Genomic DNA, 225,340 nt, shown 5'->3' with positions numbered 1-225,340 from the left:
CCGGGACAAGGCGATGCTGACCTTCCTGCACCGGGACGAACCCTACAAGCAGGAGATCGTCCGCGAGATCCCCGACGGCGAGACCATCCGGCTCTATCATCACGAGGAGTACACCGACATGTGCCGGGGGCCCCACGTGCCCAACACCCGGCACCTCAAGGCCTTCAAGCTGACCAAGCTGGCCGGCGCCTATTGGCGCGGCGATGCCGAGCGGCCGATGCTGACCCGCATCTACGGCACCGCCTGGGGCGACAAGAAGCAGCTCAAGGCCTACCTGAAGCGCCTGGAGGAGGCCGAGAAGCGCGATCACCGCAAGCTCGCCAAGAAGATGGACCTCTTCCACCTCCAGGAGGAGGCGCCGGGCATGGTCTTCTGGCACCCCAATGGCTGGACCATGTACCAGGCCCTCGAGCAGTACATGCGCCGGGTGCAGATCGACAACGGCTATCAGGAGATCAAGACGCCGCAGGTGGTGGACCTCTCGCTCTGGAAGGCCTCCGGGCACTGGGGGCATTACAGCGAGCTGATGTTCACCACCGAGTCGGAGAAGCGCGAGTACGCGGTCAAGCCGATGAACTGTCCCTGCCACGTGCAGGTGTTCAATCAGGGGCTCAAGAGCTATCGCGACCTGCCGCTGCGCCTGGCCGAGTTCGGCAGTTGCCACCGCAACGAGCCGTCCGGTTCGCTGCATGGCCTGATGCGGGTGCGCGGCTTCACCCAGGACGACGCCCACATCTTCTGCACCGAGGGGCAGATCCAGGCCGAGGCCGAGGCCTTCATCGCCCTGACCCTCAAGGTCTACAAGGATCTCGGCTTCGAGGACGTGGAGCTCAAGCTGTCGACCCGCCCGGACGACTTCATGGGTGAGGCGGCGCTCTGGGATCGCGCCGAGGCGGGCCTGGAGGCGGCGCTGGATGCGACCGGCCTGGACTGGGAGCTGCAGCCGGGGGAGGGGGCCTTCTACGGGCCCAAGATCGAGTTCTCGCTGCGCGACTGCCTCAACCGGGTCTGGCAGTGCGGCACCCTGCAGCTCGACTTCAACCTGCCGGGCCGGCTCGGGGCGCAATTCGTCGACGAGGACGGCAGCCGCAAGACGCCGGTGATGCTGCATCGCGCCATCCTGGGGTCCTTCGAGCGCTTCCTGGGCATCCTCATCGAGCACCATGCCGGCGCCATGCCGCTGTGGCTGGCTCCCCAGCAGGCGGCGATCCTCAACATCACCGACGCCCAGCGCGATTACGCCCTGGCGCTCGAGCGGCGCCTGCAGAAAATCGGCCTGCGCGTCAAGGCGGACTTGAGGAACGAGAAAATCGGCTTTAAAATCCGCGAGCATACGTTGCAGAAGGTCCCCTATCTCCTGGTGGTGGGAGATAAGGAAGTCGAGGCCGACTCGGTCGCCGTCCGTACCCGCGAGGGTGAGGATCTCGGCACCCTGCCGGTGGACGCCTTCATCGACAAGGTGCGGGCCGAGCGGTTATAACGACATCTTCCAAGGCTAAAGTGGAGACGGAACCATCAAGCGAAGCAACCCCAGAGGGCGCCCGCAGGACAAGCGGCCCCCGATGAACGAGCGCATTACCGAGGATCAGGTTCGCCTGATCGACAGCGACGGCGAGCAGCTGGGCATCCTGCCCACCAGCGAGGCGCTGGAGCGCGCCGAAGCCGCCGGTATGGATCTCGTCCAGATCTCCAACGCCGATCCGATCGTCTGCAAGATCATGGATTACGGCAAGTTCGTCTTCGAGCAGAAGAAGCAGAAGGCGGCACAGAAGAAGAAGCAGAAGCAGATCCAGGTCAAGGAAGTCAAGTTCCGGCCTGGCACCGACGAGGGCGACTATCAGGTCAAGATGAAGAACCTGAAGCGCTTCCTCGAAGGTGGCGACAAGGGCAAGGTGACCCTGCGTTTCCGCGGACGCGAGATGGCCCATCAGGACCTCGGTCGCAAGCTGATGGAGCGGATCGCCGCCGATCTCGAGGAGATCGGCACCGTGGAGTCCTTCCCCAAGATGGAAGGGCGCCAGATGATCATGATCATTGCCCCCAAGAAGAAGTGATCCGACGGCCCGTCAAACGGGTGGCCGGCCATGCACCGGCCACCGGCCCCGGGTTTTCTCAACAATCTCGAGCGGAGTTCATCTCATGCCGAAAATCAAGAGCAACAGCGGCGCTGCCAAGCGCTTCAAGAAGACGGCCAACGGCTTCAAGCACAAGCAGTCGTTCCGGAGCCACATCCTGACCAAGAAGTCCACCAAGCGGAAGCGTCAGCTGCGTGGTATGAAGCAGATCCACGACGCCGACAAGCAGCTCGTGCAGCGCATGCTGCCGAACCTGTAACCCTTGGTTGCCAACCCTTAATCGTCAGGAGTAAGCCATGACTCGCGTCAAGCGTGGTGTCGTCGCCCGTCGTCGTCACAAGAAGATTCTCAAGCAGGCCAAGGGCTACTACGGTGCCCGTTCACGCGTCTTTCGCGTCGCCAAGCAGGCCGTCATCAAGGCCGGTCAGTACGCCTACCGCGACCGTCGCCAGCGCAAGCGCCAGTTCCGCGCCCTGTGGATCCAGCGCATCAACGCCGGTGCCCGGCAGCACGGCCTGTCCTACAGCCGCTTCGTCGGCGGCCTGAAGAAGGCCGGCATCGAGATCGACCGCAAGGTGCTGGCCGACCTGGCCGTCAACCAGAAGGCCGCCTTCGCCGCCATCGTCGAGAAGGCCAAGGCTGCCCAGTAAGTGGTCTCGATAACGGGACGGCTCGCCCGGCCGGGTGCACCGTCTCGCTGATCGTCGCAGGGGAAGAGCAGCCGCTCTTCCCCTGTTTTTTTCGCATGCGACACCCTGATCAAGATTCGGAGCATAACGGATGGACCACCTTCCCACTCTGGTCGCCGAGGCCCGCGACGCCATCCAGGCCGCCGACAGCATGGCCGCCCTGGACGAGCTGCGCGTGCGCTACCTCGGCAAGAAGGGCGAGATCACCGCACTGCTCAAGGGCCTCGGCAAGCTCCCCGCCGAGGAGCGACCGGCCGCCGGCGAGCGCATCAACCAGGCCAAGCAGGCCCTGGCCCAGGACATCGATGCGCGCCGCCAGGCCCTGGAGAAGGCCGCCCTGGAGGCGCGGCTCGCCGCCGAGCGCCTCGACGTGACCCTGCCCGGTCGCGGCCAGCCGAGCGGCGGCCTGCATCCGGTGACTCGCACCCTGGAGCGCATCGAGGGGCTCTTCACCCGGATCGGCTACGAGGTGGCGGTCGGCCCGGAGATCGAGGACGACTACCACAACTTCGAGGCCCTCAACATCCCCGCCCACCACCCGGCGCGGGGCATGGCCGACACCTTCTACTTCGATGCGACCCGGCTGCTGCGCACCCATACCTCGCCGGTGCAGGTGCGCACGATGAAGGAAGCCGAGCCGCCGATCCGCATCGTCTGCCCGGGGCGGGTCTACCGCAGCGACTCCGACCTGACCCACACCCCCATGTTCCACCAGGTGGAGGGGCTGCTGGTCGACGAGGACGTCAGCTTCGCCGACCTCAAGGGCACCATCGAGGACTTCCTTCACGCCTTCTTCGAGCGCGACGACCTCTCGGTGCGTTTCCGACCGTCCTACTTCCCCTTCACCGAGCCTTCGGCGGAGGTCGATATCCAGTGCGTGATGTGCAACGGCGACGGCTGCCGGGTCTGCTCGCACAGCGGCTGGCTCGAGGTGATGGGCTGCGGCATGGTGCATCCGGAGGTCTTCCGCCACTCCGGGATCGACACCGAGCGCTACACCGGCTTCGCCTTCGGCATGGGCGCCGAGCGCCTGGCCATGCTGCGCTACGGCGTCAACGACCTGCGGCTGTTCTTCGACAACGACCTGCGCTTCCTCAAGCAGTTCGCCTGAACGTCTCCAGCACACAGCGATAGGATGAGTCATGAAATTTTCCGAACAGTGGCTGCGTGAATGGGTCTCCCCGGCGCTGGCGACCCAGGCCCTGGCCGACCAGATCACCATGGCCGGCCTGGAGGTGGACGCCATCGAGCCCGTCGCCGCCGCCTTCGACGGCGTGGTGGTGGCGGAGGTCGTCGCCAAGGCGCCGCACCCCGATGCCGACAAGCTCAACGTCTGCCAGGTCGAGGATGCCAGCGGCGAGCGGGTCCAGGTCGTCTGCGGTGCGCCCAACGTGGCCGAAGGTCAGAAGGTGCCCTTCGCCCGGGTCGGGGCGGTGCTGCCCGGCGACTTCAAGATCAAGAAGGCCAAGCTCCGTGGCGTCGAGTCCCGGGGCATGATCTGTTCCGCCTCCGAGCTGGGGCTCGAGGAGGAGGCCTCGGCGGGCATCCTGGTGCTGCCGGCCGATGCCCCGGTCGGCGAGGACGTGCGCGCCTACCTGGGCCTCGACGACCACACCATCGAGGTGGACCTGACCCCCAACCGGGGGGATTGCCTGAGCGTCAAGGGGCTGGCCCGCGAGGTCGGCGTGCTCAACCGGCTGCCCGTCGAGGGGCCGGCGATTGCCCCGGTGGCGCCCGTCCACGACGAGACCTTCCCGGTCCGCGTCGAGGACGCCGCGGGCTGTCCCCGCTACCTGGGGCGGCTGATCAAGGGGGTCGACGTGACCGCCGAGACCCCGTTGTGGATGGTCGAGCGGCTGCGTCGCGGCGGCATCCGGGCGATCGATCCGGTGGTGGACGTCACCAACTACGTGATGCTGGAGCTGGGTCAGCCGCTGCACGCCTTCGACCGGGGCAACCTGAACGGGGCGGTGGTGGTCCGCGAGGTCCGCGAGGGCGAGCGCCTGGTGCTGCTGGACGGCCAGGAGGTGACCCTGTCCGACGGCACCCTGATCATCGCCGACGAGCGGGCGCCCCTGGCCATCGCCGGCGTGATGGGCGGGGAGCACTCCGGCGTGGGGCCCGAGACCCGCGACATCTTCCTGGAGGCGGCGCACTTCTCCCCGCTGGCCGTGGCCGGCCAGGCGCGTTCCTATGGGCTGCATACCGATGCCTCCCACCGCTTCGAGCGGGGCGTGGACCCGGCCCTGGCCCGCGAGGCCGCCGAGCGGGCCACCGCCTTGCTGCTCGAGATCGTCGGCGGCGAGCCCGGGCCCCTCGTGGAGGTCGCCGACGTGGACCGGCTGCCCGGCGACCGGGAGGTCCTGCTGCGCCGTGCGCGCCTGGACCAGGCGCTGGACAAGGCGCTGCCCGGCGATGAAGTCGCCGAGATCCTCGAGCGACTCGGCCTGGCCGTGGACGCCGTGGCGGACGGCTGGCACGCCCGGGTGCCGAGCTGGCGCTTCGATCTCGCCATCGAGGAGGACCTCATCGAGGAGGTGGCGCGTATCCATGGCTACAACCGTCTGCCGGTGCGGCGTCCGGCGGCACGCCTGGCGCTCAAGCCCGATCACGAGGCCAGCACGCCGCTGTCTCGCCTGCGTCGGCAGATGGTCGCCCGGGGCTACTTCGAGGCGGTGACCTACAGCTTCGTCGCCCCGGAGCTTCAGCAGGCCCTGTTGCCGGAGGCGGTGTCGCCGACCCTGGCGAACCCCATCTCCAGCGACCTCTCGGTGATGCGGGCGAGCCTCTTCCCGGGCCTGATCCGCGCGCTGCAGCACAACCTCAATCGCCAGCAGACCCGGGTGCGGCTGTTCGAGACGGGGCTGGTGTTCCGCGGCGAGCTCGACGGCCTGCACCAGGTGCCGATGCTCGGTGCCCTGGCCTGCGGCCCCCGGTCGCCCGAGGGCTGGGCCGGCGGCAAGGAGCCGGTCGATTTCTTCGACCTCAAGGGGGATCTGGAGAGCCTGCTCGCCCTGGGCGGCGAGCTCGAGGCCTGGCGGTTCGAGCCCGCCGAGCATCCGGCCCTGCATCCCGGTCAGTGTGCCCGGGTGCTGTATCGCGGCGAGGAAGCCGGCTGGATCGGGACCCTGCATCCGGCGGTGCGGAGCAGGCTGGGCCTCAAGGTCGATGCCGTGCTCTGCGAGGTGCGTCTCGATGCGCTGGTCCAGGGGCGGGTGCCGGCCTTCACGCCGCTGTCGCGCTATCCCGAGGTGCGACGGGACCTGGCCTTCCTGGTCGACGACGATCGCCCCGAGCAGGCGCTGCTCGACACCGTGCATGCCAGGGCGGGCGAATGGCTGGTGGAAGCCCGGCTGTTCGACGTCTACCAGGGCAAGGGGGTGCCCGAGGGGCGCAAGAGCGTCGCCCTGGGCTTGACCTGGCAGCATCCTTCGCGCACGCTAAATGACGAGGAAATCAACCACTTGGTCGATGCCATCGTCGAGGAGTCGCGGCAGCATCTGGGCGCCGAGCTCCGCGCATGAGCGTGTCGGGGCTCGACCAGCAGCGAGAGGGAAGCGACATGGGGGCGTTGACCAAGGCCGAACTGGCCGAACACCTGCACGCCGAGCTGGGTCTCTCCAAGCGGGAGGCCAAGTCCATGGTGGAAGCCTTCTTCGAGGAGATCCGGGCCTGCCTGCGCGAGAACGAGCAGGTCAAGCTGTCCGGCTTCGGCAACTTCGACCTGCGTGACAAGCGGGAACGGCCGGGGCGCAATCCCAAGACCGGGGAGGAGATCCCGATCTCCGCCCGGCGGGTGGTGACCTTCCGTCCCGGCCAGAAGCTCAAGAGCCAGGTCGAGGACTACCATCCCGAGCATGACTGACGCCGTCCATGTCGCCATCAACGCCGACGCCACCCCGCGGGGTGGCGTCGGCGTTTGCGTCGGGGGAGAGGGGCGGTCACACCACGCCGTTCTCCAGCGCCCAGGTGATCACCACCTTGAACACATAGCCGAGCATGCCGGCGCCGAGCACCACGAACAGCATCAGGGTGCCGAAGCGGCCGGCCTTCGACTGCTTGGCCAGGTCCCAGATGATGAAGCACATGAACAGCATCAGGCCGCCGATCATCAGGGGGGTGATCCAGGCTTCGAAGGTCTGCGTCATCTCGCCTCCGGGCGGGTCAGGGGAACGTAAGGCCGAGCATTATACTCGGTCTTGTGCCGTGACGCAGGTCCGCCGGGTGCGGCGTACCGTCTCGCCCCGGGGTGGCGAGTCATGCTAGTATCCGACTGAAATTCTCAAGTAAATCCTTCACATGCCCATGCTCAAGATCTTCGTAGGCACCATGTACGGCGGCGCCCTGGACGTGGCCGAGCAGATCCAGCCGCTCTTCGAGGAGGCCGGCTATCGGGTCGAGATCTTCGACCAGCCGACCCTGGACGACCTCGTGGGTTCGCCCACCGACCTGGCGCTGTTCTGCGTCTCCACCACCGGCAGCGGCGACATTCCCGGCAACCTGCTGCCCTTCGTGCGCGACCTGGAGGCGAAGAGCCCGGGGCTCGTCGGCCTGCGCTATGGCCTGATCGCGCTCGGCGACAGCTCGTACGTCGATTCCTACTGTGGCGCCGGTCGCGCCCTGGACGAGCTGCTCCAGGGGCAGGGGGCCACCCGCCTCGGCGAGCGACTGGAGATCGACGCCATGGAGACCTTCATGGCCGACGATGCCGCCTTGCCCTGGGTGGCGGAGTGGATCGAGACCCAGCGGCTGAAGGTGGCCTGATCATGGGGGCGACGCCGACACCGGAACGCTTCAGCCTGCTGCTGGGCCTGGCGGTGGTGATGCTGGTTACCCTGCCGCGCTACCTGCTGGGCGGCCACCAATCCCGCCTGACCCTGCTGGGGGTGGCCCTGGTGGTGGTCATCGGCGTGGCCCTGGCCCACTGGCGGCTGCTGGCCGATGAGGCACGCCGCCGCCTGCCGGCCTTGCTGCGGCGCCTGGCGGTGTGCCTGGTGGCGGGGGTGGCGCTCACCGCCGGCTGGCAGCTGCTGGCCGCCGGCTGGCAGGGCTGGGCGATCCTGGTGTCCCATGGCGCGACCCTCGGGCTGCTGCTGCATGCCCTCGGGCTGTGGTGGAAGCCGCTCGAGAGCAGCGAGTAGCAAGTGACAAGTAGCAAGGGCAGGGCGATCGCACATCATTAATGCGTCTCAGGCACAAGACAGCCCTGGCCTGGGGAAGCTCAGTTTACTGAGCGATTGGCGCCGACAGACGCCCTGGGTGGCAAAAGATCCCCTTTGCTCACCGCCATCGCGCGGCGGTACAGGCCATCGTGATATCGCCTCCGATGAGAAGCGTTCTTCTCATGCGAGTGCCCTGGGAGCAAGGGGCGATGACCTCCTTGCCTACTTTCCACTTGTTGCTTTCCACTTTCCACTTACTACTCGAACCGGCTCTTCCCTCTTCCTTCTCAGCCCAGCGTATAGCAGGGCACATAGTCCCCGGCGAGCTTCATGCGGTTCTGGGCGACGAAGGAGTTCAGCAGTTCGTCGAGCCGGGCCATCAGCTCGGGCTCGGCGCTGAGCCGGAAGGGGCCATGGGCCTCGATGAGGCGGATGCCGCGCTCCTTGACGTTGCCCGCGACGATGCCCGAGAAGGCCCGGCGCAGGTTGGCGGCCAGTTCGTGGACCGGCTGTTCGCGGTGCAGCGCCAGGGCCGCCATGGAGTCGTGGGTCGGCTCGAAGGGTTCCTGGAAGTCCCGGGCCACGGTGAGCCGCCAGTTGTAGTAGAAGGCATCCTGGCGGGCGCGGCGGTACTCGGTCACGCCGTCGATCCCCTTGCGCATCGTGCGGGCCACCTCCACGGGATCGTCGATGATGATGTCGTACAGCCGGCGTACCGACTCGCCCAGGGTGTAGACCAGGAACTCGTCGATGCGCCGGAAGTAGTCCGCCGAATCGGCGGGCCCGGTGAGGATCACCGGCAGCTCCATGTCGGCGTTGTCCGGATGCAGCAGGATGCCGAGCAGGTAGAGGATCTCCTCGGCGGTGCCCACCCCGCCGGGGAAGACGATGATCCCGTGGCCCAGGCGCACGAAGGCCTCCAGGCGCTTCTCGATGTCGGGCATCACCACCAGCTCGTTGACGATGGGATTGGGGGCCTCGGCGGCGATGATGCCGGGCTCGGAGACCCCCAGATAGCGGCCCTCGTGGCGGCGCTGCTTGGCGTGGGCGACGTTGGCCCCCTTCATGGGGCCCTTCATGGCTCCCGGGCCGCAGCCGGTGCAGATGTCGAGCTCGCGCAGGCCCAGGTGATAGCCCACGTGCTTGGTGTAGTCGTATTCCTCCCGGGAGATGGAGTGCCCGCCCCAGCAGACCACCATGCTCGGGTCGCGGCTGGGCTTGAGGGTCCCGGCCTTGCGCAGGATATGGAAGACGGCGTTGGTGGTGCCCTCGGCGGTGGACAGGTCGAAGCGATGGTGGGTCTGGATCTCGTTGTAGACATAGACGATGTCGCGCAACACCGAGGAGAGGTGCTCGCGGATGCCGCGGATCATCTTGCCGTCGACGAAGGCCTCGGCCGGGGCGTTGGTCAGCTTGAGGCGCACCCCGCGATCCTGCTGGAGCACCTCGATGTCGAAATCGGGGTAGGTCTCCATCAGGGCCAGGCCGTCGTCGGTGGGGTTGCCGGAGTTGAGCACCGCCAGCGCGCAGCTGCGCAGCAGGTCGTGCAGCCCGGTGCGGGAGGTGTCGTGCAGCCGGTTGACCTCGTGCTGGGAGAGGATCTCGAGGCTGCCTTCCGGGGAGATGGTGCTGGAGATGGTATCGGCCATGCAGCGCGTCCGTGTCACTGGAGAAGGGGGCGGCGCGGGGCCGCCGTCCCTCGATGCTACCACGCCGCCCGGCGCCGCGCAGCGCTGCGGCGAGAGCGCCGAACTGGTAGAATGGGGGTGCCCGGTCCCCGCCATGAAGCGACCCGTCATGTTCAACGCCCAGTATTTTCGCACCTTCATCACCCTCGTCGAGACCGGCAGCTTCACCCGCACGGCCCGGCGCCTGGAGATGACCCAGCCCGGGGTCAGCCAGCACGTCCGCAAGCTCGAGCAGTACCTGGGCAAGTCGCTGCTCGACCGCCAGGGGCGGCGCTTCGTGCTGACCGAGGCCGGGCGACGCGCCTACGACTACGCCGTCAAGCTGTTCGCCGAGCACGAGCAGTTTCGCCATTCGCTGGATGACGAGAGCCTCGACAGCGGGGAGTGCCGCATCGCCTCCCCGGGCAGCGTCGGGCTGATGCTCTATCCCTTCATCCTCGGCCACCAGCAGATGCACACCGGGCTGACGGTCAGCTACAGTTTCGCCTTCAATCACGAGATCGTCAGCGACGTCCTGGCCGGTCGCCATGACCTGGGCATCGTCACCGAGGCGGTCCGCCATCCGGAGATCGACTGCGAGGCCTGGCACCAGGAGTCGCTCTGCCTGGTCGTGCCGGCGGAGTTCGCCGGCACCGGGCTCACCGACCTGATGGGGCTCGGCTTCATCAGCTACACCGACGGCGTCAATCACGCCGGGGTCCTGCTGCGCCACAACTTCCCCGGCGAGTTCCGCTCCATGAGCCACTTCCCCCGCCAGGGCTTCACCAACGAGGTCAGCATGGTGCTGGACGCCGTGGCCCGGGGCCTCGGCTTCACGGTGGTATCGCGGCTGGTGCTGGAGACCTCGCCCTGGCAGCGGCAGGTCAAGGAGCTGACCCTGCCGCATCCCATCCACGAGACCCTCTACCTGGTCACCCGGCGTGGCATGCGGATGCCCCGGCGCTATACCCGCCTGCTCGAGGCCTTCCGCGAGCATCGCCGCCACGAGCGCTATGGCCATGGCGAGCCGAGTCTCGCCGAGGCGGGGGAAGGACTGGCCTGAGCGCGTCCTTCATCATCGGCGAAGGATATGAGCTTTCCCCGGCGCTCGGCTTTCCCGACGCCTGGCGATGAGCGCCAAGCCGACTCGTCGCTCCTCGGCAACGCCGCGGCCCTAGCAACGCAAGCGCCCCGCCGAATGGCGGGGCGCGTTGCGTTCGGCCGGCCGGGATCACTCCCGGTAGGCGTCGATGCTCGGGCAGGAGCAGATCAGCTGGCGATCGCCGAGCACGTTGTCGACGCGGTTCACCGCCGGCCAGTACTTGGCCGCCTTGACCGCCTCGGAGGGGAAGGCGCCCAGCTCGCGGGAGTAGGGGCGCTCCCAGTCGGCGTCCATCAGGTCGGCCATGGTGTGGGGGGCATTGACCAGCGGGTTGTCGTCCGCCGGCCATTCGCCGGCCTCGACCCGGGCGACTTCCTCGCGGATGGCGATCATGGCGTCGCAGAAGCGGTCCAGCTCGAACAGCGACTCCGACTCGGTGGGCTCGATCATCAGGGTGCCCGGCACCGGAAAGGACATGGTCGGGGCGTGGAAGCCGTAGTCCATCAGGCGCTTGGCGATGTCCTCCTCGCTGATGCCGGAGGCGGCCTTGAGCGGACGGATGTCGATGATGCACTCGTGGGCCACGGTGCCGTTGCGGCCCTTGTAGAGCACCGGGTAGTGCTCGCCGAGGCGCGTGGCGATGTAGTTGGCGCCGAGGATCGCCAGTTCGGTGGCCTCGCGCAGGCCCCGGGCGCCCATCATCTTGATGTAGGCCCAGGAGATCGGCAGGATCGAGGCGCTGCCGTAGGGGGCGGCGGAGACCGCGCCGGCATCGGGGTTCACGCCGTCCAGCGGGCGCACCACGTGGTTCGAGACGTAGGGCGCCAGGTGCGCCTTGACGCCGATCGGGCCCATGCCGGGGCCGCCGCCGCCATGGGGGATGCAGAAGGTCTTGTGCAGGTTGAGGTGGCTGACGTCGCCGCCGAAGTCGCCGGGGCGGGCCAGGCCGACCTGGGCGTTCATGTTCGCGCCGTCGATGTACACCTGACCGCCGTGGGCATGGACGATGTCGCAGGCCTCGCGCACGCCTTCCTCGAAGACCCCGTGGGTGGACGGGTAGGTGAGCATGATCGCCGAAAGGCTGTCGCCGTGCTGCTCGGCCTTGGCGCGCAGGTCGCCCAGGTCGATGTTGCCGTCCTCGTCGCACTCGACGACCACGACCTTCATGTGCGCCATGGCGGCGGAGGCCGGGTTGGTGCCGTGGGCGGAGCTGGGAATCAGGCAGACGTCCCGGTGGCCCTGGCCCTGGGCCGCCTGGTAGCGGCGGATGGCGACCAGGCCGGCGTATTCGCCCTGGGCCCCGGAGTTGGGCTGCATGGAGATGTGGTCGTAGCCGGTGATCTCCACCAGGAAGTCGGCCAGCTCATCGATGATCTGCTGGTAGCCGGCCACCTGATCCTTGGGCGCGAAGGGATGGATGCGCGCCAGTTCCGGCCAGGTGATGGGGATCATCTCCGTGGTGGCGTTGAGCTTCATGGTGCAGGAGCCCAGCGGGATCATGGCGTGGGCCAGCGACAGGTCCTTGTTCTCCAGGCGCTTGAGGTAGCGCAGCATCTCCGTCTCGCTGTGATAGCGGCGGAAGGTGGGATGGGTCAGGAAGTCGGACTCGCGCCGGCTGGCCGCCGGGATGCCGGTCTTGCCGGCCTCGACGATCTCGGCGTCCAGCGCCGCCACGGACAGGCCGTGCTCCTCGTCCAGCAGGACGTCGAACAGTCGATCCAGGTCATGGGCGGTGGTGGTCTCGTCCAGGCTGACGCCGACGTCGCCGCCCGCGAAGTAGCGCAGGTTGACGTCGTGGGCCATGGCGCGGCCATGGATCTTGCGGGCATCGACGCCGGTCAGGCGCAGGCTGTCGAACCAGCTGTCGTGGACCAGGGTGACCCCGGAGCGGCTCAGGCCCTCGGCGAGGATGGTGGTCAGGCGGTGGATGCGCCCGGCGATGGTACGCAGGCCCTCGGCGCCGTGGTAGACGGCATAGAAGCCGGCGATGTTGGCCAGCAGCGCCTGGGCGGTGCAGATGTTGGAGGTGGCCTTCTCGCGACGGATGTGCTGCTCGCGGGTCTGCATGGCCATGCGCAGGGCGGTCTCGCCGCGGCTGTCCTGGGAGACGCCGATGATGCGGCCCGGGATCGAGCGCTTGAGCTTGTCGGTGGTGGCGAAGAAGGCGGCATGGGGGCCGCCGAAGCCCAAGGGCACGCCGAAGCGCTGGGCGGAGCCCACCACCATGTCCGCGCCGAGCGCGCCGGGCTCCTTGAGCAGCACCAGGCCCATGATGTCGGCGGCCACGCAGGTCATGATGCCGCGCTCCCGGGCCGCGGCCAGCAGCGCGGCGAGGTCGTGGACCCGGCCGCCGTCCCCCGGGTACTGCAGCAGGGCGCCGAAGACGTCGTGGGAGGCGAGCTCCTCGGCCGGGGCGACCACCAGCTCGAAGTCGAAGTAGTGGGCCCGGGTGCGCACCACGTCCAGGGTCTGGGGGAAGACGTCGTCGGCCACGAAGAAGGCGTTGGTCTTGGCCTTCTTGTTCGCGCGGCGACACAGCGCCATGGCCTCGGCGGCGGCGGTGGCCTCGTCGAGCAGGGACGCGTTGGCGAGGCTCATGCCGGTCAGGTCCATGACCATCTGCTGGAAGTTGAGCAGGCCTTCCAGGCGGCCCTGGGAGATCTCCGGCTGGTAGGGCGTGTAGGCGGTGTACCAGCCCGGATTCTCCAGCACGTTGCGCTGGATGACCGCCGGCAGGTGGGTATCGTAGTAGCCCTGGCCGATGTAGCTCTTGGCGACGCGGTTCTGGCGGGCCAGGCGATACAGGTAGTCCAGGGCCTCGGCCTCGCTGCGGGGCGGGTCCAGGTCGAGCTCGCGCCCCAGGCGGATGCCGGCGGGCACGGTGCGCTCGATCAGGCTGGCCAGGCTGTCCATGCCCAGGGCGTCCAGCATGGTGGCCACGTCGGCCGCCTCGGGACCGTTGTGGCGATGGAGGAAAGCATCGTGATTGGCCAGTTCGGCCAGGCGGCGTTGTTCGAAAGCCATGGAATACCCTATTGCGATGTCGTACCCGGTGCCGGGAGGGGAATACGGGAAGGGTGGGGCCGGACGCCGTGATGCCGGCGGTCCCGGGCGTCGCCCGCATCGGCGATGTCCCGGGCCGGCCCCGGAAGGCCGGGATCAGTCGTCGGCGTCGGCCACGGCCTGGTAGGCGTCGGTGTCCAGCAGCCCCTCGAGGGCGGCGGCGTCCTCGAGGCGCAGCTTCATGATCCAACCATCCTCGTAGGGAGACTCGTTGAGGGTCTCGGGCGCGTCCTCCAGCGCCTCGTTCACCGCCACCACCTCGCCGGCGATCGGGGCGTAGAGGTCGGAGGCCGCCTTGACCGACTCGACCACGCCGAACTCGTCGCCCTTGGCCAGGGCGGCGCCCACCTCGGGCAGCTCGACGAAGACCACGTCTCCGAGGGCTTCCTGTGCATGGTCGGTGATGCCGATGGTGACGGTGCCGTCGCCGTTGTCCAGGACCCATTCATGGCTTTCGGTGTAACGCAGGTTGGCGGGGATAGCGCTCATGACGATTTCCTATACGAAAAAGGTTTTCTGATACCGGGGCATCCTAACGCCCTCGGCGTCGTTTGGCGAGTCCCGGGCGCGGGGCTCGCTCCCCGGCGGGTCGTCCTCCCCCAGCTTAGGCGGGACTCGCCGTGAATGCCTGCCTCGAGGGCCGGCGAATCCTCCGGGGCAGTGACCGGGCGTCGGCGACGAGCGCCCCGGCGCCGGTCCTGGCGGGCTTGCCCCGAGGGATGGCCCCCGCTAGAGTAGCGCCTGTTTCCTATAGGAAACAAGTTTCTCCTTAACGGCGCAGAGCGCGGTATGCGCGGACGATTGCCACGGTGACAGGGCGGAAGCCGACTATACTTTGTCCTGCTGCGGGCAAAAATTGCCAAATTTTCCTATAGGAGACTGGAGCGCCAACGGAAGGATCCGCTATGGTACGCGGGTTCGTATCGGAGCTGGTGTCACCCAGCCGTGAGGCATGCACGTTGGTGCATAACAACAACCTTAAGGGAGACGAGACGTGGAAACCTTGACCAATTTTCTGACAGCCATCGAAGGGGTCGTATGGGGCCCCTTGATGCTGGTGCTGCTGCTGGGGGTCGGCCTCTACCTGCAGGCCGGCCTGAAGGTGATGCCCATCCGCAAGCTGGGCATGGGCTTCAAGCTGTTGTGGCAGGGCCGCAGCACCGCCAAGGGCGAGGAAGGCGAAGGCGAGGTCTCGCCCTTCAATGCCCTGATGACCTCGCTGTCGGCCACCATCGGCACCGGTAACATCGCCGGGGTCGCGACCGCCATCTTCCTCGGCGGGCCGGGCGCGGTGTTCTGGATGTGGATCACCGCCCTGGTCGGCATGGCCACCAAGTTCTCCGAGGCCGTGCTGGCGGTGCGGTATCGCCAGGTGGACGAGGCCGGCGACCATGTCGGCGGGCCCATGTATTACATCCGCAACGGCCTGGGCCGGAAGTGGGCCTGGCTGGGTGGCGCCTTCGCGCTCTTCGGGGCCGTGGCCGCCTTCGGCATCGGCAATACCGTCCAGTCCAACTCCGTGGCCGATGGCCTGGGGCAGTCCATCGGCCTGCCGCACTGGATCACCGGCCTGGTCATCATGATCCTGGCCGGCGCCGTGATTCTCGGCGGCATCAAGCGGATCGCCAAGGTCGCCGGTAAGCTGGTGCCGATCATGGCGGTGGCCTACATCCTGTGTGGCCTGCTGGTGCTGATCATCAACGCCGACCAGGTCGGTCACGCCCTGGGGCTGATCTTCGGCCACGCCTTCACGCCGATCTCCGCGGCGGGTGGCTTCGCCGGCGCCGCGGTGGCCAAGGCCATCCAGTTCGGCGTGGCACGCGGTGTCTTCTCCAACGAGGCAGGCCTGGGCAGCGCCCCCATCGCCCACGCCGCCGCCCAGACCAAGAACCCGGTGCGTCAGGGCCTGATCGCGATGCTCGGTACCTTCATCGACACCATCGTGGTCTGCACCATCACCGCCCTGGCCATCCTCACCACCGCCTGGACCTCCGGCGAGACCGGTGCCTCGCTGACCGCGCTGTCCTTCAACGAGGCCCTGCCGGGCGTCGGCCAGTACGTGGTGTCCTTCGCCCTGGCGGTGTTCGCCTTCACCACCATCCTGGGCTGGGCCTTCTACGGCGAGAAGTGCTTCGAGTACCTGTTCGGCGTGGCCTCCATCAAGTTCTACCGGGTGGTGTACATCCTGGCGATCTTCGTCGGCTCGGTGCTGCCGCTGGGCTTCGTCTGGCTGCTGGCCAGCGTGTTCAACGCCATGATGGCCATCCCCAACCTGATCGCCCTGGCGCTGCTGTCGCCGGTGGTGTTCAAGCTCACCAAGGACTACTTCGACGGCAAGGAGATCCTGCCGGGCGAAGACCTCAGCAAGTAAGCGGTCGGGTGGCCGGCGACCCGGCCGCCTCCGCCCATCTCATGGCAAGGGTGATACGAACCGATGACCGAACAACGCAAGACCCCGCTTCATGACCTGCACGTGGAACTCGGCGCCAAGATGGTGCCTTTCGCCGGCTACAGCATGCCGGTGCAGTACCCGCTGGGCGTCAAGAAGGAACACGAGCACACCCGCGAGGCCTGTGGCCTGTTCGATGTCTCGCACATGGGACAGGTCCTGCTGCGCGGCGACAAGGTCGCCGAGGCCCTGGAGACCCTGGTCCCCGCCGATCTGGTGGGGCTGGGCGAGGGCATGCAGCGTTATGGCCTGTTCACCAGCGAGGAAGGCGGGATCCTCGATGACCTGATGATCGTCAACGCCGGCGATCACCTCTACCTCGTGGTCAATGCGGCCTGCAAGGAGCAGGATATCGCCCACCTGCGCCGGGGGCTGCCTCGTCATGAAGTCGAGGTGCTGGATCGCGGCCTGCTGGCCCTGCAGGGCCCCCAGGCCGCGGCGGTCATGGGGCGCCTCTGCCCCGAGGCCTGCGACATGGTCTTCATGCAGCACGGCCGTTTCGAGATCGACGGCATTCCCGTGTGGATCAGCCGCAGCGGCTATACGGGCGAGGATGGCTTCGAGATCTCGGTGTCCGCCGAGCAGACCGAGGCCCTGGCCCGTCGCCTGCTCGCCGAGCAGGAGGTCGAACCCATCGGTCTGGGGGCTCGGGACTCGCTTCGCCTCGAGGCCGGCCTCTGCCTCTACGGCCACGACATCGACACCGGCACCACGCCCGTGGAAGGCGGCCTGATCTGGGCCATCGGCAAGCCGCGCCGTCGTGGCGGCGAGCGTGCCGGTGGCTTCCCGGGCGCCGACCTGATCCTTCATCAGGTCGCCGAGAAGGATCACCGCCGCAAGCGGGTCGGCCTGCTGGGCGAGGGGCGGGCGCCGGTCCGTGAGGGCGCCGAGCTCGTCGACGCCGAGGGCAATCCGGTGGGCATCGTGACCTCCGGCGGGTTCGGCCCCACCGTCGGCAAGCCGGTGGCCATGGGCTACGTGACCATCGACCAGGCCGAGGTCGGCACTACCGTCTATGCCGAGGTGCGCGGCAAGCGCCTGCCGATGACCGTCAGCAAGATGCCCTTCGTCACGCCGGGGTATTATCGCGGCTGATCTTATACCGTTATCTTTCGGTCTCGAAGGCGATCATCCCGCGAGGGGTGGTCGCCTTCCTCATTCAGGGATGCACCCAGCGGAAGGTGAGGCTGAGACGCAGGCCCTCGAGGCGGCGCGGCAGCAGGGCATGCTCCAGCGCGTCCTGGGTCCCGGCGCCCATCAGCAGCAGGCTGTCGTGGGGCAGGGCGACGTTGAAGGCCGGGGCGCGGCGGTCCTTCCAGCGAAAGCGCAGGGGGCGTTCGGTTCCCAGGCTGACGGCGGCGATCAGCGGTGCCTCGCCGAGTTCCGGTTCGTCGTCGCAGTGCCAGCCCATCCGATCCGTCCCGCCGTCGTAGCGATTGAGCAGCACGCTGTTGAAGCGGGCGGCGACGCCGGCGGCCGCCAGGCGGGCCACCACGGCCTCGTGGATGGTCCGTACGACGGGGTGCCAGGGCGTCGGCGCGAAATCTCGCCCGGAATAGCGGTAGGCGGCATCGCCCATCCAGACCTGTCGGCGGGGGATGGGGTGGTCGCGACCGAAGAGCCGCAGGCTCGGGCGTTGCCAGTCCAGTTCCCGGTCCAGGCGGGCCAGGGCCCCGTCGGCCTCATCGCCGAGCAGCCGCGGGAAACGGATCAGGCAGGGCGACGTCAGCAGACGCTCGCCGTCGGGAGTGGTCGATGTCATGCGCCGAGCTTGCCAGGGACGCGGTCATCCCGCCAGCGGCAGGCTCGTCAGCGCAATGCCGTAGCCGATGGCGGCGCCGGCGAGGACGTCGCTGATGTAGTGCAGCCCCAGGCCGACCCGTGACACGGCGATCAGCGCGACCACCGGGAGCAGCCAGGGCAGCAGCCAGGGCGTGTGGGCCGCCACCAGGGTGGCGAACATCACCGCATGCATGGTGTGGCCGCTGGGAAAGCTGTAGCGATCCCGGGCGGGCTCCCGGCAGGCGATGCCGGAGAAGGTGATGAAGGGCCGTTCGCGACACAGCCGCGTCTTCACCAGGCGGTAGAAGGCGATCGCCACCAGGGCCGTGAGGCCATAATGCGCGGCCAGGTGCCAGCCGCCGGAGTCGTGCAGACCGGGCTGGGCGAGGATGAGGGCCACCCAGATCGGCCAGTCGCCGGCCTTGCTGGCCAGTCGCAGCGTGGCCAGCCAGGGGCGGTGAATGCTGAAGGCGGCCAGTCTCTGGCAGTACGGCCATTCCAGCAGGTCGAGCCGTTCAAACACGGCAGGGGCGCGAGGTTTCATCGGACATCTCCCGGGCGAGGTGCAGGGCGGCGAGGAAATCGTCGGCGATGGCGGGCCAGCGGCAGTGCAGCGCGCGTTCCCTGGCGGCGCGGCCCAGCCGGGCATAGCGGGCAGGCTGCTGGCACAGGGCCACGGCGGCTTCGCGGAAGCCCGTCTCGTCCCCGACGGCGCGGCTGACGCCGTTGACGTCGTCGTCGATCAGCTCGGCGCCGGCGGCATGCCGGAAGGCCACCACGGCCAGTCCGCTGGCCATGGCCTCGAGGACCACGTTGCCCCAGGTCTCGGAGATCGACGGGAAGATGAACAGGTCGGCGCTGGCATAGTGCCGGGCCAGCGCCTCCGGCGGTACGAAACCGGTGAAGCGGGCCTGGGGCAGGGCCTTCTCGAGGCCGGCCCGTCCCGGGCCGTCGCCCACCACCACCAGGGACATGTCCGGGCGTGCCTCGAGCATGGCGGCGAAGGTGTCGCGCAGCAGGTCGAGGTTCTTCTCCACCGCCAGGCGCCCCACGTAGAGGGCGACGGGGCGGTGGGCATCGCTGCCCCAGGCCGCCCGCAGGGCCGGGTCCCGGTGTGCCGGGGAGAAGCGCTCGCCCTCGATGCCCCGGGCCATCACCCGCACCCGCTCGAACCCACGGGCGGCGAGTGCCTCGGCCTGGGCCCGGGTCGGCACGAGGGTGGCACCGCAACGGTTGTGGAAGACACGCAGGCGGCGGAGCACCAGGGGGCGGAGCCAGGCGACGCCATAGTCCCGGCAGTAGTGGTCGAAGTTGGTGTGCCATCCCCCGACCACGGGCACCCGCAGGCGTTGCGCCTCTGCCAGCGCCGACCAGCCCAGGGGGCCCTCGGTGGCGACATAGACCGCGTCGGGACGCTCGGCCTCCCAGAGGCGACGGATGCGCCGGGCCGCCGGAAGCCCCAGGCGCACTTCCCGGTATCCCGGCAGGGCGAAGCCGGGAACCTGCAATTCGGCGCTCATGCCCGTGGCGCGATGGCGTCCCCCGGCCGGCCGGGGACGAACCAGCTGGAGATCATGGCCCTGCTGCCGAAGCTCCTCGCTGAGTCGCCCCAGCGTATGGGCGACACCGTTGATGTCGGGGGACCAGGTTTCGCTGACCAGGCAGATGCGCATGTCCGTCCTCTTGCCGTCGGCAGGCCGGGATGGCCGCCCTCCATCCCGACGATGCCGCGGCGGAATGACGGCATGGCGACGATCGGATGACGGGAGGATGACCGGGCATCAGCGCAGCACCCGGGCGGGATCGATGGGCTTGCCCCCATGGCGCATGTCGAACAGCAGGTCATGCCGGCCGGTGGCCGCGTGCCGGCCCACCTCGCACAGGGGCGTGCCGCGACTCACGCGGGTACCGCGGTCGACGAGCAGTCGGTGGCACAGCGCATAGACGCTCTGCAGGTTGTCCGGATGGTGGACGATGACCACCCGGCCGAGCTGGCGCATGCTGTCGGCGAAGCGGACCTCGCCGTCGGCCACCGCCTTGGCCCGAGCCGGCTCGGGGGTGGCCAGCAGCATGGGCTGCAGGGTGCCCCGGTCGTCCTGGCCGAAGGCGCGCACGATCCGGTAGTCCTCCAGCGGCCAGGGCCAGCCGCGGGCCGCGTCCGGCACCGGGCCGGGATCCGGCAACCGGCGCGGCGTCGCGGCGGTCGCAGCCGCATCGTCGCCGCGGGAGGAGGGCGAACGGCGACTGCCGCCGTCCAGGGGCACCTTTACCAGCTGGCCGACCCGCAGGCCGGTGGCGGGCACTCCCGGGTTGGCCGAGGCCAGCCGTTGCGGGGTGCTGCCGAAACGGCGGGCGATGGCGGAATAGGTGTCCCCGGGGCGGACCTGATAGCGGTAGGGGCCGCCGGCAGGCGCTCGCTCGCGCCGGGTGGGCACGAGGATGCGTTGGCCCACGGCCAGGCGGCGCGCATCGACTCCCGGGTTGAAGCGTTGCAGGCGAACCAGCGGGACGTCGGCCCGGCGGGCGATCTCCCCCAGGGTGTCGCCCCGCTGGATGGTCACCCAGTTGCCGGCCAGGGGAGGGGCCTGCCAGCCGGTCGTGCCCCCGGCGCAGCCCGACAGCCAGAGGACCAGCAGCAGGATCAGAGCGAGTCGAGGGTGGCGTCCTTCGCCTGCCAGAGGGCGTTGAGCCATGAATGGAAGCGTTCCTTGTAGTCCGGGTCTTGGTGGTAGTCGCCGTCGGTCATCCAGGCGGGAACCGCGAGGGATCGAGCGCTCAGGTGGATGGCGCCCTCGCGGCCGCAGAGGAAGTCCCAGAAGCGTGGCTCGGGGCGCTCGTAGCGGATCGTCACGTCCAGGATCCCCCCGAGGCGGTCGCCCAGCAGCCCCATCACCTGGGCGATGCCGCCGGCCCGGGGCGGCAGCAGGTGGCGGTAGGGGCTCTGACGGGCGAGGTGCTTGGCCGGGGTGAAGCGGGTGCCTTCGACGAAGTTGTAGATGGCGATGGGGCGCTCTCGGGCATGTCGGCACATGCGCTCGGTGGCCTCCCGGTCGCGTCGGGCCAGGTGGGGATGTCGTTCCCGTTGTTCCCGGGTCAAGCGGCGCAGCATCGGAAACTCCATGGCCCAGAAGGCCAGGCCGACCACGGGGATCCAGATCAGCTGACGCTTGACGAAGAAGTGCGGCATGGGCAGGCGGCGGTGCAGGGCCAGGAAGAGCACGAAGATGTCGGTCCAGCTGCGGTGGTTGGCGATCACCAGCCACCAGTCGTCCGGGGTCAGCCCTGCGGGGAGCTCCTGTCGCAGGTCGGGGCGCAGCCAGCGGCGGATCCACCACAGGTTGACGTCGATCCAGCCCAGGGCCACGGCGTTGAGGCCGCCGAGCACGCGGCGACGCAGGGGGCGTCCCGGGGTCACCAGCTTGAGCAGGGTGAGCGCGATCAGCGGCACCGCCCAGAAGAGGGTGTTGAGGGTCAGCAGCAGCAGGCTGACGATCCCCCTGAGCGTGGACATGCCGGGTCTCCTTCGTCCTTGGTATGAGCGACAATGCTAATGGATCCCGGCGGGGGTGCCCAGCCACGCCATTAACGGCGTGGCCGGACGAGGGTCACTCCTGTAGCTCGGGCAGGTCCTCGAACAGCGACAACGCCTCGGGATTGGCCAGGGCCTCGCGGTTCTTGACCGGGCGTCCGTGAACCACGTTGCGGACCGCCAGCTCGACCAGCTTCCCGGACAGGGTGCGGGGCAGGTCATCGACCTGAATGATCTTCGCCGGGACGTGCCGCGGGGTGGCGTTGGCGCGGATCGTCTCGCGGATCCTGCGGCACAGGGCGTCGTCCAGGGCCTGCCCCTCCCGGAGGCGCACGAAGAGCACCACGCGGGTGTCGCCCTGCCAGTCCTGGCCGATGCACAGCGACTCCAGCACCTCCTCGACCTTCTCCACCTGGCGGTAGATCTCGGCGGTGCCGATGCGCACTCCGCCCGGGTTCAGCACGGCATCGGAGCGGCCATGGATGATCAGGCCGTCCTCCGGGGTGATCTCGGCGTAGTCGCCATGGGCCCAGACGCCGGGGAAGGTGGCGAAGTAGGCGTCGCGGTAGCGCTCGCCGTCCGGGTCGTTCCAGAACCCGAGGGGCATGGACGGGAAGGGGCGGGTGCAGACCAGCTCGCCCTTCTCCCCGCGCAGGGGACGGCCGTCGTCGTCGAAGACGTCCACCGCCATGCCGAGCCCGCGGCACTGCAGCTGGCCGCGGTAGACGGGGCGGATCGGGCAGCCCAGGGCGAAGCAGGCGACGATGTCGGTCCCCCCGGAAATCGAGGCCAGCAGCAGGTCGGCCTTGATGTCCCGATAGACGTAGTCGAAGGACTCGTGGGTCAGCGCCGAGCCGGTGGACAGCACCGTGCGCAGCGGCGAGAGGTCATGGTCCCGGCCGGGGCGCAGCCCCTCCTTCTCGCAGGCGGCGAGGTAGCGGGCGCTGGTGCCGAACACCGTCACGCCCTCGCGCTCGGCCATGGCCCACAGCGCCTCCGGGCCGGGCGCGAAGGGGGCGCCGTCGAAGAGCACCAGGGTGGCGCCGCTGGCCAGGCCCGAGACCAGCCAGTTCCACATCATCCAGCCGCAGGTGGTGTAGTAGAAGAAGACGTCCGAGGCGGACAGCTCGGTATGCAGCCGGTGCTCCTTGAGATGCTGGAGCAGGGTGCCGCCGGCGCCGTGGACGATGCACTTGGGCGTACCGGTGGTCCCGGAGGAGAAGAGGATGTAGAGCGGGTGGTCGAAGGGCAGGGGGACGAAGTCGATCTCCGTGGCGGTGTCGTCCAGGAAGTCGTCCCAGGGCTCGGCCTTGGGGATGCCGGCGAGGCGGGCGGCGTCGTCGAGGAAGGGGAAGACCACGACCCGCTCCAGGCCGTCGATGGCGGCGGCGATCGCCGCCAGCCGCTCCCGGGTGTCGATGGGCTTGCCGTTCCAGGTGTAGCCGTCCGCGGCGATCAGCACCCGGGGCGCGATCTGGCCGAAGCGGTCGAGCACGCCCTGGAAGCCGAAGTCCGGCGAGCAGGACGACCAGACCGCCCCGAGACTGGTGGCGGCGAGCATGGCGATGACCGCATGCTCGCTGTTGGGCACGAAGCCGGCGACCCGGTCGCCCGGGACCACGCCGGCGTCGCGCAGCGCCTTGGCCAGGCCCGCCACCCGGCGATACAGCTCATCGTAGCCCAGCACGCGGCGGCGGCCGCGCTCGTCATGGGCGATCAGCGCCGCGTGCGCGTCCCGGCGGCGCAGCAGATTGGCGGCGAAGTTGAGTCGGGCGTCCGGGAACCAGCGCGCCCCGGGCATGGCGTCGGGATGCGCCAGGATCCGCTCGCCGCGGGTCTCGGCGACGATGTCGAAGGCATCCCACAGCAGGGACCAGAAGGCCCGGGGATGATCGACGCTCCAGGCGTGCAGCCCGGCATAGTCGGTGAGCGACACGCCGTGCTCGCGCTGGATGCGACGCATGAGGCGGGTCATCCCCGCGGCCTCGATGGCCGTGGGCGTCGGTTGCCAGAGCGGTCGGGCCATGGGCTTGCCTCCCCTTGCCGCAACGCCTACTCCGAGCTTAGCACCGGGGTGGTGATCGTCTCCTGAAGCACCTCGCGCAGCGCCTGGGCGGCGACCGACAGGCTGCCCGGGCCCGGCGAGAGCACCCCCACGGCGCGCTGGATGACCGGCGCATGGAGGGCGAGGCAGCGTGCGCCCAGCTCGTGCATCTGGTCGATGCACAGCGAGGGGACGGCACTCACCCCCAGGCCCTCGGCGACCATCCGGCCCACCGTGGCCAACTGGTGGCTCTCGAAGGCCACGGGCAGCGCGATGCCCTGGCGTTGCAGCTGCTGCTCCAGCAGCAGGCGCACCATGGAGGGACGTTGCAGGGTGATGAAGTCCGCCCTGAGCAGGGTGGGCCAGTCGATGTCCGGCCGATCGGCCAGGGGCGAGGCCGCCGGCACCACGGCCACGAAGCGATCCTCGAACAGCGGCGCGAAGTGCAGGGATTCCGCCGCCTCGGGTTCGAAGGCGATGCCCAGTTCCACGCGGCCCTGGCGGACCATGTCGATGACCTGCTCGTTGATGACGTCGTGTACCGTGACGTTGATGTGCGGGTAGCGCGCCCGGAAGGCCATCAGCACCGCGGGTAGCTGGTTGCCGGCGAAGGAGGGCATGGCGGCCAGGGCGACGCGGCCCAGGCGCAGGGTGAAGCGCTGGCGCAGCAGTTCCTCGGTGTTGTCCCAGTCGGCCAGCAGGCGCTTGGCCAGGGGCACCAGGGACTCGCCCTCCGGGGTCAGACGAACGCTGCGGGTGCTGCGCGTCAACAGGCGGCCCCCCAGCGATTCCTCCAGTCCCTTGATGGTCAGGCTGAGCGCCGGCTGGGAGAGATGCAGCCGTTCGCAGGCCTGGGTGAAGCTGAGGGTCTGGGCCACGGCGAGGAAGGCACGCAGCTGCTTGACGGTCATGGCGACCTCCCGGGAGGGATTTATTTATAAAGTAAAGCAATTCATAAAAAAAACAAACTTAACAAATATATTGCCCCCCGCGACACTGCCGTAACGGCGACAACAATCCCATCTCCAACCATGCGAGGCAGCGATATGGCCGGATTCGACAAGCGTGTGGGCACCTACGAAGAAGCGATGGCCGGTATCGAGAGCGGCATGACCGTGATCGCCGGTGGCTTCGGGCTGTGCGGCATTCCCGAGAACCTGATCGCCGAGATCAAGCGTCGCGGCGTCACGGACCTGACCGTCTACTCCAACAACTGTGGCGTGGACGGCTTCGGTCTGGGCCTGCTGCTCGAGGACCGCCAGATCAAGACCATCCACGCCTCCTACGTGGGCGAGAACGCGCTGTTCGAGCAGCAGATGCTGGAGGGCGACATCGAGGTGGTGCTGACCCCCCAGGGCACCCTGGCCGAGAAGATGCGCGCCGGCGGCGCCGGCATTCCCGCCTTCTATACCGCCACCGGGTACGGCACGCCGATCGGCGAGGGCAAGGAGGTGCGCGAGTTCAACGGCCGCCACTACATCCTCGAGGAATCCGTGGTGGGCGACTTCGCCATCGTCAAGGGCTGGAAGGCCGATCGCTACGGCAACGTCGTCTATCGTGACACCGCCCAGAACTTCAACCCCCTGGCCGCGACCGCCGGCAAGATCACCGTGGTCGAGGTGGAGGAGATCGTGGAACCCGGCGAGCTCAAGCCCGACCAGATCCACACCCCGGGCATCTACGTGGACCGCATCATCCAGGGCAGCTTCGAGAAGCGCATCGAGAAGCGCACCGTGCACCAGGGCTAAGAGCCTTTTCACGACCCGTCGAGAGATGAGCTTTTCCGGCGACAAGCCCCGGAATGCCGGGCCACCGCGAGGGCGCAGCAAACCCATGCATGGGCGCTACTTTTGCCCTCCATGGCAAGAGCCCCTCGCTCCGGCTTGTTCCCGGCGCTCATCCTGGCCGAGGTCGGGGAACTGCGCTCGAAGATGACGCTTATCCCTTACAAGATTCAAGAGGCATCAACGATGGCACTGACTCGCGAACAGATGGCAATGCGCGTGGCGCGCGAACTCGAGGACGGCTTCTACGTCAACCTGGGCATCGGCATCCCCACCCTGGTGGCCAACTACGTCCCGGACGACATCGACGTCATGCTGCAGTCCGAGAACGGCCTGCTGGGCATGGGCCGCTTCCCCACCGAGGAAGAGGTGGATCCGGACATGATCAATGCCGGCAAGCAGACCGTCACCGCCCGTCCGGGCGCGGCGATCTTCTCCTCCGCGGAATCCTTCGCCATGATCCGTGGCGGCCATGTGGACCTGACCGTGCTCGGCGCCTTCGAGGTCGACCAGCACGGCAACATCGCCTCCTGGATGATTCCCGGCAAGCTGATCAAGGGCATGGGCGGCGCCATGGACCTGGTGGCCGGGGCCGAGAACATCATCTGCACCATGACCCACGCCTCCAAGCACGGCGAATCCAAGCTGCTCGAACAGTGCACCCTGCCGCTGACCGGCGCCGGCTGCATCAACCGGGTGCTCACCGACCTGGCCTACCTGGAGATCGAGGACGGCGCCTTCGTGCTGAAGGAGCGTGCCCCCGGGGTCTCCGTCGAGGAGATCGTCGAGAAGACCGCCGGCAAGCTGGTCGTTCCCGAGCATGTGCCGGAGATGGTCTTCGGCGACTGATGCAGGAGCGGTCGCGACGCGTCACGACGGCCCGGGCCTGCGCCCGGGCCGTCGTCGTTTCGGCACCGGCGGGCTGTCGAAAAACTGATCATTCCGAGGGGCTTGGCCGCGTCATGGGGGCCGTGGACGCTTGTGCCGGGGCGATGCACAGCGTTATCCACAGATTCTGTGGATGGCCGATCGAGCCGGGCCTGGAGATCAGGTCAGCTCGCAGCGGGTATGGTGGGGCAGCAGCAGCTCGGCGGCCCGTTCCTGGTTGGCACTGACCTGCTTCTGCACGAGGGCCAGGCCGCCCAGCGACACGCGATGCTCGTCACCCTGGGCGAAGGCGAGTCGACGGGGCTGGGTCGGATAGAAGCGATAGTCCAGCAGGGGCGAGATGGGGAGGATGCCGTGATGGCGGTCGGCATGGCCGGCGAGGCCGGCCTGGCGCAGGGCGTCGTCGAGCCGGCCGAGGTCCTGGCCGAGTCGCCCGCAGTCGAAGCCCGGGTGGTGAAGCCGCGGGCCCATCACCGCCAGCCAGCCGGCCAGGGGATGGGCCGCCGTCAGGGCCTGGTAGCTGGCCCAGTCCGGCATCGGCCAGGGGCGCCCCTGGCACAGCAGGTTCTGGCTTCGGGCCCGGGCCGGATGCGCCTGGGCCACCAGGCGACGCAGCGTCTCCCGGGGGCCGCGGGAAAGGGTGCCGAGCTGGAGTTCCGCCAGCACCAGCCAGGCCCCGTCCCCCGGCGCGGCCAGCAGGGTCGCCAGCAGGCCTCGATCGGCCATGGCGTAACGCTGCACCGGGCGATAGCCGAAGCGCACCAGGGTCGGCAGCAGGGCCTCCATGGACCAGGGAGGCTGGTTGAGCGTCAGCAACGCCAGGTATTCCGGCGGTGACTCGACCGGCCACAGCCGAAGGGCGCCGATATCCGGGTGCTGGTGCACATAGTCCAGCCATAGCTGCTGAACGAACTCTTCCCGTTGCATCCTGCCAAGCCCTCTGTACGGATCCCGTGTCCTTGAGAGCCAGTGTAAGCGGCGGGGGTGTGGGCGGATTCAACGAGGCGGGGACTCGAGCGCCAGAACGCAGAAACCGCCCCGGAGGGCGGTTTCGGGCGGGGCTTCGGCGCGGGGCCTCAGCCGGCGGTTACGGCCGACAGCAGCTCCCGTTCGCGCACGTACTGGTCGAACTCGGTGAAGCCACCGACATGGGAGCGATCGACGAAGATCTGGGGGACCGTTTCCACCGGCTTGCCGATGGTCTTCTCCATGTCGGCCTTGCTGATGCCTTCCTCGTGGATGTCCACGTAACGGAAGCCCTCGATGGCGCCGGCGCTCTCGAGCCGCTCGGCGAGTTCCTTGGCGCGGACGCAGAACGGGCAGGCGGGACGGCCGAAGATGACGACGAACATTCGCGTGACTCCTTGCATCGGTTGATGCCTGGGAATGAGTAGGAAAAAACTGGTGCTATTGTGAACGAGCCTGGCGCATTTGGCCAATAGCCGGAGGCTGATGGAGTGATTATCTCGACCTATGACAACTCAGACTCAGGTCTGTCGCCACAGAGTCCGACGCGGGGGCGCCGGGGTCCTGCCGACGGGGAGATCTCCCGCCGGGCGGATCGGTCGGGCGGGGTGGCCGGGCAAGCCTGCGAGCGGGTCCGACGGGGGCGACGGCCTGGGGCTCAGACCTTGCCCAGGTCGCTGGCGTCGGCCCGACGCAGGAGATCCCCCAGCTCGTCGTGGATCCCGGGGGTCGCGACGAGCAGGTTCTCGCCATAGAGATCCTCGGGGATGCCGCCCGGGCCCGGGTAGAGGTGGCCCGTGCGGGCGCCGGCCTCACGGGCGATCAGCAGGCCGGCGGCCAGGTCCCAGGGGGAGACGCTCTCGTAGTAGGCATCCAGCCGGCCGCAGGCCACGGCGCAGAGGTCCAGGGCGGCCGAGCCGGCCCGGCGCACGTCCTGGCAATGGGTGAGCACCGCCATCAGGCGTCGCATCAGCGGGGGGCGGCTGTCGTGGCGATAGGGGAAGCCGGTGCCCACCAGGCAACGGGACAGGTCCCTGGCCCGGCTGACGCGGATCGGTTCGCCGTTGCGCCAGGCCCCGCGACCGGCCAGCGCCGTGAAGGTCTCGTCGAGGAAGGGGGCATGGACCACGCCGACCTTGAGATGCCCCCCGCTGACCCAGCCGATCGAGACCGCCACGTGATGCAGGCCGTGGGCGAAGTTCACCGTGCCGTCGATGGGATCCACCACCCACAGGTCCCGCGGCTGTTCCAGCACTTCCCGGTCGGGGGCGAGTTCCTCGCTGAGGCGTTGTTCTCGAGGAAAGCTGGCCTCGAGTCGCTCGCCGATGTAGGTGTCCACCTCCACGTCGATATCGGTGACCAGTTCCTGACCGTTCGTCTTGTAGCGGTGGCCGAAGTCGCCCTCCTCGCGGGCCTCCACGATCAGGCGCCCGGCATGGGTGGCGATGTCGACGGCGATTTCCAGGCGCTGTTCGGGGGACATGGCGGCTCCTTCGCGGATGGGAACGCCTTCATGCTAGCAGCCTGTCCGGCCTCACGCCGAGCCAGGGACTCGGCCCCTCTGCCGAGCGCCGCCCGGGCCGGCTATACTGGCGCCCCCCCCATCAGGAACCGGAGGCAGGATGCAGGCACTGACGGCCGACCAATACGATCGCTTGCAACGGCTGGCGAGGGCCTGGGAACGCGCCCATCTCAGGGCCGCCAAGTCGGAGGCCCGCTACAACCCCCGACTCGGCGTGGACGCCCTGTGCTTCCAGCCCTGGACCTTGCCGGACGGCCGCCCCGGACTACTGGGCGCCCTGATCACCCCCGTGACGCTGTCCCTGGCGCTGGTGCCGGTCGAGGAGGGCACGGCGAGCCCCGAGGCCGAGGCCCGGTCGTCGTTGTCCCTGCCTTCGGGCGCCTACCCTTTCCGGCTCCTGACGCTGGACGACGACTGGCTCTGGGTGTGTCGGCTGCTCGACGATCTCTCCGACGTGGCGTCGTTGCAGGAGGGCAGCCGCCTCGCTCAGCGGCTGATGGAGCGAGTGATGGCCCCGGAAGCCTGAAAGCGGGATACGCTTCTGGTGCGGTGCGTCGCGGCCCCTTATGCTGGAGGCGCAGTCTTCCCCAAGGAATCGGAGCGAGGAGTTTCCATGACCGCCACTCCCACCCCCCGCGTCGCCCTGGTCACCGGCACCGGCAGCGGCATCGGCGAAGCCGTGGTGCGCCACTTCTGCGAGCAGGGTCACCAGGTCCTGGCCGTGGACTTCAACCCCGCGGGCAAGGAGGTCGCCGAACGGGCCGGGGCCGCCTTCTTCCAGGCCGACCTCACCGACGGCGAGGCCTGCAAGGCGGCCGTGGCCGACGCCCTGTCGCGGTTCGGCCGGCTGGACATCCTGGTCAACAACGCCGGCATCCAGCACGTCTCGCCCATCGAGGACTTCCCCGAGGACCAGTGGCGACGCATCATCGACCTGATGCTCACCGCCCCCTTCCTGCTCACCCAGGCCGCCTGGCCGTCCATGCGCGAGGCCGGCTGGGGCCGCATCGTCAATATCGCCTCGGTCCACGCCCAGGTGGCCTCGCCGGGCAAGGCGGCCTACATCAGCGCCAAGCATGGCATGATCGGGCTGACCAAGACCGCGGCCCTCGAGGGCGGGCCCCAGGGCATCACCGCCAACGCCCTCTGCCCGGCCTACGTGAAGACCCCGCTGGTGGACAACCAGATCGCCGACCAGGCCAGGCTGCACGGCATGGAGGAACAGGAGGTGATCGAGCAGATCATGCTCAAGAACGCCGCGGTCAAGCGCCTGATCGACCCCGACGAGGTCGCCTCCCTGGTCGGCTACCTGGCCTCCGACGCCGCCGGCGCCGTCACCGGGGCCAGCTGGAACATCGACCTGGGGTGGACAGCTCAATAAGCTTCAAGCTTGAAGAGCGGCGCTTCGCGTCTGGAAGCTGGAAGCTAGAAGAAAGACCCCTTGACTCGGGTTCTGGAGGCACCATGCTGTTTTCCAGCTTCCAGCTTCCAGCTTCCAGCTTCCAGCTTCCAGCTTCCAGCTTCCAGCTTCCAGCTTCCAGCTTCCAGCTTCCAGCTTCCAGCTTCCAGCTCCGGCGAAGCCGGGATCAGCGCCTGACCGGCCGCTTCTGCAGCTTGCGCTGCAGGGTGCGCCGGTGCATGCCGAGCGCCCGGGCGGTGGCGGAGATGTTGCCGTCGTGTTCCTGCAGCACCTTCTGGATGTGCTCCCAGGTCAGCCGGTTGATCGAGGGCGGATGCTCGGCGACCTCCGCCTGGGGGTCGCCCTCCTCCCGAGCCAGGGCGGTGAGCACCTCGTCCGCGTCCGCCGGCTTGCACAGGTAGTTCACGGCGCCGAGCTTGATGGCCTCCACCGCCGTGGCGATGCTCGAATAGCCGGTCAGCACCACCACCCGGCAGTCCGGCACCAGTTCCAGCAGTTCCGGAAGCAGCTTCAGGCCGGATTCCTGCTCCAGCTTGAGGTCGAGGGTGGCCAGCCCCGGCCGGTGCTGGCGGGCCAGGGAAAGCGCCTCGGCCGAGTCGTGGGCCACCAGCACCTCGTAGCCGCGGCGGCTCATGGCCCGATGCAGCACATGACAGAACATCTCGTCGTCGTCGATGATCAGCAGGCGTTGGTCGGTCTCTTGCATGGCATCCTCGCAGGGGAGTCGAGGCCCCGGGCTCAGGCCGCGGGGTCGCTTCGGGGCAGGGTCACCTCGGTCAGGGTGCCGCCCTCGGGATGATTGTACAGCCTCACGCCGCCGCCGAAGCGGTTGATGGTGGCGTGGGTCAGGAAGAGCCCGATGCCCAGCCCCTTGCTCTTGGTGGAGACGAAGGTCTCGCCGAGCTGGTCGGCGATGGACAGCGAGACCCCGGGCCCGTGGTCGCGGATGTCGATCACCACCTCCTCGGGGGTCCAGTCGAGCTGGATGGCGATGTCATCCGGGTTGGCATCGGCGGCGTTGTTGAGCAGGTTGGTCAGCGCCTGGTCGAGGGTGGTGTCCACCGCGAGCCTGGGGCTGCCGCGCCGGCCGATCACCTCGAGGCGGTGGCCGACGTCGGGCCGCAGCACCAGCCAGCGTTGCACCACGCCGGCCAGCCATTCCTGGGCGTCGCGGATCTCGGGCCGGGCCATGCGACGACGGTCGGCGCTGTCCACCAGGTGGCGCAGCCGCGACTTGCAGGTGTCGACCTGCTGGCGCAGCAGGTCGATGTCCTTCTCCAGCAGGGCGTCGCCGCGGGCGTCCTCCCGCATCTCCTTGAGCAGCACCGCCATGGTGGACAGCGGCGTGCCGAGCTCGTGGGCGGTGCCCGCGGCCTGGGTGGCCACGGCCAGCACCTGCTCGTTGCGCAGGACCGCCTCGCGGGTGCGGGAAAGCGCCTGATCCCGACCCCGCAGGGCGCGGGCCATCTTGAAGATGAAGAAGGTCACCAGCCCGGCAGAGAGGGCGAAGTTCAGCCACATCCCCAGGGTGTGCAGGTTCACGCCGGCCTCGGCATGGGGCATGCCGAGCTGGGGAACCGGATGGTAGAACACCATCAGGAAGCTGTAGCCGCCCATGCCGGCGGCGGCCACGGTCCAGGCATGCCGCCAGGGGAGGGTGGCGGCGGCGATGGTCACCGGCACCAGGTAGTAGTTGATGAAGGGGTTGGTGGAGCCGCCGGTGAAGTAGAACAGTAGCGTCAGGCCCGCCATGTCGGCCAGCAGGTGGGCCAGGTACTCGCGGTGGGTCACCGCCCGGGGTCGACCCAGTCGCCACCAGGTGCCGACGTTGATCAGCCCCATCACCAGGATCACGCCGATCACGGCCGGCAGGTCCAGGGCGAAGCCGAGCCCCTCCACGCCGATGATGATCCCGGCCAGGAAGCCGGTCCAGGTGATCCCGCGCACGATGGTCAGCCGGACCAGGTTGCGGTTGGGGGTGGACAGCGGCAGGGGCAGGGCGGCTTGCATGGGGACTCCGCGGTGCAGGTTGCGGGCGATGATAACCGATCGCGACGGGCGGTGCCGCCCCGCGGCATCGTGTCGCCCGGCTGCCGATGCGCCCCCGGACCTGTATATTGGAGATCGCGAATTCGACGACGGGCGTCTTGAGATGCGACGACTGCTGATCCCCTTGCTGATCCTGGCCCTGGGGCTGGCCGCCTTCCTCGGGTTGCGGGCCACCCGACCCGAGCCCCAGACGGTGGTCCCCCAGGAGCGCAGCTGGCGGGTGGAGACCCGACGGGTGGCGCTGGGCGAACACGCGCCGAGGCTGCCGCTTTACGGCGAGATCGTGGCGCCGGAGTCGGTCACCGTCACGGCGTCGCTCACGGCCAGGGTGGCCGAGCGGCCGGTGCGCGAAGGCCAGCGGGTGACGCAGGGGGAGCTGCTGGTAGCCCTCGACGACGCCGACGTGGCGCCCCTGCTGGCTCGGGCCCGGGCCCGGGTCGCCGACCTGACGGCCCAGCTCGAGGCGGAGCGGGTTCGCCGCGAGCGGGACGAGGCCGCGCTGGCCCGCGAACGGGAGCTGCTCGACAACGCCCGACGTCGCCATGCGCGCACCGAGTCGCTCGTCGAGCGCAACCTGGCCTCGTCGTCGGCCCTGGACGACGCCCGGGATGCCCTGGCCCGGGCCCGGATCACCGTCAATGCCCGCCAGACCGCCCTGGCCGAAGCCCCCGCTCGCCGAGCGCGGCTCGAGGCCGGCCTGGCCGAGGCCGAGGCGGGCCTCGCCGAGGCCCGGCGCGATGCCGCTCGGGCCCGGGTCACGGCGCCCTTCGACGGGGTCGTCACCGACCTCAGGGCGGCGCCCGGGGAGCGGGTGGCGACCGGGGCCGAGTTGCTCACGGTCTATCCCCGGCAAGGCCTGGAGCTGCGCGCCCTGGTGCCCAACGCCCATCTCGCCGAGCTGCAGCAGGCGCTCGATGACGGGCGCCGGCTGATCGCCCGTGGCGAGGGGACGCGGTTCCGCCTGGCCGGCTTCGCCGGCGCCAGCCGGCCGGGCGGCACCGAGGCCATCCTGCGCGTGGTCGGCGCGCCGGCCGGGCTCCAGCCGGGCCAGCTGGTGGACGTCCGGCTCCGCCGGCCGACGGTGGCGGCCGCCCTGGCCGTGCCGCCCAGTGCCCTCTACGGGGACGACGTGCTCTACCTGCGCAACGATGCCGGTCGCATGCGGCGCCTGCAGGTGACCCGGCACGGGGAGGTCCCGGGACCGGACGGCGAGAGCTGGGTGCTGGTCAGCGATGACGCCCTCTCGGATGGCCAGGCGGTGATCATCACCCACCTGCCCAATGCCCTGGACGGGCTTCGGGTCGAGGTCGCGGACGCAGATGCCGGGGAGGGAGCATGAGCCGTCGCCGGGGGGCGCTGGGGTTCTTCGTCCATCACCGGGTCGCGGCCAACCTGGTGATGCTGGTGATGCTGCTGGGCGGGATCCTGGGGCTGGCGCGCATGAACATCCAGTTCTTCCCCGACTTCGCGCTGGACGTGATCGGTGTGCGCACCGTCTGGACCGGCGCCGCCGCCGAGGACATCGAGCAGGGCATCACCGTGCCCCTGGAACAGCGCCTGCGCAGCCTCGACGGGCTCAAGCGCATGACCTCCACCTCGGCCCAGGGCGTGTCCAGCATCACCCTGGAGTTTCGCGAGGGCACCGACCCGGTGCTCGCCCTGGACGACGTGCGCCAGCGGGTCGAGGACTTCACCAGCCTGCCGGCCCAGGCCGAGGCGCCCCGCGTCAACCGCGTGGCCCGCTACGAGCCGGTGGCGCGCCTGCTGATCCATGGCGAGGTGGCCGCCGAGGAGCTGCGACGCCTGGCGCATCGCTTCGAGGACGAGTTGCTCCAGGCGGGCATCGACCGGGTGGAGACCCAGGGGCTGCCGGAACAGCAGATCAGCATCGAGGTGCCCGTGGAACGTCTCCAGGGCCTGCAGCTCGGCCTGGACGAGATCGCCGAGCGCGTCGACCTGATGTCCCGGGACCTGCCCGCCGGGCTGCTGGGTCAACGGGACAGCACCCGGGAACTGCGGGCCGTGGAACAGCGGCGGACCCCGGCCGGGTTCGCGGAGCTGCCGATCCTCAGCAGCGATCGGGTCCAGCTGCGCCTGGGGGACATCGCCACCATTCGCCAGGAACCCCGGGCCGGCCAGGTGACCCTCAGCCAGGCCGGGCGGCCGGCGGTGGAACTGCTGCTGCAGCGCGACGAGGCCGGCAATTCCCTGGCCGCCGCCGAGGCGCTGGCGGGCTGGCTGGACGAGACGCGGTCCCGGCTGCCGCCCACGGTCACGCTCGAGGTGCACGACCAGACCTGGCAGCTCATCGCCGAGCGCATCGGTCTGCTGGTCGACAATGGACTGGGCGGCCTGCTGCTGGTGCTGGGGCTGCTCTACTTCTTCCTCCCGGGGCGGGTGGCGTTCTGGGTGGCGGTGGGCATTCCCACCGCCTTCCTCGGGGCGATGACGGTGTTCTGGGTCATCGGCGGCTCGGTGAACATGCTCTCCCTGTTCGCCCTGATCATGGCGCTGGGCGTGATCGTCGACGACGCCATCGTGGTGGGCGAGGATGCCGACGCCCATTTCCGCCAGGGGGAGGCACCGCGCCACGCCTCCGAGGGGGCGGCGAAGCGGATGCTGTGGCCGGTGGTGGCCTCGTCGCTGACCACGGTGGCGGCCTTCATGCCGCTGCTGATGGTGGGCGGCGTGATCGGCAGCATCCTGGGCGACATCCCCATGGTGATGATCTGCGTGCTGGTCGCCTCGCTGCTGGAATGCTTCGTGGTGCTCCCCGCGCACCTGCGCAACGCCTTCCTTCCCGGCCGCGGCGAGGGGCGCCATCCGCTGGCCCGGGTCCGGGGACGCTTCGAGGCCGCCTTCGATGCCTTTCGCGAGGGGCCCTGTCGGCGCTTTTCGGCCCTGACCCTGCGCCATCGCGCCGCGACGCTCGCCGCCGCGGTGGCGGTGGTGCTGTTCACCCTGGGGCTGCTGGTCGGGGGGCGACTGGCCTTCAACTTCTTCCCCACCCCGGAGCCCCAGGTGCTCTACGCCAACGCCAGCTTCGTGGCCGGCACCGACCGCGAGCGAGTCGATGCCTTCCTGGAGCGCCTGCAGGCGAGCCTCGAGGCCACCGATACCGCCCTGGGCGGGGGCCTGGTGGCCCATGCCGTGACGCGCCATGGCGCCGTGCTCGCCGAGGGCGCCGCCGCCCGCAGCGGCGACAATCTCGGTTCGATCATGGTGGAGCTGGTGCCCTCCGACGATCGCGACGTGCGCAACGCCGACTTCATTCGTGCCTGGCGCGAGCGCCTGGCCCTCCCGGCGGGCCTGGAGACCCTGAGCATCACCGAGCGGACCGCCGGTCCGCCGGGGGCCGACGTCAACGTGCGCCTGACCGGCGAGTCCGCCGAGAGCCTCAAGCGGGCCGCGGAGGACCTGGCCCGCTCCCTGCAGGAGCTGCCCGGAGTGCTCGACACCACGGACGACATGCCCTGGGGCCGCGAGCAGCTGATCTACCGGGTCAATCCGCGCGGCGAGGCGCTGGGACTCACCACCCGGGAGCTCGGCCGCCAGCTGCGGGCCGCCTTCGATGGCCGCCTGGTGCAGGTCTACCAGGACGGACGCGACGAGATCGAGGTCCGGGTGCTGCTGCCGCGGGATCAGCGCGAGCGGCTGGCGACCCTGGCGCGGCTCACCGTGCGCACCCCCGATGGCCGCTTCGTGCCCCTGGACCAGGTCATGACCCTGGACCATCGCCAGGGGTTCGAGGCGCTGCGCCATGCCGACGGTCGGCTGGCCGTGGAGGTCACCGCCCAGGTGGACGCCGAGGTCAGCACACCGGATCGCGTCCTCGCCGCCCTGGAGGCCTCGGTGCTGCCTGCCTTGATGCGCCAGCACGGCGTTCGCTACAGCTTCGAGGGGCGCGCCGCCGACCAGCGGGAGACCTTCGCGGACATGCGCATGGGGCTGGTGGTCGGCCTCGCCCTGATGTATGTGGTGCTGGCCTGGGTGTTCGCCTCCTGGAGCCTGCCGCTGATCGTCATGGCGATCATTCCGCTGGCGCTGGTCGGGGCCCTGCTTGGCCACTGGCTGATGGGGCTCGACCTGACCATGCTGTCGCTGTTCGGCCTATTCGGCCTCTCCGGCATCGTGGTCAACAACGCCATCATCCTGGTGAGCTTCTACCGCCAGCAGCGCCGCCAGGGGCTTGCCATCGATGCCGCCCTCAACGAGGCGGTGGTGCAGCGGGTCAGGGCGGTGCTGCTCACGTCGCTCACCACCATCGGCGGCCTCACGCCGCTGCTGTTCGAGACCTCGCTGCAGGCTCAGTTCCTGATCCCCATGGCGGTCTCCATCGCCTTCGGCCTGGGGCTCTCGACCCTGCTGGTGCTGGCGGTGATCCCCGTGCTGCTCAGCTACCTGGAGCACCTGCGGGCCCGGCTGGGGCGGTCCGAGGCCGACGCCACGGCCCCGGGGTAAGCGCCGGCCCTGTCCTCGCGGGTCGCCCCTCGACTATCCTCAAGACCCTGGCCCCTCGGGGCCGCCAGACACCTTCCCCAAGGAGATGCCATGTCATCCACGGTACTGATCACCGGCGCCAACCGCGGCGTCGGCCTGGCCCTGGCCCGCCACTATCGCGGCGAGGGCTGGCAGGTCATCGGCGTCTGCCGCGAGGCCTCCTTCGAGCTCGCCGAGGCGGCGAACCGGGTCATCGAAGGCATCGATGTGACCCGCCCCGAGGACGTCGCCCGGCTGGCGGAGGATCTGCAGGGCGAGTCCCTGGACCTGCTGATCAACAACGCCGGCATGCTGCACGACGAGACGCTCGGCGCGCTCGACTTCGAGGCCATCCGGGCCCAGATGGAGGTCAACGCCTATGCGCCCCTGAGGGTGGTGGAGGCGCTGCTGCCCTGCCTGGGGGAAGGCGCCAAGATCGCCAACATCACCAGCCGCATGGGCTCCATCGCCGACAACGACTCGGGGGGGCGCTACGGCTATCGGGCCTCCAAGGCCGCCCTCAACGCCTTCGGCAAGTCCCTGGCCGTGGACCTGGCGCCCCGTGGCATCGCCGTGGCGCAGCTGCACCCGGGGTACGTACAGACCCGGATGGTGAACTTCGGCGGCCTGATCAGCCCCGAGCAGGCCGCCGACGGGCTGGCCGCGCGTATCGCCGAGCTGAACCTGGAAACCAGTGGCGGTTTCTGGCACAGCAACGGCGAACGGCTCCCCTGGTGAAGGCCGAGGGTTCTCCGATGCGCCCCTTCGTCTCCCCCCGGTTGCGGGAAGCCCTGCTGGAGGGCGTGCGCTCGGCCGGCGAGGAGGTCCTCGCCGTGTATCGGCGCCCCTTCGAGGTCGAGACCAAGGCCGACGAGAGTCCGCTGACCGAGGCCGACCTGGCCGCCCATCGGGCCCTCACGGCCCTGCTGGCCGGCCTGACGCCCGAGGTGCCGGTGCTTTCCGAGGAATCGGCCGAGGTTCCCTACGCCACTCGCCGCGCCTGGCATCGCTACTGGCTGGTCGATCCCCTGGACGGCACCAAGGAGTTCGTCCGGCGCAACGGCGAGTTCACCCTCAACCTGGCGCTGGTGGAGGAGGGCGTGCCGGTGTTCGGGATCGTCCATGCCCCGGTGCCGGGGATCCTCTGGTACGGCCAGCTCGGCCAGGGGGCGGTGCGGCTCGACGCCGCGGGATGCTGGTCCATCCGGGTCCGCCCCCTGCCCGATCCCGACCTCCGCCCCTGGCGGGTGGTCGGCAGCCGGGTGCACGGGGTCGAGGCCTTCGAGGGCTTCTGTGCGCGCCTGCCCCGCCATGAGCGGGTGTCCCTCGGGAGCTCTCTGAAGCTGTGCCGCGTGGCCGAGGGCGGCGCCGATCTCTATCCGCGCCTGGCGCCGACCTGTGAATGGGACACCGCCGCCGCCCAGGCCGTGGTGACCGCCGCCGGCGGCCAGGTGCTGGAGGCGCGCACCCTGCGCCCGTTGCGCTGCAACCGCGGGGAGTCCCTGCTCAATCCCAGCTTCGTGGTCTGCGGGCAGCGCGACCCGCGATGGGAGCGAGCCCTGGCGGACAGCCTGGCGGCCTGCGACCCGCCGGAGGCTTGACCCACGCGGTACCGAAGGCGTCCCGAGTCGGATATCGACCGCTGTTCGAGATCCCCGAGGACGCAAAATTTTCATCCGCTTCCTGGCCACCACTCTCCCTCCTTTGGACTATGGTATAGGTCCCATTGGCGCGGTAGAGCCGGAGGCAGTCACATGTGTCATGTACAGGTCGAGCGGCTACCCTTGCACCATCTCCATCACCGCCGGGCAGCGCCCCCCGACGTGGTCTTCGTCGTTCCCCGGGGCGAGGGACTGCGGGGCGTCGGGGTGGACCCACGCCGGGGGCTCTTCCTGATGCTGCAGTCCAATCGGCGACTCTTCCCCCTGCATGAGGGTCGCCGGGGCGACGACATCCTGGCGCTGACCATCCTGGCCGTCGAGGTCGACGACATCGAAGACCAGCGTGTGTTCGACTTCGTCGTCGAGAAGCTGGGGCTCGCCCTCGGAGCCGCCATCTAGGCGCCTGTCGGACGTAACGCCGATCCGACACCCGGTCTTTCGGCCAATGTCATTCGATCCGATTCGTTGAATCCCGGGCGATTCGCCTCCTCAGGCCGAACCACCCGACGCGACATCCGAGCGTCTCGCGACGATCCGTCGACCTCGACGGGCGCCCAGCCCTCCGCGGGGGCCCGCGCCGGCGTGACCCGGCGACAGCGTCCCGGGCTGAAGGTACAATCGGGGCACCGATACCGATCCCTCCCGGCCGACACGCGCGGCGCGGGACCGTACCAATCAGCGACGAGACGCAATGTCCCAATCCAACCAGGCCCACGAAACCGGGCTTCGACGCACGTTCGCCATCATCAGTCACCCCGACGCGGGCAAGACCACCATCACCGAGAAGATGCTGCTGTTCGGCAACGCCATCCAGATGGCGGGCTCGGTGAAGAGCAAGCGAGACGATCGCCATGCCACCTCCGACTGGATGAAGATGGAGCAGGAGCGCGGCATCTCGGTGACCACCTCGGTGATGCAGTTCCCCTACGGGGGGCGCGTCGTCAACCTGCTCGACACCCCGGGCCACGAGGACTTCTCCGAGGACACCTATCGCACCCTGACGGCGGTGGACTCGGCGCTGATGGTCATCGACGGCGCCAAGGGCGTCGAGGACCGCACCATCAAACTGATGGAGGTCTGCCGACTGCGCACCACCCCCATCCTCACCTTCGTCAACAAGATGGATCGCGACATCCGCGACCCCATCGAGGTCATGGACGAGGTCGAGGAGGTGCTCAACATCCAGTGCGCGCCCATGACCTGGCCCATCGGCATGGGCCGCCACTTCAAGGGGGTCTATCACCTCTACGACGACGTCATCCATCTCTACACCCAGGGGCAGGGCAATCGCATCCCCGACGACCGGCGGATCGAGGGCCTCGACAATCCCGAGGTCGACACGGTGCTGGGCGAGGAGGCCGCCGAGGAGCTGCGCATGGAGGTGGAATTGGTGCGCGGCGCCTCCCATGCCTTCGACCATCAGGCTTACCTGCGCGGCGAGCTGACCCCGGTGTACTTCGGGACGGCCATGGGCAACTTCGGGGTCCGCGAGATGCTCGACGGCTTCGTCGAGTACGCCCCTTCCCCCCAGCCCCGGGAGACCGACCGGCGCACCGTGGAGGCCGAGGACGGCACCTTCACCGGCTTCGTGTTCAAGATCCAGGCCAACATGGACCCCAACCACCGGGATCGCATCGCCTTCCTGCGGGTCTGCTCGGGCAAGTACGAGAAGAACATGAAGATGCGCCACGTGCGCATCGGCAAGGACGTGAAGATCGCGGACGCCCTGACCTTCATGGCCTCGGATCGCGCCCATGTCGAGGAGGCCTGGCCCGGTGACATCATCGGCCTGCACAACCACGGCACCATCCAGATCGGCGATACCTTCACCCAGGGCGAGGACATGCGCTTCACCGGCATCCCGCACTTCGCGCCGGAGCTGTTCAAGCGGGTGCGCCTCAAGGACCCGCTGAAGATGAAGGCGTTGCAGAAGGGCCTGCAGCAGCTCTCCGAGGAAGGCGCCACCCAGGTGTTCATGCCGCTGGACAACAACGACCTGATCCTCGGCGCCGTGGGTACCCTGCAGTTCGACGTGGTGGCCCACCGCCTCAAGCAGGAGTACAAGGTCGACTGCCTCTACGAGGGCGTCAACGTCCAGACCGCCCGCTGGGTGTACTGCGACGATCCCAGGATGCTCGAGGACTTCAAGCGCAAGGCCAGCCAGAACCTCGCCATCGACGGCGGTGGCTACCTGACCTACATCGCCCCGACCCGGGTCAACCTGCAGATGACCCAGGAGCGCTGGCCGGAGATTCGCTTCCAGCCGACCCGAGAGCACTGACCGGGCTTCGCCCGGAGCTACAAGCTGCAAGCGCCGAGCTACAAGGAACCCCCTTGTAGCCGGCCACGCTGCCTTGCAGCTTGTAGCTTGCTCCTTGTAGCTTTTCCCTATGCTCATCGACGCCCATTGCCATCTGGACTTTCCCGACTTCGACGCCGATCGCGAGGCGGTCTTCGCCCGGGCTCGGGCGGCGGGGGTCGGGCGCCTCGTGGTACCGGGCACCGTCCGGCGACACTGGGACCGCGTGCTGGCGCTGGGCGGCCGCGACGAGGTCGATGTCTGCCTGGGACTGCATCCCTACTTCATGGCCGAGCATCGGGAAGACGACGTCGAGGCGCTGGCGGCGGCCCTGGACGCCCACCCCGGGGTGGTGGCGCTAGGGGAGTGCGGCATCGACGCCCGGTTCGCCGACAGCCTGAGCGCCCAGTGGCGACTGTTCGACGCCCAGCTGCGCCTGGCGCGGGATCGCGGCCTGCCGCTGGTCATCCACTGCGTGAGGGCCAACGATCGGGTCGCCAAGCGTCTGCGCCAGCTGGCGCCCCCCGCCGGCGGCCTGATCCATGCCTTCGCCGGCTCGCCCGAGCAGGCGAAGGCCTTCCTCGACCTGGGCTTCGTGGTGGGGCTCGGCGGCGCGGTGACCCATGACCGGGCCCGGCGGCTCCGTCGCGCCGTGGCGGCGCTGCCGGACGACGGCTATGTGCTGGAGACCGACAGCCCCGACATGCCCCTGGCCGGTCACCGGGGGGAACGCAACGAGCCGGCCCGGGTGGCGGAGGTGTGCCGGGTGGTCGCCGGCCTGCGCGGGCAGACGCCGGCGCGGGTGGCTCGGGACAGCACCGCCACCGCCGGCCGGCTGTTCGGCCCGGGACTCTAAGGCTTCGTCAACATCGGCAAGGAGATGAGCTTTCCCGGCGACAAGCCCCCGGGGTGCCGGACCATTGCGAGGGCGCTGTAAACCCTTCCTTGGGCGCTACTTTTGCCCTGCAGCGCTCTTGCATCCTGCGCCGCTTGCAGGCCCGGGGTTGGCCATCCGTGGCCAATCCGCTCGGCGGGAAGAACATCCCCCGGATGTGCTTCTCCTTCCGCCTCGCCCCTGGTCAAAAGACCCTCGCGTCGCCTTGTCCCCGGCGCTCATCGTGCCCGACGTTTGGCATTGAGCGCTGAAGCCGGCATCAGGCCTTGGCGGCGAGGGTCTCCGGGTCGACCCGCTCCAGGGGGTAGGGCAGCTGGAGGCGCTTGAGCTTCTGGCCGGCCACCCGCAGCGGCTCCACCGGCTCCCGGGTGCCGATCACCGCCAGCACCTCCGCCTGGTCATAGGCATCGAGCTCGGCGCTCAGCACCTCGCCGAGACGCCTGTCGTCGGCGTCCTCGATGGCGCTGCCCGGCTCGGGCAGCAGGGCCCCGTCGAGCTGGCCACGCACCAGGCGCTTCTTGACCTGGCCGCGGAAGTGGGCCCGGGCCACCACCTCCTGCCCCGTGTAGCAGCCCTTCTTGAAGCTGATGCCCCCCAGGGCCTCCCAGTTGAGCATCTGCGGCAGGTAGGCATCGGCCTGGTCGGCGGTCAGCCAGGCGAGGCCGGCCTGGATGTCGTGCAGGCACCAGACGGCGTTGCCGACCGGCTCGGCCTGGGCGGCCAGGGCCTCCCAGACGGCCGCGACCCGTTCGACGGGCAGGCAGGCCAGCAACCGGGACCGGGGACCGGGATGGGCGAGCAGTTGCAGGTCATCGCCCTCCGCCTGGTGCCAGACGGCCGGCGGCATCGCGTCGAGACGCACCTCGGCCACCGCCGGGGCCTCCCGGCCGATCAGGCCGAGCAGCGCCAGGTCCGGGCGCGGGGTCAGCTCCGCCTTGTAGAACGCCGCGAACTTCTTGAGATGGTCATGGAGCCGCGTCACCAGGCTGCGGTGCATCAGCAGCCGGTAGCGCCCCTCGGCGACCCGCCACAGCTGGGCGTTGGCCAGCACACGGCCCTTGGGGGTGCAGAAACAGGTCAGGGGGGCGAAGTCGCCGTCGGCCAGGGAGACCTGCGCGCTGGTCTGGCCCTGGAGGAAGCGTTTCGCGTCCTCGCCCTCGACGTCGAGGACGCCCAGATGGATCAGCGGCGTCATCACGGTGGCATCCATGGCCCGGCGGGCCGGCTCGGGCGTGTCGAAGGCGACACGGTCGTCGTGCTCCCGGCGGCCCCCGAGACGGGCGATCCAGTCAGTCATGTAGGGGTTCCTTGTCTGGTCCTTGTGTCGTACTCGAGAGATGCGGGCGGCGTGGCGGCAATGCAACCGCTGCCGGCGGCCGGGACGCCATGCTAGACTCGGGCCCGTCCGAACCCAGCCACCAGGAGGCGCCGCATGGCCCACCAGTCCCTGAGCTTCAAGGGCGTTGAGAACGCCGACCAGGTCAACCGCATCACCACCGCCCTGATGATGCTCGACGGCGTCGAGAGTGTCGAGGTGGGGCGCCACGGGGCCGAGGTCGACGGCCGGGTCCGCCGCGAGGCGCTGATCCAGGCGATCCAGGCCCTGAAGCTCGGCATCGAGGTGGCCTGATGCCCCCGCCCATCCGGATCACCAGCGAACGCGATCGGGTCCTGCGCCAGCGGGTCGAGCTCGAGAGTGCCGAGGATCTCTTCGTCGACGTGCCCGAGGCCTTCGGCGGCGAGGGCAGCGCCCCGGATCCCCACGACTACCTCGACCTTTCCCTGGGGGCCTGCAAGGCGATCACCGCCCAGATGTACGCCCGGCGCAAGGAGTGGCCCCTGGAGGGCGTGAGCGTGGTGGTCCGCCGCGATGAACGCGACGAGCGACACGGGGTCTATCGACTCGACGTGGCCATGACCTTCCACGGCGATCTCGACGAAGCGCAGTGCGCCCGTCTCGAGGAGATCAGCGACAAGTGTCCCATCCACCGCCTGATGACCACGTCCACCGTGGAGATCACCACTCGCCGGCAGCGCTGAGCGGCCGGGGCGCACCCGGCCGGCAAGACAGGGGAGAGCCGCATGAGCAAGCCGTTCCGACTCCAGTCCAGATACCGGCCCGCCGGGGACCAGCCCACGGCCATCCAGGGCCTGGTCGACGGTCTCGAGGCCGGGCTCGCCCACCAGACCCTGCTGGGGGTCACCGGCTCGGGCAAGACCTACACCATGGCCAACGTGGTGGAACGCCTGCAGCGCCCGACCATCGTCATGGCGCCCAACAAGACCCTGGCGGCCCAGCTCTACGGTGAGTTCAAGGCGTTCTTCCCCGACAACGCCGTGGAGTACTTCGTCTCCTACTACGACTACTACCAGCCCGAGGCCTATGTGCCGTCCTCGGACACCTTCATCGAGAAGGATGCCTCGATCAACGACCACATCGAGCAGATGCGGCTCTCGGCGACCAAGGCGCTGCTGGAGCGCCGCGATGCCCTGATCGTGGTCTCGGTATCGGCCATCTACGGCCTGGGCGATCCGGACCAGTACCTCAAGATGCGCCTGCACTTCACCCGGGGGGAGCTGATCGACCAGCGTTCCTTCCTGCGCCGCCTGGCGGAGCTGCAGTACACGCGCAACGACATGGACTTCAAGCGCGGTACCTATCGGGTGCGGGGCGACGTCATCGATATCTTCCCGGCGGACGCCGAGGACGAGGCGGTGCGGGTCGAGCTGTTCGACGACGAGATCGATGCCATCAGCCTCTTCGATCCGCTGACCGGCGAGTCCCGCGGCAAGGTGCCGCGCATGACCATCTACCCCAAATCGCACTACGTGACGCCGCGGGAGACGATCCTCGGCGCCATCGATGCCATCAAGGAGGAGCTCGCCGAGCGTCTGGCCTGGCTGCGCCGGCACGACAGGCTGGTGGAGGCCCAGCGCCTCGAGCAGCGCTCGCTGTACGACATCGAGATGATGCTGGAACTGGGGTACTGCAACGGCATCGAGAACTACTCCCGCTACCTGTCCGGACGAGCCCCGGGCGAGCCGCCGCCGACCTTCTTCGACTACCTGCCCGCCGATGCCCTGCTGTTCATCGACGAGTCCCACGTCAGCGTTCCCCAGGTGGGCGGCATGTACAAGGGCGACCGTTCGCGCAAGGAAACGCTGGTGGAATACGGCTTCCGGCTGCCCTCGGCGCTGGACAACCGGCCGATGACCTTCCAGGAATGGGAGCGCATCTGTCCGCAGACCGTCTTCGTCTCGGCCACCCCGGGACCCTACGAGGCCGAGCATGCCGGTCAGGTGGTGGAGCAGGTGGTGCGGCCCACCGGGCTGCTGGATCCCGAGCTCGAGGTGCGTCCGGCCTCGACCCAGGTGGACGACCTGCTCTCCGAGATCCGGACCCGGGCCGCGGCGGAGGAGCGGGTGCTGGTCACCACCCTGACCAAGCGCATGGCGGAGGACCTCACCGAGTACCTGGACGAGCACGACGTCCGGGTGCGCTACCTGCACTCCGACATCGACACCGTGGAACGGGTGGAGATCATCCGCGACCTGCGACTCGGCAAGTTCGACGTCCTGGTGGGCATCAACCTGCTGCGCGAGGGGCTGGACATCCCCGAGGTCTCGCTGGTGGCCATCCTCGACGCCGACAAGGAAGGGTTCCTGCGCAACGAGCGCTCGCTGATCCAGACCATCGGCCGGGCCGCGCGCAACGCCCACGGCAAGGCCGTGCTCTACGCCGATCGGGTCACCGACTCCATGCGCCGGGCCATCGACGAGACCGAGCGGCGTCGTGCCAAGCAGATCGCCCACAACGAGGCCCATGGCATCGTGCCCGAGACGGTCAGCCGTTCGGTGGCCGACATCCTCGAGGCGGGCGAGGCGCCGGGGCGCAGGGGCAAGGGGCGCAGGACCGAGCGCAAGGTGGCCGAGGGCGCCGCCGTCTACGATCCGGAGGACCTGGGGCCGGAGGAGTTGGTGCGAGAGATCACGCGGCTCGAGGACGCCATGCACGAGGCCGCCCAGAACCTGGAGTTCGAGGAGGCCGCCCGGCTGCGCGATCGGCTCCTCGAGCTGAAGGAACGCCGGCTGGCGCTGGGCCAGGCCTGAGCCGGAGGATCCGGTCACCCGAGCCGGGCCAGGCCTCGGGTGACCGGATGCGCCGCATTTATACCGTTATCTCTTCAGGCCTTCATCGGCTACGACCAAGGGCGCGGGGAGGACGCGCTGCCGAGGGCGGGGCAAGTGCGCTATAATCCGGCCCCGTTCGAGCCCGCCACCGGCCGACGGCCGATCCAGAAGCGGGCGTGTCGACCCACCAAGGAGCGTCTTGTCCATGACCGTGATCCGCCAGGATGACCTCATCCAGAGCGTCGCCGATGCCCTGCAGTACATCTCCTACTACCACCCCAAGGACTTCATCGACGCCATGGCGGCGGCCTACGAGCGCGAGGAGAACCCCGCGGCCAGGGACGCCATCGCCCAGATCCTGATCAACTCGCGGATGTGCGCCACCGGCCATCGCCCGATCTGCCAGGACACCGGCATCGTCACCGTCTTCGTCCACGTGGGCATGAACGTGCGCTTCGAGACCGAGATGAGCCTCGACGACATGATCAACGAGGGCGTGCGCCGCGCCTACCGGTTGCCGGACAACGTGCTGCGCGCCTCGGTGCTGGCCGATCCGGACGGCAAGCGTGCCAATACCCGCGACAACACCCCAGCGGTCATCCACCACAAGCTGGTGCCCGGCGACACCGTCGAGGTGCACGTGGCGGCCAAGGGCGGCGGCAGCGAGGCCAAGTCCAAGTTCGCCATGCTCAACCCCTCCGACAGCGTGGTCGACTGGGTGCTCGAGCAAGTGCCCAAGATGGGCGCCGGCTGGTGCCCGCCCGGCATGCTCGGGATCGGCATCGGCGGTACCGCCGAGAAGGCCATGGAGCTCGCCAAGGAGTCGCTGCTCGAGCCCATCGACATCCAGGAGCTGCAGGCCCGCGGGGCGTCCAATCGCGCCGAGGAGCTGCGCCTGGAACTCTACGACAAGGTCAACAAGACCGGCATCGGCGCCCAGGGCGTGGGCGGGCTGACCACGGTGCTCGACATCAAGGTCAAGGACTACCCGACCCACGCCGCCAACAAGCCGGTGGCGATCATCCCCAACTGCGCCGCCACCCGCCACGCCCACTTCACCCTGGACGGCACCGGCCCGGCCGCGCTGCCGGCGCCGAAGCTCGAGGACTGGCCGGAGATCACCCGCGAGGCCGGCGGCGACGTCAAGCGCGTCAACCTCGACGAGGTGACCCCGGAGGAGGTCCGGACCTGGCAGCCCGGCGATACCCTGCTCCTCACCGGCAAGCTGCTGACCGGCCGGGATGCCGCCCACAAGCGCATGGTCGACATGCTGGCCAAGGGAGAGGCGCTGCCGGTGGATCTCAAGGGCCGCTTCATCTACTACGTGGGCCCGGTGGATCCGGTGGGCGACGAGGTGGTCGGCCCGGCCGGTCCCACCACCGCGACCCGCATGGACAAGTTCACTCGCACCATGCTCGAGGAGACCGGCCTGCTGGGCATGGTCGGCAAGGCCGAGCGCGGTCCCGCGGCCATCGAGGCGATCCGCGACAACCAGGCCGTCTACCTGATGGCCGTGGGCGGCTCCGCCTACCTGGTCGCCCAGGCGATCAAGCGCTCCCGAGTGGTGGGCTTCGAGGACCTGGGCATGGAAGCCATCTACGAGTTCGAGGTGGAGGACATGCCGGTGACCGTGGCCGTCGACAGTGCCGGCACCTCGGTCCACCAGACCGGGCCGGCCAAGTGGAAGGAGATCATCGCCGAGCGCGCCTGATCCCGGACACGCCTGTCCCCGCTGCCCCCGTCGGCTCGATGGCGGTGGCTCGACGAGACGGCCCCGCCAACTGGCGGGGCCGTCCTCGTTACGGGTATGCTGGGGGCGCCGCCCGTCGCATCCCACGGAACGGGGAGACCCATGACCTCCTGGCTGCTTGGCCTGCTGATCCTGCTGACCCATGTGCTCGGCGTTCTTTCGGCCGTGCAGGCGCTGATGTCGGCGCGCACCTCCCAGGGCGCCATCGCCTGGATCATCTCGCTGGTCGCCATGCCCTACCTGGCGGTGCCCGCCTTCTGGGTGTTCGGGCGACCGCGCTTCTATGGCTACGTCTCGGCCCGGGGCGAGCGCGACACCGTGCTGCGCCGTGTCCTGGCGCGCTATCGGGACCGGGTATCGCCCTACCTGGCCGGGGCCCGGGAGGCGGACGTCCTCGCGGTGGAGAAGCTGGCGATGATGCCGCTGACCAGCGGCAATCGCGCCGAGCTGCTGGTCGACGGCCAGGCGACCTTCGACAGCCTGTTCGCGGGAATCGAGGCCGCGGAGGACTACATCCTGATCCAGTTCTTCATCGTCCGCGACGACGACCTGGGCGCCCGACTCAAGCGACACCTGCAGGCCGCCGCCGAGCGAGGCGTGCGGGTGCGTTTCCTGTATGACGAGATCGGCTGCCACGCCCTGCCGGAGCGCTACCTGCGGGACCTCCGCGAGGCCGACGTGGCGGTCAGTGCCTTCCATTCCTCCCGTGGGCTCCGGCATCGCTTCCAGCTCAACTTCCGCAATCATCGCAAGATCGCCGTGGTGGACGGCCGCGAGGGCTGGGTCGGCGGACTCAACGTCGGGGTCGAGTACCTGGGCGAGGATGCCCGGCATGGCCACTGGCGCGACACCCACCTCAAGCTGACCGGGCCCAGCGTGCTGGGCCTCCAGGAGGCCTTCTGGGAGGACTGGCACTGGGCGACGGGGGAGGTGATCCGCCTGGACTGGACGCCGCAGGTGACCTGCGAGGCCTGCCAGAACGTGGTCATCGTGCCCTCGGGACCCGCCGACCCCCTGGAGACCGCCAGCCTGCTGGTACAGCATGCCATCCACAGTGCCCGGGAGCGGCTCTGGATCACCAGCCCCTACTTCGTGCCGGATCGCAGCGTGCAGGACGCGCTGCGCCTGGCCGCCATGCGCGGGGTGGACGTGCGGATCATGATGCCCGAGCGCCCCGACCACCTGCTGGTCTTCCTGTCGGCCTTTTCCTTCCTGCCGGACATGCTGCGGGCCGGGGTCAAGGTCTACCGCTACCAGCCCGGCTTCCTGCACCAGAAGGTGATTCTCATCGACGAGGCCGCCGCCTGCGTCGGCACCGTGAACCTGGACAATCGCTCCTTCCGGCTCAACTTCGAGGTCACCGCCTTCGTGCCGGATCGTCGCTTCGCCGCCGAGGTGCGACTGATGCTGGAGCGCGACTTCGCCGTCTGTCGGCGCGTGACCCTGGAGGAGATCACCTCGCGGCCCCTGTGGCGCAAGCTCGTCTCCCGGGCGGCCTATCTGTTCGCGCCGATGCAGTGACTTGGGTCCGTGCCGTGGCTGGGGTACATTAGCGACCTGGCGGCCCCCGTGGGGAAACCCTGATTTATTGCTGCGCTCGATATCCTGGCCACCGGCGGTACTCGCACGCGAGCCCGGTCAACATCCTCATTTACTGCCGTGTAAACTCCGGTGTTGACTCGAAGCCTACGGCTTCTCGCCCCTGCGGGGCCGTCCTTCGGACGTTCTCTCCGCTTCGCTTCGAGTACCGTCCCGGCGGCGACCAGCCTCTCGTCGCTCGCGACATAAATCAGCGCTTCCTGAGGGGCGTTCATGCATTCGTGATCGGGAGTCGTGGTGAACCTCGAGACCAAGTGGCTGGAAGACTTCGTCGCCCTGGCCAATACCCGCAGCTTTTCCGCCTCGGCGCGCCAGCGTCATGTCACGCAGCCGGCCTTCAGCCGGCGCATCCGCTCCCTGGAGCAGGCCGTCGGCGTGACCCTGGTCGATCGTTCCACCACGCCGGTGGACCTCACCCCGGAGGGCCAGCTCTTCCTGGTCACCGCCCGCAACATCGTCGAGCAGCTCAACGAGAGCCTGGGCCACCTGCGCGGCCTGTCCATGGCCAACGAGGCGCTCGACATCGTCGCCGCCCACTCCCTGGCCCTGAGCTTCTATCCGCCCTGGATCTCGCGCCTGCAGAAGGGGCTCGGCGAGCTGCCGACCCGCCTGGTGGCGATGAACGTCGGCGATGCCATCCATGTGCTGCGGGAGGGCAACTGCGACCTGATGCTGGCCTACTACGATCCCTACGCCAGCATGCAGCTCGATGCCGAGGTCTTTCCCTCCTTCTCCATCGGCCAGGTCAAGATGCTGCCGGTCTGCCTACCCGATGACCAGGGACGGCCGCGCTTCCCGCTGGAGGGCAGCGACTCCGTGCCCTACCTCGCCTATACCCAGGGCGCCTTCCTCGGGCGCAGCGTGCGCATGCTGCTCAAGAACGACCCGCTGCGCATGCGGCTGCGAACCGTCTACGAGACGGCCATGGCCGAGGGCCTGAAGGGCATGGTCATGCAGGGGATGGGGATGGCCTGGATCCCGGACTTCTGCATCCGCGAGGAGCTCAAGAGCGGCCGGCTGGTGCGGGCCGGCGACGCGAAGCACGACGTGCCCCTGGAGATCCGCCTCTATCGCTGCTCCCTGGTGCACAAGCCGGGCGTCGAGAAGCTGTGGCGGCAGATGATGAAGTTGCCGCGGGATTTCCTCCAGGGGTAGGGGGATGAGCCTCAGCGTATCCACCACGAGCCTGGCCTTCCGGCTCCCGATACCACCGCCGCTAACGCACCGGCTCGCGCTCTGAAGAGCGCTCCCTCGAGGCGCCAGGCAGCCCTTCGTGGGAGCGCAGCCTGCTGCGCGATGCCTGGCGGCGTCATGGCGATACCGGCGTGCACTCCTGCCCTGTTCGATCAGGGCTCGCTGAAGTCGGCGGGCAGCCCCAGGAAGTTCTGGATGATGAAGAAGTGGTCCTCGAAGAGGGCGTCGGGCTCCAGGTCGGCCAGCGGCACCCAGCGGGCATGGTCGCCGCCCTTGACCGGCTTGAGGCGGGGCAATTGCTGCTCCGGGCGCAGGGCGAAGTAGAAGGCCTCGGCCAGGGTGCGGCCCCGCCAGCTGCGGTGGGGCTCGTCGAACAGCCGTTGTCCGCGCAGCGAGCCCTTGAGCACCGGCTCCGGCACCTTGAGGCGCACCCGCTCCCTCAGCTCCCTCAGGCAGGCGTCCAGCAGCCGTTCATGGGGATTGATGAAGCCGCCGGGCAGGGCGTAGAGCCCCTTGCCCGGGGCGGCGGTCCGCTTGACCAGCAGCACGTGGCCGGACTGCACCACCACGGCGTTGACGGTGACGAAGATCGGGGGATAGGGCGCCTGCGCCCAGGCCTCCCGGTACTGATCCAGCAGCTGCTGTTCCTCCACCAGCTGACGGTAGGCCTCGGTGCCGAAGAAGCCCCGTACCTCCTCGACCACCCCGGGGGGAAGGTCATGGGAGGCGCCGGTGCTGGCGTAGTCCGTGGCGGCGGCGGGCGAGCGGAACAGTCGCTCGCGGATCTGGCTGGCCGAGATGCCGTCCACCATGGGCACGCTGACCGATTCCCACTGCGGGAAGAGGGACAGGTAATAGCTGGACTGGCCGCGGCTGGCGCCGATCAGTCCGATGCGCGGTAGCCGGGCATGGCTCGGGGAGGCGATGTCACGCACCTTGCGTTGCACGTCCCGTACCCAGACATCGTTGTTGTACAGGGCGTCGAGCAGCGGCACGATCTCCAGGCGGGCGTTGTCCTCCTCGTCGAAGGCGCTGCGCAGCATGCGGCGGCGCTCGTCGAAGCGCCAGGGGTTGCGCAGGGAACGGGCCTGCCAGGCGGACCCCACCAGCACGATCACCTGGCGGGCGCGCTTGAGGGCCTCGTGGATCACCGCCAGGTGGCCGAGATGGGGGGGCTGGAAGCGGCCGATGAAGACGAGGCAGTCGAAGTCGGGAGTGACGGGATCGGCGTCCGAGGTCGGACACATGGCAGGGCTCCGAGGGAAAAAGGCCCATTATGGTGACCCGCCATGGGGCGTGCAATCGGCCGCGGCGGCCATGGCCCGGCGCTCGCCCGGCCTGCAGGCGGGCCGAGCCTTCGGTATGCTGGAAGCGGACAAGGGACTGTGGGGAAAGCCGATGTTGAACGAGATCAAGCGGAATCTGGCATTCTGGGCTCGGGTGGTGCGGGAGGCCGTCCGGCTCTGGGTCGATCGCAACGCCTTCAGCTATGCCGGGTCGCTGGCCTTCTACACGCTGTTCTCGCTGGCGCCCACCATCATCATCGCGGTGACCGTGATCGGGCTGGTGCTGGGCGAGGAGGCCGCCCAGGGCCAGATCGTCGCCCAGCTCCAGGACACCATGGGCCCGGGGGCCGCCCGGGCGATCCAGGAGGCGGTGGCCCAGTCGCGGATCGAGGCCTCGGGCCTCTGGCCGACCCTGCTGGGCATCGGCGCCCTGCTGGTCGGGGCGACCACCGTCTTCGGCCAGATGCAGCACTCCCTGAACAGCCTCTGGGGGGTCACCGCCCGCCCCAGCACCAACAGCCTGCTGATCCTGCTCAAGCAGCGGCTGCTGTCGCTGGCCGTGGTCCTGGCCATCGGCTTCATCATGCTCGTCTCGCTGGCGCTCGGCGTGGTCGTCAAGGCGCTGCTGCGGGCGGCCGATGACCTGCTGCCGTTCGTCGGCGCCCTGACCTCCGGGGTCGAGTTCCTGGTGTCGCTGGCGGTGGTGGCGGCGCTGTTCGCGACCATCTTCCGGGTGCTGCCCGATGTGGTGCTGACCTGGCGGGACGTCCTGGTGGGCGCGCTGGTGACGGCACTGCTGTTCGCCCTCGGTCGCTCGGCCATCGCCACCTACCTGACGTATACGGCCACGGCCTCCACCTATGGCGCGGCCGGCTCCATCGTGGTCGTGCTGCTGTGGGTCTACTACTCGTCGCTGATCCTGCTGTTCGGCGCGGCCCTGACCAAGTGCCATCTGGTGGCCCGGGGGAAGGCGGTGATTCCACGCAACACCGCGGTGCGGGTCAGGCACGAACTGCTCGAGGAGGAGCCCGCCAGGCAGGCCGCGCAGGGTCGCTGGCGGCCGAGCCGCTGGAAGAAGTCGCCGCCCGTCGGCGACGCGGAGGAGGGGGCCTCGCCGGGCGCGCCCCCGGGGGAGGACGGGGCCGGCGAGGCGGAGGAGCCGCCGGCCGAACCCCGAGCGTCCCGCTAGCTCGGCGTTCGGTCCGGCGGACTCCCGGGACTCAGGCGCTCGGCTGGAAGCGTTCCCGGGCCAGGTCGTCGGCCACCGGTGCCGGGCTGCGACCTTCCCGGGCGGCGCGGGCGAAGATCTCGTCCAGGGTACGGCCGATGCCCTCGATGTGGCTCATGACATCCTCGCGACGGTAGTCGCCGCGGCGCTGCCAAGCGATCTCGATGACGCCGCCGGCGTTGGCCACGTAGTCCGGGGTATAGAGGATGCCGCGCGCCAGCAGCCGGTCGGCGACCTCGGGGCGGGCCAGCTGGTTGTTGGCGGCCCCGCACACCACCCGCGCCCTGAGGCGATCCACCACCTCGGGGGTAAGGGCCGCGCCCATGGCACAGGGGGCGAAGACGTCGACGTCGGCGTCGACGATGGCATCCGGCACGACGGTCTCGGCCCCGAGCTCCTCGCCCAGCCGGATGAGGGCGTCCCGGTCCACGTCGGTCAGCACCAGGCGAGCGCCGGCCGCATGCAGCTGCCGGGCCAGGTGCGCGCCCACGTGGCCGACCCCCTGGACGGCCACCCGCAGGCCCGTGAGGTCGTCGCGGTCCAGGCCATGACGAACGGCGCTGCGCAGGGCGCAGAAGACGCCGTGGGCGGTGAAGGGCGACGGGTCGCCGGACACGCCGCCATGGCCCAGTCCGCCCACGTGGTCGGTCGTCTCGGCGATGACGCGCATGTCGGCCTCGCTGGAACCCGAGTCCTCGGCGGTGATGTAGTGGCCGCCGAGGGAGTCCACCAGCCGGCCCATGGCGCGCAGCATCTCGGGGCTCTTGTCGCGGCGCGGATCGGCGATGATCACCGCCTTGCCGCCGCCCAGGGGCAGATCGGCGAGCGCCGACTTGTAGGTCATCCCGCGGGACAGGCGCAGCACGTCGGTGAGGGCCTCGTCCTCGCTGGCGTAGGGGTAGATGCGCAGGCCGCCGAGGGCGGGGCCGCGGTAGGTGTCGTGGATGGCGATGATGGCGCGCAGCCCGCTCGCCTCGTCGCTGCCATAGACCACCTGCCGGTGATGGTCGAATTCGGGATGGTCGAAGACCGACATGAGGGTTCTCCCTTGTGAGGATGCTTGTTGTGGTCGGCTCGCCTCGGATAGGGCGATGCCCGGCGCTCGTCGACTTGTGGTCGCGCGAGGGCCGTGTGACAGCCTAAAGACTAGAGCATCCCTTCGGTAGCGGGAAGCCCGGGCCTTGGTCGAGGCCGGTCACCGATGCTAGAAAGAAGGACGACAGCCATGCCCCCATGCCACAGGAGGGAACCCGATGGAGCATTGTTGCGTGAAGGCCCTGGTCACCGGCAAGGTCCAGGGCGTGTGGTATCGACGCGCCACCCAGGAGCAGGCCCTGAAGGCGGGCGTGACGGGGCACGCGAGAAACCTCACCGACGGGCGCGTGGAGGTGCTGCTATGCGGCCGGCGGGACGCCGTGCGTGACGTCAGTGAATGGCTCTGGAAGGGGCCTCCCGGGGCTCGGGTCACCCACGTGGAGCTGGAGGTCGTGGAGGCCCACGAGCCGGACTGCTTCACCACCGGCTAGGAGCCAGTCGGGCTTAACGCTGATCTATCGCGAATGCCGGGCTTTCGGCCAACTTCATTCGATCCATTTCGTGCAATAGCGCCCTATTCGCCTTATCGATCGATGAATTTGACTCGAAATCCGTGACTCTCGCGACGAGCGGGCGACCCTGACAGGCGCCCGGGTCTCATGCCAGCGTGCGGGTGATCCACTCCACCAGGGCCTCTCCGTCGACGTCCAGGCAGACGTCCACCAGCGGCGTGCGGGACCAGCGTGGCTCGATGTAGGCCCGGTTCTCCGGGGCGAACAGGGTCTGACCCTCGGCATCCCCGTCCGTGGCCACGGTCAGGTGGCCGCGGGCGGTCTCGAAGAGTTCGGGACACATCAGCCAGGCCAGGGCGCAGCTGTCATGGGGGCAGCAGCCGTCGATGCCGAGCATCTCCTGGTAGAAGTCGCGATAGAAGGCGTAACTGCCGGCCAGTACCTCGCCGAGCTCCCCCTGGCCTTCCCGGATCCGCGCCATGTGCCCGGGCGTGAGCACGCAGCGGTGGGTGACGTCCAGGCCCACCAGGGTCAGGGGCCAGCCCGCGGTCAGCACGCGTTGCGCCGCATGGGGGTCGTTGAAGATGTTGGCCTCGGCCACCGGGGTCACGTTGCCACCCTCCCGCACCGAGCCGCCCATCACCACCACCCGCTTGACCCGGTCGATCAGGGTCGGGTCGAGCTGGACGGCGCCCGGGAGGTTGCCCAGGGGGCCCACCGCCACCAGGGTCACTTCGCCGGGACGGGCATCGACGGTGTCGACGATGAAGCGCGCGGCGTCGCGATCGTCGATGCGCCCCTGGACCGCCGGCAGGGCGATGTCGCCGAGGCCGTTGCTGCCGTGGATATGGGCCGGGGCGGGATGGCGCGGCTTGACCATGGGGGCCGCCGACCCCTGGGCCACCGGAACCTGGTGTCCGGCGAGTTCCGACAGCAGCAGGGCGTTGTGGCTGGCGGTGCTGACGTCGACATTGCCGAAGGTGGTGGTCATCCCCAGCAGTTCGATATCGGGGTGGTGCAGGGCGATGGCGATGGCCTGGGCGTCATCGACGCCCGGGTCGGTATCGAAGATGATCGGCTCTGGCATGGAATCCTCGTCGATGCTGGGTCAGGGAGAGGTCGGGCCGTCGCGGAGCGCGCGCTCCACCTCGGCCAGATCGGGAATGCTCTCGGCGGCGCCGGGGCGCTGTACCCCCAGGGCGGCGGCCGTGGCGGCGCGACGCAGGCAGGCCTCGGGGGGCTCCCCGGCCTGCAGGGCGGCCAGGTAATAGCCGATGAAGGTGTCGCCGGCGGCGGTGGTGTCCACCGGAGTCACGGGAAGCGGGGGCTGGAAGTGTCGGCGCGCCCCGTGCTGGTACCAGGCGCCGTCGCCGCCCAGCGTGAGCACGGTCTCGGTCTCCGGCAGGCGACGACCCAGGGCGTCGAGGAGCGCCTCGGCCGAGGCATCGTCGCCCAGGCCGGTGAGCCCCTCGGCCTCGCCGCGGTTGACGAAGAGCAGCCGGCAGGTCGCCAGCGGCAGGTCGGCCACGGCTGCGGTCATCGGGGCCGGATTGAAGGCGACATGCAGCCCCCGCTCCCGGGCCGCCTCGAGGACATGGGGGAGGGCGTTGCACTCGTTCTGGGCCAGCAGCCAGTCCCCGGGACGGGCCTCGGCGACCAGCGCATCCAGGGCCTCGGGGGTGAAGCCGTGGTTGGCGCCGGGGAAGAGCAGGATGGCGTTCTCGCCCTGGTCGTCCACCTGGATGATGGCGTGTCCGCCGGGCTCGTCCACCAGTGCGATGGCGTCCACCTCGACGCCGGCCTGGTCGAGGAAGTCCCGTGCCCAGGCGTCCTGGCGCCCGAGCCGGCCCCAGTGGCGCACGCGACCGCCCGCACGGGCCATGGCCAGGGACTGGTTGGCACCCTTGCCGCCCAGGCCGACGCGATAGTCGCGGCTGGCCAGGGTCTCGCCGGGCCGGACCAGGTGAGGAACGCGATAGAAATGGTCGAGATTGATCGACCCGTAGTTGTGCAGCATGCCGTCGTCCGGATGAGGCGTGGATGGAAGGACCTTGATCGGCGTGAGTATCCAAGCCCGGCGTGGGCGGCGCAAGCCATCGCCGATATCGTCGCGATATTTATACCGTTATCTTCTCTCAAGGAAGTAGCAGCGAGCCGAGCTGGAGACTCACGTCATCAGGCGCGGAGGGGGCCTTCCAGGTTCTCGGCGGTGAGCTCGACGATCCGCTGGCGAGCCTCGGGGCTGATCCAGGCGTTGTGGGGCGTGACGATGAGGTTCAGCGGCTCCTGGAGGGCGTCGATCAAGGGGTGACCGTCCCGCGGCGGCTCCTCGGGCAGGACGTCGACGGCGAGCCCGCCGAGCCGGCCCGATCGCAGCGCCGCCAGGGCGGCGAGCTCGTCGATGATCCCCCCCCGGGCGCAGTTGACCAGCAGGGCACCGGGCTTGACCCGGGACAGCAGGGCGTCGTCCACCAGGTGGCGGGTGGCCGGGGTGAGCGGGCAGTGCAGGCTGATGGCATCGGCATCGCCGGCCGCCCGGGCCAGGGTGGGGCGGGGATCCTCTTCGGCGCCGGGACGGGCGGCATAGTCGACCGTCATGCCGAAGGCCTCGGCGAGCCGGCCGACGCCAGCGCCGAGCTCGCCCCGTCCGACGATCACCAGCCGCTTCCCGTCGAGCTGCAGGGTGCGGTGATCCATCAGGCAGAAGAAGGGGCTCTCGCCCCAGCGGCCGTCGGCGACGTCGCGCTGGTAGCGGGGGAGGCGTCCCGCCAGGGCCAGCAGCAGCATCAGGGTGTGCTGGGCCACGCTGGCCGTGCCATAGGCGGTGACATTGCGGACCTCGATGCCGCGGCGCTCGGCCTCGACCATGTCGATGTTGTTGGTGCCGGTGGCCAGTACGCAGATCAGGCGCAGTTCGGGCAGGGCCGCGAGGGCGGAGGCGTCCAGTACCACCTTGTTGACGATGGCCACCTGCGCCCCGGCGAGACGCCCGACCACCCGGTCCGGGGGCGTCCGGGCGTGAACGTCGAGTCGCGAGACTCGCGCCTCGATCGGCGCGAGATCGATATCGTGGCCGAGGCTGTCGGCGTCGAGAATCACGGCATGCATGGCGGCATCCTGGTCGGTGGAGGGAAGGGCAAAGCGCCCCCTTGCAGACCTGTCGACGGATCAGCCCCGAGCGATAACGTTAAGCCCCTGGAACGGCATCCCGGGGCTGGGCCTGGGGCAGCCCGGCAGGCTATACTAGCGGGCTTTCGAGGCAGGCTTGGATTATCCGCAGCCAGACCTTATATCGCAGAACGCACACCGCGACCGAGCGAGGTTGCGTCGTCGCATCACCCTTTGGGACGTCGTTACCGGGAGAATCAAACCATGCCCATCTACGAATACGAGTGCAAGGCCTGCGGCCATCGCCTGGAGAAGCTTCAGAAGATCGATGCCGACCCGCTCACCGATTGCCCCGCCTGCGAGCAGTCCGAGCTCGGTCGCCTGGTGTCCGCGGCCGGTTTCCGCCTGGCCGGAGGCGGCTGGTACGAGACCGACTTCAAGACCGGCAGCAAGAAGAACCTGGCCGGCGGCAGCGACGCGGCCGCCGGGTCGTCGAGCAAGGACGGGGCGGCGGCCTGACCGCGCCCGCCGCCACTTTACCCCATTACACGCAACAGAACAGGATACGACATGCGCAGCCATTATTGCGGCCAGCTGAACGAGACCATGGTGGATCAGACGGTCACCCTGTGCGGTTGGGTACATCGCCGCCGTGACCACGGGGGGGTCATCTTCCTCGACATGCGCGACCGGGATGGCATCGCCCAGGTCGTGGTCGACCCCGATACCGCCGAGGCCTTCGCCAATGCCGACCGCGCCCGCAGCGAATACGTGCTGCGCATCCAGGGGCGGGTGCGGCTGCGTCCCGAGGGGACCCAGAACCCGAACATGCCCACCGGGCTGATCGAGGTCCTGGCCAAGGACGTCGAGGTGCTCAACACCGCGGCGACGCCGCCCTTCCAGCTCGACGAACACGGCAAGGTCGGCGAGGAGGTGCGCCTCAAGCACCGCTACATCGACCTGCGCCGCCCGGAGATGATCGACAAGCTGCGCCTGCGCTCGCGCATCTCCCACAGCGTCCGGGCCTACCTCGAGGGCCAGGGCTTCCTGGACATCGAGACGCCGATCCTGACCCGCGCCACCCCGGAAGGCGCCCGGGACTACCTGGTCCCCAGCCGGACCCATCCGGGCAGCTTCTTTGCCCTGCCGCAGTCGCCCCAGCTGTTCAAGCAGCTGCTGATGGTGTCCGGCTTCGACCGCTACTACCAGATCGCCAAGTGCTTCCGCGACGAGGACCTGCGCGCCGACCGTCAGCCGGAGTTCACCCAGATCGACCTGGAGGCCTCCTTCGTCGAGGAGGAGGACATCATGGCGATCACCGAGGGCATGGTGCGCCAGCTGTTCCGGGAGGTCCTCGACGTGGAGCTGCCCGAGTTCCCGCGCATGCCCTATGCCGAGGCCATGCAGCGCTTCGGTTCCGACAAGCCGGACCTGCGCATCCCGCTGGAGCTCACCGACGTCGACGACCTGATGAAGGACGTGGACTTCAAGGTATTCTCCGGCCCGGCCAACGCCGACGACGGCCGCGTCGCCGCCCTCAAGGTCAAGGGCGGCGCCTCCCTGACCCGCAAGGAAATCGACGAGTACACCAAGTTCGTCGGCATCTACGGCGCCCGCGGCCTGGCCTGGATCAAGGTCAACGAGCGGGCCCGTGGCCTCGAGGGGCTGCAGTCGCCGATCGTCAAGTTCATGGAAGGCGTGGTCGAGGCCCTGCTGGACCGCGTCGGTGCCGAGGACGGCGACATCATCTTCTTCGGCGCGGACGACGCCCGGATCGTCAACGAGGCCCTGGGTGCCCTGCGCGTCAGGCTCGGCGAGGACCTGGACCTCTACACCGCCGACTGGGCCCCGCTGTGGGTGGTCGACTTCCCGATGTTCGAGGACGACGGCAGCGCCCGCCTGCAGGCCCTGCACCATCCCTTCACCGCGCCGTCCTGCGACGTGGAGACGCTGAAGGCCAACCCGGTCGAGGCGCTGTCCCGTGCCTACGACATGGTGCTCAACGGCACCGAGCTCGGCGGCGGTTCCATCCGTATCCACGATCAGGCGATGCAGCAGGCCGTCCTCAAGGTGCTGGGCATCGACGAGGAGGAGGCCCGCGAGAAGTTCGGCTTCCTGATCGACGCCCTGCAGTACGGCGCACCGCCCCATGGCGGCCTGGCCTTCGGCCTGGACCGCCTGGTGATGCTGATGACCGGCGCGCGCACCATCCGCGAGGTGATCGCCTTCCCGAAGACCCAGAGCGCCGCCTGCCTGATGACCGATGCCCCGGGCGAGGTCAGCGCCGAGCAGCTCAAGGAGCTGCACATCCGGCTGCGGCAGAAGGCCAAGGCGGAGTCCGCCGGCGAGTGACGCCCGGGCCATTCCGTCGATGCACCGGCGCCCCTGTGGCGCCGGTGTCGTTTGCACGCCACTATCCACCCATCGAGAGCGAGAGAAGCGCAGCATGATCTCGGTGCTTCTCAAGGAGTCGTGATATGGCAGGCCATAGCAAATGGTCCAACATCAAGCACCGCAAGGCCGCCCAGGACGCCAAGCGGGGCAAGATCTTCAACAAGCTGATCCGCGAGCTGACCGTGGCCGCTCGCCAGGGCGGCGGCGATCCCGAGGACAACCCCCGGCTGCGCGCGGCCATCGACAAGGCACTGGCCAGCAACATGCCCAAGGACACCGTCCAGCGGGCGGTGGACCGTGGGGCCGGCAACACCGACGGAGACGACATGGAGGAGGTCGTCTACGAGGGGTACGGGCCCGAGGGGGTCGCGGTGATGGTCGAGGCGATGACCGACAATCGCAATCGAACGGTCTCCGAGGTGCGACATGCCTTCAACAAGCACGGGGGTAACCTCGGCACGTCCGGTTCGGTGGCCTTCATGTTCCACAAGCAGGGGCGGCTCACCCTGCCGGAAGGCATCGGCGAGGAGGCCGCCATGGAGGCGACGCTCGAGGCCGAGCCCGAGGACATCGAGCGCCTGGAGGACGGCCGCCTGGAGGTGGTGACCACCCCGGAGAGCTTCGGTGCGGTCAAGGACGCCCTGGTCTCGGCGGGACTCGAGCCCGAGGCCAGCGATGTCGGCCTGTTCCCGGACAACTACACCCGCATCGACGACGCCGAGCTCGGGCGGCGCATCGTCAGGTTGGTCGACCGCCTGGAGGACCTGGACGATGTGCAGAATGTTTACACCAATGCGGACTTCGCCGATGCCATCATGGACGAACTGCAGGATTGAAGCCGCACACCAATGCGCTCTCGATCCGGCGCCGATGCCATCATGGACGAACTGCAGGATTGAAGCCGCACACCAATGCGCTCTCGATCCGGCGCCGATGCCGGCATGGACGAACTGCAGGATTGAAGCCGCACACCATTGCGCTCTCGATCCGGCGCCGATGCCGGCATGGACGAACTGCAGGATTGAAGCCGCACACCAATGCGCTCTCGATCCGGCGCCGATGCCGGCATGGACGAGTTGCAGGATGACGAGTGTCCCGCTTCGGGGAGAGGCACGATGCTGATCCTGGGCATCGACCCCGGCTCGCGGATCACCGGCTACGGGGTGCTGGACGCGGCCACGCCGACGCCGCGCTACGTGGCCAGCGGCTGCATCCGCACCCGGGGCGACGACCTCGCCCAGCGCCTGGCCCAGGTGTATGCCGGGATCAGCGAGCTGATCGGCTTGCACGGGCCGGGCGAGTTCGCCATCGAGCAGGTGTTCATGTCCAAGAACGCCGACTCGGCGCTCAAGCTGGGACAGGCCCGGGGCACCGCCATCGTCTGCGCCGCCAATCACGGCCTGCCGGTCAGCGAGTACGGGCCGCGCCAGATCAAGCAGGCGGTGACCGGCGGCGGGGCCGCCGACAAGGCGCAGGTCCAGCACATGGTGACCGCCATCCTGGGCCTCTCCGGCAGGCCCCAGGCCGACGCCGCCGATGCCCTGGCCATCGCCCTGACTCATGCCCATGCCCGTCTCGGGCTGGTCCAGCAGGGCAGTTACGGCGGCGGCCGGCGCCGGTCCCGGGGGGGCTCCTGGCGGGACTTCCGGCCCTCATGATGTCGCCCGGAGGCGACGCCGATGGCTCCCGCGGCCGGCTGGCATGCCCCGGGGGGGACCAGTATAGTGACCGCGACGCCCGGCGCGCGGGGATTCATCTTCAAGGACAGTGACCTACCATGATCGGACGCTTACGAGGCACCCTGGTGGACAAGCAGCCCCCCTGGCTGCTGGTGGACGTGGCCGGTGTGGGCTACGAGCTGGAGGCGTCCATGACCACCCTGGTGGCGTTGCCCGCCCTCGGCGAGGAGGTGGCCCTGCATACCCACCTGACCGTGCGCGACGACGCCCACCTGCTCTACGGCTTCGCCCGGGAACAGGAGCGGGCGCTGTTCCGCGCCTTGATCAGGGTCAACGGGGTCGGGCCCAAGCTGGCCCTGGCCATCCTCTCCGGCATGGACGAGGACGCCTTCATTCGTTGCGTCATGGACGACGACGTCAAGGCGCTGACGCGCCTGCCCGGCGTGGGCAAGAAGACCGCCGAGCGACTGATCGTCGAGATGCGGGACCGCTTCCCCCACTGGGAAGGGAACGCCGAGCCCGCCGGCATGCCCCTCGAGGCGGTCGGCGCGGCACCGGCGGCGCGCCAGGACCCCCTGGCCGACGCCGAGGCCGCCCTGGTCAGCCTGGGCTACAAGCCCGCCGAGGCCGCCCGCATGCTCACGGGCCTGGAAGAGCAGGGCAGTACCGAGGCCATCATCAAGGCGGCGCTCGCGCGCCGCATGGCGGGCTAGTCTCATGGCTCGCCGCCCATCCCTGACACCGCTGGAGGCTCCCCATGCTGGAGACTGATCGGCTGATCGGCGCCGACAGCCGCGAGGGCGAGGGCCATCTCGATCACGCCATCCGCCCCAAGCAGCTGCACGACTACATCGGCCAGCCCCGGGTGCGCGAGCAGCTGGAGATCTTCATCGGCGCCGCCCGGGGACGCGCCGAGAGCCTGGATCACACCCTGGTCTTCGGTCCCCCCGGGCTCGGCAAGACCACGCTGGCCAACATCATCGCCACCGAGATGGGGGTGGGCCTGAAGTCCACCTCCGGCCCGGTGCTCGAGCGGGCCGGGGACCTGGCCGCCATGCTCACCAACCTGCAGCCCGGGGACGTGCTCTTCATCGACGAGATCCATCGCCTCTCCGCCGTGGTCGAGGAGATCCTCTACCCGGCCATGGAAGACTTCCAGCTGGACATCGTCATCGGCGAGGGACCGGCGGCCCGCTCGATCAAGCTCGACCTGCCGCCCTTCACCCTGGTGGGGGCCACCACTCGGGCGGGCCTGTTGACCTCGCCGCTGCGCGACCGCTTCGGCATCGTCCAGCGCCTCGAGTTCTACAGCATCGAGGAACTCTCCGAGATCGTCGCCCGCTCCGCCCGGCTGCTGGGCGTGGCGGCCGACGAGGACGGCGCCCGGGAGGTGGCGAGGCGCTCCCGGGGCACCCCGCGGATCGCCAACCGCCTGCTGCGCCGGGTGAGGGACTTCGCCGAGGTGCGGGGCAGCGGCCACATCGATGCCGACATCGCCGACCAGGCCCTGAACATGCTGCACGTGGACCACCATGGCCTGGATCACATGGACCGCCGCCTGCTGCTCGCCATGATCGAGAAGTTCGACGGCGGGCCGGTCGGGGTCGATTCGCTGGCCGCGGCCATCGGCGAGGAGCGCGACACCATCGAGGACGTCATCGAACCCTACCTCATCCAGCAGGGGCTGATGATGCGGACCGCTCGGGGCCGGGTCGTGACCCGACAGGCCTGGCACCACTTCGGCCTGGCGCCGGACGATTGCGCCCCGGCGCCATCCCCCGACTGACTCAGACGAGACGACGAGGAATCCCGTGAACGACGCCATGTCCATCCCCCACCTGATCATGAACGCCAGCGGCGTGGTCCAGGCGGTGATGCTGCTGCTGCTGCTGGGCTCGCTGCTGTCCTGGGTGGTGATCTTCCAGCGCAGCTTCGTGATGCGCCGGGCCCGCCGGGCCCACCGTGACTTCGAGGACCGCTTCTGGTCCGGGGTCGACCTCAACGAGCTGTACCGCGAGACGCCTCCGGAGCAGGAGACCCTCGGGGCCGAGCACATCTTCCGCGCCGGCTTTCGCGAGTTCAATCGCCTGCTGCCCAAGACCCGCAGCCCCCAGGCGATCCTCGACGGCGTCCAGCGCAGCATGCGCGTGGCCTGGTCCCGGGAGGAGGATCGCCTGAACCTGCACCTGGTGTTCCTGGCCACCGTGGCGTCCTCGAGCCCCTACATCGGGCTGTTCGGCACCGTCTGGGGCATCATGGGCTCCTTCCAGTCGCTGTCGATGGCCCAGCAGGCGACGCTCGCCACCGTGGCGCCCTGGATCGCCGAGGCCTTGATCGCCACCGCCATGGGGCTGTTCGCCGCCATCCCCGCGGTGATCTTCTACAACCGGCTGTCCGCCGAGTCCTCCCGGATGCTGGGCAAGTACGAGGACTTCGCCGAGGAGTTCCACTCCATCCTGCACCGCAACCTGCAGGGACGCGGCGACGCCGCCGCGGACTGAGGAGGGCGACGCCATGCACGGACCCTTCAACCGCATGGGCCGGCGCAAGCCGATGAACGAGATCAACGTCGTGCCCTTCATCGACGTCATGCTGGTGCTGCTGGTGATCTTCATGATCACCGCGCCCATGCTGACCCAGGGCGTCCAGGTGGACCTGCCTCAGACTCCCTCCGAGCCGATCGAGGACAGCGAGAGTCGCGAGCCGATCATCGTCTCGGTGGACCGGGACGGCCAGCTGTTCGTCTCCCTGGGCGGCGACGACACCGCGGTCGACCTCGACGAGGTCGCCCGTCGGGTCCAGGTGCTGCTGGAACGCCAGCCCGGCACCCAGGTCCTGGTTCGCGGCGACCGCCACGTCGCGTACGGCCAGATCGTCACCCTGATGAGCACCCTGCAGAGCGCCGGGGTCGCCAACGTCGGGCTGATCTCCGAGCCTCCCCCCGGGGAGGCCTGAGGAGGGCGCATGGGACGACATTCCAGACGCGTCGGCTACGGCCTGCCGTTGCTGCTCGCCATCGCCCTGCACCTGGGGCTGCTGGTGGTCAGCGTGATCCGCTTTCCCTCGGCGGAGCGCGAACCGCCCAACCAGGCCATCGTCCAGGCCACCCTGGTGCGTGCCGAGACGGCGACCGACCGGGCCCAGCAGGCCGATCCGACCCAGGCGGTCGAGGCCGCCCGCCAGGCCGAGGAAGAAGCGGCACGCCGGCAGCAAGCCGAGCGGGAAGCCGAGGCCGACCGCCAGCGGCAGGCGGACGCCGAACGTGAGGCGGCCCTGGCCGAGGAGCGTGAAAAGGCCCGCCAAGCCGCCGAAGAGGCCGCCGCCGAGGCGGCGAGGCGGTTCGATGCTGCCGAGCGCCAGGCCGCGTTACGCGAGCAGCAGGAAGCCGAGCGGCGTCGCCAGGAGGCAGAGGCCCGTCGCCAGCGGGAAGCCGAGGAGCGGCGTCGCCGGGAGGCCGAGGCGGAACGCCAGCGCCAGGCCGAGGAAGAGGCTCGCCGCCAGCGGGAAGCCGAGGAGCGACGTCGCCGGGAGGCCGAGGCGGAACGCCAGCGCCAGGCCGAGGAAGAGGCTCGCCGCCAGCGCGAGGCCGAGGAGCGACGTCGACGGGAGGCCGAGGCTCGGCGTCAGGCCGAGGAGGAGGCCCGCCGCCAGCGCGAGGCGGAGGCACAGCGTCGCCAGGAGGAGGCCGCCCGCCGGGCCGCGGAGGCCGCCCAGCAGAGCCTGGACCGGGCCATCGCCGGGGAAGCCGAGGCCGTGGCCAACGCCCGCCAGGCCCAGGAAGCCGCCAACGGCTTCATCAACCTGGTGCGTCGGGCGGTGGAGCAGGCCTGGGTGATCCCCCCCAACGTCCGCGATGGGGCCACCGCGGAGGTGGCGGTGCGCCTGGGGCCTTCCGGGGAGCTATTCGCCGCTCGCATCGGTCGTAGCAGTGGCGATGGCGCCTTCGACCGCTCGGCGCTCCAGGCGGTGGAGAGCGCCGCACCCTTCTCCGAATTGCGCGAGCTGCCCGCCTCCGTGCAGCGGCAGTACCGAGAGTTCAACCTCAGATTCCGACCGGGGGATATACGCTGATGAGAGCCCTGATGAGCACCTGGGTGGTGGTCCTGCTGTCGCTGATCGCGCCGCTGGCCCAGGCCGATCTGACCATCGACATCACCCGCGGCAACGAGCGGGCCACCCCCATCGCCGTGGTGCCGTTCGCCGAGGACGGCCAGACGCTGCCGGTGGACCTGGCCCGGGTGGTCGCCGACGACCTGGAGCGCAGCGGCTACTTCGCGCCCCTGGAGCGCCGGGCCATGTTCGCCCGGCCCGCCAGCGGCGACGAGGTGGCCTTCGGCGACTGGCAGGCCCTGGACACGCGCTACCTGGTGGTGGGGCGGGTCAGCCGCGAGGGGGAGGGCATTCGTATCCGCTACGAGCTGCTCGACGTCAGCGGCGAGTCCCGGATGCTCGGCGAGCGGATCACGGCCGGCCAGGACCAGCTGCGTGCCGCCGCCCATCGCATCAGCGACCAGGTCTTCGAGGCGATCACCGGCATCCGGGGAGCCTTCTCCACCCGCATCGCCTACGTCACCTCCCAGGGCGTGGGCGAGTCGACCGCCTACCAGCTCTACGTGGCGGACGCCGACGGCCGCAACAGCCAGCAGGTCCTCGGTTCCGATCAGCCCATCATGTCGCCGGCCTGGTCGCCGGACGGCAACAAGCTGGCCTACGTGTCCTTCGAGACCGGCCGGCCGGCGATCTACGTCCAGGAGGTGGCGAGCGGGCGGCGAGCCCGGGTCACCTCCTTCGAGGGGCTCAACAGCGCCCCGGCCTGGTCGCCGGACGGGCGTCGCCTGGCCATGGCCCTGTCCCGGGACGGCCAGCCGGAGATCTACGTGATGGATCTCGCCTCGCGCAACCTGGAGCGCATCACCGATGCGCCCAGCATCGAGACCGAGCCAGCCTGGTCGCCGGACGGCGACAGCCTGATCTATACCTCGGATCGCAGCGGGGGCCCGCAGATCTATCGCCATGACCTGCGCAGCGGGGAGGTCCAGCGTCTCACCTTCACCGGCGACTACAACGCCCGAGGACGCTTCGCCCCGGACGGCGAGAGCCTCTTCCTCATCCATCGTGGCGGCAACGGCTATCGGGTCGCCCGCCAGGATCTCGACAACGGCCGCTTGGTGGAGCTGGGCGATGCCGGGCAGGCCGAGTCGCCCAGTGTCGCGCCCAACGGCACCATGGTAATCTTCGCCACCCAGCAGGGCGGCACCGGCGTCCTGGGGGCCGTGTCCGCCGACGGGCGAGCCTCCTTCCGGCTCCCCGCGGCCCAGGGCGACGTCCGCGAGCCCGCCTGGTCGCCGTTTCTGAACTGACATCTCGAAAGGAGTCCTACGATGCAATTCAAGTCTTCTGTCCGCGTCCTGGCCGTCGCCATGTCCCTGGCCGTCCTGGCCGGCTGTTCCAGCACCGGCGGCACCCAGGATGCCGCCATGGATGGCACCGGCGGGGCCGGCAACGGGGTGGGCACCGGCACCGCCGGGGCCGCCCGGGTCAGCGGCAGCGGCCTGGGCGAAGGCGCCGGCCAGATGGCCGGTTCCCGCCTGCCGGAGGTGCGCACCATCTACTTCGCCTACGACAGCGACGCGATCCGGCCCGAGTTCCAGCCGGTGCTGGATGCCCACGCGCGTTTCCTGCGCAGCAATCCCGATGCCAGCGTGATGCTGCAGGGCCACACCGACGAGCGCGGCACCCGAGAGTACAACCTGGCCCTCGGTGAGCGCCGTGCCGGCGCGGTGGAGCGTTTCCTGAGCGTCCAGGGGGTGTCCCCCTCCCAGGTCGAGGTGGTCAGCTACGGCGAGGAGCGCCCCGCCGCCCGAGGCCATAGCGAGGAGGCCTACGCCCAGAACCGTCGGGTGGTCTTCGCCTACTGAACCCGACAGCCAACGAGGGAAGGGAGGACGCGATGAGACCCCGTCTCGGAGCATGGTGCGCCGCGAGCGCCCTGGGCCTGGCCTTGTCCGCGCCCGTGCTGGCCCAGCAGCCGGTGGTGGAGGACCTCACCGACGGCTCGGGCAGCTTCTACGACCAGACCGCCACTCGCGAGCAGGCGGGGGGCAGCCTGGTGCTGTTCAACGAGGTCCAGCGCAACCAGGAGGAGATCCGCCGGTTGCGCGGCCAGGTGGAGGAGCTGCGTTACCAGCTGGAGCAGCTCAAGCGCCAGACCCGCCAGCAATACCTGGACCTGGACGAACGCCTGGGTGCCGGGCCGGCGACCCCGCCTCCCGCGGGTGACACGCCCTCGCAAGAGGCGACCGCGAGCGGCGACGGGGCGGCAGCGCCGGAGCCCGGCAATGGACAGGGCGATGACGAGGCCGGCGTCCGCCAGGCCTACCAGGCGGCCTTCGCCAAGGTCCAGTCCCGCGAGTTCGAGGCGGCCACCGCCGCCTTCGAGGCCTTCATCGCCGACCATCCGGACACCCGGCTGACCGCCAACGCCCATTACTGGCTCGGCGAGCTGCATTCCGCGGCCTCCGAGCTGGACAGGGCCGAGACCGCCTTCCGGCGTGTCCTCGACGACTTCCCCGACAGCAACAAGGTGCCCGACGCCCTCTACAAGCTGGGCCTGCTCAAGGCACGCCAGGGCGACCCGGAAGCCAGCCGCGAGCTGCTCGAGCGGGTTCGGTCGGACTATCCCGACAGCAGCGCCGCGAGCCTCGCCGCCGATTTCCTCCGCCAATCGGGCAACTGATTCCCGCAAGGAGCTTCGATGACCTGCAAGATCGACTATGTGGCCCCCGCGGACCTGCTCCAGGACCGGGTGATCCTGGTGACCGGGGCCGGCGACGGCATCGGGCGCACCGCCGCCCTGACCTTCGCCCGGCACGGCGCCACCGTGATCCTGCTGGGCCGGACCATCGCCAAGCTGGAGGCGGTCTACGACGAGATCGAGGCCGAAGGGCTGCCTCAGCCGGCGATCTTCCCGCTCAACTTCGAGGGCGCCACCCTCAAGGACTTCCACGACATGGCCGAGACCCTGGACAAGGAGTTCGGCCGGCTGGACGGGATCCTGCACAACGCCGGGCTGCTGGGACGGATCACGCCCTTCGAGCAGTACAACCCCGAGCTCTGGGAGCAGGTCATGCAGGTCAACATCAACGGCCCGATCTGGATGACCCAGGCCCTGCTGCCGCTGCTCCAGGCCTCCCCGGATGCCTCGGTGATCTTCACGTCCTCCTCGGTGGGGCGCCGCGGGCGGGCCTACTGGGGCGCCTACTCGGTGTCGAAGTTCGCCACCGAGGGTTTCGTCGAGGTGCTGGCCGACGAGGTCGAGCACCTCGGCACGCTGCGGGTCAACACCCTGAACCCGGGCGGCACCCGGACCGCCATGCGCAAGGCGGCCTATCCGGCGGAGGATCCCATGGCCCTGCGCACGCCCGAGGACATCATGCCCACCTACCTGTGGCTGATGGGGCCGGACAGCCGGGGACACAACGGCGAGAAGTTCGACGCTCAGCCGCCCAAGGGCTGACACTCCGGTTTTCGCTGCGTGATTTCGCCCGCAGGGCGGCACCAAATCGCGCCCTAAAGAGCGCTCCCACGACGGACGGAGAGCGCCGAGCCTGTTCCAGGACCGGCCATCCGTCGAGACGGGCCTCCCGAAGGGGAGGCCCGTCGTGGTTCAGGACGACCGCAGGGCCCGGGTGAGGGCCTCGGCGGTGTCGAACCAGTGATCGGCGGGCCAGGCCCGGTAGTCGTCCTCCTCGGCGAGATAGCCGTAGCCGACCGCCACGGCGGGCATGCCCGCCGCCCGGGCGGCCTGGATGTCGCGCACATGGTCCCCGATGTACCAGCATTCGCCGGCGGCCACGCCCAGTCGCCGCGCGGCTTCCAGGAGGGGGGCCGGATCGGGCTTCTTGACCGGCAGGTCGTCGGCGCACAGCAGGGCGCCCGGGCCGAGGCGCAACGCCTCCACCAGGGGGGCGGCATAGGCCCGGGGCTTGTTGGTGACGATGCCCCAGGGCCGGCCGGCGCCGCCCCAGTCGACGAGCAGACGGTCCAGGGGGGGGAAGACCCGACTGTCCACGGCGACGGCCTCGCCGTAGGCGGCCAGCAGGAAGGCGCGGGCCGCCTCGTGCTCGGGATGGTCGCGCTCGAGGCCCAGCGCCAGGGTCACCAGGACGCTGCCACCGTTGGAGACCTGGGCGCGGATCGCCGGATAGGGCAGGGGAGGCAGCCCGTGATGGGCCCGGAGCGCATTGGTGGCCCGTGCCAGGTCGGGTGCGGTGTCCACCAGGGTGCCGTCCAGGTCGAAGAGCAGGGCGGCGGGGCGAGACACGCTCATGGGGCCTCCCGCCGGCAATGCACCAGGTAGTTGACCGAGACGTCGGTGGCCGAGAGACGATAGCGCCGCGTCAGCGGCTGGTAGGTCAGGCCGTTCTGCTCGCGCACCTCGAGTCCGGCGTCGCGGCACCAGGCGGCGAGTTCCGAAGGGCGGATGAACTTGGCGTAGTCGTGGGTGCCCTTGGGCAGCATGCGCAGCAGGTATTCGGCGCCCAGCACGGCCAGGGCATAGGCCTTGGGGTTGCGATTCAGCGTCGAGAAGAAGACCTGCCCCCCGGGCTTGACCAGCCGCGCGCAGGCGCGGACCACCGAGGCCGGGTCGGGCACATGCTCGAGCATCTCCAGGCAGGTGACGATGTCGAACTCGCCGGGCCGGGCCTCGGCCAGGTCCTCGACGCTGATTCGTCGGTAGTCCACGCTCGCCCCGCTTTCCTCGGCGTGCAGCCGGGCCACGGCCAGCGGCGCCTCGCCCAGGTCGATGCCGGTCACCTCGGCGCCGCGATGGGCCATGGCCTCGGCGAGGATGCCGCCGCCGCAGCCCACGTCCAGCACCCGATGGCCCGCCAGCCCCGCCCGGGCATCGATGAAGTCGAGGCGCAGCGGGTTGATGTCGTGCAGCGGCTTGAACTCGCCCTCCGGGTCCCACCAGCGATGGGCCAGGGCCTCGAACTTGGCGATCTCGGCCTGGTCGACGTTGCCCCCTTGCGACTGGCTTGCCGTCATCTGTCGTCTCCGTTGGTTCGCCGGCCCGCCCGGTGGCAGACGCGGCCTGGTTCGGTATCATGCGCATTCTACTCGTTCCCGCCGCGCCGGCCCATGCCCCCGCGCCCGGGTGACACTCGTGACACGACAGGGACCGCACCATGATTCGCAAGGCCGTTCTGCCCGTCGCCGGCTTCGGCACCCGCTGCCTGCCCGCCTCCAAGGCGATTCCTAAGGAGATGATCACCATCGTGGACCGGCCGGTGATCCAGTACGTGGTGCAGGAAGCCGTCGACGCCGGCATCCGCGACATCGTCCTGGTCACCCATGGCAGCAAGAGCGCCATCGAGAACCACTTCGACAAGCACTTCGAGCTGGAGGCCAGCCTCGAGGCCAAGGGCAAGTGGGAGCTGCTCGAGGAACTGCGCTCCATCGTGCCCGAGGACGTCAACATCATCAGCGTGCGCCAGTCCGAACCCCTGGGCCTGGGGCATGCGGTGCTGTGCGCCCGGCCGGTGGTCGGCGACGAGGAGCCGTTCGCGGTGCTGCTGCCGGACGTGCTGGTCGATGGCGACGCCCCGGCGGGGAACGACCTGGCCGGCATGATCGCCGCCTTCGAGGCCAGCGGGCGCAGCCAGCTGATGGTCGAGGAGGTCGCCCGGGACATGGTGCACAAGTACGGTATCGTGGCCCCCCGGGGCGAGGCCCCGGCCCCGGGCCGGGCCTGCCCCCTCGCCGGGGTCGTCGAGAAGCCGTCCGCGGAGGCGGCGCCCTCGAACCTGGCGGTCATCGGGCGCTACCTGTTGCCGGGCCGGATCTTCGCGCTGCTCGCCGAGACCCCGCCCGGGGCCGGCGACGAGATCCAGCTCACCGACGCCATCGAGACGCTGCGCCGCGAGGAGGGCGTGGACGCCTGGCGGATGAGAGGGCGTACCTACGATTGCGGCCACCAGCTCGGCTACCTGGAGGCGATCCTGGCCTACGGTCGTCGCCATGCGCGCTACGGCCAGGGCTTTCGTGAGCTGCTGACCCGCTACGCCGGCGAGGGCTGAGCCATGCGTGTCCTGGTCCATGGCAGCGAACTGTCCGCGGCCACGGCCGCCGCGGCCCTGGCCTGGGTGGGCCATCGGGTGGTCTGGTGGCCCCATCCCGAGCACGACTGGCCGACGCTGATCGACAGCGCCTGGCTGACCAGCGAGCCCCAACTGATGGCGCGCCTGGAGGAAGGGGAGACCCACGGGCATCTGCGGATACTCGGGGTCGACGAGCCGGTGCCCACCGATGCCGACTTCGAGGTGCTGTGGCTCGCCGTCTCCCCGGGCCAGCGCGAAGATGCCCTGGAGACGGTGAGCCGGCTGTCGGCCGGCCTGTCGGGCGAGGCGGTGCTGATCAACAACTCCACCTTCCCGGTGGGGGGGACCGACGAGCTGGCCCGGCGCCTGGGGCAAGGCCGGCGGGCCGTGGCCCTGGCCGACCTGCTGGAGGCGGGCCGGGCCTGGGACGCCTTCACCCGGCCGGCGCGCTGGCTGCTGGGCTGCGACGATCACGACGCCGAGCGCCGCGTGAGAGAGCTCCTGCGCGCCTTCAATCGCCGCCGGGAAGTCTTCCAGTGCATGCCGCGACGGGCCGCCGAGCTGACCAAGCTGGCCATCAACGGCATGCTGGCGACGCGCATCAGCTACATGAACGAGATCGCCGGCCTGGCCGATACCCTGGGGGTGGACGTCGAGTTCGTGCGTCAGGGCATGGGCGCCGACTCGCGGATCGGCTACGAGTATCTCTATCCCGGCTGCGGCTTCGGCGGCCCCAACTTCTCCCGCGACCTGATGCGGCTGGTCGACGTCCAGTCGGCCAGCGGCCGGCATTCGGCGTTGCTCCACCAGGTGCTCGACATCAACGAGCAGAAGAAGGAGACGCTGTTCCGCAAGCTCTGGGCCCACTACCATGGCCGGCTGGACGGCCTGGTGGTGGCGATCTGGGGCGCCGCCTTCAAGCCGGGCACGGCGCGTATCGACCATGCCCCGGTGCTGACGCTGCTGCGGGCGCTCTGGGCCCAGGGGGTCCGGGTGCGGCTGCATGACCCGGCAGCCACCGGCGCCCTGCGCGACCATGTCGGCGACCATCCCTTGCTCGAGCTCTTCTCGGGCGACCCCGAGGAGGTGCTCGACGGTGCCGATGCCCTGATGCTGGTGACCGAATGGAAGGCCTACTGGAATCCGGACTGGCCGGCCCTGGCCCGTCGGCTCAAGGGGCGGCTGCTGCTGGACGGGCGCAACATCTACGATCCCGGTCACGTGGCCGACATGGGGCTGTACTATCGGGGGATCGGGCGCCGCGCCGATCCCTGAGTCAGCTCGACTTGCTGCTGCGCTCGATATCCTGACCGCAGGCGGTGCCGGGGCGCCGGTCCGATCGAACCCTCATGTAGCAAGCTACACTCCGGTTCTTGCGCTCCGGCGGCGATCAGCCTATCTTCGCTCGCGACGTAAATCGAGGCTGACGCATTAAATGATGGTCCTAAAACAAAAGCGGCCCCGCCGGAAGGCGGGGCCGTTGTCGTACGCCAGTCCGTTCGGGATCAGGCGAAGTTCTGGGCGACGAAGTCCCAGTTGATCAGGTTCCAGATGTTCTCCAGGTACTTCGGACGGGCGTTGCGGTAGTCGATGTAGTAGGCGTGCTCCCACACGTCGATGGTCAGCAGCGGGGTCTGATCGTGGGCGATCGGAGTGTCGGCGTTGCTGGTGTTGACGATGTCGACGCCGCCGTCGTCGGTCTTGATCAGCCATGTCCAGCCGGAACCGAAGTTGCCTGCCGCCTGGGCGTTGAAGGTCTCCTTGAACTTCTCGAAGGAGCCGAACTTGGCGTTGATGGCGTCGGCCAGGGCGCCGCTCGGCTCGCCGCCGCCGTTCGGGGACAGGCAGTGCCAGTAGAAGGTGTGGTTCCAGACCTGGGCCGCCTGGTTGAACAGGCCGCCGGAGGAGGACTTGATGATCTCCTCCAGGGACTTGTTGGCGTTGTCGGTGCCGTCGGTCAGCTCGTTGAGCTTGGTGACGTAGGCTTGGTGGTGCTTGCCGTAGTGGTATTCCAGGGTCTCGGCGGAGATGTGCGGTTCCAGGGCATTCTTCTCGTACGGCAGGGCGGGCAGTTCGAAAGCCATTTCGTTTCTCCTCGTCGTCAGTGTCGGGTCGGCGACCCATGGTGAGTCAGTCCGCGAGGGAAGCGCAAGGTCTCTGACGGCCTCCGTTGGCCATGCCCCGTTCGCTCCCTCGACAAAAAACCGTACACTATCAGCATGCTGTGCCATTGGGTCACGGCATCATATCACCCGGTTCCGGGGCCGCCAATTCCGATCGTCGGACTCGGACTTAGGGTAGCGCATCCGCGACATCGCCGGCCGGAAGCCGTCACGAACAGAGCAAGGAGACCTCCATGGCAGAGCGCCCGGAAGACAGCCGGTACCCCCGACCGATCGTTCCGGACCCGGATGCCAGCCTGACCGGCCATCACCGGCCGCCGCCTCCCCCTCGGGGCCGCCTCTGGCCGTTATGGTGCCTGATCCTGCTGCTGGTGGTCGGCCTCGCCGGGCTCACGGCCGCGGGCTGGCTGGAACGCCAGCGGCTGGAGGCGCGCCTGGCCCGTCTCGGCGGCGAGGTCTCCAACGTGCATGCCCGTTTCGACGCCGAGCAAGGCCGCGGCGAGGCCCTCGCCTCGATCCAGGCGCGGCTCGAGGCGCTGGAGACCCTGGAGCAGGATATCGCCGCCCGGGTCGACCAGCGCCTCCAGACGTGGCAGGCGGAGCACCTCGCGGCGCTGGCCGATGCCCAGTCGGAGCTCGGCGCCCGGGTGGCGACCCTGGCCGAGGACAGCGAGGTCCACGCCGCCACCCTGGCGGCGGTCCGGGACTCCCTGGACGCCCTCGAGGCGGTGGGGCACGAGGGCCGGGCCGCCCTGGACGAACGCCTGGCGACCCTGGAGTCCTCCCTCGGCGCCGTGACGCAGCGGCTCGACGGCCTGGCCGAGCGTCTGGGCCGCCAACGCGAGACGATCGACGAGCGGATGGCCGGGCTGGAGACCGCGCTGACGAGGCTCGAAGGCAACGTTGAAGACCAGGCCGGCTCGGGCGATGATGCCCGGGAGCGGGTGGCCATCCTGGAGCGTCGCCTCGCCGAGATGCAGGCCGAGCTACGCGAGGTGCGTCAGTCGCAACTGGCCCTGAGCGCCCGGCTCGAGGCCCTGCGGCCATGACAGGAAGTCAGCCAGGAAGTCGTCGAACCCATGCATGATCGCCTCTTGCCCCGCCTCGGGGCCAGCCTGCTGGTCGCGTCCCTGGCGGGGCCCTGCCTGGCCCTCGACGCCCGCATCGAGGGCATCGAGGGCGACCCCGCCGAGAACCTCGAGGTCTACCTCGCCGACCTGGACGCCTCCGCCTACGGCCGGGAGCGCCTGGAGGCGGAAGTGCGCCGCCTGAGCCTGGAGGCCCTGCGGGTCTATGGTTACTACGAGCCCCGCCTGCGACTGCGCTTCGACGATCCCGAATCGCCCACGGAGGTCACCCTGGTCGTCGAACCCGGCGAACCGGTACGCATCGAGAGCCTGGATTTCCGCCTCGCCGGCGAGGCCGCGGAGGATCCGCCGTTCGGCGAGGCCATCGCGGCCTACCCCCAGGCGGAGGGCGATATCCTTCGCCATGCGCCCTTCGACGCCCTGCGCAGCCGGCTGGCCGGCCTGGCCCTGGAGCGTGGCTACTTCGACTGGCGGTTCACCGAACGCCGACTGGAGGTGAGGCCCTGGGCGCACAGCGCCCGGCTTTCCCTGGCCCTGGACAGCGGCCCGCGCCACCGCTTCGGCGACATCCGCTTCCGTGGCCACCATATCGAGACCGATCGCCTCGAGGCCTTGGCGCCCTTCGAAGAGGGCGAGCCTTACCTGGCCCGCCGGATCGCCACCTTCAACCAGCGACTCGGCCAGACCGAGTGGTTCGCCTCGGTCAGCGTACGACCGCGGCTCGACGACGACATGCGCCGCCTGGCCCTGCCGGCATCGCCGCGGGGCTTCCTGTCGGCCCTGGACGCGAGGGGGGACGCGAACCCCCCGGCGGCCCCCCGGCTGACGGTAGAGGCCCTGACCGCGGCCGCGAGCGTCCAGGCCTCGCCGATGCCCCGGGTGCCCATCGAGGTGACGGTGACCCCCGCCGACCGTCACCAGTTCGAGCTCGGCCTGGGTTTCGCCACCGACGTCGGCCCCCGAGCCCGGTTCGCCTGGCATCAGCCCTGGGTCAACCGGTTCGGCCACGGCCTGGAGCATGATCTCTACGTCTCGGACCCGGAGCAGCGGTTGAGCGGCCGCTACGAGATGCCCCTGGAGAATCCGCTGCGGGACAGCTACCGGCTCCAGTATGGCCTGCGGCACAAGGACAACGAGGATACCCGGACGCTGGAGGCGACCACGGAGATCGGCCGACGCTGGACGTTCGACAACGGTTGGGAGCAGCTCGTCTACCTGCGCGGCACCTTCGAGGACTTCACCCAGGCCGCCGAAAGCAATCAGGTGGTGCTGCTCTACCCCGGGGTGCGCTGGTCGCGTACCCGCTCGCGGCAACCCACCTTCCCCACCTGGGGGGATCGCCAGCGCTTCACCCTGCAGTACTCCAGCGAACTCTGGGGCTCCTCGGCCGAGTTCGTGCGCTTCGACGGCGACACCCAATGGATCCGCATGCTGGGCGACGCCAATCGCTTCATCGGCCGAGTGGGGCTCGGCACCATCGTCACCGACGACTTCGCCGATGTCCCGCCCTCGCTGCGTTTCTTCACCGGCGGCGACAACAGCGTCCGGGGCTATGCCTACGAATCGCTCTCGCCCAGGGACGAGAACGGCGAGCTGATCGGCGGCGAACAGCGCCTGGTCGATCGCGTCGAGGCTCAGCGCCGCCTGACCGGCAAGTGGTGGCTGGCAGGCTTCGTGGACGTGGGGGACGCCTTCACCGACTGGTGGCCACAGGACCTCAATACCGGGGCCGGCCTGGGTATCCGCTGGATCTCCCCGGTGGGCCCGATCCGGTTCGACGTCGCCCATCCCTTCGATCATGAGGATGCCTTCCGCCTCCACTTCGCCATCGGCCCGGAATTCTGAGGTTGCCATCGTGAGAGTCCGCCGCCTGAGCTGGGCCCTGGCCCGGTTGCTGATCCTCCTGCCGCTGTGGTGCCTGGGCCTGGTCCTGCTGGTCCTGGGCCTGGCACTGTCGCCCTGGGGCACCGGCTGGCTCCTCGATCGGGGCGAGCGCCTGGGGCTCTACGAGCTGGAGGCCGTCGAGGGTGCTCCCCTGGATACCCTGGTGCTCGAGGGCTTCCGCCTGGAAGCCGGCCCCGCCCTGGTCGCCGTCTCGCGACTCGAGCTGGCCTGGGCCGAGGACTGCCTGCTCGAGGGCCGCCTGTGTCTGGACCGGCTGGCCGTGGAGGGGGCGAGGCTCCGGCTCTCCCGGGGCGACGCCGTCCCCGAGGAGCCGGAGACGACCACGACGCCCGGGGGACCGATCCGGCTCCCCTTCCCGGTGGCGCTGCGCGAACTGCTGCTGCAGGACGTGGAGGTTCGCCTCGCCGACGGGACCCGGCTGCGCTGGGCTTCCTTCTCCAGCGGCGCCGAGGCGAGCGACGCCACCCTGACGCTCTCGCCCACCCGCCTCGAGGGACTGCGCCTGACGCTGCCGCTGTCGCCGGGCAACCGGCTGGCCCTGAGCGAGGCCGAGAGCGCCGAGGCGCCGCTCACCGCCGCCGCCATCGACGCCGCCGTGGCGGTGCGCTCTCCCTTGCCCAGCCGGGTCGCCCCGGCCGTGGAGGGCATGACCGATCGACCCCTGGACGAACGTCCGCGCCTGTCCCTGCCCGAGATCACCCTGCCGCTGGCGGTGGAGGTGCCGAGCCTGAGGATCGTGGATGCGGCGGTGGAGGGGACCATGGCCTATGTCGTCGATCGGCTTCACCTCGCCGTCACCGCCCGCGGCCAGCGGGTGGCCATCCACCCCCTGGCGGTGGCCAGCCGCGAAGCCGACGCCGAGCTCGAGGCCGAGGTGACCCTGAGCGGCGACTATCCGCTCCAGGCCAGGCTGGCCGCCGACTTCTACCTGCCGGAACGCCTGCCCGCCCTGGCGGGCCAACGGCTCGAGCTCGCCCTGAACGGCAGCCTCGCCGAGCTCGAGGCGACCCTGACCGCCACCGGTCCGGTCGAGGCCGAGCTGGCCGCCCGGGTCGATGTCCTGGATCCGGCCCTGCCGTTCTCCGCCAGCCTGATGAGCCCGGGCGTCCAGTGGCCCTTGACCGAACGCGAGGCGGGGACCGGGGCCGCCTCGGGCCCGGATCCCTGGCGAGTCGAGGCGCTGTCGCTCGAGGCCGAGGGGCGGCTCACCGACTATCGGGTCCGCCTCGCCCTGAGCGCCGAAGGCCCCTCCCTGCCACCCACGGATCTCGCCTTGACCGGGCAGGGCAACCTGCACCGCTTCGACTGGGCGCCCCTGAGCCTGGTCACGGGCGAGGGCAGTGCCACCAGCCAGGGGCGGATCGACTGGACCGATGCCTTGACCGTGTCGGCCCGGCTGGCCGTCGAGGCGCTCGACCCGGGGCGTTTCGTGGAGGGACTCGACGGTCGCCTGGACGGCGAGGCGGAGCTCGCCTTCGCCCAGACCCCCGATGGATGGCGACTCGGCGTCCCCCGGCTCGCCGTGGACGGTGAGCTCGCCGACCAGCCGTTCTCCCTCGCCGGCCGCCTCTCCGGCGACAGCGGCATGCGCTGGTGGATCGAGGACCTGCGTCTGCGCCAGGGCGACAATCGCCTGCTGGCCACCGGCGAGGTGGCCCGCCAGCGCCTGGCCATCGACGCCGAGCTCGACCTGCCGCGGCTGGCCAGCCTGTATCCCGGCCTGGCCGGGAGCGTGGCCGGCGATGTCCGTGCCGCGGGCAGCTTCGCCAGCCCCGAGCTGGATCTCGCACTGGAGGCGGACGGCCTGGCCTTCGCCGAGCACCGGCTGGAGCGGCTGCGCCTGGACGGGCGCATCGCCGGGCTCGATGATCCCCGACTGGACCTGACCCTGGCGGCCACAGGGATCGAGACGGGGGGGCAGGCGTTCGAGACCGTCGACCTGGGGCTCGAGGGTCGGCTCTCCGATCACCGCCTGAGCCTGGCGATCGATGGCCGAGCCGATGGCCTGCTGTCGCGGCTGGCCCTGGCGCTCGAGGGGGGGCTCGGCACCGACCGGGAGGCCTATCGGGCCCGCCTGGCCCCCGTGGAGGCCACCACCGCCTACGGCACCCTGGCCGTCCGCGAGGCGATCGAGCTCGAGGCCGATCTCGGCGAGGCCTCGGCAAGCCTCCAGCCCTTCTGCCTCGTCCGCGCCGAGGGCGGGGCCCTGTGCCTGGAGGAAACGCTGGAGGCGTCCGCCCAGGCCGGCAGCGCCGTGCTCTCGATCCAGGCGCTGCCCATGGACATCCTGGCCGAGGCGTTGCCGCCGGGCTGGCGGATCGAGGGGCGCAACGACGGCGAGGTGCAGGCGAGCTGGTCCCGCGGCGGGGCCGCCTGGCAGGCCGAGGCCCGCCTGGACAGTCAGGCCGAGATCGCCGGCGAGGACGCCTACGGCGAGCGATGGACCGTGCCGGGGACCGGCCTGGCCCTCGACGCCCGCGCCAACCAGGACGCGGCGGAGATCGACGCCACGATCACCTTCGGTGACAGCGGCCGGGTGCGTCTGGCGCTGGGGGTGGACGATCCCCTGGACGCCGGGGGCCTGGACGGCCGCGTGGAACTCGTGGATCTGCAGCTGTCCCCCTATCGGCCGCTGATCGCCGGGGTGGAGGCGCTGGAAGGCGTCCTGGAGGGGGAGGTGAGGATCACCGGCGACCGGGCGAGGCCCCGGCTGGCGGGAGAGCTCGAACTCGCCGGCCTGCGCGCGTCGGGCCTCGATCTGCCACTCTCGGTGCAAGACGGTCGCCTCGGGGTGCGCCTCGCCGGCGATCGAGCCGACATCGCCGGGTTCCTGACCACCCGGGAGGGCCGCCTGGACATCGAGGGCGAGGCCCGCTGGCCGGCGGCCGAGGCCTGGCAGGCCAGCGTCGCGCTGCGCGGCACGGAGCGCCCGCTGCAGGCGGCCCTGCCAGGCTTCGGGCAGCTGCGGCTGGCCCCGGACCTGTCGATCCGCGCGACCCCGGAGCGCCTGCGCATTCGCGGCGAGGTCGGCATCCCCTGGGCCCGCCTCGAGGTGGGCCAGGTGCCCGCCTCGGCGGTCTCCCCGAGTCCGGACGAGGTCGTCCTCACCCGGGAGGAGGTCGAGGGGCGAGGCGCCGACGGCAAGCCGGGGGAGACCACCGCGGCGGCCATGGAACGCGCCGGCATGGCCATGGACCTGCGCATCACCCTGGTGCTGGGCCCGGACATGCGGTTGGAGGCCTATGGCCTGGAAACCGACCTGGCCGGCCGGCTGGAGGTGCGTCAGGCGGGCGGGCCCCTGCAGCTGTTCGGTGACGTCAATCTCCAGGACGGTCGCTTCCGGGCGTTCGGCCAGGACCTGATCATCCGCGAGGGGATCCTCTATTTCAGCGGCCCGCCGGACCAGCCGCTGCTGGACTTCGAGGCCATCCGCAACCCGGAGGCGACCCAGGACGGCGTGATCGCCGGCCTGCTGGTCTCCGGCCCGGCCTCGGGGCCGAGCCTGGAGGTCTTCTCCGAGCCGGCCATGGACGAGGCCAGGGCCCTGTCCTACGTGCTGCGGGGGCGGGCGCCGGACGATACCGGAGGAGCCGACGGCGCCCTGACCTCCGCCTTGATCGGCATGACCCTGGGGCAGGCCGGCGGCGCCGTGGGCGCCATCGGCGAGGCCTTCGGCATCCAGGACCTGAGCCTCGAGACCGCGGGCAGCGGCGAGGAGAGCCAGGTGGTGGTGACGGGGAACCTCACCGACCGCTTGAGTGTCGGCTATGGCGTCGGGGTCTTCTCGCCCATCGCCGAGCTGACGCTGCGCTACAAGCTGTGGCGCAATCTCTACCTGGAGGCGGTGTCCGGTGCCTCACAGGCGGTGGACCTCATCTACACCTTCAGCCTGCCGGGCAATCCCCCCGATCCCTGACACCACGACGCGAGGACGAACCGATGCCTGCATCTCCCCCCCATGCCCCCGAGGGACGCGACACCCCGATGGCCGTCAGTGGCGTTCATGCGGTCAATGGACGTCCCATGACGCCGCCCTGGCCGGCCGGCCTGGAAGAGATCGTGCTCGGCCTGGGGTGTTTCTGGGGCGCCGAGCGACTGTTCTGGCAGCTACCCGGGGTGCACGTCACCGCCGTGGGGTATGCCGGCGGAGTGACGCCGAACCCCAGCTACCGGGAAACCTGCACGGGACGCACCGGCCATGCCGAGGTCGTGCGGGTGGTCTTCGATCCTGCCGTGATCGACCTGGAGACCTTGCTGCGGCACTTTTGGGAGGCCCATGACCCGACCCAGGGCGACCGTCAGGGCAACGACGTCGGCCCCCAGTACCGCTCGATCATTCTCACCACCTCCACCGCCCAGCGCGAGGCCGCCACCCGCAGCCGCGACGCCTACGCCGAGGCCCTGGCTCGAGCCGGACGGGGGCCGATCACCACCGAGATCGCCCCGCTCGAGACCTTCTACTATGCGGAGGAATACCACCAGCAGTACCTGGCCAAGAACCCCGGCGGCTACTGCGGCCTCAGGGGCACCGGCGTCAGCTGTCCGATCGGCTGACCCGGGCCCGGCCGCCGCCTGCGGCGGACATCGCCCGGCGACCGAATGGCGCCATGCCCCGGCGCTCCCCGCATGATGGCGCGATGCGCGCCCGGGAGTCAGGCGTCGGGGTTCCGTCGGCGGCGGTGGGGGGCGACGCTGCCCAGGGGCCGGTGGAGCGCGTTCAGTCCCTGGCGAGTTTCCTCCAGCAGCCGGCAGTGCGCCCGAGCCTGCTCGATGAAGGTATCCAGCAGCAGATCCAGCCCCGAGGCGGCGCTGCCTCTCCGGACGCGGTCATAGAACCGCCGGGTGCGGCCTTCCTCCAGCAGGCTGCAGCGCAACGCCTGCCGCGCCGTCGTCTCGTCGAGAATGAAGAAGTGGCCGAGTCCCTCCGCGCCGGGCGGAGGTGACCCGCCCGGCATCGCCCACGCCTCCGGTGCCCGCCCCGTGAGGACCTCGTTCAAGGCCAGGAGCCGCTGGCGACTCTCCTCGCCAAGGGCCTGCATCAGTCGGCTCAGGCCGGCATGAAAGGTCAGCAGGCGCAAGGCGCGCCAGCGATAGGCCACCTGCAGCCGATGTTCATGGTCCCGTGCGAGCCTCAGGAGGTCCTCGGCCAGCAGGACCTCGGGATGCTCGCCGACAGCGCGACCCAGTTCTCGACTCGAGATCCCCAAGGCACGTCCCCCATGGTGTCGTTCGGCCCGGGGCAGTCCGGGCTCCTGTTGTGTTCGGGCCGAGGCCCGCCTCGCGGCGCCTCGCTTCCGAGCCAGCCTAGGGGGATCGGCCGGGCGGGGGCGACAACATGGGTTATCAACCCGGCAAGCTTTCGGGTCGGGGGGATCGCGGCACCGGAACCTGCCGCGACGGGGGGCAGGCCGGGAGGACCATCGAATGGATCAGCCTGAACGCTTCGATTCCCGGCTCAACACGACGGATGCGACTCGTTCGGACAGGGATCAGTCGGGGGACGCCAGGCGGGGCGAGGTGGGCCAGAGGGACGTTCGCCAGGCATCGAGCTGCTGGACGACCCGCCGGGGCAGCCAGTGGCCGAGTCGCCCCCGTCGGCCTTCCACGAACCCCACATGGCCACCATGGGGCGCGGTCTCCAGCCGGACCCCCGGCCCCAGCGACAGGGCGTCGTACATGCCCGGCGGCATGAAGGGGTCGTCCTCGGCATGCAGGATCAGCGTCGGCAGGTCCAGCTCCGCAAGTCGCGGGCCGGCCGAGGCACGGCGATAGTAGTCGGCGGCATCGGCGAAGCCGTGCAGGGGGGCGGTCACGGCGTCGTCGTAATCGCGCAGGGTGGCAAGGCCGGACAGCGCGGCCGGGGAGAGCGCCAGCGGCAGCTCCCCGGCGGCGAGCCGGGGGGCCATCTTGGCCTTGAGCGAGGCCAGCAGATGGCGTTGGTAGAGGCGGGCGAAGCCCCGGTTCAGGGTGTCGGCGCAGCCGGCGAGGTCGACCGGCGGGGCGATGGCGATGGCCCCGACGAGTCCCGCCGCCTCGTCGGCGTCCTCGGCGGGCAGCTTGAGCAGCATGTTCGCGCCCAACGACACGCCACAGGCCACCCGAGGGGCGCGGGGATAGCGACGCGCCAGGCGGGTGAGCAGCCAGTGGGCATCGGCGGTATCGCCGCTGTGATAGGCCCGAGGGCGGCGATTGGGGCGCCGGCCACAGCCGCGAAAGTGCATGACCAGGGCCCGGCATCCCTGACGATGCGCCGCTTCCAGCAGGTGTCGGGCATAGGGGGAGTCCACCGATCCCTCCAGGCCGTGGAAGAGCACGAACACCGGCGCCGAGGCCGCCGTCGGCGCCGGGGCGACCCAGGCGAGCTCGACGACGTCCCCATCGGGCAGGGGCAGTTCCTCGCGAACCAGCTCGAGGGACGGACAGCCCAGCAGCCGGGGCAGCAGGGTCTGGACGTGGCGGTTGGCAAGCCCCGGCGGCGCCTGGAAGCTCGCGGGATGACGGCCGGGCATCATGGACCGACGGACTCCGCCGGGGCGAGCCGGGCCCAGAGCGCCTCCACCGCCGGGTGGGGGTTGCCCCGATGACGATAGAGGCGGATCTCCAACGGAACCTCCCAGCGCCGACCGCCGGCGCGCACCAGCTCACCCGCGTCCAGGGCTGCCTGGACGGAGCGCCGGGGCAGCCAGCCCAGGCCATAGCCGAGGCCGACCAGCTCCCGGATGTTGCCGCTCTGGACGCTCTCGTTGAGCACGCTGAAGGTCGGCAGTTCCCCCAACCGGGCCAGGTGGGCCCGGATCGTCTGGTCTATCAGCCCGCGGGGGTGGTAGGCGATGAGCGGCAGCGGGCGTCGCCCGGCGTCCTCCAGCGAGAAGCGGGGGCGGCCATCGGCGTCGGGCAGGCAGACGGGGATCAGCCGCTCTTCATCCAGGCACAGCGACTCCAGCCCCTCGGTGTCCAGGGCGAGGGGGCAGGGGCCGACCGGCCAGTAGCAGAGCGCCAGGTCGCATTCGTTGCGTCCCAGCGCCTGGACGTAGTCGTCCATCAGCCAGCCGGTGGCGCGCAGGTAGGGAGTCACCGGCGGCGCCGGGTCGAGCTCGCGCAGCCAGTCCGGGAGGAAGTTGGCCAGCAGGCTCTGGGGGGCGGCCAGCCGGATGCGATTGGCGTTGGCCTCCGCCAGCTGGCCGAGGCGTTCCCGCGTGGTGGCCACCCGCCGGGTGACGTCCTGGCAGAGCGCCAGGAACTCCTCGCCCGCCGGCGTCAACGACAGGGGCAGGGTCTGGCGGTTGATCAGGGTGGCGCCCATCTCCTCCTCCAGCAGCTTGATGCGCCGCGAGAAGGTCGGCTGGGTGACGTTCTGGTCTTCCGCCGCCCGTGAGAAGTGGCGGGTACGGGCCAGGGCGATGAAGTCTTCCAGCCAGCGTAGTTCCATGTCAGCCCTCGTGCCGTATCCGGGTGCCGGGAAGGTCCATTATGCCAGACCTCCCCGGTCCCCCGGCCAGGCTAGATACGGCCTTCCTCCACCCCATGACAGGCCACCTGGCCCCCCTCGTCGGTGGCGATCAGCGTCGGCACCTCCACGCGGCAGCGCTCGTTGGCATGCGGACAGCGACCGTGGAAGACACACCCCGAGGGCAGGTTGACCGGCGTCGGCACCTCGCCCTGCAGGCGAATGTGCTGGGGACGGTCGTCCTCGAGCCGCGGAATCGCCGACATCAGCGCCTGGGTATAGGGGTGGCGGGGGGTGGCGAACAGGGTCGCCGTGGGCGCCACCTCGCAGACCCGGCCCAGGTACATCACCGCGACCCGGGTGCCGAAATGCTCGACCACCGCCAGGTCGTGGGTGATGAAGAGGTAGGTCAGGTTGCGCTGCTGCTGTGCCTCCATCAGCAGGTTCAGCACCTGAGCCTGGATGGACACGTCCAGGGCGGAGATCGGCTCGTCGGCGACGATGAACTCGGGGTCCACGGCCAGCGCCCGGGCGATGGCGATGCGCTGACGCTGGCCGCCGGAGAACTCGTGGCCATAGCGTGCCCCCCAGTCCGGGGCGATGCCCACCGAGGTCATCACCTCCGCAACCTGATCCTTGACCCGCTGGGGGCTCCAGTCCGGATGATGCAGCCGGATGGGCTCCTCCAGGGTCTGCTGGATGGTCATGCGCGGGTTCAGCGACGCATAGGGGTTCTGGAAGATCATCTGCATGCGCCGGCGATAGGGCAGCAGTTCCTTGGTGGTGCGGTCGTCGATGCGCTCGCCATCGTAGCGGATCTCGCCCGCGGTGGGGGTGATCAGCCCCATCACGGTCCGCGCCACCGTGGACTTGCCGCAACCGGACTCGCCCACCACGCACAGCGCCTCGCCGCGCTGGATGTCCAGGTCGACGCCGTTGATGGCGTGGACGTGTTCCTGCTCGCGGACGAGCTTGCCGCCCTTGAACTTGAGCTGCTCCAGGAAGTCGCCGGAGAGCGAGAAGCGCTTCTCCAGGCCGCGCAGCGACAGCAGCGGCTGGGCCTGCTCCGGCGCGGGGGATGTCGCGGTCGAACTCATCAGTCTTGCTCCTCGGCCGGAATGCGTTCGCGTTCGATCATCTCGGCCACCATGTGACAGGCCGCCTGGCAGTTGCCCGAGGTCACGAAGCCGGGGACCTCATCGTGGCAGGCCTGGCGGGTGGAACCGTCGGGGCGGGTCACGAAGCCGCAGCGCGGATGGAAGGCACAGCCGCTCGGCAGGTTGTTCAGCGACGGCATGCTGCCGGGAATCTGGTTCAGCCGCGAGCCGGGCGTGGCCATCTGGGGCAGGGCGTTGATCAGCCCCTGGGTGTAGGGATGCTGGGGATCGTTGATGATCTCCCGGGTCGGGCCCTGCTCGATGACTCGCCCGGCGTACATCACCAGCATGCGCTGGGTGACCTGGCTGACCACGCCCAGGTCGTGGGTGATCAGGATCAGGCCGACGTTCTGCTCCTCGCACAGCTCCAGCAGCAGGGCCATGATCTCGGCCTGGATGGTCACGTCCAGCGCGGTGGTGGGCTCGTCGGCGATGATGATGTCCGGGTCGAGCAGCAGGGCGATGGCGATGATCACCCGCTGTCGCATGCCGCCGGACAGCTCATGGGGATACTGGTCCAGGCGCGCCTCGGGAGAGGGGATCTGGACCTGCTCGAGCTTGCGCAGCGAGATCGCCCGGGCGTCCCGGGTGCCGATGCGCCGGTGGGCCTTCAGGCACTCCACCATCTGCTCGCCGATGGTCAGCACCGGATTGAGGGTCATCATCGGGTCCTGGAAGATCATCGAGATGCGATGCCCGCGGATCTTGCGCAGGCCCCGGTCGCTCATGCCGATGAGTTCCTGGCCGTCGAAGCGGATGCTGCCCCCGGCGATGTAGCCGGGCTTGGCGATCAGGTTCAGCAGGCTGAAGGCCGCCACCGACTTGCCGGCACCGGATTCGCCCACGATGCCCAGGCGCTCGCCCCGGTCCAGGCTGAAGCAGACGTCGCGCAGGGCCTTCACGTCGCCGCGGCGCAGGGCGAAGCGCACGTCGAGGTTGGATACGTCGAGAAGTGACATGGAATCTCCTTGGCCTCAGCCCTTGTAGAGACGCGGGTTGAGCACGTCGCGCAGCCAGTCGCCGAGCAGGTTGATGACCAGCACCAGCACCACCAGCACCAGGCCGGGGATCAGGGTGATCCACCAGGAGCCGGACTGGATGTAGTCGAAGCCGGACTTGATCAGCGAGCCCAGCGAGGGCTGGGTCTCGGGCATGCCCAGGCCCAGGAAGGACAGCGCCGCCTCGGAGATGATGGCGTTGGCCACCTGGACGGTGGAGATCACGAAGATCGGCGACAGGGTGTTGGGCAGGATGTGCCGGAACATGATGCGCCGGCTCGACAGGCCCATCACCCGGGCGGCGTCGACGTATTCCTTGCCCTTCTCGGCAAGCACCGAGGCGCGCACGGTACGCGCGTACTGGGGCCACTCGGCCAGGCCGATGATCAGCACCAGCAGCGGCACGGCATAGGCGCTGAAGGTGGCGCCGCCGAAGATGGCCTTGAACAGGGCGCCGACCACGATGGCCACCATCAGGGTGGAGAAGGACAGCTGGATGTCGGCCAGGCGCATCAGGAAGGCGTCGACGCGCCCGCCCAGGTAGCCGGCCAGCAGGCCGAAGCACACGCCCAGCGCCGCCTGCAGGGCCACCGCGCCGAAGCCGATGATCAGCGACACGCGGGCGCCGTAGAGGATGGTGGAGAGCAGGTCGCGGCCCTGGGCGTCGGTGCCCATCACGTAGGCCGGGTCGCTGCCGTCGACCCAGAAGGGCGGCAGCTCCGAGGCCAGGATGTCGATCTGGGCCAGGTCGTAGGGGTTCATCGGCGCCAGCCAGGGGGCCAGGACGGCACCCGCCACCAGGACGATGAACACCAGCAGGCTGGCCTGGGCGATCAGGTCGCGCTTGAAGCTGTAGAGCAGGTAGGAGTCGCGCAGGCGCTCCCAGCGGCTCGCCGTGGGGGAGGTCGGGGTGGTCATGCGGGCTTTCCTGTCAGCTTGACGGTGGGGTTCACCAGGCCGTAGATCAGGTCGACCAGGGTGTTGGTGATCACGAAGATCAGCCCCACGATCATCAGGTAGGTGACGATCAGCGGAATGTCGGAGCGTTCGATGGCGTCGAGGAACATCAGTCCCATGCCGGGCCACTGGAACACCGTCTCGGTGAGGATGGTGTAGGCCACCAGGGTGCCGATCTGCACCCCGCCCACGGTGATCACCGGCAGCATGGTGTTCTTCAGGGCGTGCAGGAAGTAGATCCGTCGCGGCGAGATCCCCTTGGCCCGGGCGAACTTGACGTAGTCGGACTGCAGCACCTCGAGCATCTCGGCGCGGATCAGGCGAATGAACAGCGGCAGCATGATCGAGGCCAGCGAGATGGCCGGCAGCACCAGGTAGGTCAGCCCCTCCAGGGAGGCGAAGTTGGTCTCCCAGGTGCCGAAGACGGGCACCGGCTCGCCGCGGCCATAGGCCGGCATGCCGCCCTCGGTGGAGATCAGGTCATTGAGCCAGGCGCCCCAGCCGGTGTCGGCGGGGAAGGGGCTCCAGGACACGCCGATGGCGAACAGCTGGATCAGCACGATGGCGGTCAGGAAGACCGGGATGGAGATGCCGATGATCGACACCCCCATGAAGAACCGCGACAACCAGGCGCGCGGCTTGATGGCGCTGTAGACCCCGATGGGAATCGACAGGGCGATGATCAGGAAGGTGGCGGCCGCCACCAGCTCCAGGGTGGCCGGCAGGTGGCGCAGGATGACGTCGGTGGTCGGCTCGTTGAAGACATAGGAATAGCCGAAGTCGAACTGCACCGCGTTGGCGGCGAAGCGCAGGTACTGGACCGCGAAGGGGTCGTTGAGGCCGAGCTCTTCGCGCAGGGCCTCGCGCTCGCTCTCCGGGACGGACTGGCCGACCATCTGCTGGATGGGGTCGCCCAGGTTGTCCTGGATGGCGAAGGCGATCACGCTGATGACGAACATCACCAGCAGCGCATGGAAGAGGCGCTTGATCAGGAAGGCGATCATGGGTGGCGTCCCGTGTGCAACACAGGGCGACACGCTCGTCCCGAGCGTGCCGCCGGGTCAGGGTTGGAGGACTCGCCGACCGGCGGGTCGGCGAGAGAGGGTCACTCTTCCTCGATGACCAGGTCCCCGAGGTAGGGGAAGTTCATCACGTTGAGGACCGGTTCGATATTGACGTGGTCGGCGGAGGCCCAGGCCAGGTCCTGCCAGTGCAGCGGAATGAAGGCGGCCTCGTCGTAGAGGGTCTGCTCGACCTGCTGGAGCATCTCGGCCCGCGCCTCGCGGTCGACCTCCAGGTTGGCCTCGGCCACCAGGGCATCGAGCTCCGGGTTGCAGTAGTTGCCGGCGTTGTACTGGCCGGCGCCGGTCTCGGGGTCCGGGCACTGGGTGAGGTACTCGTGGAAGTTGGCGGAGTCCTCGGTGTCGGCGTGCCAGCCGATCATCATCATGTCCGCGACGCGGTCGTCGTACTCGCCCCAGTACTGGGCCTTGGGCAGGGTCTTGAGATCCACGGTCACGTTGATGCGCGCCAGCATGGCGGCCACCGCCTGGGCGATCTTGGCATCGTTCACGTAGCGGTTGTTGGGCGCCATCATGGTGATCGAGAAGCCATCCTCGTAACCGGCCTCGGCCATCAGCTGCTTGGCTCGCTCGATGTCGTAGCGCGGCTCGAGGCTGTCCACGTGGCCCGCATAGCCTTCCGGGGAGAACTGGGCGGCGGGGGTGGCGAAGCCCTTCATCAGGCGGTCGGCGATGCCTTCCTGGTTGATGGCGTAGGCGAAGGCCTGGCGCACGCGGGGATCCTGGAAGGCCTCGACGCGCTCCTGGTTCATGTGGAAGAGGATGATCCGGGTGCCGGACATGGTGACCAGCTGGGTGTCCTCGTCCTCGCGGATACGCTCCAGGTCGTTGGGCGGCACCGGGGCGATGAAGTCGACGTCGCCGGACAGCAGGGCGGCCACGCGGGTGGCGTTCTCGCTGATCGGGGTCATGACGATCTCGTCGACGTTGCCCGGGGAGGCCTCGTCCCAGTAGTCCTCGTTACGCTCGAAGGCGATGCGCACGCCCTGCTGGCGGGCGGTGACCTCGAAGGGACCGGTGCCGGACAGGTGACGCGAGGCGTAGGAGTTGCCGTTCTTGACGATCTCGTCCTTGGGGTCGCCGTCGGCGTCGGTGCCGCTGTAGAACTGGCTGTCCATCGGGAAGATGTAGGTGGCCAGGTTCAGCAGCAGCGGGTAGGGCTTCTCGGTGGTGAACTCCACCGTGTGCTCGTCGACCGCGGTGACCGAGGCGATGGGCTCGAAGATCGCCTTGAAGTCGGGGCTGCGCTTGAGACGCTCCACGGTCCACACCACGTCCTCGGCGGTGAAGAGATTGCCGCTGTGGAACTCGACGCCCTCGCGCAGGGTCATGCGCATGGTGGTGTCGTCGACCTGCTCCCAGGCGGTGGCCAGGCGAGGCTCGAACTCGAGGTCCTGGGTCCAGCGCACCAGCGGGTCGAAGGTCATGTGGGACAGCTGCAGGATGCCGCCGGACAGCTGCTCGTGGATGTCGAGCGAGACCGGGTCGGCATCGTAGGCCATGCGCAGGGTGGTCTCGGCCTGGGCGGCCGGGGCGAGGGCAGCAGTCGTCATGGCGGCGCCGATGACGCTGGCCAGCAGAGTCTTCTTGATTGTCATGAGTCGTTCCATGCCGGATGGATTGTTGTTCTCCGCCTCCCGGCGAGGGCGGGGAGGCGAACGACCGTTCGTTTCGGTCCAGCCCTCAACATAGAGAGTCCGGCGGGAAGAAGACAATCGAAAAAGTGACAGGGCTCATGCGCCCGGCGAATGAGGGGGGCCGGGCGGCGGTGGCTCAGTCGTCGCGCGCGGGGCTCAGGCGATCGATCCGGTAGAGGGTCGCGACCTGGTCCAGCCCCTCGACGCTGCAGTCCAGGTCGGTCACGCGACCGTCGCTCAGGCCATAGACCCAACCGTGCACCGCCAGCGGCTGGCCGCGCTGCCAGGCACGCTGGAGGATCTTGGTGCGCGACAGGTTGTTGACCTGGGCCTGGACGTTGAGCTCGCACATGCGATCCACCTGCTGGTCCAGGGGCAGGTGCTCGAGATCCTCGCGGTGGCGGCTGTAGAGCTCGCGGACCGAGTGCAGCCAGTAGTCGACGATGCCGCACTCGCCGCCGGTCACCGCGGCCTTGACGCCGCCGCAGCCGTAATGGCCGACCACCATGATGTGCTTCACCTTCAGCACGTCGACGGCGAACTGCACCACCGAGAGGGCGTTCATGTCGTTGTGGTGCAGCAGGTTGGCGACGTTGCGGTGGACGAAGACCTCGCCCGGCGGCAGGTCGATGATCTGGTTGGCGGGCACCCGGGAATCGGAGCAGCCGATCCACAGGTAGTCGGGATTCTGCTGCTGCGACAGCCGGGCGAAGAAGTCGGGATCCTGGCGGCGGACGCTCTCCGCCCAGTCGCGGTTGCGCTCGAGCAGCCGTTGCATTTCGGTTTTCATGGAAGGGATCTCTGATGGTCGGGCCATGGGACGCCAAGCATTCTTTATTACCCGGATAGCCAGGGTCAATGGAGCGGGCCTCCCTGGCACACACCGCGACTGGTATGATCACGCCGATTCTGGACGATACGACCATCAGGAGAAGACTGTGTCCGAGTTCGACTACGACCTCTTCGTGATCGGCGCCGGCTCCGGCGGTGTTCGCGCCGCCCGGAACGCGGCCGCCACCGGCGCCCGCGTCGCCGTGGCCGAGGACCGCTACCTGGGCGGCACTTGCGTCAACGTGGGCTGCGTGCCCAAGAAGCTGTATTCCTACGCCGCCCACTTCCACGAGGCCTTCGAGGACGCCGGGGGCTTCGGCTGGCGGCTGCCGGCGGCCCCCGAGTTCGACTGGGCCACCCTGCGCGACAACAAGATCGGCGAGATCAAGCGCCTGAACGGCATCTACGGGCGACTGCTGGACAACGCCGGCGTGCGCCTGATCAACGGCCGCGCCAAGGTGCTGGATCCGCACCATGTCAGCGTGGCCGGGGAGACCGTGAGCGCCGAGAAGATCCTGGTGGCCGTCGGCGGCTGGCCCTGGGTCCCCGACTTCCCCGGCAAGGAGCTGACCGTCGATTCCAACCGGGTCTTCGACCTCGACGCCTTCCCCGAGCGCTTCCTGGTGCTGGGCGGCGGCTACATCGCCGTGGAGTTCGCCAGCATCTTCAACGGCCTGGGCAGCGACACCCACCTGGTCTACCGGGGCGAGCTCTTCCTGCGCGGCTTCGATCGGGAGGTGCGCGAGTTCACCCGGGACGAGATGGCCAAGAAGGGGGTCAATCTCCACTTCGAGACCAACATCGAGGCCATCGAAAAGGTCGAGGGCGGCCTGAAGGTCACCCTGACCAACGGCGAGACCCTCGAGGTGGACGCGGTGCTGGCGGCCACGGGCCGACGCCCGCACCTGGAGGGGCTGGGGCTCGACCAGTTCGACCTGGCCACCAACCCCGATGGCAGCCTGGCCGTGAACGAGCGCTTCGAGACCTCGATACCGTCCCTCCTGGCGCTCGGCGACGTGACCGGCGGCCCGGAGCTGACCCCGGTGGCGCTGGCCGAGGCCATGCAGATGGTCGCGCACCACTTCGGCGACACCACCCCCGAGCCGCTGGACTACTCGCGCATCGCCACCGCCGTGTTCTGCCACCCCAACATCGGCACCGTGGGGCTCTCGGAGGAGCAGGCCCGGGAGCGCTACGGCGCGATCCGGGTCTATACCGAGGACTTCCGCCCCATGAAGCACACCCTGTCCGGCAGCAGCGAGCGCTGCCTGATGAAGCTGATCGTCGATGACGAAAGCGACGTGGTGGTCGGGGCCCACATGGTCGGCGAGGAGGCCGGCGAGGTGATCCAGGGGATCGCCATCGCCGTGCGTGCCGGCCTGACCAAGGCCCAGTTCGACCAGACGGTGGGCATCCATCCGACCGGCGCCGAGGAGTTCGTGACCATGCGGACGCCGGCGCGACGGTAGTAGCGGTCGTCGTCGCCGTCACCTCGACGTAACGTCAGCGGGCCACCCTGGACAGGGTGGCCCGCTTGCGTTGGGGAACGTCGTTCACGGCTGGACTATTCTGCAAAGAGGCCGCGCCTTCCGTGTGCCGTGGCGCATACTATAATTCCGCATTATGGTTTTTCGGCAGCAGGATAACCTGCTTTTTGAAAAGGAGGGGTGCGGCTGTTATGATGCCTTCCAAATTCGCTACAGCGAACACGACAATGAACGCAACCACAGAGCCCTTCATTCCTTCCGCCGACCTGGCCCGGCCGAGCGTGGCCGATGCCGTGGTCGGCCACCAGGCCACCCCGCTGTTCATTCGCAAGCCCAATCCCGACGATGGCTGGGGCGTCTACGAGCTGGTCAAGTCCTGCCCCCCGCTGGACGTCAATTCCGCCTATGCCTACCTGCTGCTGGCGACCCAGTTCCGCGATACCTGTGCGGTGGCCACCAACGAGGAGGGCGAGATCGTCGGCTTCGTGTCCGGCTACGTGAAGAGCAACGCGCCCGACACCTACTTCCTCTGGCAGGTCGCGGTGGGTGAGAAGGCGCGCGGCACCGGCCTGGCCCGCCGCCTGGTCGAGGCCGTGATGACCCGTCCGGAGCTCGCCGAGGTGCACCACCTCGAGACCACCATCACCCCCGACAACCAGGCGTCCTGGGGGCTGTTCCGCAGGCTGGCGGATCGCTGGCAGGCTCCCCTGAACAGTCGCGAATACTTCTCCACCGATCAGCTCGGCGGCGAGCACGACCCCGAGAACCTCGTGCGCATCGGCCCCTTCCAGACCGCCGACATCTGACGCCGACCCGACATCGCACCGGCTCCCGCGGAGCCGGTGGTCCCCCCTTACGTCCGTCTACCTTTCATCCGACAGGAGGTCGCAATGCAGACCCAGACACTCGAACGCATGGAGTCCGACGTCCGGACCTATTCCCGCTCCTTCCCGGTGGTCTTCACCAAGGCGCAGAATGCCCGCCTCACCGACGAGAGCGGTCGTGAGTACATCGACTTCCTGGCCGGCGCCGGGACCCTGAACTACGGCCACAACAACCCCCACCTCAAGCAGGCCCTGGTGGACTACCTGGCCAGCGACGGCATCGTCCACGGCCTGGACTTCTGGACCGCCGCCAAGCGGGACTACCTGGAGACGCTGGAGGAGGTGATCCTCAAGCCCCGCGGGCTGGACTACAAGGTCCACTTCCCCGGGCCGACCGGCACCAACGCCGTGGAGGCGGCCATTCGCCTGGCCCGCGTGGCCAAGGGTCGCCACAACATCGTGACCTTCACCAACGGCTTCCATGGCGTGACCATGGGCGCCCTGGCCACCACCGGCAACCGCAAGTTCCGCGAGGCCACCGGCGGCGTGCCGACCGTGGGCGCGGCCTTCATGCCCTACGACGGCTACCTGGGCGACGCCACCGATACCCTCGACTACTTCGAGAAGCTGCTCGGCGACAAGTCCGGCGGCCTGGACGTGCCGGCCGCGGTGATCGTCGAGACCGTCCAGGGCGAGGGCGGCATCAACGTCTCCGGCCTGGAGTGGCTCAAGCGCCTGGAAGGGCTCTGCCGGGCCAACGACATCCTGCTGATCGTCGACGACATCCAGGCCGGCTGCGGCCGCACCGGCAAGTTCTTCAGCTTCGAGCACGCCGGCGTGACCCCGGACATCGTCACCAACTCCAAGTCGCTGTCCGGCTTCGGCCTGCCGTTCGCCCACGTGCTGATGCGCCCCGAGCTCGACAAGTGGAAGCCGGGCCAGTACAACGGCACCTTCCGCGGCTTCAACCTGGCCTTCGCCACCGCCGCGGCCGCCATGCGCAAGTACTGGAGCGACGACACCTTCGAGCGTGACGTGCAGCGCAAGGCGCGCATCGTCGAGGAACGCTTCGCCAAGATCGCCGCCTGGCTGACCGAGGAGAAGGGCATCCCGGCCTCCGAGCGGGGTCGCGGCCTGATGCGCGGCATCGACGTGGGCCAAGGCGACATCGCCGACAAGATCACCGCCAAGGCCTTCGAGAACGGCCTGGTCATCGAGACCAGCGGCCAGGACGGGGAGGTGGTCAAGTGCCTCTGCCCGCTGACCATTCCCGACGAGGACCTGATCGAGGGGCTGGACATCCTGGAAACCAGCGCCAAGCAGGCCCTCAGCTGATAGGCTGAACGGCAAGGCCGGCCATCCGCCGCACGGGGGATGGCCGGTGCCTCGTGTCGGTCTGCCGGGCCGGCTTCATCTGACATCACGGAGAGCGTCATGATCGTTCGCAATCTCGAGGAAGCGCGCCAGACCGAGCGCCTGGTCAAGGCCGAGAACGGCAACTGGGACAGCACCCGCCTGTCGCTGGCCGACGACGGCGGCAACTGCTCCTTCCACGTCACGCGTATCTACGAGGGGACCGAGACCCATATCCATTACAAGCACCACTTCGAGGCGGTGTTCTGCATGGAAGGGGAAGGGGAGGTCGAGACCCTGGCCGATGGCAAGATCTGGCCGATCAAGCCGGGCGACATCTACATCCTGGACCAGCACGACGAGCACCTGCTGCGGGCCCACAAGACCATGCACCTGGCATGCGTCTTCACCCCCGGCCTGACCGGCAAGGAAGTGCATCGTGCCGACGGCTCCTACGCGCCCGCCGACGAGGAAGCCGACGACAGCAAGCCGCTCTGAGGCGTCGCCGTACCACCGGCCCTACGAGGCCCCGGTACCGCCCGCGGACCGGGGCCTCGGCGTGTCCAGCCAGGCCATCAGCTCGGCCTCGGGCATGGGGCGGGCATACAGGTAGCCTTGTCCGACTTCGACGCCCAGCTCGGCGAGGAAGGCCGCCTCGGCCTCGGATTCGATGCCTTCCGCCACGGTGTCGAGCCGCAGGCTCTCGGCCAGGGACAGGATCGCGCGGATGATCCCGGCCCGCACGGGGTGCAGGTGGACCTCCTCGACGAAGGCCCGATCGATCTTCAGCACATCGATCGGCAGCCGGTGCAGATAGCTCAAGGTCGAGTAGCCGGTGCCGAAGTCGTCCATGGCGATGCGCATCCCGGCCTCGCGCAGCCGCCCCAGGGCGGCGAGGCTGCGGTCGGTCATGGCGAACAGGGTCGTCTCGGTCAGTTCCAGCTCCAGGGCCGAGCTCGGCAATCCCTGTCGCTGCAGGGCATCCAGCAGGAAGGCCGCGAAGCCTTCCTCCTCCAGGTCATGCGCCGACACGTTGATCGCCAGGCGCGCCATGCCCTTGCCGGCTTGGCGCCAGGTCGCGAGCCGGCGGCAGGCTTCCTGTATCACCCAGTGCGTCAGCGCCCGGATCAGGCCGCTGGTCTCGGCCACCGCGATGAAGGCGCCCGGGGGCAACAGGGAACCGTCCGGGCGGCGCAGGCGAATCAAGGCTTCGGCGGCCTCGACGCGACCGTCTCCCAGCCGCAGCTTGGGCTGCAGCCAGAGTTCCAGCCCGCCGTGGGACAGGGCATGCCTCAGGCTGGCCTCGATCCTGAGGAAATCCGTCGCTTCCCGCCGCGTCCGGGCGGAGAAGAAGGCGGGAGAATCGGCCTTCGCGGTACACAACGCCTGCAGGGCACGGTCCAGGAGGGCCTCGGCGTCCCGGGCATCGTCGGGCGCCGCGGCGATCCCCACGCGAGGGGAGACATGGACCCGTTCGCCCCCGATGTCGAGGGGCTCGAGCATCGCCTGGCACAGCGCACGGCTGAGGTCGAGGACGTCCTCGAGGGACTCGCCGGGGGGATGCAGGAGCCCCCATTGGGTGTCGCCGATCCTGGCCAGGGTGGCCCGCTCGTCGATCCGTCGGCTCAGTCGCTCGCTCAGCCGGCAGACGGCCAGGTCTCGTCCCTGTTGCCCCAGGGCGTTCACCAGGGTCACGGCGGGCACCTCGACGACCTGCAGGAAGACCCGTTCGCCGGGCTGCTCCGAGTAGGCCAGGGCCTGCCGCAGGCGATCCAGCAGCAGGGGATGGACCGGCAGGCCCGTCAGCCGATCGTGATGGACCAGGTGGGCCAGATGATCGCGCTGTCGTAGCGACAGGCGCCGGGCACGCATCCAGAGGTGGAGGCGGGTGGTCAGTTCGACGCGATCGGCGGGAAGCACGGCGAACTCGTCCACCAGATCCCGGAAGTCGGCCAGCGAGCTCCGCATCTCGACACGCCCGATCAACAGCAGCACGGGCAGCAGCGTCGGCGCCTCCTGCTCACGTATCCGTCGCAAGGCCTCCCGGTGGCGCGCGAGGCCACGGGGGTCGGCGATGACCAGGTCGAAGGACCGGGGACGCAGGGTATCCGCGGAGGGCGCGAGCCACTCGTAATCGCCATCGAAGGCCTCGGTCAGCAGGCGTCGATTGGCGGCTGACGCCACCAGCAGCAGCAATCGTCCCTTGTCGCGGGAAGCGCTCATCGCCGACATCAGGCCCCCGGGCCGCGGTTGAGCAGGCTGGTGTCGACCTCGTCATCCGAGAGCTGCAGCCCCCCCTGGCCGATCCGGTAGGCGCAGATGCGGTTGTCGAAGCTCCCCACCCGCTTCTTCAGGACGCCCAGCATCTTGCCCATGCGTTCGCCGTCTTCACGATAGTTGAGCAACAGGACGTTGTCGGCGAGATAGCTGATGCCGCGCTCGGTCAACGCCAGGGGACCGCTCATGGCCTGGATCTCGTTGATCAGGATCACCGAGATGCCGCGTCGCGCCAGGCCCTTGGCGAACGCATGGATCCGATCCTTGAGATGCTCGCCGTTCAACGACAGCTCGAAGCCCGACACGCTGTCGAGGATGACCAGCCGGGTGTCGAGGGCCTCGACCCGGCACCGCACGCGCTCCAGGAACTCGTCCACCAGGTAGCGCATCGGCTCGACCTGCTCGATCTCCAGCAGGCCGTCGCGCTGGAAGGGAGCCAGGGACAGGCCCAGATCGGCGGCGCGCTTCAGGTAGAAGGGGAGTTCCTCCTCGAACAGGTAGATCAGCACGCTACCCCGACGGATGGCCTGGCGGGCGTAGCAGGCCGCCAGGGTGGACTTGCCCACGCCCGAGGGGCCGGTGATCAGGGTCACGCTGCCGGGCTCGAGCCCTCCGCCGAGCAGGCGATCCAGACGATCGTTGCCCGAGGAGAGGCGCTCGCTGTCCGGCGCCTCGGTGCGGGCCACGGGCGGGACATGGTGAGGAAAGGCCTGGACGCCCCGGGCGCCGACCCGGCATTGATGCCGGCCCGGCATGAAGCGGGCGCCGCGCAGCTTGCGGACCTGGAGGTAGCCATGGTGACGCTCGGCGCCGAGCTCGATCACGCCATCGGCGAGAAACTGCAGGTCGACGTCCGAGGCCCGTTCCCCGATCTCGGAGGAGAACAGCACCGTGCAGCCCTGCTGGCGCAGATAGCGCAGGAAGGACAGCACCTGGGCCCGGAACTGATAGGCGTCGGAGAACAGCAGGTGCAGATGGCTGACCGAGTCGATGAACACGGTGGCCGGCCGACAGGACTCCACGGCGTCGAGGATCCGCTTCACCAGGGGGTCGAACTCGACCTCGACGGGATGGAAAAGATCGTAGCTCTGGTTGTGGGCGAAGAGGCTCTCGTCGGGGACCAGGCTGAGCAGGTGGAGGCCGTCGATGTCCAGGGCCTGGCGCCCGGCATTCTCCCTGAGCTGTTCCTCCGTTTCCTGGAAGCCGATGTAGAGGGCGGGCCCCAGGGACCGCGCGGCGGAGAGGAACTGCAGGCCGAGCGACGTCTTGCCATGCCCCGGGCCGCCTCGCACCATGTAGGCCTTGTGGGGCGGAAGGCCGCCCCCCAGGATATGGTCGAGTCCCTCGCAGCCCGTGCTGATCCGTGAGTCTTCCATGTCACTGTCCTTGAGACCGGGCCCGGATGGCGGACCCGTCATGGGAGTGGGCGTAGTTCCAGTGTAGTACGGCTGTTGTCCTACTGTGGTACTAGGTCATCTAGTTCGCGCCGAACCCTCGACGCTCGAACACCAGCGTGATCTCGGCCAGCGTCAGGCCGAACTTGCGCATGGCCGTGCGATTGATCAGTCGCCCGTCCGGCTGGAGGTACATCCAGTCGTCCATGGTGAAGGTGATGGCACGCTCGTCGACCACGACCTCGAGGGGATAGCGCATGTGGAAGACGTGGCCGACCTGGCGAGCCTCGACGGGCCCCTCGACATCGTCGGCCTGGCCGATCCAGCGCGTGTCGTCGAGACGCCGGAAGGTCCAGACCCGCCGATCCGTTTCACCGTCGGCATAGGCGAAACGCTCGTCCAGGGTCAGGGTATCGCCGTCGAGCCGGCCCTGGATGTCGACCGTGAACCGCCGCTGGACGGCTCCGGAATAGTCCTGGACCATGCCCCAGGCCCGTGTCTGCCCGGCGAAATAATCGCCGATGTCGAGTGCCGGCGTCGTGCCGGCGTAGCGCGAGAGGTCGACGCTGCCGCAGCCGGCGAGCAGCAACAGGAGCCAGGGCGGCAGCAACAGGCGGCATAATCTGTACATAGGGTTTCGATCTGTAGAGGGCTTGGATAAAGATCCTAGCCCAAAGACCCCGGACACGCCATGGTACGGCCCCTCGGGTGCCCGCCCCGTAACTTCGCATAATGTATATTATGTTAAATCCTTACCATGGAGATACCGTGCAACCCCGGCATCCCGCCCTCCGGGACGGGGCCCGCCGTGGACAGCCCGGCCCCTGCTCCTTATCATCGCGACATTCCGCGTCGTCCCGGCGCGGCCGTCCGTGTTCCCGACCGCCCGAGCCAAGGATGTCCTCCTCCATGCCGATTCGATCCGTCGCTCTCCTTCTGCCGATCGCCGGTGGCCTGTTGCTCGGCGGCTGCGCCCTGGCCCCGCTCGAGCGCCCGTCCCCGCCCGATCCGCTGACGCCGTCGGCCTTCGAGGCGCGCATGGAAGGCCTGGAAGCCCGGTTGGCGGCCCATTGCGCGGACCAGCGCGAGGCCCTGGCCCGGCACCGGGAGGAGCAGCTGGCCCTGACCGCCGACGTCCGGGAGGTCGGCTACCTGTTGCGAGGCCTCGAGGACGACCTGGATCGCCTGAGCGACGAGCCCCAGCGTCCCGCCACGGTCGCCGACTGCCCGGCCGAGGACGAGCGGCTGGCCAACAAGACCCTGGTCGGCCGCAACGAATGGGTGGGCCTGCCTGACGTGGGCACCTTCCTGGAGGCCCGGATCGATTCCGGGGCCAACACCTCCTCGCTGTCGGCTACCGAGATCACCGCCTTCGAGCGCGATGGCGAGGACTGGGTGCGCTTCAAGCTGGGGCTGAACGAGGACGACGCCGTGATCGAGGCCATCCGCGGCCGATGGATCGAGGCACCGGTGGAGCGCCGGGTCCGGATCGTCCAGGCCACGGGCGAGGAATCCCGCCCGGTGATCCGGTTGCTGATGAGCCTGGGGCCGATCCGGGAAAACGTCGAGTTCACCCTCAGTGATCGCACCCACCTGGATTTCCCGGTGCTGCTGGGCCGTCGCTTCCTGATGGACATCGCCATCATCGACGTGGCCCGTCGGCATGTGCATCCACGTCCCTCCTTCCCCACGCCGCCGGACGCGGACGCCGAGGGGGAGCCCGAGACGACCGACGAGGCGGCCTCGCCCCGATCCGCCGGATAGACGCCCTCCTTCCAGGAAGCCAAGATGTCCCGACTGCCCTTCTATCTGATCGTCGCCCTGTTGCTGGCCGCTGGTATCGGCCTGAGCGTGCACCGTCACGTCCAGTTCGAGGTCCCCTGGACGCCGGGCGAACTCCGCCAGGTCTGGGAGATCGAGGCGCAGGTGAATTTCCGCGCCGAGGGCGGCCCGGTCAAGGTGAACATGGCACTGCCCTCCACCCAGCGCGGCTTCCGGCTGCTCACCGAACACACCGCCTCGCCCGGGTACGGGCTGAGCTACCTGGAGGAGGACGGCGTCCGTCGGGCCCTGTGGTCGACCCGCGAGGCGGCCGGCAGCCAGCAGCTCTACTACAGCGCCCAGATCCTCGCGGCGCCCCAGGCCCGCGGCAACGAGGTGCCGGCCCCGCGCCCGGATCCCTCGGTGGCCTGGGAGCCGCCCTACGACACCGCGGCGAGTGAGGTCATCGAGCGGGCCTGGTCGCGCAGCGCCGATGCCTTCACCTTCGCCAGGGAGCTGATCCGCGACTTCGGCGACGAACGCCAAGGCGAGAATGCCCGCCTGCTGCTGACGCAGTTCGATCGCGTGCCGCTGCTGGTGCGCCTGCTCAACCAGGCGGACGTGCCGGCCCGGGAAGTCAGCGGCCTGCTGCTCGAGCACGGCCGTCGCCGCCAGACCCTGACGTCCTGGATACAGGTGCATGACGGTGACCAGAGCGCCCTCTTCGACCCGTCCACCGGCACCCAGGGGCGTCCCGACAACCTGCTCCTCTGGGAGGCCGCCGGCCAGGCCGTGCTCGAGGTGGAGGGCGGGACCAACTCCCGGGTGACCTTCTCCATGCTGTCGCGCAACCAGCCCGCCGCCGCCGCGGTGCGCAGCCAGCTGGCCGAGGATGCGGGGACCCTGCTCAACTTCTCCATTCACAGCCTGCCCCTGGAGGAGCAGGCGCTCTTCCAGACCATCCTGCTGATCCCCATCGGCGCGCTGGTGGTGGTGATCCTGCGCGTCCTGGTGGGCATCAAGACCTCGGGCACCTTCATGCCCGTGTTGATCGCGCTGGCGTTCATCCAGACCACCCTGGTCACCGGTCTGGTCGGCTTCCTGCTGGTGGTCGCCGTGGGGCTGGTGATCCGCAATTACCTGTCCTACCTCAACCTGTTGCTGGTGGCCCGGGTCACGGCGGTGATCATCACGGTCATCGCCATCATCTCGCTGTTCTCGGTGCTGGCCTTTCGCTTCGGCCTCAACGCCGGGCTGCAGATCACCTTCTTCCCGATGATCATCCTGTCCTGGACCATCGAGCGCATGTCGATCCTGTGGGAGGAGGAAGGGCCCAAGGAGGTGCTGATCCAGGGCGGCGGCAGCCTGCTCACCGCGGTACTCGCCTACCTGGCGATGAACAACCCCTGGGTGCGCCACATCACCTTCAACTTCCTCGGCGTCCAGCTGATCCTGATGGCCCTGATCCTGATGCTCGGCAACTACACCGGGTATCGGCTGCTGGAACTGCGGCGCTTCAAGCCGGTGACGGAGGACTGAGCCCATGTGGACCTCTCCCGGCCGCCTCCGTGCCAAGGGCATCATCGGCATGAACCGGCGCAACATTCGCTACATCGGCCGGTACAACGATCGGCGGCTCTACCCGCTGGTCGACGACAAGCTCAAGACCAAGCTGCTGGCCCAGCAGCATGCCATCACCACGCCGGCGCTGATCGGCACGGTGACGACCCAGTTCGGCGTCAAGCACATCCGCGAGATGCTCGAGGGCCATCACGGCTTCGTGATCAAGCCGGCCAAGGGCAGCGGCGGCAAGGGCATCCTGGTCATCGAGTACCGGGACGGCGCGCACTTCGTCAAGCCGAGCGGCGCCCATCTCGCGCTCGGCGACGTGGAGCGCCACGTCTCCAACATCCTCTCGGGCCTGTACTCCCTCGGTGGCTCCCCCGACGTGGCCGTGATCGAGGCGCTGATCAACTTCGACGAGAGCCTCTCCGAATACACCTACGAGGGCGTGCCGGACATCCGCGTCATCGTCTTCAAGGGCTACCCGGTCATGGCCATGATGCGGGTGTCCACCGCCGCCTCGGACGGCAAGGCCAACCTGCACCAGGGCGCCGTGGGGGTGGGCATCGACATCGCCAGCGGGACCGCGATCCGCGGCGTCCAGTTCGACCGCTCCCGCCACGATCATCCGGACACCGGCCACGAGCTCGCCAGCCTCTCGATCCCCGGCTGGGAGACCCTCCTGCGGCTGGCCGCGGGCTGCTACGAGATGACCGCCCTGGGCTACCTGGGCACCGACATGGTGCTCGACCGCGATCACGGGCCCATGCTGCTGGAGCTCAATGCCCGTCCCGGCCTGGCCATCCAGATGGCCAACGGCGAGGGCCTGCGCCCGCGCCTCGATCTCGTCGAACGCCAGGCGGATGGCGTGCCCGTCGAGGAGCGCGTGGCCTTCGCCCAGCACCACTTCGCCCGTCGCAGCGAGCTCGCCACCCCGCAGCCGGATCGGGCGGCGGTCCCCAGTGCCTGAGGCCGAGAGGCGGCCGTCGGGCGCGATCGCTCGTCTGCGCATGGCACTCGGCGTGAGTCGGGCACCGTTGGTTGAGCGCGGATCGAGGCGATCGCGCCCCGGCGAAGAGGCATCTATTCTGGGCATTCGCGCGCCTTCTTCCCACAACGATGACAACAGGGAGACGCTCGATCATGACCCCACTCGCCGAGGATCCCCAGCCCCGGGAGGTGCTCCGCCTGGCTCGCGACCACGAGGCTCAGGAGATGCGCCGCTATCGCCGCCTGGCCTTCCGCTTCCTGCCCTTCGGTCAGGGACTCAGCCGCCTGATGGCGAGTCTCGGTATCGCCTGCGAGCACCGTCGCCAGGCCTGCGAGGCCGCGGGCGGCCGGCTCGGCCTGTCCCTGCCCCTCGAGGCCGAGCGGGCGCGCCAGGTGGCCACCCTGCCCGGGGTCGCCTCCGGCTGCCTGATCCTAGGTCAGGGCCACGCCCTGGCGGTGCTCAAGCGGACCCGGGCCGCGGCGGAGCAGTCGCGGCGCTTCTCGCGCTATTGCCTCGACAGCCGGCTGCTGCCGGCCCTGTCGCCCCTCTGGCGGGACCTGGCGTCACAGAAGGCGGCGGAGTGCCGGCTCCTCGATGAGCTGATGGCGGCCTACGCCGGCACCTCACCCCTCCCCCCGGCCACGTCCGTCCGGCCTCGCCGCGCCTGGTCCGCCGCGGGGCGCCCGCTGGCCCCATGAGGCGGCTGGCTCCGGACTCCGGGGGCGCGTAGAATATCGGGTTCATTCCGACGACTGCATGGCCCGCATGACCGATTCCCGCGCCCTGATGCACCAGGCCGAGCGACAGTGCCGCCGCCGAGGCGTGCGCTTCACCCCGATCCGTCAACGGGTGCTGCAGATGATCGCCGACACCCGGGGCGGTCTGAAGGCCTATGACCTGCTGGATCGGCTCGCCGCCGAGCATGCGTCGGCGCGCCCTCCCACGGTGTACCGCGCCCTGGAATTCCTCATCGACCAGGGCCTGGTGCACCGCATCGAATCGCTGAATGCCTATGTGGCCTGCCCCTGCCCGGAACATGCCCACGGCTTCCAGCTGCTGATCTGCCGCGATTGCGGCCGGGTGGAGGAGCTGCATCTCGACGAGATCAACGAGCAGCTGAATCGCCGGGCCCGGGAGCAGGGCTTCGCGGTCCAGCGCCAGACCATCGAGCTGCTCGGCCAGTGCGAGCCCTGTCGCCGGGCCGAGGCCATGACCCCCGAGGAGCCCGCATGACCGACACCTTCAAGGCGCTGGAAGGCGCCGAGCGCGACAGTCGTCGCCCGCTGTCCGAGGTTCTCGACGCCATTCGCTTCAACGCCGAGGGCCTGATCCCCGCCATCGCCCAGCAGCACGACAGTGGCGAGGTGTTGATGATGGCGTGGATGAACCGCGAGGCGCTGGAGGAGACCCTGGCCACCGGGCGGGTCTGTTACTGGTCGCGCTCCCGCGGCAAGCTGTGGCGCAAGGGCGAGTCGTCCGGCCAGCAGCAGCGACTGCGGGGCGCCGCCCTGGACCGCGACGGCGACACCCTGCTGCTGCAGGTGGATCAGACCGGCCCCGCCTGTCACAGCGGCCGGCGCAGCTGCTTCTACGTGGCCCTGGAAGGCGATCGGGCGCGGATCACCTCCGCGCCGCTGATCGCCCCCGAGGCGCTCTACGGCGCCAAGGCTCCGCGCTGAGGCCATGCGCTCGTCGCGGTGGGGACGGGGGATGAGCCGTGGGCTGGCCGGCGTGCTGATCGGCCTGGTCCGGCTCTACCAGCTGACCATCAGTCCGCTGCTCGGCCCGCGCTGCCGCTACTGGCCGAGCTGTTCGCACTACACGGCGGAGGCCCTGAGGGTGCATGGCCCGCTGCGGGGCGGCTGGCTGGGAGCGAAGCGGATCCTGCGCTGCCACCCCGGGGCCGACGGCGGGATCGACCCGGTGCCCGGCGGCCCCAGCGAGCGGCTGTGCCGGGAGGATCCGGAGCTCGACGAGCATTACCACCACCGCGATCCCGACACCTCGTCCCCGGACGCGTCATCCCGCTAGCGCCGGCCTCCTCGGCCGCTCGGCATCTCGCCGTTCCAGTCACGACCCCGCCCGCCGCCGATATCACGGTCGCCTGCGAGCGCCTTGGCCATCCGCAGGTCGGCGGGGACGGCCCCGTTCAGGCGACTTCCTGCTCGGCGACCCGATAGATGCGCTCCAGCATGGCATTCAGCCCGTTGCTGCGGGTCGGGGAGAGATGCTTGTCGAGCCCGAGGTCCTTGAGGAAGTGCGGACTGGTGCCGCGAATGTCCTCGGGGCGGCGATCGTTGTAGATGCGCATCAGCACGGCGATCAGCCCCGAGACGATGGCGGCATCGGAGATGGCCTGGAACTGCAGGCGCTCCCCCTCGCGCCGATGGTGCATCCAGACGTTGGACTGGCAGCCCTGGATCTTGCGCTCCTCGGTCTTCCACTCCTCGGGGAAGGCAGGCAGCTGCTTGCCCAGATCGATGATGTACTGGTAGCGATCCATCCAGTTGTCGAACATCTCGAACTCCTCCAGGAGTTCCTGCTGGGCCTGCTCGGCGGTGATCTCGTTGCTCATGGCGCCTCCTCACTGTGTTGGGGCCATTGTACCGCCCGAGCCGGGGTGGCCGACAGGCCATGGCGCGACTGCTGGCGGTGCCACTCCGCCTCCTCGGCATGGAGGTAGCGGGCCGTGGTATCGAGCCGTGAATGGCGCGCCGTCTCGGCCAGATAGCGCAGCTCGACGCCGGCCTGGGCCTGGTGGGTGAGCGCCGTGTGTCGCAGCCAGTGCGGCGTGGCCCGTCGCAGCAGCGCCGCCTCCCGGGCCGCCTCGGCACCGAGCCGGTCCTCGGGCGCCTCGGCGGCCTCCCGGAAGGTCTGGCGGATCAATCGATAGAGACGGTTCTCGCCGAGACCGCGATGTCCGTCCAGCCCGCGCAGCACCGGCGTGGCCTCGTCGGGCCGCGGTTCCGGGGGCAATCCCAGGGCCCCCCGCCACTCGCCGAGCAGTCGCCGCATGTCGGGGGGCACCGGGATGCTGGCCGCCTTGCCGCCCTTCCCCACCGTGTGCCACCACCACCGGCCCTCGCGAGGGCGGAAGTCGTTCATCCTGGCCGCGGCCATCTCGCCGATCCGCGGGGCGAGCAGGTAGGCGAACCCGAAGGCCAGGCGCCGCCGCTCGCGCTCGAAGCGCGCCCGGGGCGATGTCTCCGGCGCCGGCTGGTGATCCAGCCAGCCCCATAGCCAGTCCCACAGCGGCCGCTCCAGGTAGCGCTCCACCCTCCCCTGACGGTTGTCCAGCCGCCGACGCTTGTCGCGCATCAGCCGAAAGGGGTTGTGATCGAGCCAGCCCGCCTCCCGCGGCCAGGCGAAGAGCCCCTGCAGGATCACCAGGCTCTGGCGACGACTGGCCGGGGACAAGGGCCCGCGGAAGGGTCGCCAGCGCGGATCCCGGCGCGGGCGCGTGGGCCCCACCCAGCGTTCGCGGGGACGGGGATCGCCGAGGAAGGCCTCGAAGGCGTCCAGGTGCTCCCGGCGCATCTCGGCCAGGGCCATCCCCCGATCGGCCAGCCAGAGCAGCAATCGCTCCGCCTCGCGGCGATAGGCCCGCTGGGTGTGCGGGCTGCCGCGGTACTCGACCAGCCACAGCGCCACCGCCTCGGCGTCGCTCCGGGCCGGGATATGCGCCCGGCCCGTCCCGGCGGGCACCGCCTACCCCGCCGCCACCTCGGGCCGCTCCAGCACCGCCGCCAGCGCCTGCCCGATGCCTGCCTCCGTCATTCCCGTGCCTCCCTGCTCCTGTCGATGGGCTCCTGGCGACTCAGTGTCGCCCGCGTAAGCCTTCATGATCAAGATAAGCCGCGTAATCTTGCTCCTATGCCCTGGGGAATAACGTAGATTACGTTTTACGTATTACGTAATAAGCTTTATCCCGCCCCCTGCCCGAGGTATAGTGACGCCATCACGGGCCCGGAGGGGCCTTCGAATCCAAGGAGACCGGCATGGCGCGCAGCGGGGTGCAGTACGAGGATGTCCAGCGGGCGATCGATGGCCTGATGGCCAGGGGCGAGGCGCCCAGCGTGCAGAAGATACGCGAGACCCTGGGGACGGGGAGCTTCACCACCATCAGCGAGCACCTCCGGGAATGGCGAAAGCGCCGCGAGGAGAATCGCGACGTGCCGCCGCCGCGAGGCATGCCCGCCGCCTTGCAGGAGCTCGCCGAATCCCTCTGGCAACAGGCCCAGGAGTCGGCCAACGAGGCGCTCGCCCACTATCGCCGGGAAGCCGACGACAAGGTGGCCGACGCCCGGGAGGCGACCGCCGAGGCCGAGCGCCAGGCCGAGGATGCCCAGCAGCGGGAATCGGCCCTGTCCGCGCACCTGGCCCGCACCGAGGAGCGCCTCACCGAACGGACCGCCGAATTCGCCCGCCTGCAGGCCGACCATGACGCCCTGGCAAGCCGCGAGGCCCGGCAGCGCGAGACCCTCCAGCGACTGGAGACGCGCCTGGACGAACTGCAGGGCGAGCTCGAGCGCCAGGCCCAGGCGCACCGCCAGGCCCTCGCCGATCAGGAGGCGGTCCATCAACAGCGTCTCGCCCAGGAGGAACAACGGCACGAGACCGCCGAGGCCCGCCTGATGAGCCTGCTCGACGAGGCTCGCCAGGAGCGCCAGGCCGCGGAGAAGGCCCAGGCCACGCGTCAGGATCGTCTGGAGAAGCGCCTCGAGGCGAGCCAGGCGGAACAGCAATCGCTGCGCGAGGAGCTTGCCGAGGAACAGCGCCGGCGGCGCACCGAGGAACAGGCCCGCCGCGACGCCGAGGCCGCCCGAACGGCGCTGCAGGAGGAGAAGGCGCGCCTCGCGGCGCAGGTGGAGGACGGCGCGAAGGCCCTGGCCTCACGCCAGGCCCGCATCGAGGCACTGGAGCGGCGCCTCGAGGATCGCCTCTGGTCGTCGCTGGAGAGCCTCCGCGAGACCCGGGAGCGGCTCGACGAGACGGCCGAAAACGACGCGGGCCCCGCTAGTGCGGGGCCCGAGAAGGCAGACAATGCCGAGAACCAAGCAAGGAAGCGCTGATTTGCGTCGCGAGCGAAGATAGGCCGGTTGCCGCCGGCGCGGAGCGACCGGAGTTTACGTGCTGCTAAATGAGGATCGCGACGGTCCGACGCCTCGGCACCGCCGGCGGCCGGCCTATCGAGCGCAGCAGCAAATCAGGGTTTCCTAGCGGTAGTAGGCGTTGGTGGTGTCCGTATGATCGGTCACGTCCCGGATGCCGGCGAGCTCCGGGATGCGCTCCATCAGGGTCTTCTCGACGCCTTCCTTGAGGGTCAGGTCCACCGCGGCGCAACCCTGGCAGCCGCCGCCGAAGGCCAGCACGGCGACCTGGTCCTCGGTCAGCTCGACCAGCTTGATCTCGCCGCCATGGGCCGCGAGCCCGGGATTGATCTCGCTGTAGAGGACATAGTTGACGCGATCTTCCAGCGGGCTGTCCGCGTTGACCTTGGGCATCTTGGCGTTGGGCGCCTTGATGGTCAGCTGGCCGCCCATGCGATCGGCGTTGAAATCCACCACCGCCTCCTCGAGGAAGGGCAGGCTGTTCTTGTCCAGGTAGACGACGATCTTCTCGAGCTCCAGGCGCTCATCGCTGGGCTCTTCCTCCCCGGGCCGGCAGTACGCCAGGCAGGTCTCGGCGTAGGGGGTGCCCGGCTGGGTGATGAAGATGCGCACGGCGATCCCCTCGACGTTCTGCTTGGCCAGCAGCTCGGCAAGGTAATCCTGGGCGCTGTCGGTGATCTGGATGGTGTCGCTCATGGTGCTCTCGCTGTCGAGCCGCGCCTGGGCGCGGGCCGGGAATGAGGATTTGGGGTCATGGTAAGCGACTGCCCGCCCCCTGACAATCCCGACCGTGACGCTGGGTTTTAGCCCTCCTGCTCGCCTCGCTCCTCGCTCGCCAGCCCTTGCCCTCGCCCCATGAAAATCGCTCAACGGAAGGATGAAGGACGCGACAGGGGCGGCCCCTGCCCCGGTGCCGCGGGTTTTGCTAGGATAGTGGGCTTGTCCGGCCCCGTGCCGGCCCCGACGGACGCCCCACGCCACAAAGAGAAAGCGCCGTCGCCGCGCCCCGACGCCCCTACGCTGGAGATAGACTCGACCCATGGCCGCCGTTCCGACCCCCCTGACCGCCACCCTCACCGACAGCCTCCGCCGGCGCATCCTGATGCTGGACGGGGGCATGGGCACCATGCTGCAGAATGCCGCGCTGTCGGAGGAGGACTTCCGCGGGGAACGCTTCGCCGACTGGCCCTCCGAGCTCAAGGGCAACAACGACCTGCTGGCGCTGACCTGCCCGGAGCTGGTGACGCGGATCCACCGGGACTACCTGGAGGCCGGCGCCGACATCGTCGAGACCAACACCTTCAACAGCACCCGCCTGTCCCAGTCCGACTACGGCATGGAAGCGCTGGTGCCCGAACTCAACCGGGAATCGGCGCGCCTGGCCCGGGCGGTGTGCGACGCCGTGGCCGAGGAGACCGGCGTGCCGCGCTATGTCGCCGGGGTGCTCGGCCCGACCTCGCGGACCGCCTCGCTGTCGCCGGACGTCAACGACCCGGCCAAGCGCAACGTCACCTTCGACGAGCTGCGCGACAACTACCGGGAAGCCGCCGAGGCGCTGATCGCCGGCGGCAGCGGCCTGATCCTGATCGAGACCATCTTCGACACCCTCAATGCCAAGGCGGCCATCTACGCCCTGGAGGAGCTGTTCGAAGACCGCGGCGAACGGCTCCCGGTGATGATCTCCGGCACCATCACCGATGCCTCCGGGCGCACCCTCTCCGGCCAGACCACCGAGGCGTTCTGGAACTCGATCCGTCACGCCCGGCCGCTCTCCGTGGGCCTGAACTGCGCCCTGGGGGCCGAGGAACTGCGCCCCTACCTCAAGGAGCTCGCCGAGAAGGCCGACACCTTCGTCTCGGCTCACCCCAACGCCGGCCTGCCCAACGAGTTCGGCGAGTACGACCAGACGCCCGAGGAGATGGCCGCCATCGTCGCCGAGTTCGCGCGCAGCGGGCTGGTCAACATCATCGGCGGCTGCTGCGGGTCCACGCCCGAGCACATCGCGGCCATTCACCGGGCCATCCAGGGCCTGGCGCCCCGCGAGCTCCCCGAGCGCTCGCTGGCCTGCCGCCTGTCGGGCCTCGAGCCGTTCAACATCGAGCACGACTCGCTGTTCGTCAACGTCGGCGAGCGCACCAACGTCACCGGGTCGGCCCGCTTCAAGCGGCTGATCAAGGAAGAGGACTACACCACCGCCCTGGAGGTGGCCCTCGAGCAGGTGGAGAACGGCGCCCAGGTCATCGACGTCAACATGGACGAGGGCATGCTGGAGTCCGAGGAGGCCATGGTGCGCTTCCTCAACCTGATCGCCGGCGAGCCCGACATCGCCCGGGTGCCGATCATGGTCGACTCCTCCAAGTGGGAGATCCTCGAGGCCGGGCTCAAGTGCATCCAGGGCAAGGCCGTGGTCAACTCCATCTCGCTCAAGGAGGGCGAGGCCGCCTTCCGCGAGCAGGCCACCAAGTGCCGGCGCTTCGGCGCCGCCGTGGTGGTGATGGCCTTCGACGAGCAGGGCCAGGCCGACACCTTCGCGCGCAAGACCGAGATCTGCCAGCGCGCCTACCGGTTGCTGGTGGACGAGATCGGCTTCCCGCCGGAAGACATCATCTTCGACCCCAACATCTTCGCCATCGCCACCGGCATCGAGGAGCACGACAACTACGCCGTGGACTTCATCGAGGCCACCCGCTGGATCCGCGAGCACCTGCCCCACGCCATGGTCTCCGGCGGCGTGTCCAACGTCTCCTTCTCGTTCCGCGGCAACAACCCGGTGCGCGAGGCCATCCACTCGGTGTTCCTCTACCATGCCATCCGCGCCGGCCTGACCATGGGCATCGTCAACGCCGGCCAGCTGGCGGTCTACGACGACCTGCCCGAGGAACTGCGCGAGGCCGTGGAGGACGTGGTCCTGAACCGGCGCGGCGATTCCACCGAGCGGCTGCTCGACCTGGCCGACAAGTACAAGGGCGACGGCAGCGGCGGCGCCAGGAAGGAGGACCTGGAGTGGCGCTCCTGGGAGGTGGAGAAGCGCATCGAGCACGCCCTGGTCAAGGGCATCACCGCCTACATCGAGGAAGACACCGAGCTGGCGCGTCGGCGGGCCGCGCGTCCCATCGAGGTCATCGAGGGCCCGCTGATGGACGGCATGAACGTGGTCGGCGACCTGTTCGGCGCGGGCAAGATGTTCCTCCCCCAGGTGGTCAAGTCGGCCCGGGTCATGAAGCAGGCGGTGGCCTACCTGATCCCCTTCATCGAGGCGGAGAAGAGTGCCGACACCCAGGCCAAGGGCAAGATCGTCATGGCCACCGTCAAGGGCGACGTCCACGACATCGGCAAGAACATCGTCGGCGTCGTCCTGCAGTGCAACAACTACGAGGTGATCGACCTCGGCGTGATGGTGCCGGCGGAGAGGATCCTGCAGACGGCGAAGGAAGAGAACGCCGACATCATCGGCCTGTCCGGGCTGATCACGCCCTCGCTGGACGAGATGGTCCATGTGGCCAAGGAGATGCAGCGCCAGGGCTTCGAGATCCCGCTGCTGATCGGCGGGGCCACCACCTCCAAGGCCCATACCGCGGTGAAGATCGAGCCGGGCTACGAGCATCCGGTGATCTACGTCACCGACGCCTCCCGGGCGGTGGGCGTGGCCGGCAAGCTGCTCTCGCCGGGCCTCAAGGAGGCCTACGTGGCCGAGATCCGGGCCGAGTACGAGACCGTGCGCGAGCGCAACGCCAAGCGCCGCCCCAAGGCCGCCGAGATGAGCTACGCCGAGGCGCGCCGCCACAAGCCGGCCCTGGACTGGGACGCCTACACCCCGCCGCGCCCGGCGATGACCGGCCTCGAGGTCTTCGACGACTATGACCTGCAGGCGCTGGTCGAGCGCATCGACTGGACGCCCTTCTTCATGAGCTGGCAGCTGGCCGGCAAGTACCCCGCGATCCTCGACGACGCCAAGGTCGGCGAGGCGGCACGGCACCTCTTCGCCGACGCCCAGGCGATGCTGGCGCGCCTGATCGACGAGCGTCTGATCCAGGCTCGCGGGGTGATCGGCCTGTGGCCGGCCAACACCGTCGACGACGACGTCATCGAGGTCTATGCCGACGAGTCACGCACCGAGGTGATCGAGCGCCTGCACCACATCCGCCAGCAGACCGCCAAGAATCGCGAGGGCGTCTGCTACAGCCTGGCCGATTTCGTCGCCCCCCGGGACAGCGGCAAGCCGGACTGGATCGGCGGCTTCGCGGTGACCACCGGCCACGGCGTCGAGGCGCTCGCCGAGCGCTACAAGGCCGCCGGCGACGACTACAACGCCATCATGGTCCAGGCGCTGGCCGACCGCCTCGCCGAGGCCTTCGCCGAGCACATGCACGAGCGGGTGCGCAAGGAATTCTGGGGCTACGCCGCCGACGAGGCCCTGGACAACGAGGCGCTGATCGCCGAGAAGTATCAGGGCATCCGACCGGCGCCGGGCTACCCCGCCTGCCCGGACCACACCGAGAAGGCCACCCTCTTCCGGTTGCTCGACGCCGAGGCCAACGCCGGGCTCGAGCTGACCGAGAGCTTCGCCATGTGGCCCGCCGCGGCCGTCTCCGGCTGGTACTTCGCCCATCCCCGGTCGAAGTACTTCTCCACCGGCAAGATCACCCGCGACCAGGTCGAGGCGCTGGCCGAACGCAAGGGCATGTCCCTGGAAGAGCTGGAGCGCTGGCTCATGCCGGTGCTCTCCTACGATCCGAGCTGATGTCCAACCGCCCCGCACCGGGCCCGCAGCTCGGGCCCGGCATCGACACCCAGGGTCACCGGCATGCTGCCTGACGCCTCGCGCCGCCAGACCATCCTGCGTCTCGCCCTGCCGATCATCGGCGGCATGCTCACCCAGAGCCTGCTCAACCTGGTCGATGCCGCCCTGGTGGGCTCGCTCGGCGAGGTCCCCCTGGCGGCGGTCGGCATCGGGGGCTACGCCATCTTCCTGGTCAGCGCCGTGGTGTTCGGCCTGTCCTCCGGGGTACAGGCCCAGACCGCCCGCCGCCACGGCGAGCAGGACTGGGGACGCCGGGCCCTGGCGCTCAATGCCGGCCTCGCCATCGCGCTGGTCGTGGCGGTCCCCCTGACCCTGCTGTGCCTGTGGCAGGCGCCGACGCTGCTCGCGCTGATCCAGCAGGACCCGGCGGTGAACGCCGAGGCGGTCGGCTACTTTCGCTGGCGGGTCGTGTCGCTGCTGCCCGTGGCGATGATCTTCTGCTACCGCGGCTACTGGAACGGCATCCAGGAGACCGGCGTCTACCTGCGCATCATCCTGCTGATGCACCTGATCAATGTGGTGGCCAGCGTGGGGCTGATCTTCGGGCTCGCCGGCCTGCCCGCCATGGGGGCCGCCGGCGCCGGCGCCGGCACCACCCTCTCGCTCTACGCCGGCCTGGCCATCTGGTCGGTCCTGAGCCTGCGCCACGCCAGGCCCAGCGGCTTCCTGGCGTGCCGCCCCCGGGCCCGGACCTACCTCACCACCCTGCGGCTGGCCGCCCCGCATTCCTTCCAGCAGATCTGGTTCGCCGCCGGCTACGCGGTGCTGTTCTGGATCCTCGCCCAGATCGGCACCGCCAGCGTGGCGGTGGGCCACGTGCTGGTGAACCTCTCGTTGCTGCTGATCCTGCCCGGCGTGGGGCTCGGCATGGCGGCGATGAGCCTGGTCGGCCAGTCGCTGGGACGTCAGGATCACCGCGACGCCCACCGCTGGGGCTGGGACGTGGTCCGGCTGGCCTGGCCCTGCCTGGCGGTGATCGCCCTGCCCATGGCGGTACTGCCCGAGGCGGTGCTGTCCCTCTTCCTGCACGACGAGGCGTTGATCGCCATGGGGCGGTTGCCGCTACAGCTCACCGCGGTGATGATCGTGCTGGACGCCGCCGCCGTGGTCTTCGCCCAGGCCCTGCTGGGTGCCGGCGCCAACCGCACCGTGATGACCATGACCCTGACCCTGCAGTGGCTGGTCTTCCTGCCCCTGGCCTGGTGGGTCGGCGTCCAGCAGGGAGAAGGGCTGGTCGGCATCTGGTGGGTCCAGCTCGTCTACCGGTGTCTCAATTCCGCCGGTTTCGTGCTGATCTGGCAGCGCCGCCGCTGGCAGCGGCTGGCCATCTGAGGCGGTTGCCTCATTCCATTTCGAATATAAACTATGAAGATTTATTCTTTTATAGAATAAACGCGGCCCGTTAAGGTAGTCGCCAAGCTTCACCACTTCCCAGTTGCAGGTAAGCGCTGAATGTACCGTTACGACACCCATGACCAGACCCTGGTCGACGAGCGCGTCGCCCAGTTCCGCGACCAGATGCGTCGCTACCTCGAGGGCAAGATCAGCGACGAGGAGTTTCTGCCGCTGCGCGTGCAGAACGGTCTCTATATCCAGCGCTATGCGCCCATGCTGCGTATCGCCATCCCCTACGGCATGCTGGCTTCCTACCAGCTGCGCAAGCTCGGTGAGATCGCCGCGCGCTACGATCGTGGCTACGGACACTTCACCACCCGCACCAACCTGCAGCTCAACTGGCCCGCGCTCGAGGACGTGCCGGACATCCTGGCCGAGCTGGCCAGCGTCCAGATGCACGCCATCCAGACCAGCGGCAACGACATCCGCAACACCACCACCGACCAGTTCTCCGGCATCGCCGCCGACGAGGAGGTCGATCCGCGCCCGTGGTGCGAGCTGGTCCGCCAATGGTCCACCTTCCACCCGGAGTTCGCCTACCTGCCGCGCAAGTTCAAGATCGCCGTCACCGGCGCCGAAGAGGATCGCGCGGCCATCCAGGTGCACGACGTGGGCCTGCGCCTGTGGCGCGACGATGCCGGCGAGGTGCGGGTCCGGGTGCTGGCCGGCGGCGGGCTGGGCCGCACGCCGATGATCGGCGAGACGGTGTGCGAGGACCTGCCCTGGCAGCACCTGCTGACCTATCTCGAGGCCATCCTGCGCGTCTACAACCAGTTCGGTCGCCGGGACAACAAGTTCAAGGCGCGGATCAAGATCCTGGTCAAGGCACTGGGCGTCGAGGAGTTCCGCCGCCGGGTCGAGGCCGAGTGGGCCCACCTCAAGGACGGTCCCCAGACCCTCACCGAGGAGGCCGTGGCGGCCGTGGCCGACCACTTCGTCGACCCCGAGCGCCGCGAGGTGGCCCCGGAAGCCCTCGAGGCCTTCGAGGCGCTGCGTGCCGAGAACCGTGCCTTCGCCCGCTTCGTGACCAACAACGTCACCGATCACAAGGTCCCCGGCTACAAGGCCGTGACCCTGTCGCTCAAGCGCCGCGAGCACTCCCCGGGCGACGTCACCTCCGAGCAGATGGCTGCCATCGCCGACCTGGCCGACGAGTACAGTTACGGCGAGCTGCGGGTGACCCACGAACAGAACCTGGTGCTCACCGACGTGCCGGTGGATCGCCTGGAGGAGCTCTGGCAGCGCCTCGAGTCGCTGGGCCTCGCCAACCCCACCGTGGGCACCCTGGCCGACCTCATCTGCTGCCCCGGCGGCGACTACTGCGGCCTGGCCAACGCCAAGTCGATCCCGGTCGCCCATGCCATCCAGGAGCGCTTCGAGGACCTGGACTTCCTCTATGACCTGGGGCCGCTGGAGCTCAACATCTCCGGCTGCATGAACGCCTGCGGCCACCACCACGTGGGCCACATCGGCATCCTGGGCGTCGACAAGAAGGGCGAGGAGTACTACCAGATCTCGCTGGGCGGCAGCCAGGGCAATGGCGCCTCCCTGGGCAAGATCCTCGGCCCCTCCTTCTACCGCGAGGACGTACCGTCGGTGATCGATAAGCTGCTGCAGGTCTACGTCGGCGAACGCACCCCCGACGAGACCTTCGTCGACACCTACCGCCGCATCGGCCTGAAACCCTTCAAGGAGCGTGTCTATGCCTGAGCCGACCAGCCAGCGTCCCCTGATCGCCGACCGTCGCGTCGTCACCGACGCCTGGGCCCTCTGCGAGGCGGCCGAGCAGCGCCCCGAGGGCCGGCCGGCCATCATCCCGCTCGCCGACTGGCAGGCCTCGTCCAAGGGCGAGGACCTCGCCCCCTGGCTGCCGAGCGATACCGAGATGACCGCCGAACTGGCCCGGGAGCTCGAGGCCGCCCCTCTGGTGGCCATCGACTTCCCCAAGTTCACCGATGGCCGCGGCTACAGCATCGCGCGCCTGCTGCGCGAGCGTCACGGGTACCGGGGCCAGATCCGCGCCGTGGGCGATGTCCTCATCGACCAGCTGTTCTACATGTCCCGCTGCGGCTTCGACGCCTTCCTGCTGCGCGAGGACCAGCTCGTCGAGGATGCCCTCCAGGCGCTGGATACCTTCAGCCGCAGCTACCAGCCCGGCACGGACGACCCGGAGCCCCTCTTCCGCCGCCGCCTGCGCGAGGCGCACAAGACCGCCGCCGCCTGATCAACGGCGGCGGAACGACGACGCCGGCCCTCGAGGCCGGCGTCGTCGTTTCTTGTCACCCGAGTCCATGTGGGGCAGCCCGGGTCGGGGGCTGAGCCACCCGGCGTGTCGCCGCGCGCGAAACCCGCCCGATCGACCCCGCGAGTCCGGCATTCAGCCGCGGCGCTTCTGCTGTCGCTCCCGGTTCGCCGCCCGCGCCCGCTCGCTCTTGCGCAACATGACCCAGGTGGCGCCGAGGCCGCCGTCGGCCTGGCTCGCCGACACGAAGGCCTGGACCTCGTCGAAGGCGGCCAGCCACTTGGCCAGGTAGGAGCGCAGGACGTTCGGGGGGCTGTCGATCTCGCGGCCGCGGCCATGGACGATCAGCACCGAGCGCAGGTCGTGCTCCACGGCGTCGCGCAGGAAGACCGGCAGGGAGCGCCGACACTCCTCCAGCGGACGGCGCAGCAGGTGCAGGCTGGCCTGGACCGGGTAGCCGCCGTGCCGCAGGCGATCCACCACCCCCTGCTGGATGCCGTCACGGCGGAAGTCCAGGGGATCGAAGGGCGGCACCAGGTCGACGAAGTCGTCCGAGAGGATGTCGTCGGCCTCGCCGCCGCCGGCGGCACTCTCGCGCCGGGCGAGCTGGGCCTCGCTGGGGCCCTGCCGCCGGCGGCCGGGATGGGCCCGGTCATGGCCACGGGTCAAGGGCCTCACATCGCCCATCAGGGCCCGGAAATCCGCATCGTCGTGAGGGGTCGTCATGGCGTGTGCCTCCTGACCGGTGGGGCGGGATCTCCCATCCTAGCAAAGCACGATGGCGGCCTTAAGTCCGGCGACGGACCATGGCAGCATGGGCCTTTTCCCCCTGCACGGAGGCCGTCATGCCCTCGGCTCGCCTGATGATCGCCCTGCCGCTGGCGGCCACCCCCCTCGCGGTGGGCGCCTGGCTATGGCTGGTGCTGCTCAGTCCCTGGACCTACGATCGGCCCGAGCATCTCGCCCCGGTGGCCCCGGGGTCGCACGCCCTCTTCGTCTACGGAACCCTGCGTCACGCGCCAGTGCGCTGGCTGGTCTACGGCCGCACCGGGGATCCCGAGGAGGCGGTGCTCCCCGGCTATCGTCGCGAGGAGCTCGACCTCGAGCCGGATCCCGACGGACGCGTCGAGGGCCTGCTGCTGCGCGTCGATGCCGGGGAACTGACCCGGCTCGACCGCTACGAACGCCTGGGGATCCGTTATGAACGGGTGCGAGTGACCCTGGCGGATGGGCGAAACGCCTGGACGTACCGCCGACTGGACTAGTTTCCGGGTCAGGCCGATACGAGTGGTGATCAGAGTGATAACGGTATAATTTATCCGACCCGCTGTCGCCGTCTTCCGGCTCTGTCACACTGGGAGAGCGCTTCGGATCGGGAACGGAGGGGCCCATGGACGCCGAGATCTCGCTGCTGGACATGTTCACCCGCCTGGGGGCGGCCGCCGGCCTCGCCCTGATCCTGGGCCTGGAGCGAGAACTCCGCGGCAAGCCCGCCGGGCTGCGCTCGCACATGCTGGTCGCCCTGGGGGCCGCGGCCTTCCTGATCGTGGGCCTGGAGATCCTCTACGCCACCGCCGAGGGCGATCCCTCCGCGCGCATCGATCCCACCCGCATCGTCGAAGGGGTGATCGGCGGCATCGGCTTCCTGGGCGCCGGGAGCATCATCCGCAGCGGCACCAGCGTCCATGGCATCACCACCGGGGCCTCCATCTGGCTCGCCGGGGCCATCGGCATCGCCGCGGGCGTCAGCAACTACCCGCTCGCCGCCATGGTCACGGGCCTGGCCCTGGTCATCATGTCGGTGCTCGGGGCCATCGAGCGCGCCCTGCCCCGCCATCGGCGCAGCGACTGAGCCCCTGTCGGGCGCCCGGGGCCGCGGTTGTGGCGCTCTTCGCTCGCGGCCTACAATAAGCCGCGTTCATTCGCGCGACACAAGGATTCTCGCCCCATGCTCACCCTGCTGCACAATCCGCGCTGCTCCAAGTCCCGTCAGGCCCTCGCCCTGCTGGAGGAGCGCGGCGCCGACGTTCGAGTCCGCCGCTACCTCGATGAGCCCCTCGACGAGGCCGCGCTGCGTGACCTGCTGTCACGCCTGGACGGCGACCACCGAGCCCTGGTGCGGACCAACGAGGCCGAGTGGAAGGCCCTGGATGCCGACATCGACGATCCGGAGCAGGTGGTGAGCGCCATCGTCGCCCATCCCCGCATCATGCAGCGGCCCATCGCCGACGATGGCCGACGGGCGGTGATCGGACGCCCGCCGGAAGACGTGCTCGGCCTGCTCGACTGATCCTCACCCGCTACCAGGAAGCCCCATGTCCGATCCCTTGCCCTACGTATTGATCCTCTACTACTCCCGCTTCGGGGCCACCCGCGCCAGGGCCAAGCGCATGGCCGCCGGCGTGGAAGCCTGCCGCGGCATCGAGGCCCGGCTGCGGACCGTCCCGCCGGTGTCGCCCACCTGCGAGGCGGTGGACCCGGAGATTCCTGCCGAAGGCGCGGTCTACGCCAGCCTGGACGATCTGCGCCACTGTGCGGGCCTGGCACTGGGCAGCCCCACGCGGTTCGGCAACATGGCCGCGCCACTGAAGCATTTCGTCGACACCACCAGCGAGCTGTGGCTGGGAGGGACCCTGGTGGACAAGCCCGCCACGGCCTTCACCTCCACCTCGAGCCTGCACGGCGGCCAGGAGACCACCCTGATCTCCATGCTGCTGCCCTTGCTGCACCACGGCATGGTCTATGCGGGGCTGCCCTACAGCGAGACCGCCCTGATGGCGACCCAGGGGGGCGGCACGCCCTATGGCGCCAGTCACCTGGCCGGGCAGCGCAGCGACCGTCCTCTCGACGAACACGAGCGCCAGCTCACCTTCGCCCAGGGCAAGCGCCTGGCACGGCTCGCCCTGGCCCTTCACCACCGCGCCGGAGCTCCCGCATGAGACGCTGGCTGGAAGATCTCGAGGCCCGCAAGGGGCTGGACACCCTGACCGCCGGCTCCCGCCGGCTGGTGCTGGCGAGCTATGTCGTGCTGCTGGCGCTGATGCTCTACCGCGGCCTGGTGGTGCAGAGCGACGGCAGCCCCGTGGGCCCGCTGGTGGCCTTCGTGCTGCCGCTGCTGCTGTTCCTGCCGTCGATCCTCACGCGGCGGGCTCGGGGACACGCCTGGCTGGCCTTCGTCAGCCTGCTCTACTTCACCCAGGGCGTGATGGTCGCCACCCTCCCCGGCCAGGGCCTGCGTGGCCTGGCCGAGGCCCTGATCTCCCTGGCCCTGTTCACCGGCTGCATGGGCTATGCCCGTTTCCGCAGCCGTCAACTGCGGGCCAGTTGAGAGCCGGTCCCGCCCAGTCGGGGGATTCCACCGCAGGAGGCGGGACAACCACGCTGACATTTCCTTATACTCGGGGGCTGCTGGTGATTTCGCCCATCGGATCACAAGGAGGTTGCCGATGAACAGCCGCCGGGCCTGGCACGAGGCCCTGGTCGCGACCCTGCCGGTGATGTTCGGCTACCTGCCCCTGGGCGCCGCCTTCGGCATCCTGGCGGGCGAGGTCGGGGTCCCGGTCTGGGGGGCGGCGCTGATGTCGCTGACGATCTATGCCGGCGCCGGCCAGTTCCTGGCGCTGGCCGGGGTGGGCGCCGGGGCCGGCCTGACCGAGGTCGCCGTGGCGACCCTGATGCTCAATTCCCGCCACCTCTTCTATGGGCTCTCGCTGCTGGGCCGCTTCGAGGGGGCCGGCTGGCGCAAGCCCTACCTGATCTTCGCCCTCACCGACGAGACCTATTCGCTGCTCACCAGCCAGCCCCGACACACCGCGGATCCCGCCCAGGCCTTCCGCATCAGCCTGCTCAACCAGGGCTGGTGGGTGCTGGGGTCCCTGGCCGGGGCGCTGGCCGGGGCGGCCCTGACGTTCGACAGCCGGGGCATCGAGTTCGTCCTGACCGCGCTGTTCATCGTGCTCACCCTGGAACAGGCTCGCCGCCTGCGTCGCGGCCTGCCCTTCGGCATCGCCCTGATCTGCGGCCTGGGCGCCCTGCTCCTTCTGCCCGAGCGCCACCTGCTGCTGGGGGCCATCGGCTCGGCAAGCCTGATCCTGCTCGCCCATTACCGCTGGTCCACCACCCCCCGGACGGAGACCTCGGCATGACCCTCACTGCGCTGCTGACCTTCATCGCGGTCTGCGCCCTGGCGACCTTCGCCGCCCGGGTGCTGCCCTTCGTGGCCCTGGCGCGCCAGGCCGAGCATCCCCTGATCCTCCACCTGGGCCGCTACCTGCCGCCCGCGGTGATGCTGATCCTGGTGATCTATGCCCTCCGCGACTTCCGCCCGCTGATCGAGGGCCGGCTGAACGCCGGTCCCCAGGGCTGGCCCCTGGTCATCGCCTCGGCCCTGGTGGTGGGACTGCACCTCTGGCGGCGCCATGCCCTGGTCTCGATCCTCGGCGGCACCGCGACCTACATGGCGATGATCCAGCTCGGCTGGATGCCGTAAGCTTAGGGAAGCGCCCTTTCCCCTGGACGACCCGACACGCCGGTTGAGCTCACATCGACAACCGACGACCATGACAGACCATTCGAGGAGAACGCCATGACACGCAACATCGCCGACATCCGTCGCGACTACGAGGGCGGGCGCCTGGAGGAATCCCGCTTGCCCGACCGGCCCATGCCCCTGTTCGACGACTGGCTGGCCCTGGCGCTGGACAGCGAAGGGGAGGACGGCAACACCATGACCCTGGCCACCGTGGACAGCCAGGGGCTGCCCCATGCCCGCGTGGTGCTGCTCAAGGGCAGCGACGAGCGGGGCCTGATCTTCTACAGCAACTACCACAGCCACAAGGGCAGCGAGCTGGCCAATGTGCCTCAGGCCGCCCTGGTCTTCTGGTGGCCCTCGCTCTCCCGCCAGGTACGCGTCGAGGGCACGGTGGAACAGGTCAGCGCCGCGGAGTCCGACGCCTACTTCGCCAGCCGGCCACGTGCCAGTCAGCTGGGCGCCTGGGTGGCCACCCAGAGCGTGGTGATCCCCGACCGCAACTGGCTGGAAGAGCGAGAGGCCCGGTTCGAGCAGGCCTACGAGGGCCAGGAGATTCCCCGCCCCATCCACTGGGGCGGCTATCGGGTCGTCCCGGAGATGGTCGAGTTCTGGCAGGGCCAGCCGAGCCGACTCCATGACCGGATCCGCTACGAGCGGCGCGACGACCACTGGCAGCGCTTTCGCCTGGCCCCCTGAGGCCCGCTCGCCGATCGATGGCGCGAGCCAAGGGCGTCTTGTCGCCGCCGGCGGCCGGACGCCCGAGCGCCGTCGGGAATCGGGGAGCGGTCAGTCCGCCAGGCTCTCCAGGCGGTGCCGCTGCCACTCGCTCTCCGGCTCGTTGAGCCGGAGCACCGCATCGACCACCTGCTCCTCCATGTTGAAGCGCTGGGTGAACCCCAGATGCTTCATCAGCGCCCGCATCGGGTGGTTGTCCACCATGATCTTGCCGATCATCTCCAGGGTGCCCACGCTCTTGCAGTAGCGGATCATCTTGTTCATCAGCAGGCTGCCGATCCCCAGCCCCTGGAGGTCGTCTCGGACGATGATCGAGAACTCGGTGCGGATGTTGTCCGGGTCGTTCCATACCCGTACCACGCCGAGCATCTCCTTGCGCCCGTCCTCGAGCGGATGCTCGGCGATGAAGGCCATCTGGCGGTCGTAGTTGATGTGGGAGAGCAGGGCCAGGTCGCGCTGGGTCAGATCCGCCTTGTGATGGAAGTAGCGAAAGCGGATGCTCTCCTCGGACAAGCGCTCGTGGAAGCCGGTGAGCAAGGGCGCGTCCTCGGCGCGGATCGGCCGGACCTCCACCTCCCAGCCATTCTTGAGGGTCACCCACTCCCGCAGCTCCTCCGGGTAGGGCATGATCGCGAAGCGCGCCGGCGTCCCCAGGTCCAGGGCGAAGTCCACGGCCAGCATCCCGTCACGGTTGAGCAGCAGCGGGTTGAGTTCCAGCCCCCGCAAGGCGGTGAGATCGGTGGCCATCTGCGAGAGCGTCACCAGCAGCTCGCCGATGCGGGCCAGGTCGCGTTCCGGGTCTCGCGAGTGCTCGCGGATCAGGCGGGCGGCATGGGTCCGGTCCACGAGGTCCGCCGCCAGCCTCATGTTCAGCGGCGGCAGGGCCACCTGGCGATCGGCGAGGATGTTGACCTTGTAGCCGCCGATACCGAAGACGATCACCGGGCCGAACACCGGATCCCGGGTGATGCCGGCACACAGCTGCATGGAATGCTTGCCACGCTGCATGGGCTGCAGGCAGTACTCGCGCACGGTGAACTCGGGGAACTTCTCGGCCACCTTGTCGCCGAGGCGGATGACGCCCTCGGCGACCTGCTCGGGCCCATCGAGGTCCTGGAGCAAGCCCGAGGACAGCTTGTGCGGATGCTGGCGATAGCGGAAAGGCCGGCAGTTGCCGTCGTGGACCACCTTCAGCGCCAGCGGCGCGCGCCATTCCCGGGCGGCCTCGGCCGCCGCCTCGGGGCTGGTCACGTAGCGGCTCGGCGCCACCGGGATGCCGTAGGCCTCGAGGACCCGGGCCGCCTCGGAATGGAGCAGGCACTCGCGGCCCTCCCCCCGGACCTCCTCGATCAGGGCGCGACAGGCCGCGCGACTCTCCCGGGTCGTGGCGAAGGGCAGGCTCGGCGGAGTCTCCTGGAGCAAGGCCTGGACCCGCTGGTAGTCGACCATGTGCATGAAGGCCTTGACCGCCTTCTCCGGCGAGATATAGGTGGGGATACCCGCCTCGTTGCAGGCGTGTCGGGCCGAGAGGGCCTCCTCGAGGCCCATCCAGCTGGTCAGCAGGTTGCGGCGGAAGCGCTTGCGGGCCGCGATCAGGGCCTCGGCGGTGTCCCGGGAGGGCGCCAGCCGGGTCGGGGCATGGACCACCAGCACCGCATCCACGCCGGGATCGGCGGCGACCAGCTCCAGGGTCTCGACGAAGCGTTCGGGGGTGGCATTGCCCCCCAGGTCGACAGGGTTCTCGCCGGGCTTGCTGACGTCCACCTCGTCGCGACGCAACGCCTCCCGGGTGGGCTCGGAGAACTCGGCCAGCCGGCCGCCGGCACTGATCAGCTTGTCGATCGCCAGCATCGCGGGCCCCAGGCCGTTGGACACCACCGCCAGGCGATCGCGCTTCAGCGGCCTCATCCGCGACAGCGTTTCCAGGGCATCGAACAGCTCGTCGGAATCGTCGACCCGCACCACCCCGGCCCGGGCGAAGGCCGCGTCGAAGACCTGGTCGCGGTTGGCGATGCCCGGCGTGGGCGGCAGCCCCGAGATGTCCGAGGCGGCGGTCCGTCCGCTCTTGATGGCCAGCACCAGCCGGTTGCGGGACGCCTCGCGCAGGGCGGTCATGAAATGCTGGGCATCCAGGATGCGTTCCAGGTGCAGCAGCAACGCCTGGGTCGGCGCATACTGGTTGATGTAGTCGATCAGGTCGGGCAGCAGCACGTCCACGCTGTCCCCCAGGGTCACCAGGTGGGAGAAGCCGATGCCGCGCCCCGCGGCCCAGTCGATCATGGCATTGCCCAGCATGCCCGACTGGCCGAGGTACGCCACCCGCCCCTTCTTCACCGGCTGGCTGGCGTAGGAGGCGTTCAGCCGGCGTCCCGGCACGATCAGCCCCATGCATTCCGGCCCCAGCACCCGCATCCCGGACTCCCGCGCCGCCGCCAGCATGCGGGTGCGGATCGACCCGTGAGCCTCCCCCTCGTCGTCGAGATGGGCCCCGCCGGACAGCACCAGGGCGGCCCGCACGCCGAAGCGGCCGAGTTGCTCGATCAATCGGGGGACCCTGGCCACGGGGGTGCAGATCACCGCCAGGTCCGGCACCTCGGGCAGGCGAGACACCCGGGACACGCAGGGCACGTCATGGACGCGCTCGTAGCCCTTGGGATTCACCGCCCAGATGGCGCCGGGGAAGCCGCCTTCGCGCAGGTTGCGGATCACCAGCCCCCCCATGGAATGCGGCTTTTCCGAGGCGCCGACCACGGCGATGGTGCGCGGCTCGAAGAAGTGATGCAGGAAGCGGGTGCTCATCGGGCGACTCCGTGGCTGTGTCGACAGCCCCCTGTGTACGACTTATTGACACTGTCCTGCAAGGACTCGTCGACCTTAGGGTGAGACAACGCCTTTCGGAGAGCCCCATGATCACGGCCTACCTGACCCACCCCGACTGCCAACGCCACCATATGGGGCCGGAGCATCCGGAGAGCCCGTTGCGGCTCGACGCCATCCGTACCCGACTGATGCTCACCGGCATCCTCCAGCAGACGATGCAGGCCGACGCCCCCCTGGCCACCGATGACCAGCTGGCCCGGGTGCATCCCCGGCGTCACCTGCAGGCCCTGGAGAAATGCCTCCCCGATCACGGCATCGTGCCCCTCGACGGCGACACCCTGATGAACCCGGACAGCCTGCTGGCGGCCCGCCATGCCGCCGGGGCCGTGGTGCGCGGCGTCGACCAGGTGTTCCGCCACCAGGCCGACAACGTCTTCTGTGCGGTACGCCCTCCCGGACACCACGCCGAGGCCACCGATGCCATGGGCTTCTGCTTCTTCAACAACGTGGCGGTCGGCGCGGCCCATGCCAAGGCCCGGTACGGTGCGCGACGCATCGCCATCCTCGACTTCGACGTCCACCAGTGCAACGGCACCATCGACATCTTCAAGGACGATCCCGAGGTGCTGGTGTGCACCAGCTTCCAGTATCCGTTCTACCCCTGGCGCTACCTGCGTACCGAATCCCGCAACGTCGTCAACACCCCGCTGGCCGCGGGCACCGACGGCCCCGGCTTCCGACGCGCCATCGAGGACGACTGGCTGCCCGCCCTGCACGCCTTCAAGCCGGAGCTGGTACTGGTCTCGGCGGGCTTCGATGCCCACCGGGAGGACCCCCTGGCCGAGCTCTGCCTGGAGGACGCCGACTTCCACTGGGTGACCCACCTGGCCATGGAGATCGCCGCCCTCTATGCCGACAACCGCCTGGTCTCGGTGCTGGAGGGCGGCTATGACCCGGATGCCCTCGGCCGGGGCGTGGAGGCTCACGTCAAGGCGCTGCTGGGCCTGCCTTTCGACTGACCGAGCCGTCAGGGTTTCGCGGTAGCGGGAAACGCCGCCGGGACGGGGATGACGCGCCCGGGATGTCGCAGCCAGCCTGTTTCCGGTCGCCGCCGGGCCCGAAGGCGGTCGCGGTTGTGGTAGTCTGGGGGAAACCCCGTTTCCGATAGTGAACCCGCATGACCGCCACCAACGACCAGGAGGCCGCGCTGCGCATCGCCTCCGGCCGCAAGCCCTTCGTCGAACCCCTGCGCCTCGGCGAGCGCCTCAAGGAGATTCGCCTGGCCAACCAGTGGACTCTGGGCGACGTCAGCGAACGAACCGGCCTGGCCCGCTCCACCCTGTCGAAGATCGAGAACGACCAGATCTCGCCGACCTTCAGCGCCGTGCAGAAGCTGATCAGCGGGCTGGACATCGACCTGCCCCAGCTGCTCTCCCAGCCCCGCACCAAGTCCCGCACCATGGGGCGCCGGGACCTGACGCGACGCGGCGAGGGACAGCAGCATCCCACGCCCACCTACGAGCACGAGCTGCTCAGCTGCGAGCTGGCCCAGAAACGCATGATCCCCTTCAAGACCATCGTGCGGGCACGCCGCTTCGAGGAGTTCAGCGAATGGGTGCGCCACGACGGCGAGGAGTTTCTGATGGTGCTGGAAGGCGAGATCCAGCTGTTCTCGGAATTCTACGAGCCGCTGCACCTGGCCAAGGGGGACAGCATCTACTTCGACAGCGACATGGGCCACGCCCTGGTCTCGGTGAGCGAGGACGATGCGGTGGTGCTGTCGGTCTGCACTCCCCGGGATGGTCAGTAGCGGCGACGCTCACGGCTTGCCCGTGCGCGGACGGTCGCCGGGGCGGCGCGCGGGCATCGCATCGAGCTCGAGGCGCCCCTCGCCGCCGCTGGCCTGGAAGTGACGGCCCTTGGCCCGCGCCACCAGCAGCACGCCGAAACGCTCGGCGAGCTCGACCCCCTTCTGGGTCACGCCGGAGCGTGACACCAGCACGCCGATGCCCATCTGGGCCACCTTGAGCACCATCTCCGAGGTCAACCGGCCGGTGGTGTAGAAGATGTCCGGCGCCATCGGCGCCTCCCCGCGCCCCAGCCACTGGCGCCCCGCCAGGGTATCCACGGCATTGTGCCGCCCCACGTCCTCGACGAAATCCAGCACCGTGGCCTGGCGACACAGGGCGCAGCCGTGCACCGCGCCCGCGCTGCGATAGGTCTCGTTGTAGGCGCCGAGGTTCTCCAGCAGCGCGTAGAGTACCGACTGACGCAGCCGGGTACGGGGCAGCGGCGACAGGGAGGTGGCCTCCAGCAGGCGCCCGAAGACGGTGCCCTGCCCGCAGCCGGTGGTCACCGTGCGCTGGCCGAGCCGCTCCTCCAGGTCTTCGGGCAGGTGGCGAGTCACCACCGCGGCGGCCTCCACCTCCCAGTCCACCTGCACCGCCTGGAGATCCTCGAGGCGGCCGAGCAGGCCCTGATTGCGCAGGTAACCCACCACCAGGGCCTCGGGATCCGCCCCCAGGGTCATCAGGGTGACGATCTCGCGCTTGTTGAGATACACCGTCAGGGCACGTTCCGCGGCGATCGCCTGGGGACGCCGCTCGCCGAATTCGTCGACGACGGTGATCTCGAGGGTGGCCGGCAGCCGGGCGCGGCTCAGGCTGATGTCGTGCATGCGGGCGGACTCCAGCGATTGCGTTGATGCCGATGATGGCATTCCCCGTCCGCCGTGTCTTTACTGAGGATAAACCCTCAGGAGTCACGGCATGACCTCCGGCACGACCCGACGACTCAGCGTCTCCCTGCAGGCCGACCACGTCACCAGCAAGGGCTTCGCCGCGACCCGCTGGCGGGTCGCCGACCTCCGGTCCGGTGATGGCGGGCCCCACCCCCTGGACCTGCAGCTTACCCTGACCGAGCGCGCCGCCTACCGCTTCAACCTGACCTCGGACGCCCCGCGGCTGTTCGTCAACGCCGGCGACGCCGACGGGGAACCATGCCCGGCGTCCATCACCGCCAGCCAGGAGGTCGCCGCGGCCTGGCTGGACGGCGAGCAGCGCGTGCTGGAGGTCGCCATGCCCCTGGCGATCCAGGCCTGGCTCGAGGCCTACCTGGCCCGCCATGGCGAGGCCCCCGACGAGGGGCGCAAGAAGAAGCGCAAGGGCGCCGGCCGCGCCCGGGAGCACACCCCATGAGCCATTGGCAACGTTGGTCCCGGCGCAAGCGGGGCATCGCCGGCGAAGAGGTCGACAACACGGCGCCCCCCGCGCAGGGAGAGGGCCTGGCAGCCGAGGACATCACCGCACCCGACGCCGTCGCCGCCCCGGAGGCAGCGGCCGAGGCGCACCTGCCCGACCCCGACAGCCTGCCGCCGGGCAGCGATATCACCGCCTTCATGGCCCCGGGCATCAGCGCCGGCCTGCGCCGCCGCGCCCTGAAACGCCTCTTCGCCGCCGACCATTACGCCATTCGCGATGGCCTCGACGACTACGACCAGGATTTCCGCCGGACCCTGGCCCCGCTGGCGGGCCAGGCCGCGGAGCGCCTGCGGCGCTGGCTCGACGAGCCTGGCGAGGGGACGGTGGGCGAACCTCCCGAGCTCGCCGATGACGCCCTCCCCTCTCCCGGCGACGCCTCCCGGGACGTGGTATCCGCCGAGAGCGAAAGCCCCGCCGACGAGGAGGACACGCCATCGCCAGGTCCCGGTGCCGCCCCATTAGACCAAGGACCATTGGCGCGGAATGAAAATGGCACCAAGACTTCATGAATGAGAATTACATAATAATAACGGACTTCGACCGTGAGGCTGCATGAACCAGCGAATCGACCTGCTGCCGGTGGACGAGGCGGACGAGCCCCGTAATCGCCAGGCACGGGACCATGCCCGTCGCCAGCTCTCCTGGCCCGTCAACCTGGCCCCGGAGACCCTGAGCTATGTCAGTGACGGGCATGCCCTGCTGATCGGCAACGAGCGCGATGTCCGGCGCGCCGCCAGGGCCCTCGCCGACAAGGGGCTGGGCTCGCTGAGCCTGCTGGTCACCGAGCCCGTTAGCGCCAGCGCGAACGGCGAGGACGAGGCCCTGCTGACCGCCACTCGGCATCTCCGCCAGCACTCCCTGAGCCGGGAACAGCGCCGCCATCTTCGCCTGTCGGGCTACCTGGGGTGCTTCACCGCGTCCCTGGCTCCCCCCCAGGGGTCCCTGGACCTGGCGAAGGCGCTGGCCGACCGCCCGCATTTCGACCTGGTCATCGACCTGGGCGAGACGCCCTGCCTGGGCCTGGAGCTTCCCCCCCCCGGCTACCTCGCCTTCCACTGGGAGGACCCGGACCGCGACGCACGCCTCGGCGAAGCGGCGGCCCTGGTCGGCGAGTTCGACAAGCCCCGCTACGTCCAGGTCGACAGCCAGCGCTGTGCCCATGCCGCCAACGGCCAGCCCGGCTGCACGCGCTGCCTCGAGGTGTGCCCCGCCGATGCCATCGCCAGTCGCCAGGGGCGCATTACGGCCTGGATCGAGATCGACTCCTACCGCTGCCACGGCGTGGGCAGCTGCGCCAGCGCCTGCCCCACCGGCGCCATCAGCTACCGCCAGCCCAGCGCCTCGCGCCAGCTGGATACCCTGCTCGGCTGGCTGGCGGCCTACCTGGCGGCCGGCGGCCGCACGCCGGTCGTGCGCTTCGTCGAGGCCGGCGCGTCGGCCGAGGAGGACACCGCCGCCGGCCACGTGATCGACGTCCCCCTCGAGGAGCTCGGTGCCGCCGGCCACGACCAGTGGCTCGCCGCCCTGGCCGGTGGCGCCGCCGAGGTGCGCGTTCAGTTCCGCGCCGACATGCCCCAGCGACTGGCCGCCTTTCTCGACGACCAACTGGCGCTGGGCCGGGCCCTGCTCGTGGCCCTCGGCCATGCCCCCGAGCGCCTGCGGCGCCTGGCACCCGGCGACGACGCCGGCCGCGACGCCTTGCCCGCCCTGCCGCCGCTGACCACCTCGCCGCTCGCCCCGCCGGGTGGCGACAAGCGAGGCCGCCTCGACCAGGTGCTCGACCGCCTCGCCGAGCTCGGCACGCCGGATGGCCGGCGCCATGCCCTGCCGGCGGGGGCGCCCTATGGCGCGGTCGCGGTCCGCGAGGCGGCCTGCACCCTGTGCATGGCCTGCGTGGCAACCTGCCCCACCCCGGCCCTGGGCGCCGGCCAGGATGCGCCGCGCCTCGACTTCCGCGAGGCCGACTGTGTGCAGTGCGGCCTGTGCGAGGCGGCCTGTCCGGAGGATGCCATCCGGCTGGTGCCGGGACTGATGGCCGCCCCGGCCCGCGGCGAGCGTCGCGTGCTGCACGAGGAGGCGGCCTTCGCCTGTATCCATTGCGGCAAGGCTTTCGCCAGTGCCGGCACCGTTGCCGCCATCAAGGCCAAGCTGGCCGATCATCCCCACTTTGCCGGCGACGCCGCCCGGCGGCTGGAGATGTGCGAGGACTGCCGCGTTCGCGATGCCTGGCGAGCCCTGGCCCGCGATCCCGAGGCGCAATCGAGGGTATGAGCATGCTCCAGACACCGACACCGGCCGAGCCCCGCGACGAGACGCGAGCCCTGCGCGCCGATATCTACCGCTTGCTGGGCCGCCTGCTGCGGGAGCCCCCCGATGGCAAGATGCTCGCCTGGCTGGCGAGCCTCGAGCCCGAAGGTGGCGGCGAGCTGGCCAGGGCCTGGCAGGCCCTGGCCAGGGCCGCCGGCGAGGCCTCGCCGGCACCCCTGGCGCGCGCGCATTTCCGCCACCTGGTCGGGGTCATCGAGGGCGACATCACCCCCTATGCGTCCTGGTACCGCAATGGCGCCCTGATGGACGACGCCCTGGTCGCCCTGCGCCGCGACCTGCGGTGCCTGGGCATCGCCCGCGCCGACCACAGCCGCGACCCCGAGGACCACCTGGCGGCGGAACTGGAGGTCATGGCCTTGCTGGTGGAGGCCGGCCCCCAGGACGCGGCCAGTTTCTACCGGCATCACCTGGCCCCCTGGGCGGATGCCTGCCTGGCGGACCTGGCCGCCGTCGACACCCCCTTCTATGCCCGGCTCGGTGCGCTCGGCCGAGCCTTTCTCGCCGAGGAGTCGCGTCGCCTGGCGCCGACCGACGGCGAAACCCCCGTGCGCTTCGTCACCCCGCCTGCGCCCTGAACGAGGAGATGCCGATGTCCACCGAACGCAATCCCCAGCGCCGCCGCTTTCTCAAGACTCTCGGTCTCGGCACCGTGGCGGCGGGGACGGCCGCCGGCCTCGGCCAGGTGCCCCTGGTGCAGGCCGAGCCCACGCCGCAGGACGCTCCACGGCGAGACACCCCGCGGGGCTACCGCGAGACCGCCCATGTCCGCGCCTACTACGCCACCCTGCGCGACTGAGTCCGCGCCCGCCAGGAGACCGATACCATGCGACTGACGCGAAGCTCCTCCACTCCCAGGGCCGGCGGCCTCGGCATCTCCCGCCGCCAGTTCCTCAAGCGCAGCGGCGCCACCACCGGCGGGCTGGCCGCCGCAGGCTTCATGGGCACGCCGATGATGCGCCGGGTGGACGCCGCGGAGAAGACGCCCTACTCCGACGCCCCCATCGAGACCAAGCGCACCGTCTGTTCGCACTGCTCGGTGGGTTGCGGGGTCTATGCGGAGGTGCAGGAGGGCGTGTGGACCGGCCAGGAGCCGGCCTTCGACCATCCCATCAATCGCGGGGCGCACTGCGCCAAGGGCGCGTCCCTGCGCCAGCACGGCCACTCCACCCGTCGGCTGAAGTACCCGATGAAGCTGGTCGACGGCGAGTGGCAGCGGCTGAGCTGGGACCAGGCCATCGAGGAGATCGGCAACCGGGTCCTCGAGCTCACCGAGCAGCACGGCCCGGACAGCGTCTACTGGTTGGGCTCGGCCAAGTTCAACAACGAGCAGGCCTACCTGCTGCGCAAGTTCGCCGCCCTGGCGGGCACCAACAACACCGACCACCAGGCACGCATCTGCCACTCCACCACGGTGGCCGGGGTGGCCAATACCTGGGGCTACGGGGCGATGACCAACTCGCTCAACGACATCCAGCACAGTCGGGCGATCATGTTCATCGGCTCCAACCCCTGCGAGGCCCACCCCGTGGCCCTGCAGCACATCCTGCTGGCCAAGGAGCGCAACCAGGCCGAGATCATCGTCGTCGACCCCCGCTTTACCCGCACCGCCGCCAAGGCCGATCACTACGTGCGGCTGCGTCCGGGCAGCGACGTGGCCTTCATCTGGGGGCTCTTGTGGCACATCTTCGAGAACGGCTGGGAGGATCGCGACTACATCGCCCAGCGGGTCTACGGCATGGACGACGTGCGCAGCGAGGTGGCGGCCTTCCCGCCGGAGGTGGTGGAGAACATCACCGGCGTGCCCGAGGCGACCATGCGCGACACGGCCCGTCGGCTGGCCGAGAACCGCCCCGGCTGCATCGTCTGGTGCATGGGCGGCACCCAGCACACCACCGGCAACAACAACACCCGGGCCTACTGCATCCTGGAGCTCGCCCTCGGCAACATCGGCGTCTCCGGCGGCGGCGCCAATATCTTCCGCGGGCATGACAATGTCCAGGGCGCCACCGACCTGGGCCTGATGTCGCACTCCCTGCCCGGCTACTACGGGCTCTCCGAGGGCGCCTGGCGGCACTGGGCTCGGGTCTGGGACCTCGACTACGACTGGCTCGTCGGCCGCTTCGACCCCGCCGAATACGCGGACGGCAAGCCGATGAACGCCAGCGGGATCACCGTCTCCCGATGGGTCGACGGCGTCCTCGAGGAGGAGGAGGCCATCGCCCAGCGCACCCGCCTCAAGGCGATGTTCTACTGGGGACACGCGGTCAACTCCCAGACCCGCGGTCCCGAGATGCGCCGGGCGATGCAGCAGCTGGAGATGATGGTCGTCGTCGACCCCTATCCCACCGTGGCCGCGGTCATGCACGATCGCAGCGACGGCGTCTACCTGCTGCCCGCCTGCACCCAGTTCGAGACCACCGGCAGCGTCACGGCCACCAACCGCTCCCTGCAGTGGCGTGACCGGGTCATCGAGCCGCTGTTCGAGTCCAAGCCCGACCACGAGATCATGTACCTGCTGGCCCGCAAGCTGGGGTTCGCCGAGCAGCTGTTCAAGCACATCCGTGTCGAGGGCAACGAGCCGCTGATCGAGGACATCACCCGAGAATTCAACCGCGGCATGTGGACCGTGGGCTACACCGGCCAGAGCCCGGAACGCCTCAAGGCTCACCAGCAGAACTGGCATACCTTCAACTTCGAGACCCTGCAGGCCCAGGGCGGGCCCGCCGACGGCGACTACTACGGCCTGCCCTGGCCCTGCTGGGGCACCGCCGAGCTGGGCCACCCCGGCACCCCCATCCTCTACGACACCAGCAAGAAGGTGTCCGAAGGCGGCCTGACCTTCCGGGCCCGCTTCGGCATCGAGCGCGATGGCGTGTCCCTGCTCGCCGACGGTTCCTTCAGCCGCGGCTCGGAACTGGACGACGGCTACCCGGAATTCACCGCGGCCATGCTCAAGGACCTGGGTTGGTGGGGCGACCTCACGGCGCAGGAGCAGCAGGCCGCCGAGGGCCAGAACTGGAAGACCGACCTGTCCGGCGGCATCCAGCGGGTGGCCATCGCCCATGAGTGCGCGCCCTTCGGCAATGCCAAGGCCCGCTGCAATGTCTGGACCTTTCCGGACCCGATCCCCAAGCACCGCGAGCCGCTCTACACCAGCCGCCGCGATCTGGTGAACGACTATCCCACCTGGGACGACGTGGCCTCCCACTACCGCCTGCCCACCCTCTATCGGTCCATCCAGCAGAAGGACGTGACCGGCACCTACCCGATCATCCTCACCTCCGGGCGGCTGGTCGAGTATGAGGGCGGCGGCGAGGAGACACGCTCCATGTCCTGGCTCGCCGAGCTGCAACAGCAGATGTTCGTCGAGATCAATCCGGCACTCGCCAACGACCTCGGCGTCGCCGACGGCGAGATGGTCTGGGTCGAGGGCGCCGAAGGCGGCCGCGTGCGGGTGCAGGCCCTGGTCACTCCGCGGGTCGCCCGCGAGGTGGTCTTCATGCCCTTCCACTTCGGCGGCATGTTCCAGGGCGAGAACCTCCACGACCGCTACCCCGAGGGGTCGGCCCCCTATGTGCTGGGCGAGGCCGCGAACACGGCCACCACCTACGGCTACGACTCCGTGACCCAGATGCAGGAAACCAAGTGCACGCTCTGTCGCATCGAGAAGGCCGGCTGACGGCCCACGGGAGAACATCATGGCAACGATGAAGTTCATGTGTGACGCCGAGCGCTGCATCGAGTGCAATGGCTGCGTCACCGCCTGCAAGAACGCCAACGAGGTGGAATGGGGCATCCAGCGACGCCGCGTGGTGACCCTGGACGACGGCGAGCCCGGCGAAGTGTCCATCTCGGTGGCCTGCATGCACTGCGACGACGCCCCCTGCATCGCCGTCTGCCCCACCGAGACCCTCTACCAGCGCGACGACGGCATCGTGCTCCACGACAAGGACCTGTGTATCGGCTGTGGCTACTGCCTCTATGCTTGCCCCTTCGGCGCGCCGCAGTTTCCCCAGCAGAGCGCCTTCGGCGAGCGCGGCAAGATGGACAAGTGCACCTTCTGCGCGGGCGGCCCGGCCGACAGCAAGGAGGAGGAGTACGCCAAGTACGGCGCCAACCGCATCGACGAGGGCAAGCTGCCGCTGTGTGCCGAGATGTGCTCCACCAAGGCGCTGCTCGCCGGTGATGCCCAGGAGATCGCGGATATCTTCCGCCAGCGGGTGGTGCGGCGGGGACACGAGGATGGCGGCTGGTCCGGCAATCCCCGGGCCGCGGCCGATTCGCTGGCCCATGACGCCACCCGGCGGGGCTAAGGAGGCAGACCATGAGCATCGCGATGCGGGACCTCCGGTGGCTGGTGCTGCCAGCCCTGCTGCTGACCCTGTTGCTGGTCACCCTGGGCCAGCAGGCCCGGGCTCAGGACGCCACGACCGGCGAGGCGACCCCCGGGCAGGAGGCCGCCTTCGCCGTCCCCGCGGTGGATGCCGACACCTGGCGGCAGATCCGCAGCGGCGAGATCGACGCCAACTTCCGCGACAGCCGGGCGGACAGCACCTACAACCTGATCAATGCCAGTGGCGAGGGCTGGCGGCAGATCCGCGACCGCTGGGTCTCGCCCTTCGGCGCCATCGCCATCCTCGGCATGCTGGGCGTGATCCTGGTGTTCTATCTCGTCGTCGGCCGCCAGCGGCTCGACGAGCCCCGCACCGGGCGCAAGCTGCTGCGCTGGCCGGTGCTGGACCGCGCCCTGCACTGGAGCGTGGCCAGCCTGTTCATCCTGCTCGGCCTGACCGGCCTCATGCTGCTCTACGGCAAGGCCCTGCTGCGACCGGTGTTCGGTGACGGCGCCTGGGCCGGCCTGATGACCGGCACCAAGACCCTTCACAACTACCTGGGCCCACTGTTCGCCATCATGCTGCTGCTGGTACTGGCCCGCTTCCTGCGTCACAACCTGCCCAGGCGCCACGACCTGACGTGGCTCCGCCAGGGCGGAGGCATGGTCGGCAAGGGGCACCCGGATGCCGGCTTCGCCAATGCCGGCGAGAAGATCTGGTACTGGCTGCTGGCCAGCGTCGGCCTGGTGGTGGTCATCAGCGGCCTGGTGCTGGACTTCCCCAACTTCAACCAGGCCCGCGACACCATGCAGTGGGCGAACGTCATTCATGCCCTCGGTGCCCTGGGCCTGACGGCGGTGGCGCTGGGTCACATCTATATCGGCACCATCGGCACGGAGGGCGTGCTGGAGGGCATGACCCACGGCTATGTGGACGAGAGCTGGGCCAAGCAGCACCACAACCTCTGGTACGAGGAGGTCAGGGGCAGGACCGACGAGGCTCCCCCGGAAGAGACGAAGCACGATGCCCCCTCCGCCTCCCGCCCCCCCGGCTGATCGCCTCCACCATCCCCTCACGACACCGCCCACGGGCGGTGTCTTTTGATAAGCTGGGGAATCGCCCCCGAGGGGCCCGACACCAGCATGGAGCCAATGCGATGCAACACCTGGACGACAGCACCCGCACCGAACTCGAGGCCGCCGCCTTCCGGCGACTGCTGCGCCACCTGGACGAGCACAAGGAGGTGCAGAACATCGAGCTGATGATCCTCGCCGACTTCTGCCGCAACTGCCTGTCCAAGTGGCTGGTGGCCGCCGCCGAGGAGCGCGGCGAATCCCTGGACTACGAGGCCGCCCGGGAATACGTCTACGGCATGCCCTACGCCGAATGGAAGGCGAAGTACCAGGCCGAGGCCACCCCGGAACAGCAGGCCGCCTTCGAGGCCCGCCAGGCTGCCAAGCAGGGGCGGGGCTGAGATGAGCGAGCCGATGATTCCCTTGTCGGTGGCGGTACTCACCGTCTCCGACACCCGCACCGAGGAGACCGACCGCAGCGGCCAGGCCCTGGTGGAGCGACTCACCGCGGCGGGCCATCGCCTCGCCGAGAAGCGCATCGTCCCCGACGACGTCTACCGCATCCGTGCGGTGGTGGCGGCCTGGATCGCCGACCCGGCGATCCAGGTCGTGCTCACCACCGGTGGGACGGGCTTCACCGGTCGCGACTCCACCCCCGAGGCCGTGTCGGTGCTGCTCGACAAGCGCATCGAGGGCTTCGGCGAGCTGTTCCGCCAGCTGTCCTGGCACGAGGTGGGCAGCTCCACCGTGCAGAGCCGCTGCCTGGGCGGCCTGGCGAACGCCACCGTGGTGTTCTGCCTGCCCGGCTCTACCGGGGCCTGCCGCACCGGCTGGGACGGGATCCTGGCCGAGCAGCTCGACAGTCGGCACAAGCCGTGCAACTTCGCTAACCTGGTCATCCCCGAGCGGGGTCAGCATGGGTGAACGTTGCATGAAGGCAGCCGGCCGACTCAAGCCATGCCGCTCTCTGTCACTTCTCGCCAATCGGGTCATCCCCGAGCGAGGTGCCCATGGCTGAGCTTCAGCCCGTCGAGGCGGCACTCGCCGCCCTGCTCAAGGATGTCGAGGCCCTGCCCGGCGAGACCGTGCCGGCCGCGGAAGCCGGCGGCCGGGTACTGGCCGAGGACGTCACCGCCCGGCTCGACGTACCGCCGTTCGACAACAGCGCCATGGACGGCTATGCCCTCCATCACCGGGACGCCGGTCGCTGGTTGCCGGTGAGCCAGCGCATCGCGGCGGGCCGGCCGGCCGAGCCCCTCGCCCCGGGCAGCTGCGCGCGGATCTTCACCGGCGGCGAGCTGCCCGCCGGGGCCGACTGCGTGGTGATGCAGGAGCGGGTCGAGGTCGAGGGCGACCGGGCCTGGATCCCCGCGGACACCCCCGCCGGCGACAACCTGCGCCGACGCGGCCGCGACGTGACCGCGGGCGGCCGGCTGCTCAGCGCCGGCACGCGCCTCGATGCGGCGGCGCTGGGCCACCTCGCCGGCCAGGGCATCACCGAGGTGAAGGTCCGTCGCCACCCGCGCGTCGCCCTGCTCTCCACCGGCGACGAGATCGTCGAGCCCGGCCGTCCGCTGGGCCCCGGCCAGATCTACAATTCCAACCGGCCGATGCTGCGGACGCTACTGACCCGCTTCGGGGCCGAGGTGGTGCACCTCGCGACGGTACCGGACGACGCCGCGGGCACCCGTCGGGTCCTGAAGGAGGCCGCCGAGGACGCCGATGTGGTGGTATCCACCGGCGGCGTCAGCGTCGGCGAGGAGGATCACGTCAAGGCCGCCCTGGAGGCCCTCGGCCGGCTCGACCTGTGGCGGCTGGCCATCCGCCCCGGCAAGCCGCTGGCCCTGGGGCGCCTGTCCCGTCGTGCGGCGCCCGGTGGCGAGGCCCGCTTCGTCGGGCTGCCCGGCAACCCGGTCTCCGGCTTCGTCGGCGCCTGGCTGTTCCTGCGGCCGCTGATCGGGGCGATGCTCGCCTGTCCGGCCCTGTCGGCGCTGCCCAAGCTGGTGGCACGCGCCGACTTCGAGACCCGCACCGGGCCGCGGCAGCACTACATGCGGGTCGCCCTGGACTTCGCCGCCGAGGGCATAGTGGCCCGGGCCTTCAGGGACCAGAACTCGGGAGTGCTGTCGTCCTGCATCGGCGCCGACGGCCTGGCGGTCATCCCGCCGAACACCAGCATCGCCCCGGGCGCGGCCGTCGAGTGCCTGTGGCTCAGGGGCGATTGAGGTCGCGGCCCGGGGGGATCTCCAGGGCCGGGGCCACGTCGTCCCAGAGCCGGCAGAAGACCGCCTCCAGCCGGTCGTAGTCGCGCTCCAGCCAGGGCAGCAGCTCGGCCAGGCGATTCGGACCGGACAGCCGTCGACCGATGCCTTCCACGGCACGGCAGGTGAAGCGGAAGTCGGCATAGCCCCGCAGCCAGTCCTGGCGCACCAGCACCGGCATCATCGCCGCCAGGCGGGCGGGAGCCGGACGCTCCTCCAGCAGCCGGTAACAGCGCTGGACGAGGACATCCCGCTCCTGGCGCGGCAGCCGGATGGCCAGGAAGTGATCCCAGAGCACGTCGAGGGCGATGCCGGCATAGCGGCGCCGGCCATCCGGCGCCAGGGCTCGGGCCTGCCGCACCGCGGGGTGGGCATCGACGAAGGCATCGACCCGCCGGTGGTGGCGGATGCCCTCGGCGACCGCGACGTGCCAGCCGCCGAGATCCCCGCCCTTGACGCCGTCGGCGACGAGGTTGCCGTAGAGGAAGTCGTCGCTACCTCCCCGCGCCAGCCAGCCGTGGGCCAGGAAGTTCATGTCAGAGACAATTCGCGGGCTTGGGCAGGCCGGCCAGGCGGGCCGCCACCTTGGCCGGGCTGCCGGGGAAGAGGCGCATCAGATGAATCGAGCGCCCCTTGTCCGGGCCAAGGGCCCGGCCGACCGCCTTGACCAGCGGACGCATCGCCGGCGCCATCTCATAGCGGGCATAGAAGTCCCGCAACACCTCCAGCACCTCCCAATGTTCGGCCGTCAGCGTCACCCCTTCCTCCTCGGCCAGGGCCTCGGCCACGGCCGGGGACCACTGGTCGAGATCGACCAGATAGCCTTCCGGATCCAGCCCGATCCGGACCCCGGCCACGGTAAGATAACGGTATAATTCCGTGCTTGCCATCGTTCAGTACCAACTCAGCGTCTGCTCGGCTTCCTCGGTCAGCGTCACGAAGCCATCCACGTCCACCACCTGGACGGTCCCGTCGCAGCGGCCGATCAACCCCCTGGCGACGAGGTCCTCGCGCAAGGCGTAGAGCCGCCCCGGGATGGCCGCGTAATGATGGATGAGCGCCGGCAATGCCCCCTGGACGCCATCCTCGATCAACAGCAGCCGATCCTCCGGCCCCATGGCGCTCAGCGCCTGGGCGGGCACCTGGCTGCTGGCCGGCGAGCGGTTCAGGATATGCAGTTTCATGGGCGGCGGGCTCCAGGCTAGAAGGTCAGCACCAGCGGGTGAGTGGCGACGGCCCGGGCGAGGGCATCGGCGCTCAGGGGAACGGGATCGAGCATCAGGTCGGCGGGCGACAGGCCGAAGCGCGCCAGGGCCTGGGCCTCGACCCAGAGCGTCTCGATGTCGTACATCTCGAGCATCTCCAGCGTCGGGGCGGTGCCCTTCTGTCCCAGGGCCCCGGCCTGCTGGCCCTCGACCAGGGCCGTCACGCCCTCTCCCATGAACAACAGGTGGACTCGCTGCCCGAAGGCGGCCCCCACCAGGGCGGCGTCCAGGCCTTCCCGCAGCCAGCTCGAACCATGGGGAGAATGGCGCAGGATCACCAGCAGGTCGCCGGCTGTCGGGGCGGTTACGTCGTGCATCGCGTCCTCCTCAGGGCCCGAAGGTGACCAGCCGGTCGCAGCGCTGGCCCAGATCGATCAGCTGGCCGACGCCGGTCAGCTCGAAGGGCGCTTCGACACTGTGCCCCGCCTTGCCGTGTCGGGCGGCCTCGCGCTCATCGAGCAGGCCGCGGCGCAGGGCCGCGGCGATGCAGACCTGCAGGGCCACCCCATGCTCGGCATGCAGCGTCGCCCAGCCATCCACCAGGTGGGGCTCGTCCTGCGGCGGTGCGGCCAGGCGAGCGGCATTGTAGACGCCGTCATGATAGAAGAACACCGCCTCCAGCCGGTGCCCCCGCGCCAGCAGCGCCCGCGCGAAGCGCAACGCCGAGTGGCTGGCCTGATCGCTGTAGGGCGCCCCCAGCAGCAGTATCCCGTATCGCATGAAAGGTCCTCGCAGAAACAGGCTGGCCCCGCCGAAGCGGGGCCAGCAAGCTGGACATGCCTCGGCGTCGACGTCAGTCCTGGCTCATGATGCCAAGCAGGGACAGCAGGCTGACGAAGAGGTTGTAGATCGACACGTAGAGGGTGATGGTGGCGAGGATGTAGTTGGTCTCGCCCGCGCGATGCACGATCTCGCTGGTCTGGTAGAGGATCGCCGCGGAGGCGAAGAGCACGAAACCGGCGGACACCATCAGCGAGAGGGTCGGAATCTGGAAGACCAGGGCGGCGACCATGGCGAGGATCAGCACGATCGCGCCGGCCATGAGGAAGTTGGCGAGGAAGCTGAAGTCCTTGCGGGTGATCAGCGCCACGGCGGAGAGGCCGAAGAAGGTCAGCCCGGTCAGCCCCAGGGCGGTCATGATCAGCTGGGCGCCATTGGGCAGGGAGAGGTAGGCGCTGAGGATGGGCCCCAGGGTGAAGCCCATGAAGCCGGTGAAGGCGAAGGTGGCCAGCAGGCCGGCGGCGGAGTTGGCGGTCTTGTGCACCAGGAACATCAGGCCGTAGGCGCCGATGAAGAAGACCAGGATGTTCATCTGCTGGATTCCCAGGGCCATGGCAGAGCCTGCCGTGACGGCGGAGAACAGCAGGGTCATGGCCAGCAGGCCGTAGGTATTACGCAGTACCTTGTTGGTACTGACGGCACCGGTCCGCTGCGTCGTCACTCGAGTGTCTTGGTAAGCCATCGATCCAGAGCTCCCTTTGGTTGATCCTGGCGATGGACACAGGATGCCGTCTGGTGGTTCCCGACGCAAGTGTCGGCCCTGTCGGGGTTCAACGGCCTTTCTTCGCCACCGAAGGCCCCAGCAGTCGCCGCGCGACGGCCAGGGTGGTGTCGGTCACGTCCTCTCCGGCGGCCTCCAGGCCCGCCAGGTCCAGCCAGTGCAGCGACTCGGCATCGTCCCCCGCCCGCGCCGCTCCCTCCTGGACGGCGACACGATACACCAGCAGCACGTAGTGGGATCGCAACCGGCCATCCGGGCCTTCACGATCCATCAGGTCCAGTGCTTCCAGCAACGCCAGGGGGGCGCCCTCGAGCCCGGTCTCCTCCCTCAGTTCGCGGCGCACCGCCGCCTCCAGGGTCTCCCCCGGCTCCACCTTGCCACCGGGCAGCGCCAGCCGCCCCGCCTTCGGCGGCCGCGCCCGACGGACCAGCAGCAGGTGCCCCTGGCGCACGACCGCGGCGCTGACCGCCACCACCGGATGAATGTCATGCCCCATGCCCCATCTCCCGCAAGGCTCGACAGCCACCGAGTCAGGACGATAACACCTTGATCGCAAAACGGTCTTGACCTCCCCGGAAAAGCTGGTAGGATAGCTCGCCGTGAGCCGGAGGGATGGCAGAGCGGTTGAATGCACCGGTCTTGAAAACCGGCGAAGGTTAACGCCTTCCCAGGGTTCGAATCCCTGTCCCTCCGCCACCTTCTTCCAAGGGGATCAGCGACGACGCTGATCCCCTTTCTCGTTTCTGGACGGTCGATGGCTCCGCTCTCTATGACGCCTGCATCCCATGCCGTCATAGGGAGCAGCATAGCCCGGTGCCCAGACGGTTGTATGTCTGCTGTCGACACATTCTGAGGCCAACCAGAATCGAGCCTGGTGAGCCGATGAATGCCACCTTCCTCCGTATCCCCCCAGGGCGCGGCCTACGCCCTGCAGCCCCTCTGCGGCGCCAACCGATCGCCTACCACCTGGGGCGGCGCGGTCACCTGGTATCCCGACGCGTGCGGCTGGCCGACCTGTCTGACGAATCCTGGTGGCAGCCAGGACTCCCCCCGCCGATTTGCGCGTGTACGGCATCTAGGTCACGGATGGGAGATGCCGGGGGTAGCCCAAGATCCCTCGGCACGGTCCGGACAGCTACACCGGATGTCGCATACCCAGGAGGGTCGTCCCTGGTCGGGCGCAGCTCGTGTGCGTCCCGCAGGCGCCATCTTGATCTACTGCGTCGTCCCGCATAAATGACAGGTTGCCGATCCGAATCGACTCCCTCGCGTAGAGGCACAGCCCCAGGAGGCCGATGACCGCCGGCTATGGGAAGGCATGCTCGGGGTCGCTACTCGTGGCCTGTGACCGTCTAGCATGACCTACGGGAACACCATGCCTGGACCAGGGGGTTAGCCACCCAATCCAGGGTGTGGCTAGACTGATGGGAGCGTTGCCATTATTCGGAGTTTACGCCAGCTCCAGGCCGCGAGAAGTCGTTTCCCTTCGCCGCTCAACCTGCCCTGAACGTTAGTGGCCCAATGCTCGGGCTCATATTGTTCCCGCATGCACCCGAGGTGCACTATGATTGAATAAGGAAAGGTGCGCGAATTCGGGGGGCAGGCGGAATCGAACGCTGTTCATTTTCCCGCCGCGAAGCGCTCGAGCGGTACCCGCCCCTCCATCGAGGCGGGAGGAGGTGGCCATCATGCCAAAATTCATCGATTCACATCCCATGAAACCGTTCACGGCCGAGGAGCTGAACAAGTTACAGAATGCCCCAGCGGATGAATTCGGGGTTACACATCACGATATATTGTTCAGCGAAAAGGGCGACAAGATCTTTTGTGTTTTGGACGCCCCGAACGCCGAGGCGGTTCACAAGCACCATGAGAAGGCCGGTATCAGGTGCGACTGGGTGCAGGAAGTAGAATCTACACGCGGGTGATGAAAGCCCGACCGGCCTGGAGCTGACGCTCATTTCAGCGTGGAGCAACATAAGCAGGGCCTTAGCCCTGCTTTCTCCATTCGGCGTATCGACATCCGCTTTGTTGAAACGGATCACCACGCCAGGAAGCCATGCGTTCTTTGGCGTCGATCCCTCCGCGATCGATTCTCCCTTGGGAAGAGGCCACCCCATTCGCCTACCCGCCGTTGATCGTCAAGATCGGAGGCCGACGGTCGAGCGCCTTCCGGGGAACAGTGATGATTCAGCCAATGACGCCTGTCAGGGGCAGTCGTCCTGCACCGCTGCCGGAGCGATACGGTCGCTCACAAATCCTTACAGACCGGGCCTCAACTCCCGCGCCCCCCGGTCGATAGCGAAGGATCGATGTCACATGAATCGCTAATGGAGGAACCTCTTGTCTATCATCGAACTCGGGGTCTGGATGGCCAGCGGCGCGTCTCTGGTCGGCGCCGGCCTGCTCTGGAAGGCGGCCGAGTCCCGGGAATGACCCCGGTCGCTCACTCCCCTCGCCCGCCCCGCCCGGCGGGCGAGTCGTTTCCGGCCAGCAGTTCGGTCGCCTCGACCAGCGTCAGGCGGCCCGAGGCGAAGGCGCCGGTATCCAGGTAATGGACGTTGCCCAGGGTGGTCGGCGCCTCGAGGATGGTGTGTCCCACCACCACGGCATCGATGCCCCGAACCGGCGTGGCGTCCCCCTGTCGGATGCGTCGCCGGCCCCAGAGCAGCGTGTGCCGATCACAGTCGCCGATCTCCCCCCAGTCGTCGGGCGGCTCGGCATGCACCAGGCCGATTAGACGGCCTGCCGCCTCGATCTCCCGCGCATAAGGCAGTCGCCGCAACGCCGACGACAGCAGGCCACGCAGCTCCTGCCGGGGTTCCCGGCAGGCCCAGCCGCCGCCATTGATGACCCACAGGGCCATGGCGTCCCCGCCCTCGGCCAGCGCCGCCTGCGCCATCGCCTCGTGGTTGCCGCGGACGCCGAAGAACCAGGGCGCCAGGGCCAGCGCCAGGCAGTCGCGGGATCGCGGCCCCCGATCGATGAGATCCCCCACCGAGAACAGCCTGTCGCGTTCGGGGGCGAAGTCGACCCCGGCCAGGGCCTCCATCAGCAGGTCGTATTCCCCGTGCAGGTCGCCGACGAAGAAGTCCCGCCCGTCCGGGTTGGCCGGATGATGCCGCACGACGGCATTCTCCTCCCCCTCCGGCCTCGTTGACGCGAGCATGACGACAGGTCCCTTAGGCGGTTGGCTCAGGCCACCCTGGGCCCCGTCGGAGGAGCCGGGACTTGCCGCCCCCCGGCGGCGACCGTCGAAGGCGCCTCCCGGGACAGTTCGTCGACGAGCAGGGTGTACGCCACGCCCTGGACGGCCTCCAGGGGCACCGCGTGCAGTACCCGAACCCGACGATCATCCGCCAGGACGAGGACCTCGCCGCCCCCCGGCGGGGTCAACACCTCGAGGGTCTCCAGCAGGTAGCTCCCGGGGGTATAGCTGACGACGAGGACTTGCATGATTCGGCACCTTCGCGCGACGCATCCCGTGAAGTGTCGACCACCGCGGCACGGTTGTCACGGACGCCTCAGTAGAGGCGCAGACCCACGCGGCTGATGCGGTTGCCGTCCATCTCGCTCACCACCCAATGGATGCCATGCCAGTCCACATCGTCGCCCACCACGGGGTGGCCGCCGACGCGCAGCGAGATGAACTCCGCCAGGGTCATGTCCTGCTCGCCGGGGCTCAGGGTCAGGCCGTAGGCCTCGGCGATGTCGCCGAGCCGGGCCTCGCCATCGAAGTTGAACGCCCCGAAGAAGGCGCTCTGGCGCTTCAGGGTGGCGTCGCCGTTGAACAGCCGATTGAGGGCCGGAAGATCGTCGGCTCGGCCGATCACGCAGAGCACGTCGCCCCGGCACAGCCGGGTGCTGCCCTGGGGATGGAGCATGCCCCCGTCGCGGAACAACGAGGCGATCATGGCCCCGGACGGGAAGCGCAGCAGACGAATCGGCACGTCCTCCAGGTCGGCGCTCTCCACCCTGTAGACGAACATCTCGTAGTCGTCGTCGGTCCTGATCCCCAGGGGCCCCCGCCGGACGGGACTGATGCCGGGCGGCACCTCGACCCGCAGGCGCCGAGCCATCCAGGGCAGCGTGCCCCCCTGGATCAGCAGCGACAGCAGCACCACCGCGAAGGCGACATTGAAGTAGAGCGAGGCGTTCTCGACCCCGCCGATCACCGGAAAGATGGCCAGCACGATGGGCACGGCGCCCCGCAGGCCCACCCAGGCGATGAACGCCACCTCCCGCCAGCGGAAGCGAAAGAACGGCAGCAATGCGACCAGCACGGCCAGCGGCCGGGCCACGAAGATCAGCGCGAGCGCGACCTCCAGGGCCGGCAAGGCATAGACCATCATCTCGCTGGGGTTCACCAGCAGCCCCAGCACCAGGAACAGGCCGATCTGGCTGAGCCAGGCCAAGCCGTCGTGGACGGGCAGGATGAAGTTCAGGTGACGCCCGGGCCGATTGCCGATCATCAGCCCGGTGAGGTAGATGGCCAGGAAGCCGCTGCCGCCGAGGGCGCTGGTCAGGCCGAAGACGCAGAACCCCAGTGCCAGGGCCAGCAGGGAGTAGAGGCCCGCCGCCAGGTCGAGCCAGGCGAGCAGGCGGGCGATCAGCCAGCCCGCCCCGAGCCCCAGGGCGATCCCCAGGCCGAACTGCTGGAGGAAGAACAGGCTGGTGGCCAGCCAGCCGCCGATGTCGCCCACCAGCATTTCCACCAGCATCAGGGTCAGGAAGATGGCCATGGGGTCGTTGGTGCCGGACTCGATCTCCAGCGTCGCCCCGACGCGCTCGTTGAGGTTGATGCCCCGCCCCCCGAGCATGGAGAACACCGCGGCGGCATCGGTAGAGCCGACGATGGCCCCGACCAGCAGGCCCTGCACCGGGCTCAGCTCGAAGACCCACATGGCGATCGCGCCCACCAGGGCGCTGGTGACGAACACCCCCAGGGTGGCCAGCGACAGCGCCGGCTTGAAGCCCACCCGGAAGGTCTTGAGGCGCGTGCGCAGCCCACCGTCGAGCAGGATCATCGCCAGGGCCAGGTGACCGATGAGGAAGGCCAGGGGATAATCATCGAACTGGATGCCGAGCAGGCCTTCCTCGCCGGCCAGCATGCCCAGCCCCAGGAAGATGAGCAGCAGCGGCACGCCCACCAGGGTGGAGAGCCGGCTGGCCAGTACGCTCAGGGCGATGAGGAAGCCGCTGAGCAGGAAAAGGGTGTTGATCGAGTCCATGGCGTCCTGCCTCGGGAGATGCCCCGCAGTATCGCATGCCGGGCGACCGCTCGCGATGCGGGGGAGCGCGTTGAGCCCCGCGCTGGCCAGGCGAGCCCTGTCGTCGCTAGACTAGCCGCGTCCTCCCCGGAACCGAGCCCCAGGCCGACACGCCCTGTCGGCCCCGGCTCCCGGGAGCCATCGCTGGAGTTACCGTCATGCCGTCATTGTTCCGCCATCCGGGTCGGTTCCGCCCCCTGCTCGTCCTCGCCGGGGGCCTGCTGCTGATGCCACTGGCCGCGGGCGACCAGCAGGCCGAGCCGCCGGCGTCCGGCTACCCTCCCCTGGGCACCGAGGTCATGGTCCCCGAGATGGGGCTCCCCCCCGCCGAGGATCCGCTCGCCCTCTTCCGGGAACTGCCCAGCGGCCCGGCCGTGGACACGCCCACCCGCCCCACGGCCCCGGCCGTGGCGGCGGGGTCGGCGGAGCCCATCGCCCCACCGCCGGTGAACCGGCTCACGGTGATGCTCGACTGGTATCCGAGCCCCCGCCATGCCGCCCTCATCGTGGCCCGGGAACGCGACCTCTTCGCCAGCCGCGGCCTGGAGGTCGACCTTCGCACCCCGGCCGATCCCGACGTCCCCACCAAGCTGCTCGCTGCCTCCCGGGTGGACCTGGCCCTCACCCGCCAGCCCCTGCTTCACCTGCTCGTCGACCGGGGCCAGCCCCTGGTTCGGGTCGCCACCCTGGTGGGGACGCCGATGACGGCCCTGGTGATGCGGGAGGACGCCGGCGTCGAGAACCTGGCGAACCTGGCCGGCACCCGCGTGGGCCACGCCGACCTCGATGGCGAGGCGGTGCTGCTGGCCAGCCTGCTGGCCCGGCACGACCTTCCCCGGGAGGCGCTGGACAGCCCCGACCTGCATTTCCGCCTGGAGCAGGCGATGCGCGAGGGACGCGTGGACGGCATCATCGGCGCCGTGCGTCACCTCCTCCCTCGAGCCCTGGCCGACGAAGGGCTGGCCACCGTCAGCGTGCCCTCCGAGCGCTTCGGCGTGCCCCGCCACGATGGCTTGATCCTGGTGGCCAACCGCGAACGCCTCGCCCGCCAGGGCGAGGCCATCGCCCGCTTGGTCGATGCCCTCGAGGAAGCCACCGCCTGGATCCTCGAACATCCCGAGGAGAGCTGGCCGCTGCTGGCGACCGCCGAACCCGCCCTGGACACGCCGGCCAACCGCGAGGCCTGGCCGGAAGTCCGCGCCCGGCTGAGCCTGACCCCTGCCGCCCTGCACCCGCGACGCTATGCCGAGTTCGAGCGCTTCCTGGTGCAACAGGGCATCGTGACCGCGGTCACCCCCGTGGAACGGCTGGCGATCGATCCCAACCGCTAAGGCAGGGTGGATGAGCGCCGGCGCCTCCCCCGATTCCGCCCCGGCCCCCAGCCGCCGCATCGCTGGGTCGGCAGTGCCCGCGGCGCGGGCATGTCCGGCCCAGGACCGCGGGACGGGCAGGGATCACTCCGGCTGACGCGCCAGGAAGGCATTGATCACGGCCTGGAAGGCCTCGGGGCTCTCGGCGTGCAGCCAGTGACCGGCGTCCAGGGTCTCGATCTCGGCCGAGGGCAGCACCTCGCGAAGCACCGGCAGCATGGCATCGGTCACATAGCGGGAACGGGCGCCACGCACCACCAAGGTCGGCCCCTCGAAGGCGCCTTCCCCGGCCGGGGCGGCCATGATCGCCTCGTAGTCCCCCTCGATCTCGTCCAGGCCGATGCGCAGCCGCAGCCGCCCTTCCTCGCCCCGCTCCAGGTTCGTGGCGAGGAAGAGTCGAGTCCCGCGGTCTTCCACGTGCTCCGCCAGCAGGGCATCGGCTTCGCGACGGTTGGCCGGCCGCCCCGCCTCCACCCGGCGCAGGGCGGCGAAGACGGCGTCATGGCCATGGCCGTAGGCCTGGGGGGCGATATCGGCGACGATCAGCGAGGCCACCCGCTCCGAGGCCAGGCGGGCGATGCTGATCGCCACCTTGCCGCCCATGGAATGGCCCAGCAGGTGGACCCTCGGCACGTCCAGGCGGTCCAGCAGGGTCAGGACATCTCCGGCCTGGGCCTCATAGGTCATGCCCGCCGCGTGGGGCGAACGCCCGTGGTTGCGCAGGTCCACGGCGATGACCCTGCGCTCGGCCTGCCACTGCTTGACATGGGAGCGCCAGTTGTCGGCGCTGCCCAGCAGGCCATGGATCACCACCAGCGGCGTGCCGTCGCCGCCGGTGTCGTGGTAGTTGAGGGCGATGGGCATCGGGGCCTCCTCGTCGTCGGGATCAGTAGCGGGCCTGGGCCTGTTCCGGGGCCAGGTCGGCATCGCCGGTGGCCGCCACCAGCCGGCGGGTCAGCCAGCCGAGCAGCACGCCGTAGAGCGGCAGGAAGAATGCCAGGCTGATGCCCAGCTTGATGCCGTAGTCCACCCAGGCGATCTCCGGCCAATGGGTGGCCATGAAGGCGTCGGGGCTGCGGTGGAAGGCGATGGAGAAGAAGGCGAAGGTATCGGCGAGGTTGCCGAGCAGGGTGGACAGTGCCGGCGCCACCCACCAGGCACGGAGCCGGCGCAGGCGGTCGAAGACGGTGACGTCCAGCAGCTGGCCCAGCACGTAGGCCATGAAGCTCGCCAGGGCGATGCGGGCCACGAACAGGTTCCACTCGCCCAGCGCCGCCAGGCCGGCGAAGCCGCCCTGCGGGAAGACCACCGAGACCGCGTAGGAAATCACCAGGGCGGGGAACATCACGCGCAGGATGATCGCCCGGGCCGGTTCCTTGCCGAACAGCCGCACCGTGAGGTCGGTGGCCAGGAAGATGAAGGGAAAGCTGAACGCGCCCCAGGTGGTGTGCAGCCCGAAGAGGCTGAAGGGCAGCTGGACCAGGTAGTTGCTGGCGGCGATGATCAGGATGTGGAAGCCGACCAGCAGCATCAGGCAGCGGCGGGTCTGGGCGGCGGACAGCACGAACATGAAACACCTTTTTCGCGGGAGGGGTGAGGGAACCCTCGTCGGACGGATGCCGGGAACCCGGCGCGGCGGCGCGCATTATACGCCGCCGTCCGCCGGGACCCAACCGCCCGGGCTCGCTGCCAGGACACTCGCCGCGGAACAAGGCACAGAGTTCAGGTGACAGGGCGACGGCGTCGCCCCGGGCGGCGCCCGCCACCGCCGCCCCGCTGCCCCGCTGCCCCGGACGGCCCGCGCCTAGGCGCCGGTCGGGTTTGACCAATCGTCACGAGAGTCACGGATTTCGAGTCAAATTCATCGATCGAGGCGAATAGCGCGATATTTAACGAGATGGATCGATGAAGTTGGCCGACAACCCGGGATTCGCAGTAGATCGGCGTTAAGCCCGACAGGCGCCTAGACCTGTCGCGCCTGCTCCGAACTGCCCAGCGCCCGGGCCTTCATGGCCTCGTGGACATCGGACAGGCTGGCCGGGTCGTCGATGGTCGAGGGGACGCCGAACTCGGCCCCGTCGGCGATATGGCGCAGCAGCTTGCGCAGGATCTTGCCCGAGCGCGTCTTGGGCAGCCGGTCCACCACCAGCACCTGCTTGAAACAGGCCACCGGCCCGATGCGCTCCCGGACCCGGGCGACGAGCTCCTGCTCCAGGGCCAGCTCGTCGCCGTCGAAGCCGTCCTTGGGGATCACCAGCCCCACCGGCACCTGGCCCTTGAGGGCATCGTGGATGCCGATCACCGCACACTCGGCCACCGCCGGATGGCCGCCGACCACTTCCTCCATCTCGCCGGTGGACAGGCGATGCCCGGCCACGTTGATGACGTCGTCGGTGCGCCCCATGATGAACAGGTACCCGTCCTCGTCCAGGTAGCCCGCATCGCCGGTCAGGTAAAAGCCCGGGAAGGCGGCCATGTAGGCGGCATGGAAGCGCTGGGGGTCGCGCCAGATGCCGGCCAGGCAGCCCGGCGGCAGGGGTTGCTTGATGACCACGCTGCCCTGATCCAGCGCCGGGGCGTCCTGCCCTTGCCGATCGAGGATGCGCACGTCGAATCCCGGAACGGGCACCGTCGCCGAGCCGGCCTTGGTCGGCATGGGTTCCAGCCCCTGGAGATTGGCGGCGATGGGCCAGCCGGTCTCGGTCTGCCACCAGTGATCGATCACCGGCACCTCGAGCAGGTCCTCCAGCCAGTGGAAGGTCGGCGGATCCAGGCGCTCGCCGGCGAGATACAGGGCCTTCAGGCTGGAGATGTCGTGCTCGCGAAGGTGCGCGCCGTCGGGGTCCTCCTTCTTGATGGCCCGGAAGGCCGTGGGCGCGGTGAAGAAGGCCTTGACGCCGTATTCCGCGATCAGCCGCCAGAAGGCCCCGGCGTCCGGGGTCCGCACCGGCTTGCCCTCGTAGACGACGGTGGTGCAGCCCCGCAGCAAGGGGCCGTAGACGATGTAGGAGTGCCCCACCACCCAGCCCACGTCCGAGGCCGAGAAGAACACCTCCCCCGGCGCCATGTCGTAGACGGCTTCCATCGAATAGTGCAGGGCCACGCCGTAGCCGCCGGTGTCCCGCACCACGCCCTTGGGCTTGCCGGTGGTGCCGGAGGTATAGAGCACGTACAGGGGGTCGGTGGCCCTGACCGGGACGCAGTCGGCCGGTGTCGCCTTCGCCGTCAGCTCATCCCAGTCATGGTCGCGGCTGCCCAGCTCGGCCCGGCACTGCTCGCGCTGCAGCACCACGCAGGCCTCCGGCCGGTGGGCACTCTGCTCGATGGCCGCATCCACGATCGGCTTGTAGGGCAGTACCTTGTCGACCTCGATGCCGCAGGAAGCCGCCACGACCACTCGAGGCTCGGCATCCTCGATCCGGACCGCCAGCTCGTGCGGCGCAAAGCCGCCGAACACCACCGAGTGCACCGCGCCCAGGCGCGCACAGGCCAGCATCGCCACCAGGGCCTCGGGCACCATGGGCATGTAGATGATCACCCGATCGCCCTTCTCCACGCCGAGGTCACGCAACGCCCCGGCGAAGGTCGCCACCCGATCGAGCAGCTCGGCATAGCTGAGGCGCCGCTTGGTGCCCGTGACCGGGGAGTCCCAGAGGATGGCCGCCTGGTCGCCGCGGCCTTGCTCGACATGATGGTCGAGGGCCGCATGGCAGAGATTGAGCTCCCCATCCGGATACCAGCGAGCATGACCCTGGTCGTCATAGGTCAGGACGGTATCCGGCGCCTTGAACCAGGGCAGGCGACGCGCCTGGTCGGCCCAGAAGGCCTCGGGAGACTCGATGGAACGCCGGTATTCGCTGCGATATGCGGACATGGAGAACCTGCCTCTTGTGTCGTTGCTGGCTTGATTGTTGACACTCTAGAACAATCCCGCCACCAAAACCTCAGACAAACGGCTAATCTTCGACAAAAGGACGATCGCAGCGAGAACATTGTCGACAAAAGTGGCAGGTGGCCGCATCGCGTCCCGGTGCCCCGCAACACTCTGCGCTATAATTGAGTAATGACTGAATCAGAGAAGACAGCACGGCCCCGCACCGGTGGGTCCAGGTGCGGGCCCATCCGACGACCCAGGGCCTGAAACGGCGACGGACGGCCGCGACCAGTCGCCCTGACAGCGTGGGGGTTAGCATCATGGGCAACACGCAAGGCCAGCCATTGCGGCTGCTCGACGGGGGAGAGGCGGTGATCGATCAGGCCAGCGCCCTCCTCAAGGCCATGGCCAACGACAACCGCCTGCGGATCCTGTGCCTGCTCGACGGCACGGAACTGTCGGTGACCGAGTTGAACCAGCGCCTCGCCCTGAGCCAGTCGGCTCTTTCCCAGCACCTCGCCATCCTGCGCCGCGAGGAGCTGGTGAGCACGCGACGGGCCTCCCAGACCATCTACTACTCGCTCAACGGGGACCGGGCCCGCACCATCCTGGAGGCGCTGGACAGGCTGAACCTCTCCGGGGCCTGAGCGGCGGGGGATCCCCCCGGCGCCATGACGAGGAGCTCACCCCGTTCCCGATCGAACTCACGGGGCGCGGCCCTGCCGACCGGACCGGTCATCCTCCCGCAGAGGACATCCGCCGGGGCTCAGCGCCTCTGCCAGCCACAGGCCTCGAGCACCTCGAGACCGCGCTCGAGGCCGCGCTCCACCCCATGAGACACCGCCATCCCCATGCGCTCGGCCAGGGATTGCCGACGCTCCAGGCGCAAGGACACCACGCGGGCCTCCTTCATGCGCGCCACGAGATAGGCCTCGCTGGTCCCCAGCTCGTCCACCAGGCCTCGTGCCACGGCGTCCTGGCCGTACCACACCTCACCGGTGGCCACGGCCTCGATGTCGAGCCCCGGGCGCCGTCCGGCCACGTAGCGCTTGAACAGGCCATGGATCGTCTCGAGATCCTCGAGGAACTTCTCTCGCCCCTCCTCGGTATTCTCGCCGAGCACCGTCAGGGTGCGCTTGTAGCGGCCGGCGGTCAGCACCTCGACGTCGATGTCATGCCGCTTGAGCAGGCGATGCAGGTTGGGCAGTTGAGCCACCACCCCGATGGAACCGAGCACGGCGAAGGGCGCGGCCCTCAGCCGGTCGGCACAACAGGCCATGAGGTAGCCGCCGCTGGCCGCCACCTTGTCGACGCAGACGGTGGTCGAGAGCCCCGCCTGGCGGAGACGATCCATCTCCGCGGCGGCATGGCCATAGGCATGCACCAGGCCGCCCGCGGACTCCAGCCGGACCACCACCTCGTCGCCGTCGCCGGCGACATCGAGGACCGCCGAGACTTCCTCGGCGAGACGCCCGGCGGCGCTGGCCTTGAGGTCTCCATGGAAGTCGATGACCCAGACCACCGGCGTCTTCTCCTGGCCTTCGGCGTCGCGTCCCTTGCCGCGGGCCTTGTCATCCCGGCGGAAGGCCTTCAGCAGGCGCTTGCGCGCCCCGGGTTCGCTGGCGGCCAGCTGGAGCCGGCGGCGACGCCGACGGCGGGTCTCGTTGAGCTCCTCCAGCTTGAGGCGGACCCGCTCGCCCTCGGCGGTCCGCGCCCGCATCACCAGCATCACGGCCAGGGTGACGACGGCCACCACCGCCACCAGCTGGGCCAGGAACATGCCGTACTCCGTCAGCCATTCGTTCACCGGGCGTCTCCCTCGAGGTGATTTGCTCCATCCTGCCGTCGCCGGAAGACGGGAACAAGGCGACTTGATTAAAACGATTGCTTTAAATAGGCTCGGTCGCTCGACTCACACGACCCGCGGAGACCCCGATGTCCGACACCACCCTCGACAAGCTCCATGCCCGCTTCGATCCCCAGGCCGCCCGGGGTATGGACGAGGTCTTCCAGTTCCACTTCAGCGACGCCGGGGACTACCACCTGGTGGTCCGGGATGGCCGGCTCGAGGTATGCGAAGGCAGCCACGAGGACCCTTCGGTCAGCCTGAGCCTGAGCACCGAGACCCTCAAGGGCGTGATGAACGGCGAGATCAGCGGCATGAGTGCCTTCATGAGCGGCCGCCTCAAGGCCACCGGCAACGTCATGCTGGCGACCAAGCTGGGCAGCCTCTTCCCCCGCCCCTGAACCGCCCCCTCCCGCCATCGGGTCAGCCCCAGACAAGGCCCGAAGCCACCAGCGCCTGACTCAGGCCCGGGCGCCCACCTCGGCCAGATGGGTCTCGATCAGCCCCCGGGAAATCGAGTACGGGGGCGGCAGCCGCGGCAGCCGGCGCGGCGAGAACCAGGCCGCATCGCTGATCTCCCGGCCGTCGATGCGGATCCGCCGGCTGGCGGCCTCGGCGAAGAGCCCCAGCATCAGCGAATGGGGGAAGGGCCAGGCCTGGCTCTGGAAGTAGCGAAGTCGCCCCACCGTCAGGCCCACCTCCTCGAACACCTCGCGCCGCACCGCCTCCTCGGCGGACTCTCCGGGCTCGATGAAGCCGGCCAGCGTGGAATAGCGCCCCGGCGGGAAGCGAGGGCTTCGCGCCAGCAGCAGCGACTCGCCGTGGGTCACCAGGGTGATGATGCACGGCGAGATCCGCGGATAGTTGCGGTGCCCGCAGCGCTCACAGTGCATGGCGAACTCCCGGTCGAGCCGCGATGCCGGGGCCCCGCAGCTCCCGCAGTAGCGGTGATGGCGCAGCCAGGCCCCCACCTGCAGGGCCGTCGACACCAGCGGGAACCAGGACTCGGGCAACCGCTCGAGCCAGGCACGGCCATCCGGCCAGTCCTCGCCGGGGATCTCCTCCAGCGACAGCGCCACCGGCGCCTCCCGCCACCAGCACAGCGGCTGCATGGCCGGGGTCCAGGGCTGCGTCGGCTGCAGGGGGCCGCCGTCCGGCCCCGGGGCGATTCGCCCCCGGGCCAGGCGGATCACCCGCCCGGCCGGCTCGTCGGCGGGCAGTTCCCGACGCAGCATCAGCGCGAGGCCTCGTGACCGGGCCAGTCCGCCAGGCCGTCCCATCGGCACTCCCCCGCCGCCTCGCGGATGACGGCGAGCTTGTCGCGATGGGCCTGCCACTCCGCCTCGTCCGGCGGCTGCACCCGCAGCCGTCCCGGCTCGAGGGCGATCCGCCGCAGGGCCAGGCCCCCGCCGGCCTCGGCCCGGTCGTCGCCGCCGGCCTCCGCGTCCAGGGAGAGCGCCGTCTGGCCGCCGGTCATCGCCAGGTAGACGTCGGCGAGGATCTCGGCGTCGAGCAGGGCCCCGTGGAGCACGCGGTGGCCGTTGTCGATCTCGTAGCGCTTGCACAGGGCATCGAGGTTGTTGCGCTGCCCCGGATGCTTGTCCCGCGCCAACTGCAGGGTGTCGAGGATGCGGCAATGGGCCGCCACCGGGCCCAGCCGGGGTTCCCCGCGGGCGGCATTGAGCATCCCCAGCTCATGATCGATGAACCCCACGTCGAAGGGCGCGTTGTGGATCACCAGCTCGGCGCCCTCGATGAAGGCCCAGAAGTCATCGGCGATCGCGGCGAACACCGGCTCGTTCGCGACCCGCTCGTCGGTGATGCCGTGGACCGCGATCGCCTCCTCGTCGATGGGACGCTCGGGGTTGATGTACTGATGGTAGGTGTTGCCGGTCAGCCGGCGGTTGACCATCTCCACCGCCCCGATCTCGATCAGGCGATGGCCGTCCTTGGGATCGATGCCGGTGGTCTCGGTATCCAGGATGATCTGGCGCATGGGTCGCCCCTGTTGTTCGGCTGTCCTCAGGAGCCGACGCCTCGGGCGCCGGCCAGCATGTCGTCGATGGCCTCGTTGGCCAGGGCGTCGGCCCGCTCGTTGCCGGGGTGGCCACTGTGACCCTTGACCCAGTGCCACTCGATGGTATGGCGCCGGGTCTCCTCGAGCAGCTCGCGCCACAGCTCGGCGTTCTTGACCGGCTGACGGGAGGCGGTCTTCCAGCCGCGCTTCTGCCAGCCGTGGATCCACTCGGTGATGCCGCGTCGCAGGTACTCGGAATCGGTCCACAGGGCCACGCGGCAGGGCCGCTTGAGCGCCCGCAGCGCCATGATCGCCGCCATGAGTTCCATGCGGTTGTTGGTGGTCCTGGCCTCGGCCCCCTTCAACGGCTTCTCGTGGGGGCCGCTCTGCAGCAAGGCGCCCCAGCCGCCGGGCCCCGGGTTACCCCGGCAGGCGCCATCGGTATAGATCGTCACCGTCCCCGGCGCTTCATCCTGCGGTTTGTCAGTCACCCTCGGTCACCCTCTCCGGCTGCGCCCCGACCCGGGTGGCACTCCCCAGCGTCGAACCGGACATCGGCACCGGGAAGACCAGGCGCCCACGATGGGGCTGAGCCAGCTGAGAGCGGGGCCGGGCATGCATCATGAAACACTCGCCCAGCGGCAGGTTGTGGCGTCGACCCAGGGTCTCCAGCACGCCGTTGTGGACCTGGCCGCCGGGGAGGCGAAAACCGCAGTAGTCTACCCGCTGGGTCTCGAAGTCGACAAACGTCAGCCAGTCGCCGAGCCGTCCCGGGGTGCGCCAGCGCCCGCGGCCGGCGAAGCGTCGGCGGCGCCCCGGCCACCAGCGCCAGCAGCCGGTGGGGCCCAGCGGATGCCAGCCGAACAGGATCAGGTGGCCATGCCCGGCGGTGACCCGTGCGGCCTCCTGCAGCAGGTGATGAGGATCGGGGACCACCTCGAGCAGATGATGCACCACCACCAGGTCCAGGCAGCCATCCGGCAGCGGCAGGGCATCGGGGGAACACACCAGGACGTTCTCCCCCTCGGCGAGTTCCCGGGTCGGCGACCAGCGCAATGCATGGCGCACCGGACACATGTCGGTGAGCGTCGGCGCCAGGCTGAGCTCCAGGCCATGGGCGCCGAACCAGCGCTCGCACAGCGGCCCGAGACAGGCACGCTGTGCTCGCCAGATCCCCCGTCCGGCCGGGCTCGTCCAGTAACGGCGTCCTTCCCGCACCAGGCGCGCCAGGGTCATCGCGTCCTGCGAATTTGACATGATGCGCTCTTCTCTCCAAAGTACCCGATTTTGCGAACTTCCCGAATCAAGGCGCCGGCGGCCCCCGTACCCGGCCCAGGCGCGAGGACTCCGAGCCCATGTTGAGCGTGACACCGATTCCTGCCTTTCGCGACAACTATATCTGGCTGCTCCGGCAGGACACGAGTGACGATGTCTGCGTGGTGGATCCGGGTGACGCCGCCCCGGTGATCGAGACCCTGGAGCGGGAAGGCCTCAACCTGGCGACGGTGCTGATCACGCACCATCATCCCGACCATGTCGGCGGCCTCCCCGAGCTGATCGCCCGCTACGCGCCCCGCGTCATCGGCCCGGCGAACCCGGCCATCGAGGGGATCGACGAGCGGGTGGCCGCCGGGGACGAGATCCGCGTGATGGGCCGTCTCTTCGAGGTGCTCGAGGTGCCCGGCCACACCCTGGATCACATCGCCTTCTTCACCGCCGGCATCCCGCCGCTGCTGTTCTGCGGCGACACCCTGTTCAGCGCCGGCTGCGGACGCCTGTTCGAAGGGACTCCCGAACAGATGCACGCCTCGCTGGCTCGCCTGGAGGCGCTGCCCGAGGACACCCTGGTCTTCGCGGCCCACGAGTACACCCTGGCGAACCTCGCCTTCGCCAAGGCCGCCGACCCCCACAACCCCGATATCGATGCCGCCGAGCAGGAGTGCCGGCGGGCTCGGGATCTCGACCGCCCCACCCTGCCCAGCACCATCGGCCGGGAGCGGCGGATCAACCCTTTCCTGCGCTGCGATGACGCCGGCGTCCGCCAGGCCGCCGCGGCCCATGGTGACACCGACGACGCCGTCGCCACCTTCGCCACCCTGCGCGCCTGGAAAGACTCTTTCTGAGACCCACCCGCTGGACATCCCGGCCCACCCGCGAAGGCGGGCCGGCGTGTGCCCCGGAGGCCCCTGCATGACCTATCACACGACGCGCCGACGACTCCTCGGATTCGCCAGCACGATCGCCATGACCGGCGCCCTGCTCGCCGGCGCCTACTCCAAGGCATCGACCCTGCCGGCCGGCCGGCTGGCCGCCGACACCCCGGTCTTCACCAGCGGCGCCCGGGGCGCCCCCGCCGGGACCCGGCATTTCTGGGATCAACTGGCGCTGGAACCGGCCGATGCCTGGACACGGCTGCGTGACACCTTCCGCTGGCAGGAGCAATGGCAGGGCGGGCCCGGCCAGGCGCGCGTCCAGCACTGGATCGACGCCTACAGTGCCGAGCCCCACAACATCGTCGAGATCACCGAACGGGCTCGCCCCTGGCTGGCCTGGATCCTCGACCGCGTCGAACGCCGCAACCTGCCCGGGGAGATCGCCCTGATCCCCTTCGTCGAGAGCGCCTTCGATCCCGAGGCACGCAGCCGCTTCGGCGCGGCCGGCCTCTGGCAGATCATGCCGCGTACCGGCGACGCCCTGGGCCTGCGCCGCGACGGCGCCTGGGACGGTCGACTCGACGTGGTGCGCTCCACACAGGCCGCGCTGGACTACATCGAACTCCAGGCCGAGCAGTGGTACGAGGGCGACATCGAGCTCTCGCTGGCCGCCTACAACGCCGGCGCCGGCACCGTGAACCGGGCCCGCCGGCAGGCCCGGGCCCAGGGCCGGGAAGGCGACTACTGGGACCTGGCCCTGCCCGACGAGACCATGCACTACGTGCCCAAGCTGCTGGCCATCGCGGCCATCGTCGCCGACCCCGAGCGCTACGGCGTCGAGCTGCCGGACATCGACAGCCAGCCGACGTTCGCGCGGGTCCCGGTGACCCGCACCCTGGGGCTCGAGGAGGCAGCGCGCCTGGCCGGGGTCCCCACCGGTGAGCTGGCCGCCCTCAACCCGGGCCTGCGAACTCGCACCGTCCGCCCCCATCAGGTACGCGAGCTGCTGGTCCCGGCGGCGGGCGCCGACCGGCTGGTGGCCGCCCTCGACCGGCCCCGGCCGGCGGGCTCCCGCCAGGAGGCGGTACACGTCGTGCAGCGGGGCGACACCCTCTCCGCCATCGCCTCCCGGCATGCCGTGGCCGTCGCGGACCTGGCTCGCTGGAACGGCATCGACCGCCCCGACGCTTTACAACCCGGCCAGCAGCTGACACTTTCCGGTAGATGACGAGGGCCGAGCGGTCCTCCTGCGACTCTTGGCACAAGGATTCCGAGCGATGCGTGCGAGTGTTCTGCTGATGGCCGCCCTGGCCGCAAGCCCCGCCCTGGCCAGCGAGCCCGTCCCGACCCGCCATGCCCTCGCCCTCTACGGCGAACCGGCATTGCCGGCCGACTTCGCGCACTTTCCCCACGCCGATCCCGACGCCCCGTCGGGCGGCAGCCTGGTGCGCGGCGCCACCGGCAGCTTCGATTCCACCAACCCCTTCATCATCCAGGGCACGCCGGCCTCGGGCCTCACCGCCATCTACGACACCCTGATGGTCGGCAATCCCGACGAGCCCTTCACCATGTACGGGCTCCTGGCCGAGGGCATCCGCCTCGGCCCCGATCGGCAGTGGATCGAGTTCGATCTCCATCCCGAGGCCCGTTTCCACGACGGCCACCCGGTCGACGCCGACGACGTGGTGTTCAGCTTCGAGACCCTGACGGGGAAGGGCCAGCCCTTCTACGGCGCCTACTACGCCGACGTCACCGAGGTCCGGGCGCTCGACGAGGACACCGTGCGCTTCGAGCTGGCCGACAGCGAGTCCCGGGAGCTGCCGCTGATCCTCGGCCAGATGCCGGTGCTGCCGGCCCACTACTGGGAGGACCACGACTTCGAGCGTCCCACGCGGGACGCCCTGCTGGGCTCGGGCCCCTACCGCATCGCCCAGGTCGACCCGGGCCGGCGGATCGTCTACGAGCGCGTCGCCGACTACTGGGGCCGGGACCTGCCGGTCAACCGGGGCCGCCACAACATCGAGCGGCTGGTCTTCGACTACTACCGGGACCAGACCGTGGCCCTGGAGGCCTTCAAGGCCGGCAACCTGGACCTGCGCATCGAGACCAGCGCCCGCAACTGGGCCACCGCCTATGACTTCCCCGCCGCCGACGCCGGCTTCGTCGAGCGCCTGGAGGTGCCCGACGGCCAGCCGGCCGGGATGCAGGCCTATGTCATGAACCTGCGCCGCGCGAAGTTCCAGGACGTGCGGGTCCGCGAGGCCCTCAACCTGGCCTTCGACTTCGACTGGCTCAACCAGCACCTCTTCTACGGCGCCTACGAGCGCACCCACAGCTACTTCGAGAACTCTCCGATGGCCGCCGACGGGCTGCCCGGCGAGGCCGAGCTGGCCCTGCTCGAGCCGCACCGCGACGCCCTGCCCGCCCGGGTCTTCGACGAGCCGCTGCCCGTCGACCACCCCCAGGACATGCGCGAGCGCCTGCGCAAGGCCCTCGGCCTGCTGCGCGAGGCCGGTTATCGCCACCGGGAGGACGGCACCCTGGTCGACGCCGAGACCGGCGAGCCGCTGCGTCTCGAGGTGCTGCTCTTCGACACCCAGTTCGAGCGGGTGGTCCAGCCGCTGCTGCGCAACCTGGCCCGGCTCGGCATCCAGGGCGACATCCGCATCGTCGACGTCAACCAGTACCTGAACCGGCTGCGCACCTTCGACTTCGACGTCGTGGTGGGCAGCTTCCCCCAGTCCGCCAACCCCGGCAACGAGCAGCGCGAGTTCTGGGGCAGCGAATACGCCGACGCGCCCCAGAGCCGCAACCTGATCGGCCTGGAAAGCCCGGTGATCGACGACCTGGTGGACGATCTCATCGCCGCCGACTCCCGGGAGGCCCTGGACACCGCCGCCCAGGCGCTGGACCGGGTGCTGCGCTGGGGCTTCTACGTCATTCCCCAGTGGCACCTGGACAAGACCCGTATCGCGATCTGGGACAAGTTCGGCTGGCGGGAGCCCTTCCCGGAGTACAACCTGGACCTCGACGCCTGGTGGATCGAGCCCGAGCGAGCCGCGGAGATCGAGGCCCGCCAGCGCAATCGCTGATGAGGTGCGAGGTGCGAGGTGCGAGGTGCGAGGCATCGTGAACCGATCTTCGCCGATGTGCAGTCGTGGGAGCGCAGCTTGCTGCGCGATCAGTTCGCGCTCTAAAGAGCGCTACCACAAGAAGACAGCCTCCCAGCAAGATACGATGAACTGACAGAGAGTTCTAAGGACACGCCGTGGCCGCCTATGTATTGCGCCGCCTCCTGCTGATGATCCCCACCCTGCTCGGGATCATGCTGCTCAACTTCGTCATCGTCCAGGCCGCCCCGGGCGGGCCCATCGACCAGGTGCTGGCCCGCTTCGAGGGACTGTCGACCCAGGCCAGCACCCGGCTCGAGAGCGGCGGCGGCGACACCGCCGGCGGCGGGGGCGAGTCCCGGGGCGCCCTGGGGGTGCCGGCGGAGTTCATCGAACGCCTCGAGACCCAGTTCGGCTTCGACGAGCCCGCCCACGAGCGCTTCCTCGGCATGCTCGCCGACTACGCCACCTTCGACCTGGGCGAGAGCTTCTTCCGCGGCGAGAAGGTGACCACCCTGATGCTCGAGCGCCTGCCGGTGTCGATCTCGCTCGGCCTCTGGACCACCCTGCTGGTCTACCTGGTGTCGATTCCCCTGGGCATCCGCAAGGCCCTGCGCCACGGCACGCGCTTCGACGTCTGGACCTCGGGCCTGGTGATCGTCGGCTACGCCATCCCCGGCTTCCTGTTCGCCATCCTGCTGATCGTGCTCTTCGCCGGCGGCAGCTACTGGGAAGTCTTCCCGCTGCGCGGCCTGACCTCGCCGGACTTCGCGGACCTCTCGCCCTGGGGGAAGGTCAAGGACTACTTCTGGCACATCACCCTGCCGGTGGTGGCCTCGGCCATCGGCAGCTTCGCCACCCTGACCATGCTGACCAAGAACAGCTTCCTCGACGAGATCCACAAGCAATACGTACTCACCGCCCGGGCCAAGGGCGCCGGCGACCGCCGGGTGCTCTACGGCCACGTCTTCCGCAACGCCATGCTGATCATCATCGCCGGGCTGCCCTCGGCGCTGGTGGCCATCTTCTTCACCGGCTCGCTGCTGATCGAGGTGATCTTCTCGCTCAACGGCCTGGGCCTGCTGGGCTTCGAGGCGGTGATGCAACGCGACTATCCGGTGATCTTCGGCACCCTCTATCTCTATACGCTGATCGGGCTGATCCTGAAGCTGATCTCTGACCTGACCTACGTGTGGGTCGACCCGCGCATCGACTTCGAGACCCGGGAGTCCTGAGCATGTCACGCCTGTCCGCCCGCCTCTCCCCCATCGCTCGCCGCCGCCTGGCCGTCTTCCGGGGCAACGGCCGCGCCCGGCTCTCGCTGTGGGTCTTTTCGGCGCTGTTCGTGATCAGCCTCGGCGCCGAGCTGGTGGCCAACGACAAGCCGCTGATCATGCACTACCAGGGCCAGTGGTACCTGCCGCTGGTGGTGGACTACCCGGACACCGCGTTCGGCGGCTTCCTGCCCACCCCGGCGGACTACCGGGATCCCTACACCCGGGAGGCCATCGAGGCGGAGGGCTGGATGCTCTGGCCGCCCATCCCCTTCTCCTACGACACCCTGGACCGCGACCTCGACCACCCCGCGCCCTCGCCGCCGGACGCCGTGCACTGGCTGGGCACCGACGACCAGGGCCGCGACGTGCTGGCTCGGGTCATCTACGGCTTCCGGCTGTCGGTGATCTTCGCCCTGGTGCTGACCGCCGGCTCCCTGGTGCTCGGCGTGATGATCGGCGGCGTCCAGGGCTACTTCGGCGGCAAGGTGGACCTGATCGGCCAGCGGATGATCGAGATCTGGTCGGGCCTGCCGGTGCTGTTCCTGCTGATCATCCTGGCCAGCCTGGTCGAGCCCAACCTCTGGTGGCTGCTGGGCATCATGCTGCTGTTCTCCTGGCTGGGCCTGGTCGACGTGGTGCGCGCCGAGTTCCTGCGCGCCCGCAACCTGGAATACGTCCGCGCCGCCAAGGCCATGGGGCTGCCGTCTCGCCTGATCATGTGGCGCCACGTCTTGCCCAACGCCATGGTGGCCACCCTGACCTTCATCCCCTTCCTGTTCACCGGCGCCATCACCACCCTGACGGCGCTGGACTTCCTGGGCTTCGGCCTGCCGCCGGGGTCGCCGTCCCTCGGCGAGCTGGTGGCCCAGGGCAAGAACAACCTCCAGGCGCCCTGGCTCGGCATCACCGCCTTCCTGACGCTGGCCGTGATGCTCTCGCTGCTGGTGTTCATCGGCGAGGGCCTGCGCGACGCCTTCGATCCCCGCCACATCCAGCATGCCGCCGGCGACGGCCGCAAGCGACGGAGCGATGCCCATGGCTGACCAGCCCCTCTTCCGCCTCGAGGACCTGAGCGTGGCCTTCGACGACACCCCCGTGGTCGAGGACCTGAGCCTGGAGGTCAAGCGCGGCGAGACCCTCGCGCTGGTGGGCGAATCCGGTTCCGGCAAGTCCGTCTCCGCCCTGGGCGCCCTGGGCCTGCTGCCCCGTAATGCCCGGGTCACCGGCGCGCGCCGGCTCGGCGACACCGACCTGGCCCGGCTCTCGCGGCGCGACTGGCAGGCCCTGCTCGGTGGCCGCGTGGGCTTCGTCTTCCAGGAGCCCATGACCTCGCTCAATCCCCTGCATACGGTGGCCAAGCAGATCGGCGAGACCCTGCGCCTGCACCAGGGCCTGACCGGCAGGGCCGCCCGCGACCGCAGCCGGGAGCTGCTCGAGCAGGTCCGGCTGCCCCGCGCCGAGGAACTGCTGGATGCCTGGCCCCACCAGCTCTCCGGCGGCCAGCGCCAGCGGGTCATGATCGCCATGGCCATCGCCAACCGCCCCCGGCTGCTGATCGCCGACGAGCCCACCACGGCGCTGGACGTCACCGTGCAACGCGAGATCCTGGCGCTGCTCGCCGAGCTGCGCGACACCCACGGCATGGGGATGCTGTTCATCACCCACGACCTCAACCTGGTGCGCCGCCACGCCGACCGGGTGTGCGTCATGCACCAGGGCCGGGCCCAGGAGACCGGCGAGGTGGCCCGGGTCTTCGCCGAGCCCCGGAGCCCCTACACCCGGGAGCTGCTGGCGGCCGAACCCTCCGGCCGCCCCACGCCCATCGAGCGCCGGGCCCCGATCCTGCAGGCGCGGCGGCTGGGCGTGCGCTTCCAGCGCCCCAAGCGGCTCTTCAGCCGTCGCCCCCCGGCCTTCGAGGCCCTCAAGCCGCTGGACCTGGACGTGGCCCCGGGGGAGACCCTGGGCATCGTCGGCGAGTCCGGGTCGGGCAAGACCACCCTGGCGCTGGCGCTGCTGCGGCTGCAGGAGAGCCACGGCGAGATCGAGTTCGACGGCGAGCGCCTGGACCGCCTGCACGGCGACGCCCTGCGGCGACGGCGGCGACGCCTCCAGGTGGTGTTCCAGGATCCCTTCGGCTCGCTCTCGCCGCGGATGCCGGTGGCCGACATCGTCAGCGAGGGCCTGCGCTTCCATCATCCCGACCTCGATGACGCGGCGGTGGACCAACGGGTGCGCGCCACGCTGCGCGAGGTGGGGCTGCCCGAGGACTGCGGGTCGCGCTATCCCCATGAGTTCTCGGGAGGGCAGCGCCAGCGCATCGCCGTGGCGCGCGCCATCATCCTCGAACCCGAACTGCTGGTACTGGACGAGCCGACCTCGGCGCTCGACCGCACGGTGCAGAAGCAGCTGGTCAACCTGCTGCGCGAGCTGCAGGCTCGCCGCGGGCTGAGCTACCTCTTCATCAGCCACGACCTGGCCGTGGTCCGGGCCATGGCCCATCGCATCCTGGTCCTCAAGGACGGCGCGGTCATGGAGCGCGGGGACTGCCAGGCCGTGCTCGCCGACCCCGCCACCGACTACACCCGCACCCTGGTCGAGGCGGCGGGCCTGGTCCCGGTGGCCTGACTGGCCCCGGCCCCCGGGGTGTCGTGAGCGGCCACTCACGGGCCAGGATGATAACGGTATAATACTCCTCCTGACGCCCGGCCAGCGGGTCGCCACCGGCCGCACACTCGGGCCGGGGATGCCGACCGCGATCAGCGCCCCGGGGCAAGTCCCCGCGCCCTGGCGTATACTGGCGCCAGTCAGGTCATGGATCGAGGAGGCGGCATGAGCCGAGTCACGCGCTGGCTGGGAGGGGCCCTGGTGCTGCTGCTGGCGGGCCTGGGGACGCTGGCGGCCGGCCCGGCCCAGGCGGAGCCGCGTGATCTCGACCAGGGATGGGAATACCGCTGGGGCGACTCGCCCTTCCTGGCCGACGGCACCCCCGCCTGGACGATGCCGGACCATGACACCGCCTGGCGGCCCATCGCCTTCCCGTCCAATCCGCCGAACCGCAACGGCCGCCGACACGCCTGGTTCCGGATCACCCTACCCGACGGCGAATGGCGCGACCCGGTGCTCTACGTCTACAGCATCGACCTGATCGCCGAGACCTACCTGGGCGGCGAACGGATCTACCGTCACGGCAGCTTCGCCCCCGACGGCAGCGGCCCCTTCGTCGGCTGGCCCTGGCACATGATCGAGCTGCCCGAGGATTTCGCCGGTCGGACCCTGCACTTCCGCGTCTACTCCGACTACACCGACATCGGCCTGTGGGGCGAGGTCAAGCTGATGGAACGGGCCGAGCTGTTCGGCTTCATCCTGCGCCACTCCGCCGCCGACCTGGTGGTCAGCGCCCTCTGCCTGCTCCTGGCCCTGCTCGCCGGCGCCTTCAGCCTCTTCCAGGCCAACCGCCGCAACTTCGCCGCCATCGCCCTCTTCGCCCTGGCCGCCGGCGTCATGATCCTCGCCGAGACCCAGGCCAGCCAGCTGCTGATCAACGCCCCGCTGCTATGGGACTTCCTCGCCGCGGGCGGCTACTTCGCCCTGCCCGTCGCCATCGGCCTGTTGCTGGAGCACTGGTTCGCCGATCACCGGCCTCGCCTGATCCGCGGGATCTGGCAGGGCCACCTGGGGTACCTGGTGCTGGCACTGGGCGCCGCCGCGGCCGGCTGGGTGAACCTCTCCATCACCTTCCCGGTCTTCGATGGCCTGCTGGTGGTCAGCCTGACGATCCTGCTGGCGGCGATCGCGCCCCGCCTGCGCCGCCTCGATCCGGTGCAACGGGCGATACTCGCCAGCTACGCCATCTTCGGCGCCTTGCTGCTGGTGGACATGCTGGTCGCCCACGGCCTGCTGCCCTGGGGCCGGGTGCCGGTGAGCATCGGTGCCCTGGCCTTCGCGCTGGCCATCGTGGGGATCTCGCTGCACGCCTATGCTCGCACCCAGCGGGACCTGAAGCGCCTCAACCAGCACCTGGAACAGGAGGTCGCCCAGCGCACCCGGCAACTGCAGACCCTGGTGGAACGGCTGGAGACCTATTCCTACACCGATCCCCTCACCGGCCTGCACAACCGGCGCTACTTCGACGAGCTGCTGGTGCACGAGGCGACCCGCGCCCAGCGGGAGGATGCCCCGCTGGCGTTGCTGATCTTCGACATCGATCACTTCAAGGCCATCAACGACCGCCACGGCCATGAGGCCGGCGATCGGGTGCTGGCCGGCGTCGCCGGCACCCTGGCCAGCCACTTCCGCGACGCGGACGTGGTCTGCCGCCTGGGCGGGGAGGAATTCGTGGTCCTGCTGCCCGGCGCCGATGCGGCGAACGCCCGGTCCCGGGGCGAGTCGTTGATGAACACCCTCGGGGGAACGGTGTTCTGGCACCACGACCGGATGCTCGGCCCGGTGACCGTGTCCTGCGGCATCGCGGCCTATCCGGAACACGTCCAGGAGCCGCTGGCCCTGGTCGGCCTGGCCGACCAGGCGCTGTATGCCGCCAAGCAGGGCGGGCGCAACCGGGCCGAAGTCTACGCCTGACCCCGGCTTCGCGGCACGGCGCGCCGCCACCGCCGTGGCATCAGAACGCCGCCACCTCCGCGTCGTCGAGCTCGCGCCACTCCCCGGGCGCCAGGTCGGCCGCCAGGACCAGCGGCCCCACCGACTCGCGGTGCAAGGCCTCCACGTGATTGCCGACGGCGGCGAACATCCGCCGCACCTGGTGGTAGCGCCCTTCGGTGATGGTCAGCCGGGCATGGCGGGCATCGAGCAGCGTCAGGTCGGCGGGACGGGTCGGGGCCTCCTCCCCCTCGAGCCGGATCCCCTCGGCGAAGGCGGCCTTCGCGGCGTCGGCGGCATCACCCTCGAGGGGGCGCGCCAGGGTGGCGAGATAGACCTTGGCACAGGCCCGCCGGGGCGAGGTGACCCGATGGGACCATTGGCCATCGTCGGTGAGCAGCAGCAGCCCGGTGGTCTCGACGTCCAGCCGCCCCACCGGCTGCAGGCGCTCGGCCTTGGGCAGGTCGATCAGGTCCACGGCACGCGGATAGAGGCCGCGCCGGGCGGTGCACTCCACGCCGGCGGGCTTGTGCAGCATGATATGGCGCACGCCCACCAGTGCCAGCGGCGCGTCGTTCCAGGTGACCCGATCGGCCTGGCCGACATGGCGGGCTCCCCGCTTCTCGACCTCGCCGTTGACCCGCACCTCCCCGCGGCCCAGGGCCTTCCTGGCCAGCCCACGGGTCAGCTCGGTGGTCTCGGCCAGGAAACGATCGAGCCGCATCAGGCGCCCACCCCATCGGACAGGGTGAAGTGATCGGCATCGCGCCAGGCCGGAAACTTCTCGCGGAAGGCGGCGAGCTCATCCAGGGACAGTCGTCCCGTCTTGACGAAGGGCGTGTCCCGGGGCTCGTCGATCAGCGGCTCGCCCTTGGCATCCACCAGCATGGAGTCGCCCGCATAGGCCAGGCCCTTGGCATCCTCGCCCACGCGGTTGACGCCGATCACCGGGCAGAGGTTCTCCACCGCCCGGGCCTGCAGCAGCACCCGCCAGGGATGACGGCGCGGCGCCGGCCAGTTGGCCACGCACAGCAGGGCGTCGTACTCGAAATGCTCGCCCGGCGCCGGCTGCTGGCGCAGCCAGACCGGGAAGCGCAGGTCGTAGCAGACGCTGAGCAGGATGCGGAAGCCCTTGAGCTCGACGATCACCCGCTCGTGGCCCATCGCATAGCGCTCGTGCTCGCCGGCCATGCGAAACAGATGACGCTTGTCGTAGTGCACCAGGCTGCCATCCGGACGCGCCCACACCAGGCGGTTGAAGTAGTCGCCATCCTCGACCACCGCCAGGCTGCCGGTGATCACGCAGCCGCGACGGGTCGCCTGCTCCCGCAGCCAGGCCACGCTGGCACTCTCGGCCATGGGCTCGGCCATGGCCTGCGAGTTCATGGTGAAGCCGGTGGCGAACATCTCGGGCAGCACGATGAGGTCGGTGTCGCCGGCACCGAGATCGCCCAGGGACTCGTCGAGCATCCGGCGGTTGGCCTCGGGATCTTCCCAGCACAGGTCGGCCTGGACCAGGGTGGTTCTCAGTTCGCTCATCGGGGGCTCCATGCAAGCAGAAGACGCAATCCTCTCCAGCCTAACCGAGACGCGGCCACCACGCAGCCATGTCGCGGCGAACCGGCTGTGCTAGGGTAGGCGTTTTGTTAGGACGTTAATCATGCTCCCGACCGTCACCGACGCCGAGGCCGCCAAGGGGGTGGGCTTCGGCCTCGCCGCCTATCTGATGTGGGGATGCTTCCCGCTGTTCTTCGCGCTCTTCGAGGGCGTGCCGGCCCACGAGATCCTGATCCACCGGGTGCTGTGGTCCTGCCTCTTCCTCGCAGGGGTGGTCACCCTGCTGCGCCGCTGGCGACCGGTCCGGGAGGCGCTGGCCCGCCCCCGACGCCTGGGGCGCGTGCTGGCCTGCGCCCTGCTGATCGCCGCCAACTGGGGGCTCTACATCTATGCGGTGGAAACCCGCCAGGTCCTGCAGGCGAGCCTCGGCTATTTCCTCACGCCCCTGGTCAACGTCGGCCTGGGGCTGCTGGTGCTGCGCGAGCGGCTCGGCCGCCTCCAGGGCCTGGCGGTGGCCCTGGCCGCGGGCGCCATCGCGATGCAGCTGGTGCTGCTCGGCGAGCCGCCCTGGATCAGCCTGGCCCTGGCGATGTCGTTCGGCACCTATGGCCTGCTGCGCAAGCAGGTCCCGTTGGACGGCCTCTCGGGGCTGTTCGTCGAGACCCTGCTGCTGCTGCCCATGGGGCTGGCGGCGCTGGCCTGGCTCGAGCAGGCCGGCCTGTCCCACTTCCTCGCCGAGTCCCGCACCACCGCCCTGCTGGTAACCAGCGGGGTGATCACCGCCCTCCCCCTGCTGGCCTTCGCCGGGGCGGCGCGACGGCTGCGCCTGGCGACCCTGGGGTTCCTGCTCTACCTCAACCCCAGCCTGCAGTTCCTGATCGCGCTGCTGGTGTTCCACGAACCGCTGGATGCCGTGCGCCTCGCCACCTTCGCGCTGATCTGGGCGAGCCTGGGGCTCTACAGCTGGGCCAGCTGGCGACGCCCGGTCTCACCGGCCCGCGCCTGAGGTCGGCGCCACGCCGTGGCGCTCGAGGAAGACCTGGCGCTCCATGGGACGCCCCAGATGGAAGCCCTGGAAGACCTGGACGTCGAGCCCCGCCAGCCAGGCGGCTTCCTCCGCCGTCTCGACACCCTCGGCCACCACCTCCAGGCCGAGCTCCCGGCAGAAGCGGACCATGGCGACATAGGCCTCCACCGCCCGGCGGTGCTGGCCGGCGGCCTCCAGCAGGGTGCGGTCGAGCTTGACGACATCGAAGGGCAGCCGCTGGAGCAGGCGGAAGGCGGTGTAGCCGGTGCCGAAGTCGTCCAGCGCGACCCGGACCCCGAGCCGGCGCAGCCTGGCCAGGGCCTGCTCGGCCCGCTTCAGGTCCCCGAAGTCGGCATGCTCGGTGATCTCGATCTCCAGCCGCTCGGCAGGCAGGCGCCAGCGTTCCAGCGCCCCGGCCAGGCGCGCCACATAGCCCTCATCATCCAGGGTCGTCAGCCCCACGTTGATCGACAGCCGGGGCAGCCCGCCCAGCCGGTCCTGGTGACGGCCGAGCCAGTCGATGGCGGTCAGGCTGACCCAGGCGTCCAGCCGCTCCGACAGCCCCAGGCTGTCCACCACCGGCAGGAACTCCCCCGGGGAAATCTCGCCGAGCCGCGGATGGCGCCAGCGTAGCAGGGCCTCGGCGCCGACCAGGGTGACCCCATTCGCCGCCCACTGCGACTGCAACACCAGCCGCCACTGGCCCTCGGGGGCCTCGATCAAGGCCTCCAGCTCGTCGGCCAGGCGCCGGAAGCGCGTCGCCTTCTCCCGGGGCACCGGCGCGACCCGCAGCACCGGCTGCCGCCAGCCCTGGCGCTCGAGCCGGGCCAGCCCCTCGTCCAGGGCCGCACAGCAGCGGGCCAGATCCGCCTCGTGACCGGCCAGCCTCAGCAGGCTGGCATGCCAGGGCAGGGTCGGCCCGGGCTCCGCGGGCTCACGCTCGTCGAGGCTGGCCAGCAGCGCATCGAAGCGGGCCTCGTCGTCGTCCACCCCCGGGCCCGCCGGGATCCAGCCCAGCAGGTTCAGGCCGGCATCCGCGTAGAGCCGCCAGCCACGAGGCAGCCGCTCGCGAATCTGCGGCAACTGCTCGCCCAGCATCGCCTGGGCCGCGGGCAGGCCAAACCGCGCCCTGACCTGGCGCAGCCGAGGCGAGGCGAGCTCGAACAGCCAGCCGTCCCGGCCCGGTTGGGCAGGGGGAAAGTCCACCTCGAGCAGCTGGCGGCTGGGCAGGCCGGTGACGCGATCGACCATCAGCCGCCGCTCCCGGCGCAGGCCCCGGCGCCGGGACCAGGCCAGCGCCACCACACCGCTGGCCACCAGGCCCCCCAGGCCGGCCCCCGCCCACAGCAGCCGCTGCTGCTGTTGCTCGGCGTCGCCCATGGCGCGTTGCACGTCGAGCCACTCGATGGACGTGGCCGATTCCGGCGACACCGCCGCGTACCAGTGGGCATTCAGCACCCGGCGACCGGCGCCGACCGTCTGACGGTCGGGCTGGGGCGCGAAGGCCGGGCTGTACAGCGTCTCGACCGCCAGGGTCCCCAGTCGACGGGTGTCGAGAATGGCCCCACCGTCGCAGCCGAGCTCGACCTGATACGGCAGGTGGCAGAAGACCCGGATGCCTCGCGCCTCCAGCCGGGGCAACCAGTCACGCCGCTCGGCGTCGAGGTCCCCCTCGCCGGTGGTCTGGCCCTCGACCAGGTAGACGCGGGTATCCGGCGGCAGGGTCGAGAGCGCCTCCTCGACGGCGTCCGGGGTCCAGTCCCAGAGCACGCCGGCCAGTTCGCCAGGGGCCTCCCGGGTGAGACGGCGCAGGAAGGCGGTCGTGAGGTCCTGCCCCACCGGGGTGCTGTCGCCCAGCACCAGCAGCGGCAGGGGCGGTCCCAGGACGGCCTGCAGGAAGCGCAGCGACTCGGCGGCGACGCCGGTGGTGTCGATGAGCTTGATGCCAACGGCCAGGGCCCGGCGCTGCAGGCCCGGGTCGTTGACTCCCAGGGCCACGACCCGGGCGGGATCGCCGAGCGCCTGCGTGTGCGCCAGGTAGAAGCGCAGGGCCGCGTCGTCGAGCAGCAGCAGGTGGTCGCCGCGATCGACGGCCCGTCGCCCCCTCAGCCGCAGCCGCTGGAGCTCGAAGGCCTGGGCCTCCAGCAGTCGGCGGGCGTCCAGGTAGTCGACGTCCACCGAGGCCACGCCGAGACGCTCGGCCGCGGCCTCGATCCGGGTGAGCAGCTCGTCGGTCCAGGGATTGCCGCGATGGTAGGAGGCCAGCACCTCCAGTCGCGGGGGGTCGAGGGGTTGCGCCTCGGCCAGGGCGGCCAGGGCCCACAGGCAGGCCCCCAGGAGCCGCCGGGCCAGCCATCGCCCTCGTGTCGTTCCTTGCGCAGCATTCATGTCGACCGTCGAGTGTCCCTTCGTCCCTTCGCCCCGCCCATCAGAGAACAACCCGTCGGACGCGTCAACCGGCGCGTGACGACCAGGTTACCCAAGAGGCTCGCGCCCCGCCCCGGCCTCCGCTACCATCCCGCCATGACCAGCCACCGACCTCCGCCCGATGCCCCGCTGCTGCTCGTCGGCGCCGGGCATGCCCACCTGCATCTCGTCGCCCATCGCCACCGACTGCCGGCCTCACGGGTCGTGCTGGTGGACCCCGGGGGCTTCTGGTACTCCGGCATGGCCACCGGCGTGCTGGGGGGCCACCATGGCCCGGCCAGGGATCGGCTGGACCCCATGCGCCTGGCCAGACGACATGGCGTGGAAGGCCTCCGCGCCCGCCTGACCGGCCTCGACCCGGACACCCGCGAGGCCCGCCTGGACGACGGCCGACGCCTGACCTGCGCCGCCCTGTCGCTGAACCTGGGATCGCAGACGCCTCATCCGCCCGCTCATCCTCAGGGGCCGGCGATCTGGACGGTAAAGCCGATCCCTCGCCTGGTGGCCCTGCGTCATCGACTCGAACGGGAGTTCGCGGCGGGGCGTCGCCCCCGCCTGCTGGTGGCGGGCGGCGGCGCCAGCGGCATCGAGGTGGCCGGCAACCTGCGCGCCCTGAGCGAGCGGCACGGCGTGGCCACCGAGATCCACCTGGTGACCCGGGGCAGGAGACTCCTGGAGGGGGCCCCGGCCGGGGCCCAGGCCTGGCTGGGCCGACACCTGGCCCGGCGCGGCATCGAGGTCAGCACCGGCCTGGAGGTCAAGGGGCATGCCGCGGGCGGCATCATGGTGGCCTCGACCGAGCAGAGCTGGGGCGAGGACAGCTACCGTTTCCTCGCCGCGGACCATGTCGTCCATGCGGCCGGCCTGGCGCCGCCGCCGCTGGTCGAGCGGCTGGGACTGCCCTGCCTGGCCGGTCGTGGCCTGGCCGTCACCGAGACCCTGCAGAGCCCGGCGGCGGACTGGGTCTTCGCCGCCGGCGACTGCGCCGCCATGCAGCGCCATCACCTGCCGCGCCTGGGGGTCTACGGGGTGCGCCAGGCCCCGGTACTGCGGGCCAACCTCGCCGCCTACCTGGCGGGCGAGGCCCTGCGGCCCTACCGCCCCCAGGCCCGGGCCCTGGCGATCCTCGACCTCGGGGGTGGCCAGGCCCTGGCGATCCGCGGCGGCCTGTGGTGGGCAGGCCGCCTGCCCAGGCTCTGGAAGCGCTGGCTGGACGAGCGCTTCCTGGCAGCCTATCGGGCGTAATGCGCCGCGCGGGCCTCAGGCCGAGGCGGCCAGGGCCTGATCCAGGTCGGCGATGATGTCGTCGACGTGCTCGATGCCGATGGACAGCCGCACCATGTCGGCGGTGACGCCGGCGGCCTTGAGCTCCTCGTCGTTGAGCTGGCGATGGGTGGTGGCGGCGGGGATCGACGAGCAGGTCTTGGCGTCGCCGATGTTGACCAGCCGCAGGATCAGCCCCAGCGCATCGTAGAAGCGGGCGCCCGCCTCGCGGCCGCCCTGGATGCCGAAGCTGAGGATGCCCGAGGCGCGCCCGCCCATGTAGCGCTGCGCCAGGCCGTGATCCGGATGGCTCTCCAGGCCGGCGTACTGCACCCAGCTCACCCGGGGATGCCGCTCCAGGTACTGCGCCACCCGCCGGGCGTTGTCGCTGATGCGCTCGATGCGCAACCCCAGGGTCTCGAGGCCCTGGAGCAGGTTCCAGGCGGACTGGGCGGAGAGCGCCGCCCCCATGTTGCGCAGCGGCACCACCCGGGCGCGGCCGATGAAGGCGGCCTCGCCCAGGTCGCGGGTGTAGCAGACGCCGTGATAGGAGGGGTCGGGCTCGTTGAGCAGCGGGAAGCGCTCGGCATGGTCGGCCCAGGGGAAGCGCCCCGAATCCACGATCACCCCGCCCACGGTGGTGCCATGACCGCCGATGTACTTGGTGGCCGAATGGATCACCACGTCCGCGCCGTGCTCGATGGGCCGGCACAGGAAGGGGGTGGGGACGGTATTGTCGACCATCAGCGGCACCCCGTGGCGATGGGCCAGCTCGGCCAGGCGCGCCAGGTCCACCACGCCGCCGGAGGGGTTGCCGACGCTCTCGCAGAACACCGCCTTGGTCCGGGCGTCGATCAGGCCTTCCATGGCTTCGAGGTCATCCTTGTCGGCGAAGCGCACCTCGATGCCCTGGCGCGGCAGGGTGTGGGCGAAGAGGTTGTAGGTCCCGCCGTAGAGCTCGCTGATGGACACGATGTTGTCGCCGGCCTCGGCGATCGTCTGGATCGCGTAGGTGATGGCCGCCATGCCGGAGGCCACCGCCAGGCCGGCGATCCCGCCCTCCAGGGCCGCGATGCGCTGCTCGAGCACGGCGCAGGTCGGATTCATGATCCGGGAATAGATGTTGCCCTCGACCTTGAGATCGAAGAGATCCGCGGCGTGCTGGGCACTGTCGAAGGCGAAGGAGGTGGTCTGGTGGATCGGCACGGCGACGGCATGCTGGTCGTCGGGGGCATAACCGTGATGCAGGGCGAGGGTCTCGGGCTTCATGGCGGCTCCTGGGCTGGTGTCCTGTCGGGGTGACTGTATCAGGCGATACTAACCAAGACTGATGCAAAGGTCGCGTATCGGTTAGTCTGGGGAGAATCTTTCCTCCCAACCGACGACGACGGGCACCGGATGCTCAGACGCTACCTGCCGATCCTCACCTGGCTCCCCCACTACAACCGCCGACTCTGCGGCGCCGACCTGCTGGCCGGCCTGATCGTCACCGTCATGGTCATCCCCCAGTCGCTGGCCTACGCCATCCTCGCCGGCCTGCCGGCGGTGGTCGGGCTCTACGCCAGCATCCTGCCGCTGCTGGCCTATACCCTGCTCGGCACCAGCCGCACCCTGGCCGTGGGGCCGGTGGCGATCATCGCCCTGATGACCGGAGCCGCCCTGAGCGGGGTCGCCCCGCCGGGCAGCCCCGCCTACCTCGAGGCCGCCCTGGTGCTGTCGCTGCTGTCCGGCGCCATGCTGGTGGTCATGGGGGTGCTGCGCATGGGCTTCTTCGCCAACTTCCTCAGCCACCCGGTCATCGGCGGCTTTTTGGCCGCCTCCGGCCTGCTGATCGCGGTCAGCCAGCTCTCCCACCTGCTGGGCATCGAGGCCGGGGGCTACGATGCCCTGACCCTGCTGACCAGCCTCGCCACCCACCTGGGCGGCCTGCACTGGCCGACGCTGGCGGTCGGCGCCGGCACCCTGGCCTTCCTGGTCGCCGTTCGCCATTTCGGCAAGTCGCTGCTGAGGCGCCTGGGTCTGCCCGGGCCGGCGGCCGACCTCATCGCCCGGGCCGGGCCGGTGTTCGCGGTGGTGGGCACCACGGCCTTGAGCGCCTGGCTGGACCTCGCCGAGCACGGCGTGGCGGTGGTGGGGGCCGTGCCCGGTGGCCTGCCCCCGTTGACCATGCCGCCCGTCGAGGCCGGCCTGTGGCGGCAGTTGCTGGTCCCGGCGCTGCTGATCAGCGTGGTGGGGTTCGTGGAGTCCATCTCCATGGCCCAGATGCTCGCCGCCAAGCGCCGGGAGCGCATCTCGCCGAACCAGGAGCTGATCGGTCTGGGCGGGGCCAACCTGGCCGCCGCCTTCTCCAGCGGCATGCCGGTCACCGGCGGGCTGTCACGCACCGTGATCAACTTCGAGTCCGGGGCCCGCACCCCCATGGCCGGGCTGTTCGCGGCGATCGGCATCGGCCTGGTCACCCTGGCCTTCACCCCCTGGCTCCATCACCTGCCGGTGGCCACCCTGGCCGCCACCATCACCGTGGCCATCCTGACCCTGGTGGACATCCCGCTGATCCGCCAGACCTGGCGCTACTCGCGCAGCGACTTCTCGGCCATGGCGGTGACCATGGTGCTGACCCTGGTGGAAGGCGTCGAGGCCGGCATCATCGCCGGGGTGCTACTGTCGATCATGCTCTTTTTGTATCGCACCAGTCGCCCCCACAGCGCGGTGGTGGGCCGCATCCCCGGCACCGAGCACTTCCGCAGCGTGGCGCGACACGACACCGAGACGGTCAGCCACCTGGCGCTGCTGCGCATCGACGAGAGCCTCTACTTCGCCAACGCCCGCTACCTGGAGGACACCCTCTACGCCCTGGTGGCGACCCGGCCGGAGCTGGAGCACGTGGTGCTGATCTGCTCCGCGGTCAACCTGATCGACGCCTCGGCCCTGGAGAGCCTCGACGCCATCAACGCCCGCCTCAAGGACTCGAAGGTCACCCTGCACCTGGCCGAGGTCAAGGGGCCGGTGATGGACCAGCTCAAGAAGAGCACCTTCCTCGACGACCTGGCCGGCCGCGTCTTCCTCAGCACCTACGCGGCCTGGACCGAGCTCAGCCCGCGGCGGGACTGATCCCCGCCCCAGTGCTCCATTGCGGCAGCCGACCCGGACGTTCGAGGGATCACCGCTTCCCGGTAGATCCGGCCTCCTGGTCGATCAAGAACTGGCGATAGCAGCGGATCGCGAACGCCAGGCGCCGCTCGGCGGCCGCCTCGTCGCGATCGAGATGGGCGGTGATGCTCTCCATCTCGAAGATCATCACCACGGCATCCACCAGAGCCTGGAGACGCTGGGGGGCATCGCTCATGTCCGGAAATACCTCGAGGACCGCCTCGCGAATCCACTGGCGAGACTGGCGAAAGACCGCCGACATCTTGTCCTGGAGGCCCTCGTCGGTCCGCGAGGCCATGACCAGCTCGTACCAGGCCTTGGCGATCCGCGAGTGGCAGGCTTCCCGGGTGAAGCGGACCGCGCGCTCGATGGGATCCCCGGGCGGCTGTTCATCCCTGGAGTAGCGGGACTCGACGTTGTCGACCAGCCGCGACAGGACCTCGTCGGCCACCTGGGCCATGAAGTCCCCCCGGCTGGCGAAGTGCCGGAAAAGGGCCCCCTGGGACACCCCGGCCCGCCGGCAGATCTCGTTGGTGCTGGCCTTGGCGTAGCCGAGCTCCACCAGGGCCTCGATGGCGGCGTCGGTCAGCTTGGCGATGGTCGCCGAGCGTCGCGCCTCCTGGGTCCGGCGCCGCCCCGGCTCGTCCTCCTGGCGACCGGCGGCCAGGACGCTGTCGCCACCTGCGGCATGACTTGTCTCCATGTCGAAATACCTCCTCGAAAAGGCGACGGGAGCGGCCTCCTCGACGCCAGGATGTCCCTCTCGCGAACAGGAAACTAAGATAGCAGACACTATCTTGGCTCCGCCCCTCCCGCCGAGCCGCCCCGCCTCCAAGCAGCACACTTCCGGCTACATCGTTCGAGCCGTGGTTAGCGATGCGACGCGGAGCGAGTCACGACAGCGCCGAGGACTGACCAGGCAGTATCAGCGATAGGCTCGAGTGCCGTCCGAATGTCCACGCCTGACCAGGGTATCGATCATCCTCGCCCGGTTCGCCTCATTCTCGGAACTGGCGAGGATCGGTTATAATACCCACTCATCTCAGGGAACGGCGGCATCATGGACAGCACTCCGAAACAGAACCTCGGCATCAGCGCCTACACCTGGCTCAAGCGCGACATCATCCGCGGCGTCTTCCAGCCCGGGGAGAAGCTGCGCATGAGCGGTCTCAAGGAGCGCTATGACCTGGGGATCGGCCCGCTGCGCGAGGCCCTGTCCCAACTGGTCGCCGAGCGCCTGGTGGTGGCCATCAGCCAGCGCGGCTATCGGGTCGCCCCGATGTCCCGGGAGGAGCTCGCCGACCTCTACGACGCCCGGGCCCAGCTGGAGGGACTGCTGCTGGAACTCGCCATCCAGCGCGGCGACGATGCCTGGGAGGCCGACATCCTGGCCAAGGCGCACACCCTGGCCAAGGTCATGGAGGTGCATACCCCGGAAGAGATGCTGGACGTCTGGGACACCCGCCACCAGGCCTTCCACACCGCCATCGTGGCCGGCTGCAATTCCCCCCACCTGATGCAGGTCCGCCGCAACCTCTTCGACCAGGTGGAGCGCTACCGCCACCTGTGGCTGAGAGAGACGGTACTCTCCGAGGAGGCCCTGGAGCGCAAGCGCCAGGAACACGCCGCCCTGGTGGACGTCATCCTCGCCCGGAACGCCCAGAAGGCCCGGGAGATGATGCGCGAGCACCTGATGACCCCCGTGCCGATCATCGAGGAGGCCATGGCGCAGCGCGGCCTGGCCTAGGGGGCGCCCCTCTCTGGACGGTCATCGGCCTGTCACGGTCCGAGGCTATACTCCTTCCCATCCCACGGAGGAGAGACCGTCATGCATATGCCCCACCTGCTGCGCCTGACCCGGGAACAGGAAATCCGCCTGGAGCGCCTCGCCGAGCGCTGCGGGATGTCCAAGGGGGAGCTGCTCGAGCGCCTGGTGGCCCAGGGGCTCGCCGACCTCGAGACCGAGCTGATGCTGGAGGGCGCCGGCGTGGCCCGCGCCGAGCGCAGCATCGACCAGCTGCTGCGCGAGAGCGGCCTGGGCGCCTGAACGCGACTCAGCCGAACTTGGCACGGAAGCGGCGGTACTCGGCCAGGGCCCGCTCGGCGGACACCGCCGCCAGGCGGACCTCCCGGCCCGGCGGGCACTGGGCCAGACGGGCGCAGGCCAGCGGCGTGAGCGCCCCCAGCCGGGGGTAGCCGCCGATGGTCTGGCGATCGTTGAGCAGGGCGATGGGCTGGCCGTCCGGCGGCACCTGCACGGCGCCGAGCCCGAGCCCCTCGGAGATCAAGCTGGTCAGGCGGCAGCGCAGCCGGGGCCCCAGGAGGCGCACGCCCATGCGATCCGCCCGGTCGTCGACCGTCCAGGCCTGGCCGAAGGCCGCATGCAGGCTCGCCCCCTCGAATTCGGCGACCTGGGCGCCGGGCAGCAGCGCCAGCCGGGGCACCGCGTCATAGTCCGGACGTTCCTCCACGGGGACCGCCTTACCGCGGGGCCCCTTCTTCGCCCCCGGGCCCACCGCCAGGCGATCCCCCTCGGCCAGCGGCCGTCCCTGGCCGTCGTGCCCGCCCAGTCCCTCGCGGACCACGCAGGACAGGCTGCCCAGGACGGGGTCGGCCCGGAAGCCACCGGCCACCGCCAGGTAGGCCCGCAGCCCGCTGGTCGGCTGGGCGAAGCGCAGCACCTGGCCGGCACGCATCCGGAAACCGCGCCACGGCGCCAGGGGGTCGTCGTCCAGGGTCGCGCCCAGGTCGGCGCCGCACAGCGCCAGGCTCAGGTCCCTCGCGGCCTTCAGCGCCAGTCCGCCGAAGGTCACCTCCAGCGCCCCCGCGCCCCAGGCGTTGCCCACCAGGTGGTTGGCCCAGGCCCAGGCATGCACGTCGGCCGGCCCGCCCTGGGTCACCCCCAGGCGACGCACGCCGAAACGGCCCGCGTCCTGGAGCAGCGCCAGGGGACCGGCGCGCTCGACGCTCAGCCCCGTCACCGTCTCTTGCCTCATCGCCCCTCCTCCATGGGCCGGGCATCCCCGCCCAGGCGCTCGAACTCGTCACGCTCCACCGGCACGAAACGCACCCGATCGCCGACGCGAAGCAGGCTGAAGCCCGCCCGGTCGCGATCGAAGAGCACCGCCGCGGTGCGGCCGATCAGGTTCCAGCCCCCCGGCGAGACCGCGGGGTAGGCGGCGGTCTGGCGCCCGGCGATGCCCACGCTGCCGGCCGGTACCCGCTTGCGCGGCGTCTCGAGCCTCGGCGTCTCGAGCCGCTCGTCCACGCTGCCCATGAAGGCGAACCCCGGGGCGAAGCCCAGGGCATAGACCCGGTAGGTGACGGCGCCATGCCGCTCGACCACCTCGGCCTCGGTCAGCCCCGCCCGCTCCGCCAGGCGCGGCAACTCCGGGCCGACGCGCTCGTCGTACCAGGTCGGCAGTTCCCGGACCGGGGCGTCCTCGGCCTGAGGGTCGGGCGCCAGGTCGGCCAGCAGCGACTGAAGCCTGCCCCGGGCCTCGGCGGGCGTCAGCACCCGCGGGTCGAAGATCACCAGCAGGGTGGTGTAGGAGGGCACCAGGTCCACCAGGGCCGCGCCGAAGGCCGACTCGCAGTCGCGGACCAGGGCGGTGATCCAGGCCAGGTTGGTCTCGTCGATGGCATCGAACAGGCGCACCAGCCAGCCGTCCAGGCCGGCCGACTCGAGTCGCGGCAGGCCGGCGGGGATCATGCTCCCTCCTGGCCGTGCAGGGCGGCGCGGATGGCCTTGATGGCGGCGATGGACTCGGCGTTGTCCCCGTGCACGCAGAGGGTGTCGGCCTCGAGGATCAGCTCGCGGCCGTCCCGGGCGATCAGTGGTTCGCCCCGGGCGATACGCCGCGCCTGGTCGACGATCGCGTCCTGGTCGTGGTGCACGCTGCCGGTCTCTCGACGCGACACCAGCCGGCCCTCGCCATCGTAGGCCCGGTCGGCGAAGGCCTCGAACCACAGGCTCACCCCATGGCGCTCGGCGAGCTCCCGGGCCATGGAAGTGTCCCGGGTGGCCATCACCTTCAGCGGCAGCGAGGCGTCGTAGGCGACCAGCGCCCGCATCACCGCGGCCAGGATCTCGGGGTCGCGCATCATGTCGTTGTAGAGCGCACCGTGGGGCTTGATGTAGCCCACCGAGAGCCCCTCGGCACGGCAGATCCCCGCCAGGGCACCCACCTGATAGAGCACCAGGTTCTCGACCTCCTCCGGGGCGCAGGCCATGGAACGCCGGCCGAACCCCACCATGTCGGGATAGGCCGGGTGGGCCCCCACGGTGACGCCATGCTTGCGCGCCAGGCGCACCGTCATGCGGATCACGTCCGGGTCGGAGGCATGGAAACCGCAGGCCACGTTGGCCAGGTCCACATGGGGCATGACCTCGTGATCCAGGCCCATCACCCAGGGCCCGAAGCTTTCCCCCATGTCGGCATTGAGCAGCAGGGTCTTCATCGCCACCTCTCATAAACAATTCATCGATAAATTATCAGTGTTTTTTCCTCATAACATCACCAATTAGTCTAAACAACGTTGACGACATATCCTCTGACTGCCTAACCTTCCCGCCGATCAACGGCTATGCTCAAGCCAAGGCGGGGCCGCCCGCGCCGCCGGCGCCGCCTCCACAACAATAGACCGACCCGCGAGAGGAAACGCTCATGACCGTCCGCAACGCCCTGCCCCGCCTGGCCTCGGCCGTGGCCCTCGGTGTCAGCCTAGCCACCCTGGGCACCGGCGCCCAGGCGGCCACCGAGTGGGACATGCCCACCCCCTACGGCGACCGCACCTTCCACACCGTGAACATCCGCGAGTTCGCCGACGACGTCCGCGAGGCCACCGACGGCGAGCTGGACATCACCGTGCACTCCAACGGCTCGCTGATCGGCCATGCCGAGATCAAGAACTCCGTGCGCCGGGGCATCGTCCCCATCGGCGAGCTGATCATGTCGCGGCTGGCCAACGAGAACCCCATCTTCGAGGTGGACTCGGTCCCGTACCTGGCGTCCAGCTACGAGGACGCCCGGGCGCTCTGGGACGCCTCCCGGGAGGTCATCGCCGAGGAGCTCTCCGAGCAGGGCCTGCGCCTGCTGTTCGCCGTGCCCTGGCCGCCCCAGGGGATCTATACCCAGGAGGAGGTCGACGAGCCCGAGGACCTGCAGAACCTCAGCATGCGGGCCTACAATGCGGCCAGCGAGCGCCTCGCCCAGCTGGCCGGTGCCGTGCCCACCCAGGTGGAGGTGCCGGACATTCCCACCGCCTTCAGCACCGGGCGCGTCGGCGCCATGATCACCTCCCCCGCCACCGGCGCCGACACCAAGGCCTGGGATTACCTGAGCCACTTCAACCACGCCCAGCTGTGGTTGCCCAAGAACATGGTCATCGTCAGCGATCGCGCCTTCTCGCGCCTCGACGAGGCCACCCGGCAGGCCGTGCTGGACGCCGCCGCGACCGCCGAGGAACGGGGCTGGGAGATGAGCCGCCAGGAGACCGAGGACGCCCTGACGGTGCTGGAGGACAACGGCATCCAGGTCAGCACCCCGACGCCGGCGCTCGCCGCCAAGCTCGAGGAGATCGGCGCCACCATGACCGAGGAGTGGGCCGAGCGCGCCGGCGAGCAGGGCGCGGCCATCCTCGAGGCCTATCGCGCCAGCCAGGAGTGAGGTCCGGGGCGTCGTGGCCAGGCCGCCACGCCCCGTCCCCGCCACCACCTCACCGGGGCCCTGCCGTGGGCCCCGGACACTATGGGTAGTCACCATGAGCTATCGATTGCGCCCCCTCTACAACCTGGGGGGCTACCTCTCCGCCACCTGCCTGGTGCTGATCTGCGCCCTGATCACCGCCCAGATCGTCGGGCGGATCATCGACGTCCTGGCCACGGCCCTGGGCGGGGGACGCATCGGCCTGGCCATTCCCGGGCTGGCCGAGATCTCCGGCTTCCTGCTGGTGGGCGCCACCTTCCTCGGGCTGGCCTACACCTTCATCCATGGCGCCCATATCCGGGTCACCCTGCTGATCGGCCGGCTGCCGGCCCGCTACCGGGTCTTCGTCGAGGCGGCCTGCCTGAGCGTGGCCCTGGCGCTGTGCCTCTACCTGGCCTTCTACCTCTACCGCCTGCTGGCCGACAGCATCGCCTTCGGCGAGACCTCCTACGGACTGCTCAGCATCCCGCTGTGGCTGCCGCAGTCGGCCATGCTGGCCGGGATCGTGCTGTTCTGCCTGGCGCTGGGGGAGGCCTGGTGGCAGACCCTGGCCACGGCGATCCGCCGTCCCGACGACTTCACCATCCACGACACCGGCCAGGAATGACGAGACGCCCATGCTGATCCTCACCCTCACCCTCTTCGTCACCCTGCTGGTGCTGCTCGGCAGCGGCGTCTGGGTGGCCTTCTCGCTGCTCGGCCTGGGCTGGATCGCGCTCAGCCAGTTCACCAGCATCCCCACCGGCGACGTCATGGCCTCCGACATCTGGGGCGCCAGCTACAGCTGGGAGCTCACCGCCCTCCCCATGTTCATTTGGATGGGCGAGATCCTCTTCCGCTCCCGGCTCGCCGACGACATGTTCACCGGGCTGTCGCCCTGGATGCAGCGCATCCCCGGGCGGCTGCTGCACACCAACGTGGTGGGCTGCGGCCTCTTCGCCGCGGTCTCCGGCTCCTCGGCGGCCACCTGCGCCACCATGGGCAAGATGACCATCCCCGAGCTGACCCGACGGGGCTACGACGAGCAGCTGGTCATCGGCACCCTGGCCGGCTCGGCCACCCTGGGCCTGCTGATCCCGCCCTCGATCATCCTGATCGTCTACGGCGTGGCCACCGACCAGTCGATCGCCCGGCTGTTCATCGCCGGCATCTTCCCGGGCCTGCTGCTGATCGGCCTGTTCGCCGCCTACCTGATGCTCTGGGCCTGGCGCTACCCCGACAAGGTCCCGGCGGCCGACGCCCGGGTGGCCTGGGGCGAGCGACTGAAGCGCTCGCGTCGACTGATCCCCATGCTGGCATTGATCGTGGGAGTGATCGGCTCCATCTACGCCGGCCTGGCCTCGCCCACCGAGGCCGCCGCCGTGGGCGTCGTGCTCTCCCTGCTGCTGGCCAGGGTGCAGGGCAGCATGGATCGCGAGGTCTTCCGCGACGCCCTGCTCGGGGCGGTGCGCACCTCCTGCATGATCGCCTTCATCCTCGCCGGCGCCTCCTTCCTCACCGCCGCCATGGGCTTCACCGGCCTGCCCAGCGACCTGGCCGCCTGGATCGGCACCCTGGGGCTCTCCCCGGTGATGCTGCTGGCGGCGCTGACCGTGCTGTTCATCCTGCTGGGCTGCTTCCTGGACGGCATCTCGGTGGTGGTGCTGACCACCTCCATCCTGCTGCCCATGGTGGAGGCGGCCGGCATCGACCTGATCTGGTTCGGCATCTACCTGGTGATCGTGGTGGAGATGTCGCAGATCACCCCGCCGATCGGCTTCAACCTCTTCGTCCTCCAGGGCATGACCGGCCGCAACATCCTGAGCATCGCCTGGGCCGCCCTGCCCTTCTTCTTCCTGATGATGCTCGGGGTGGTGCTGATCGGCCTCTTCCCGGAGATCGTGACCTACCTGCCCACCGCCATGGGGAACCGCTGATGAGCCAGGACGAGACCCAGACGGCCGCGTCGCCCCGCGGCCCCATCGTCTCCTCGGAACACCTGTCCCGGAACGCCCAGGAACTCTCGGAGTTCGAGTTCGGCATGATCATCGCCAGCCACGCCTTCCAGCGCTGGATGGTGCGCTGCATGACCGCCGCCGGCCTGCCGGAGCTGGGCTCCCTCGACGTGCTGGTGCTGCACAGCATCAACCATCGCGAGCGCGCCAAGCGCCAGGCCGACATCTGCCTGGTGCTCAACGTGGAGGACACCCATACGGTGACCTATGCGCTGAAGAAGCTGGGCAAGCTGGGCCTGGTGGAAGGCGAGAAGCACGGCAAGGAGACCTTCTACCGCACCACCGACCAGGGGCGGGCGACCTGCCAGCGCTACGCGGAGATCCGCGAGGCCTGCCTGGTGGACTCGCTGTCGACGCTGGGCATCGAGCGCGAGGACCTGCACCGCATCGCCGCCAGCCTGCGGGCCATGTCCGGGCTCTACGACCAGGCGGCGCGCTCCGCCGCCTCGCTCTGAGCCTCGATCATGCTGCTCTCTAATCGCGGGTGCGCTCGCGGGCTCGCTTACCTCCCCTACGGCGACCACCGTGGCCGCCGTAGGGGAGGTAAGCGTCAGCGCACCTACCAGCGCCCTGTTTCGGACATCGCCTAGCCGCCCTGCGCCGCCTCGGCCTCGCGCCGGGCGGCCTCCAGGGCGGCGCGGGGGTCGCGGGGATAGAAGCGCTCCGGCTGGCGGGCCACGTGGGCGAAGACCCGGGTGTCCTTGTAGGGCATCTTCATGAAGCCCGAGACCCCGAGTCCCTCGATCAGCCCCACGGCGTCGAGGATGTCCTCGAGGCGGCGACGGAACTCCGCCTCCCGGGAGGGATCGAGCAGCCGGTAGTGGCTATGGATCTTGAGGTGCTCGGGCAGCGCCTCGAAGATGATCATGCCGGTGTGGTGGATCTCGTTGAGGGCCTCCAGGGAGCTGATGATGGCCTCCGGCAGCACCAGGAACTCCTCCGGGTCGGGGCCGTCCTCGAAGTAGCTGTGCAGCCGCGAGCGGTCCTCGAGCTCCGGCACGGCGCTGACCTCGTAGTGCAGGCGCATGCCCGGGGTGACCAGGAAGGGCCGGTCCGGGCCCTCCCGGTCCAGGTGGAGGGTGTCCCGGGCGTTGAACAGGCAGCTCTTGAAGATGCCGCGCCGGTGGATGGCCCGGGCCAGGGTCACCATGTTGTTGACCGCGGCGATGAAGGCCGGCTTGAGCGCCGGATCGTGCAGGTTCAGGGAGGTGTCGATGTAGACCCCGTCGGCCTCCCAGCGCACCGCCAGCCCCCCCACCACCGGGTACTTGCCGAGCCGGCTCACCGCGGCCAGGAAGGCCTTCTCGGTCTCGCCCATGCCCTGCATGAAGTTCTTGTAGTAGCGGTCGAGCTGGACGTCGTTGACGTCGTTCAGGGTCTCGCGCACGCCCTCCTCGCGGAGGAAGGACTTGCGCGAGCTGTAGACCACGGTGTCGATCTCGCGGTCGGCCGGCCGGGTCCAGACCGGCACCATGGGCGCCTCCGGCGGGCTCGGCAGGTCCAGCATCACCAGCCTGCCCAGCCGCGGCATCTCGCGGATGAAGTGATCCCCCGCCTTCATGCGGACGCGGGGATCCGGGTCCAGCATGCCGTCGAGCATGCGGGCGAACTCCATGGGCAGCCCCAGGGAGGTGGCGGGGATGGCCCGGTGGCCGAAGCGGCAGGACTGGGCCGAGGCCAGGGCGTAGAGGGTGCCGGCCGCGCCCTGCTCGTCGAAGCGCGGCGAGGACAGGGCCCCGTTGAGCTGGTCCTCGCCGATGAAGTAGACGTCGCCCAGGCGGGCATTGGTCTGCTGGAGGTTGTCCGACATCAGCTCCATGACGTTGGCCGAGACGAACTGCAGCTCGGCGTCGAGCTGGGCGAACACCGAGGAGCCCCAGTCGATCAGGGCGATGGTCTCGCGCGCCTCGTCGAAGACCAGGTTGGACGGCTTGATGTCGCCGTGCACCACGGGCTTGCCGGAGGGCCCGGACTCGCGGCGCAGGGCGCGCAGGATGTCGGCGAGCTGGTCGGCGATGCGCACGATCAGCCGCGGCGACAGCCGTCCCTCGCGCAGCGAGACCTCCTCCAGGTTCTCTCCCGGAGCCCGTTCCATGACCAGGATCGACTGGTTGCGCACCCGCTGGAAGACGATCAGCCGGGGCACCCGGGGATGGGCGACCTGCTCCAGCATGAAGGCCTCCTCCTCGAGGCGGTCCTGCAGGTGCTGGGGCAGGTTGACCCGGGTGAACTTGAAGACGTACTCCTCGCCGGTGGCGGTGAGCCCGGCGAAGACGAAGCCGTAGGCGCCCTTGCCGATCAGCTCGATGTTCCGGTAGCCCAGCTGCTCGAGCTGGGCCTGGCACAGCGCCACCCACTCCTTGAGCTTGCGGGCGTCGTGGTGGCTGAGCAGGTAGACCGACTGGTCTTCCGGAATATAGAACTGCTGCAACGGCTGGGTCATCGGTTTCGACCTTCTCGATCGCCTGGACGATGGGCCATGGTGACGGACGCCGGGTTCCGCGGGACGGGCCCGGCGCCCTCCGTGGCCGCCTGACGGGAGCGTCAGGCCAACTCGAGCAACAGCGTCTCGGGGTCTTCGAGGTACCCCTTCCAGGCATTGCAGAATCGGGCGATGGTGCCGCCGTCGATCAGTCGATGGTCGCCGGCCCAGGTCACCGTCATGATCGCCCGGCGGGTAACCTCGCCGGCCGCGTCGAAGCGCGGCAGCCACTGGGTCTTGCCGATGGCCACGATCGCCACCTCCGGCGCGTTGATGATCGGCGCGGCATAGGTGCCGCCCAGGGCCCCGATGTTGGAGATGCTGATGGTGCCGCCCTGGAGGTCCGCCTGGGCCACCCGCCCCTCGCGGGCCTGGCCGGTCAGGCGCTGGATCTCGCGGGCCACCTCCAGCAGGCTGAGGCGCTCCACGCCCTTGACGTTGGGCACCATCAGGCCCGCCTTGCCGTCCACCGCCATGCCGATGTTGCAGCTCGGCAGGTAGTGGATCTCGTCGGCGGCCTCGTTGAGCCGGCTGTTGAGGATCGGGAAGTCCTGGATCGCCAGCGCCATGGCCTTCATGAAGAAGGGCATCAGGGTCAGCCGGGTCTCCCTGGCCTCCGCCCTGGGCTTGAGCCGCTCGCGCAGCGCCAGCAGCTCGGTGACGTCGATCTCCTCGCCGTACTGGAAATGCGGGATGGTCGTGGCCGAGGCCACCATCTGCCGGGCCATGGCCGCGCGCACGCCGCGCAGCGGCTCGACGCGCACCTCGCCCTCCTCGGCCGGGGCCGGACGAGGCGCCGGCGCCGCCTCGGGCTTGGGCTTGGGCTTGGCCGCCTCCGCCGGACGCGCCCCGCCGCCCTCGACCACCGCCATGACGTCTTCCTTGAGCACCCGGCCGTCCTTGCCGGAGCCGGGGATGTCCTCCAGACGCAGGTCGTGCTCGCGGACCAGGCGGCGCACCGCCGGGCTCGCCGGGATCCGGCCGTGGGGGCCGCGGCCCGTGCGGGACGGAGCCGTCGGGGACGCCCCGGTCGCGGCAGGCCTCGGCGCCTCGTCCCGGGCCGCCGGGCCGCTCGAGGCGGCCTCGGCCGGCTCGGCCCCGTCCTCGGGCTCATAGGCGAACAGCGGCGCATGGACCTTGGCGATCTCGCCCTTGCCGACATGGAGCCGGGTGACCCGACCGGCCTCGGGGGCGGTGATCTCGACCATGGCCTTGTCGGTCATGACATCGACCACCGGCTGGTCCTCGGCGATCTCCTCGCCCTCGGCCACGCGCCACTCGACCACCTCGCACTCGACGATGCCCTCGCCGATATCCGGGAGGATGAAGTCCTTGGCGGCCCCGCCGCCGGCCGGCGCCTGGCCGCCACTCGCCTGGGGGGCCTGGGGCTCGGGCGCCGGGGCCTCGCTCGGGGTCGCCTCGGCGCTCGCGCCGCCGGACGCGCCCTCCGCCTCGTAGGCGAACAGCGGGGCGTGGACCTTGGCGATCTCGCCCTTGCCCACGTGGAGCCTGGTGACCCGGCCGGCCTCGGGCGCGGTGATCTCCACCAGCGCCTTGTCGGTCATCACCTCGACCACCGGCTGGTCCTCCTCGATGACGTCGCCCTCGTCGACCCGCCATTCCACGACTTCGCACTCCACGATACCTTCGCCGATATCGGGCAGCTTGAACTCGGTCATGATGTCTCTCCTGTCCTGATAGCGCGCTGTATCGGCTTAGTAATTGACGCTTGCGCGAACGGCCTCGAAGACCTTGAGGTGATCCGGCAGGTACTCCTTCTCCAGCGTCAGCGGGAAGGGCGTGTCCAGGCCGGTCACGCGCATGATCGGCGATTCCAGGTACAGGAAGCAGCGATCCTGGATGGCGGCGGCGATCTCGCCGGCGAAGCCACCGGTCCGCGGCGCCTCGTGGGTCACCACCAGCCGGCCGGTCTTGAGCACCGACTCGGCGACGGTGTCCTCGTCCCAGGGCAGGATGGTGCGCAGGTCGATGACCTCGCAGGAGATGCCTTCCTTCTCGGCCAGCTCCACGGCCTTGTCGATGACCTCCATCTGGGCGCCCCAGCCCACCAGGGTGACGTCGGTGCCCTCCTTGGTGACCTCGGCCTCGCCGAGCGGCAGCTGGTAGTCCTCCTCGGGCACTTCCCCGGTGGACGCGCGGTAGAGTCGCTTGGGCTCGAAGAACAGCACCGGGTCCGGCTCACGGATGGCGGCCAGCAACAGCCCCTTGGCCTCGTAAGGATTGCGGGGAACGACGATCTTCAGCCCGGGGGTATGGGCGAAATAGGCCTCCGGGGACTGGGAGTGATAGTGGCCGCCGGAGATCCCGCCGCCGTAGGGCGCCCGGATGGTCAGCCCGCCCACGTTGAACAGGTCCCCGGAGCGATAGCGGAACTTGGCGGTCTCGTTGACGATCTGGTCGAAGGCCGGAAAGATGTAGTCGGCGAACTGGATCTCCGCCACCGGCACCGAGCCCTGGGCGGCCAGGCCGTTGGCGAAGCCGATGATGCCCTGTTCCACCAGCGGGGTGTTGAAGCAGCGCGTCTTGCCGTAGCGCTCCTGGAGATGGCTGGTGGCGCGGAAGACGCCGCCGAAGCCGCCCACGTCCTCGCCGAAGCACAGCACCCGCTCGTCCTCGGCCATGGCGATGTCCAGGGCGTTGTTGATCGCCTGCAGCATGTTCATGGTCGGCATCTCAGGACTCTCCCTTGTCGTTGGCGTCGTCGGTGCGGCTCACTTCGGGATCCAGGGAACGGGCTCCCTTGGGATAGGCGTCCGGATAGCGACGGATGTGCGCCTTGAGGGCGTCGAGCTGATGCTGCAGGCCCGGGGTGACCTCGGCGTAGACGTCGGTCACCAGGCTGTCCAGGGGGGGCGGCGGACGCTTCTCGGCCTGCTTGAGGGTCTCCAGGACCTCGCGTCGCAGCTGCTCCTGGAGGGTCTTCTCTTCCTCCTCGTCCCACCAGCCCTTGTCGATCATCCAGCGCTTCATGCGCAGGATCGGATCCTTCTCCCGCCAGGCCTCCTCTTCCTTGCGGGAGCGGTAGCCGGAGGGATCGTCCGAGGAGGAATGGGCGGCCAGGCGGTAGGTCATGGCCTCGATGAGCACCGGCTTGTTGTGCTCGACGGCGATGCGCCGAGCCTCCTGGGTCGCCCGATAGACGGCCAGGATGTCGTTGCCGTCCACGCGGATGACGTGCATCCGGTAGCCGAAGGCCCGCGGGGCCACGCCGTCGGCGGCGAACTGCTCGATGGCCGGGGTGGAGATGGCGTAGCCGTTGTTGCGGCAGAAGAAGATCACCGGCACTTCATGAACCGCCGCCATGTTCAGGGCGGCATGGAAGTCGCCCTCGGAGGCGGCTCCCTCGCCGAAGAAGACCGTGGTGCACAGGCCATCGCCGGCCAGCTTCTGGCCGTAGGCATAGCCCGTGGCCTGGGGGATCTGGGTGGCCAGCGGCGAGGAGATGGTCATGTAGTGCAGCTTGCGCGAGCCGTAGTGAATCGGCATCTGCCGGCCCTTGCCGTAATCCAGCTCGTTGCCGAACAGCTGATTCATGAACTCGTCGATGGTGAAGCCGCGATAGACCAGCGCCCCCTGCTCACGGTACTGGGCCATGATCATGTCGGCGTCGTCCAGCGCCGCGGAGGCCCCGATGACGGCGGCCTCCTCGCCCGTGCACTGCATGTAGAAGGACAGGCGACCCTGGCGCTGGGCGGCCATCATGCGCTCGTCGAGCACCCGGGTGGTGATCATCGCCTGGTAGATGCGCCGGGCCAGCTCACGCTCCAGCGGGGGCTCCTCGGCGCCCTCGTAGAGGGTGCCCTCCTGGTTGAGGACCCGGTAGGTGGGGATGCTGAACTCGTCCCCGGCCAGGAATTCCGGCACGTGGATATCTCGCGTTGTGCTCATCGTCATGATCCTTACCCCTTTTGGGGGCAGTGTTGTCTCTATTCTTTCGGATCGCCAGGGGATTGCCCCGACGCCGATCAACGCACGGCATTGACGTTAACGTAAACTGCGATCATTGGATAGTCCCGATTCGGCGGATCTTGCCTCGATGTCGGCCACGGGGGGGACGTCGGCGGCGCCGGCCGTGGCGAGAGTCGCCGGCCCCTTGAAGATAACGGTATAAGGCGGCTCGTCAGCGCGGGCCGGCGGGCTGCAGGCGCGCGAAGACGCTGTCGACCGTGAGCGCCAGCAGGCCGATCAACAGGGCGCCCTGGAGCACGTAGGCGGTATTGCCGTTGACGATGCCCGAGATGATGGGATCGCCCAGGTTGCTCGCCCCCACGGTGGCGCCGATGGCCGCCGTGGCGATGTTGATCGTCACCGAGGTGCGGATGCCGGCGAGGATCACCGGGGCGGCCAGCGGCAGCTCCACCTGGCGCAGCAGCTGGCCGCCGGTCATTCCCATGCCCCGGGCCGCCTCGCGCACCCCCGGGTCGATGCCCTCGATCCCGGCCAGGGTGTTGCGGACGATCGGCAGCAGGCCGTAGAGCAGCAGGGCGACGATGATCGGCAGGGTGCCGAAGCCCAGCACCGGCACCGCCAGCGCCAGCACCGCCACCGGCGGGAAGGTCTGGCCGATGGAGGCCAGCTGGGCGACCAGCGGCAGGAAGTCGCGTCCGGCCCGGCGGGTGACGGCCACCGCCGCCCCCACCCCGATCGCCACGGCGGCGAGCGCCGCCACGCCGACCACCAGCAGGTGGCGCCCCAGCAGGGTCAGGAAATCGGCCCGGGCATAGATCACGGCGCGGCTGTCCGGCTCGACCCAGCGGAACAGCCCCTCCAGGGCGCCCATGCCCAGGCAGGCGGCCAGCAGCAGCGCGCCCCAGACGGCCGGGACCCACCAGGCTCGCCCGGCCCTCGCCTTGGCGATCGCCTCACTCATGGGCCTTGGCCCCCACCAGCCGCCGCAGCGACAGTTCGCCGATGGGAAGGTCCTCGTCGTCGACCACGGTCAGGCGCTCGGCATGGCGCCACAGCATGATCGACAGCGCCTCGCGCAGCGAGGCATCGTGGGCCACCCGCTCCCGGGCCAGCAGGCGCGGGCTCAGCGGCAGCATCCGCTCGCTCACCGGCAGCAGGGCGGCCTCCTTGAGCCCGCGATCCTCGCCCCCCAGCAGGGATTCCACGAAGGCGTCGGCGGGCTCGCGGAGCAGCTCCAGGGGATGGCCCTGCTGCTTGATGCGGCCCTGGTCCATGACCACCAGGCGATCGGCCAGGCGCAGCGCCTCGTCCATGTCGTGGGTGACGAAGACGATGGTCTTGTGCAGCCGGCCCTGCAGGGCCCGCAGTTCCTCCTGGAGGGTCTCCCGGGTGATCGGGTCCAGGGCGCCGAAGGGCTCGTCCATGAGCAGGATATCCGGATCGGCGGCCAGCGCCCGGGCCACCCCGACCCGCTGGGCCTGGCCGCCGGAGAGCTGGCGCGGGTACTTGTCGGCGAACTCGCTGACGGGCAGGCCGAGCAGGGTCATCAGCTCCTCGACCCGCTCGCGGATCCTCGCCTGGGGCCATTTCAGCAGCCGGGGAACGAGGCCGATATTGCGCGCCACCGTCCAGTGCGGGAAGAGGCCGGTGCTCTGGATGGCGTAGCCCATGCGCCGGCGCAGCGTCTCCTCGCGGAAGGCCCGGATCTGCTGGCCGTCGATGTGGATCTCGCCGTCGCTGTGCTCGATGAGCCGGTTGATCATGCGCAGGGTCGTGGACTTGCCGCAGCCGGAGGTCCCGACCAGCACGCAGAGCTCCCCCTGGGCCACGCTCAGGGAGATGTCGTCCACCGCGGTCGTCGCGCCGAAGCGCTTGGTCACGTGGATGAGATCGATCATGTCGCCCCTCCCGGGCGCAGCAGGTCGGTCAGGGCGCCCAGCAGGGCATCGGCGGCGAGCGCCATGACGAGGATGGGCAGGGCGCCGAGCAGCACCAGGTCCATGGCGGCCTGGCCCAGCCCCTGGAAGATGAAGGTCCCGAGACCGCCGGCGCCGATCAGCGCCGCCACCGCGGTCAGGCCGATGGCCTGCACCGAGGTGATGCGGATTCCCTCGAGGATCACCGGCAGCGCCAGCGGCAGGCGCACCTGGCGGAACACCTGGCCGCGGCTCATGCCCATGCCCCGGGCGGCGTCGACCACCCCGGGGTCCACCTCCTCGAGGGCCACGTAGGTGTTGCGCACCATGGGCAACAGGCTGTAGCCGACCAGCGCCAGCAGGGCCGGCGCCCAGCCGATGCCGCTCACCCCCAGGGCGGCCAGCCAGTCGACCCGGGCGGAGAGCCAGGCCAGCGGGGCCAGCAGCAGGCCGAACAGCGCCAGGCTGGGGATGGTCTGCAGGAAGTTGAGCACCGCGAAGCCCAGCTCACGGGCCCGCGGCCAGCGGCGCATGGCCAGCGCCAGGCCCACCCCGATGACCAGGCTGAGCCCCACCGCCGACCCGACCAGCAGCAGGTGCTCGCCGATGGCGGCGAGGAACTGCTGGCTGCGTCCGGCATATTCCCGGCGCAGCGCGAGGGGCTCCAGCCAGAGGGACAGGCAGAGCGCCAGGCTGGCGAGCGGGACCAGCAGCAGCGCCCAGCCGAGCGGCCGCGACAGGGTCAAGCGGGTGCGCAGCTCGATCAGCGCCAGCAACAGCAGGAAGAGGCCGACCCAGACGCCCCCGCCGATGCCCATGCGGGCCTGGGGAAGCGCAGGGTCGACCAGCTCGGCCGCCGCCAGGGCGAGCCAGGCCGGCAGGGCCGCCAGCATGGCCACGACCAGGCCGAGTGCCAGGCGCAGCCGCTCGCGCGTCGGCCGCCAGGCCAGCCACAGCACCGCCAGGGCGGGCACCAGGCTCGCCACCAGCCCCGGCAGGCCGGCGACCTCGGCGGCCGAGTGACCGCTGCCGGGCACGATGCGGTTGGGCGCGACGCTCACCGCATCCAGGCCCAGCCAGGCCGGCAGGGCGGCCAGCAGCAGGGACCACAGGACGATGTTGGGGCGCGGAGTCTCCTCGGGCACCCTGACCTCACTCGTCCAGGGTGTCGAGGAAGTCCGCCGCCACCCGGGCCGGGTCGAGGCCGTTGACGGCCACGTCGCCGTTGAGGCGTTGCAGGGTATCGCGGTCCAGGGCCTCGAAGACCGGGGTCAGCAGGGACTCGATCTCGGGATGCGCCTCGAGCACGCTGGCGCGGACCACCGGGGCCGGCTGGTAGACCGGCTGCACGCCCAGGGTGTCGTCCATCACCACCAGGTCCAGGGCCTTGAGCCCGCCGTCGGTGCCATAGGTCATGGCGGCATTGACGCCGCTGGTCTGCTGGGCCGCGGCGCGCATGGTGGCGGCGGTGTTGCCGCCGGACAGCACCAGCAGCTCGTCCTCGGAGAGCTCGAAGCCATAGGCGTCCTGGAAGGCCGGCAGGGCCTGGGGGGACTCGACGAACTCGGCGCTGGCGGCCAGCTTGAAGTCGCCGCCCTCGTTCAGGTAGGCCGCCAGGTCCTCGAGGCTCGCCAGGCCGTGCTCCCGGGCCAGCTCGCCGCGCACGCTGATCGCCCAGGTGTTGTTGGCGTCGGCCGGGGTCAGCCAGACCAGGTCGTTCTGCTCACGGTCCTTCTCCCGGACGGTCTCGTAGGCCTGCTCGGCGTCCTTCCATACCGGACTGTCGGCCATGTCGAAGAAGAAGGCGCCGTTGCCGGTGTACTCCGGGTACAGATCGATCTCGCCCGCGGTGAGGGCGCCCCGCACGATGCTGGTGCCCCCCAGCTGGAGTCGGTTCTCCACCTCGACGCCACCGGCCTCCAGGCGCTGCAGGATCAACTGGCCCAGCACCGAGCCTTCGGTATCGATCTTCGAGGCGACCACCACCGGCTCCTGGGCCTGCGCCGCGCTCAGGCTCATCAGGGTGCCGGTCGCGACGACGGCGAGACGCGTCAGTACTGGCTGCATGGTTACCACCCACTTCCTCTATGAATGTATGCTGAGTATAAGGCCTGTACAGCTTGGCTGTCAGAACGGCATCTCAACGCCCGGGAGCCGCCCCATGCCGCCACCCCATGACGATCTCCTCCCCTGGCGCCACCCCCTGGTCCGGGACCTGGCCTGGCTGCTGGCCACGCCCGACCTGCTCACCCTGGGCTGGGACGGTCGCCCCGACCGCGCCTGCCTGGGGCTCGAGCGCGACGATGCCCTGGCCGACTACCTGGGTCACCTGGAGGCCGATCCCGAGCCGCTCGAGCGCTTCATCGGCCATACCCTCAAGGGGCGCATGGGCCATTATCACGAACGCCTGTGGCAGTTCCTGCTCGGCAGCGCCCCGGGGACCCGCCTGCTGGCCCACAACCTGCCGGTCCTCCAGGAGCGTCGCACCCTGGGCGAGCTCGACCTGGTCTACGCCGAGCTCGCCGATCCCGTGCCCGTCCACCTGGAGGTGGCCATCAAGTACTACCTGGGACTGCCGGAAGGCCCCGGGAACGCCGACGACCAGGCCCGCTGGATCGGCCCGGGCGGGCTCGACAGCCTGGCCATCAAGCGGGCCCACCTGACGCGTCACCAACTGCCGCTGGCCCACACGCCCCAGGCCCGTCGGGCCCTCGCGGAGTGCCTCGGCGGCGCCACCTCGCCGCGGCTGCATCAGCGCCTGGCGATGCCCGGGGTGCTCTTCTACCCCTTTCACGCCTCCCTCCCCGCGCCGCGGCATGCCACCCCCGACCATCACCGCGGGGAGTGGCTGTACTGGCGGGACTGGTCACGGCTCCACGAGGCCCTTCCCCGGGGCACCCGCGGGGCCTGGCTGTGCAAGCCCCACTGGCTCGCCCTGCCCCGCCCCGAGCACCTCACCTCGCTGCCCGTGCTGGAGCACTGCCTGCGGCTGCACTTCGCCGGCGGCGGGGCCCCGGTGCAGCTGGCCCTGCGCCTGCCCGGGACGGGCGCGCCGGCGGAGTGGTGCCGCCTCTTCGTGGTCGACGACGCCTGGCCCCCGCCGGACCGCCTGCCGCCGGCCGCCGAGGCGCCGCTCGATCCGCCGTGAGGGACAACGCCCGGCACGGGACCGGCGCTCCTCCCGCCGCGCCCCGTCGGCAGGCGCCAGGAAACGTTCAAGGGTGCTATAGTAGGCTACATAACATCATATAAAGTTACCTATTGTTACATAGCGCTGTTTGCAAACCGCGTGGAGCAATCGATGGGAAGCCGGGGACGGGGACCGATCACGCGCCAGGGGCAAGCCGGCGTCCCTCCCCTCTCTCCCCGGCGAGCGACATCCCGACGGCGTGTCTCGAGGCGAATTGAAGAACAGTGTTTTCAAACAGTGTTTTTATACTACCCTGGAAGACAGGGGGCGCACTGCCCCGGTTCCGGCACCCCGGCGGTCGAAGGAGGGAATGCTCATGAACATCGGCGCTTCGCTCGCCCCTCGCTGGCAGCATGTCCATGCCGACTGGTGGCAGGACGATCGGGGCAACGACATCCATCGCGTCGACATCGATGACGAGTCGCTCTACCACTGCCATCTCACCGGATCGCCGCTGCCGTGGAATGCGGTGGCCACCAGTCTCGACGAGGCCATGGCCGTCGTCGACGAAAGGCCGAATGGACAACCGGGGACGGGTCCAGATTAGACTGGAAACCGGGGACGGGTACCGATTACCTCCCATCGCGCAGCAAGCTGAGCTCCCACGAAATCGGGCGATGTCCCTGGCCGTGGGAGCGCTCTTCAGAGCGCGATGGCCCTGGGGGGCCTCCGCTATCGCGCAGCAAGCTGCGCTCCCACGGAATCATGGGGAAACCGGGGACGGGTACCGATTACGTCCGCGAGCAGAAGAACCCCCGAAGGCCATGGCCTCCGGGGGTTCCTTGTCGCTTGCGCCTCGTGGCTCGGCGCTGCCCGAAGGGCGCCCTCAGTCCTCGGGCGCCTCCAGCACCCAGGAGGTGCCCTCCCGGCTGTCCTTGAGCACGATGCCGAGGAAGGCCAGCTCGTCGCGGATGGCGTCGGCGGCGGCGAAGTCGCGGGCCTTCTTGGCCTCGGCGCGGGCGGCGATCTTCGCCTCGATCTCCGCCTCGGGCAGCGGCAGCTCGCCGGCCGCGCCCTTCAGGAAGGCCTCCGGCGCCTGCTGGAGCAGGCCGAGGATCGCCCCCAGGCGCTTGAGTTCCGCCGCCAGCGCCGGGGCCTCGCCCGGGGCTTCCTTCTTGGTCCGGTTGAGCTCCCGGGCCAGGTCGAAGAGCACCGACACCGCCTCGGCGGTGTTGAAGTCGTCGTCCATCGCCGCGGTGAAGCGCGCGTCGAAGCGCCCGTCCACCTCCCCTTCCCGGGGCTCGACGCCGTCCAGGGCGTTGTAGAAGCGCTCCAGGGAGCGGCGGGCGTCGGCCAGGGACTCGGGGGCGTAGTTGATCGGGCTGCGGTAATGGCTGGCCACCAGCAGGTAGCGCACCACCTCCGGGTCATGGTGCTCGAGCACCTCGCGGATGGTGAAGAAGTTGCCCAGCGACTTGGACATCTTCTCCTGGTTCACCCGTACCGCCCCGGCGTGCATCCAGGTGTTGACGTAGGGCTTGCCGGTGGCCGCCTCGCTCTGGGCGATCTCGTTCTCGTGGTGGGGGAAGGTCAGGTCGGGCCCGCCGCCGTGGATGTCGAAGGTCTCCCCCAGGCAGCAGGTGGACATGGCCGAGCACTCGATGTGCCAGCCGGGACGCCCCGGCCCCCAGGGCGACAGCCAGTTGGCCTCGCCCGGCTTGGCCGCCTTCCACAGCACGAAGTCCAGCGGATCCTCCTTGTGCTCGTCGACGTCCACCCGGGCGCCGGCGCGCATGTCGTCCGGGTCGCGGTTGTTGAGCTTGCCGTAGCCCTCGAACCGGCGCACCCGGTAGTAGACGTCGCCGTTGGCCGCCGCATAGGCGTAGCCCTTGTCGATCAGCGTCTCGATCATGGCGACGATCTCGTCGAGGTGCTGGGTCGCCCGGGGCTCCGCGTCCGGGCGCAGCACGCCGAGGCGCCCCTCGTCCTCGTGCATGGCGTCGATCATGCGGTCGGTGAGCGCCTCGATGGTCTCGTCGTTCTCGTCGGCCCGCCTGAGGATCTTGTCGTCGATGTCGGTGATGTTGCGCACGTAGGTGACGTCATAGCCCCGGGCGCGCAGGTAGCGGGTGATGACGTCGAAGGCCACCATCACCCGGGCATGGCCCAGGTGGCAGTAGTCGTAGACGGTCATGCCGCAGACGTACATGCGGACCTTGCCCGGCTCGATGGGCGTGAAGGTTTCCTTGCGGCGCGTGAGGGTGTTGTAGATCTGCATGTCAGCCCTTCTTCTTGATCTTCGCCCAGCTGTCCTTGAGCCCCACGGTGCGGTTGAACACCAGCTTGCCGTCGCGGCAGGCATGACGGTCGGCACAGAAGTAGCCCACCCGCTCGAACTGGAAGCGGCTCTCCGGGGCGACCTGGGCCAGGCTGGGCTCGCCGACGGCCTGCACGGTGACCAGGGAATCGGGGTTCAGGTGCTCGAGGAAGTCGGCGTCCTTGTCCTTGTCCGGCTGCTCGACCTGGAAGAGGTTGTCGTACAGGCGCACCTCCATGGGGACCCCGTGGGCGGCGCTGACCCAGTGGATCACGCCCTTGACCTTGCGGCCCTCCGGGTTCTTGCCCAGGGTGTCGAAGTCCACCGAGCAGCGCAGCTCGGCGATCTCGCCGGTCGCGTCCTTCACCACCTCGTCGCAACGGATCACGTAGGAGTTGCGCAGCCGCACCTCCTTGCCCGGCGCCAGGCGGAAGAACTTCTTCGGCGGCTCCTCCATGAAGTCGTCCCGGTCGATGACGATCTCCCGGGTGAAGGGGATCCGGCGCACGCCCATGTCCTCCCGGGCCGGGTGGCCGGCCACCTCGTAGGTCTCCTCGAAGTCCTCGGGCACGTTGGTCAGCACCACCTTGAGCGGCTTGAGCACGCACATGGCCCGGGGCGCGTTGTCCTCGAGGTCGCTGCGGATGGCGTGGTAGAGCATGGCGATGTCGACCAGGCCGCCGTCGGCGCGGGTCACGCCGATCATCTCGCAGAACTTGCGGATCGAGGCCGGGGTATAGCCGCGACGCCGCATGCCGGAAAGGGTCGGCAGGCGCGGATCGTCCCAGCCGTCGACGATGCCCTCGTCCACCAGCAGCTTGAGCTTGCGCTTGGAGGTCAGGGTGTAGTTGAGGTTGAGCCGGGCGAACTCGATCTGGCGCGGCTTGGACGGCACCGGCAGGTTGTCGAGGAACCACTCGTAGAGCGGGCGATGGTCCTCGAATTCCAGGGTGCACAGGGAATGGGTCACGCCCTCGATGGCGTCCGACTGGCCGTGGGCGAAGTCGTAGGACGGGTAGATCTTCCACTTGTCGCCGGTCTGGTGATGGTCGGCGTGGCGGATGCGGTAGAGGATGGGATCGCGCAGGTTGATGTTGGGCGCGGCCATGTCGATCCTGGCGCGCAGCACCTTCTCGCCCTCGGCGAACTCGCCGGTGCGCATGCGCTCGAGCAGGTCCAGGTTCTCCTCCACGGAGCGCTCCCGATAGGGGCTCGGCCGGCCCGGCTCGGTCAGGGTGCCGCGGTACTCGCGCATCTCCTCCGGCGAGAGGTCGTCCACATAGGCCTTGCCCTCGCGCACCAGGTGCTGCGCCCAGGCATAGAGCTGGTCGAAGTAGTCGGAGGCGAAGCGTACCTGACCCGCCCAGTCATAGCCCAGCCAGCTGACGTCCTCCTTGATGGCGTCGATGTACGCCTGCTCTTCCTTGATCGGGTTGGTGTCGTCGAAGCGCAGATGACAGTCGCCACCGAACTGCTCGGCGAGCCCGAAATTCAGACAGATCGACTTGGCGTGGCCGATGTGCAGGAAGCCGTTGGGCTCCGGCGGGAAGCGGGTGACGATCTTCCCCTGTCGGCCGGCCTCGACCTCTTCGCGGATCTGGTTGCGAATGAAGTTCGGCGCGCTGGTGGTCTCGCTGGTCATGTTGATTGGGCAACCTCTGGTTGAACGCGGGCCTGTCGCCGCGACGCCGCGGGCCTGGCCGCGGCTTCGCGCATCGACGCAAAAGGGCTATTATAGCGCCACGTGCCCATAGGGCGCCAAGGCATCCCGCTATACCGCCGGGGCTGCCGTAGTGAGTTTTTTCCCGGGACTGATCCGGCGACAGGTCTCCGAGGGGGCGCTGTGAACCCATCCATGGGCGCTACTTTTGCCATCCATGGCAAAAGACCCCCTCTTCGACCTGTCCCCGGCGCCCCGGGACACTTCCCATTGTGGCAGCCCTAGCAACAACGACAGGACACCGTGATGATCATCTTGCAGACCAATTTCGGCGATATCCATGTCGCCCTGAACCACGACAAGGCCCCCAAGACCGCGGCCAACTTCGAGCAGTACGTCCGCGACGGCTTCTACGACAACACCCTCTTCCACCGGGTCATCGACGGCTTCATGATCCAGGGCGGCGGCTTCGACCTGGACTTCAACCAGAAGCCCACCCGTGATCCCATCGAGAACGAGGCCGACAACGGCCTGACCAACGATCGCGGCACCCTGGCCATGGCCCGCACCCAGGACCCGCACTCCGCCACCGCCCAGTTCTTCATCAACGTCGCCGACAACGACTTCCTCAACCATCGCGGCAAGAACATCCAGGGCTGGGGCTACTGCGTGTTCGGCGAGGTCGTCCAGGGCATGGACGTGGTGGAACGCATCAAGGGCGTGGCCACCACCCGCCGCGGCATGCACGCCGACGTGCCCGCCGAGGACGTCATCATCCAGCGCGCCTACGTCCAGGACGACGCCGAGGCCTGAACCGCCCTTCCGCACCGCCCCCACCCGCGCCCGCGGGTGGGCCGCCCCCGACCCGACGCCTGCGAGAGCCGCCATGTCGACCCTGCTGATTTCCGACCTCCACCTCCACCCCGGCGCCCCCGCCATCACCGACGGCTTCCTGGCCTGGCTGGACGGCCGTGCCCGGGAGGCGGAGGCGATCTACATCCTCGGCGACTTCTTCGAGGCCTGGATCGGCGACGACCTGCTCGACCTGGGCGACGCCGACCCCAGCGGCACGGCCGCCCTGGCGGCACGCATCGCCGCCGCGCTCCAGGCACGCAGCGAGGCGGGCACCGCCGTCTACCTGATGCACGGCAACCGCGACTTCCTGTTGGGCGAGCGCTTCGCCGAGGCGGCCGGCGCGACCCTGTTGCCCGACCCCAGCGTGGTCACCCTGGGCGACGAGCGGGTGCTGCTGATGCACGGCGACAGCCTCTGCACCCGCGACGAGGCCTACATGGCCTTTCGCGCCCAGGCCCGCGATCCCCAGTGGCAGGCCCGGATCCTCGCCATGCCGATTCCCGAGCGCCTGGCCCTGGCCCGGCAGCTGCGCGACCAGTCGGGCGAGGCCAACTCCAACAAGGCCGAGGACATCATGGACGTGACCCCGGACGAGGTGACCGCCGCCCTGCGCGAGCACGGCGTGACCACCCTGATCCACGGCCACACCCATCGCCCCGCCGTCCACGAGCTCGACCTCGACGGCATCCCGGCGCGTCGCTACGTGCTGGGCGACTGGCAGCCGGACCGCGGCTGGGAGATCGAGATCGCGGCCGGGCAGCCGCCGGTGCTGCGGGACTTCCCGCTGGAAGGCTGACGGCATCGGCGAGCGCCGAGCGCCGAGCGCCGAACCACCAAGGGTCGAGGGGAAAGTGGAAAGTGGAAAGTGAAAAGTGGCAAGGAATCCCTTACTCCTTGCCACTCACTTCGGGCCCGCGGCGGTCAGGTGGCAGGGCGCGGCGTCCGGCGCCTCGGGGTTGAGCTCGCAGGGGTCGTCGCGTCCCGGATACCAGGGCACCCGCCCCTCCAGCACGCCGGTCTCCTCGATGATCCGCGCCACCGTGGCCTCCTGCCGATAGGCCATGATGTGCGCCCCGCTCACCCCCTCGATCTCCCGGACCTCGGCCAGGATATCGCAGCACAGGCGCTCGCCCTCGGCGCGCTGGTCCCGGGCCCCCTCCAGGCGCCGGATCACCGCATCGGGGATATGGATGCCCGGCACGTGCTCGCGAATCCAGCGGGCGCTGCGGGCCGAGGCTAGCGGCCCCATGCCCACCAGCACGAAGGCCCGGTCGGGCCCCTCGAGCACGCCCAGGTCGGCCACCTCCTTCATGAAATCCCGCAGCCGGGGCACGTCGAAGCAGTACTGGGTCTGGATGAAGCGCGCCCCCGCGGCCACCTTCTTGGCCAGCCGGCGGGCCCGCCAGGCCGCCGGGGGCACGAAGGGATTCTCCGCCGCCCCCAGGAAGATGCGGGGCGGCTCGGTGATGGCCCGTCCGCTCTCGAAGCGCCCCTCGTCGCGCATGCGCCGGGCGATGCCCAGCAAGGAGAGCGAGTCCAGGTCGAACACCGGGCGGGCCTCGGGATGGTCGCCCGCCTGGACCCCGTCGCCGGTCAGGCACAGCAGGTTGCAGGCGCCCATGGCCGCGGCGCCCAGGATCTCGCCCTGCATGGCGATCCGGTTGCGGTCGCGGCAGGACATCTGGAGGATGGTGGCATAGCCCACCCGGGTCAGCAGCGAGCAGACGCCGACGCTGGACATGTGGCAGTTGGCGCCGGAGCCATCGGTGGCATTGATGGCATCCACGTAGCCGTCGAAGATGGCCGCCCGGCGCAGGACCTCCGCCGGGTCGGCGGAATCCGGCGGGTCGATCTCGGTGGTCACCGCGAAGCGGCCCGCCCGCAGCACCCGCTCCAGCCGCCCGGGCGAGACATGCCCGGGCAGGATCGGCAGGGAATAGCCGGGCACCGGCTCGTCGTCGAACTTCATGGGCTTCCCCCGCGGTCTCGACCGTGTTCGCCCTGCACCACCTTGAGCCAGGACGAGGCTCCCTCGTCGGCGGCATCCACCGGCAGCTGGACCAGCTGGATGCGATCGCCGTACTTCATGCGCCGGCTGCCCTCCCAGGCCTCCAGCCACACGCAACGCATCTCGGGCTTCACCTCGCAGCCGCCGTCGGCGCGCACCCCGCCGCAGGGGCCGTTGCGCAGCCGCTTGGGACAGTTCATGGGACAGGCCATGCCGGTGGAACTCAGCACGCAGTGCCCGCACATCCGGCAATCGAAGAGGAAACCCTTCACCCAGCGCTCGACCGCCGCGACCGGCCGCTCCAGCCGCTCGGGGCCGAGCCGGGCCACCAGCGGCGCCAGCGTCTTGAGGACGGGCTCGAAGCCGTCATAGAGGATCTCGAAGGCCCGGGCATGGCGGACCACCCAGCGACGCACGCGATACATGGGGCCGACCTCGCCGTTGCACACTGTCGATGCCCCGACAAGCGGGGCTTTGAGTATAAGGCTAGAAGGAAAGCCCACGCACCACTTCCATCAGGACGACAGCCCCATGGTGCATGACGACCGTCGCCGGAGCGATGCGCGGCGTCGCCGAGGGAACACCCCCGGCCCTGTTCTGACCTAGACTGCGGAAGCAGCCCGGGGCGCCCCCGGCGGCCCTTCGCCGGTCGACGCGGCGAAGGACACCGGCGGTCCTTGCCCCGGGCGAGTGTCACACCAGACGGATGGGAGCGTCATGGCGACCCTGATCGATGGCAAGGCGCATGCCCAGGCGCTGCGCGACGCGGTGGCCGGGGAGGTCCGGCGCCTCGGCGAGGGGCACGGACTGGTGCCCGGCCTGGCGGTGGTGCTGCTGGGGGAGGACCCGGCCAGCCAGGTCTACGTGCGGAGCAAGGGGCGCCACGCCCGGGAGGTGGGCATGCGCTCCTTCGAGCACTGCCTGCCCGCCGCCACGCCCGAGGCGGAACTGCTCTCGCTGATCGCGACCCTCAACCACGATCCGGCCGTGCACGGCATCCTGGTCCAGTTGCCGCTGCCCGACCCGATCGACACCGAGGCGGTGATCGCCGCCATCGACCCGGCCAAGGACGTGGACGGCTTCCACCCCCTCAACGCCGGCGCCCTGGCGGCCGGCGGCGAGGGGCTGGTGCCCTGCACGCCGCTGGGCTGCCTGACGCTGCTCAAGGCGCACCTCGGCGACCTGGCCGGCAAGCACGCCGTGGTGCTGGGCCGCTCGCGGATCGTCGGCCGCCCCATGGCGAGCCTGCTGCTCCGCGAGGACTGCACCGTGACCCTCGCCCATTCGCGGACCGCCAATCCCGCCAAGGTCTGCCGGCAGGGGGACATCCTGGTGGCCGCGGTCGGCCAGCCCGGACTGGTCCAGGGCGACTGGGTCAAGGCCGGCGCCACGGTCATCGACGTGGGCATCACCCGGCTCGGGAATGGCGACACGACTCGCCTGGTGGGCGACGTGAACCCCGCCTGTGTCTCCCGAGTGGCCGGCGCCCTCACCCCGGTGCCCGGCGGCGTGGGCCCCATGACCATCGCCTGCCTGCTGCACAACACCCTGATCGCCGCCTGCCGGCAGCACCGGCTGCCCGAGCCGAGCTGGCCGGAGTAGCAAGAAAGGGGAAAGGGGAAAGGGGAAAGGGGAAAGTGGACAGGATGAGCTGACCCCGTAACGCTTGCGACTTTCCGCTTGTGGCTTGTGGCTTGCGGCTTGTGGCTACAGCAAGCAGGCGGCCAGCCGGGCCTGCAGTGCCCGGGGATCCGGCAGCGTCTCGGCCGGCCCGATCACCTCCAGGCGGGAATCCCGCCGCCACTCGCTGGGCGTCGGCGTCTCGTGACCGTGCACGCGGTTCACCGCCATCCAGCCGGCCCCGGTGCGGAAGACCCCCTTGAGCCGCAGCTCGCCGGCCAGGCCGTCCAGGCAGTCCAACAGCGCCCCCCGGTCGAACGCCTCGTCGGGGTGCCAGCGCCACCCCAGGCTGACCTGCCCCAGCGCCTCGCCCCGCAGGAACACCGGGTGCCCCGGGCGCGGGGCTTCGGCCTCCAGGTCCAGCCAGGCCGCCCGACGGCCGGTCAGCGCACGGTGGGCCGCCGGCTGCCCGGCCCCACGCCGGTCGCGATGCCGGCCGCTCCCCAGCACCCGCGCGATGGGCAGCCGCCCATGGGGCGCTTCCTCCACCCAGGGATCGCCCGGCAGCTCGTCCGCCAGCCAGTCCCGCGCCGCATCCAGCCCGGACGCCGAGACCAGGTCGGTCATGGTCAGGGCGATGCCGTCGGCGAGCGCCAGCTGATCGCGGAAGGTCGCCTGCGCCAGGGCGCGGGGATCCTCCAGCCGGCGCGGGTCCAGCACCGCCACCACCTCGCGCAGCGCCAGCACGCCCGCGAAGGCCTCGCCCTGGAGCAGGTCGAGCAGCCCCGCGGGATGCCCGAGGCCGGAGGGCTCGATGATCAGCCGGTCGGGGCGCTCGCGCCGCAGCAGCTCGACCAGGGCGGCTTGCAGCACCGTGGCCAGCTGGCAGCACAGGCAGCCCCCCGGCAGCGCCCTGACCACCACGTCGTCGCGCCCGGCCACGAGCGCCTGGTCGATGCCTACCCGACCGAACTCGTTGATCAGCACCGCCCAGCGCTCGCCCTCGGGCTTGTGCTCGATCAGGTGCCGGATCAGCGAACTCTTGCCGCTGCCCAGGAAACCGGTGATCGGATGGACGGGGATGTCGGTGAGCGGGGTGGGCATGGGGGACTCGTGAGTGTGAGGAGTGAAGCGGCCAAGCGGCCAAGCGGCCAAGCGGCCAAGCGGTGAAGCGGTGAAGCGGCCAAGCGGAGGCTCGAGTACAAAGTAGAAAGTAAAAAGTCGCAAGGGAACCCAGGCCGATCCCAGCCTTTCACTAGAAAGCCCCGCTGGGAGTCACCCGCGGGGCCTTCTTTCCACTTTCTACTTGTCGCTTGCTACTTTTGCCGAAGGGCGCGTCAGGGCCGCGTGATCTCGGCCTGCTCGCGCAGGTGGGTCAGCAGCCCGGTCACGGCGGCCTGGGCGCGCAGGCGCTCGGCCATGTTGGCGACGAAGGATTCGATCTGGGCGTTGGGCTCGCCGGGGGTGACCTCCTCCAGGGCGATCAGCACCACCCGTTCGCCAACGTCGGCCCGGCCGTAGACGGTGTCGTCCGCCTCCGGATGCGGCAGGCGGAAGGCCGCCTCCACCACCGCCGGGGCCAGGTCGGCCTCGCCCTGACGGCTCAGGCCCTCGACCCGCTGCCAGTCGAGCCCCAGGGACTCGCCCCGGCGCAAGGCGGCGAGCATCTCGTCGGCACGGGCCTGCAGGGCCTCCCGGGTCTTTTGCGCCGTCACCGCGGCCGCCACCTGGTCCCGCACCTCCTCGAGGGGCAGGGTCGTGGCCTCGCGATGATCGCGGACACGCAGCACCAGCCGGCGATCCTCGTCCAGCTCGACCACCTCGCTGTTGAAGCCCTCCTCGAGCACGTCCGGGCTGAAGGCCTGGCGCATCACGCCGGGCTCGGCGAGCACGCCCTCGGCGCCGTCACGGCCGACCCAGTCGCTCACCTGCAGTTCGAGGCCGAGGCCATCGGCCACGCTGGCCAGATCCTCGGCGGCGAAGCTCTCGTCGATCAGCCGCTGCGCCTTGTCGTTGAAGGCATCGCGCACCCGCTCGAGGGCGACCTGGCGCGCCAGGCGATCCCGGGCCTCGTCGAAGGCCGGCCGATCGAGCTCGGTGACCTGGATCAGGTGCAGGCCGTTGTCGGTCTCGACGATGTCCGACACCTGCCCTTCCCGGAGGGCGAAGGCCGCCTCCTCGAAGGCCTCGCCGAAGAAGCCGCGGCTGATCACGCCCAGGTCGCCGCCGGCGCCGGCGGTGGAGCCGTCATCGGAGAACTCGGCGGCCAGGTCGGCGAAGGCCTCGCCCTCGGCCAGGCGGGACTTGACGGTCTCCAGCCGCGCCTCGGCCTCTTCCCGGGTGCGTTCGTCGCCGAAGGTCACCATGATGTGGGACACGCGGCGATCGGCATCGGAGGCCTCGGCGCGCCAGGCTTCCCGAAGCGCTTCCTCCTCGACCTCCAGGTCCTCGGCCATGGCCTGGCGATCCAGCACCACATAGGCCAGGCGGACCTGCTCGGGACGCTGGTAGTCCTCCGCATGGGCCTCGTAGTAGTCGCGCAGCTCGGCATCGCTCACCTCGATCTCGCCCTCCAGATCCGCGGGGACCAGGGCATGGTGACGGAAGGTGCGCGCCTGGCGCTGCAGGGCCGCGAGACGCTCCTGCTCGCTCTCCAGGCTGAACTCGCTGGCGGCCAGCCCCTGCTGGAGCTGGCGGCGCTTCATGTCCTGGCGCAGCTGCTGGCGGAACGACAGCGGCGTGAAGCCGGCGCTGGCCAGGCGGTTGCGGAAGAGATCGCGATCGAAGCGCCCCTCGCCGTCCTGGAACTCCGGCAGGCCGACGATCAGGGCATCGAGCTGGGCCTCGGACAGATGCAGCCCTCCCTCCTCGGCATACTGGGTCAGCAGGCGGTCGGTGATCAGGGCATCGAGCATCTGCGCGCGCAGCTGGCGCTCCTGCTCCGGCGGCACCTGGCCGCTGCGAATGGCCCGCTGCACCTCCAGCTCGAGTTGCTGGCGCGTGATCGGCTCGCCGTTCACCGAGGCGACCTCTTCGCCATCGCTACCCAGCAGCCCCACCAGGGACTCCACGCCGAACAGCGCCATGGTCACCACCACGGCTCCGACCAGGATCTTGGCGCCCCAGCTCCTGGAGCGGTCACGAATACTTTGCAGCATGCAGGCCTCTGCGGTTCTAATGATTCAGGACGCGCTACATTATACGCATCCTCGGGGGTCCCGCGAACGGGACGGCCACCCCATGCGACGGGGCCCTGAAACGCGACAGGCGCACCGCTGCTGCGGTGCGCCTGTCGGGATACATCGTCGAGGACGGCGGAGCCGTCTGCTCAGTTGACGGAATCCTTGAGCGCCTTGCCGGCCTTGAAGCTCGGCACCTTGGCGGCGCTGATCTGGATCGGCTCACCGGTCTGCGGGTTGCGACCGGTGCGGGCCGCACGCTCCTTGACGGTGAAGGTGCCGAACCCCACCAGGGAGACGCTGTCGCCCTTCTTCAGGCTGTCGGCCACGGCGTCGACCATGGCGTCCAGTGCGCGAGAAGCGGCCGCCTTGGGAATGTCGGCAGACGCGGCAATGGCTTCGATCAGCTCGGACTTGTTCACACTTCACCCCTTGACTGTTACGTAAATTGGCTCTAATCGGCGAGACTTACGGCTGACTGACGCGATCACAGCATGGCGATAGTTTATAGCAATGCGATGAAACGCCTGTCAAGCAACCATCCCTGACAATCCCCACCATGCCGGGGTTTTGAGCCCGACATGAGGGGAAAAAAGTCGTCAGTGCGTACTGATCATCGAGTGAGAAGATGCCGTGTCTTCCGCTCGAGTTTCTTCATCTTTCGGCGACGTCTTTTCACGCAACGCCACCTCGAGGACTTCATCGATCCAGCGGACGGGCCGGATATCGAGGGCCTCCTTGATGTTGTCCGGAACCTCCTTCAAGTCGCGGCGGTTCTCCTCCGGAATGAGCACCGTCTTTATACCACCGCGCCTGGCGGCCAGCAATTTCTCCTTGAGCCCGCCGATGGGCATGACCTCGCCGCGCAGGTTGACCTCGCCGGTCATCGCCACGTCGCAGCGCACCGGGCGCCCGGTGTAGGCCGAGATCATGGCGGTGACCATGGCGATGCCCGCACTGGGCCCGTCCTTCGGGGTGGCGCCCTCGGGCACGTGGATGTGCAGGTCTTCCTTCTCGAAGCGCTCCGGGTCGATGCCGAAGGACGGTGCTCGGGCCCTCACCACCGTCTGGGCGGCGCTCACGGACTCCTTCATCACCTCGCCCAGCGAGCCGGTCTTGTTGATGCGCCCCTTGCCCGGGGTCACCACCGACTCGATGTTCAGCAGCTCGCCGCCCACCGAGGTCCAGGCCAGGCCGGTGACGCGGCCCACCTGGTCCTCCTGGTCGGCCAGGCCATAGCTGTAGCGCCGGACGCCGGCATAGGCCTCGATGTCCGCGGCCGCCAGCTGGACCGGCGCCTGGGCCCCTCCCTGCCCCTCCTTCTCGAGGCGCTCGCGCAGCACCTTGCGGCAGACCTTGGCGATCTGGCGCTCCAGCTCCCGCACCCCGGCCTCGCGGCTGTAGTAGCGGATCAACTCCAGCAGGGCCTCGTCGGCGAAGCTCAGCTCGTCGTCCTTGAAGCCGTTGGCCTTGAGCTGCTTGGGCACCAGGTAGCGCTTGGCGATAGCCAGCTTCTCGTCCTCGGTGTAGCCGGGCAGGCGGATGACCTCCATGCGGTCGAGCAGCGGCCCCGGGATGTTCATCGAGTTGGCGGTACAGATGAACAGCGTCTCGGACAGGTCGTAGTCCAGCTCCAGGTAGTGGTCGCTGAAGGTGTCGTTCTGCTCCGGGTCGAGGACCTCGAGCAGGGCCGAGGCCGGGTCGCCGCGGTGATCCATGCCGATCTTGTCGACCTCGTCGAGCAGGAACAGCGGGTTCTTGACCCCGGCCTTGCTCATGCGCTGGATGATCTTGCCGGGCAGCGAGCCGATGTAGGTGCGGCGATGGCCGCGCACCTCGGACTCGTCTCGCACCCCGCCCAGCGCCAGCCGCACGTACTTGCGGTTGGTCGCCCGGGCGATGGACTGCCCCAGGGAGGTCTTGCCCACCCCGGGCGGCCCCACCAGGCAGAGCACCGGCCCCTTGAGCTTCTTGACCCGCTTGTGCACGGCCAGGTACTCGAGGATGCGTTCCTTGACCTCCTCCAGGCCGTAGTGGTCCTCGTCGAGGACCTTCTGGGCGTGCAGCAGGTCGTGGCGCACCCGGGTGCGCTTCTTCCAGGGCACCGAGATCAGCCAGTCCAGGTAGGAGCGCACCACGGTGGCTTCCGCGGAGGACGGCGACATCATGCGCAACTTGCCGAGCTCCTGCCTGGCCTTGTCGGCGGCCTCCTTGGGCATCCCCGAGGACTCGATGGCCTGCTCGTACTTGTCGGCCTCGTTGGGCGCGTTCTCGAGCTCGCCCATCTCCTTCTGGATGGCCTTCATCTGCTCGTTCAGGTAGTACTCGCGCTGGGACTTCTCCATCTGGTCCTTGACCCGTGAGCGGATGCGCTTCTCCACCTGGAGCAGGTCGATCTCGGACTCGATCAGCGCCATCAGGTGCTCGATGCGGTCGCGCACCCGGTCCATCTCGAGCAGCTGCTGCTTGTCGTCGATCTTCAGCGACAGGTGGGCGCAGATGGTGTCCACCAGCCGGCTGGGGTCCTCGATGCCCGACAGCGAGTTGAGCACCTCGTTGGGCACCTTCTTGGACATCTTGACGTACTGCTCGAACTGGTTGAGCAGCACCCGCACCAGGGCGTCCTGCTCGCGCTCGGTCAGCGGCACGCTCTCGCGCAGGGCCACCTCGGCGCGGCTGTAGCCGTCGTCCACGGCCAGGATGTCGCGGATGTCGGCCCGGGACTCGCCTTCGATCAGCACCTTGACGGTGCCGTCCGGCAGCTTGAGCAGCTGCATGATCTCGGCCACGGTGCCGATGGCGAACAGGTCCTCGTTGTCGGGATCGTCCTTGCTGGCCTCGCGTTGCGCCACCAGCAGCACGCGCTTGTCGGCCTCCATGGCGGCCTCGAGGGCCTGGATGGACTTCTCACGGCCGACGAACAGCGGAATGACCATCTGCGGGTAGACGACCACGTCCCGCAGCGGCAAAAGGGGCAGACTCAGGGTCTGTTCGGCGTTCTGCTGCATCGCAGACGTTCCTCAAACGATCGGTTGGATACCAAGGGAGTGGGGGCGAAGGCCCGGCATTGCAAGGTCGCGCCGACGGCCCGGCAAAGAAAAGGGCCGCCTGGGCGGCCCTTTGCGGATGCAGACCCCTCAGCGGGCGTCTCGAAGGCGCTAGGCTGTGTCTGGAAGTCGGCGAGCGCAGACACTTTTCAGACATTGCCTAGCCGTCGGTGCCGTCGCTTCGCTTCGCCTCCTCCTGCTGGGAGTAGATCAACAGCGGCTCGCTCTCGCCGGCGATCACCGAGGCGTCGATCACCACCTTGGACACGCCCTCCAGGGACGGGATCTCGTACATGGTGTCGAGCAGCACCGACTCGAGGATGGAACGCAGGCCGCGGGCCCCGGTCTTGCGGGCCATGGCCTTGCGGGCCACCGCGCGCAGGGCGTCCTCGCGGAAGTCAAGCTCCACGCCCTCCATGTCGAACAGCCGGCCGTACTGCTTGATCAGCGAGTTCTTCGGCTCGGTGAGGATCTGGATCAGGGCATCCTCGGTGAGCTCGGTGAGGGTCGCGATCACCGGCAGGCGCCCGACGAACTCGGGGATCAGGCCGAACTTGACCAGGTCCTCGGGCTCCACGTCCAGCAGCAGGTCGCCCACGCCCTTGGTCTCGTCCTTGCTCTTGACCTCGGCGTTGAAGCCGATGCCGCCCTGCTCGGCGCGGTCACGGATGACCTTGTCGAGGCCGGCGAAGGCGCCGCCGACGATGAACAGGATGTTGCCGGTGTCGACCTGCAGGAACTCCTGCTGCGGATGCTTGCGCCCACCCTGGGGCGGGACCGAGGCGGTGGTGCCCTCGATCAGCTTCAGCAGCGCCTGCTGCACGCCCTCCCCGGACACGTCCCGGGTGATGGAGGGGTTGTCCGACTTGCGCGAGATCTTGTCGATCTCGTCGATGTAGACGATGCCGCGCTGGGCCTTGTCCACGTCGTAGTCGCACTTCTGCAGCAGCTTCTGGATGATGTTCTCGACGTCCTCGCCGACGTAGCCCGCCTCGGTGAGGGTCGTGGCATCGGCGATGGTGAAGGGCACGTTGAGCAGCCGCGCGAGCGTCTCGGCCAGCAGCGTCTTGCCGCTGCCGGTGGGGCCGATCAGCAGGATGTTCGACTTGCCCAGCTCCACCTCGTCCTTGGCGCCGTAGCGCAGCCGCTTGTAGTGGTTGTAGACCGCCACCGACAGCACCATCTTGGCGCGGTCCTGGCCGATCACGTAGTCATCGAGGGTGTGACGAATCTCGCGGGGGGCGGGCAGACGCTCCTCGTCGCTCTCGGCATCGGCATCGAGCACCTCCTCGCGAATGATGTCGTTGCACAGATCGACACACTCATCGCAGATATAGACGGACGGGCCGGCAATCAGCTTGCGCACCTCGTTCTGGTTCTTGCCGCAGAACGAGCAGTACAGCAGCTTGCCGCCTTCGTCCTTGCCTTTGCCGTCGGCCATTCGCGTACCTCTCTCGCAGCGGCGGCCCGCGGGCCGCCGGGAATCACGTAATCAGAGCGTGGTTGATTTCACGCTATCAGGATGTCGGCCGCTTATCCAGCACGGCATCGATCAGGCCATACTCCGCGGCCTGGGCGCCGTTCATGAAGTTGTCGCGGTCGGTATCCCGGGCGATGGTCTCGATGTCCTGGCCGGTGTGGTGGGCCAGGATCTGGTTGAGCCGATCGCGGATACCGAGGATCTCGCGGGTATGGATCTCGATGTCCGAGGCCTGACCCTGGTAGCCGCCCAGGGGCTGGTGGATCATCATCCGCGAGTTCGGCAGGCAGTAGCGCTTGCCCGCCGCGCCCCCGGCCAGCAGCAGCGCGCCCATGCTCGCCGCCTGGCCGATGCAGACGGTGGAGACATCGGGCTTGATGAACTGCATGGTGTCATAGACCGACATGCCGGCGGTGACGGAGCCCCCCGGGGAATTGATGTAGAGGTGGATGTCCTTGTCCGGGTTCTCGGACTCCAGGAACAGCAGCTGGGCCACCAGCAGGTTGGCCATGTAGTCTTCCACCGGCCCCACCAGGAAGATCACGCGCTCCTTGAGCAGGCGGGAGTAGATGTCGTAGGCCCGCTCGCCGCGTGCGCTCTGTTCGACCACCATGGGCACCAGGCCGCCGGCGGATTGAATATCGAACTCGTTGCTCATGGGTGATGTCCTTGCATCCGGTGTATGGAAGCGACGCCTGGCACCCCGCCCGGCAACCGCCGGGCGGGAGGGCCGGAGTGACCGTCAGGCCTGGGCTTCGCCCTCGGCCTCGTCGGCCTCCTCGGCTTCGCCGCCCTGCTGCTGGGCCGCCGCCAGGGCCTCCTGATAGCCCATCTCGACGTCCTTGACGTCGGCCTGGCCGAGCAGCACGTCCACGGCCTTCTCCTCGAGGATGGCGGACTTGACCTGGTCCTTCATCTGGTCGTTGCTCAGGTAGTACTCGACCACCTTCTCCGGCTCCTGGTACTGCTGGGCCAGCTCCTCGACCTTGGCCTTGATCTCGTCGTCGGAGGCCTCGAGCTCGTGGCGCTTGATCACCTCGGCCAGCAGCAGGCCGATCTGCACACGGCTCTTGGCCTGCTCGGCGAACAGCTCGTTGGGCAGCTGGCTGACGTCGAAGTCCTCGCCCAGGCCGAACTGCTGGGCGGCCTGCCGCTTGAGCCCGTCGGTCTCCTGCTGAATCAGGGACTGCGGCACCGGGATGTCGTTGGCCTTCTTCAGCGCCTCGAGGACCTGCTGCTTGACGCGGTTGTCGACCGCCTGCTCGGCCTCGCGGTTCATGTTCTTGGTGATCTCGGCCCGGAACCGGTCCAGGTCACCGTCCTCGACGCCGAACTGCTTGGCGAACTCCGCGTCGACCTCGGGCAGGGCCTGCGCCTTGACGGCATTGACCTTGACCTTGAAGGTCGCTTCCTGGCCGGCCAGCTGCTCGGCCTGGTAGTCCTCGGGGAAGGTGACCTTGAGCTCCTTCTCCTCACCGGCCTGGGCGCCCACGAGCTGCTCCTCGAAACCGGGGATGAAGCTGCCGGAACCGATCACCAGGTCGTGGCCCTCGGCGCTGCCGCCCTCGAAGGGCTCGTCGCCCAGGAAGCCCTGGAAGTCGATGTTGACCTGGTCGCCGTCCTCGGCGGCACGCTCGACCTCTTCCCAGCCGGCGTTCTGCTTGCGCAGGGTCTCGATCATCTCGTCGACGTCGGCGTCGGTCACCTCGACCACGGGACGCTCGACCTCGGTGCCCTCGATGGAGGCCAGTTCGATTTCCGGGTAGACCTCGAGGGTGGCGGTAAATTCCAGGTCCTTGCCGGCCTCGTTGACGTCGGCCTCGATCTGCGGATAGCCGGCCGGATTCAGGTTCTCGTCGGTGATGGCGCGCACGTAGCGCTCGCGCATCACCTCGCCGACCACCTCGTCGCGCACGCCGCGGCCGTAGCGCTGGCGAATCACCGACATCGGCACCTTGCCCTTGCGGAAACCGTCCAGACGCACGTTCTTGGCCGCTTCCTTGAGGCGAGCGGCCACGGCCTCGTCGATCTCGGCGGCCGGCACCTGCACCTTGATGCGGCGTTCAATCTGGGAGGTCGTATCGACGGAAACTTGCATGAAATGTCCTCTGCCGACTGGGGCGTTCTGTGGGTGGCGTAAAAGGTTCAAAGAGAGGGATTCTATGAATCCCGCCGGGCAGTGGCAAGCGCCCTGGCTGACCATATGGGGACGTCGCCCGCGTTAGACAAGGGACGGGCACGGATTTCTCCCGAAGGCCGCGAACGACTGGCCGCCGACGCCAACGGCGTCGCGCCTGACGCGTCGCACCGGGTCGACTCGATGAAGGAGAGCGGAATATAAAGGAAGAAGGCGAGGCAATGGGGTGGATGATGGGGATCGAACCCACGACCACCGGAGCCACAATCCGGGGCTCTACCACTGAGCTACATCCACCACTGCCTGGAAAGGATGTCGAGATGGGGTGGATGATGGGGATCGAACCCACGACCACCGGAGCCACAATCCGGGGCTCTACCACTGAGCTACATCCACCATATCGACACTGCTCGACCGAGTCGTCCGACCGCGCCGCCACCGGAGTGGCACGCCCAGCAGGACTCGAACCTGCAACCTACGGCTTAGAAGGCCGTTGCTCTATCCGGTTGAGCTATGGGCGCATGATACGTTCCCGAGCGCCTGACCGCAAGCCATGAATGAAATTTCTTTCAACTCAATCAATGGCTTGTGGTCGGGGTGGAGGGATTTGAACCCCCGACATCCTGCTCCCAAAGCAGGCGCGCTACCAGACTGCGCTACACCCCGCCGGCTCTTGCACGGCCCTGACGCCGCCGCAGGGGCCTCGTCAAGCGCTGCGTATTCTACGGAACTCTCCGCCCCCGTCAAGGCCACAACGCCCGGCGGTCAATCATTTAGCGCCCAAGCGCCCAAGCGGCCAAGCGGCCAAGCGGCCAAGCGGCCAAGCGGCCAAGCGGCCAAGCGGCCAAGCGGCCAAACGGAGGCTCGAGTAGAAAGTAGAAAGTCGCAAGGAAACTCAGCGGAGTGGCTCAGCAGGCTTCACGTGCATGCCTCACCACCTGCCGCCCGTCACCGGACAGCTCGGCGCTTGTAGCTTGGCGCTTTCCACTTTCCACTTTCCACTTTCTACTTGGCAGCTCGGCGCTATCAGCTTGGCGCTCGACGCTTGCTTGGCCGGGCCGCCGGGGCATGCGAAAATCGCCCCCTCCTTTCCATCATCCGACCACCAGAGGGAAGTTCGATGACCGCCCAACTGATCGATGGCAAGTCCATTGCCGCCCGAGTCCGCCAGCAGGTCGCACGCCAGGTGCAGGCACGCCGCGAGGCCGGTGGACGGGTGCCGGGACTCGCCGTCGTGCTGGTGGGCGAGGACCCGGCCTCCGCCGTCTACGTGCGCAACAAGCATCGCGCCTGCGAGGAGGCCGGCATCCAGTCGATCAAGCACCAGCTGCCGGCCGGGACCTCGCAGGAGGAACTCGAGGCCCTGGTCGACCGGCTCAACGCCGACACCGCCGTCGACGGCATCCTGGTCCAGCTGCCGCTGCCCGACCACCTGGATCCCCGCCCGATCCTCGAGCGCATCCTGCCGCACAAGGACGTGGACGGCTTCCATCCCTACAACCTGGGACGCCTGGCCCAGCGCCTGCCGCTGCTGCGCCCCTGCACCCCCAAGGGCGTGATCACCCTGCTGCAGGAGACCGGCCTGAAGCTCCGCGGCCTGGATGCCACCGTGGTCGGCGCCTCCAACATCGTCGGCCGCCCCATGGCGCTGGAGCTGATGCTGGCCGGCTGCACCACCACCGTCTGTCACCGCTTCACGCGGAACCTGGAGGAGCACGTGCGTCGCGCCGAGCTGCTGGTGGTCGCGGTGGGCCGCCCGGGGCTGGTCAAGGGCGAGTGGGTGCGCGACGACGCCATCCACATCGCCGTGGGCATCAACCGCCAGAAAGATGGCCGCCTGGTGGGCGACGTGGAGTTCGAGCCCGCCGCCGCCCGCGCCAGCTACATCACCCCGGTCCCGGGCGGGGTCGGTCCCATGACCGTGGCCTCGCTGCTCGAGAACACCCTGCTGGCCGCCGAGATGCATGACGCCATGGCGTGAGAGCGCCGAGCGCCGAGCTGCGAAGTGGAAAGTAGAAAGTGGAAAGTAGAAAGCGCCAAGCGCCGAGCCGCCAAGCTGTCCGGTGACGGGCGGCTAGTGGTCAGCCAGAACCGCGAAACCCCGCCGGGCCACCTCGCTGGTTTCCTTGTTACTTTTTACTTTCACTTCGTGCCTTCGCTAGAATAGGCCGCTTAGCATTTTCCCGACTCGCGAGGTCCGTCGATGAGCGACAAGATGAACGTCGAAAGCTTCAACCTGGACCACACCAAGGTGAAGGCCCCCTACATTCGTCTGGCCGACATCAAGACCGGCGAGCACGGCGACCGCATCCACAAGTACGACATGCGCATCTGTCAGCCCAACCAGGCCCACATGGAGATGCCGGCGCTGCACTCCCTGGAGCACCTGATGGCGGAGCTCTCGCGCAACCACTCGGACAAGGTCGTCGACATCAGCCCCATGGGGTGCCAGACCGGCTTCTACATCGCCATGATCAACCACGACGACTACGACGGCGTCCTGGCGCTGGTCGAAGGCACCCTGAAGGACGTGCTGGACGCCGAGGAGGTCCCGGCCTGCAACGAGATGCAGTGCGGCTGGGCCGCCAGTCACAGCCTCGAAGGGGCCAAGGACATCGCCCGCGGCTTCCTGGCCAAGCGCGACGAATGGACCCAGGTCTTCGCCCAGGAAGGCTGAACCGGGCGCTGCCCCCACCCCCTCCCCCCTGACCCAGCGGAGACCCGGATAGAATGAAACGCATCGGCATCATCGGCGCCATGGCCCAGGAAGTCGCCCGGCTGGCGGCCCTGCTCGAGGATCGCGAGACCCGCACCCATGTGGGCTCCACCTTCCACCGGGGACGCCTGCACGACGGCGAGGTGGTGATCCTGCAATCGGGCATCGGCAAGGTGAACGCCGCCATCGGCACCACCCTGCTGCTGGACATGTACCAGCCCGAGGCGATCATCAACACCGGCTCCGCCGGCGGCTTCGGCGAAGGGCTGGAGATCGGCGACGTGGTGGTCTCCAGCGAGGTGCGCCACCACGACGTGGACGCCGTGGTGTTCGGCTACGAGCACGGCCAGGTGCCCGACATGCCCGCCGCCTACTCGCCCGACGAGCGCCTGGTGCGCGTGGCCCGGGAGTGCGTCGAGGCGATGAACGAGGTCCGCGTGGTGGAAGGGCTGATCGCCACCGGCGACGTCTTCATGGCCTGCCCCGACCTGGTCGCGAAGACCCGCTCGCGCTTCCCGACCATGCTCGCCGCCGAGATGGAGGCCGCGGCCATCGCCCAGACCTGCCACCTCTATGGCTGTCCCTTCGTGGTGATCCGGGCGCTCTCGGACATCGCCGGCGGCGGCGACAACCACCTGTCCTTCGAGGAGTTCCTGGACAAGGCGGCCGATCACTCCACCCGCATGGTCACCGCCATGGTGGCCCGCCTGGCCGAGCCCGCGACCGCGGACGCGCCCGTGGAGAGCTGAGCCATGGGACCGCGGCGCGCCCGACTGCTGGGGCTGGCCCTGTGCCTGCCCCTGCTGGCCGCGGGCTGCGCCGCGACCCACCTGAGCACCGACGGCTCTCCCGCCATCCGCGACACCGCCTCCCCTGCCGCCCCCTCACCCGGCTACTCGTTCCGGCGCCTCGACGACCGACCCTATACCCCGCCGGACTGGCCGCAATCGCTGACCGCCGACCTCTATCTTCCCGACACGCCGGGGTCGTCACGGCGTCCGGCGGCCCTGGTCGTCCACGGCGGCGGCTGGCAACGCCGCGGCCCCGAGGACATGGCGGACATCGCCGAACGCCTGGCCGCCCGTGGCTACGTGGTCGCCAACATCGCCTACCGGTTCGCTCCCGAGTACCGCTTCCCCGCCCAGCTGGACGACCTGCGGGCAGCCATGGACTGGCTGCACGCCCATGCCGAGGCCTGGCGCATCGACACCCGGCGCATCGTCGGGGTCGGCTATTCCAGCGGCGCCCACCGGGTCAGCCTGCTGGCGAGCCGTGGACCTTCCCCCGGCGGGTCCCACCCCGGGCTCGCGGCGGTGGTGGCCGGCGGCCTGCCCAGCGACCTGCTCAAGTTCGACGACGGCCGCCTGGTGGTGGAATTCATCGGCGGCACCCGGGCCGAGAAACGCGATGCCTATGTGCAGGCCTCCCCCGCCCGCCAGGTCACCCCCGCCACGCCGCCCCACTTCCTGTTCCACGGCCGGCTGGACGCCCTGGTGCCGGTGGATCACGCCACCGACATGTACGCCCGGCTCGCGGCGGCGGGCGTCCCCGCCGAGCTCTACCTGCAGCCCCTGCGGGGGCACATCACTTCCTTCCTCACCGGCGATGACGCCCTGGAGGCCGGCCTCGCCTTCCTCGAGGAGCAACTCGGCGGCGAGCAGTAAGCGGCAAGCTGCAAGCTCGGCGCTTTCTACTTTCTACTTGTCACTTTCTACTGGGCTGCTCGGCGCTAGCCGCTGAACTTCCACTCCAGCGTCTCGCCGGCCTGCAGCGGCACGATGCTCTGCCCCTCCGCATAGGGCAGGCTCTCCGGCAGGGTCCAGGGCTCGCGTACCAGGGTCACGGTGTCGGCGTTGCGCGGCAGGCCGTAGAAGTCCGGCCCGTGGTGGCTGGCGAAGCCTTCCAGGCGCTCCAGGGCGCCGGCCTGCTCGAAGGCGGTGGCATAGAGCTCCAGGGCGGCCGGGGCGGTGTAGGCGCCGGCACAGCCGCAGGCGCTTTCCTTGTCGCCCTTGGCATGGGGGGCGCTGTCGGTGCCGAGGAAGAACTTGCCGCTGCCGGAGGTCGCCTCGTCGAGCAGCGCCTGGCGATGCCGCTCGCGCTTGAGGATCGGCAGGCAATAGTAGTGGGGCTTGATGCCTCCCACCAGCATGCGGTTGCGGTTGAACAGCAGGTGATGGGCGGTGATGGTGGCCCCCACGTTGGCCGGCGCCTCGGCCACGAAGGCCGCGGCGTCGGCGGTGGTGATGTGCTCGAAGACCACCTTGAGGTCCGGGTGTCGCTCGAGCAGCGGCTTCATGACCCGCTCGATGAACACCGCCTCGCGGTCGAAGATGTCGATCTCGGCGTCGGTGACCTCGCCGTGCACCAGCAGCGGCATGCCCAGGCGGGCCATGGCGGCGATGGCCGCGTCGCAACGCGCCAGGTCGGTGACGCCGGAGTCGGAGTTGGTGGTCGCCCCGGCCGGATAGAGCTTGACCGCCTGGACCAGGCCGGAGGCATGGGCCCGCTCGATCTCCTCGGCCGAGGTGCGGTCGGTGAGGTAGAGGGTCATCAGCGGCTCGAAGGCGTTGCCCTCGGGGACCGCGGCCAGGACCCGCTCCCGATAGGCCAGCGCCTGTTCGGTGGTGGTCACGGGCGGCTTGAGGTTAGGCATGATGATGGCGCGGCCCATCTGCCGGGCGCTGGCGGGCACCACGGCGGCCAGGGCCGCCCCGTCGCGCAGGTGGAGATGCCAGTCGTCGGGACGGGTCAGGGTAATCGAGTTCACGGCGTGTCCTGTCTGGGCGGTGGGTTCGCGATGGTGCCCATTGTACCGCATGGCCCCGCCGGACTCAGCGGCGAGAGCCCGGGAACGGCGAAAAGCCCTTCACGCCGAACGAATTTGCCGTATCATCGCAGCCGTGGAAATGCCATGAGGATGACATGCCGAAGGTACGCTACTACGCCGACCTCGTCGCCATTCTGGCCGGCCTGATGTGGCTGCTGGTCTACTGGTCGGTGAGCTATTCGGTGCACATCGACAACATCGAACCCACCCTGGCCGCGCTGCTCATCGCCGGCAGCCTGATCATGATCAGCTTCGTGCATCGCCCGATCCGGGTGCTGCTCAGCCGCTACCACGTGCGCAAGCGGCGTACCGAGATGTGGATGCACATCCTCGCCCTGCCCCTGGGCCTCGCCTTCCTGCTGGCCATGGTGATCGATCACCTGATCACGCCGCTGAACGGCGAACAGAAGATGCTGCTGTTCAACGTCCTGGCCACGGCGGGCTGGCTGGTCTTCATCATCACCCTCGCCGTGAAGCTGATCTATCGCCTCGTCACCGAGCGCCGACGCGCCCGCCGGACCGCCGAGGCTCGAGTAGAAAGTAAAAAGTAGCCAGGAAACCCAGGCCGGACCTTCCTTCCAAAAGAAAGCCCCGCAGGGATCACCGGCGAGGCCTTCTTTCCACTTTCTACTTGCCACTTCGCAGCTGACGTAGGCCGGATAAACGAGCCTGCGAGTGCATCCGGCGTCCACCGAGCCAGATCTATCGGCTCGTCACCGAGCGCCGCCGCGCCCGCCGGACGCCGAGGCTCGAGTAGAAAGTAAAAAGTCGCAAGGAAACCCAGGCCGGACCTTCCTTCCAAAAGAAAGCCCCGCAGGGGATCACCGGCGAGGCCTTCGGGGTTCCTTGTAGCTTGTGGCTTGTGGCTCGCCGCTCGACGCTTTCCACTTTCCACTTGTCACTTTCTACTTGGCAGCTCGGCGCTTGTAGCTTGGCGCTCGGCGCTTTCCACTTTCCACTTGCCACTTCGCAGCTCGGCGCTTAGAACCGGTCGACCCGAAACGGCTCCATGTCGATCTCCGGCTTCTCGCCCTCCATCATCTGTGCCAGCAGCCGCCCGGTCGCGGGGCCCAGTGTGAAGCCCTGGTGGCCGTGACCGAAGGCGCACCATAGCCCGGCCTGCCCCGGGACCGGCCCGATCACCGGCTTCATGTCCGGGGTGCAAGGACGTGCGCCCTTCCAGGGCTCCGGGTCCAGGCGCTCGCCCAGCGGATACAGCTCCCGGGCCTTGCCCTCGGCGGCGGCGAGCTGGCGAAGGTGCGGCGGCGCCTCCAGGCGTTCCAGTTCCGCCCCCGTGGTCAGGCGGATCCCCGCCCGCATCGGCGCCAGCAGGTAGCCCACCTCGGCATCCATCACCCAGTGGTTCAGCCGGGCCCGGCCGACGCTGCCGTAGTGCATGTGATAGCCGCGCTTGACGAACAGCGGCACGGAGATCCCCAGCGTCGACAGCCAGTCCCGGGACCAGGGGCCCAGCGCCATCACCAGGTCGTCGCCGGTCTCGTCCCCCGCCTCGGTGGTCACCCGCCAGCCCCGGGACGAGGCCTCGAGGCCACGCACCTCGGCCTGGACGATGCGCCCGCCCTCGGCCTCGAAGGCACGGGCGTAGGCCTGCACCAGCCCTCCCGGATCGGCCACGGTCCAGGGATCCAGCCAATGGATGGCGCCGGCCAGGTTCTCGGCCAGGCTCGGCTCCAGGTCGGCCAGCTCGGTGGCGTCCAGGGCGCGATGCCGGACCCCGAAGCGCGCCTCGCTGTCCCGGGCCTCCTCGAGACGGTCCGCCAGGGCCGCCTCGCTGCGATAGACCTCGAGCCAGCCCTCCCGCTGGACCAGGTCCTCGGCCCCGGCGGCCTCGATCATGGGCGCGTGGGCCTCCAGGCAGAGGCCGATCAGCGAGGCGTATTGGGGCACGATGTCGCGGTAGCGGCGCGGCGCGGAGTTGTGCCAGTACTGCAGCAGGGGCCAGGCGGCCCGGAGCATGCCGGCGGGTCGGTAGCGGATGTCCACCTCGCGGTTGGGCAGCACCCGCATCAGGGTGCCCAGGTCCCGGGGGAAGGGATAGGGACGCACCGCCTCGCGCTGGATGATGCCGGCGTTGCCGAAGGAGGTCTCGCGGCCGGGCTCACGGCGATCGACCAGCGTGACTGCGTGCCCCCGCCGCACCAGGTGCCAGGCCACCGAGACCCCGACCATGCCGGCTCCCAGAACGATGATGTGTCGTGCCATCCTGCATCTCCCTTGCCATGAACGCCGGCCCGCCACCCGGCGGACCGCAGGCCTCCATTCTAGCAGGACGAAACGGCACAGTATCTGGCCTGGAGCAAGCTGCAAGCTGCAAGCTGCAAGCTGCAAGCTGCAAGCTGCAAGCTGCAAGCTGCAAGGCAGTGTGATGCCCCCCAGGCAGGCTACAAGGAGTTTCCTTGTAGCTTGTGGCTGCCCGAAGGGCGAGGGGTTTCCTTGTAGCTTGCTCCTTGTAGCTTGTAGCTGCCCGAAGGGCGAGGGGTTTCCTTGTAGCTTGTAGCTTTCTCCTTTCTACTTTCCACTTTCTACTTTGCAGCTCGGCGCTTGTAGCTGCCCGAAGGGCGCTTCCCTACCCCGACCGCTCCCCCTCCTCCGACAGCTTGGCGCGGATGAAATCGCCATGGCTCACGTGGAGCAGCTCCGCCAGGCGCCGGATGCGGTGTTCCTCGAGGGCATCCTTGTGCCCGTCGCTCAGCGCCAGGGACCACATCAGCCGTACCAGCTCGCAGCGCTCCCGGTAATCGCAGCCGTCGCGCACCTGACGCACGAAGCGGTGGTGGTCCACCGCCGTCTCGGTCTCGCCCCGGGCCCGGCGGACCAGCGCGGCGACCTCCCCCTCCGGCAGGTCGAAACGCTCGGCCAGGATCTCGCCCAGCCGGACCTCTTCGGCCTCCTCCAGGCGGTAGTCGGCCCGGGCCACCTCGAACAGCAGCACCGCCGTGGCCAGGGCCAGGGTGGGCTCGGCCTTTTCAGGGGCCTCGCCAGGCGCCATCATGTCCTGGAGCTTACGTTGCAGGGACTGGATCATAATGGACTCCCGAAATGCCTGATATCGCCCCCGTCATCGCCCTGGCGAGCGGCGTCGGCGCCCTGGCCGCGGGGCGCAGCGCCTGGCGCCGCCGGGCCGTCAACGCCTGGCCGTCGGCCCGGGCCCGCGTCGACCACACCGAGGTGGAAGAGGTCCACGGGCAGCACCGGCGCGAGGAGCGGGACGACCGGCCGCGTCGCTTCCTGGCCCGGGTCCACTACACCTTCGAGGTCGAGGGGGTCACGTACCGTTCCGACAATGGGCGCTTCGATGGCGTTCCCGCCTTCGCCAGCCGACAGGAGGCCGAGGCCCACCTGGCCCGGACGCCACCGGGCAGCACGCTGACGATCCGCCATGCCCCCGACGATCCCGAGCTGACCCAGCTCGGCGAGCGCCGCCTGCCCCTCGCCCGCCTGGGACTGGCGGCCTTCCTGCCCAGGCTGTGCGCCATGGCGCTGTGGCTATCCTTGCGTTGAACCCCTGGAACGGAGACATCATGCCCCGCTTCGCCGACCACCTCTACGCCCCCGGCCCCGACAACCCCTTTCCCGGCCTGCGGGTGCTGGAACGCCGCCTGGGCCGCGAGATCCCCCATCGGCTGGGCTCCAACGAGGGCCTGGACATGCCCCACACGGCGCTGCGTCGCCATTTCGGCGACGCCATGGTGGAGCACGTCTACTGCTACGGGGACGCCGAGGCCCTGGGCATCCGCCGTCGCATCGCCGACCAGCAGGGCATCCCGCTGGAGGCCCTGCTGGTGGACGCCGGCGCCGACAGCCTGCTGGCCCTGGTCCTGCGCGCTACCGCCACGCCCGGCACCCCGGTCATCGCCTCCGCCGGGACCTACCCCACCTTCGGCTACTTCGCCCGCGCCCAGGGCTGCCGACTGGTGGAGATCGCCTACGACGAGGGCCCCGACCGCCTGGCACCGGATCTCGAGGCCCTGGCCAGGGCCGCCCACGAGGAAGACGCCAGGCTGGTCTACCTGGCCAACCCCGACAACCCCTCCGGCCACCTGCACGACGACGACGCCATCCGCCGGTTGCGGACGGCCCTCCCCGCGGACTGCTGGCTGCTGCTCGACGAGGCCTACCACGACTTCCGCCCCGACGCCGACGCCCCCTTCGCCGCCGAGGTGCTGCCCGGCGTGATCCGTTGCCGTACCCTGTCCAAGGCCCATGGCCTGGCCGGGCTGCGGGTGGGCTATGCCATCGCCGAGCCCGAGACCCTGGCGATGCTGATGAAGGTGCGCATCCACTACGCCGTCTCGACCCTCTCCCAGGCCGCCGCCGAGGTGGTGCTCGACCACCCGGAGGAGACGCGGGCCCACGTCCAGGCGGTGATCGAGCGCCGCGACCGGCTGGCCGCCCACTTCCGGCGCCTGGGCGCGGACGTCCTGCCCAGCGCCACCAACTTCCTGGGCATCCGGCTTGCCGATGCCGAGCTCGCCCGACGGGTGCAGGCCGAGCTGCTCGAGGCGGGGCGGCTGATCGCCCGCCCCGCGCACCCGGGGCTCGGGCACCTGCTGCGCATCACCGCGGTTGAGGACGCCCTGGTGCCGGGCCGCCTGGCGGCGCTGGAGGCCGTCCTCCCGGGAGCCTGAGGGCGTGACGGAAGCGCCGAGCGCCGAGCGCCGAGCGCCGAGCGCCGAGCGCCGAGCAGCCAAGGGTCGAGGGACAAGTGGAAAGTAGCAAGTAGCAAGTAGAAAGTAGAAAGTAGAAAGTAGAAAGTAGAAAGTATGAGGTGGTCCCTTGTAACTTGATACTTGATACTTGTTACTTTGTACTCGAGGGGAATAGCGCCAGCGAATCCACCGGTTCCGCTACCCCCGGGAGAGCTTGACGAAGGCCGGCCGAGGCATCAGCAACGTCAACGCCTGATAAAGGTGGCGCGGCCGCAGGGCGGCCATCCTCAGGTTGGCCAGGTCCCGCGTGACCCGCTGTCCCTGGCGCTTCTTGTCTACCGCCCAATCGAGGATCTGCCGATTGATCGCCGCCCGCAGGTAGTGGCGCTCGCACCGCGCCAGCCCCGGCTCCAACTGGGGCTGCAAGGCGACACAAGGGTGCGGCCCCTCGGGTATGCTGGTACAGCTCCGGCGACCCTCCGGCGTCACCACCCAGAGGCTGGTGACGGTGTCGTCGTAGTGCATGGCCTCGAGGGCGCAGAGGGTCCGTAGCCAGAAGCAGGCCGCCGCCCCGCGGGCCGGCTGCACCGCCGGAAACCCTCCCAGCTCGAGGAACCACTCCCGCCGGAAGCAGCCGCCGTTGACGTGCAGGTAATCGCAACGGGCGAAGGCCGCCAGGGCCTGCTGACGGGTCAACACCCCCCGCACGGCGCAGGATGCCCGCGGGACGCGTCTATGCCCTTCCATGCGCTGGTGGCCGTTCACGAACAGGGACAGGTGCGGGTGCGCGGCGATGGCGTCGGCAAACCCCGACAGATGATCGAAGAGCAGCAGGTCCTGGGGGTCGAAGAACACCAGCCAGCGCCCGGAGGCCAGGCGGGCGCCCTGGTTGCAGGCCTCCTGCACCGGGGTGTCGGCGGCCGCCTCGATCAGGTGCAGCCGGCCCTGGGCCTCCTCGCGTGCCAGGCGTTCCAGGGAGCCGTCCGAGGAGCCGCCGTCGACGACGATGAACTCGTAGTCCTGGAGGGTCTGCTGGTAGACGCAGGAGAGCGCCGAATCGAGATGGTCGGCCTGGTTGTAGACCGGCATCACCAGGGTAAAGAACGGCATCAAACACTCCTCTCAGGATGACGAACCACCCAATATCCCCACCTCGCCGCGACCCTCACCGCCGGCGCGGCGAAACGCCATCCCGCCGCCGGCTGGGGCCGGTGAGGCGACGCGCCACCCAGCGTCCCAGGCGCCGTAGGCGCTGCAACAGGACCAGGCCCCCATCGAGATAGCCGCCCAGCGCCAGGCGCCAGGGGGCACCGGCCTCCAGGGCCCGCATCATGGCGAGATCGTTGTGATCGACCAGCCTGCCACGGCTGAGCTTGAAACGGCGCACGCGGTCGAAGGACACGAACCTCAGGCCCTCGACCTGGAGGTGGTACCGCGGGTTCTCCACCAGGCTCGCCTTGTCGAGGCCGTGATGCACCAGTTGGGCATCGTTGGCGACGAAGGGCGGCGCCGGCCGGAGGGGCTCCCCGAGGGTCAGGAAGCGCAGGTCGCGGCACGGACGAATCCCGTAGAGCTCCAGGACCAGATCCTCGTCGAAGACCGTGGCGGTGGCCGGCAACCCCTGCTCCTGCAGGAAGGCATTCAACTGCTGCAGGCGACTCGGCCAGCGATCGGCGAAGCGCCGATGCCTGGCATGGTTGACGAAATGCACCCCGGTGGGCCTGAGCAGCAGGGCGGCGATGTCGCTCGCCTCGCGTTCGTCGCTCAACAGCAGCCAACCGTCGTCCCCGAAGCGCGACGGCGTGTCCATGCCCGCCGCCAGGATCAGGCGCCGCACGCGCAGCACCATGCCGACCGGCATGGCCGCCGGCCAGGCCGGCGGCACGGGGGCCAGCCGGGCGACCAGGTAGCCCCAGCCCCCCGGGGTCACGCCGAGATCCACCGCCTCGATCACCACCCCCGGAGGCGGCACGGGCTCCCCCCAATCCAGCACCCGCGGCTGTAGCCCCAGGAGGGTCATGCCCTCCGGGGGGCCGTCCTCCTCGTCACCTTGGCGGGGGGATGCAATCATGGTCGCGGGCTCCCTGCGATGAGCAGTGTCCAACGGCCTGCCGAAGGCCTCTCGACGCTGGATGAACGGCGAGCGGTCGATGCCTCCATCGATCGCTCGCCAACCGGCAGGCGGGACTGCCCTGCCCCTCCCCCGAAGCGCCGTTCAGGCCTCTCCGGAGGATCGAAACCGTTCCTGCAGGAGCAGCTTGCCGACGCCCTCCTTGCGCAGCTTCGCCTCCCTCGATCGTGCGTCTTGCCGCGCCTGCCAGACGTGATCCACCAGCGGGCCGTCCGGGGCATATCCCAGCGAGGCCGAGGCCAGCAGCCGCTGGATCCCCCCGGGGTCGGGACGCCGCATGACCCCATTGAGCTCGTCGAGGAAGGCCTCGAGTTCGTCCCATCCCCAGCTGGCCTCGCGGCAGGTCATGATCCGGGGATGGGCGGTCGCCGCGACGTCGTCGCCGATCAGCAGTTCCTCGTAGAGCTTCTCGCCGGGGCGCAGGCCGGTGAAGACGATCTCGATGTCGCCCTCGGGATGCTCGGCATCCTTCACCTCCAGGCCGGCCAGCCGCACCATGTTCGCCGCCAGCTCGGCGATG

212 protein-coding genes, 5 tRNA genes and 1 pseudogene (2 of these 218 running past the window's edge) are annotated in these 225,340 nt (G+C 69.5%); 120 read left to right on the top strand and 98 right to left on the bottom strand.

The genetic code is table 11. The features are described from left to right. The 7 genes from thrS to ihfA all read left to right on the top strand — a co-directional run. Positions 1–1,480 carry the 3' portion of a threonine--tRNA ligase gene (gene thrS, locus BEI_RS09540; RefSeq protein ID WP_097789304.1) on the top strand. It extends 419 nt beyond the left edge of the window, so only the last 1,480 of its 1,899 coding nucleotides appear in the window; the start codon falls outside the window, past its left edge; its stop codon occupies positions 1,478–1,480. A 34-nt stretch (positions 1,481–1,514) separates the two neighbouring features. Further along, positions 1,515–2,054: a translation initiation factor IF-3 gene (gene infC / locus BEI_RS09535; protein ID WP_097789303.1), complete on the top strand. Its 540-nt coding sequence runs from the start codon at positions 1,515–1,517 to the stop codon at positions 2,052–2,054. An 85-nt stretch (positions 2,055–2,139) separates the two neighbouring features. Beyond that, positions 2,140–2,334 carry a 50S ribosomal protein L35 gene (gene rpmI / locus BEI_RS09530; RefSeq protein ID WP_016854829.1) on the top strand — a complete coding sequence of 65 codons (195 nt, stop codon included), beginning with the start codon at positions 2,140–2,142 and terminating at the stop codon, positions 2,332–2,334. A 37-nt stretch (positions 2,335–2,371) separates the two neighbouring features. Next, entirely contained in the window at positions 2,372–2,725 is a 354-nt protein-coding gene (rplT, locus tag BEI_RS09525; protein ID WP_097789302.1) for a 50S ribosomal protein L20, read from the top strand. Between the two features lie 130 nt (positions 2,726–2,855). Next, positions 2,856–3,875: a phenylalanine--tRNA ligase subunit alpha gene (pheS, locus tag BEI_RS09520; RefSeq protein WP_097789301.1), complete on the top strand. Its 1,020-nt coding sequence runs from the start codon at positions 2,856–2,858 to the stop codon at positions 3,873–3,875. Positions 3,876–3,906: 31 nt separating this feature from the next. Beyond that, positions 3,907–6,288, top strand: a complete 2,382-nt coding sequence (gene pheT, locus BEI_RS09515; protein WP_097789300.1) for a phenylalanine--tRNA ligase subunit beta — start codon at positions 3,907–3,909, stop codon at positions 6,286–6,288. Positions 6,289–6,326: 38 nt separating this feature from the next. Beyond that, positions 6,327–6,629: an integration host factor subunit alpha gene (ihfA, locus tag BEI_RS09510; protein ID WP_097791044.1), complete on the top strand. Its 303-nt coding sequence runs from the start codon at positions 6,327–6,329 to the stop codon at positions 6,627–6,629. Between the two features lie 76 nt (positions 6,630–6,705). Here ihfA and BEI_RS09505 read toward each other — a convergent pair whose 3' ends face one another. Further along, entirely contained in the window at positions 6,706–6,912 is a 207-nt protein-coding gene (locus tag BEI_RS09505) for a DUF2788 domain-containing protein (RefSeq protein ID WP_097789299.1), read from the bottom strand. Between the two features lie 151 nt (positions 6,913–7,063). Here BEI_RS09505 and BEI_RS09500 point away from each other — a divergent pair, with 151 nt between their 5' ends. Further along, complete coding sequence (locus BEI_RS09500; RefSeq protein ID WP_097789298.1) at positions 7,064–7,528, top strand: flavodoxin domain-containing protein; 465 nt, start codon at positions 7,064–7,066, stop codon at positions 7,526–7,528. Positions 7,529–7,530: 2 nt separating this feature from the next. After that, entirely contained in the window at positions 7,531–7,905 is a 375-nt protein-coding gene (locus tag BEI_RS09495) for a hypothetical protein (RefSeq protein ID WP_097789297.1), read from the top strand. Between the two features lie 308 nt (positions 7,906–8,213). Here the strand turns inward: BEI_RS09495 and ppnN are convergent, their stop codons facing one another. Further along, complete coding sequence (gene ppnN / locus BEI_RS09490) at positions 8,214–9,575, bottom strand: nucleotide 5'-monophosphate nucleosidase PpnN (RefSeq protein ID WP_097789296.1); 1,362 nt, start codon at positions 9,573–9,575, stop codon at positions 8,214–8,216. A 148-nt stretch (positions 9,576–9,723) separates the two neighbouring features. On the opposite strand from ppnN, the gene BEI_RS09485 reads away from it, so the two are divergent. Next, positions 9,724–10,656 carry a LysR family transcriptional regulator gene (locus BEI_RS09485; RefSeq protein ID WP_097789295.1) on the top strand — a complete coding sequence of 311 codons (933 nt, stop codon included), beginning with the start codon at positions 9,724–9,726 and terminating at the stop codon, positions 10,654–10,656. A gap of 168 nt (positions 10,657–10,824) precedes the next feature. On the opposite strand, the gene gcvP is transcribed toward BEI_RS09485, so the two are convergent. Together gcvP and gcvH are read right to left on the bottom strand one after the other, a co-directional pair. Beyond that, on the bottom strand, positions 10,825–13,719 hold the full coding sequence (gene gcvP / locus BEI_RS09480; RefSeq protein WP_097789294.1) for an aminomethyl-transferring glycine dehydrogenase: 2,895 nt from the start codon (positions 13,717–13,719) through the stop codon (positions 10,825–10,827). 135 nt (positions 13,720–13,854) lie between these two features. Then, positions 13,855–14,247 (bottom strand): glycine cleavage system protein GcvH, encoded by a 393-nt coding sequence (gene gcvH / locus BEI_RS09475; protein ID WP_097789293.1) that lies wholly within the window; start codon positions 14,245–14,247, stop codon positions 13,855–13,857. Positions 14,248–14,752: 505 nt separating this feature from the next. On the opposite strand from gcvH, the gene BEI_RS09470 reads away from it, so the two are divergent. Together BEI_RS09470 and gcvT are read left to right on the top strand one after the other, a co-directional pair. Continuing rightward, positions 14,753–16,129, top strand: coding sequence for an alanine/glycine:cation symporter family protein (locus BEI_RS09470; RefSeq protein ID WP_097789292.1), 1,377 nt, complete (start codon positions 14,753–14,755; stop codon positions 16,127–16,129). A gap of 63 nt (positions 16,130–16,192) precedes the next feature. After that, on the top strand, positions 16,193–17,302 hold the full coding sequence (gcvT, locus tag BEI_RS09465) for a glycine cleavage system aminomethyltransferase GcvT (protein ID WP_097789291.1): 1,110 nt from the start codon (positions 16,193–16,195) through the stop codon (positions 17,300–17,302). A 64-nt stretch (positions 17,303–17,366) separates the two neighbouring features. Here gcvT and BEI_RS09460 read toward each other — a convergent pair whose 3' ends face one another. The 7 genes from BEI_RS09460 to BEI_RS09430 all read right to left on the bottom strand — a co-directional run bounded on the left by BEI_RS09460 (position 17,367) and on the right by BEI_RS09430 (position 24,473). Further along, positions 17,367–17,969 carry an alpha-ketoglutarate-dependent dioxygenase AlkB family protein gene (locus BEI_RS09460; protein ID WP_097789290.1) on the bottom strand — a complete coding sequence of 201 codons (603 nt, stop codon included), beginning with the start codon at positions 17,967–17,969 and terminating at the stop codon, positions 17,367–17,369. Between the two features lie 24 nt (positions 17,970–17,993). Next, entirely contained in the window at positions 17,994–18,533 is a 540-nt protein-coding gene (locus BEI_RS09455) for a phosphatase PAP2 family protein (protein ID WP_097789289.1), read from the bottom strand. Then, entirely contained in the window at positions 18,505–19,662 is a 1,158-nt protein-coding gene (locus BEI_RS09450) for a glycosyltransferase family 4 protein (protein WP_097789288.1), read from the bottom strand. The genes BEI_RS09455 and BEI_RS09450 overlap by 29 nt, the downstream gene beginning before the upstream one ends. 108 nt (positions 19,663–19,770) lie before the next feature. Continuing rightward, positions 19,771–20,682, bottom strand: a complete 912-nt coding sequence (locus BEI_RS09445; protein ID WP_097789287.1) for a LysM peptidoglycan-binding domain-containing protein — start codon at positions 20,680–20,682, stop codon at positions 19,771–19,773. Next, the gene (locus BEI_RS09440) at positions 20,631–21,500 is read right to left on the bottom strand and encodes an acetyltransferase (RefSeq protein WP_097789286.1); all 870 of its coding nucleotides are present in this window, start codon (positions 21,498–21,500) and stop codon (positions 20,631–20,633) included. The genes BEI_RS09445 and BEI_RS09440 overlap by 52 nt, the downstream gene beginning before the upstream one ends. Positions 21,501–21,594: 94 nt before the next feature. Then, on the bottom strand, positions 21,595–23,544 hold the full coding sequence (locus tag BEI_RS09435; RefSeq protein WP_097789285.1) for an acetoacetate--CoA ligase: 1,950 nt from the start codon (positions 23,542–23,544) through the stop codon (positions 21,595–21,597). Between the two features lie 26 nt (positions 23,545–23,570). Continuing rightward, a complete protein-coding gene (locus tag BEI_RS09430) occupies positions 23,571–24,473 on the bottom strand; it encodes a LysR family transcriptional regulator (protein ID WP_097789284.1) in 903 nt (300 codons plus the stop codon). 135 nt (positions 24,474–24,608) lie between these two features. On the opposite strand from BEI_RS09430, the gene BEI_RS09425 reads away from it, so the two are divergent. Both BEI_RS09425 and BEI_RS09420 read left to right on the top strand, forming a co-directional pair. Further along, a complete protein-coding gene (locus BEI_RS09425; RefSeq protein ID WP_097789283.1) occupies positions 24,609–25,310 on the top strand; it encodes a CoA transferase subunit A in 702 nt (233 codons plus the stop codon). 222 nt (positions 25,311–25,532) lie between these two features. Beyond that, complete coding sequence (locus BEI_RS09420; protein WP_097789282.1) at positions 25,533–26,195, top strand: CoA transferase subunit B; 663 nt, start codon at positions 25,533–25,535, stop codon at positions 26,193–26,195. 198 nt (positions 26,196–26,393) lie between these two features. On the opposite strand, the gene BEI_RS09415 is transcribed toward BEI_RS09420, so the two are convergent. The 3 genes from BEI_RS09415 to BEI_RS09405 all read right to left on the bottom strand — a co-directional run bounded on the left by BEI_RS09415 (position 26,394) and on the right by BEI_RS09405 (position 28,683). Continuing rightward, positions 26,394–27,161 carry a VOC family protein gene (locus BEI_RS09415; protein WP_097789281.1) on the bottom strand — a complete coding sequence of 256 codons (768 nt, stop codon included), beginning with the start codon at positions 27,159–27,161 and terminating at the stop codon, positions 26,394–26,396. Positions 27,162–27,310: 149 nt separating this feature from the next. Continuing rightward, entirely contained in the window at positions 27,311–27,586 is a 276-nt protein-coding gene (locus BEI_RS09410) for a GrxA family glutaredoxin (protein ID WP_097789280.1), read from the bottom strand. Positions 27,587–27,858: 272 nt separating this feature from the next. Continuing rightward, positions 27,859–28,683, bottom strand: coding sequence for an inositol monophosphatase family protein (locus BEI_RS09405; RefSeq protein WP_097789279.1), 825 nt, complete (start codon positions 28,681–28,683; stop codon positions 27,859–27,861). A 139-nt stretch (positions 28,684–28,822) separates the two neighbouring features. Here BEI_RS09405 and hybE point away from each other — a divergent pair, with 139 nt between their 5' ends. Both hybE and BEI_RS09395 read left to right on the top strand, forming a co-directional pair. Further along, positions 28,823–29,248: a [NiFe]-hydrogenase assembly chaperone HybE gene (gene hybE / locus BEI_RS09400; protein ID WP_097789278.1), complete on the top strand. Its 426-nt coding sequence runs from the start codon at positions 28,823–28,825 to the stop codon at positions 29,246–29,248. Positions 29,249–29,335: 87 nt separating this feature from the next. Next, positions 29,336–30,103 (top strand): 3-hydroxybutyrate dehydrogenase, encoded by a 768-nt coding sequence (locus tag BEI_RS09395; protein WP_097789277.1) that lies wholly within the window; start codon positions 29,336–29,338, stop codon positions 30,101–30,103. Positions 30,104–30,308: 205 nt separating this feature from the next. On the opposite strand, the gene BEI_RS09390 is transcribed toward BEI_RS09395, so the two are convergent. Further along, positions 30,309–30,848 (bottom strand): response regulator transcription factor, encoded by a 540-nt coding sequence (locus BEI_RS09390; protein ID WP_097789276.1) that lies wholly within the window; start codon positions 30,846–30,848, stop codon positions 30,309–30,311. Positions 30,849–30,880: 32 nt separating this feature from the next. Continuing rightward, on the bottom strand, positions 30,881–32,152 hold the full coding sequence (locus BEI_RS09385; protein ID WP_097789275.1) for an ATP-binding protein: 1,272 nt from the start codon (positions 32,150–32,152) through the stop codon (positions 30,881–30,883). A 142-nt stretch (positions 32,153–32,294) separates the two neighbouring features. Here BEI_RS09385 and BEI_RS09380 point away from each other — a divergent pair, with 142 nt between their 5' ends. From BEI_RS09380 to BEI_RS09350, 7 genes are all read left to right on the top strand, one after another. After that, positions 32,295–33,530, top strand: coding sequence for an efflux RND transporter periplasmic adaptor subunit (locus BEI_RS09380; protein WP_097789274.1), 1,236 nt, complete (start codon positions 32,295–32,297; stop codon positions 33,528–33,530). After that, on the top strand, positions 33,527–36,652 hold the full coding sequence (locus BEI_RS09375) for an efflux RND transporter permease subunit (protein WP_097789273.1): 3,126 nt from the start codon (positions 33,527–33,529) through the stop codon (positions 36,650–36,652). The genes BEI_RS09380 and BEI_RS09375 overlap by 4 nt, the downstream gene beginning before the upstream one ends. A 90-nt stretch (positions 36,653–36,742) precedes the next feature. After that, the gene (locus BEI_RS09370; RefSeq protein ID WP_097789272.1) at positions 36,743–37,408 is read left to right on the top strand and encodes an SDR family oxidoreductase; all 666 of its coding nucleotides are present in this window, start codon (positions 36,743–36,745) and stop codon (positions 37,406–37,408) included. 17 nt (positions 37,409–37,425) lie between these two features. Beyond that, positions 37,426–38,271 carry a 3'(2'),5'-bisphosphate nucleotidase CysQ gene (cysQ, locus tag BEI_RS09365; RefSeq protein ID WP_097789271.1) on the top strand — a complete coding sequence of 282 codons (846 nt, stop codon included), beginning with the start codon at positions 37,426–37,428 and terminating at the stop codon, positions 38,269–38,271. A 153-nt stretch (positions 38,272–38,424) separates the two neighbouring features. After that, entirely contained in the window at positions 38,425–38,730 is a 306-nt protein-coding gene (locus BEI_RS09360; RefSeq protein WP_097789270.1) for a hypothetical protein, read from the top strand. Positions 38,731–39,022: 292 nt separating this feature from the next. Beyond that, entirely contained in the window at positions 39,023–40,612 is a 1,590-nt protein-coding gene (locus tag BEI_RS09355; protein WP_097789269.1) for a peptide chain release factor 3, read from the top strand. Between the two features lie 109 nt (positions 40,613–40,721). Continuing rightward, the gene (locus BEI_RS09350; protein WP_097789268.1) at positions 40,722–41,486 is read left to right on the top strand and encodes a TatD family hydrolase; all 765 of its coding nucleotides are present in this window, start codon (positions 40,722–40,724) and stop codon (positions 41,484–41,486) included. Positions 41,487–41,784: 298 nt separating this feature from the next. Here BEI_RS09350 and ygfZ read toward each other — a convergent pair whose 3' ends face one another. After that, positions 41,785–42,822 (bottom strand): CAF17-like 4Fe-4S cluster assembly/insertion protein YgfZ, encoded by a 1,038-nt coding sequence (ygfZ, locus tag BEI_RS09345; RefSeq protein ID WP_097789267.1) that lies wholly within the window; start codon positions 42,820–42,822, stop codon positions 41,785–41,787. A 135-nt stretch (positions 42,823–42,957) separates the two neighbouring features. Between ygfZ and BEI_RS09340 the strand changes: the two genes are divergently transcribed. The 6 genes from BEI_RS09340 to BEI_RS09315 all read left to right on the top strand — a co-directional run bounded on the left by BEI_RS09340 (position 42,958) and on the right by BEI_RS09315 (position 50,160). Next, positions 42,958–43,155, top strand: a complete 198-nt coding sequence (locus BEI_RS09340; protein ID WP_097789266.1) for a hypothetical protein — start codon at positions 42,958–42,960, stop codon at positions 43,153–43,155. Next, positions 43,155–43,565 (top strand): OsmC family protein, encoded by a 411-nt coding sequence (locus tag BEI_RS09335; RefSeq protein WP_097789265.1) that lies wholly within the window; start codon positions 43,155–43,157, stop codon positions 43,563–43,565. The genes BEI_RS09340 and BEI_RS09335 overlap by 1 nt, the downstream gene beginning before the upstream one ends. Positions 43,566–43,607: 42 nt before the next feature. Next, positions 43,608–45,635 carry an excinuclease ABC subunit UvrB gene (gene uvrB, locus BEI_RS09330; RefSeq protein WP_097789264.1) on the top strand — a complete coding sequence of 676 codons (2,028 nt, stop codon included), beginning with the start codon at positions 43,608–43,610 and terminating at the stop codon, positions 45,633–45,635. Positions 45,636–45,861: 226 nt separating this feature from the next. After that, entirely contained in the window at positions 45,862–47,367 is a 1,506-nt protein-coding gene (locus tag BEI_RS09325) for a fumarate hydratase (RefSeq protein WP_097789263.1), read from the top strand. Positions 47,368–47,508: 141 nt separating this feature from the next. Continuing rightward, positions 47,509–48,927, top strand: coding sequence for a cardiolipin synthase (gene cls, locus BEI_RS09320; protein ID WP_097789262.1), 1,419 nt, complete (start codon positions 47,509–47,511; stop codon positions 48,925–48,927). 315 nt (positions 48,928–49,242) lie between these two features. Next, a complete protein-coding gene (locus tag BEI_RS09315; RefSeq protein ID WP_097789261.1) occupies positions 49,243–50,160 on the top strand; it encodes a LysR substrate-binding domain-containing protein in 918 nt (305 codons plus the stop codon). 191 nt (positions 50,161–50,351) lie between these two features. On the opposite strand, the gene BEI_RS09310 is transcribed toward BEI_RS09315, so the two are convergent. Beyond that, on the bottom strand, positions 50,352–51,446 hold the full coding sequence (locus BEI_RS09310; protein ID WP_097789260.1) for a bifunctional nicotinamide-nucleotide adenylyltransferase/Nudix hydroxylase: 1,095 nt from the start codon (positions 51,444–51,446) through the stop codon (positions 50,352–50,354). Positions 51,447–51,597: 151 nt separating this feature from the next. On the opposite strand from BEI_RS09310, the gene BEI_RS09305 reads away from it, so the two are divergent. Continuing rightward, a complete protein-coding gene (locus tag BEI_RS09305; protein WP_097791043.1) occupies positions 51,598–52,674 on the top strand; it encodes a YihY/virulence factor BrkB family protein in 1,077 nt (358 codons plus the stop codon). Positions 52,675–52,705: 31 nt separating this feature from the next. Here the strand turns inward: BEI_RS09305 and BEI_RS09300 are convergent, their stop codons facing one another. Next, entirely contained in the window at positions 52,706–53,749 is a 1,044-nt protein-coding gene (locus tag BEI_RS09300; RefSeq protein ID WP_097789259.1) for a Glu/Leu/Phe/Val family dehydrogenase, read from the bottom strand. Positions 53,750–53,966: 217 nt separating this feature from the next. On the opposite strand from BEI_RS09300, the gene BEI_RS09295 reads away from it, so the two are divergent. Further along, positions 53,967–54,239: an acylphosphatase gene (locus BEI_RS09295; RefSeq protein WP_097789258.1), complete on the top strand. Its 273-nt coding sequence runs from the start codon at positions 53,967–53,969 to the stop codon at positions 54,237–54,239. A 166-nt stretch (positions 54,240–54,405) separates the two neighbouring features. Here BEI_RS09295 and BEI_RS09290 read toward each other — a convergent pair whose 3' ends face one another. The 3 genes from BEI_RS09290 to BEI_RS09280 all read right to left on the bottom strand — a co-directional run bounded on the left by BEI_RS09290 (position 54,406) and on the right by BEI_RS09280 (position 57,368). Continuing rightward, positions 54,406–55,347, bottom strand: a complete 942-nt coding sequence (locus tag BEI_RS09290) for a nucleoside hydrolase (protein WP_097789257.1) — start codon at positions 55,345–55,347, stop codon at positions 54,406–54,408. Positions 55,348–55,368: 21 nt separating this feature from the next. Continuing rightward, positions 55,369–56,277 carry a ribokinase gene (locus tag BEI_RS09285; protein WP_097789256.1) on the bottom strand — a complete coding sequence of 303 codons (909 nt, stop codon included), beginning with the start codon at positions 56,275–56,277 and terminating at the stop codon, positions 55,369–55,371. Between the two features lie 158 nt (positions 56,278–56,435). Beyond that, complete coding sequence (locus BEI_RS09280) at positions 56,436–57,368, bottom strand: D-2-hydroxyacid dehydrogenase (protein ID WP_097789255.1); 933 nt, start codon at positions 57,366–57,368, stop codon at positions 56,436–56,438. 264 nt (positions 57,369–57,632) lie between these two features. Between BEI_RS09280 and BEI_RS09275 the strand changes: the two genes are divergently transcribed. The 13 genes from BEI_RS09275 to BEI_RS09215 all read left to right on the top strand — a co-directional run bounded on the left by BEI_RS09275 (position 57,633) and on the right by BEI_RS09215 (position 68,957). After that, on the top strand, positions 57,633–57,887 hold the full coding sequence (locus BEI_RS09275) for an FmdB family zinc ribbon protein (RefSeq protein ID WP_097789254.1): 255 nt from the start codon (positions 57,633–57,635) through the stop codon (positions 57,885–57,887). A 51-nt stretch (positions 57,888–57,938) separates the two neighbouring features. Next, positions 57,939–59,720, top strand: coding sequence for an aspartate--tRNA ligase (gene aspS / locus BEI_RS09270; protein WP_097789253.1), 1,782 nt, complete (start codon positions 57,939–57,941; stop codon positions 59,718–59,720). Between the two features lie 125 nt (positions 59,721–59,845). Beyond that, the gene (locus tag BEI_RS09265; protein ID WP_097789252.1) at positions 59,846–60,598 is read left to right on the top strand and encodes a YebC/PmpR family DNA-binding transcriptional regulator; all 753 of its coding nucleotides are present in this window, start codon (positions 59,846–59,848) and stop codon (positions 60,596–60,598) included. A 279-nt stretch (positions 60,599–60,877) separates the two neighbouring features. After that, positions 60,878–61,420 (top strand): crossover junction endodeoxyribonuclease RuvC, encoded by a 543-nt coding sequence (gene ruvC / locus BEI_RS09260; RefSeq protein WP_097789251.1) that lies wholly within the window; start codon positions 60,878–60,880, stop codon positions 61,418–61,420. Positions 61,421–61,539: 119 nt separating this feature from the next. Continuing rightward, positions 61,540–62,154 carry a Holliday junction branch migration protein RuvA gene (gene ruvA, locus BEI_RS09255; RefSeq protein WP_097789250.1) on the top strand — a complete coding sequence of 205 codons (615 nt, stop codon included), beginning with the start codon at positions 61,540–61,542 and terminating at the stop codon, positions 62,152–62,154. Between the two features lie 44 nt (positions 62,155–62,198). Then, positions 62,199–63,227 (top strand): Holliday junction branch migration DNA helicase RuvB, encoded by a 1,029-nt coding sequence (gene ruvB / locus BEI_RS09250; RefSeq protein WP_097789249.1) that lies wholly within the window; start codon positions 62,199–62,201, stop codon positions 63,225–63,227. Positions 63,228–63,264: 37 nt separating this feature from the next. After that, a complete protein-coding gene (gene tolQ, locus BEI_RS09245; RefSeq protein WP_193765203.1) occupies positions 63,265–63,942 on the top strand; it encodes a protein TolQ in 678 nt (225 codons plus the stop codon). A gap of 13 nt (positions 63,943–63,955) precedes the next feature. Next, the gene (tolR, locus tag BEI_RS09240; protein ID WP_097789247.1) at positions 63,956–64,396 is read left to right on the top strand and encodes a protein TolR; all 441 of its coding nucleotides are present in this window, start codon (positions 63,956–63,958) and stop codon (positions 64,394–64,396) included. A 9-nt stretch (positions 64,397–64,405) separates the two neighbouring features. Continuing rightward, a complete protein-coding gene (gene tolA / locus BEI_RS09235) occupies positions 64,406–65,512 on the top strand; it encodes a cell envelope integrity protein TolA (protein WP_097789246.1) in 1,107 nt (368 codons plus the stop codon). Next, entirely contained in the window at positions 65,512–66,801 is a 1,290-nt protein-coding gene (gene tolB, locus BEI_RS09230) for a Tol-Pal system beta propeller repeat protein TolB (RefSeq protein WP_097789245.1), read from the top strand. The genes tolA and tolB overlap by 1 nt, the downstream gene beginning before the upstream one ends. A 21-nt stretch (positions 66,802–66,822) precedes the next feature. Next, positions 66,823–67,359, top strand: a complete 537-nt coding sequence (pal, locus tag BEI_RS09225; protein WP_097789244.1) for a peptidoglycan-associated lipoprotein Pal — start codon at positions 66,823–66,825, stop codon at positions 67,357–67,359. Positions 67,360–67,391: 32 nt separating this feature from the next. After that, entirely contained in the window at positions 67,392–68,177 is a 786-nt protein-coding gene (gene ybgF, locus BEI_RS09220) for a tol-pal system protein YbgF (RefSeq protein WP_097789243.1), read from the top strand. An 18-nt stretch (positions 68,178–68,195) separates the two neighbouring features. Beyond that, positions 68,196–68,957, top strand: a complete 762-nt coding sequence (locus BEI_RS09215) for a YciK family oxidoreductase (RefSeq protein ID WP_097789242.1) — start codon at positions 68,196–68,198, stop codon at positions 68,955–68,957. Between the two features lie 150 nt (positions 68,958–69,107). Here the strand turns inward: BEI_RS09215 and BEI_RS09210 are convergent, their stop codons facing one another. Together BEI_RS09210 and ubiG are read right to left on the bottom strand one after the other, a co-directional pair. Next, a complete protein-coding gene (locus BEI_RS09210) occupies positions 69,108–69,770 on the bottom strand; it encodes an HAD-IA family hydrolase (protein WP_097789241.1) in 663 nt (220 codons plus the stop codon). Further along, positions 69,767–70,492 carry a bifunctional 2-polyprenyl-6-hydroxyphenol methylase/3-demethylubiquinol 3-O-methyltransferase UbiG gene (gene ubiG, locus BEI_RS09205; RefSeq protein ID WP_097789240.1) on the bottom strand — a complete coding sequence of 242 codons (726 nt, stop codon included), beginning with the start codon at positions 70,490–70,492 and terminating at the stop codon, positions 69,767–69,769. The genes BEI_RS09210 and ubiG overlap by 4 nt, the downstream gene beginning before the upstream one ends. 140 nt (positions 70,493–70,632) lie before the next feature. On the opposite strand from ubiG, the gene galU reads away from it, so the two are divergent. Together galU and BEI_RS09195 are read left to right on the top strand one after the other, a co-directional pair. Further along, positions 70,633–71,523, top strand: coding sequence for a UTP--glucose-1-phosphate uridylyltransferase GalU (gene galU / locus BEI_RS09200; protein ID WP_097789239.1), 891 nt, complete (start codon positions 70,633–70,635; stop codon positions 71,521–71,523). Positions 71,524–71,526: 3 nt separating this feature from the next. Then, positions 71,527–72,819, top strand: a complete 1,293-nt coding sequence (locus BEI_RS09195) for a UDP binding domain-containing protein (protein ID WP_097789238.1) — start codon at positions 71,527–71,529, stop codon at positions 72,817–72,819. 230 nt (positions 72,820–73,049) lie between these two features. Here BEI_RS09195 and BEI_RS09190 read toward each other — a convergent pair whose 3' ends face one another. Further along, a complete protein-coding gene (locus BEI_RS09190) occupies positions 73,050–73,628 on the bottom strand; it encodes a superoxide dismutase (RefSeq protein WP_097789237.1) in 579 nt (192 codons plus the stop codon). 272 nt (positions 73,629–73,900) lie between these two features. Here BEI_RS09190 and BEI_RS09185 point away from each other — a divergent pair, with 272 nt between their 5' ends. The 4 genes from BEI_RS09185 to msrA are packed head-to-tail and all read left to right on the top strand — an operon-like array spanning position 73,901 to position 81,214. Next, positions 73,901–74,716 carry a hypothetical protein gene (locus BEI_RS09185; protein WP_097789236.1) on the top strand — a complete coding sequence of 272 codons (816 nt, stop codon included), beginning with the start codon at positions 73,901–73,903 and terminating at the stop codon, positions 74,714–74,716. A 30-nt stretch (positions 74,717–74,746) separates the two neighbouring features. Continuing rightward, a complete protein-coding gene (gene tamA / locus BEI_RS09180; RefSeq protein ID WP_097789235.1) occupies positions 74,747–76,600 on the top strand; it encodes an autotransporter assembly complex protein TamA in 1,854 nt (617 codons plus the stop codon). Positions 76,601–76,610: 10 nt separating this feature from the next. Continuing rightward, complete coding sequence (tamB, locus tag BEI_RS09175; protein ID WP_227644662.1) at positions 76,611–80,576, top strand: autotransporter assembly complex protein TamB; 3,966 nt, start codon at positions 76,611–76,613, stop codon at positions 80,574–80,576. Between the two features lie 23 nt (positions 80,577–80,599). Beyond that, complete coding sequence (gene msrA / locus BEI_RS09170) at positions 80,600–81,214, top strand: peptide-methionine (S)-S-oxide reductase MsrA (RefSeq protein ID WP_097789233.1); 615 nt, start codon at positions 80,600–80,602, stop codon at positions 81,212–81,214. A gap of 98 nt (positions 81,215–81,312) precedes the next feature. On the opposite strand, the gene BEI_RS09165 is transcribed toward msrA, so the two are convergent. The 9 genes from BEI_RS09165 to can all read right to left on the bottom strand — a co-directional run bounded on the left by BEI_RS09165 (position 81,313) and on the right by can (position 90,728). Next, positions 81,313–81,867 (bottom strand): hypothetical protein, encoded by a 555-nt coding sequence (locus BEI_RS09165; protein WP_097789232.1) that lies wholly within the window; start codon positions 81,865–81,867, stop codon positions 81,313–81,315. 282 nt (positions 81,868–82,149) lie between these two features. Then, positions 82,150–83,172: a hydrolase gene (locus tag BEI_RS09160; protein WP_097789231.1), complete on the bottom strand. Its 1,023-nt coding sequence runs from the start codon at positions 83,170–83,172 to the stop codon at positions 82,150–82,152. Further along, on the bottom strand, positions 83,169–84,089 hold the full coding sequence (locus tag BEI_RS09155) for a LysR family transcriptional regulator (RefSeq protein WP_097789230.1): 921 nt from the start codon (positions 84,087–84,089) through the stop codon (positions 83,169–83,171). The genes BEI_RS09160 and BEI_RS09155 overlap by 4 nt, the downstream gene beginning before the upstream one ends. A 71-nt stretch (positions 84,090–84,160) precedes the next feature. Further along, on the bottom strand, positions 84,161–85,204 hold the full coding sequence (locus BEI_RS09150) for an ABC transporter ATP-binding protein (protein ID WP_097789229.1): 1,044 nt from the start codon (positions 85,202–85,204) through the stop codon (positions 84,161–84,163). Continuing rightward, positions 85,204–86,223 carry an ABC transporter ATP-binding protein gene (locus tag BEI_RS09145; RefSeq protein ID WP_097789228.1) on the bottom strand — a complete coding sequence of 340 codons (1,020 nt, stop codon included), beginning with the start codon at positions 86,221–86,223 and terminating at the stop codon, positions 85,204–85,206. Before BEI_RS09145 ends, BEI_RS09150 begins: the two co-directional genes overlap by 1 nt. A 15-nt stretch (positions 86,224–86,238) precedes the next feature. Further along, positions 86,239–87,180, bottom strand: a complete 942-nt coding sequence (locus BEI_RS09140; RefSeq protein WP_097789227.1) for an ABC transporter permease — start codon at positions 87,178–87,180, stop codon at positions 86,239–86,241. Beyond that, complete coding sequence (locus tag BEI_RS09135) at positions 87,177–88,223, bottom strand: ABC transporter permease (protein WP_097789226.1); 1,047 nt, start codon at positions 88,221–88,223, stop codon at positions 87,177–87,179. The genes BEI_RS09140 and BEI_RS09135 overlap by 4 nt, the downstream gene beginning before the upstream one ends. A gap of 101 nt (positions 88,224–88,324) precedes the next feature. Next, the gene (locus tag BEI_RS09130) at positions 88,325–89,899 is read right to left on the bottom strand and encodes an ABC transporter substrate-binding protein (RefSeq protein ID WP_097789225.1); all 1,575 of its coding nucleotides are present in this window, start codon (positions 89,897–89,899) and stop codon (positions 88,325–88,327) included. Between the two features lie 175 nt (positions 89,900–90,074). Next, positions 90,075–90,728 carry a carbonate dehydratase gene (gene can / locus BEI_RS09125; RefSeq protein WP_097789224.1) on the bottom strand — a complete coding sequence of 218 codons (654 nt, stop codon included), beginning with the start codon at positions 90,726–90,728 and terminating at the stop codon, positions 90,075–90,077. A gap of 148 nt (positions 90,729–90,876) precedes the next feature. Between can and gorA the strand changes: the two genes are divergently transcribed. From gorA to BEI_RS09105, 4 genes are all read left to right on the top strand, one after another. Next, entirely contained in the window at positions 90,877–92,238 is a 1,362-nt protein-coding gene (gene gorA, locus BEI_RS09120; protein ID WP_227644660.1) for a glutathione-disulfide reductase, read from the top strand. A 245-nt stretch (positions 92,239–92,483) separates the two neighbouring features. Beyond that, on the top strand, positions 92,484–93,062 hold the full coding sequence (gene ectA, locus BEI_RS09115) for a diaminobutyrate acetyltransferase (protein ID WP_097789222.1): 579 nt from the start codon (positions 92,484–92,486) through the stop codon (positions 93,060–93,062). Between the two features lie 84 nt (positions 93,063–93,146). After that, positions 93,147–94,415, top strand: a complete 1,269-nt coding sequence (gene ectB / locus BEI_RS09110; protein ID WP_097789221.1) for a diaminobutyrate--2-oxoglutarate transaminase — start codon at positions 93,147–93,149, stop codon at positions 94,413–94,415. Positions 94,416–94,514: 99 nt separating this feature from the next. After that, positions 94,515–94,931, top strand: a complete 417-nt coding sequence (locus BEI_RS09105; protein ID WP_097789220.1) for an ectoine synthase — start codon at positions 94,515–94,517, stop codon at positions 94,929–94,931. A gap of 21 nt (positions 94,932–94,952) precedes the next feature. Here the strand turns inward: BEI_RS09105 and BEI_RS09100 are convergent, their stop codons facing one another. The 3 genes from BEI_RS09100 to BEI_RS09090 form a co-directional block, all read right to left on the bottom strand. Next, a complete protein-coding gene (locus tag BEI_RS09100; RefSeq protein ID WP_193765187.1) occupies positions 94,953–96,656 on the bottom strand; it encodes a putative bifunctional diguanylate cyclase/phosphodiesterase in 1,704 nt (567 codons plus the stop codon). An 8-nt stretch (positions 96,657–96,664) separates the two neighbouring features. Next, positions 96,665–98,086, bottom strand: a complete 1,422-nt coding sequence (locus BEI_RS09095) for an ATPase domain-containing protein (RefSeq protein WP_193765186.1) — start codon at positions 98,084–98,086, stop codon at positions 96,665–96,667. 100 nt (positions 98,087–98,186) lie between these two features. After that, positions 98,187–98,735: a DUF3833 domain-containing protein gene (locus BEI_RS09090; protein WP_097789217.1), complete on the bottom strand. Its 549-nt coding sequence runs from the start codon at positions 98,733–98,735 to the stop codon at positions 98,187–98,189. Positions 98,736–99,013: 278 nt separating this feature from the next. Between BEI_RS09090 and BEI_RS09085 the strand changes: the two genes are divergently transcribed. The 7 genes from BEI_RS09085 to yidD all read left to right on the top strand — a co-directional run bounded on the left by BEI_RS09085 (position 99,014) and on the right by yidD (position 104,450). Beyond that, on the top strand, positions 99,014–99,868 hold the full coding sequence (locus BEI_RS09085) for an ATP-dependent zinc protease family protein (RefSeq protein ID WP_097789216.1): 855 nt from the start codon (positions 99,014–99,016) through the stop codon (positions 99,866–99,868). A gap of 24 nt (positions 99,869–99,892) precedes the next feature. Next, positions 99,893–101,404, top strand: a complete 1,512-nt coding sequence (locus BEI_RS09080) for an inactive transglutaminase family protein (RefSeq protein ID WP_097789215.1) — start codon at positions 99,893–99,895, stop codon at positions 101,402–101,404. A gap of 4 nt (positions 101,405–101,408) precedes the next feature. Beyond that, a complete protein-coding gene (locus BEI_RS09075) occupies positions 101,409–102,398 on the top strand; it encodes an alpha-L-glutamate ligase-like protein (protein WP_097789214.1) in 990 nt (329 codons plus the stop codon). 173 nt (positions 102,399–102,571) lie between these two features. Continuing rightward, on the top strand, positions 102,572–103,117 hold the full coding sequence (locus BEI_RS09070) for a hypothetical protein (protein WP_097789213.1): 546 nt from the start codon (positions 102,572–102,574) through the stop codon (positions 103,115–103,117). Positions 103,118–103,184: 67 nt separating this feature from the next. Next, complete coding sequence (locus BEI_RS09065; RefSeq protein WP_097791042.1) at positions 103,185–103,652, top strand: transcriptional repressor; 468 nt, start codon at positions 103,185–103,187, stop codon at positions 103,650–103,652. Next, positions 103,649–104,098, top strand: a complete 450-nt coding sequence (gene hisI / locus BEI_RS09060) for a phosphoribosyl-AMP cyclohydrolase (RefSeq protein WP_097789212.1) — start codon at positions 103,649–103,651, stop codon at positions 104,096–104,098. The genes BEI_RS09065 and hisI overlap by 4 nt, the downstream gene beginning before the upstream one ends. A gap of 31 nt (positions 104,099–104,129) precedes the next feature. Continuing rightward, positions 104,130–104,450 (top strand): membrane protein insertion efficiency factor YidD, encoded by a 321-nt coding sequence (yidD, locus tag BEI_RS09055; RefSeq protein WP_227644659.1) that lies wholly within the window; start codon positions 104,130–104,132, stop codon positions 104,448–104,450. 118 nt (positions 104,451–104,568) lie between these two features. Here yidD and BEI_RS09050 read toward each other — a convergent pair whose 3' ends face one another. Together BEI_RS09050 and BEI_RS09045 are read right to left on the bottom strand one after the other, a co-directional pair. Beyond that, on the bottom strand, positions 104,569–104,994 hold the full coding sequence (locus tag BEI_RS09050; protein ID WP_097789210.1) for a SufE family protein: 426 nt from the start codon (positions 104,992–104,994) through the stop codon (positions 104,569–104,571). Next, positions 104,991–106,124, bottom strand: coding sequence for a tyrosine-type recombinase/integrase (locus tag BEI_RS09045; RefSeq protein ID WP_193765185.1), 1,134 nt, complete (start codon positions 106,122–106,124; stop codon positions 104,991–104,993). The genes BEI_RS09050 and BEI_RS09045 overlap by 4 nt, the downstream gene beginning before the upstream one ends. A gap of 293 nt (positions 106,125–106,417) precedes the next feature. Here BEI_RS09045 and BEI_RS09040 point away from each other — a divergent pair, with 293 nt between their 5' ends. Then, the gene (locus tag BEI_RS09040; protein WP_097789209.1) at positions 106,418–107,491 is read left to right on the top strand and encodes a DNA-binding protein; all 1,074 of its coding nucleotides are present in this window, start codon (positions 106,418–106,420) and stop codon (positions 107,489–107,491) included. A 144-nt stretch (positions 107,492–107,635) separates the two neighbouring features. Here the strand turns inward: BEI_RS09040 and nfuA are convergent, their stop codons facing one another. Next, positions 107,636–108,226, bottom strand: a complete 591-nt coding sequence (gene nfuA / locus BEI_RS09035) for a Fe-S biogenesis protein NfuA (RefSeq protein ID WP_097789208.1) — start codon at positions 108,224–108,226, stop codon at positions 107,636–107,638. A gap of 343 nt (positions 108,227–108,569) precedes the next feature. On the opposite strand from nfuA, the gene metH reads away from it, so the two are divergent. The 4 genes from metH to BEI_RS09015 all read left to right on the top strand — a co-directional run bounded on the left by metH (position 108,570) and on the right by BEI_RS09015 (position 115,950). Further along, on the top strand, positions 108,570–112,271 hold the full coding sequence (gene metH, locus BEI_RS09030) for a methionine synthase (RefSeq protein WP_097789207.1): 3,702 nt from the start codon (positions 108,570–108,572) through the stop codon (positions 112,269–112,271). Between the two features lie 63 nt (positions 112,272–112,334). Then, on the top strand, positions 112,335–113,663 hold the full coding sequence (locus BEI_RS09025) for an MATE family efflux transporter (protein WP_097789206.1): 1,329 nt from the start codon (positions 112,335–112,337) through the stop codon (positions 113,661–113,663). Between the two features lie 120 nt (positions 113,664–113,783). After that, complete coding sequence (locus BEI_RS09020; protein WP_097789205.1) at positions 113,784–115,436, top strand: nitrite/sulfite reductase; 1,653 nt, start codon at positions 113,784–113,786, stop codon at positions 115,434–115,436. After that, positions 115,429–115,950 carry a DUF934 domain-containing protein gene (locus BEI_RS09015; protein WP_097789204.1) on the top strand — a complete coding sequence of 174 codons (522 nt, stop codon included), beginning with the start codon at positions 115,429–115,431 and terminating at the stop codon, positions 115,948–115,950. The genes BEI_RS09020 and BEI_RS09015 overlap by 8 nt, the downstream gene beginning before the upstream one ends. A 153-nt stretch (positions 115,951–116,103) precedes the next feature. On the opposite strand, the gene smrA is transcribed toward BEI_RS09015, so the two are convergent. After that, positions 116,104–116,694 carry a DNA endonuclease SmrA gene (gene smrA / locus BEI_RS09010; protein WP_097789203.1) on the bottom strand — a complete coding sequence of 197 codons (591 nt, stop codon included), beginning with the start codon at positions 116,692–116,694 and terminating at the stop codon, positions 116,104–116,106. A gap of 119 nt (positions 116,695–116,813) precedes the next feature. On the opposite strand from smrA, the gene BEI_RS09005 reads away from it, so the two are divergent. The 8 genes from BEI_RS09005 to pdxH all read left to right on the top strand — a co-directional run bounded on the left by BEI_RS09005 (position 116,814) and on the right by pdxH (position 121,195). After that, positions 116,814–117,233, top strand: coding sequence for a gamma-glutamylcyclotransferase family protein (locus BEI_RS09005; RefSeq protein WP_097789202.1), 420 nt, complete (start codon positions 116,814–116,816; stop codon positions 117,231–117,233). A 125-nt stretch (positions 117,234–117,358) separates the two neighbouring features. Then, entirely contained in the window at positions 117,359–117,820 is a 462-nt protein-coding gene (locus tag BEI_RS09000; protein ID WP_097789201.1) for an MgtC/SapB family protein, read from the top strand. Positions 117,821–117,916: 96 nt separating this feature from the next. Further along, positions 117,917–118,258, top strand: a complete 342-nt coding sequence (locus BEI_RS08995) for an arsenate reductase family protein (RefSeq protein WP_097789200.1) — start codon at positions 117,917–117,919, stop codon at positions 118,256–118,258. A gap of 25 nt (positions 118,259–118,283) precedes the next feature. Continuing rightward, positions 118,284–118,907: an NAD(P)H:quinone oxidoreductase gene (gene wrbA, locus BEI_RS08990; protein ID WP_097789199.1), complete on the top strand. Its 624-nt coding sequence runs from the start codon at positions 118,284–118,286 to the stop codon at positions 118,905–118,907. Further along, positions 118,904–119,296: a DUF2069 domain-containing protein gene (locus tag BEI_RS08985; protein ID WP_097789198.1), complete on the top strand. Its 393-nt coding sequence runs from the start codon at positions 118,904–118,906 to the stop codon at positions 119,294–119,296. The genes wrbA and BEI_RS08985 overlap by 4 nt, the downstream gene beginning before the upstream one ends. A 118-nt stretch (positions 119,297–119,414) precedes the next feature. Then, entirely contained in the window at positions 119,415–120,113 is a 699-nt protein-coding gene (locus BEI_RS08980; protein WP_097789197.1) for an AzlC family ABC transporter permease, read from the top strand. Then, positions 120,110–120,457: a branched-chain amino acid transporter permease gene (locus BEI_RS08975; RefSeq protein ID WP_097789196.1), complete on the top strand. Its 348-nt coding sequence runs from the start codon at positions 120,110–120,112 to the stop codon at positions 120,455–120,457. Before BEI_RS08980 ends, BEI_RS08975 begins: the two co-directional genes overlap by 4 nt. 96 nt (positions 120,458–120,553) lie before the next feature. Beyond that, positions 120,554–121,195 carry a pyridoxamine 5'-phosphate oxidase gene (pdxH, locus tag BEI_RS08970; protein ID WP_097789195.1) on the top strand — a complete coding sequence of 214 codons (642 nt, stop codon included), beginning with the start codon at positions 120,554–120,556 and terminating at the stop codon, positions 121,193–121,195. A 90-nt stretch (positions 121,196–121,285) separates the two neighbouring features. On the opposite strand, the gene BEI_RS08965 is transcribed toward pdxH, so the two are convergent. Next, complete coding sequence (locus BEI_RS08965; protein WP_097789194.1) at positions 121,286–124,033, bottom strand: bifunctional acetate--CoA ligase family protein/GNAT family N-acetyltransferase; 2,748 nt, start codon at positions 124,031–124,033, stop codon at positions 121,286–121,288. Between the two features lie 107 nt (positions 124,034–124,140). Here BEI_RS08965 and BEI_RS08960 point away from each other — a divergent pair, with 107 nt between their 5' ends. Then, complete coding sequence (locus BEI_RS08960; RefSeq protein ID WP_097789193.1) at positions 124,141–125,073, top strand: histone deacetylase family protein; 933 nt, start codon at positions 124,141–124,143, stop codon at positions 125,071–125,073. Positions 125,074–125,231: 158 nt separating this feature from the next. Next, positions 125,232–125,864: a helix-turn-helix domain-containing protein gene (locus tag BEI_RS08955; RefSeq protein WP_097789192.1), complete on the top strand. Its 633-nt coding sequence runs from the start codon at positions 125,232–125,234 to the stop codon at positions 125,862–125,864. Between the two features lie 9 nt (positions 125,865–125,873). On the opposite strand, the gene BEI_RS08950 is transcribed toward BEI_RS08955, so the two are convergent. After that, complete coding sequence (locus tag BEI_RS08950; protein ID WP_097789191.1) at positions 125,874–126,731, bottom strand: formate dehydrogenase accessory sulfurtransferase FdhD; 858 nt, start codon at positions 126,729–126,731, stop codon at positions 125,874–125,876. A gap of 91 nt (positions 126,732–126,822) precedes the next feature. On the opposite strand from BEI_RS08950, the gene BEI_RS08945 reads away from it, so the two are divergent. From BEI_RS08945 to BEI_RS08895, 11 genes are all read left to right on the top strand, one after another. Beyond that, positions 126,823–127,251, top strand: coding sequence for a DUF3305 domain-containing protein (locus tag BEI_RS08945; RefSeq protein WP_097789190.1), 429 nt, complete (start codon positions 126,823–126,825; stop codon positions 127,249–127,251). Further along, positions 127,248–127,823 carry a DUF3306 domain-containing protein gene (locus tag BEI_RS08940; RefSeq protein WP_097789189.1) on the top strand — a complete coding sequence of 192 codons (576 nt, stop codon included), beginning with the start codon at positions 127,248–127,250 and terminating at the stop codon, positions 127,821–127,823. Before BEI_RS08945 ends, BEI_RS08940 begins: the two co-directional genes overlap by 4 nt. A gap of 43 nt (positions 127,824–127,866) precedes the next feature. Next, positions 127,867–129,585, top strand: coding sequence for a 4Fe-4S dicluster domain-containing protein (locus BEI_RS08935; protein WP_097789188.1), 1,719 nt, complete (start codon positions 127,867–127,869; stop codon positions 129,583–129,585). 2 nt (positions 129,586–129,587) lie between these two features. Further along, positions 129,588–130,217 (top strand): TorD/DmsD family molecular chaperone, encoded by a 630-nt coding sequence (locus BEI_RS08930; protein ID WP_097789187.1) that lies wholly within the window; start codon positions 129,588–129,590, stop codon positions 130,215–130,217. 14 nt (positions 130,218–130,231) lie between these two features. Further along, positions 130,232–130,438: a twin-arginine translocation signal domain-containing protein gene (locus BEI_RS08925; RefSeq protein WP_097789186.1), complete on the top strand. Its 207-nt coding sequence runs from the start codon at positions 130,232–130,234 to the stop codon at positions 130,436–130,438. A 27-nt stretch (positions 130,439–130,465) separates the two neighbouring features. Then, positions 130,466–133,321 (top strand): molybdopterin-dependent oxidoreductase, encoded by a 2,856-nt coding sequence (locus BEI_RS08920; protein WP_097789185.1) that lies wholly within the window; start codon positions 130,466–130,468, stop codon positions 133,319–133,321. A 19-nt stretch (positions 133,322–133,340) separates the two neighbouring features. Further along, on the top strand, positions 133,341–133,955 hold the full coding sequence (gene fdh3B, locus BEI_RS08915) for a formate dehydrogenase FDH3 subunit beta (RefSeq protein WP_097789184.1): 615 nt from the start codon (positions 133,341–133,343) through the stop codon (positions 133,953–133,955). Positions 133,956–133,966: 11 nt separating this feature from the next. Continuing rightward, on the top strand, positions 133,967–135,031 hold the full coding sequence (locus BEI_RS08910; protein WP_097789183.1) for a formate dehydrogenase subunit gamma: 1,065 nt from the start codon (positions 133,967–133,969) through the stop codon (positions 135,029–135,031). A gap of 101 nt (positions 135,032–135,132) precedes the next feature. After that, positions 135,133–135,450, top strand: a complete 318-nt coding sequence (locus BEI_RS08905; RefSeq protein WP_097789182.1) for a DUF1244 domain-containing protein — start codon at positions 135,133–135,135, stop codon at positions 135,448–135,450. A gap of 1 nt (position 135,451) precedes the next feature. Further along, complete coding sequence (moaB, locus tag BEI_RS08900; protein WP_097789181.1) at positions 135,452–135,973, top strand: molybdenum cofactor biosynthesis protein B; 522 nt, start codon at positions 135,452–135,454, stop codon at positions 135,971–135,973. An 86-nt stretch (positions 135,974–136,059) separates the two neighbouring features. Further along, positions 136,060–137,274, top strand: coding sequence for a molybdopterin molybdotransferase MoeA (locus BEI_RS08895; RefSeq protein WP_097789180.1), 1,215 nt, complete (start codon positions 136,060–136,062; stop codon positions 137,272–137,274). On the opposite strand, the gene BEI_RS08890 is transcribed toward BEI_RS08895, so the two are convergent. The 7 genes from BEI_RS08890 to BEI_RS08860 all read right to left on the bottom strand — a co-directional run bounded on the left by BEI_RS08890 (position 137,261) and on the right by BEI_RS08860 (position 140,572). Beyond that, entirely contained in the window at positions 137,261–137,845 is a 585-nt protein-coding gene (locus BEI_RS08890) for an acyl carrier protein phosphodiesterase (RefSeq protein ID WP_097789179.1), read from the bottom strand. The genes BEI_RS08895 and BEI_RS08890 overlap by 14 nt on opposite strands. A 1-nt stretch (position 137,846) precedes the next feature. Beyond that, positions 137,847–138,200, bottom strand: a complete 354-nt coding sequence (locus tag BEI_RS08885; protein ID WP_097789178.1) for a TusE/DsrC/DsvC family sulfur relay protein — start codon at positions 138,198–138,200, stop codon at positions 137,847–137,849. Between the two features lie 3 nt (positions 138,201–138,203). Continuing rightward, complete coding sequence (tusB, locus tag BEI_RS08880) at positions 138,204–138,494, bottom strand: sulfurtransferase complex subunit TusB (protein ID WP_097789177.1); 291 nt, start codon at positions 138,492–138,494, stop codon at positions 138,204–138,206. A 17-nt stretch (positions 138,495–138,511) separates the two neighbouring features. Then, positions 138,512–138,892, bottom strand: coding sequence for a sulfurtransferase complex subunit TusC (gene tusC / locus BEI_RS08875; RefSeq protein ID WP_097789176.1), 381 nt, complete (start codon positions 138,890–138,892; stop codon positions 138,512–138,514). A gap of 10 nt (positions 138,893–138,902) precedes the next feature. After that, positions 138,903–139,295, bottom strand: coding sequence for a sulfurtransferase complex subunit TusD (gene tusD, locus BEI_RS08870; RefSeq protein WP_097789175.1), 393 nt, complete (start codon positions 139,293–139,295; stop codon positions 138,903–138,905). Positions 139,296–139,368: 73 nt separating this feature from the next. Further along, positions 139,369–140,037, bottom strand: a complete 669-nt coding sequence (locus BEI_RS08865; RefSeq protein WP_097789174.1) for a Bax inhibitor-1/YccA family protein — start codon at positions 140,035–140,037, stop codon at positions 139,369–139,371. 88 nt (positions 140,038–140,125) lie between these two features. Beyond that, positions 140,126–140,572 (bottom strand): NUDIX hydrolase, encoded by a 447-nt coding sequence (locus BEI_RS08860; protein ID WP_097789173.1) that lies wholly within the window; start codon positions 140,570–140,572, stop codon positions 140,126–140,128. A gap of 110 nt (positions 140,573–140,682) precedes the next feature. Between BEI_RS08860 and BEI_RS08855 the strand changes: the two genes are divergently transcribed. Both BEI_RS08855 and BEI_RS08850 read left to right on the top strand, forming a co-directional pair. Further along, a tRNA-Ser gene (locus BEI_RS08855) sits at positions 140,683–140,772 on the top strand. Positions 140,773–141,764: 992 nt separating this feature from the next. Further along, positions 141,765–142,004: a nickel-binding protein gene (locus BEI_RS08850; protein WP_097789172.1), complete on the top strand. Its 240-nt coding sequence runs from the start codon at positions 141,765–141,767 to the stop codon at positions 142,002–142,004. 518 nt (positions 142,005–142,522) lie between these two features. On the opposite strand, the gene BEI_RS08845 is transcribed toward BEI_RS08850, so the two are convergent. The 3 genes from BEI_RS08845 to BEI_RS08835 form a co-directional block, all read right to left on the bottom strand. Further along, the gene (locus BEI_RS08845) at positions 142,523–143,203 is read right to left on the bottom strand and encodes a metallophosphoesterase (RefSeq protein WP_227644657.1); all 681 of its coding nucleotides are present in this window, start codon (positions 143,201–143,203) and stop codon (positions 142,523–142,525) included. A gap of 68 nt (positions 143,204–143,271) precedes the next feature. Further along, positions 143,272–143,532, bottom strand: coding sequence for a hypothetical protein (locus BEI_RS08840; protein ID WP_097789170.1), 261 nt, complete (start codon positions 143,530–143,532; stop codon positions 143,272–143,274). A 68-nt stretch (positions 143,533–143,600) separates the two neighbouring features. Continuing rightward, the gene (locus BEI_RS08835) at positions 143,601–145,307 is read right to left on the bottom strand and encodes a potassium/proton antiporter (RefSeq protein ID WP_097789169.1); all 1,707 of its coding nucleotides are present in this window, start codon (positions 145,305–145,307) and stop codon (positions 143,601–143,603) included. Positions 145,308–145,504: 197 nt separating this feature from the next. On the opposite strand from BEI_RS08835, the gene BEI_RS08830 reads away from it, so the two are divergent. Beyond that, positions 145,505–146,677: an ABC transporter substrate-binding protein gene (locus BEI_RS08830; protein WP_097789168.1), complete on the top strand. Its 1,173-nt coding sequence runs from the start codon at positions 145,505–145,507 to the stop codon at positions 146,675–146,677. 123 nt (positions 146,678–146,800) lie between these two features. On the opposite strand, the gene BEI_RS08825 is transcribed toward BEI_RS08830, so the two are convergent. From BEI_RS08825 to BEI_RS08815, 3 genes and pseudogenes are all read right to left on the bottom strand, one after another. Continuing rightward, complete coding sequence (locus tag BEI_RS08825; RefSeq protein WP_097789167.1) at positions 146,801–147,580, bottom strand: alpha/beta fold hydrolase; 780 nt, start codon at positions 147,578–147,580, stop codon at positions 146,801–146,803. 22 nt (positions 147,581–147,602) lie between these two features. Further along, a complete protein-coding gene (locus BEI_RS08820; protein ID WP_097789166.1) occupies positions 147,603–148,286 on the bottom strand; it encodes a 7-cyano-7-deazaguanine/7-aminomethyl-7-deazaguanine transporter in 684 nt (227 codons plus the stop codon). A 393-nt stretch (positions 148,287–148,679) separates the two neighbouring features. Then, positions 148,680–150,605 (bottom strand): annotated as a pseudogene (locus tag BEI_RS08815) (propionyl-CoA synthetase); the annotation flags it as partial. Between the two features lie 305 nt (positions 150,606–150,910). Here BEI_RS08815 and BEI_RS08810 point away from each other — a divergent pair. Then, on the top strand, positions 150,911–151,237 hold the full coding sequence (locus BEI_RS08810; RefSeq protein ID WP_097789164.1) for an ArsR/SmtB family transcription factor: 327 nt from the start codon (positions 150,911–150,913) through the stop codon (positions 151,235–151,237). Positions 151,238–151,356: 119 nt separating this feature from the next. Here the strand turns inward: BEI_RS08810 and sohB are convergent, their stop codons facing one another. Further along, on the bottom strand, positions 151,357–152,397 hold the full coding sequence (sohB, locus tag BEI_RS08805; protein WP_097789163.1) for a protease SohB: 1,041 nt from the start codon (positions 152,395–152,397) through the stop codon (positions 151,357–151,359). A 128-nt stretch (positions 152,398–152,525) separates the two neighbouring features. Between sohB and BEI_RS08800 the strand changes: the two genes are divergently transcribed. Then, a complete protein-coding gene (locus BEI_RS08800; protein ID WP_097789162.1) occupies positions 152,526–152,837 on the top strand; it encodes an SCP2 sterol-binding domain-containing protein in 312 nt (103 codons plus the stop codon). 60 nt (positions 152,838–152,897) lie between these two features. Here the strand turns inward: BEI_RS08800 and nudC are convergent, their stop codons facing one another. From nudC to BEI_RS08780, 4 genes are read right to left on the bottom strand one after another with little or no spacing between them, the layout of a single operon-like run. Further along, complete coding sequence (gene nudC / locus BEI_RS08795) at positions 152,898–153,671, bottom strand: NAD(+) diphosphatase (protein ID WP_097789161.1); 774 nt, start codon at positions 153,669–153,671, stop codon at positions 152,898–152,900. Further along, the gene (dnaQ, locus tag BEI_RS08790; protein WP_097789160.1) at positions 153,671–154,432 is read right to left on the bottom strand and encodes a DNA polymerase III subunit epsilon; all 762 of its coding nucleotides are present in this window, start codon (positions 154,430–154,432) and stop codon (positions 153,671–153,673) included. The genes nudC and dnaQ overlap by 1 nt, the downstream gene beginning before the upstream one ends. Positions 154,433–154,458: 26 nt before the next feature. Further along, a complete protein-coding gene (rnhA, locus tag BEI_RS08785; RefSeq protein ID WP_097789159.1) occupies positions 154,459–154,944 on the bottom strand; it encodes a ribonuclease HI in 486 nt (161 codons plus the stop codon). Then, a complete protein-coding gene (locus tag BEI_RS08780) occupies positions 154,937–155,710 on the bottom strand; it encodes a methyltransferase domain-containing protein (protein ID WP_097789158.1) in 774 nt (257 codons plus the stop codon). The genes rnhA and BEI_RS08780 overlap by 8 nt, the downstream gene beginning before the upstream one ends. 98 nt (positions 155,711–155,808) lie before the next feature. On the opposite strand from BEI_RS08780, the gene gloB reads away from it, so the two are divergent. The 7 genes from gloB to BEI_RS08745 all read left to right on the top strand — a co-directional run bounded on the left by gloB (position 155,809) and on the right by BEI_RS08745 (position 165,571). Then, on the top strand, positions 155,809–156,576 hold the full coding sequence (gloB, locus tag BEI_RS08775; protein ID WP_097789157.1) for a hydroxyacylglutathione hydrolase: 768 nt from the start codon (positions 155,809–155,811) through the stop codon (positions 156,574–156,576). A 67-nt stretch (positions 156,577–156,643) separates the two neighbouring features. Further along, a complete protein-coding gene (locus BEI_RS08770) occupies positions 156,644–157,834 on the top strand; it encodes a transglycosylase SLT domain-containing protein (protein WP_097789156.1) in 1,191 nt (396 codons plus the stop codon). A gap of 49 nt (positions 157,835–157,883) precedes the next feature. After that, positions 157,884–159,698 carry an extracellular solute-binding protein gene (locus tag BEI_RS08765; RefSeq protein ID WP_097789155.1) on the top strand — a complete coding sequence of 605 codons (1,815 nt, stop codon included), beginning with the start codon at positions 157,884–157,886 and terminating at the stop codon, positions 159,696–159,698. Positions 159,699–159,874: 176 nt separating this feature from the next. Then, positions 159,875–160,951 carry a microcin C ABC transporter permease YejB gene (locus tag BEI_RS08760; RefSeq protein WP_097789154.1) on the top strand — a complete coding sequence of 359 codons (1,077 nt, stop codon included), beginning with the start codon at positions 159,875–159,877 and terminating at the stop codon, positions 160,949–160,951. 2 nt (positions 160,952–160,953) lie between these two features. Beyond that, positions 160,954–162,036, top strand: a complete 1,083-nt coding sequence (locus BEI_RS08755) for an ABC transporter permease (RefSeq protein ID WP_097789153.1) — start codon at positions 160,954–160,956, stop codon at positions 162,034–162,036. Further along, positions 162,029–163,618 (top strand): ABC transporter ATP-binding protein, encoded by a 1,590-nt coding sequence (locus BEI_RS08750; RefSeq protein WP_097789152.1) that lies wholly within the window; start codon positions 162,029–162,031, stop codon positions 163,616–163,618. The genes BEI_RS08755 and BEI_RS08750 overlap by 8 nt, the downstream gene beginning before the upstream one ends. A 204-nt stretch (positions 163,619–163,822) precedes the next feature. Further along, positions 163,823–165,571: a GGDEF domain-containing protein gene (locus BEI_RS08745; RefSeq protein WP_097789151.1), complete on the top strand. Its 1,749-nt coding sequence runs from the start codon at positions 163,823–163,825 to the stop codon at positions 165,569–165,571. Between the two features lie 40 nt (positions 165,572–165,611). Here the strand turns inward: BEI_RS08745 and BEI_RS08740 are convergent, their stop codons facing one another. Together BEI_RS08740 and BEI_RS08735 are read right to left on the bottom strand one after the other, a co-directional pair. Then, complete coding sequence (locus BEI_RS08740) at positions 165,612–166,313, bottom strand: pseudouridine synthase (RefSeq protein ID WP_097789150.1); 702 nt, start codon at positions 166,311–166,313, stop codon at positions 165,612–165,614. Continuing rightward, on the bottom strand, positions 166,313–167,128 hold the full coding sequence (locus BEI_RS08735; protein ID WP_097789149.1) for an amidohydrolase: 816 nt from the start codon (positions 167,126–167,128) through the stop codon (positions 166,313–166,315). The genes BEI_RS08740 and BEI_RS08735 overlap by 1 nt, the downstream gene beginning before the upstream one ends. Positions 167,129–167,249: 121 nt before the next feature. Here BEI_RS08735 and rarD point away from each other — a divergent pair, with 121 nt between their 5' ends. Continuing rightward, on the top strand, positions 167,250–168,152 hold the full coding sequence (rarD, locus tag BEI_RS08730; RefSeq protein ID WP_097789148.1) for an EamA family transporter RarD: 903 nt from the start codon (positions 167,250–167,252) through the stop codon (positions 168,150–168,152). On the opposite strand, the gene BEI_RS08725 is transcribed toward rarD, so the two are convergent. After that, entirely contained in the window at positions 168,135–170,561 is a 2,427-nt protein-coding gene (locus BEI_RS08725) for an EAL domain-containing protein (protein ID WP_097789147.1), read from the bottom strand. The genes rarD and BEI_RS08725 overlap by 18 nt on opposite strands. A 135-nt stretch (positions 170,562–170,696) precedes the next feature. Between BEI_RS08725 and BEI_RS08720 the strand changes: the two genes are divergently transcribed. Then, the gene (locus tag BEI_RS08720) at positions 170,697–171,845 is read left to right on the top strand and encodes an NAD(P)/FAD-dependent oxidoreductase (RefSeq protein WP_097789146.1); all 1,149 of its coding nucleotides are present in this window, start codon (positions 170,697–170,699) and stop codon (positions 171,843–171,845) included. Positions 171,846–171,860: 15 nt separating this feature from the next. On the opposite strand, the gene BEI_RS08715 is transcribed toward BEI_RS08720, so the two are convergent. Then, complete coding sequence (locus BEI_RS08715) at positions 171,861–173,132, bottom strand: O-acetylhomoserine aminocarboxypropyltransferase/cysteine synthase family protein (RefSeq protein WP_097789145.1); 1,272 nt, start codon at positions 173,130–173,132, stop codon at positions 171,861–171,863. Positions 173,133–173,261: 129 nt separating this feature from the next. Here BEI_RS08715 and BEI_RS08710 point away from each other — a divergent pair, with 129 nt between their 5' ends. Further along, a complete protein-coding gene (locus BEI_RS08710; RefSeq protein ID WP_097789144.1) occupies positions 173,262–174,974 on the top strand; it encodes a SulP family inorganic anion transporter in 1,713 nt (570 codons plus the stop codon). Between the two features lie 49 nt (positions 174,975–175,023). Here the strand turns inward: BEI_RS08710 and BEI_RS08705 are convergent, their stop codons facing one another. Then, entirely contained in the window at positions 175,024–175,716 is a 693-nt protein-coding gene (locus BEI_RS08705) for a TetR/AcrR family transcriptional regulator (protein WP_097789143.1), read from the bottom strand. Between the two features lie 357 nt (positions 175,717–176,073). Between BEI_RS08705 and csiR the strand changes: the two genes are divergently transcribed. Both csiR and BEI_RS08695 read left to right on the top strand, forming a co-directional pair. Next, a complete protein-coding gene (gene csiR, locus BEI_RS08700; protein ID WP_097789142.1) occupies positions 176,074–176,760 on the top strand; it encodes a DNA-binding transcriptional regulator CsiR in 687 nt (228 codons plus the stop codon). Between the two features lie 81 nt (positions 176,761–176,841). Then, a complete protein-coding gene (locus BEI_RS08695) occupies positions 176,842–177,060 on the top strand; it encodes a ribbon-helix-helix protein, CopG family (RefSeq protein ID WP_097789141.1) in 219 nt (72 codons plus the stop codon). A 7-nt stretch (positions 177,061–177,067) separates the two neighbouring features. Here the strand turns inward: BEI_RS08695 and BEI_RS08690 are convergent, their stop codons facing one another. Genes BEI_RS08690 through BEI_RS08680 form a run of 3 tightly spaced genes read right to left on the bottom strand, consistent with a single transcriptional unit; the run spans position 177,068 to position 179,474 of the window. Next, the gene (locus BEI_RS08690; RefSeq protein WP_097789140.1) at positions 177,068–178,009 is read right to left on the bottom strand and encodes a 5-oxoprolinase subunit C family protein; all 942 of its coding nucleotides are present in this window, start codon (positions 178,007–178,009) and stop codon (positions 177,068–177,070) included. Further along, a complete protein-coding gene (gene pxpB / locus BEI_RS08685; RefSeq protein ID WP_097789139.1) occupies positions 178,006–178,725 on the bottom strand; it encodes a 5-oxoprolinase subunit PxpB in 720 nt (239 codons plus the stop codon). The genes BEI_RS08690 and pxpB overlap by 4 nt, the downstream gene beginning before the upstream one ends. Continuing rightward, positions 178,722–179,474: a 5-oxoprolinase subunit PxpA gene (locus BEI_RS08680; protein WP_097789138.1), complete on the bottom strand. Its 753-nt coding sequence runs from the start codon at positions 179,472–179,474 to the stop codon at positions 178,722–178,724. Before BEI_RS08680 ends, pxpB begins: the two co-directional genes overlap by 4 nt. Positions 179,475–179,680: 206 nt before the next feature. On the opposite strand from BEI_RS08680, the gene BEI_RS08675 reads away from it, so the two are divergent. The 4 genes from BEI_RS08675 (at position 179,681) to BEI_RS08660 (ending at position 183,170) form a co-directional block, all read left to right on the top strand. Further along, complete coding sequence (locus tag BEI_RS08675; protein WP_097789137.1) at positions 179,681–180,682, top strand: TRAP transporter substrate-binding protein; 1,002 nt, start codon at positions 179,681–179,683, stop codon at positions 180,680–180,682. A 94-nt stretch (positions 180,683–180,776) separates the two neighbouring features. Then, on the top strand, positions 180,777–181,328 hold the full coding sequence (locus BEI_RS08670; protein WP_097789136.1) for a TRAP transporter small permease: 552 nt from the start codon (positions 180,777–180,779) through the stop codon (positions 181,326–181,328). Between the two features lie 10 nt (positions 181,329–181,338). Next, on the top strand, positions 181,339–182,637 hold the full coding sequence (locus BEI_RS08665) for a TRAP transporter large permease (RefSeq protein ID WP_097789135.1): 1,299 nt from the start codon (positions 181,339–181,341) through the stop codon (positions 182,635–182,637). Next, complete coding sequence (locus BEI_RS08660) at positions 182,637–183,170, top strand: winged helix DNA-binding protein (protein WP_097789134.1); 534 nt, start codon at positions 182,637–182,639, stop codon at positions 183,168–183,170. The genes BEI_RS08665 and BEI_RS08660 overlap by 1 nt, the downstream gene beginning before the upstream one ends. Positions 183,171–183,301: 131 nt before the next feature. Here the strand turns inward: BEI_RS08660 and BEI_RS08655 are convergent, their stop codons facing one another. The 8 genes from BEI_RS08655 to osmF form a co-directional block, all read right to left on the bottom strand. Continuing rightward, the gene (locus BEI_RS08655) at positions 183,302–185,158 is read right to left on the bottom strand and encodes a protein kinase domain-containing protein (RefSeq protein ID WP_097789133.1); all 1,857 of its coding nucleotides are present in this window, start codon (positions 185,156–185,158) and stop codon (positions 183,302–183,304) included. A gap of 101 nt (positions 185,159–185,259) precedes the next feature. Continuing rightward, positions 185,260–186,876, bottom strand: a complete 1,617-nt coding sequence (locus BEI_RS08650; RefSeq protein ID WP_097789132.1) for a dihydrolipoyllysine-residue acetyltransferase — start codon at positions 186,874–186,876, stop codon at positions 185,260–185,262. Positions 186,877–186,912: 36 nt separating this feature from the next. Further along, the gene (locus BEI_RS08645) at positions 186,913–187,890 is read right to left on the bottom strand and encodes an alpha-ketoacid dehydrogenase subunit beta (RefSeq protein WP_097789131.1); all 978 of its coding nucleotides are present in this window, start codon (positions 187,888–187,890) and stop codon (positions 186,913–186,915) included. Between the two features lies 1 nt (position 187,891). After that, positions 187,892–189,112: a thiamine pyrophosphate-dependent dehydrogenase E1 component subunit alpha gene (locus BEI_RS08640; RefSeq protein WP_097789130.1), complete on the bottom strand. Its 1,221-nt coding sequence runs from the start codon at positions 189,110–189,112 to the stop codon at positions 187,892–187,894. Between the two features lie 226 nt (positions 189,113–189,338). Then, a complete protein-coding gene (locus tag BEI_RS08635) occupies positions 189,339–190,088 on the bottom strand; it encodes an ABC transporter permease (protein ID WP_097789129.1) in 750 nt (249 codons plus the stop codon). Beyond that, entirely contained in the window at positions 190,081–191,025 is a 945-nt protein-coding gene (locus BEI_RS08630; RefSeq protein ID WP_097789128.1) for an ABC transporter ATP-binding protein, read from the bottom strand. Before BEI_RS08630 ends, BEI_RS08635 begins: the two co-directional genes overlap by 8 nt. Continuing rightward, positions 191,022–192,188, bottom strand: a complete 1,167-nt coding sequence (locus BEI_RS08625; protein ID WP_097789127.1) for an ABC transporter permease — start codon at positions 192,186–192,188, stop codon at positions 191,022–191,024. The genes BEI_RS08630 and BEI_RS08625 overlap by 4 nt, the downstream gene beginning before the upstream one ends. A 7-nt stretch (positions 192,189–192,195) precedes the next feature. Next, entirely contained in the window at positions 192,196–193,110 is a 915-nt protein-coding gene (gene osmF, locus BEI_RS08620) for a glycine betaine ABC transporter substrate-binding protein OsmF (RefSeq protein ID WP_097789126.1), read from the bottom strand. A 94-nt stretch (positions 193,111–193,204) separates the two neighbouring features. Between osmF and BEI_RS08615 the strand changes: the two genes are divergently transcribed. Both BEI_RS08615 and BEI_RS08610 read left to right on the top strand, forming a co-directional pair. Beyond that, entirely contained in the window at positions 193,205–194,191 is a 987-nt protein-coding gene (locus tag BEI_RS08615) for a DUF1853 family protein (RefSeq protein WP_097789125.1), read from the top strand. Positions 194,192–194,549: 358 nt separating this feature from the next. Further along, on the top strand, positions 194,550–194,780 hold the full coding sequence (locus BEI_RS08610; RefSeq protein WP_153045782.1) for a hypothetical protein: 231 nt from the start codon (positions 194,550–194,552) through the stop codon (positions 194,778–194,780). A gap of 279 nt (positions 194,781–195,059) precedes the next feature. Here BEI_RS08610 and cysS read toward each other — a convergent pair whose 3' ends face one another. After that, positions 195,060–196,451 carry a cysteine--tRNA ligase gene (cysS, locus tag BEI_RS08605; RefSeq protein WP_097789123.1) on the bottom strand — a complete coding sequence of 464 codons (1,392 nt, stop codon included), beginning with the start codon at positions 196,449–196,451 and terminating at the stop codon, positions 195,060–195,062. Between the two features lies 1 nt (position 196,452). Continuing rightward, positions 196,453–198,132: a glutamine--tRNA ligase/YqeY domain fusion protein gene (locus tag BEI_RS08600; protein ID WP_097789122.1), complete on the bottom strand. Its 1,680-nt coding sequence runs from the start codon at positions 198,130–198,132 to the stop codon at positions 196,453–196,455. A 324-nt stretch (positions 198,133–198,456) separates the two neighbouring features. On the opposite strand from BEI_RS08600, the gene BEI_RS08595 reads away from it, so the two are divergent. Both BEI_RS08595 and BEI_RS08590 read left to right on the top strand, forming a co-directional pair. Continuing rightward, positions 198,457–198,963, top strand: coding sequence for a peptidylprolyl isomerase (locus BEI_RS08595; RefSeq protein WP_097789121.1), 507 nt, complete (start codon positions 198,457–198,459; stop codon positions 198,961–198,963). Between the two features lie 73 nt (positions 198,964–199,036). Then, positions 199,037–199,801, top strand: coding sequence for a UDP-2,3-diacylglucosamine diphosphatase (locus tag BEI_RS08590; RefSeq protein WP_097789120.1), 765 nt, complete (start codon positions 199,037–199,039; stop codon positions 199,799–199,801). 105 nt (positions 199,802–199,906) lie between these two features. Here BEI_RS08590 and BEI_RS08585 read toward each other — a convergent pair whose 3' ends face one another. Together BEI_RS08585 and BEI_RS08580 are read right to left on the bottom strand one after the other, a co-directional pair. Continuing rightward, positions 199,907–200,974 (bottom strand): methylenetetrahydrofolate reductase, encoded by a 1,068-nt coding sequence (locus tag BEI_RS08585; RefSeq protein ID WP_097789119.1) that lies wholly within the window; start codon positions 200,972–200,974, stop codon positions 199,907–199,909. Then, on the bottom strand, positions 200,971–201,438 hold the full coding sequence (locus tag BEI_RS08580; RefSeq protein WP_097789118.1) for a methylenetetrahydrofolate reductase C-terminal domain-containing protein: 468 nt from the start codon (positions 201,436–201,438) through the stop codon (positions 200,971–200,973). Before BEI_RS08580 ends, BEI_RS08585 begins: the two co-directional genes overlap by 4 nt. A gap of 292 nt (positions 201,439–201,730) precedes the next feature. On the opposite strand from BEI_RS08580, the gene BEI_RS08575 reads away from it, so the two are divergent. Beyond that, positions 201,731–202,615 carry a bifunctional 5,10-methylenetetrahydrofolate dehydrogenase/5,10-methenyltetrahydrofolate cyclohydrolase gene (locus BEI_RS08575; protein ID WP_097789117.1) on the top strand — a complete coding sequence of 295 codons (885 nt, stop codon included), beginning with the start codon at positions 201,731–201,733 and terminating at the stop codon, positions 202,613–202,615. Between the two features lie 105 nt (positions 202,616–202,720). On the opposite strand, the gene BEI_RS08570 is transcribed toward BEI_RS08575, so the two are convergent. The 11 genes from BEI_RS08570 to BEI_RS08520 form a co-directional block, all read right to left on the bottom strand. Beyond that, positions 202,721–203,737, bottom strand: coding sequence for a CobW family GTP-binding protein (locus BEI_RS08570; protein ID WP_097789116.1), 1,017 nt, complete (start codon positions 203,735–203,737; stop codon positions 202,721–202,723). Positions 203,738–203,970: 233 nt separating this feature from the next. Beyond that, the gene (locus tag BEI_RS08565; RefSeq protein ID WP_097789115.1) at positions 203,971–205,791 is read right to left on the bottom strand and encodes a SurA N-terminal domain-containing protein; all 1,821 of its coding nucleotides are present in this window, start codon (positions 205,789–205,791) and stop codon (positions 203,971–203,973) included. Between the two features lie 170 nt (positions 205,792–205,961). Next, the gene (locus tag BEI_RS08560) at positions 205,962–206,234 is read right to left on the bottom strand and encodes an HU family DNA-binding protein (RefSeq protein WP_013332105.1); all 273 of its coding nucleotides are present in this window, start codon (positions 206,232–206,234) and stop codon (positions 205,962–205,964) included. Positions 206,235–206,411: 177 nt separating this feature from the next. Beyond that, a complete protein-coding gene (lon, locus tag BEI_RS08555) occupies positions 206,412–208,820 on the bottom strand; it encodes an endopeptidase La (protein ID WP_097789114.1) in 2,409 nt (802 codons plus the stop codon). 199 nt (positions 208,821–209,019) lie between these two features. Beyond that, positions 209,020–210,300, bottom strand: a complete 1,281-nt coding sequence (gene clpX, locus BEI_RS08550; RefSeq protein ID WP_097789113.1) for an ATP-dependent Clp protease ATP-binding subunit ClpX — start codon at positions 210,298–210,300, stop codon at positions 209,020–209,022. A 76-nt stretch (positions 210,301–210,376) separates the two neighbouring features. Then, complete coding sequence (clpP, locus tag BEI_RS08545; RefSeq protein WP_097789112.1) at positions 210,377–210,997, bottom strand: ATP-dependent Clp endopeptidase proteolytic subunit ClpP; 621 nt, start codon at positions 210,995–210,997, stop codon at positions 210,377–210,379. A gap of 84 nt (positions 210,998–211,081) precedes the next feature. Continuing rightward, on the bottom strand, positions 211,082–212,437 hold the full coding sequence (tig, locus tag BEI_RS08540; protein ID WP_097789111.1) for a trigger factor: 1,356 nt from the start codon (positions 212,435–212,437) through the stop codon (positions 211,082–211,084). Between the two features lie 261 nt (positions 212,438–212,698). Next, positions 212,699–212,773, bottom strand: a tRNA-His gene (locus BEI_RS08535). Between the two features lie 24 nt (positions 212,774–212,797). Next, positions 212,798–212,872 (bottom strand) — tRNA-His (locus tag BEI_RS08530). Positions 212,873–212,920: 48 nt separating this feature from the next. Continuing rightward, a tRNA-Arg gene (locus tag BEI_RS08525) sits at positions 212,921–212,997 on the bottom strand. 68 nt (positions 212,998–213,065) lie between these two features. Continuing rightward, positions 213,066–213,142: transfer RNA gene (locus BEI_RS08520), tRNA-Pro, on the bottom strand. A 454-nt stretch (positions 213,143–213,596) separates the two neighbouring features. Here BEI_RS08520 and folD point away from each other — a divergent pair. The 4 genes from folD (at position 213,597) to BEI_RS08500 (ending at position 216,856) form a co-directional block, all read left to right on the top strand. Continuing rightward, entirely contained in the window at positions 213,597–214,457 is an 861-nt protein-coding gene (gene folD / locus BEI_RS08515; protein WP_097789110.1) for a bifunctional methylenetetrahydrofolate dehydrogenase/methenyltetrahydrofolate cyclohydrolase FolD, read from the top strand. A 222-nt stretch (positions 214,458–214,679) separates the two neighbouring features. After that, positions 214,680–215,153, top strand: a complete 474-nt coding sequence (locus tag BEI_RS08510) for an S-ribosylhomocysteine lyase (RefSeq protein ID WP_097789109.1) — start codon at positions 214,680–214,682, stop codon at positions 215,151–215,153. A gap of 53 nt (positions 215,154–215,206) precedes the next feature. Further along, positions 215,207–215,941, top strand: a complete 735-nt coding sequence (gene mtnN, locus BEI_RS08505) for a 5'-methylthioadenosine/S-adenosylhomocysteine nucleosidase (protein WP_097789108.1) — start codon at positions 215,207–215,209, stop codon at positions 215,939–215,941. 3 nt (positions 215,942–215,944) lie between these two features. Next, positions 215,945–216,856, top strand: a complete 912-nt coding sequence (locus BEI_RS08500) for an alpha/beta hydrolase (protein WP_097789107.1) — start codon at positions 215,945–215,947, stop codon at positions 216,854–216,856. Between the two features lie 65 nt (positions 216,857–216,921). Here BEI_RS08500 and pyrC read toward each other — a convergent pair whose 3' ends face one another. Beyond that, entirely contained in the window at positions 216,922–217,959 is a 1,038-nt protein-coding gene (gene pyrC, locus BEI_RS08495; protein WP_097789106.1) for a dihydroorotase, read from the bottom strand. 155 nt (positions 217,960–218,114) lie between these two features. Between pyrC and BEI_RS08490 the strand changes: the two genes are divergently transcribed. Beyond that, the gene (locus tag BEI_RS08490) at positions 218,115–218,570 is read left to right on the top strand and encodes a hypothetical protein (RefSeq protein WP_097789105.1); all 456 of its coding nucleotides are present in this window, start codon (positions 218,115–218,117) and stop codon (positions 218,568–218,570) included. Between the two features lie 430 nt (positions 218,571–219,000). Here the strand turns inward: BEI_RS08490 and BEI_RS08485 are convergent, their stop codons facing one another. Further along, positions 219,001–220,242 (bottom strand): NAD(P)/FAD-dependent oxidoreductase, encoded by a 1,242-nt coding sequence (locus tag BEI_RS08485; protein ID WP_097789104.1) that lies wholly within the window; start codon positions 220,240–220,242, stop codon positions 219,001–219,003. Between the two features lie 364 nt (positions 220,243–220,606). After that, positions 220,607–221,065: a tellurite resistance TerB family protein gene (locus BEI_RS08480; RefSeq protein ID WP_097789103.1), complete on the bottom strand. Its 459-nt coding sequence runs from the start codon at positions 221,063–221,065 to the stop codon at positions 220,607–220,609. A gap of 14 nt (positions 221,066–221,079) precedes the next feature. Between BEI_RS08480 and BEI_RS08475 the strand changes: the two genes are divergently transcribed. Together BEI_RS08475 and BEI_RS08470 are read left to right on the top strand one after the other, a co-directional pair. Next, positions 221,080–221,541 (top strand): DUF3592 domain-containing protein, encoded by a 462-nt coding sequence (locus BEI_RS08475; RefSeq protein ID WP_097789102.1) that lies wholly within the window; start codon positions 221,080–221,082, stop codon positions 221,539–221,541. 20 nt (positions 221,542–221,561) lie between these two features. After that, a complete protein-coding gene (locus tag BEI_RS08470; RefSeq protein ID WP_097789101.1) occupies positions 221,562–222,668 on the top strand; it encodes a pyridoxal phosphate-dependent aminotransferase in 1,107 nt (368 codons plus the stop codon). A gap of 219 nt (positions 222,669–222,887) precedes the next feature. Here BEI_RS08470 and BEI_RS08465 read toward each other — a convergent pair whose 3' ends face one another. The 3 genes from BEI_RS08465 to BEI_RS08455 form a co-directional block, all read right to left on the bottom strand. After that, positions 222,888–223,799: a glycosyltransferase gene (locus BEI_RS08465; protein ID WP_097789100.1), complete on the bottom strand. Its 912-nt coding sequence runs from the start codon at positions 223,797–223,799 to the stop codon at positions 222,888–222,890. 55 nt (positions 223,800–223,854) lie between these two features. Next, on the bottom strand, positions 223,855–224,760 hold the full coding sequence (locus tag BEI_RS08460) for a hypothetical protein (protein ID WP_153045781.1): 906 nt from the start codon (positions 224,758–224,760) through the stop codon (positions 223,855–223,857). 144 nt (positions 224,761–224,904) lie between these two features. Then, positions 224,905–225,340 carry the 3' end of a polysaccharide biosynthesis protein gene (locus BEI_RS08455; protein WP_193765184.1) on the bottom strand. 1,550 nt of this gene lie beyond the right edge of the window, so 436 of the gene's 1,986 nt are visible here — the last part of the coding sequence; its start codon lies off the right edge, out of view; its stop codon occupies positions 224,905–224,907.

The sequence above is a fragment of the Halomonas beimenensis genome, assembly GCF_002549795.1.
In the GTDB taxonomy this organism is placed as follows: Bacteria; Pseudomonadota; Gammaproteobacteria; order Pseudomonadales; family Halomonadaceae; genus Halomonas; species Halomonas beimenensis.
Note: the sequence above shows the minus strand (reverse complement) of the source record. Positions and strands in the feature narration are given on the sequence as shown.

Coding starts and splice junctions, on each gene's coding strand:
- rpmI (WP_016854829.1), top strand. CDS start 2,140: ATGCCGAAAATCAAGAGCAACAGCGGCGCTGCCAAGCGCTTCAAGAAG.
- rplT (WP_097789302.1), top strand. CDS start 2,372: ATGACTCGCGTCAAGCGTGGTGTCGTCGCCCGTCGTCGTCACAAGAAG.
- pheS (WP_097789301.1), top strand. CDS start 2,856: ATGGACCACCTTCCCACTCTGGTCGCCGAGGCCCGCGACGCCATCCAG.
- pheT (WP_097789300.1), top strand. CDS start 3,907: ATGAAATTTTCCGAACAGTGGCTGCGTGAATGGGTCTCCCCGGCGCTG.
- ihfA (WP_097791044.1), top strand. CDS start 6,327: ATGGGGGCGTTGACCAAGGCCGAACTGGCCGAACACCTGCACGCCGAG.
- BEI_RS09505 (WP_097789299.1), bottom strand. CDS start 6,912: ATGACGCAGACCTTCGAAGCCTGGATCACCCCCCTGATGATCGGCGGC.
- BEI_RS09500 (WP_097789298.1), top strand. CDS start 7,064: ATGCCCATGCTCAAGATCTTCGTAGGCACCATGTACGGCGGCGCCCTG.
- BEI_RS09495 (WP_097789297.1), top strand. CDS start 7,531: ATGGGGGCGACGCCGACACCGGAACGCTTCAGCCTGCTGCTGGGCCTG.
- ppnN (WP_097789296.1), bottom strand. CDS start 9,575: ATGGCCGATACCATCTCCAGCACCATCTCCCCGGAAGGCAGCCTCGAG.
- BEI_RS09485 (WP_097789295.1), top strand. CDS start 9,724: ATGTTCAACGCCCAGTATTTTCGCACCTTCATCACCCTCGTCGAGACC.
- gcvP (WP_097789294.1), bottom strand. CDS start 13,719: ATGGCTTTCGAACAACGCCGCCTGGCCGAACTGGCCAATCACGATGCT.
- gcvH (WP_097789293.1), bottom strand. CDS start 14,247: ATGAGCGCTATCCCCGCCAACCTGCGTTACACCGAAAGCCATGAATGG.
- gcvT (WP_097789291.1), top strand. CDS start 16,193: ATGACCGAACAACGCAAGACCCCGCTTCATGACCTGCACGTGGAACTC.
- BEI_RS09460 (WP_097789290.1), bottom strand. CDS start 17,969: ATGACATCGACCACTCCCGACGGCGAGCGTCTGCTGACGTCGCCCTGC.
- BEI_RS09455 (WP_097789289.1), bottom strand. CDS start 18,533: ATGAAACCTCGCGCCCCTGCCGTGTTTGAACGGCTCGACCTGCTGGAA.
- BEI_RS09450 (WP_097789288.1), bottom strand. CDS start 19,662: ATGCGCATCTGCCTGGTCAGCGAAACCTGGTCCCCCGACATCAACGGT.
- BEI_RS09445 (WP_097789287.1), bottom strand. CDS start 20,682: ATGGCTCAACGCCCTCTGGCAGGCGAAGGACGCCACCCTCGACTCGCT.
- BEI_RS09440 (WP_097789286.1), bottom strand. CDS start 21,500: ATGTCCACGCTCAGGGGGATCGTCAGCCTGCTGCTGCTGACCCTCAAC.
- BEI_RS09435 (WP_097789285.1), bottom strand. CDS start 23,544: ATGGCCCGACCGCTCTGGCAACCGACGCCCACGGCCATCGAGGCCGCG.
- BEI_RS09430 (WP_097789284.1), bottom strand. CDS start 24,473: ATGACCGTCAAGCAGCTGCGTGCCTTCCTCGCCGTGGCCCAGACCCTC.
- BEI_RS09425 (WP_097789283.1), top strand. CDS start 24,609: ATGGCCGGATTCGACAAGCGTGTGGGCACCTACGAAGAAGCGATGGCC.
- BEI_RS09420 (WP_097789282.1), top strand. CDS start 25,533: ATGGCACTGACTCGCGAACAGATGGCAATGCGCGTGGCGCGCGAACTC.
- BEI_RS09415 (WP_097789281.1), bottom strand. CDS start 27,161: ATGCAACGGGAAGAGTTCGTTCAGCAGCTATGGCTGGACTATGTGCAC.
- BEI_RS09410 (WP_097789280.1), bottom strand. CDS start 27,586: ATGTTCGTCGTCATCTTCGGCCGTCCCGCCTGCCCGTTCTGCGTCCGC.
- BEI_RS09405 (WP_097789279.1), bottom strand. CDS start 28,683: ATGTCCCCCGAACAGCGCCTGGAAATCGCCGTCGACATCGCCACCCAT.
- hybE (WP_097789278.1), top strand. CDS start 28,823: ATGCAGGCACTGACGGCCGACCAATACGATCGCTTGCAACGGCTGGCG.
- BEI_RS09395 (WP_097789277.1), top strand. CDS start 29,336: ATGACCGCCACTCCCACCCCCCGCGTCGCCCTGGTCACCGGCACCGGC.
- BEI_RS09390 (WP_097789276.1), bottom strand. CDS start 30,848: ATGCAAGAGACCGACCAACGCCTGCTGATCATCGACGACGACGAGATG.
- BEI_RS09385 (WP_097789275.1), bottom strand. CDS start 32,152: ATGCAAGCCGCCCTGCCCCTGCCGCTGTCCACCCCCAACCGCAACCTG.
- BEI_RS09380 (WP_097789274.1), top strand. CDS start 32,295: ATGCGACGACTGCTGATCCCCTTGCTGATCCTGGCCCTGGGGCTGGCC.
- BEI_RS09375 (WP_097789273.1), top strand. CDS start 33,527: ATGAGCCGTCGCCGGGGGGCGCTGGGGTTCTTCGTCCATCACCGGGTC.
- BEI_RS09370 (WP_097789272.1), top strand. CDS start 36,743: ATGTCATCCACGGTACTGATCACCGGCGCCAACCGCGGCGTCGGCCTG.
- cysQ (WP_097789271.1), top strand. CDS start 37,426: ATGCGCCCCTTCGTCTCCCCCCGGTTGCGGGAAGCCCTGCTGGAGGGC.
- BEI_RS09360 (WP_097789270.1), top strand. CDS start 38,425: ATGTGTCATGTACAGGTCGAGCGGCTACCCTTGCACCATCTCCATCAC.
- BEI_RS09355 (WP_097789269.1), top strand. CDS start 39,023: ATGTCCCAATCCAACCAGGCCCACGAAACCGGGCTTCGACGCACGTTC.
- BEI_RS09350 (WP_097789268.1), top strand. CDS start 40,722: ATGCTCATCGACGCCCATTGCCATCTGGACTTTCCCGACTTCGACGCC.
- ygfZ (WP_097789267.1), bottom strand. CDS start 42,822: ATGACTGACTGGATCGCCCGTCTCGGGGGCCGCCGGGAGCACGACGAC.
- BEI_RS09340 (WP_097789266.1), top strand. CDS start 42,958: ATGGCCCACCAGTCCCTGAGCTTCAAGGGCGTTGAGAACGCCGACCAG.
- BEI_RS09335 (WP_097789265.1), top strand. CDS start 43,155: ATGCCCCCGCCCATCCGGATCACCAGCGAACGCGATCGGGTCCTGCGC.
- uvrB (WP_097789264.1), top strand. CDS start 43,608: ATGAGCAAGCCGTTCCGACTCCAGTCCAGATACCGGCCCGCCGGGGAC.
- BEI_RS09325 (WP_097789263.1), top strand. CDS start 45,862: ATGACCGTGATCCGCCAGGATGACCTCATCCAGAGCGTCGCCGATGCC.
- cls (WP_097789262.1), top strand. CDS start 47,509: ATGACCTCCTGGCTGCTTGGCCTGCTGATCCTGCTGACCCATGTGCTC.
- BEI_RS09310 (WP_097789260.1), bottom strand. CDS start 51,446: ATGTGTCCGACCTCGGACGCCGATCCCGTCACTCCCGACTTCGACTGC.
- BEI_RS09305 (WP_097791043.1), top strand. CDS start 51,598: ATGTTGAACGAGATCAAGCGGAATCTGGCATTCTGGGCTCGGGTGGTG.
- BEI_RS09300 (WP_097789259.1), bottom strand. CDS start 53,749: ATGTCGGTCTTCGACCATCCCGAATTCGACCATCACCGGCAGGTGGTC.
- BEI_RS09295 (WP_097789258.1), top strand. CDS start 53,967: ATGGAGCATTGTTGCGTGAAGGCCCTGGTCACCGGCAAGGTCCAGGGC.
- BEI_RS09290 (WP_097789257.1), bottom strand. CDS start 55,347: ATGCCAGAGCCGATCATCTTCGATACCGACCCGGGCGTCGATGACGCC.
- BEI_RS09285 (WP_097789256.1), bottom strand. CDS start 56,277: ATGCTGCACAACTACGGGTCGATCAATCTCGACCATTTCTATCGCGTT.
- BEI_RS09280 (WP_097789255.1), bottom strand. CDS start 57,368: ATGCATGCCGTGATTCTCGACGCCGACAGCCTCGGCCACGATATCGAT.
- BEI_RS09275 (WP_097789254.1), top strand. CDS start 57,633: ATGCCCATCTACGAATACGAGTGCAAGGCCTGCGGCCATCGCCTGGAG.
- aspS (WP_097789253.1), top strand. CDS start 57,939: ATGCGCAGCCATTATTGCGGCCAGCTGAACGAGACCATGGTGGATCAG.
- BEI_RS09265 (WP_097789252.1), top strand. CDS start 59,846: ATGGCAGGCCATAGCAAATGGTCCAACATCAAGCACCGCAAGGCCGCC.
- ruvC (WP_097789251.1), top strand. CDS start 60,878: ATGCTGATCCTGGGCATCGACCCCGGCTCGCGGATCACCGGCTACGGG.
- ruvA (WP_097789250.1), top strand. CDS start 61,540: ATGATCGGACGCTTACGAGGCACCCTGGTGGACAAGCAGCCCCCCTGG.
- ruvB (WP_097789249.1), top strand. CDS start 62,199: ATGCTGGAGACTGATCGGCTGATCGGCGCCGACAGCCGCGAGGGCGAG.
- tolQ (WP_193765203.1), top strand. CDS start 63,265: ATGTCCATCCCCCACCTGATCATGAACGCCAGCGGCGTGGTCCAGGCG.
- tolR (WP_097789247.1), top strand. CDS start 63,956: ATGCACGGACCCTTCAACCGCATGGGCCGGCGCAAGCCGATGAACGAG.
- tolA (WP_097789246.1), top strand. CDS start 64,406: ATGGGACGACATTCCAGACGCGTCGGCTACGGCCTGCCGTTGCTGCTC.
- tolB (WP_097789245.1), top strand. CDS start 65,512: ATGAGAGCCCTGATGAGCACCTGGGTGGTGGTCCTGCTGTCGCTGATC.
- pal (WP_097789244.1), top strand. CDS start 66,823: ATGCAATTCAAGTCTTCTGTCCGCGTCCTGGCCGTCGCCATGTCCCTG.
- ybgF (WP_097789243.1), top strand. CDS start 67,392: ATGAGACCCCGTCTCGGAGCATGGTGCGCCGCGAGCGCCCTGGGCCTG.
- BEI_RS09215 (WP_097789242.1), top strand. CDS start 68,196: ATGACCTGCAAGATCGACTATGTGGCCCCCGCGGACCTGCTCCAGGAC.
- BEI_RS09210 (WP_097789241.1), bottom strand. CDS start 69,770: ATGAGCGTGTCTCGCCCCGCCGCCCTGCTCTTCGACCTGGACGGCACC.
- ubiG (WP_097789240.1), bottom strand. CDS start 70,492: ATGACGGCAAGCCAGTCGCAAGGGGGCAACGTCGACCAGGCCGAGATC.
- galU (WP_097789239.1), top strand. CDS start 70,633: ATGATTCGCAAGGCCGTTCTGCCCGTCGCCGGCTTCGGCACCCGCTGC.
- BEI_RS09195 (WP_097789238.1), top strand. CDS start 71,527: ATGCGTGTCCTGGTCCATGGCAGCGAACTGTCCGCGGCCACGGCCGCC.
- BEI_RS09190 (WP_097789237.1), bottom strand. CDS start 73,628: ATGGCTTTCGAACTGCCCGCCCTGCCGTACGAGAAGAATGCCCTGGAA.
- BEI_RS09185 (WP_097789236.1), top strand. CDS start 73,901: ATGGCAGAGCGCCCGGAAGACAGCCGGTACCCCCGACCGATCGTTCCG.
- tamA (WP_097789235.1), top strand. CDS start 74,747: ATGCATGATCGCCTCTTGCCCCGCCTCGGGGCCAGCCTGCTGGTCGCG.
- msrA (WP_097789233.1), top strand. CDS start 80,600: ATGCCTGCATCTCCCCCCCATGCCCCCGAGGGACGCGACACCCCGATG.
- BEI_RS09160 (WP_097789231.1), bottom strand. CDS start 83,172: ATGATGCCCGGCCGTCATCCCGCGAGCTTCCAGGCGCCGCCGGGGCTT.
- BEI_RS09155 (WP_097789230.1), bottom strand. CDS start 84,089: ATGGAACTACGCTGGCTGGAAGACTTCATCGCCCTGGCCCGTACCCGC.
- BEI_RS09150 (WP_097789229.1), bottom strand. CDS start 85,204: ATGAGTTCGACCGCGACATCCCCCGCGCCGGAGCAGGCCCAGCCGCTG.
- BEI_RS09145 (WP_097789228.1), bottom strand. CDS start 86,223: ATGTCACTTCTCGACGTATCCAACCTCGACGTGCGCTTCGCCCTGCGC.
- BEI_RS09140 (WP_097789227.1), bottom strand. CDS start 87,180: ATGACCACCCCGACCTCCCCCACGGCGAGCCGCTGGGAGCGCCTGCGC.
- BEI_RS09135 (WP_097789226.1), bottom strand. CDS start 88,223: ATGATCGCCTTCCTGATCAAGCGCCTCTTCCATGCGCTGCTGGTGATG.
- BEI_RS09130 (WP_097789225.1), bottom strand. CDS start 89,899: ATGACAATCAAGAAGACTCTGCTGGCCAGCGTCATCGGCGCCGCCATG.
- can (WP_097789224.1), bottom strand. CDS start 90,728: ATGAAAACCGAAATGCAACGGCTGCTCGAGCGCAACCGCGACTGGGCG.
- ectA (WP_097789222.1), top strand. CDS start 92,484: ATGAACGCAACCACAGAGCCCTTCATTCCTTCCGCCGACCTGGCCCGG.
- ectB (WP_097789221.1), top strand. CDS start 93,147: ATGCAGACCCAGACACTCGAACGCATGGAGTCCGACGTCCGGACCTAT.
- BEI_RS09105 (WP_097789220.1), top strand. CDS start 94,515: ATGATCGTTCGCAATCTCGAGGAAGCGCGCCAGACCGAGCGCCTGGTC.
- BEI_RS09100 (WP_193765187.1), bottom strand. CDS start 96,656: ATGAGCGCTTCCCGCGACAAGGGACGATTGCTGCTGCTGGTGGCGTCA.
- BEI_RS09095 (WP_193765186.1), bottom strand. CDS start 98,086: ATGGAAGACTCACGGATCAGCACGGGCTGCGAGGGACTCGACCATATC.
- BEI_RS09090 (WP_097789217.1), bottom strand. CDS start 98,735: ATGTACAGATTATGCCGCCTGTTGCTGCCGCCCTGGCTCCTGTTGCTG.
- BEI_RS09085 (WP_097789216.1), top strand. CDS start 99,014: ATGCCGATTCGATCCGTCGCTCTCCTTCTGCCGATCGCCGGTGGCCTG.
- BEI_RS09080 (WP_097789215.1), top strand. CDS start 99,893: ATGTCCCGACTGCCCTTCTATCTGATCGTCGCCCTGTTGCTGGCCGCT.
- BEI_RS09075 (WP_097789214.1), top strand. CDS start 101,409: ATGTGGACCTCTCCCGGCCGCCTCCGTGCCAAGGGCATCATCGGCATG.
- BEI_RS09070 (WP_097789213.1), top strand. CDS start 102,572: ATGACCCCACTCGCCGAGGATCCCCAGCCCCGGGAGGTGCTCCGCCTG.
- BEI_RS09065 (WP_097791042.1), top strand. CDS start 103,185: ATGACCGATTCCCGCGCCCTGATGCACCAGGCCGAGCGACAGTGCCGC.
- hisI (WP_097789212.1), top strand. CDS start 103,649: ATGACCGACACCTTCAAGGCGCTGGAAGGCGCCGAGCGCGACAGTCGT.
- yidD (WP_227644659.1), top strand. CDS start 104,130: ATGAGCCGTGGGCTGGCCGGCGTGCTGATCGGCCTGGTCCGGCTCTAC.
- BEI_RS09050 (WP_097789210.1), bottom strand. CDS start 104,994: ATGAGCAACGAGATCACCGCCGAGCAGGCCCAGCAGGAACTCCTGGAG.
- BEI_RS09040 (WP_097789209.1), top strand. CDS start 106,418: ATGGCGCGCAGCGGGGTGCAGTACGAGGATGTCCAGCGGGCGATCGAT.
- nfuA (WP_097789208.1), bottom strand. CDS start 108,226: ATGAGCGACACCATCCAGATCACCGACAGCGCCCAGGATTACCTTGCC.
- metH (WP_097789207.1), top strand. CDS start 108,570: ATGGCCGCCGTTCCGACCCCCCTGACCGCCACCCTCACCGACAGCCTC.
- BEI_RS09025 (WP_097789206.1), top strand. CDS start 112,335: ATGCTGCCTGACGCCTCGCGCCGCCAGACCATCCTGCGTCTCGCCCTG.
- BEI_RS09020 (WP_097789205.1), top strand. CDS start 113,784: ATGTACCGTTACGACACCCATGACCAGACCCTGGTCGACGAGCGCGTC.
- BEI_RS09015 (WP_097789204.1), top strand. CDS start 115,429: ATGCCTGAGCCGACCAGCCAGCGTCCCCTGATCGCCGACCGTCGCGTC.
- smrA (WP_097789203.1), bottom strand. CDS start 116,694: ATGACGACCCCTCACGACGATGCGGATTTCCGGGCCCTGATGGGCGAT.
- BEI_RS09005 (WP_097789202.1), top strand. CDS start 116,814: ATGCCCTCGGCTCGCCTGATGATCGCCCTGCCGCTGGCGGCCACCCCC.
- BEI_RS09000 (WP_097789201.1), top strand. CDS start 117,359: ATGGACGCCGAGATCTCGCTGCTGGACATGTTCACCCGCCTGGGGGCG.
- BEI_RS08995 (WP_097789200.1), top strand. CDS start 117,917: ATGCTCACCCTGCTGCACAATCCGCGCTGCTCCAAGTCCCGTCAGGCC.
- wrbA (WP_097789199.1), top strand. CDS start 118,284: ATGTCCGATCCCTTGCCCTACGTATTGATCCTCTACTACTCCCGCTTC.
- BEI_RS08985 (WP_097789198.1), top strand. CDS start 118,904: ATGAGACGCTGGCTGGAAGATCTCGAGGCCCGCAAGGGGCTGGACACC.
- BEI_RS08980 (WP_097789197.1), top strand. CDS start 119,415: ATGAACAGCCGCCGGGCCTGGCACGAGGCCCTGGTCGCGACCCTGCCG.
- BEI_RS08975 (WP_097789196.1), top strand. CDS start 120,110: ATGACCCTCACTGCGCTGCTGACCTTCATCGCGGTCTGCGCCCTGGCG.
- pdxH (WP_097789195.1), top strand. CDS start 120,554: ATGACACGCAACATCGCCGACATCCGTCGCGACTACGAGGGCGGGCGC.
- BEI_RS08965 (WP_097789194.1), bottom strand. CDS start 124,033: ATGAGCACCCGCTTCCTGCATCACTTCTTCGAGCCGCGCACCATCGCC.
- BEI_RS08960 (WP_097789193.1), top strand. CDS start 124,141: ATGATCACGGCCTACCTGACCCACCCCGACTGCCAACGCCACCATATG.
- BEI_RS08955 (WP_097789192.1), top strand. CDS start 125,232: ATGACCGCCACCAACGACCAGGAGGCCGCGCTGCGCATCGCCTCCGGC.
- BEI_RS08950 (WP_097789191.1), bottom strand. CDS start 126,731: ATGCACGACATCAGCCTGAGCCGCGCCCGGCTGCCGGCCACCCTCGAG.
- BEI_RS08945 (WP_097789190.1), top strand. CDS start 126,823: ATGACCTCCGGCACGACCCGACGACTCAGCGTCTCCCTGCAGGCCGAC.
- BEI_RS08940 (WP_097789189.1), top strand. CDS start 127,248: ATGAGCCATTGGCAACGTTGGTCCCGGCGCAAGCGGGGCATCGCCGGC.
- BEI_RS08935 (WP_097789188.1), top strand. CDS start 127,867: ATGAACCAGCGAATCGACCTGCTGCCGGTGGACGAGGCGGACGAGCCC.
- BEI_RS08930 (WP_097789187.1), top strand. CDS start 129,588: ATGCTCCAGACACCGACACCGGCCGAGCCCCGCGACGAGACGCGAGCC.
- BEI_RS08925 (WP_097789186.1), top strand. CDS start 130,232: ATGTCCACCGAACGCAATCCCCAGCGCCGCCGCTTTCTCAAGACTCTC.
- BEI_RS08920 (WP_097789185.1), top strand. CDS start 130,466: ATGCGACTGACGCGAAGCTCCTCCACTCCCAGGGCCGGCGGCCTCGGC.
- fdh3B (WP_097789184.1), top strand. CDS start 133,341: ATGGCAACGATGAAGTTCATGTGTGACGCCGAGCGCTGCATCGAGTGC.
- BEI_RS08910 (WP_097789183.1), top strand. CDS start 133,967: ATGAGCATCGCGATGCGGGACCTCCGGTGGCTGGTGCTGCCAGCCCTG.
- BEI_RS08905 (WP_097789182.1), top strand. CDS start 135,133: ATGCAACACCTGGACGACAGCACCCGCACCGAACTCGAGGCCGCCGCC.
- moaB (WP_097789181.1), top strand. CDS start 135,452: ATGAGCGAGCCGATGATTCCCTTGTCGGTGGCGGTACTCACCGTCTCC.
- BEI_RS08895 (WP_097789180.1), top strand. CDS start 136,060: ATGGCTGAGCTTCAGCCCGTCGAGGCGGCACTCGCCGCCCTGCTCAAG.
- BEI_RS08890 (WP_097789179.1), bottom strand. CDS start 137,845: ATGAACTTCCTGGCCCACGGCTGGCTGGCGCGGGGAGGTAGCGACGAC.
- BEI_RS08885 (WP_097789178.1), bottom strand. CDS start 138,200: ATGGCAAGCACGGAATTATACCGTTATCTTACCGTGGCCGGGGTCCGG.
- tusB (WP_097789177.1), bottom strand. CDS start 138,494: ATGAAACTGCATATCCTGAACCGCTCGCCGGCCAGCAGCCAGGTGCCC.
- tusC (WP_097789176.1), bottom strand. CDS start 138,892: ATGCACGACGTAACCGCCCCGACAGCCGGCGACCTGCTGGTGATCCTG.
- tusD (WP_097789175.1), bottom strand. CDS start 139,295: ATGCGATACGGGATACTGCTGCTGGGGGCGCCCTACAGCGATCAGGCC.
- BEI_RS08865 (WP_097789174.1), bottom strand. CDS start 140,037: ATGGCTTACCAAGACACTCGAGTGACGACGCAGCGGACCGGTGCCGTC.
- BEI_RS08860 (WP_097789173.1), bottom strand. CDS start 140,572: ATGGGGCATGACATTCATCCGGTGGTGGCGGTCAGCGCCGCGGTCGTG.
- BEI_RS08850 (WP_097789172.1), top strand. CDS start 141,765: ATGCCAAAATTCATCGATTCACATCCCATGAAACCGTTCACGGCCGAG.
- BEI_RS08840 (WP_097789170.1), bottom strand. CDS start 143,532: ATGCAAGTCCTCGTCGTCAGCTATACCCCCGGGAGCTACCTGCTGGAG.
- BEI_RS08835 (WP_097789169.1), bottom strand. CDS start 145,307: ATGGACTCGATCAACACCCTTTTCCTGCTCAGCGGCTTCCTCATCGCC.
- BEI_RS08830 (WP_097789168.1), top strand. CDS start 145,505: ATGCCGTCATTGTTCCGCCATCCGGGTCGGTTCCGCCCCCTGCTCGTC.
- BEI_RS08825 (WP_097789167.1), bottom strand. CDS start 147,580: ATGCCCATCGCCCTCAACTACCACGACACCGGCGGCGACGGCACGCCG.
- BEI_RS08820 (WP_097789166.1), bottom strand. CDS start 148,286: ATGTTCGTGCTGTCCGCCGCCCAGACCCGCCGCTGCCTGATGCTGCTG.
- BEI_RS08810 (WP_097789164.1), top strand. CDS start 150,911: ATGGGCAACACGCAAGGCCAGCCATTGCGGCTGCTCGACGGGGGAGAG.
- BEI_RS08800 (WP_097789162.1), top strand. CDS start 152,526: ATGTCCGACACCACCCTCGACAAGCTCCATGCCCGCTTCGATCCCCAG.
- nudC (WP_097789161.1), bottom strand. CDS start 153,671: ATGCTGCGTCGGGAACTGCCCGCCGACGAGCCGGCCGGGCGGGTGATC.
- dnaQ (WP_097789160.1), bottom strand. CDS start 154,432: ATGCGCCAGATCATCCTGGATACCGAGACCACCGGCATCGATCCCAAG.
- BEI_RS08780 (WP_097789158.1), bottom strand. CDS start 155,710: ATGTCAAATTCGCAGGACGCGATGACCCTGGCGCGCCTGGTGCGGGAA.
- gloB (WP_097789157.1), top strand. CDS start 155,809: ATGTTGAGCGTGACACCGATTCCTGCCTTTCGCGACAACTATATCTGG.
- BEI_RS08770 (WP_097789156.1), top strand. CDS start 156,644: ATGACCTATCACACGACGCGCCGACGACTCCTCGGATTCGCCAGCACG.
- BEI_RS08765 (WP_097789155.1), top strand. CDS start 157,884: ATGCGTGCGAGTGTTCTGCTGATGGCCGCCCTGGCCGCAAGCCCCGCC.
- BEI_RS08755 (WP_097789153.1), top strand. CDS start 160,954: ATGTCACGCCTGTCCGCCCGCCTCTCCCCCATCGCTCGCCGCCGCCTG.
- BEI_RS08750 (WP_097789152.1), top strand. CDS start 162,029: ATGGCTGACCAGCCCCTCTTCCGCCTCGAGGACCTGAGCGTGGCCTTC.
- BEI_RS08745 (WP_097789151.1), top strand. CDS start 163,823: ATGAGCCGAGTCACGCGCTGGCTGGGAGGGGCCCTGGTGCTGCTGCTG.
- BEI_RS08740 (WP_097789150.1), bottom strand. CDS start 166,313: ATGCGGCTCGATCGTTTCCTGGCCGAGACCACCGAGCTGACCCGTGGG.
- BEI_RS08735 (WP_097789149.1), bottom strand. CDS start 167,128: ATGAGCGAACTGAGAACCACCCTGGTCCAGGCCGACCTGTGCTGGGAA.
- rarD (WP_097789148.1), top strand. CDS start 167,250: ATGCTCCCGACCGTCACCGACGCCGAGGCCGCCAAGGGGGTGGGCTTC.
- BEI_RS08725 (WP_097789147.1), bottom strand. CDS start 170,561: ATGAATGCTGCGCAAGGAACGACACGAGGGCGATGGCTGGCCCGGCGG.
- BEI_RS08720 (WP_097789146.1), top strand. CDS start 170,697: ATGACCAGCCACCGACCTCCGCCCGATGCCCCGCTGCTGCTCGTCGGC.
- BEI_RS08715 (WP_097789145.1), bottom strand. CDS start 173,132: ATGAAGCCCGAGACCCTCGCCCTGCATCACGGTTATGCCCCCGACGAC.
- BEI_RS08710 (WP_097789144.1), top strand. CDS start 173,262: ATGCTCAGACGCTACCTGCCGATCCTCACCTGGCTCCCCCACTACAAC.
- BEI_RS08705 (WP_097789143.1), bottom strand. CDS start 175,716: ATGGAGACAAGTCATGCCGCAGGTGGCGACAGCGTCCTGGCCGCCGGT.
- csiR (WP_097789142.1), top strand. CDS start 176,074: ATGGACAGCACTCCGAAACAGAACCTCGGCATCAGCGCCTACACCTGG.
- BEI_RS08695 (WP_097789141.1), top strand. CDS start 176,842: ATGCATATGCCCCACCTGCTGCGCCTGACCCGGGAACAGGAAATCCGC.
- BEI_RS08690 (WP_097789140.1), bottom strand. CDS start 178,009: ATGAGGCAAGAGACGGTGACGGGGCTGAGCGTCGAGCGCGCCGGTCCC.
- pxpB (WP_097789139.1), bottom strand. CDS start 178,725: ATGATCCCCGCCGGCCTGCCGCGACTCGAGTCGGCCGGCCTGGACGGC.
- BEI_RS08680 (WP_097789138.1), bottom strand. CDS start 179,474: ATGAAGACCCTGCTGCTCAATGCCGACATGGGGGAAAGCTTCGGGCCC.
- BEI_RS08675 (WP_097789137.1), top strand. CDS start 179,681: ATGACCGTCCGCAACGCCCTGCCCCGCCTGGCCTCGGCCGTGGCCCTC.
- BEI_RS08670 (WP_097789136.1), top strand. CDS start 180,777: ATGAGCTATCGATTGCGCCCCCTCTACAACCTGGGGGGCTACCTCTCC.
- BEI_RS08665 (WP_097789135.1), top strand. CDS start 181,339: ATGCTGATCCTCACCCTCACCCTCTTCGTCACCCTGCTGGTGCTGCTC.
- BEI_RS08660 (WP_097789134.1), top strand. CDS start 182,637: ATGAGCCAGGACGAGACCCAGACGGCCGCGTCGCCCCGCGGCCCCATC.
- BEI_RS08655 (WP_097789133.1), bottom strand. CDS start 185,158: ATGACCCAGCCGTTGCAGCAGTTCTATATTCCGGAAGACCAGTCGGTC.
- BEI_RS08650 (WP_097789132.1), bottom strand. CDS start 186,876: ATGACCGAGTTCAAGCTGCCCGATATCGGCGAAGGTATCGTGGAGTGC.
- BEI_RS08645 (WP_097789131.1), bottom strand. CDS start 187,890: ATGCCGACCATGAACATGCTGCAGGCGATCAACAACGCCCTGGACATC.
- BEI_RS08640 (WP_097789130.1), bottom strand. CDS start 189,112: ATGACGATGAGCACAACGCGAGATATCCACGTGCCGGAATTCCTGGCC.
- BEI_RS08635 (WP_097789129.1), bottom strand. CDS start 190,088: ATGAGTGAGGCGATCGCCAAGGCGAGGGCCGGGCGAGCCTGGTGGGTC.
- BEI_RS08630 (WP_097789128.1), bottom strand. CDS start 191,025: ATGATCGATCTCATCCACGTGACCAAGCGCTTCGGCGCGACGACCGCG.
- osmF (WP_097789126.1), bottom strand. CDS start 193,110: ATGCAGCCAGTACTGACGCGTCTCGCCGTCGTCGCGACCGGCACCCTG.
- BEI_RS08615 (WP_097789125.1), top strand. CDS start 193,205: ATGCCGCCACCCCATGACGATCTCCTCCCCTGGCGCCACCCCCTGGTC.
- BEI_RS08610 (WP_153045782.1), top strand. CDS start 194,550: ATGAACATCGGCGCTTCGCTCGCCCCTCGCTGGCAGCATGTCCATGCC.
- cysS (WP_097789123.1), bottom strand. CDS start 196,451: ATGCAGATCTACAACACCCTCACGCGCCGCAAGGAAACCTTCACGCCC.
- BEI_RS08600 (WP_097789122.1), bottom strand. CDS start 198,132: ATGACCAGCGAGACCACCAGCGCGCCGAACTTCATTCGCAACCAGATC.
- BEI_RS08595 (WP_097789121.1), top strand. CDS start 198,457: ATGATCATCTTGCAGACCAATTTCGGCGATATCCATGTCGCCCTGAAC.
- BEI_RS08590 (WP_097789120.1), top strand. CDS start 199,037: ATGTCGACCCTGCTGATTTCCGACCTCCACCTCCACCCCGGCGCCCCC.
- BEI_RS08585 (WP_097789119.1), bottom strand. CDS start 200,974: ATGAAGTTCGACGACGAGCCGGTGCCCGGCTATTCCCTGCCGATCCTG.
- BEI_RS08580 (WP_097789118.1), bottom strand. CDS start 201,438: ATGTATCGCGTGCGTCGCTGGGTGGTCCGCCATGCCCGGGCCTTCGAG.
- BEI_RS08575 (WP_097789117.1), top strand. CDS start 201,731: ATGGCGACCCTGATCGATGGCAAGGCGCATGCCCAGGCGCTGCGCGAC.
- BEI_RS08570 (WP_097789116.1), bottom strand. CDS start 203,737: ATGCCCACCCCGCTCACCGACATCCCCGTCCATCCGATCACCGGTTTC.
- BEI_RS08565 (WP_097789115.1), bottom strand. CDS start 205,791: ATGCTGCAAAGTATTCGTGACCGCTCCAGGAGCTGGGGCGCCAAGATC.
- lon (WP_097789114.1), bottom strand. CDS start 208,820: ATGCAGCAGAACGCCGAACAGACCCTGAGTCTGCCCCTTTTGCCGCTG.
- clpX (WP_097789113.1), bottom strand. CDS start 210,300: ATGGCCGACGGCAAAGGCAAGGACGAAGGCGGCAAGCTGCTGTACTGC.
- clpP (WP_097789112.1), bottom strand. CDS start 210,997: ATGAGCAACGAGTTCGATATTCAATCCGCCGGCGGCCTGGTGCCCATG.
- tig (WP_097789111.1), bottom strand. CDS start 212,437: ATGCAAGTTTCCGTCGATACGACCTCCCAGATTGAACGCCGCATCAAG.
- folD (WP_097789110.1), top strand. CDS start 213,597: ATGACCGCCCAACTGATCGATGGCAAGTCCATTGCCGCCCGAGTCCGC.
- BEI_RS08510 (WP_097789109.1), top strand. CDS start 214,680: ATGAGCGACAAGATGAACGTCGAAAGCTTCAACCTGGACCACACCAAG.
- mtnN (WP_097789108.1), top strand. CDS start 215,207: ATGAAACGCATCGGCATCATCGGCGCCATGGCCCAGGAAGTCGCCCGG.
- BEI_RS08500 (WP_097789107.1), top strand. CDS start 215,945: ATGGGACCGCGGCGCGCCCGACTGCTGGGGCTGGCCCTGTGCCTGCCC.
- BEI_RS08490 (WP_097789105.1), top strand. CDS start 218,115: ATGCCGAAGGTACGCTACTACGCCGACCTCGTCGCCATTCTGGCCGGC.
- BEI_RS08485 (WP_097789104.1), bottom strand. CDS start 220,242: ATGGCACGACACATCATCGTTCTGGGAGCCGGCATGGTCGGGGTCTCG.
- BEI_RS08480 (WP_097789103.1), bottom strand. CDS start 221,065: ATGATCCAGTCCCTGCAACGTAAGCTCCAGGACATGATGGCGCCTGGC.
- BEI_RS08475 (WP_097789102.1), top strand. CDS start 221,080: ATGCCTGATATCGCCCCCGTCATCGCCCTGGCGAGCGGCGTCGGCGCC.
- BEI_RS08470 (WP_097789101.1), top strand. CDS start 221,562: ATGCCCCGCTTCGCCGACCACCTCTACGCCCCCGGCCCCGACAACCCC.
- BEI_RS08465 (WP_097789100.1), bottom strand. CDS start 223,799: ATGCCGTTCTTTACCCTGGTGATGCCGGTCTACAACCAGGCCGACCAT.
- BEI_RS08460 (WP_153045781.1), bottom strand. CDS start 224,760: ATGATTGCATCCCCCCGCCAAGGTGACGAGGAGGACGGCCCCCCGGAG.